The 230,686-nt window shown below is 33.7% G+C and carries 219 protein-coding genes, 3 tRNA genes, 1 other RNA gene and 3 pseudogenes (2 of these 226 cut by a window edge); 87 read left to right on the top strand and 139 right to left on the bottom strand.

Annotated features, from left to right (window positions below; all coding sequences use genetic code 11):
* Nucleotides 1-24, bottom strand: partial view of a CAP domain-containing protein gene (locus ACZ1JT_RS11950; protein WP_465094053.1) — the beginning only. The gene continues 486 nt to the left of window position 1, outside the view; the window shows 24 of its 510 coding nt (coding positions 1-24); it begins with the start codon at nucleotides 22-24; its stop codon lies off the left edge, out of view.
* Between the two features lie 330 nt (nucleotides 25-354).
* Between ACZ1JT_RS11950 and ACZ1JT_RS11945 the strand changes: the two genes are divergently transcribed.
* Together ACZ1JT_RS11945 and ACZ1JT_RS11940 are read left to right on the top strand one after the other, a co-directional pair.
* Entirely contained in the window at nucleotides 355-675 is a 321-nt protein-coding gene (locus ACZ1JT_RS11945; RefSeq protein WP_465095295.1) for an ArsR/SmtB family transcription factor, read from the top strand.
* Nucleotides 672-1,166, top strand: a complete 495-nt coding sequence (locus ACZ1JT_RS11940) for an SRPBCC family protein (protein ID WP_465094052.1) — start codon at nucleotides 672-674, stop codon at nucleotides 1,164-1,166. The genes ACZ1JT_RS11945 and ACZ1JT_RS11940 overlap by 4 nt, the downstream gene beginning before the upstream one ends.
* A gap of 112 nt (nucleotides 1,167-1,278) precedes the next feature.
* Here ACZ1JT_RS11940 and ACZ1JT_RS11935 read toward each other — a convergent pair whose 3' ends face one another.
* The 6 genes from ACZ1JT_RS11935 to pyrR all read right to left on the bottom strand — a co-directional run bounded on the left by ACZ1JT_RS11935 (nucleotide 1,279) and on the right by pyrR (nucleotide 5,765).
* Entirely contained in the window at nucleotides 1,279-1,788 is a 510-nt protein-coding gene (locus ACZ1JT_RS11935; RefSeq protein ID WP_465094051.1) for a CAP domain-containing protein, read from the bottom strand.
* Nucleotides 1,789-1,943: 155 nt separating this feature from the next.
* Nucleotides 1,944-2,591 (bottom strand): pyridoxamine 5'-phosphate oxidase, encoded by a 648-nt coding sequence (pdxH, locus tag ACZ1JT_RS11930; protein WP_465094050.1) that lies wholly within the window; start codon nucleotides 2,589-2,591, stop codon nucleotides 1,944-1,946.
* A 179-nt stretch (nucleotides 2,592-2,770) separates the two neighbouring features.
* A complete protein-coding gene (locus tag ACZ1JT_RS11925; RefSeq protein ID WP_465094049.1) occupies nucleotides 2,771-3,676 on the bottom strand; it encodes a ribonuclease Z in 906 nt (301 codons plus the stop codon).
* A gap of 70 nt (nucleotides 3,677-3,746) precedes the next feature.
* Nucleotides 3,747-4,079 (bottom strand): ribonuclease Z, encoded by a 333-nt coding sequence (locus ACZ1JT_RS11920; RefSeq protein WP_465094048.1) that lies wholly within the window; start codon nucleotides 4,077-4,079, stop codon nucleotides 3,747-3,749.
* Nucleotides 4,080-4,171: 92 nt separating this feature from the next.
* A complete protein-coding gene (locus ACZ1JT_RS11915; protein ID WP_465094047.1) occupies nucleotides 4,172-5,098 on the bottom strand; it encodes an aspartate carbamoyltransferase catalytic subunit in 927 nt (308 codons plus the stop codon).
* A gap of 109 nt (nucleotides 5,099-5,207) precedes the next feature.
* Nucleotides 5,208-5,765 carry a bifunctional pyr operon transcriptional regulator/uracil phosphoribosyltransferase PyrR gene (gene pyrR / locus ACZ1JT_RS11910; protein ID WP_465094046.1) on the bottom strand — a complete coding sequence of 186 codons (558 nt, stop codon included), beginning with the start codon at nucleotides 5,763-5,765 and terminating at the stop codon, nucleotides 5,208-5,210.
* Nucleotides 5,766-5,996: 231 nt separating this feature from the next.
* Here pyrR and ACZ1JT_RS11905 point away from each other — a divergent pair, with 231 nt between their 5' ends.
* Together ACZ1JT_RS11905 and ACZ1JT_RS11900 are read left to right on the top strand one after the other, a co-directional pair.
* On the top strand, nucleotides 5,997-6,869 hold the full coding sequence (locus ACZ1JT_RS11905; protein WP_465094045.1) for a hypothetical protein: 873 nt from the start codon (nucleotides 5,997-5,999) through the stop codon (nucleotides 6,867-6,869).
* A 133-nt stretch (nucleotides 6,870-7,002) separates the two neighbouring features.
* Nucleotides 7,003-7,881: a pirin family protein gene (locus ACZ1JT_RS11900; protein WP_465094044.1), complete on the top strand. Its 879-nt coding sequence runs from the start codon at nucleotides 7,003-7,005 to the stop codon at nucleotides 7,879-7,881.
* 48 nt (nucleotides 7,882-7,929) lie between these two features.
* On the opposite strand, the gene ACZ1JT_RS11895 is transcribed toward ACZ1JT_RS11900, so the two are convergent.
* Nucleotides 7,930-8,454: a helix-turn-helix domain-containing protein gene (locus ACZ1JT_RS11895; protein WP_465094043.1), complete on the bottom strand. Its 525-nt coding sequence runs from the start codon at nucleotides 8,452-8,454 to the stop codon at nucleotides 7,930-7,932.
* 334 nt (nucleotides 8,455-8,788) lie between these two features.
* Between ACZ1JT_RS11895 and ACZ1JT_RS11890 the strand changes: the two genes are divergently transcribed.
* From ACZ1JT_RS11890 to ACZ1JT_RS11845, 10 genes and pseudogenes are all read left to right on the top strand, one after another.
* The gene (locus tag ACZ1JT_RS11890; RefSeq protein WP_465094042.1) at nucleotides 8,789-9,481 is read left to right on the top strand and encodes a hypothetical protein; all 693 of its coding nucleotides are present in this window, start codon (nucleotides 8,789-8,791) and stop codon (nucleotides 9,479-9,481) included.
* A 205-nt stretch (nucleotides 9,482-9,686) separates the two neighbouring features.
* Nucleotides 9,687-10,679, top strand: coding sequence for an IS30 family transposase (locus ACZ1JT_RS11885; RefSeq protein WP_465093876.1), 993 nt, complete (start codon nucleotides 9,687-9,689; stop codon nucleotides 10,677-10,679).
* A gap of 93 nt (nucleotides 10,680-10,772) precedes the next feature.
* On the top strand, nucleotides 10,773-11,372 hold the full coding sequence (merTP, locus tag ACZ1JT_RS11880) for a mercuric transport protein MerTP (protein ID WP_465094041.1): 600 nt from the start codon (nucleotides 10,773-10,775) through the stop codon (nucleotides 11,370-11,372).
* Between the two features lie 4 nt (nucleotides 11,373-11,376).
* On the top strand, nucleotides 11,377-11,586 hold the full coding sequence (locus ACZ1JT_RS11875; RefSeq protein WP_465094040.1) for a GDCCVxC domain-containing (seleno)protein: 210 nt from the start codon (nucleotides 11,377-11,379) through the stop codon (nucleotides 11,584-11,586).
* A 181-nt stretch (nucleotides 11,587-11,767) separates the two neighbouring features.
* A complete protein-coding gene (locus ACZ1JT_RS11870) occupies nucleotides 11,768-12,553 on the top strand; it encodes a hypothetical protein (RefSeq protein ID WP_465094039.1) in 786 nt (261 codons plus the stop codon).
* 208 nt (nucleotides 12,554-12,761) lie between these two features.
* The gene (locus tag ACZ1JT_RS11865) at nucleotides 12,762-13,157 is read left to right on the top strand and encodes a hypothetical protein (RefSeq protein ID WP_465094038.1); all 396 of its coding nucleotides are present in this window, start codon (nucleotides 12,762-12,764) and stop codon (nucleotides 13,155-13,157) included.
* 239 nt (nucleotides 13,158-13,396) lie between these two features.
* Nucleotides 13,397-14,389 (top strand): IS30 family transposase, encoded by a 993-nt coding sequence (locus ACZ1JT_RS11860; RefSeq protein WP_465093876.1) that lies wholly within the window; start codon nucleotides 13,397-13,399, stop codon nucleotides 14,387-14,389.
* Nucleotides 14,390-14,457: 68 nt separating this feature from the next.
* The gene (locus tag ACZ1JT_RS11855; RefSeq protein ID WP_465094037.1) at nucleotides 14,458-15,024 is read left to right on the top strand and encodes a hypothetical protein; all 567 of its coding nucleotides are present in this window, start codon (nucleotides 14,458-14,460) and stop codon (nucleotides 15,022-15,024) included.
* Between the two features lie 193 nt (nucleotides 15,025-15,217).
* On the top strand, nucleotides 15,218-15,733 hold the full coding sequence (locus tag ACZ1JT_RS11850) for a GNAT family N-acetyltransferase (RefSeq protein ID WP_465094036.1): 516 nt from the start codon (nucleotides 15,218-15,220) through the stop codon (nucleotides 15,731-15,733).
* A gap of 138 nt (nucleotides 15,734-15,871) precedes the next feature.
* Nucleotides 15,872-16,102 (top strand): annotated as a pseudogene (locus ACZ1JT_RS11845) (DUF1905 domain-containing protein); the annotation flags it as partial.
* Between the two features lie 39 nt (nucleotides 16,103-16,141).
* On the opposite strand, the gene ACZ1JT_RS11840 reads toward ACZ1JT_RS11845, so the two are convergent.
* On the bottom strand, nucleotides 16,142-17,758 hold the full coding sequence (locus tag ACZ1JT_RS11840; RefSeq protein ID WP_465094035.1) for an ABC-F family ATP-binding cassette domain-containing protein: 1,617 nt from the start codon (nucleotides 17,756-17,758) through the stop codon (nucleotides 16,142-16,144).
* Between the two features lie 157 nt (nucleotides 17,759-17,915).
* Here ACZ1JT_RS11840 and ACZ1JT_RS11835 point away from each other — a divergent pair, with 157 nt between their 5' ends.
* Nucleotides 17,916-19,325: a TlpA family protein disulfide reductase gene (locus ACZ1JT_RS11835; RefSeq protein ID WP_465094034.1), complete on the top strand. Its 1,410-nt coding sequence runs from the start codon at nucleotides 17,916-17,918 to the stop codon at nucleotides 19,323-19,325.
* Nucleotides 19,326-19,444: 119 nt separating this feature from the next.
* Here the strand turns inward: ACZ1JT_RS11835 and fsa are convergent, their stop codons facing one another.
* The 4 genes from fsa to ffs form a co-directional block, all read right to left on the bottom strand.
* Nucleotides 19,445-20,101 (bottom strand): fructose-6-phosphate aldolase, encoded by a 657-nt coding sequence (gene fsa / locus ACZ1JT_RS11830; RefSeq protein WP_465094033.1) that lies wholly within the window; start codon nucleotides 20,099-20,101, stop codon nucleotides 19,445-19,447.
* 45 nt (nucleotides 20,102-20,146) lie between these two features.
* Entirely contained in the window at nucleotides 20,147-20,950 is an 804-nt protein-coding gene (locus ACZ1JT_RS11825; protein ID WP_465094032.1) for an SDR family oxidoreductase, read from the bottom strand.
* An 80-nt stretch (nucleotides 20,951-21,030) separates the two neighbouring features.
* The gene (locus ACZ1JT_RS11820; protein WP_465094031.1) at nucleotides 21,031-22,029 is read right to left on the bottom strand and encodes an enolase C-terminal domain-like protein; all 999 of its coding nucleotides are present in this window, start codon (nucleotides 22,027-22,029) and stop codon (nucleotides 21,031-21,033) included.
* A gap of 64 nt (nucleotides 22,030-22,093) precedes the next feature.
* Nucleotides 22,094-22,191, bottom strand: an RNA gene (gene ffs, locus ACZ1JT_RS11815) — signal recognition particle sRNA small type.
* An 89-nt stretch (nucleotides 22,192-22,280) separates the two neighbouring features.
* Between ffs and ACZ1JT_RS11810 the strand changes: the two genes are divergently transcribed.
* Nucleotides 22,281-23,357, top strand: a complete 1,077-nt coding sequence (locus ACZ1JT_RS11810) for a glutaminyl-peptide cyclotransferase (RefSeq protein WP_465094030.1) — start codon at nucleotides 22,281-22,283, stop codon at nucleotides 23,355-23,357.
* Between the two features lie 102 nt (nucleotides 23,358-23,459).
* Here the strand turns inward: ACZ1JT_RS11810 and ACZ1JT_RS11805 are convergent, their stop codons facing one another.
* The 3 genes from ACZ1JT_RS11805 to ACZ1JT_RS11795 form a co-directional block, all read right to left on the bottom strand.
* Entirely contained in the window at nucleotides 23,460-24,068 is a 609-nt protein-coding gene (locus ACZ1JT_RS11805) for a hypothetical protein (protein ID WP_465094029.1), read from the bottom strand.
* Nucleotides 24,069-24,220: 152 nt separating this feature from the next.
* Nucleotides 24,221-26,107, bottom strand: a complete 1,887-nt coding sequence (dnaK, locus tag ACZ1JT_RS11800; RefSeq protein WP_465094028.1) for a molecular chaperone DnaK — start codon at nucleotides 26,105-26,107, stop codon at nucleotides 24,221-24,223.
* Between the two features lie 168 nt (nucleotides 26,108-26,275).
* Nucleotides 26,276-27,538, bottom strand: a complete 1,263-nt coding sequence (locus ACZ1JT_RS11795; protein ID WP_465094027.1) for an SMP-30/gluconolactonase/LRE family protein — start codon at nucleotides 27,536-27,538, stop codon at nucleotides 26,276-26,278.
* Between the two features lie 136 nt (nucleotides 27,539-27,674).
* On the opposite strand from ACZ1JT_RS11795, the gene ACZ1JT_RS11790 reads away from it, so the two are divergent.
* A complete protein-coding gene (locus ACZ1JT_RS11790; protein ID WP_465094026.1) occupies nucleotides 27,675-29,096 on the top strand; it encodes an L-serine ammonia-lyase in 1,422 nt (473 codons plus the stop codon).
* 53 nt (nucleotides 29,097-29,149) lie between these two features.
* Here the strand turns inward: ACZ1JT_RS11790 and ACZ1JT_RS11785 are convergent, their stop codons facing one another.
* The 5 genes from ACZ1JT_RS11785 to ACZ1JT_RS11765 all read right to left on the bottom strand — a co-directional run bounded on the left by ACZ1JT_RS11785 (nucleotide 29,150) and on the right by ACZ1JT_RS11765 (nucleotide 34,636).
* Complete coding sequence (locus ACZ1JT_RS11785) at nucleotides 29,150-30,217, bottom strand: porin (RefSeq protein ID WP_465094025.1); 1,068 nt, start codon at nucleotides 30,215-30,217, stop codon at nucleotides 29,150-29,152.
* A 9-nt stretch (nucleotides 30,218-30,226) separates the two neighbouring features.
* Nucleotides 30,227-32,167 carry a KUP/HAK/KT family potassium transporter gene (locus tag ACZ1JT_RS11780; RefSeq protein WP_465094024.1) on the bottom strand — a complete coding sequence of 647 codons (1,941 nt, stop codon included), beginning with the start codon at nucleotides 32,165-32,167 and terminating at the stop codon, nucleotides 30,227-30,229.
* Between the two features lie 123 nt (nucleotides 32,168-32,290).
* Nucleotides 32,291-32,974 carry a response regulator gene (locus ACZ1JT_RS11775; protein ID WP_465094023.1) on the bottom strand — a complete coding sequence of 228 codons (684 nt, stop codon included), beginning with the start codon at nucleotides 32,972-32,974 and terminating at the stop codon, nucleotides 32,291-32,293.
* The gene (locus ACZ1JT_RS11770; protein WP_465094022.1) at nucleotides 32,967-34,079 is read right to left on the bottom strand and encodes a sensor histidine kinase; all 1,113 of its coding nucleotides are present in this window, start codon (nucleotides 34,077-34,079) and stop codon (nucleotides 32,967-32,969) included. Before ACZ1JT_RS11770 ends, ACZ1JT_RS11775 begins: the two co-directional genes overlap by 8 nt.
* A gap of 92 nt (nucleotides 34,080-34,171) precedes the next feature.
* Nucleotides 34,172-34,636, bottom strand: coding sequence for a nuclear transport factor 2 family protein (locus ACZ1JT_RS11765; RefSeq protein WP_465094021.1), 465 nt, complete (start codon nucleotides 34,634-34,636; stop codon nucleotides 34,172-34,174).
* A gap of 95 nt (nucleotides 34,637-34,731) precedes the next feature.
* Here ACZ1JT_RS11765 and panB point away from each other — a divergent pair, with 95 nt between their 5' ends.
* The 6 genes from panB to ypfJ all read left to right on the top strand — a co-directional run bounded on the left by panB (nucleotide 34,732) and on the right by ypfJ (nucleotide 39,826).
* Nucleotides 34,732-35,550: a 3-methyl-2-oxobutanoate hydroxymethyltransferase gene (gene panB / locus ACZ1JT_RS11760; RefSeq protein ID WP_465094020.1), complete on the top strand. Its 819-nt coding sequence runs from the start codon at nucleotides 34,732-34,734 to the stop codon at nucleotides 35,548-35,550.
* 113 nt (nucleotides 35,551-35,663) lie between these two features.
* On the top strand, nucleotides 35,664-36,017 hold the full coding sequence (locus ACZ1JT_RS11755; protein WP_465094019.1) for a four helix bundle protein: 354 nt from the start codon (nucleotides 35,664-35,666) through the stop codon (nucleotides 36,015-36,017).
* Between the two features lie 27 nt (nucleotides 36,018-36,044).
* Nucleotides 36,045-36,734: an RluA family pseudouridine synthase gene (locus ACZ1JT_RS11750; protein ID WP_465094018.1), complete on the top strand. Its 690-nt coding sequence runs from the start codon at nucleotides 36,045-36,047 to the stop codon at nucleotides 36,732-36,734.
* Between the two features lie 42 nt (nucleotides 36,735-36,776).
* Nucleotides 36,777-38,141 carry a hypothetical protein gene (locus ACZ1JT_RS11745; protein ID WP_465094017.1) on the top strand — a complete coding sequence of 455 codons (1,365 nt, stop codon included), beginning with the start codon at nucleotides 36,777-36,779 and terminating at the stop codon, nucleotides 38,139-38,141.
* A 22-nt stretch (nucleotides 38,142-38,163) separates the two neighbouring features.
* Nucleotides 38,164-38,952: a hypothetical protein gene (locus tag ACZ1JT_RS11740; protein WP_465094016.1), complete on the top strand. Its 789-nt coding sequence runs from the start codon at nucleotides 38,164-38,166 to the stop codon at nucleotides 38,950-38,952.
* 19 nt (nucleotides 38,953-38,971) lie between these two features.
* Complete coding sequence (gene ypfJ / locus ACZ1JT_RS11735; RefSeq protein WP_465094015.1) at nucleotides 38,972-39,826, top strand: KPN_02809 family neutral zinc metallopeptidase; 855 nt, start codon at nucleotides 38,972-38,974, stop codon at nucleotides 39,824-39,826.
* Between the two features lie 118 nt (nucleotides 39,827-39,944).
* On the opposite strand, the gene ACZ1JT_RS11730 is transcribed toward ypfJ, so the two are convergent.
* From ACZ1JT_RS11730 to ACZ1JT_RS11685, 10 genes are all read right to left on the bottom strand, one after another.
* Nucleotides 39,945-41,483: a YifB family Mg chelatase-like AAA ATPase gene (locus tag ACZ1JT_RS11730; RefSeq protein ID WP_465094014.1), complete on the bottom strand. Its 1,539-nt coding sequence runs from the start codon at nucleotides 41,481-41,483 to the stop codon at nucleotides 39,945-39,947.
* Between the two features lie 96 nt (nucleotides 41,484-41,579).
* Nucleotides 41,580-43,661, bottom strand: coding sequence for a TonB-dependent receptor domain-containing protein (locus ACZ1JT_RS11725; protein ID WP_465094013.1), 2,082 nt, complete (start codon nucleotides 43,659-43,661; stop codon nucleotides 41,580-41,582).
* Between the two features lie 17 nt (nucleotides 43,662-43,678).
* On the bottom strand, nucleotides 43,679-44,197 hold the full coding sequence (locus ACZ1JT_RS11720) for a hypothetical protein (RefSeq protein ID WP_465094012.1): 519 nt from the start codon (nucleotides 44,195-44,197) through the stop codon (nucleotides 43,679-43,681).
* A gap of 2 nt (nucleotides 44,198-44,199) precedes the next feature.
* On the bottom strand, nucleotides 44,200-46,422 hold the full coding sequence (locus tag ACZ1JT_RS11715; RefSeq protein ID WP_465094011.1) for a peptidase domain-containing ABC transporter: 2,223 nt from the start codon (nucleotides 46,420-46,422) through the stop codon (nucleotides 44,200-44,202).
* An 18-nt stretch (nucleotides 46,423-46,440) separates the two neighbouring features.
* The gene (locus tag ACZ1JT_RS11710) at nucleotides 46,441-46,836 is read right to left on the bottom strand and encodes a hypothetical protein (RefSeq protein ID WP_465094010.1); all 396 of its coding nucleotides are present in this window, start codon (nucleotides 46,834-46,836) and stop codon (nucleotides 46,441-46,443) included.
* A 24-nt stretch (nucleotides 46,837-46,860) separates the two neighbouring features.
* The gene (locus tag ACZ1JT_RS11705) at nucleotides 46,861-48,120 is read right to left on the bottom strand and encodes a hypothetical protein (protein ID WP_465094009.1); all 1,260 of its coding nucleotides are present in this window, start codon (nucleotides 48,118-48,120) and stop codon (nucleotides 46,861-46,863) included.
* Between the two features lie 191 nt (nucleotides 48,121-48,311).
* Nucleotides 48,312-48,464 carry a hypothetical protein gene (locus ACZ1JT_RS11700; protein ID WP_465094008.1) on the bottom strand — a complete coding sequence of 51 codons (153 nt, stop codon included), beginning with the start codon at nucleotides 48,462-48,464 and terminating at the stop codon, nucleotides 48,312-48,314.
* 496 nt (nucleotides 48,465-48,960) lie between these two features.
* Nucleotides 48,961-50,979, bottom strand: coding sequence for a protein-disulfide reductase DsbD family protein (locus ACZ1JT_RS11695; protein ID WP_465094007.1), 2,019 nt, complete (start codon nucleotides 50,977-50,979; stop codon nucleotides 48,961-48,963).
* Entirely contained in the window at nucleotides 50,976-52,286 is a 1,311-nt protein-coding gene (gene tilS, locus ACZ1JT_RS11690; protein ID WP_465094006.1) for a tRNA lysidine(34) synthetase TilS, read from the bottom strand. Before tilS ends, ACZ1JT_RS11695 begins: the two co-directional genes overlap by 4 nt.
* A gap of 17 nt (nucleotides 52,287-52,303) precedes the next feature.
* Nucleotides 52,304-53,593, bottom strand: coding sequence for an anthranilate synthase component I family protein (locus ACZ1JT_RS11685; RefSeq protein ID WP_465094005.1), 1,290 nt, complete (start codon nucleotides 53,591-53,593; stop codon nucleotides 52,304-52,306).
* Nucleotides 53,594-53,825: 232 nt separating this feature from the next.
* Here ACZ1JT_RS11685 and ACZ1JT_RS11680 point away from each other — a divergent pair, with 232 nt between their 5' ends.
* On the top strand, nucleotides 53,826-54,425 hold the full coding sequence (locus ACZ1JT_RS11680) for a hypothetical protein (RefSeq protein ID WP_465094004.1): 600 nt from the start codon (nucleotides 53,826-53,828) through the stop codon (nucleotides 54,423-54,425).
* 43 nt (nucleotides 54,426-54,468) lie between these two features.
* On the opposite strand, the pseudogene ACZ1JT_RS11675 reads toward ACZ1JT_RS11680, so the two are convergent.
* Nucleotides 54,469-54,612 (bottom strand): annotated as a pseudogene (locus ACZ1JT_RS11675) (dihydrolipoyl dehydrogenase); the annotation flags it as partial.
* 250 nt (nucleotides 54,613-54,862) lie between these two features.
* Here ACZ1JT_RS11675 and ACZ1JT_RS11670 point away from each other — a divergent pair.
* Entirely contained in the window at nucleotides 54,863-55,237 is a 375-nt protein-coding gene (locus tag ACZ1JT_RS11670; RefSeq protein ID WP_465094003.1) for a DoxX family membrane protein, read from the top strand.
* A gap of 44 nt (nucleotides 55,238-55,281) precedes the next feature.
* Here the strand turns inward: ACZ1JT_RS11670 and lpdA are convergent, their stop codons facing one another.
* Nucleotides 55,282-56,685 (bottom strand): dihydrolipoyl dehydrogenase, encoded by a 1,404-nt coding sequence (lpdA, locus tag ACZ1JT_RS11665; protein WP_465094002.1) that lies wholly within the window; start codon nucleotides 56,683-56,685, stop codon nucleotides 55,282-55,284.
* Nucleotides 56,686-56,779: 94 nt separating this feature from the next.
* A complete protein-coding gene (locus ACZ1JT_RS11660) occupies nucleotides 56,780-57,238 on the bottom strand; it encodes an Lrp/AsnC family transcriptional regulator (protein ID WP_465094001.1) in 459 nt (152 codons plus the stop codon).
* A 178-nt stretch (nucleotides 57,239-57,416) separates the two neighbouring features.
* On the opposite strand from ACZ1JT_RS11660, the gene ACZ1JT_RS11655 reads away from it, so the two are divergent.
* The 4 genes from ACZ1JT_RS11655 (at nucleotide 57,417) to ACZ1JT_RS11640 (ending at nucleotide 62,553) form a co-directional block, all read left to right on the top strand.
* Nucleotides 57,417-58,622, top strand: a complete 1,206-nt coding sequence (locus tag ACZ1JT_RS11655) for an aminotransferase class I/II-fold pyridoxal phosphate-dependent enzyme (RefSeq protein ID WP_465094000.1) — start codon at nucleotides 57,417-57,419, stop codon at nucleotides 58,620-58,622.
* Between the two features lie 85 nt (nucleotides 58,623-58,707).
* Entirely contained in the window at nucleotides 58,708-59,730 is a 1,023-nt protein-coding gene (locus ACZ1JT_RS11650; RefSeq protein WP_465093999.1) for a T9SS type A sorting domain-containing protein, read from the top strand.
* A 163-nt stretch (nucleotides 59,731-59,893) separates the two neighbouring features.
* On the top strand, nucleotides 59,894-62,059 hold the full coding sequence (locus tag ACZ1JT_RS11645; RefSeq protein ID WP_465093998.1) for a S9 family peptidase: 2,166 nt from the start codon (nucleotides 59,894-59,896) through the stop codon (nucleotides 62,057-62,059).
* 104 nt (nucleotides 62,060-62,163) lie between these two features.
* Nucleotides 62,164-62,553 carry a DUF1398 domain-containing protein gene (locus tag ACZ1JT_RS11640; RefSeq protein WP_465093997.1) on the top strand — a complete coding sequence of 130 codons (390 nt, stop codon included), beginning with the start codon at nucleotides 62,164-62,166 and terminating at the stop codon, nucleotides 62,551-62,553.
* Nucleotides 62,554-62,589: 36 nt separating this feature from the next.
* Here the strand turns inward: ACZ1JT_RS11640 and ACZ1JT_RS11635 are convergent, their stop codons facing one another.
* From ACZ1JT_RS11635 to tpx, 9 genes and pseudogenes are all read right to left on the bottom strand, one after another.
* Entirely contained in the window at nucleotides 62,590-64,290 is a 1,701-nt protein-coding gene (locus ACZ1JT_RS11635) for an amino acid permease (protein WP_465093996.1), read from the bottom strand.
* A gap of 183 nt (nucleotides 64,291-64,473) precedes the next feature.
* Nucleotides 64,474-66,024, bottom strand: a pseudogene (gene eptA / locus ACZ1JT_RS11630) (phosphoethanolamine--lipid A transferase EptA).
* 206 nt (nucleotides 66,025-66,230) lie between these two features.
* A tRNA-Ser gene (locus tag ACZ1JT_RS11625) sits at nucleotides 66,231-66,315 on the bottom strand.
* A gap of 146 nt (nucleotides 66,316-66,461) precedes the next feature.
* Entirely contained in the window at nucleotides 66,462-67,598 is a 1,137-nt protein-coding gene (gene ribB, locus ACZ1JT_RS11620) for a 3,4-dihydroxy-2-butanone-4-phosphate synthase (protein WP_465093995.1), read from the bottom strand.
* Nucleotides 67,599-67,608: 10 nt separating this feature from the next.
* Entirely contained in the window at nucleotides 67,609-69,051 is a 1,443-nt protein-coding gene (locus ACZ1JT_RS11615; protein WP_465093994.1) for an LptF/LptG family permease, read from the bottom strand.
* Between the two features lie 8 nt (nucleotides 69,052-69,059).
* Nucleotides 69,060-69,704 (bottom strand): outer membrane lipoprotein periplasmic chaperone LolA1, encoded by a 645-nt coding sequence (lolA1, locus tag ACZ1JT_RS11610; RefSeq protein WP_465093993.1) that lies wholly within the window; start codon nucleotides 69,702-69,704, stop codon nucleotides 69,060-69,062.
* Between the two features lies 1 nt (nucleotide 69,705).
* On the bottom strand, nucleotides 69,706-72,246 hold the full coding sequence (locus ACZ1JT_RS11605; protein ID WP_465093992.1) for a DNA translocase FtsK: 2,541 nt from the start codon (nucleotides 72,244-72,246) through the stop codon (nucleotides 69,706-69,708).
* Nucleotides 72,247-72,288: 42 nt separating this feature from the next.
* On the bottom strand, nucleotides 72,289-72,663 hold the full coding sequence (locus tag ACZ1JT_RS11600) for a diacylglycerol kinase family protein (RefSeq protein ID WP_465093991.1): 375 nt from the start codon (nucleotides 72,661-72,663) through the stop codon (nucleotides 72,289-72,291).
* Nucleotides 72,664-73,161, bottom strand: coding sequence for a thiol peroxidase (tpx, locus tag ACZ1JT_RS11595; protein ID WP_465093990.1), 498 nt, complete (start codon nucleotides 73,159-73,161; stop codon nucleotides 72,664-72,666).
* 112 nt (nucleotides 73,162-73,273) lie between these two features.
* Between tpx and ACZ1JT_RS11590 the strand changes: the two genes are divergently transcribed.
* From ACZ1JT_RS11590 to ACZ1JT_RS11580, 3 genes are all read left to right on the top strand, one after another.
* A complete protein-coding gene (locus ACZ1JT_RS11590; RefSeq protein ID WP_465093989.1) occupies nucleotides 73,274-73,597 on the top strand; it encodes an ArsR/SmtB family transcription factor in 324 nt (107 codons plus the stop codon).
* A 17-nt stretch (nucleotides 73,598-73,614) separates the two neighbouring features.
* On the top strand, nucleotides 73,615-74,079 hold the full coding sequence (locus tag ACZ1JT_RS11585; RefSeq protein WP_465093988.1) for a DUF6428 family protein: 465 nt from the start codon (nucleotides 73,615-73,617) through the stop codon (nucleotides 74,077-74,079).
* Between the two features lie 131 nt (nucleotides 74,080-74,210).
* Nucleotides 74,211-74,624, top strand: coding sequence for an arsenate reductase ArsC (locus ACZ1JT_RS11580; protein ID WP_465093987.1), 414 nt, complete (start codon nucleotides 74,211-74,213; stop codon nucleotides 74,622-74,624).
* Between the two features lie 56 nt (nucleotides 74,625-74,680).
* On the opposite strand, the gene ACZ1JT_RS11575 is transcribed toward ACZ1JT_RS11580, so the two are convergent.
* The 4 genes from ACZ1JT_RS11575 to ACZ1JT_RS11560 form a co-directional block, all read right to left on the bottom strand.
* The gene (locus ACZ1JT_RS11575; RefSeq protein WP_465093986.1) at nucleotides 74,681-76,432 is read right to left on the bottom strand and encodes a T9SS type A sorting domain-containing protein; all 1,752 of its coding nucleotides are present in this window, start codon (nucleotides 76,430-76,432) and stop codon (nucleotides 74,681-74,683) included.
* A 153-nt stretch (nucleotides 76,433-76,585) separates the two neighbouring features.
* On the bottom strand, nucleotides 76,586-76,843 hold the full coding sequence (locus ACZ1JT_RS11570) for a DUF6952 family protein (RefSeq protein WP_465093985.1): 258 nt from the start codon (nucleotides 76,841-76,843) through the stop codon (nucleotides 76,586-76,588).
* Between the two features lie 231 nt (nucleotides 76,844-77,074).
* Nucleotides 77,075-77,383 carry a thioredoxin family protein gene (locus tag ACZ1JT_RS11565; protein WP_465093984.1) on the bottom strand — a complete coding sequence of 103 codons (309 nt, stop codon included), beginning with the start codon at nucleotides 77,381-77,383 and terminating at the stop codon, nucleotides 77,075-77,077.
* Between the two features lie 83 nt (nucleotides 77,384-77,466).
* Nucleotides 77,467-78,102 (bottom strand): peroxiredoxin, encoded by a 636-nt coding sequence (locus ACZ1JT_RS11560; protein ID WP_465093983.1) that lies wholly within the window; start codon nucleotides 78,100-78,102, stop codon nucleotides 77,467-77,469.
* Between the two features lie 167 nt (nucleotides 78,103-78,269).
* Here ACZ1JT_RS11560 and ACZ1JT_RS11555 point away from each other — a divergent pair, with 167 nt between their 5' ends.
* Together ACZ1JT_RS11555 and ACZ1JT_RS11550 are read left to right on the top strand one after the other, a co-directional pair.
* Nucleotides 78,270-79,271 (top strand): DUF3667 domain-containing protein, encoded by a 1,002-nt coding sequence (locus ACZ1JT_RS11555; protein ID WP_465093982.1) that lies wholly within the window; start codon nucleotides 78,270-78,272, stop codon nucleotides 79,269-79,271.
* Nucleotides 79,272-79,334: 63 nt separating this feature from the next.
* On the top strand, nucleotides 79,335-80,369 hold the full coding sequence (locus ACZ1JT_RS11550) for a M28 family metallopeptidase (RefSeq protein WP_465095294.1): 1,035 nt from the start codon (nucleotides 79,335-79,337) through the stop codon (nucleotides 80,367-80,369).
* 51 nt (nucleotides 80,370-80,420) lie between these two features.
* Here the strand turns inward: ACZ1JT_RS11550 and ACZ1JT_RS11545 are convergent, their stop codons facing one another.
* The 5 genes from ACZ1JT_RS11545 to ACZ1JT_RS11525 all read right to left on the bottom strand — a co-directional run bounded on the left by ACZ1JT_RS11545 (nucleotide 80,421) and on the right by ACZ1JT_RS11525 (nucleotide 83,239).
* Nucleotides 80,421-80,750: a YegP family protein gene (locus ACZ1JT_RS11545; protein ID WP_465093981.1), complete on the bottom strand. Its 330-nt coding sequence runs from the start codon at nucleotides 80,748-80,750 to the stop codon at nucleotides 80,421-80,423.
* 118 nt (nucleotides 80,751-80,868) lie between these two features.
* A tRNA-His gene (locus ACZ1JT_RS11540) sits at nucleotides 80,869-80,944 on the bottom strand.
* A gap of 87 nt (nucleotides 80,945-81,031) precedes the next feature.
* On the bottom strand, nucleotides 81,032-81,748 hold the full coding sequence (gene bshB1 / locus ACZ1JT_RS11535; RefSeq protein WP_465093980.1) for a bacillithiol biosynthesis deacetylase BshB1: 717 nt from the start codon (nucleotides 81,746-81,748) through the stop codon (nucleotides 81,032-81,034).
* Nucleotides 81,748-82,812, bottom strand: coding sequence for an isochorismate synthase (locus tag ACZ1JT_RS11530; protein WP_465093979.1), 1,065 nt, complete (start codon nucleotides 82,810-82,812; stop codon nucleotides 81,748-81,750). Before ACZ1JT_RS11530 ends, bshB1 begins: the two co-directional genes overlap by 1 nt.
* Nucleotide 82,813: 1 nt before the next feature.
* Nucleotides 82,814-83,239, bottom strand: a complete 426-nt coding sequence (locus tag ACZ1JT_RS11525; RefSeq protein WP_465093978.1) for a PaaI family thioesterase — start codon at nucleotides 83,237-83,239, stop codon at nucleotides 82,814-82,816.
* Between the two features lie 133 nt (nucleotides 83,240-83,372).
* Between ACZ1JT_RS11525 and ACZ1JT_RS11520 the strand changes: the two genes are divergently transcribed.
* The 3 genes from ACZ1JT_RS11520 to purL all read left to right on the top strand — a co-directional run bounded on the left by ACZ1JT_RS11520 (nucleotide 83,373) and on the right by purL (nucleotide 89,402).
* Nucleotides 83,373-84,905, top strand: coding sequence for a right-handed parallel beta-helix repeat-containing protein (locus ACZ1JT_RS11520; protein ID WP_465093977.1), 1,533 nt, complete (start codon nucleotides 83,373-83,375; stop codon nucleotides 84,903-84,905).
* Between the two features lie 18 nt (nucleotides 84,906-84,923).
* A complete protein-coding gene (locus tag ACZ1JT_RS11515; protein WP_465093976.1) occupies nucleotides 84,924-85,571 on the top strand; it encodes a DUF1579 domain-containing protein in 648 nt (215 codons plus the stop codon).
* Between the two features lie 168 nt (nucleotides 85,572-85,739).
* Nucleotides 85,740-89,402: a phosphoribosylformylglycinamidine synthase gene (gene purL / locus ACZ1JT_RS11510; RefSeq protein ID WP_465093975.1), complete on the top strand. Its 3,663-nt coding sequence runs from the start codon at nucleotides 85,740-85,742 to the stop codon at nucleotides 89,400-89,402.
* Nucleotides 89,403-89,437: 35 nt separating this feature from the next.
* Here the strand turns inward: purL and ACZ1JT_RS11505 are convergent, their stop codons facing one another.
* From ACZ1JT_RS11505 to ACZ1JT_RS11495, 3 genes are all read right to left on the bottom strand, one after another.
* Nucleotides 89,438-91,624: an ATP-binding protein gene (locus tag ACZ1JT_RS11505; protein WP_465093974.1), complete on the bottom strand. Its 2,187-nt coding sequence runs from the start codon at nucleotides 91,622-91,624 to the stop codon at nucleotides 89,438-89,440.
* Between the two features lie 243 nt (nucleotides 91,625-91,867).
* Complete coding sequence (locus ACZ1JT_RS11500; protein WP_465093973.1) at nucleotides 91,868-92,443, bottom strand: dual specificity protein phosphatase family protein; 576 nt, start codon at nucleotides 92,441-92,443, stop codon at nucleotides 91,868-91,870.
* 1 nt (nucleotide 92,444) lies between these two features.
* Entirely contained in the window at nucleotides 92,445-94,367 is a 1,923-nt protein-coding gene (locus ACZ1JT_RS11495; protein WP_465093972.1) for an LTA synthase family protein, read from the bottom strand.
* A 135-nt stretch (nucleotides 94,368-94,502) separates the two neighbouring features.
* On the opposite strand from ACZ1JT_RS11495, the gene ACZ1JT_RS11490 reads away from it, so the two are divergent.
* The 9 genes from ACZ1JT_RS11490 to ACZ1JT_RS11450 all read left to right on the top strand — a co-directional run bounded on the left by ACZ1JT_RS11490 (nucleotide 94,503) and on the right by ACZ1JT_RS11450 (nucleotide 106,541).
* The gene (locus ACZ1JT_RS11490) at nucleotides 94,503-96,281 is read left to right on the top strand and encodes an AMP-dependent synthetase/ligase (protein ID WP_465093971.1); all 1,779 of its coding nucleotides are present in this window, start codon (nucleotides 94,503-94,505) and stop codon (nucleotides 96,279-96,281) included.
* A 115-nt stretch (nucleotides 96,282-96,396) separates the two neighbouring features.
* Nucleotides 96,397-96,852 carry a MarR family winged helix-turn-helix transcriptional regulator gene (locus tag ACZ1JT_RS11485; protein ID WP_465093970.1) on the top strand — a complete coding sequence of 152 codons (456 nt, stop codon included), beginning with the start codon at nucleotides 96,397-96,399 and terminating at the stop codon, nucleotides 96,850-96,852.
* A 97-nt stretch (nucleotides 96,853-96,949) separates the two neighbouring features.
* Entirely contained in the window at nucleotides 96,950-99,340 is a 2,391-nt protein-coding gene (locus tag ACZ1JT_RS11480) for a 3-hydroxyacyl-CoA dehydrogenase/enoyl-CoA hydratase family protein (protein ID WP_465093969.1), read from the top strand.
* 3 nt (nucleotides 99,341-99,343) lie between these two features.
* Nucleotides 99,344-100,525 carry an acetyl-CoA C-acyltransferase gene (locus ACZ1JT_RS11475; RefSeq protein WP_465093968.1) on the top strand — a complete coding sequence of 394 codons (1,182 nt, stop codon included), beginning with the start codon at nucleotides 99,344-99,346 and terminating at the stop codon, nucleotides 100,523-100,525.
* 24 nt (nucleotides 100,526-100,549) lie between these two features.
* Complete coding sequence (locus ACZ1JT_RS11470; RefSeq protein WP_465093967.1) at nucleotides 100,550-102,346, top strand: acyl-CoA dehydrogenase family protein; 1,797 nt, start codon at nucleotides 100,550-100,552, stop codon at nucleotides 102,344-102,346.
* A gap of 148 nt (nucleotides 102,347-102,494) precedes the next feature.
* Complete coding sequence (locus tag ACZ1JT_RS11465; RefSeq protein WP_465093966.1) at nucleotides 102,495-104,099, top strand: aryl-sulfate sulfotransferase; 1,605 nt, start codon at nucleotides 102,495-102,497, stop codon at nucleotides 104,097-104,099.
* Nucleotides 104,100-104,175: 76 nt separating this feature from the next.
* Nucleotides 104,176-104,697, top strand: coding sequence for a superoxide dismutase family protein (locus tag ACZ1JT_RS11460; RefSeq protein WP_465093965.1), 522 nt, complete (start codon nucleotides 104,176-104,178; stop codon nucleotides 104,695-104,697).
* Nucleotides 104,698-104,700: 3 nt separating this feature from the next.
* On the top strand, nucleotides 104,701-105,270 hold the full coding sequence (locus tag ACZ1JT_RS11455; RefSeq protein ID WP_465093964.1) for a YdeI/OmpD-associated family protein: 570 nt from the start codon (nucleotides 104,701-104,703) through the stop codon (nucleotides 105,268-105,270).
* 71 nt (nucleotides 105,271-105,341) lie between these two features.
* Nucleotides 105,342-106,541 carry an LETM1-related biofilm-associated protein gene (locus ACZ1JT_RS11450; protein ID WP_465093963.1) on the top strand — a complete coding sequence of 400 codons (1,200 nt, stop codon included), beginning with the start codon at nucleotides 105,342-105,344 and terminating at the stop codon, nucleotides 106,539-106,541.
* 31 nt (nucleotides 106,542-106,572) lie between these two features.
* Here the strand turns inward: ACZ1JT_RS11450 and can are convergent, their stop codons facing one another.
* From can to ACZ1JT_RS11435, 3 genes are all read right to left on the bottom strand, one after another.
* Complete coding sequence (gene can / locus ACZ1JT_RS11445) at nucleotides 106,573-107,214, bottom strand: carbonate dehydratase (protein ID WP_465093962.1); 642 nt, start codon at nucleotides 107,212-107,214, stop codon at nucleotides 106,573-106,575.
* Between the two features lie 70 nt (nucleotides 107,215-107,284).
* Entirely contained in the window at nucleotides 107,285-108,946 is a 1,662-nt protein-coding gene (locus ACZ1JT_RS11440) for a SulP family inorganic anion transporter (protein WP_465093961.1), read from the bottom strand.
* Nucleotides 108,947-109,015: 69 nt separating this feature from the next.
* The gene (locus ACZ1JT_RS11435) at nucleotides 109,016-109,300 is read right to left on the bottom strand and encodes a hypothetical protein (protein WP_465093960.1); all 285 of its coding nucleotides are present in this window, start codon (nucleotides 109,298-109,300) and stop codon (nucleotides 109,016-109,018) included.
* 225 nt (nucleotides 109,301-109,525) lie between these two features.
* Here ACZ1JT_RS11435 and ACZ1JT_RS11430 point away from each other — a divergent pair, with 225 nt between their 5' ends.
* Entirely contained in the window at nucleotides 109,526-110,467 is a 942-nt protein-coding gene (locus ACZ1JT_RS11430) for a LysR family transcriptional regulator (RefSeq protein WP_465093959.1), read from the top strand.
* Between the two features lie 66 nt (nucleotides 110,468-110,533).
* On the opposite strand, the gene ACZ1JT_RS11425 is transcribed toward ACZ1JT_RS11430, so the two are convergent.
* The 5 genes from ACZ1JT_RS11425 to ACZ1JT_RS11405 all read right to left on the bottom strand — a co-directional run bounded on the left by ACZ1JT_RS11425 (nucleotide 110,534) and on the right by ACZ1JT_RS11405 (nucleotide 112,865).
* A complete protein-coding gene (locus ACZ1JT_RS11425; RefSeq protein WP_465093958.1) occupies nucleotides 110,534-110,734 on the bottom strand; it encodes a hypothetical protein in 201 nt (66 codons plus the stop codon).
* 196 nt (nucleotides 110,735-110,930) lie between these two features.
* Nucleotides 110,931-111,128 (bottom strand): hypothetical protein, encoded by a 198-nt coding sequence (locus ACZ1JT_RS11420; RefSeq protein WP_465093957.1) that lies wholly within the window; start codon nucleotides 111,126-111,128, stop codon nucleotides 110,931-110,933.
* A gap of 129 nt (nucleotides 111,129-111,257) precedes the next feature.
* Nucleotides 111,258-111,929: a tRNA (5-methylaminomethyl-2-thiouridine)(34)-methyltransferase MnmC2 gene (gene mnmC2 / locus ACZ1JT_RS11415; RefSeq protein ID WP_465093956.1), complete on the bottom strand. Its 672-nt coding sequence runs from the start codon at nucleotides 111,927-111,929 to the stop codon at nucleotides 111,258-111,260.
* A 1-nt stretch (nucleotide 111,930) separates the two neighbouring features.
* Nucleotides 111,931-112,371, bottom strand: a complete 441-nt coding sequence (locus ACZ1JT_RS11410) for a hypothetical protein (protein WP_465093955.1) — start codon at nucleotides 112,369-112,371, stop codon at nucleotides 111,931-111,933.
* Nucleotides 112,371-112,865 carry a DUF4920 domain-containing protein gene (locus ACZ1JT_RS11405; protein WP_465093954.1) on the bottom strand — a complete coding sequence of 165 codons (495 nt, stop codon included), beginning with the start codon at nucleotides 112,863-112,865 and terminating at the stop codon, nucleotides 112,371-112,373. Before ACZ1JT_RS11405 ends, ACZ1JT_RS11410 begins: the two co-directional genes overlap by 1 nt.
* Before the next feature lie 301 nt (nucleotides 112,866-113,166).
* On the opposite strand from ACZ1JT_RS11405, the gene ACZ1JT_RS11400 reads away from it, so the two are divergent.
* The gene (locus ACZ1JT_RS11400) at nucleotides 113,167-114,234 is read left to right on the top strand and encodes a branched-chain amino acid aminotransferase (protein ID WP_465093953.1); all 1,068 of its coding nucleotides are present in this window, start codon (nucleotides 113,167-113,169) and stop codon (nucleotides 114,232-114,234) included.
* Nucleotides 114,235-114,290: 56 nt separating this feature from the next.
* Here the strand turns inward: ACZ1JT_RS11400 and ACZ1JT_RS11395 are convergent, their stop codons facing one another.
* On the bottom strand, nucleotides 114,291-114,674 hold the full coding sequence (locus tag ACZ1JT_RS11395; protein WP_465093952.1) for a pyrophosphohydrolase domain-containing protein: 384 nt from the start codon (nucleotides 114,672-114,674) through the stop codon (nucleotides 114,291-114,293).
* A 72-nt stretch (nucleotides 114,675-114,746) separates the two neighbouring features.
* On the opposite strand from ACZ1JT_RS11395, the gene ACZ1JT_RS11390 reads away from it, so the two are divergent.
* Both ACZ1JT_RS11390 and ACZ1JT_RS11385 read left to right on the top strand, forming a co-directional pair.
* The gene (locus tag ACZ1JT_RS11390) at nucleotides 114,747-114,935 is read left to right on the top strand and encodes a hypothetical protein (protein WP_465093951.1); all 189 of its coding nucleotides are present in this window, start codon (nucleotides 114,747-114,749) and stop codon (nucleotides 114,933-114,935) included.
* A gap of 39 nt (nucleotides 114,936-114,974) precedes the next feature.
* The gene (locus ACZ1JT_RS11385) at nucleotides 114,975-116,063 is read left to right on the top strand and encodes an SRPBCC family protein (protein WP_465093950.1); all 1,089 of its coding nucleotides are present in this window, start codon (nucleotides 114,975-114,977) and stop codon (nucleotides 116,061-116,063) included.
* A gap of 22 nt (nucleotides 116,064-116,085) precedes the next feature.
* On the opposite strand, the gene ACZ1JT_RS11380 is transcribed toward ACZ1JT_RS11385, so the two are convergent.
* The 3 genes from ACZ1JT_RS11380 to ACZ1JT_RS11370 are packed head-to-tail and all read right to left on the bottom strand — an operon-like array spanning nucleotide 116,086 to nucleotide 118,066.
* Nucleotides 116,086-116,802 (bottom strand): tRNA threonylcarbamoyladenosine dehydratase, encoded by a 717-nt coding sequence (locus tag ACZ1JT_RS11380; RefSeq protein ID WP_465093949.1) that lies wholly within the window; start codon nucleotides 116,800-116,802, stop codon nucleotides 116,086-116,088.
* A 10-nt stretch (nucleotides 116,803-116,812) separates the two neighbouring features.
* On the bottom strand, nucleotides 116,813-117,460 hold the full coding sequence (locus ACZ1JT_RS11375) for a TatD family hydrolase (protein ID WP_465093948.1): 648 nt from the start codon (nucleotides 117,458-117,460) through the stop codon (nucleotides 116,813-116,815).
* Between the two features lie 15 nt (nucleotides 117,461-117,475).
* Nucleotides 117,476-118,066: a DUF1684 domain-containing protein gene (locus tag ACZ1JT_RS11370; protein WP_465093947.1), complete on the bottom strand. Its 591-nt coding sequence runs from the start codon at nucleotides 118,064-118,066 to the stop codon at nucleotides 117,476-117,478.
* Between the two features lie 130 nt (nucleotides 118,067-118,196).
* On the opposite strand from ACZ1JT_RS11370, the gene ACZ1JT_RS11365 reads away from it, so the two are divergent.
* The 5 genes from ACZ1JT_RS11365 (at nucleotide 118,197) to ACZ1JT_RS11345 (ending at nucleotide 122,468) form a co-directional block, all read left to right on the top strand.
* Nucleotides 118,197-119,411 (top strand): MDR family MFS transporter, encoded by a 1,215-nt coding sequence (locus ACZ1JT_RS11365; protein ID WP_465093946.1) that lies wholly within the window; start codon nucleotides 118,197-118,199, stop codon nucleotides 119,409-119,411.
* 310 nt (nucleotides 119,412-119,721) lie between these two features.
* Nucleotides 119,722-120,081 carry a BlaI/MecI/CopY family transcriptional regulator gene (locus ACZ1JT_RS11360; protein WP_465093945.1) on the top strand — a complete coding sequence of 120 codons (360 nt, stop codon included), beginning with the start codon at nucleotides 119,722-119,724 and terminating at the stop codon, nucleotides 120,079-120,081.
* A gap of 4 nt (nucleotides 120,082-120,085) precedes the next feature.
* Nucleotides 120,086-121,990: a M56 family metallopeptidase gene (locus ACZ1JT_RS11355; RefSeq protein WP_465093944.1), complete on the top strand. Its 1,905-nt coding sequence runs from the start codon at nucleotides 120,086-120,088 to the stop codon at nucleotides 121,988-121,990.
* A gap of 62 nt (nucleotides 121,991-122,052) precedes the next feature.
* Nucleotides 122,053-122,193: an SsrA-binding protein gene (locus tag ACZ1JT_RS11350; RefSeq protein ID WP_465093943.1), complete on the top strand. Its 141-nt coding sequence runs from the start codon at nucleotides 122,053-122,055 to the stop codon at nucleotides 122,191-122,193.
* Between the two features lie 201 nt (nucleotides 122,194-122,394).
* Nucleotides 122,395-122,468, top strand: a tRNA-Arg gene (locus ACZ1JT_RS11345).
* Between the two features lie 244 nt (nucleotides 122,469-122,712).
* Here the strand turns inward: ACZ1JT_RS11345 and ACZ1JT_RS11340 are convergent.
* The 5 genes from ACZ1JT_RS11340 to ACZ1JT_RS11320 form a co-directional block, all read right to left on the bottom strand.
* Nucleotides 122,713-122,898 (bottom strand): hypothetical protein, encoded by a 186-nt coding sequence (locus ACZ1JT_RS11340; RefSeq protein ID WP_465093942.1) that lies wholly within the window; start codon nucleotides 122,896-122,898, stop codon nucleotides 122,713-122,715.
* The gene (locus ACZ1JT_RS11335) at nucleotides 122,898-123,941 is read right to left on the bottom strand and encodes a serine/threonine-protein kinase (protein ID WP_465093941.1); all 1,044 of its coding nucleotides are present in this window, start codon (nucleotides 123,939-123,941) and stop codon (nucleotides 122,898-122,900) included. Before ACZ1JT_RS11335 ends, ACZ1JT_RS11340 begins: the two co-directional genes overlap by 1 nt.
* A 4-nt stretch (nucleotides 123,942-123,945) precedes the next feature.
* Nucleotides 123,946-124,431: a hypothetical protein gene (locus ACZ1JT_RS11330; protein ID WP_465093940.1), complete on the bottom strand. Its 486-nt coding sequence runs from the start codon at nucleotides 124,429-124,431 to the stop codon at nucleotides 123,946-123,948.
* 68 nt (nucleotides 124,432-124,499) lie between these two features.
* Nucleotides 124,500-125,186 carry a hypothetical protein gene (locus ACZ1JT_RS11325; RefSeq protein WP_465093939.1) on the bottom strand — a complete coding sequence of 229 codons (687 nt, stop codon included), beginning with the start codon at nucleotides 125,184-125,186 and terminating at the stop codon, nucleotides 124,500-124,502.
* A 283-nt stretch (nucleotides 125,187-125,469) separates the two neighbouring features.
* Nucleotides 125,470-126,885: a cyclodeaminase/cyclohydrolase family protein gene (locus tag ACZ1JT_RS11320; RefSeq protein WP_465093938.1), complete on the bottom strand. Its 1,416-nt coding sequence runs from the start codon at nucleotides 126,883-126,885 to the stop codon at nucleotides 125,470-125,472.
* Nucleotides 126,886-127,414: 529 nt separating this feature from the next.
* On the opposite strand from ACZ1JT_RS11320, the gene ACZ1JT_RS11315 reads away from it, so the two are divergent.
* The 4 genes from ACZ1JT_RS11315 to ACZ1JT_RS11300 are packed head-to-tail and all read left to right on the top strand — an operon-like array spanning nucleotide 127,415 to nucleotide 131,187.
* Nucleotides 127,415-129,760: a PAS domain S-box protein gene (locus ACZ1JT_RS11315; protein WP_465093937.1), complete on the top strand. Its 2,346-nt coding sequence runs from the start codon at nucleotides 127,415-127,417 to the stop codon at nucleotides 129,758-129,760.
* Entirely contained in the window at nucleotides 129,760-130,143 is a 384-nt protein-coding gene (locus tag ACZ1JT_RS11310; protein ID WP_465093936.1) for a response regulator, read from the top strand. Before ACZ1JT_RS11315 ends, ACZ1JT_RS11310 begins: the two co-directional genes overlap by 1 nt.
* 29 nt (nucleotides 130,144-130,172) lie before the next feature.
* A complete protein-coding gene (locus tag ACZ1JT_RS11305) occupies nucleotides 130,173-130,748 on the top strand; it encodes a pentapeptide repeat-containing protein (RefSeq protein WP_465093935.1) in 576 nt (191 codons plus the stop codon).
* Between the two features lies 1 nt (nucleotide 130,749).
* Nucleotides 130,750-131,187 carry a GNAT family N-acetyltransferase gene (locus ACZ1JT_RS11300; RefSeq protein WP_465093934.1) on the top strand — a complete coding sequence of 146 codons (438 nt, stop codon included), beginning with the start codon at nucleotides 130,750-130,752 and terminating at the stop codon, nucleotides 131,185-131,187.
* Here ACZ1JT_RS11300 and ACZ1JT_RS11295 read toward each other — a convergent pair whose 3' ends face one another.
* A complete protein-coding gene (locus ACZ1JT_RS11295) occupies nucleotides 131,188-131,862 on the bottom strand; it encodes a hypothetical protein (protein ID WP_465093933.1) in 675 nt (224 codons plus the stop codon).
* Between the two features lie 148 nt (nucleotides 131,863-132,010).
* Between ACZ1JT_RS11295 and ACZ1JT_RS11290 the strand changes: the two genes are divergently transcribed.
* Nucleotides 132,011-132,739 carry a sulfite exporter TauE/SafE family protein gene (locus tag ACZ1JT_RS11290; protein WP_465093932.1) on the top strand — a complete coding sequence of 243 codons (729 nt, stop codon included), beginning with the start codon at nucleotides 132,011-132,013 and terminating at the stop codon, nucleotides 132,737-132,739.
* Between the two features lie 49 nt (nucleotides 132,740-132,788).
* Here ACZ1JT_RS11290 and glyA read toward each other — a convergent pair whose 3' ends face one another.
* The gene (gene glyA, locus ACZ1JT_RS11285; RefSeq protein WP_465093931.1) at nucleotides 132,789-134,063 is read right to left on the bottom strand and encodes a serine hydroxymethyltransferase; all 1,275 of its coding nucleotides are present in this window, start codon (nucleotides 134,061-134,063) and stop codon (nucleotides 132,789-132,791) included.
* 113 nt (nucleotides 134,064-134,176) lie between these two features.
* Here glyA and fahA point away from each other — a divergent pair, with 113 nt between their 5' ends.
* The 5 genes from fahA (at nucleotide 134,177) to ACZ1JT_RS11260 (ending at nucleotide 139,804) form a co-directional block, all read left to right on the top strand.
* Nucleotides 134,177-135,460: a fumarylacetoacetase gene (gene fahA / locus ACZ1JT_RS11280; RefSeq protein ID WP_465093930.1), complete on the top strand. Its 1,284-nt coding sequence runs from the start codon at nucleotides 134,177-134,179 to the stop codon at nucleotides 135,458-135,460.
* Between the two features lie 74 nt (nucleotides 135,461-135,534).
* Nucleotides 135,535-136,053 carry a hypothetical protein gene (locus ACZ1JT_RS11275; protein ID WP_465093929.1) on the top strand — a complete coding sequence of 173 codons (519 nt, stop codon included), beginning with the start codon at nucleotides 135,535-135,537 and terminating at the stop codon, nucleotides 136,051-136,053.
* A gap of 160 nt (nucleotides 136,054-136,213) precedes the next feature.
* Nucleotides 136,214-137,398 carry a hypothetical protein gene (locus ACZ1JT_RS11270; RefSeq protein WP_465093928.1) on the top strand — a complete coding sequence of 395 codons (1,185 nt, stop codon included), beginning with the start codon at nucleotides 136,214-136,216 and terminating at the stop codon, nucleotides 137,396-137,398.
* A gap of 105 nt (nucleotides 137,399-137,503) precedes the next feature.
* Nucleotides 137,504-138,349 carry a TolB-like translocation protein gene (locus tag ACZ1JT_RS11265; RefSeq protein WP_465093927.1) on the top strand — a complete coding sequence of 282 codons (846 nt, stop codon included), beginning with the start codon at nucleotides 137,504-137,506 and terminating at the stop codon, nucleotides 138,347-138,349.
* Between the two features lie 3 nt (nucleotides 138,350-138,352).
* Nucleotides 138,353-139,804, top strand: coding sequence for an N-acetylmuramoyl-L-alanine amidase (locus ACZ1JT_RS11260; protein ID WP_465093926.1), 1,452 nt, complete (start codon nucleotides 138,353-138,355; stop codon nucleotides 139,802-139,804).
* Nucleotides 139,805-139,839: 35 nt separating this feature from the next.
* On the opposite strand, the gene ytxJ is transcribed toward ACZ1JT_RS11260, so the two are convergent.
* On the bottom strand, nucleotides 139,840-140,250 hold the full coding sequence (gene ytxJ, locus ACZ1JT_RS11255) for a bacillithiol system redox-active protein YtxJ (protein WP_465093925.1): 411 nt from the start codon (nucleotides 140,248-140,250) through the stop codon (nucleotides 139,840-139,842).
* A 131-nt stretch (nucleotides 140,251-140,381) separates the two neighbouring features.
* On the opposite strand from ytxJ, the gene clpB reads away from it, so the two are divergent.
* On the top strand, nucleotides 140,382-142,982 hold the full coding sequence (gene clpB, locus ACZ1JT_RS11250) for an ATP-dependent chaperone ClpB (protein ID WP_465093924.1): 2,601 nt from the start codon (nucleotides 140,382-140,384) through the stop codon (nucleotides 142,980-142,982).
* Between the two features lie 136 nt (nucleotides 142,983-143,118).
* Here the strand turns inward: clpB and ACZ1JT_RS11245 are convergent, their stop codons facing one another.
* Entirely contained in the window at nucleotides 143,119-143,610 is a 492-nt protein-coding gene (locus ACZ1JT_RS11245) for a hypothetical protein (protein WP_465093923.1), read from the bottom strand.
* A 182-nt stretch (nucleotides 143,611-143,792) separates the two neighbouring features.
* On the opposite strand from ACZ1JT_RS11245, the gene ACZ1JT_RS11240 reads away from it, so the two are divergent.
* Together ACZ1JT_RS11240 and ACZ1JT_RS11235 are read left to right on the top strand one after the other, a co-directional pair.
* Complete coding sequence (locus ACZ1JT_RS11240; protein ID WP_465093922.1) at nucleotides 143,793-144,305, top strand: DUF4199 domain-containing protein; 513 nt, start codon at nucleotides 143,793-143,795, stop codon at nucleotides 144,303-144,305.
* A gap of 1 nt (nucleotide 144,306) precedes the next feature.
* A complete protein-coding gene (locus tag ACZ1JT_RS11235; RefSeq protein ID WP_465093921.1) occupies nucleotides 144,307-145,551 on the top strand; it encodes an MFS transporter in 1,245 nt (414 codons plus the stop codon).
* 45 nt (nucleotides 145,552-145,596) lie between these two features.
* Here the strand turns inward: ACZ1JT_RS11235 and ACZ1JT_RS11230 are convergent, their stop codons facing one another.
* Together ACZ1JT_RS11230 and ACZ1JT_RS11225 are read right to left on the bottom strand one after the other, a co-directional pair.
* Nucleotides 145,597-146,136 carry a hypothetical protein gene (locus tag ACZ1JT_RS11230; RefSeq protein WP_465093920.1) on the bottom strand — a complete coding sequence of 180 codons (540 nt, stop codon included), beginning with the start codon at nucleotides 146,134-146,136 and terminating at the stop codon, nucleotides 145,597-145,599.
* Nucleotides 146,137-146,451: 315 nt separating this feature from the next.
* Entirely contained in the window at nucleotides 146,452-146,736 is a 285-nt protein-coding gene (locus tag ACZ1JT_RS11225) for a hypothetical protein (protein ID WP_465093919.1), read from the bottom strand.
* 145 nt (nucleotides 146,737-146,881) lie between these two features.
* On the opposite strand from ACZ1JT_RS11225, the gene ACZ1JT_RS11220 reads away from it, so the two are divergent.
* Together ACZ1JT_RS11220 and smpB are read left to right on the top strand one after the other, a co-directional pair.
* Nucleotides 146,882-147,430, top strand: coding sequence for a GNAT family N-acetyltransferase (locus ACZ1JT_RS11220; protein WP_465093918.1), 549 nt, complete (start codon nucleotides 146,882-146,884; stop codon nucleotides 147,428-147,430).
* Between the two features lie 24 nt (nucleotides 147,431-147,454).
* Complete coding sequence (smpB, locus tag ACZ1JT_RS11215; protein ID WP_465093917.1) at nucleotides 147,455-147,907, top strand: SsrA-binding protein SmpB; 453 nt, start codon at nucleotides 147,455-147,457, stop codon at nucleotides 147,905-147,907.
* Here the strand turns inward: smpB and ACZ1JT_RS11210 are convergent.
* From ACZ1JT_RS11210 to ACZ1JT_RS11195, 4 genes are all read right to left on the bottom strand, one after another.
* Nucleotides 147,904-148,545: a protein-L-isoaspartate(D-aspartate) O-methyltransferase gene (locus tag ACZ1JT_RS11210; RefSeq protein WP_465093916.1), complete on the bottom strand. Its 642-nt coding sequence runs from the start codon at nucleotides 148,543-148,545 to the stop codon at nucleotides 147,904-147,906. The two genes, smpB and ACZ1JT_RS11210, sit on opposite strands and share 4 nt — an antisense overlap.
* A 117-nt stretch (nucleotides 148,546-148,662) precedes the next feature.
* On the bottom strand, nucleotides 148,663-149,808 hold the full coding sequence (locus tag ACZ1JT_RS11205; protein ID WP_465095293.1) for an efflux RND transporter periplasmic adaptor subunit: 1,146 nt from the start codon (nucleotides 149,806-149,808) through the stop codon (nucleotides 148,663-148,665).
* 41 nt (nucleotides 149,809-149,849) lie between these two features.
* Nucleotides 149,850-154,190, bottom strand: a complete 4,341-nt coding sequence (locus ACZ1JT_RS11200) for a CusA/CzcA family heavy metal efflux RND transporter (RefSeq protein WP_465093915.1) — start codon at nucleotides 154,188-154,190, stop codon at nucleotides 149,850-149,852.
* A gap of 81 nt (nucleotides 154,191-154,271) precedes the next feature.
* Nucleotides 154,272-154,661: a hypothetical protein gene (locus ACZ1JT_RS11195; RefSeq protein ID WP_465093914.1), complete on the bottom strand. Its 390-nt coding sequence runs from the start codon at nucleotides 154,659-154,661 to the stop codon at nucleotides 154,272-154,274.
* A gap of 255 nt (nucleotides 154,662-154,916) precedes the next feature.
* Between ACZ1JT_RS11195 and ACZ1JT_RS11190 the strand changes: the two genes are divergently transcribed.
* The 7 genes from ACZ1JT_RS11190 (at nucleotide 154,917) to ACZ1JT_RS11160 (ending at nucleotide 161,988) form a co-directional block, all read left to right on the top strand.
* Nucleotides 154,917-155,894: a Gfo/Idh/MocA family protein gene (locus ACZ1JT_RS11190; RefSeq protein ID WP_465093913.1), complete on the top strand. Its 978-nt coding sequence runs from the start codon at nucleotides 154,917-154,919 to the stop codon at nucleotides 155,892-155,894.
* 36 nt (nucleotides 155,895-155,930) lie between these two features.
* A complete protein-coding gene (locus tag ACZ1JT_RS11185) occupies nucleotides 155,931-156,821 on the top strand; it encodes a 3-hydroxyacyl-CoA dehydrogenase family protein (RefSeq protein ID WP_465093912.1) in 891 nt (296 codons plus the stop codon).
* 67 nt (nucleotides 156,822-156,888) lie between these two features.
* Nucleotides 156,889-158,109: a DUF1015 domain-containing protein gene (locus ACZ1JT_RS11180; RefSeq protein WP_465093911.1), complete on the top strand. Its 1,221-nt coding sequence runs from the start codon at nucleotides 156,889-156,891 to the stop codon at nucleotides 158,107-158,109.
* A 60-nt stretch (nucleotides 158,110-158,169) separates the two neighbouring features.
* Nucleotides 158,170-158,832 carry a YggS family pyridoxal phosphate-dependent enzyme gene (locus tag ACZ1JT_RS11175; protein ID WP_465093910.1) on the top strand — a complete coding sequence of 221 codons (663 nt, stop codon included), beginning with the start codon at nucleotides 158,170-158,172 and terminating at the stop codon, nucleotides 158,830-158,832.
* 82 nt (nucleotides 158,833-158,914) lie between these two features.
* A complete protein-coding gene (locus ACZ1JT_RS11170; RefSeq protein WP_465093909.1) occupies nucleotides 158,915-160,276 on the top strand; it encodes an exonuclease domain-containing protein in 1,362 nt (453 codons plus the stop codon).
* Entirely contained in the window at nucleotides 160,276-161,211 is a 936-nt protein-coding gene (gene miaA, locus ACZ1JT_RS11165) for a tRNA (adenosine(37)-N6)-dimethylallyltransferase MiaA (RefSeq protein WP_465093908.1), read from the top strand. The genes ACZ1JT_RS11170 and miaA overlap by 1 nt, the downstream gene beginning before the upstream one ends.
* 45 nt (nucleotides 161,212-161,256) lie before the next feature.
* Nucleotides 161,257-161,988: an acyl-[acyl-carrier-protein] thioesterase gene (locus tag ACZ1JT_RS11160; protein ID WP_465093907.1), complete on the top strand. Its 732-nt coding sequence runs from the start codon at nucleotides 161,257-161,259 to the stop codon at nucleotides 161,986-161,988.
* A gap of 43 nt (nucleotides 161,989-162,031) precedes the next feature.
* Here the strand turns inward: ACZ1JT_RS11160 and ACZ1JT_RS11155 are convergent, their stop codons facing one another.
* The 15 genes from ACZ1JT_RS11155 to ACZ1JT_RS11085 all read right to left on the bottom strand — a co-directional run bounded on the left by ACZ1JT_RS11155 (nucleotide 162,032) and on the right by ACZ1JT_RS11085 (nucleotide 178,456).
* Nucleotides 162,032-162,748 carry a response regulator transcription factor gene (locus ACZ1JT_RS11155; RefSeq protein ID WP_465093906.1) on the bottom strand — a complete coding sequence of 239 codons (717 nt, stop codon included), beginning with the start codon at nucleotides 162,746-162,748 and terminating at the stop codon, nucleotides 162,032-162,034.
* Between the two features lie 6 nt (nucleotides 162,749-162,754).
* Nucleotides 162,755-164,335, bottom strand: a complete 1,581-nt coding sequence (locus tag ACZ1JT_RS11150; protein ID WP_465093905.1) for a sensor histidine kinase — start codon at nucleotides 164,333-164,335, stop codon at nucleotides 162,755-162,757.
* 71 nt (nucleotides 164,336-164,406) lie between these two features.
* Nucleotides 164,407-164,991, bottom strand: a complete 585-nt coding sequence (gene coaE, locus ACZ1JT_RS11145) for a dephospho-CoA kinase (protein ID WP_465093904.1) — start codon at nucleotides 164,989-164,991, stop codon at nucleotides 164,407-164,409.
* A gap of 3 nt (nucleotides 164,992-164,994) precedes the next feature.
* Nucleotides 164,995-165,990: a glycosyltransferase family 2 protein gene (locus tag ACZ1JT_RS11140; RefSeq protein ID WP_465093903.1), complete on the bottom strand. Its 996-nt coding sequence runs from the start codon at nucleotides 165,988-165,990 to the stop codon at nucleotides 164,995-164,997.
* Between the two features lie 88 nt (nucleotides 165,991-166,078).
* Nucleotides 166,079-167,485, bottom strand: a complete 1,407-nt coding sequence (locus ACZ1JT_RS11135) for a T9SS type A sorting domain-containing protein (protein WP_465093902.1) — start codon at nucleotides 167,483-167,485, stop codon at nucleotides 166,079-166,081.
* A 124-nt stretch (nucleotides 167,486-167,609) separates the two neighbouring features.
* A complete protein-coding gene (locus ACZ1JT_RS11130) occupies nucleotides 167,610-170,033 on the bottom strand; it encodes a T9SS type A sorting domain-containing protein (protein ID WP_465093901.1) in 2,424 nt (807 codons plus the stop codon).
* A gap of 125 nt (nucleotides 170,034-170,158) precedes the next feature.
* Complete coding sequence (gene fabV, locus ACZ1JT_RS11125) at nucleotides 170,159-171,349, bottom strand: enoyl-ACP reductase FabV (RefSeq protein WP_465093900.1); 1,191 nt, start codon at nucleotides 171,347-171,349, stop codon at nucleotides 170,159-170,161.
* Nucleotides 171,350-171,425: 76 nt separating this feature from the next.
* Complete coding sequence (gene recN / locus ACZ1JT_RS11120; RefSeq protein WP_465093899.1) at nucleotides 171,426-173,078, bottom strand: DNA repair protein RecN; 1,653 nt, start codon at nucleotides 173,076-173,078, stop codon at nucleotides 171,426-171,428.
* Between the two features lie 32 nt (nucleotides 173,079-173,110).
* Nucleotides 173,111-173,998, bottom strand: a complete 888-nt coding sequence (gene porD / locus ACZ1JT_RS11115; protein ID WP_465093898.1) for a type IX secretion system protein PorD — start codon at nucleotides 173,996-173,998, stop codon at nucleotides 173,111-173,113.
* Nucleotides 173,991-175,229, bottom strand: coding sequence for a bifunctional phosphopantothenoylcysteine decarboxylase/phosphopantothenate--cysteine ligase CoaBC (coaBC, locus tag ACZ1JT_RS11110; protein WP_465093897.1), 1,239 nt, complete (start codon nucleotides 175,227-175,229; stop codon nucleotides 173,991-173,993). Before coaBC ends, porD begins: the two co-directional genes overlap by 8 nt.
* 7 nt (nucleotides 175,230-175,236) lie before the next feature.
* Entirely contained in the window at nucleotides 175,237-175,551 is a 315-nt protein-coding gene (locus ACZ1JT_RS11105; RefSeq protein ID WP_465093896.1) for a DNA-directed RNA polymerase subunit omega, read from the bottom strand.
* Between the two features lie 8 nt (nucleotides 175,552-175,559).
* Nucleotides 175,560-176,354 carry an outer membrane protein assembly factor BamD gene (locus ACZ1JT_RS11100; protein ID WP_465093895.1) on the bottom strand — a complete coding sequence of 265 codons (795 nt, stop codon included), beginning with the start codon at nucleotides 176,352-176,354 and terminating at the stop codon, nucleotides 175,560-175,562.
* Between the two features lie 156 nt (nucleotides 176,355-176,510).
* Nucleotides 176,511-177,023, bottom strand: coding sequence for a ferritin (locus ACZ1JT_RS11095; RefSeq protein WP_465093894.1), 513 nt, complete (start codon nucleotides 177,021-177,023; stop codon nucleotides 176,511-176,513).
* 30 nt (nucleotides 177,024-177,053) lie between these two features.
* Nucleotides 177,054-177,935, bottom strand: a complete 882-nt coding sequence (dapA, locus tag ACZ1JT_RS11090) for a 4-hydroxy-tetrahydrodipicolinate synthase (RefSeq protein ID WP_465093893.1) — start codon at nucleotides 177,933-177,935, stop codon at nucleotides 177,054-177,056.
* Between the two features lie 2 nt (nucleotides 177,936-177,937).
* Nucleotides 177,938-178,456, bottom strand: coding sequence for a DUF6913 domain-containing protein (locus ACZ1JT_RS11085; RefSeq protein ID WP_465093892.1), 519 nt, complete (start codon nucleotides 178,454-178,456; stop codon nucleotides 177,938-177,940).
* A gap of 47 nt (nucleotides 178,457-178,503) precedes the next feature.
* Between ACZ1JT_RS11085 and ACZ1JT_RS11080 the strand changes: the two genes are divergently transcribed.
* Nucleotides 178,504-179,286, top strand: coding sequence for a 5'-nucleotidase C-terminal domain-containing protein (locus ACZ1JT_RS11080; RefSeq protein ID WP_465093891.1), 783 nt, complete (start codon nucleotides 178,504-178,506; stop codon nucleotides 179,284-179,286).
* A gap of 7 nt (nucleotides 179,287-179,293) precedes the next feature.
* Nucleotides 179,294-180,217 carry a bifunctional metallophosphatase/5'-nucleotidase gene (locus ACZ1JT_RS11075; protein WP_465093890.1) on the top strand — a complete coding sequence of 308 codons (924 nt, stop codon included), beginning with the start codon at nucleotides 179,294-179,296 and terminating at the stop codon, nucleotides 180,215-180,217.
* On the opposite strand, the gene ACZ1JT_RS11070 is transcribed toward ACZ1JT_RS11075, so the two are convergent.
* The 7 genes from ACZ1JT_RS11070 to rpsF form a co-directional block, all read right to left on the bottom strand.
* Nucleotides 180,214-180,900, bottom strand: a complete 687-nt coding sequence (locus ACZ1JT_RS11070) for a lysoplasmalogenase family protein (RefSeq protein WP_465093889.1) — start codon at nucleotides 180,898-180,900, stop codon at nucleotides 180,214-180,216. The two genes, ACZ1JT_RS11075 and ACZ1JT_RS11070, sit on opposite strands and share 4 nt — an antisense overlap.
* Nucleotides 180,897-181,598: a hypothetical protein gene (locus ACZ1JT_RS11065; RefSeq protein WP_465093888.1), complete on the bottom strand. Its 702-nt coding sequence runs from the start codon at nucleotides 181,596-181,598 to the stop codon at nucleotides 180,897-180,899. Before ACZ1JT_RS11065 ends, ACZ1JT_RS11070 begins: the two co-directional genes overlap by 4 nt.
* Nucleotides 181,591-183,591, bottom strand: coding sequence for an NAD-dependent DNA ligase LigA (gene ligA, locus ACZ1JT_RS11060; RefSeq protein ID WP_465093887.1), 2,001 nt, complete (start codon nucleotides 183,589-183,591; stop codon nucleotides 181,591-181,593). Before ligA ends, ACZ1JT_RS11065 begins: the two co-directional genes overlap by 8 nt.
* A 74-nt stretch (nucleotides 183,592-183,665) precedes the next feature.
* A complete protein-coding gene (locus tag ACZ1JT_RS11055) occupies nucleotides 183,666-184,139 on the bottom strand; it encodes a DUF6495 family protein (protein ID WP_465093886.1) in 474 nt (157 codons plus the stop codon).
* Between the two features lie 110 nt (nucleotides 184,140-184,249).
* Nucleotides 184,250-184,693 (bottom strand): 50S ribosomal protein L9, encoded by a 444-nt coding sequence (gene rplI, locus ACZ1JT_RS11050; RefSeq protein ID WP_465093885.1) that lies wholly within the window; start codon nucleotides 184,691-184,693, stop codon nucleotides 184,250-184,252.
* 67 nt (nucleotides 184,694-184,760) lie between these two features.
* Complete coding sequence (rpsR, locus tag ACZ1JT_RS11045; protein ID WP_002987043.1) at nucleotides 184,761-185,057, bottom strand: 30S ribosomal protein S18; 297 nt, start codon at nucleotides 185,055-185,057, stop codon at nucleotides 184,761-184,763.
* 5 nt (nucleotides 185,058-185,062) lie between these two features.
* Nucleotides 185,063-185,404: a 30S ribosomal protein S6 gene (gene rpsF / locus ACZ1JT_RS11040; protein ID WP_465093884.1), complete on the bottom strand. Its 342-nt coding sequence runs from the start codon at nucleotides 185,402-185,404 to the stop codon at nucleotides 185,063-185,065.
* A 171-nt stretch (nucleotides 185,405-185,575) separates the two neighbouring features.
* On the opposite strand from rpsF, the gene ACZ1JT_RS11035 reads away from it, so the two are divergent.
* Nucleotides 185,576-186,271, top strand: coding sequence for a LytR/AlgR family response regulator transcription factor (locus ACZ1JT_RS11035; RefSeq protein WP_465093883.1), 696 nt, complete (start codon nucleotides 185,576-185,578; stop codon nucleotides 186,269-186,271).
* Here ACZ1JT_RS11035 and priA read toward each other — a convergent pair.
* The 4 genes from priA to nadC form a co-directional block, all read right to left on the bottom strand.
* The gene (priA, locus tag ACZ1JT_RS11030) at nucleotides 186,268-188,718 is read right to left on the bottom strand and encodes a replication restart helicase PriA (protein WP_465093882.1); all 2,451 of its coding nucleotides are present in this window, start codon (nucleotides 188,716-188,718) and stop codon (nucleotides 186,268-186,270) included. The two genes, ACZ1JT_RS11035 and priA, sit on opposite strands and share 4 nt — an antisense overlap.
* 92 nt (nucleotides 188,719-188,810) lie before the next feature.
* The gene (locus ACZ1JT_RS11025; protein ID WP_465093881.1) at nucleotides 188,811-189,380 is read right to left on the bottom strand and encodes a chalcone isomerase family protein; all 570 of its coding nucleotides are present in this window, start codon (nucleotides 189,378-189,380) and stop codon (nucleotides 188,811-188,813) included.
* A gap of 90 nt (nucleotides 189,381-189,470) precedes the next feature.
* Nucleotides 189,471-190,409: a YihY/virulence factor BrkB family protein gene (locus ACZ1JT_RS11020; RefSeq protein ID WP_465093880.1), complete on the bottom strand. Its 939-nt coding sequence runs from the start codon at nucleotides 190,407-190,409 to the stop codon at nucleotides 189,471-189,473.
* Between the two features lie 96 nt (nucleotides 190,410-190,505).
* Entirely contained in the window at nucleotides 190,506-191,363 is an 858-nt protein-coding gene (gene nadC, locus ACZ1JT_RS11015) for a carboxylating nicotinate-nucleotide diphosphorylase (protein WP_465093879.1), read from the bottom strand.
* Nucleotides 191,364-191,524: 161 nt separating this feature from the next.
* On the opposite strand from nadC, the gene ACZ1JT_RS11010 reads away from it, so the two are divergent.
* The 4 genes from ACZ1JT_RS11010 (at nucleotide 191,525) to ACZ1JT_RS10995 (ending at nucleotide 195,697) form a co-directional block, all read left to right on the top strand.
* Complete coding sequence (locus ACZ1JT_RS11010) at nucleotides 191,525-192,568, top strand: tyrosine-type recombinase/integrase (RefSeq protein ID WP_465093878.1); 1,044 nt, start codon at nucleotides 191,525-191,527, stop codon at nucleotides 192,566-192,568.
* A gap of 187 nt (nucleotides 192,569-192,755) precedes the next feature.
* The gene (locus ACZ1JT_RS11005; protein ID WP_465093877.1) at nucleotides 192,756-193,418 is read left to right on the top strand and encodes a hypothetical protein; all 663 of its coding nucleotides are present in this window, start codon (nucleotides 192,756-192,758) and stop codon (nucleotides 193,416-193,418) included.
* 218 nt (nucleotides 193,419-193,636) lie between these two features.
* The gene (locus ACZ1JT_RS11000) at nucleotides 193,637-194,629 is read left to right on the top strand and encodes an IS30 family transposase (RefSeq protein WP_465093876.1); all 993 of its coding nucleotides are present in this window, start codon (nucleotides 193,637-193,639) and stop codon (nucleotides 194,627-194,629) included.
* Between the two features lie 81 nt (nucleotides 194,630-194,710).
* Entirely contained in the window at nucleotides 194,711-195,697 is a 987-nt protein-coding gene (locus tag ACZ1JT_RS10995) for a phosphotransferase (protein WP_465093875.1), read from the top strand.
* Between the two features lie 214 nt (nucleotides 195,698-195,911).
* On the opposite strand, the gene ACZ1JT_RS10990 is transcribed toward ACZ1JT_RS10995, so the two are convergent.
* The 5 genes from ACZ1JT_RS10990 to ACZ1JT_RS10970 form a co-directional block, all read right to left on the bottom strand.
* Nucleotides 195,912-197,903: a heavy metal translocating P-type ATPase gene (locus tag ACZ1JT_RS10990; RefSeq protein ID WP_465093874.1), complete on the bottom strand. Its 1,992-nt coding sequence runs from the start codon at nucleotides 197,901-197,903 to the stop codon at nucleotides 195,912-195,914.
* 4 nt (nucleotides 197,904-197,907) lie between these two features.
* On the bottom strand, nucleotides 197,908-198,267 hold the full coding sequence (locus tag ACZ1JT_RS10985; RefSeq protein WP_465093873.1) for a heavy-metal-associated domain-containing protein: 360 nt from the start codon (nucleotides 198,265-198,267) through the stop codon (nucleotides 197,908-197,910).
* A gap of 29 nt (nucleotides 198,268-198,296) precedes the next feature.
* Nucleotides 198,297-199,565 carry an efflux RND transporter periplasmic adaptor subunit gene (locus ACZ1JT_RS10980; protein WP_465093872.1) on the bottom strand — a complete coding sequence of 423 codons (1,269 nt, stop codon included), beginning with the start codon at nucleotides 199,563-199,565 and terminating at the stop codon, nucleotides 198,297-198,299.
* Between the two features lie 11 nt (nucleotides 199,566-199,576).
* On the bottom strand, nucleotides 199,577-203,893 hold the full coding sequence (locus ACZ1JT_RS10975) for a CusA/CzcA family heavy metal efflux RND transporter (RefSeq protein ID WP_465093871.1): 4,317 nt from the start codon (nucleotides 203,891-203,893) through the stop codon (nucleotides 199,577-199,579).
* A gap of 95 nt (nucleotides 203,894-203,988) precedes the next feature.
* Nucleotides 203,989-204,315: a DUF6660 family protein gene (locus ACZ1JT_RS10970; protein WP_465093870.1), complete on the bottom strand. Its 327-nt coding sequence runs from the start codon at nucleotides 204,313-204,315 to the stop codon at nucleotides 203,989-203,991.
* A 122-nt stretch (nucleotides 204,316-204,437) separates the two neighbouring features.
* Between ACZ1JT_RS10970 and ACZ1JT_RS10965 the strand changes: the two genes are divergently transcribed.
* Genes ACZ1JT_RS10965 through ACZ1JT_RS10955 form a run of 3 tightly spaced genes read left to right on the top strand, consistent with a single transcriptional unit; the run spans nucleotide 204,438 to nucleotide 207,310 of the window.
* Entirely contained in the window at nucleotides 204,438-205,640 is a 1,203-nt protein-coding gene (locus ACZ1JT_RS10965; RefSeq protein WP_465093869.1) for a di-heme oxidoredictase family protein, read from the top strand.
* 1 nt (nucleotide 205,641) lies between these two features.
* Nucleotides 205,642-206,082 carry a Rieske (2Fe-2S) protein gene (locus ACZ1JT_RS10960; protein ID WP_465093868.1) on the top strand — a complete coding sequence of 147 codons (441 nt, stop codon included), beginning with the start codon at nucleotides 205,642-205,644 and terminating at the stop codon, nucleotides 206,080-206,082.
* 1 nt (nucleotide 206,083) lies between these two features.
* Complete coding sequence (locus ACZ1JT_RS10955) at nucleotides 206,084-207,310, top strand: hypothetical protein (protein ID WP_465093867.1); 1,227 nt, start codon at nucleotides 206,084-206,086, stop codon at nucleotides 207,308-207,310.
* 65 nt (nucleotides 207,311-207,375) lie between these two features.
* Here the strand turns inward: ACZ1JT_RS10955 and ACZ1JT_RS10950 are convergent, their stop codons facing one another.
* The 26 genes from ACZ1JT_RS10950 to ACZ1JT_RS10825 all read right to left on the bottom strand — a co-directional run.
* A complete protein-coding gene (locus ACZ1JT_RS10950) occupies nucleotides 207,376-207,648 on the bottom strand; it encodes a hypothetical protein (protein WP_465093866.1) in 273 nt (90 codons plus the stop codon).
* A gap of 28 nt (nucleotides 207,649-207,676) precedes the next feature.
* Nucleotides 207,677-210,211: a heavy metal translocating P-type ATPase gene (locus tag ACZ1JT_RS10945; RefSeq protein WP_465093865.1), complete on the bottom strand. Its 2,535-nt coding sequence runs from the start codon at nucleotides 210,209-210,211 to the stop codon at nucleotides 207,677-207,679.
* Nucleotides 210,212-210,281: 70 nt separating this feature from the next.
* Entirely contained in the window at nucleotides 210,282-212,996 is a 2,715-nt protein-coding gene (locus ACZ1JT_RS10940) for a cation-translocating P-type ATPase (RefSeq protein ID WP_465093864.1), read from the bottom strand.
* A gap of 30 nt (nucleotides 212,997-213,026) precedes the next feature.
* Nucleotides 213,027-213,518, bottom strand: a complete 492-nt coding sequence (locus ACZ1JT_RS10935) for a hypothetical protein (protein WP_465093863.1) — start codon at nucleotides 213,516-213,518, stop codon at nucleotides 213,027-213,029.
* Nucleotides 213,519-213,520: 2 nt separating this feature from the next.
* Nucleotides 213,521-214,075 (bottom strand): AAA family ATPase, encoded by a 555-nt coding sequence (locus tag ACZ1JT_RS10930; RefSeq protein ID WP_465093862.1) that lies wholly within the window; start codon nucleotides 214,073-214,075, stop codon nucleotides 213,521-213,523.
* A gap of 49 nt (nucleotides 214,076-214,124) precedes the next feature.
* Entirely contained in the window at nucleotides 214,125-215,345 is a 1,221-nt protein-coding gene (locus tag ACZ1JT_RS10925; protein WP_465093861.1) for an efflux RND transporter periplasmic adaptor subunit, read from the bottom strand.
* Between the two features lie 2 nt (nucleotides 215,346-215,347).
* Entirely contained in the window at nucleotides 215,348-216,592 is a 1,245-nt protein-coding gene (locus ACZ1JT_RS10920) for a heavy metal-binding domain-containing protein (protein WP_465093860.1), read from the bottom strand.
* Nucleotides 216,589-217,848 (bottom strand): TolC family protein, encoded by a 1,260-nt coding sequence (locus ACZ1JT_RS10915; RefSeq protein ID WP_465093859.1) that lies wholly within the window; start codon nucleotides 217,846-217,848, stop codon nucleotides 216,589-216,591. Before ACZ1JT_RS10915 ends, ACZ1JT_RS10920 begins: the two co-directional genes overlap by 4 nt.
* Complete coding sequence (locus ACZ1JT_RS10910; protein ID WP_465093858.1) at nucleotides 217,835-219,772, bottom strand: efflux RND transporter permease subunit; 1,938 nt, start codon at nucleotides 219,770-219,772, stop codon at nucleotides 217,835-217,837. Before ACZ1JT_RS10910 ends, ACZ1JT_RS10915 begins: the two co-directional genes overlap by 14 nt.
* A gap of 1 nt (nucleotide 219,773) precedes the next feature.
* On the bottom strand, nucleotides 219,774-221,063 hold the full coding sequence (locus ACZ1JT_RS10905; RefSeq protein ID WP_465093857.1) for an efflux RND transporter permease subunit: 1,290 nt from the start codon (nucleotides 221,061-221,063) through the stop codon (nucleotides 219,774-219,776).
* 91 nt (nucleotides 221,064-221,154) lie between these two features.
* Nucleotides 221,155-221,403, bottom strand: a complete 249-nt coding sequence (locus ACZ1JT_RS10900) for a heavy metal-binding domain-containing protein (protein WP_465093856.1) — start codon at nucleotides 221,401-221,403, stop codon at nucleotides 221,155-221,157.
* A gap of 108 nt (nucleotides 221,404-221,511) precedes the next feature.
* The gene (locus ACZ1JT_RS10895; RefSeq protein ID WP_465093855.1) at nucleotides 221,512-222,384 is read right to left on the bottom strand and encodes a DUF3347 domain-containing protein; all 873 of its coding nucleotides are present in this window, start codon (nucleotides 222,382-222,384) and stop codon (nucleotides 221,512-221,514) included.
* A gap of 191 nt (nucleotides 222,385-222,575) precedes the next feature.
* A complete protein-coding gene (locus ACZ1JT_RS10890; RefSeq protein WP_465093854.1) occupies nucleotides 222,576-222,947 on the bottom strand; it encodes a hypothetical protein in 372 nt (123 codons plus the stop codon).
* Between the two features lie 216 nt (nucleotides 222,948-223,163).
* Nucleotides 223,164-223,328 (bottom strand): hypothetical protein, encoded by a 165-nt coding sequence (locus ACZ1JT_RS10885; RefSeq protein WP_465093853.1) that lies wholly within the window; start codon nucleotides 223,326-223,328, stop codon nucleotides 223,164-223,166.
* Nucleotides 223,329-223,344: 16 nt separating this feature from the next.
* Nucleotides 223,345-225,483, bottom strand: a complete 2,139-nt coding sequence (locus ACZ1JT_RS10880) for an ArdC family protein (RefSeq protein WP_465093852.1) — start codon at nucleotides 225,481-225,483, stop codon at nucleotides 223,345-223,347.
* A 2-nt stretch (nucleotides 225,484-225,485) separates the two neighbouring features.
* Nucleotides 225,486-225,956: a hypothetical protein gene (locus ACZ1JT_RS10875; protein WP_465093851.1), complete on the bottom strand. Its 471-nt coding sequence runs from the start codon at nucleotides 225,954-225,956 to the stop codon at nucleotides 225,486-225,488.
* Nucleotides 225,947-226,489, bottom strand: a complete 543-nt coding sequence (locus ACZ1JT_RS10870; RefSeq protein ID WP_465093850.1) for a hypothetical protein — start codon at nucleotides 226,487-226,489, stop codon at nucleotides 225,947-225,949. Before ACZ1JT_RS10870 ends, ACZ1JT_RS10875 begins: the two co-directional genes overlap by 10 nt.
* A 111-nt stretch (nucleotides 226,490-226,600) precedes the next feature.
* The gene (locus tag ACZ1JT_RS10865) at nucleotides 226,601-226,900 is read right to left on the bottom strand and encodes a hypothetical protein (protein WP_465093849.1); all 300 of its coding nucleotides are present in this window, start codon (nucleotides 226,898-226,900) and stop codon (nucleotides 226,601-226,603) included.
* 10 nt (nucleotides 226,901-226,910) lie between these two features.
* Complete coding sequence (locus ACZ1JT_RS10860; protein ID WP_465093848.1) at nucleotides 226,911-227,624, bottom strand: glycoside hydrolase family 19 protein; 714 nt, start codon at nucleotides 227,622-227,624, stop codon at nucleotides 226,911-226,913.
* A complete protein-coding gene (locus tag ACZ1JT_RS10855) occupies nucleotides 227,624-227,767 on the bottom strand; it encodes a hypothetical protein (RefSeq protein WP_465093847.1) in 144 nt (47 codons plus the stop codon). Before ACZ1JT_RS10855 ends, ACZ1JT_RS10860 begins: the two co-directional genes overlap by 1 nt.
* Nucleotides 227,767-228,477 carry a peptidoglycan-binding domain-containing protein gene (locus ACZ1JT_RS10850; protein ID WP_465093846.1) on the bottom strand — a complete coding sequence of 237 codons (711 nt, stop codon included), beginning with the start codon at nucleotides 228,475-228,477 and terminating at the stop codon, nucleotides 227,767-227,769. The genes ACZ1JT_RS10855 and ACZ1JT_RS10850 overlap by 1 nt, the downstream gene beginning before the upstream one ends.
* A gap of 1 nt (nucleotide 228,478) precedes the next feature.
* Complete coding sequence (locus tag ACZ1JT_RS10845) at nucleotides 228,479-228,901, bottom strand: hypothetical protein (protein WP_465093845.1); 423 nt, start codon at nucleotides 228,899-228,901, stop codon at nucleotides 228,479-228,481.
* Between the two features lie 2 nt (nucleotides 228,902-228,903).
* The gene (locus ACZ1JT_RS10840; protein WP_465093844.1) at nucleotides 228,904-229,401 is read right to left on the bottom strand and encodes a hypothetical protein; all 498 of its coding nucleotides are present in this window, start codon (nucleotides 229,399-229,401) and stop codon (nucleotides 228,904-228,906) included.
* A gap of 191 nt (nucleotides 229,402-229,592) precedes the next feature.
* Entirely contained in the window at nucleotides 229,593-229,787 is a 195-nt protein-coding gene (locus ACZ1JT_RS10835) for a hypothetical protein (protein WP_465093843.1), read from the bottom strand.
* Nucleotides 229,784-230,593, bottom strand: a complete 810-nt coding sequence (locus ACZ1JT_RS10830) for a hypothetical protein (RefSeq protein WP_465093842.1) — start codon at nucleotides 230,591-230,593, stop codon at nucleotides 229,784-229,786. The genes ACZ1JT_RS10835 and ACZ1JT_RS10830 overlap by 4 nt, the downstream gene beginning before the upstream one ends.
* A gap of 1 nt (nucleotide 230,594) precedes the next feature.
* Nucleotides 230,595-230,686: the 3' portion of a hypothetical protein gene (locus ACZ1JT_RS10825; protein ID WP_465093841.1), read on the bottom strand. 208 nt of this gene lie beyond the right edge of the window; the window shows 92 of its 300 coding nt (coding positions 209-300); its start codon lies beyond the right edge, outside the window; it ends in the stop codon at nucleotides 230,595-230,597.

The raw sequence follows: 230,686 nt of genomic DNA, 5'->3' as shown, positions 1-230,686 counted from the left end.
GGGGCGGAAAATTGTTACTTTCATAAATTAAAAATTTAAATATTAAACTTTTTGCTTCGTAACCAAATAATTTTTATAACTTATTGATTACGAGACAAATGTACATAAAAATCGATTAACTACAAATAAAATCGATGAAAAGCACTAAATTTTAACATTTAAGCCTAATTTATTGGTTTTCAGTACTTTAAACTGATATTTTTTCAAACATTTTATCTCATTTTAATACTAATTACTCATTTAAAATGAAAGCTAATTAATTGCTTTTCAATAACTTTTTCACAAATAATTTGCGCAACCAAATAATTGCATGTATATTTGCAACCATATAGTAGCATATAAAATATTATGGAAATACGAAGAGATATATTTCAAGCTATTGCAGATCCTACCCGAAGAGCAATTATCGGACTTATAGCTATACAGGCCATGACACCTAATACTATTGCTGAACATTTTGATACAAGCAGGCAAGCGGTATCTAAACATTTAAAAATTCTTACCGAATGTGATTTAATAAAACAAGAACAAAAAGGCAGGGAAATCTATTACACCCTTGAAGTAGAAAAAATGAAAGATATTGATATCTGGCTGGATCAATTTAGAAAAATATGGGAAACCAAATTCAGTCAGTTAGACGACTTATTATCAACTATTAAAAACCAGAAAAAATGAACAACAATTTACAATCTGATTTTATCGTAGACAAAGCAACGAAAACGGTAATCATAAACAGAGAATTTGCTGCCGAGCTTTCATTGGTTTGGGATGCATTCACTAGAGCTGAACTTTTAGATCAATGGGTAGCGCCAAAACCCTATACTTCCAAAACAAAATATATGAATTTTGAAGTTGGAGGAAAACGCTTTTATGCTATGGTAAGTCCGGAGGGTTTAGAACATTGGGCAATTCAGGAATATACTTCCATTACACCAAAAACCAATTTTAAAATGCATAATGCTTTTGCAGATAAGGATGAAAATCCACAATTACCAGGTTCTGAATGGGATTATAAATTTAGCGAGCAAAACGGAAAAACCCAAGTTTGCATTACAATTTACAATGAATCGTTAGAGCGTATGGAAAAAATGATTGAAATGGGCTTCAAAGAAGGATTTACAATGAGTGTAACCAATTTAGAAAAGCTTTTGGAAACATTGTCATAAAATTAAACACAGATAGTATAGTAAAACAAAAAAGCATTCACTTTTGGTGAATGCTTTTTGTTTTTTCGGATTATAAAACCCGCAAAACTAAACACATATTCAATCAATCAAATTATTTTCTAATAAACATATTGGTGAAGTATAATTTACCATTACTGTCTTCTCTAACCGAGATTCCGAAGTGGGTATAATTACCTTCGATGTTAGCTTTGTGAGGAGCACTATTCAACCATGCATTCACTACTGATTCTGCGGTTGAAAAGTTATAGGCTACGTTCTCTCCTACTGATAGAGCTCCTAAGGTTTTCTTTAAATTATCCTCTCTTTGGGCAAAAAGGGCGTGTGTTAACGTATTTATCGAAATCATATACTCATCATGTCCTTCTGAAACATTAGAAATATGATTTATTTTTTCTAACGGATTTAAACCTTGGCTAACACGATATTCGTTAATTCTGTTAGCAACGGCTTGTTCGATATCCGAATAGCTATAATTGTTGTTAATTACGTAGCTCGAAGCATCGGTGTTTGGAGTAGAGTCCGCAACGCTTTCTTTAGAGCAAGAAGCAAAAGTGATAAGTAGGACAATGATCGATAAGGGGCGGAAAATTGTTACTTTCATAAATTAAAAATTTAAATATTAAACTTTTTGCTTCGTAACCAAATGATTTTTATAACTCATTGATTACGAGACAAATGTACACCAAAATCGATTAACTACAAATAAAATCGATGAAATGCACTAAATTTTAACATTTAAACCTAATTTATTGACTTTTAAGGAGATAGTCTTTCAATTTTCCAATCAAAATCTTCTAAAATAGTATACCGTATTCTATCATGAAGACGGTTTGGTCTTCCTTGCCAAAACTCAACAGAAAGCGGTTTAACTACATAACCACCCCAATGTTTTGGACGTTTTATTTCTGAATTATCTGCAAATTCGTTTTCAAGTTGCTTTAAATTGTTTTCTAAAAAAGCTCTCGAAGGTATTACATCACTTTGTGGCGATACAATTGCACCTAGTTTACTTCCGTCTGGACGAGAATCAAAATAATTATCAGAGTCTAATTCGGTAGTTTTTTCGGCTATTCCTTTAACAATAACCTGTCTTTCCATAGAATGCCAAAAGAACGATAGACATACATTTGGATTATTTGCAATGGCTTTTCCTTTTTCAGAATTGTAATTGGTATAAAACACAAAACCTTCTTCATTAAACTTTTTAAGTAAAATAACACGGGATTTTGGAAAACCATCCATCCCAATGGTAGAAACTGTCATGGCATTAACTTCTCCTTCGGCTCCAAATTCTTCCGTTTCGTAAAACCAACGATGAAATAAATTCATTGGATCATCCGGAACATTTGTTTCCAAAAGTTCACTCTTTTCGTATGACTTTCTATAATTACTTAAATCACTCATTATTTAGACTTCTTAGATTATTAGACTTCTTAGATTATTAGACTTCTTAGATTGTTAGACTTTTTAGATTGTTAGACTTTTTAGATTATTAGACTTCTTAGATTATTTTAGATTGTTGGATTTCTTTGACTTCCTAGAAAATAAATAATCTAAGCTAGTCTAAGTCAGTCTAAACCATTCTAAAACTCGAATTCTTTTCCATCGTCAGCAAGTAATATGTTATTAAAAATAGTTTCGGCTTCTTCCTGAAAACGCTCAATTTTATCGTATCGGGTAGAATAATGTCCTAATATTAAATATTCGGCATTGGCTTTTTTTGCCATTGTGGCTGCTTGTTTTGCAGTAGTATGCATGGTTTTTTCGGCCAAATGCACTTCGGTTTCCAAGAAAGTGCTTTCATGATATAATACCGTTACATTGTTAATGATTGGGAGAATATCTTCGTTGTATACCGTATCCGAACAAAAAGCATAACTCTTTGCCGGTTCTGGGTCGAACGTTAGTATTTCATTTGGTATAACTCTTCCGTCTTCTAAAGTAATATCGCCACCATATTTTATTTTTGGATAGTAAACCACATCGATATCGTGATTCAAAATGGCATCGATGTTTAACTTTCTTTCTTTATTTTTTTCAATGAAAAGGTAGCCATTGGTATATACGCGATGCTTTAACGGAATTGTTTTTACCAAGACTTTTTCATCTTCATAAACCACTTCACTTTCTGTGTTTTCGAGTTCATGGAAATACAAATTATACCCAGTGTAAGAATTTGACAATCTGAGTTGTAGCAGAATTACTTCTTTAACTCCTTTAGGTCCATACACGTGCAAATCGGATTGGCGGTTAAGCAACATAAAAGTGGATATCAATCCTACTAAACCATAAAAATGATCTCCATGCAAATGGGAAATAAAAATGTGTTCTATTCTGGAAAACTTAATCTTATTTTTTCGAAGTTGTACTTGTGTCCCTTCACCGCAATCAATTAAAAACATACGATTTTTAATTTCCAATACCTGCGATGTCGGATTTGTAATAGTTCGAGGAGTTGCTGCATAACAGCCTAGTATGGTGAGTTTCATAACTTTCAGTGTTCAGTCGCAGTGTTCAGTCGCAGTTTCTGATTACTGTTAACCGTGACTGCTTACTAATTTAGAATCCCAAATCGCGTTCAATTTCTTCCATTTCAATCATATCGTGCGCTTCCAAAAGAGTTGGAACGACCAATAGTGAATCTGGAACTTCATTAAAATCGATATTTTCGGCAACTATAACAAAGGATTTTTTTGCTTTTTTGTGTTTTTTGGATAAATCAGAAAAGTTTTTAATTCCTTTAATATCAACCGATTTATCGTGTGTAATATCCAATACCAGATTACGCTCTTTAAAAGTTTCGTATTGGCTTGTAACTTTTTGAAGAAATTCTGAAATATTTCCTTCGGTATCTTTAATTACGGTTGTATGGGATTTGTGTTCTACTTTCATCGGTTGTAATGCTATCGGTGAACTGCTAAGTTACTGAGATTTTTTCTTTCTGAACAACTTTTTCCTTATCCCTTTTTACTTTTAACTATAGCTTACTTAATCTTCTGCGCCAATAAATAAATTACCGCCATTCGGATAGCCACACCATTTTCCACCTGATTTAAGATTACAGATTGTTGCGAATCGGCCACATCAGAAGTGATTTCCACCCCACGGTTAATTGGTCCCGGGTGCATGATTACGATTTCTTTGCTTAAGGAATCCAATAAGGCTTTGTCTACTCCGTATTGTTGCGAATATTCTCTTGTTGATGGGAAATAATTTACATCCAAGCGTTCGTTTTGGACGCGTAACATATTTGCAACATCACACCATTCTAGAGCTTTTCTTAAATTAGGCTCGTATTTTACACCTAATGACTCAATGTATCTCGGGATTAGTGTTTTTGGCCCGCAAACCATCACTTCTGCTCCTTGCATCTGCAGGGCAAAAATATTTGACAAAGCCACACGAGAGTGCAAAATATCTCCCACAATTACAACTTTCTTCCCTCCTACATCGCCTAAACGTTCACAGATGGAATAACTGTCTAGCAATGCTTGAGTTGGGTGTTCATGCGCTCCGTCGCCAGCGTTTACAATACTTGCTTTTACATTTTGCGATAGAAAGTAAGCCGCTCCGGGGTTTTTATGACGCATTACCACCATATCCACTTTCATGGAAAGGATATTGTTTACCGTATCGATAAGTGTTTCTCCTTTTTTTACTGAAGATTGTGCCGCAGAAAAACTCATTACATCGGCAGAAAGCCTTTTTTGAGCCAATTCGAAAGATAATTTAGTTCGGGTACTGTCTTCAAAGAAAATGTTTGCAATGGTAATGTGTTGTAAAGACGGCACTTTTTTGATAGGACGATTGATTACTTCTTTAAACTGATCGGCAGTTTCGAAAATCAAATCAATGTCGTTTTTGTTGATGTATTTTATTCCTAATAAATGATTGACGCTTAGCTCTTTCATTGGTATGGTTGTGTTGTTGTAATTTTTAAAATTTAAAGATTGAAAAATTTAAAGATTAAAAGATATTAGGATGACTTCATAATTCTTTTCCCTTTTCCCTTTTCCCTTCTCACTTCTCAGTTCTTACTTCTTTAGCTACTAAAAGCACTTGATCTTCTCCATCGTTCTCTTTCCAGTGCACAATAACTTTTTCATTATTAATAGCATCTACCTGTCTTCCTCTATAATCTGGTTGTATAGGCAAATCGCGGCTGAAACGTCTGTCGATTAACGTTAAAAGTTCAATTCCGGATGGTCTTCCAAACGATTGTATGGCGGTTAAAGCAGCGCGTATACTACGTCCGGTATACAAAACATCGTCTATAAAAACTACTTTCTTATCTTCTACCAGAAAATCTATTTGCGTTTTATTAGCTTCAAGGTTTTTTTCGTTTCGGCGGAAATCATCTCTAAAAAAAGTAATATCCAAAAACCCCAACGGTATATTTTTGATGTTGTATTCTTCTTCTAAAATTTGTTTGATTCTTTCGGCTAAAAACTTACCTCTGGGCTGAATTCCAATAAGAATAGTGTTTGAAAAATCGAGATGTTTTTCGATTAACTGACAGGCCAAACGGTGCAGAATGATATTGACTTCTTTTGAAGTGAGCAATACTTTTTGACTCATATTGAAGTGTTGTGTTTGGTGTGTAAAAGTACAATTTTTTCTTTAATGTAAGAATTGAAATAAAAATGGATTTTATTTCGCTTAACAATTAAAATATAATTTAAGGTTTTGATAAAATGCGTTCTTAATCGAAAAAAAACGAAAACTCAACGAAATAAACACAAAAACTACTGATTACTAATAAATTAAAGATATTTTTAACATAATTATCAACAATAAATTATACTGATTATGAAAAAAATTAATTACTCAAACAGTAGTGTGGCTATTTATTGTTTATTTGGGTTAGCTCTTATTTTTACTGCCTGTCAGAAAGATGAATTAACCGAAAGAAATAGCAACTTAAACTCTTCTCTTTCCTTAGTAAGCTCTGGAAATTGTGAAACGGATTGTTTTTTACCTGGCGGTCCTTATTTTGAAACCAACGATTCTAAAGTAGTGCAATGGGGTGGCCGCTTTGGCGTTTCAAATTCAAAAACTATCGATGTTAAATATTACAATACCGAAACCGATTTTGTAATCATGGTTAGAAGTACAAACGGCTGGAGCGACTTATCTATAGATGGTGTTCCGCTAAACCTTTCTAATGTTGCTGCGAATGTATGGGGAACCTATTCGTACCCATTACCTGCTGGTTGGCAAGCTTGCGACTTAGAATCGTTTGAACTTCAAGTTTCGGGAAATGGTCCTCCGGGGGTATTTGATGTGCGTTATAATTTAATTGGTATTTGTCCTCAGGGTTGCGAGACACAATTTGCCGGTGAAGCTATATCGTGCGATCAAACCCGAGAAGCAAAATATACTTTTATAGCTTCTGAAGACCAGGATTATATTAAAATTCAAGGCGGACTTACCAATTTTACTGGCGCTGATGCAGTTGTAAGTATTGATGGTGGTAATCTTGCTTACACACAATGGACTCCTGGTGGAAGTTCTAACCGAATTATAAAAGTTGAAGGAAGCGTTGCCAAATGCGAACCAATTACAATAACAATAACATGGAATTCTACAAATTCGGGCGGTGTTATTACTGGCGATTGGTCTATTAAAGATGGTAACGGAAACGAATTGGCTCCATCTGTAAGCGGATTGGAGTGTCCATAAACAATTGAGTTAGTTTATTTTAAGAGCTGTGGAGTAATTCACAGCTTTTTTTAGGTTATTTCTTAATCTAAATTAAGTGATTTAGGCTACTCTATGTGATAACTTTGTATATCAATTTTAAAAAACAATACTAATGTCTACAAAAAATATAGAACTAGTTGCCGAACCAAGAGCCCCTCATTTTGTAGGTGATGGCTTTAGAGTGCACAACTTTATCCCAAGTGGTTTTCGTTTGGATATGGAACGTATGAGTCCGTTTATCATGTTAGATTACAATTCTAAATACAACTTCCCACCTTCTGAAATTCCTAAAGGCGTTGGAGTTCACCCACATCGCGGATTTGAAACCGTAACGATAGCCTACAAAGGAAAAGTTGCCCATCATGACAGTGCCGGCGGTGGCGGAATTATTGGTGAAGGCGATGTACAATGGATGACGGCAGCATCGGGTGTTTTACACAAAGAATACCATGAAGAAAACTTTAGCAAAACAGGAGGCGAATTTCAAATGGTGCAACTTTGGGTAAATCTTCCGGCAAAAGATAAAATGAGTTCACCTAAATATCAAGCCATTGAAAACAACCAAATGGGACGCTATGAACTACCTGACAATGCAGGTTTTATTGAAGTGATAGCTGGAAATTACAAAGGAGTTAAAGGGCCGGCAACTACCTTTACCCCTGTAAACATGCAAAATGCAAAATTACATGCAGGCGGTAAAGCTGAGTTTTCATTTCCGGCGAATTACAACACTGCATTGCTGGTTATTGAGGGAAGTATTAAAGTAAACAATACGGAAACTGTACCAACAGATCATTTCGTTTTATTTGAAAACGAAGGCGAATCATTTTCTATTGAAGCGTTAGAAGAATCGATAATTTTAGTACTTAGCGGCGAACCGATTAACGAACCTATTTTTACTCACGGTCCTTTTGTAATGAATACCAGAGAAGAAATTATTCAGGCGATTGACGATTTCAATAATGGCAAGTTTGGAACTTTGGAAGACTAAATAATTTTGAGTTATAAATTATAAATTGAAAACATAGAGTTAGAATGGCTAGATAATGCGTTCTAACTCTTTTTTTAACTCCTTTTTATATTGATTTGCTGTTCTTAGAGCAAGTTCACATTTTAATTGTGCCGTTGGCCCATTTTGTTCAATACCTTTTATAGCACGACGCCGTATACTACTAATCAATTCGTGAGGTGGTTTTTCTTTACCCTGAAATTCATTTTCCAGATAAGTTGAGAGTTCTAACGCAGCTAAATGCTTTTGATATTTTGCCTTTAGTGTTTCCAGCTTTTTATTTAGTGTATACGTTTTAATTTCGGTTGCCTTAATTTCCTGTCCCAACATATTGATACTGTTAGCTATAGATGACTTTACATTAAGCAACTCGTTTTCTTTACGTTTGCTTTCTACATGATTGTATAGCGTAACGAGTTTTATCATTTTAGCGGATGATAATTCGCGCAAACCTAGCTCGAACATGGCAATTTGACTCTTGGTACTTTTTAAAAGTATCGCAGTTTCCTCTTGTGTGATTCCTAAATTCTCTCTAAAATTTCGTGACTTAATCATAATACTAAAGGTTTACGGTGTGATTTTTTGAATCGTACTGTAAAGATAATTACAAAATTGTGAACTTTTGCAATGTAAATAAATTTTGATTACAATTTTGTAATCAAACGATATTGCTAATTCAAATTCTCACAAAATTAAAATGAAATAGAAGTTGATTTTTTATGAAAATAAAATGACTACAATTAAACTGCAAACACCTATTAATTTTATTATATTTGAAAAAATATTGTTTGACTCGAGTCATACATATCCAACACATTTTGTATGTATATGAACTGATTTACCAAACATATAAGTAAGTTGTGCGATATTTTACCAAAAAAACGTAAAAATGAAAATAATCCAAATTTTAGTTTTAATCTTTATCTCCATTTTTTTATCAAATTGTAAAAACGAAATCCAAAAAAATGATAAAATAGAATATAATGAAATTGAATTAATAGATAAATTTACAAATAAACTTAAATTAGATTACGCAGATAAATTAACTATAGCAGAAATATCTCCGTTATATATTGGTAAAATATCTAAAGAAATAAAAATATCTTATCAGAATTATAAAACTGTTGAAAAAAACCAAACTTTAAAAAAATATAAATTTCCAATGCAAAACTCATTGGAAATATTTATTGACACAACAAGAATAATTGGAATTCCAATGGGATTATATGAATATTCTAAAAAAGAAAAAAGAAATGATAAAATTGCAAATCCAATTTTTATAAAAAACATTAGTAATGACACTTTAACTATTGGTTATGCAGAATATTTACCAATAATTATTGAAGCGAAAAACAGAAATGGAGAATGGCAACCAATTCAAGAAAGAATGAGATTTATGTGTGGGACTGGTATTATAGATTTTTATTGTCCACCGAACAACATTGTCATTAGTTCAATGCAAAAATACGGTGGAAATTTTAAAACTAAACTTCGACTTAAATATGAATCATTTACTTCAAAAACTAGCATATTTTCAAATGAAATTAATGGAGAAATTAATGAAAAACAATTCGTAAAATAAAAACATCGCACAACAGCGGTTTTATGAAATTGGGGTTTTAGGTAAAATTTAAAGGTTATTTTATATATTTGACTTCAGTCCTAATGGAATGGTTTGGGAACAAAAATCCCCAACTTCATAAAGCCGGCGGGACGTTATGGGCAAGGCTAACGCCGGTTCAATAATCTAACGCAACTTTTTAAAGAAATTTATAAGTTCGTTAATTATGAAAAAGTACAGCCGATTAACTCTCAAAGAGCGTATTGAAATTGAAAAACTATTAGCTTTAAACCTCTCCTGCCCTGCCATTGCTTTAAGGCTTGGAAGACATAAGACTTCCATCTACAGAGAAATCAAAAAGTACCAGAAAAAAACTTATCAGTCTTGGGAAGCAAACATGAATTCTTATGACCGATGCATTAATAGAAAATATGGGAAAAGTAAAATAAAACTAAACCCAGAACTTCAAAATTACATTCATGACAAACTGGCTAAGTTTTGGTCACCTGATCAAATTTCTGTAAGTTTAAAACGTTTATTTCCTAACAACAAAAACATGCAGGTAAGCCACGAAACGATCTATCTTTACATCTATCTACATTCTAAAAAAGAACTCAAAAGCACGCTCATTTCCGAGTTAAGACAAAAAAGAAAATACAGAGGAAATACCCGAAGAGGAACAGATAAAAGAACAACCATTAAAGACCCTATAAGAATCGATGAACGCCCGGAGGAAGTAATCGGAAGAGAGATTCCTGGACATTGGGAAGGAGACTTAATTTTAGGTAAAAACAGAGAATCCGCAATAGGAACTTTAGTGGAAAGATCAACCAGAGCGGTCATATTGGTACACCTAAAATCAAGAGACGCTAAATCCGTTAGAAAAGCTTTTGAAAAGGAATTTAAGCAACTCCCTACTCTAATGAAAAAATCGCTTACTTACGACAACGGAACCGAAATGGCACAACATAAATTATTTACCAAAAACACCAAAGTACAGGTATATTTCACTCATCCATACAGCCCATGGGAAAGACCTACCAATGAAAACACAAACGGCCTTTTAAGAGACTATTTCCCAAAAGGAACAGATTTATCAACCGTAACAAAAAAACGCCTCAAACAAGTTCAAAATGAACTCAACGAAAGACCCAGAAAGGTACTCGACTATCAAACTCCAAAAGAAGTTTTTGATTCTATGATTTTAGAAATTATGTAATCTAAAAAAAGATATATTTGTGATACTCTAGCGTTGCGCTAGAAATTTGAAACCGCCAAAGAGACAACGTACCAAACATAAACAGACGATAAAATGAAATCAGAAAATAGACTTGCAGGGCTTGGAATTTTGACAGCAATTTCGGCTTCACTTTGTTGTATAACACCAATTCTTGCACTTTTAGCAGGGACAAGTGGACTTGCTTCAACTTTTTCGTGGATAGAACCGTTTAGACCTTATTTAATCGGGTTGACAATTCTTGTACTTGCATTTGCTTGGTATCAAAAACTAAAACCTATAAAGAAAGACAACTGTAATTGTGAGCCGACAACGAAAGAAAAATTTATTGAAAGCAAAAAGTTTTTAGGACTTATAACAGTTTTCGCATTGACAATGTTGGCGTTTCCTTATTTTTCAAAAACATTTTACCCAACGACAGAAATAAAACCAACTAACATAATCATTGACAAATCTTCAATTCAAAAAACGGAATTTAAGGTTGAAGGTATGACTTGCGAAAGTTGCGAAGAACATATAAAACTTGAAGTAAACAAATTGACGGGAATTATAAGTTCAACAGTATCTTACAAAAATGGAAATGCAATCATTGAATTTGACAACACAAAACTTGACAACTTAAAAATTGAAGAGGCGATAAATTCAACAGGTTACAAAGTAACAGACAAAAAATAGAAAAATGGAAATAGAATTAAAATCAACGATAACTTGTCCCAACTGTGGACACCAAAAAGAAGAAGAAATGCCTACAAATGCTTGTCAATACTTCTACGAATGTGAAAGTTGCAAGACACGACTGAAACCATTGCAAGGCGACTGTTGTGTTTATTGCAGTTACGGAACAGTGAAATGTCCACCAATTCAACAAAACAAATCTTGCTGTAACTGACGAACGAAAAATGGGCTGCACATAACAGCAGTTTGGCAAAATGGCGGGTTTAGTGCTAAATTGAAGTGCAGTTCTTCGATTGAACTTTTGTGCAAAACTGAACATTTGTGCTTCGATTTCCGCCACTTCGCCAAGCTGCAAAACGTTAACAGCAAGCATACACCAAAATTGCGGTAAAAAGATGAAACATAAAATTATATTACTATTCTTTACTTTTTCATTAAACTCATTTTCACAATCATTATGTCACACGGATATTCTGAATAGAGAAGAATTAAACCCAAAAAATAAAGTTTCAGAATTTTTAAATTATGATTTCTCTAGATTATGGCTAAAAACAGAAAACAGTTTAATCTATGGATTTATTGGAAATGAATATCAAAGGATTTTAATAAAGTTTCTTACTGTTGAAAAAAATATAAATGATAACAATGAATATTTTGTTTATGGTAAATCGAACGTTAAGGAAAATCTTTGTGAATTCATTGGTAAAATAACAATCTATAAAATTCAGGAAACTAAACGAAAAAATTTTGGTGTCGATGATGAATTTAAAAATCAAGGTATTAAAACGCAAGGATTATTAACTGCTAAATATGAGTTTTTTGAAAATAAAAATCAAAAATATTCAGGCTATTTTTCGGGTATTTTACAAACAAAATGGTATTTAGACAAAGACGACAGAATTCAATATGATGATATCAATATTGCGTCAGATATGTATTTCAATAACGCATTTGTTGGAACTTGGAAAATGTATAATTCCAAAATTGAAAAACCATGCCATTGGGGAGATTACAGAGTTCCAAATGTAGATTGCAATTTTGATGTTGGAACTGGTGAATTCAATGTCGCTCAAAAATATTGGGATAAAGGTTGGTTAGATATAGCTTTAAAAAACAGAATGCCAAATAGCGCAATTATAGAGCCAAAAAAAGCAGAATTGAATAAACAATGGTGGCAATAAATAAATGCCAGCTGTTAACAGCGGTTTTGTGCAAGCGGGGTTCGGGTGTGTATCGGGAAGAGCTGGTGTTTGCACTTCTCTACTCTATTTCAAGTTTTTCTTTCAAACTTTTCGGTATATTTGTAAACATCAGTTACAAAATTCCCCGCCTTCACAAAGCCGGCGGGACGTTAGCAGTAATGCCGTTACAAACTTCATCTACAACTATATGGCAGAAAATAAAATCGATAACTTTAATGTAAAAGGCAAAGAACTCTTTCTAATCTTAACCGAAAAATATGGCTATACTTTAGAAGAAATTAAAGTTTCCGAAATTAATGGTCAAAAATGGGCAACTCAACATATTTATGTAAACAATTCCAAGAATTTAAAAATAGAAATTAAACAAGAACCGTATTATACAGATTACGGTTTTTCATTTTTTATCTATAAAATTGGAAGCGAGGAATACAACATCCTTTGTAATGTTCCTCATGAAAAACAAGATAAAGACGATGATTTTTTAAAACTCGCATACGAAAAATTATTCTCAACAAAAGAAACTGTAGATCTGATAAGTGGAGAAAATTGGAAAGAATTAAAACGAATTCCTCATCAATTTTAAAAGGCACTACTGCTAACAGCGGTTTTAAGAAATGGCGGAGCCAGTGTTTAATGGGACGATCGGGAATCAAAAGTCTTTGCTTCTATTCAACTTTTTTCTTTCAAAGTTTTCGGTATATTTGTAAGCATCAGTAATAAAAATCCGCCACTTCTTAAAGCCGGCGGGACGTTAGGCGTAATACTACCGCCGGTTCAATAATCTAACGCAACTTTTTAAAGAAATTTATAAGTTCGTTAATTATGAAAAAGTACAGCCGATTAACTCTCAAAGAGCGTATTGAAATTGAAAAACTATTAGCTTTAAACCTCTCCTGCCCTGCCATTGCTTTAAGGCTTGGAAGACATAAGACTTCCATCTACAGAGAAATCAAAAAGTACCAGAAAAAAACTTATCAGTCTTGGGAAGCAAACATGAATTCTTATGACCGATGCATTAATAGAAAATATGGGAAAAGTAAAATAAAACTAAACCCAGAACTTCAAAATTACATTCATGACAAACTGGCTAAGTTTTGGTCACCTGATCAAATTTCTGTAAGTTTAAAACGTTTATTTCCTAACAACAAAAACATGCAGGTAAGCCACGAAACGATCTATCTTTACATCTATCTACATTCTAAAAAAGAACTCAAAAGCACGCTCATTTCCGAGTTAAGACAAAAAAGAAAATACAGAGGAAATACCCGAAGAGGAACAGATAAAAGAACAACCATTAAAGACCCTATAAGAATCGATGAACGCCCGGAGGAAGTAATCGGAAGAGAGATTCCTGGACATTGGGAAGGAGACTTAATTTTAGGTAAAAACAGAGAATCCGCAATAGGAACTTTAGTGGAAAGATCAACCAGAGCGGTCATATTGGTACACCTAAAATCAAGAGACGCTAAATCCGTTAGAAAAGCTTTTGAAAAGGAATTTAAGCAACTCCCTACTCTAATGAAAAAATCGCTTACTTACGACAACGGAACCGAAATGGCACAACATAAATTATTTACCAAAAACACCAAAGTACAGGTATATTTCACTCATCCATACAGCCCATGGGAAAGACCTACCAATGAAAACACAAACGGCCTTTTAAGAGACTATTTCCCAAAAGGAACAGATTTATCAACCGTAACAAAAAAACGCCTCAAACAAGTTCAAAATGAACTCAACGAAAGACCCAGAAAGGTACTCGACTATCAAACTCCAAAAGAAGTTTTTGATTCTATGATTTTAGAAATTATGTAATCTAAAAAAAGATATATTTGTGATACTCTAGCGTTGCGCTAGAAATTTGAAACCGCCTACGAAAAACTATGGAAATAACTAATGAACAAAATAAAGCTGCTGGAGAAATTGTAGAATTAATAGCTAGCAAAATTGGAAACAACCGCCAGATTCATCCTGGCACAGCTATTTCAGCTGGAGCAAGACTTGCTGGAAGTTTTGTTTTCAGATCATTCAATTTCAATTTAGATGATATGAAACCGGGCACAGTTGTTTTGTCTGAACAAGCTAATGAGAAAGGGCCTATTCTAATAAATGTTTTGGGAGCTACTCTTGATAATTTTGGAGTTAATTTGAACGAGGACGCCATAAACAAGTCTTCAAATGTAGACTCTAACATATCATTTATTGATACTTTAAGCAACCTTCAAGACCAAGCACATAAAATCATGGAACGATATGAGTTGAATTATGAACAAATGGCTTACTCATGCGCTATGGCTACAGCATTTATAATAAAAGAATGCCAAACAGACCTTCCAATTGAATCGGGATTCAATACTGCAGTATATGGATTTATTGAAGGGAGTAAAACTTCTCCCCCGTCTTTAGGAAATCTAACAACAAAAAAGAAAAGTATATTCAAGTTTTGGTAATAAGTACTACGCCTAACAGCGGTTTTAAGAAATTGGGGTTTAGGTGTTTATCGGGAGGAGACAGTGCTTGCACTTCTCTACTCTATTTCAAGTTTTTTCTTTCAAACTTTTCGGTATATTTGTATATGCTACTTTTAAATTTTGTTTTTTTAATACATAAAAAAATAACTTTCAAATAAAGAGTCTTCTTCAAATGAAAAATGAATCAAGAATTTTTCCAACACTAACAACCGAAAGGTTAATCCTTAGACCGCTTTCAAAAAGTGATTCTGAAGAAATATTTCAATTGCGTTCTAATCCGGAAATAAATAAATATCTTGATCGAAAACCCAGCAGAACATTGGATGATGCCTTAGGCTTTATTAAATGCATAATTGATGACAACGAACTTTTTTATTGGGCAATTACAAAAAAAGAGAATGAGAAATTAATTGGTACCATTTGTTTATTTGAATTGCTATATGAGGCAAAAAAATGCGAAATTGGCTATGAGTTATTAACCGAATATCAAGGGCAAGGATTCATGCTTGAAGCTGCAAAAAAAATTATTGAATTTGCCAATAAATCATTAGGATTAAAAACAATGGATGCTGTGACTCATAAAGACAATGAAAGTTCTACACAACTTCTCTTAAAATTAGGTTTTAAAGAATTAGATTATAGTTTTGATGAGAATTCAAATCTGATTTTATTCCAATTGACAATATAAATGCTTTTGAATTAGCCAACATATATTATTTAAAGATAGTTTTTCATTCTTCAAAGATTTATAGACAAAATGACTGGCGAACTAAAATATACTTTCTCAGAAACGGTATAGCAATATGCATCTCTTGGAGGCTGGTTTTTTGTTTCTATTCCAGAGAATTATGCTACCGAAATTAGAGCTAATATGAAGAAGGAAGAAGAAGGCTGGGGACGATTAAAAGTAACTGCTGAAATTGGTTCAAGCAAATGGAAAACAGCAATATGGTTTGATACTAAAATGAATACCTATCTTCTCCCAATAAAAGCAGAAATCAGAAAAAAAGAAACCATTTTTGAGGGCAAAATTATTGCAGTAAGCATTATACTTTAAAAATAAAAATCCCGCCATTAAAGCGGGATTTTTTTATGATTAAGAATACATTTTCGTTCTTAGTTCTTTAATTTTTGGGTCATCCAAATAATCATCGAAAGTCATATATCTATCAATAACACCATTCGGAGTGATTTCCACTACTCTATTGGCTACTGTTTGTGCAAATTCGTGGTCATGTGTAGTAAACAATACCGAACCTTTAAAGTTTTTTAATGAATTATTAAAAGCTGTAATCGATTCCAAATCCAAGTGATTGGTTGGTTCATCTAACATCAAAACATTAGCTCTCAACATCATCATTCTAGACAACATACAACGTACTTTCTCCCCTCCAGATAAAACTCGTCCGGTTTTTAAAGCTTCTTCTCCAGAAAAAATCATTTTCCCTAAGAAACCACGAACATAAACTTCATCTCTTTCCGGTTCGGTTTTCGCCCATTGACGAAGCCAATCTACTAGAGTTAAATCATTTTCGAAGAAACTATGGTTATCAGCCGGTAAATACGATTGTGTAGTAGTAATCCCCCAATCGAATGTTCCGCTATCAGCTTTTAAATTTCCGTTCAAGATTTCATAAAAAGCAGAAGTTGCACGTGAATCTCTAGAAAACACAACAACTTTATCTCCTTTAGCCATGTTTAAATCTACATCTTTAAACAAAACTTCACCTTCAATAGAAGCGCTTAAACCTTGTACATTCAAAATCTGATCTCCAGCTTCACGCTCTTGATCAAAAATAATAGCTGGATAACGACGGCTTGATGGTTTGATTTCATCTAAATTCAATTTATCAATCATCTTTTTACGAGAAGTAGCCTGTTTTGATTTCGCCACGTTTGCAGAAAAACGACGAATAAATTCTTCCAACTCCGCTTTTTTCTCTTCAGCTTTCTTATTTTGCTGTGCCCTCTGTTTTGCCGCTAATTGCGATGACTCATACCAGAAAGTATAGTTACCGGAGTAATGGTTAATTTTTCCGAAGTCAATATCCGATACATGTGTACAAACCGCATCTAAAAAGTGACGGTCGTGAGAAACCACCAAAACAGTATTGTCGTAATTTGCTAAGAAATTTTCTAACCAACCAATTGTTTCAAAATCCAAGTCGTTGGTAGGCTCATCCATAATAAGCACGTCAGGATTTCCAAACAAAGCTTGTGCTAATAACACACGTACTTTCATCTTCCCTTCCATGTCGCTCATCATGGTGTAATGATGTTCAGATCCGATACCTAAGTTGGAAAGCATTGCTCCAGCATCAGACTCAGCATTCCATCCGTTCATCTCATCAAACTGCATCTGTAGTTCCCCGATACGGTCTGCATTTTTATCATCGTAATCGGCATACAACTCATCCATTTCCTTTTTAATGGCAAATAAAGTTTTATTCCCCATCATCACTGTTTCCAAAACCGTATGCTCATCGAACATATTGTGATTCTGGTTTAAAACAGACATACGTTTTCCAGGCTCTAAAATCACTTGTCCAGAAGTTGGATCGATATCGCCCGATAATATTTTTAAGAATGTGGATTTTCCAGCACCATTTGCACCGATGATACCATAACAGTTACCTTGAGTAAATGTTACATTAACTTCATCGAATAAAATTCGCTTACCAAATTGTACTGATAAATTTGAAACTGTTAGCATTGATTTCTTATTTTTTATAAAAGTGTTGCAAAAGTAGAAAAAATAGCGGAGTTTTGAACCAATTATTTAGAATGAGTTTGTGTTTATTTTAACTGTACATTAACAGGAACTTATATATTACACAACTACATTTGTTTTGGTAATTAACTGATTTTAAATGTTTGCCTTTTTAAAAAACCTACTATTCCCAGTAACCGCGGTTACAATCTGTTCCTTTTTTTCTTGTCAAAGAGAATTTAAAGACGATAATTATACGGCCTATTTTGGGGGTGAAATTATCAATCCGAACAACCGCTATGTACTGTTATTAAAGGATAACGAGTTGGTTGACTCCATTCTTCTAGACGATAAAAACAGGTTTTTTAAGAAATTCGACTCACTGGCTCCCGGTATGTATACCTTCAAACATGAGCCTGAATACCAATACATTTATTTCGATAAAAACGATAGCTTAATGATTCGCTTAAATACTAAAGAATTTGATAATTCATTGGTGTTTTGTGGAAGAGGCGATTTAAAAAACAACTTTTTAATCGATATGTACTTTAAAAACGAGGATGATCGTAACGCAATGTTTACCTTGTTTGATAAAGATTATAAAACATTTTCAAAAAGTATCGATTCTTCTTATAAAGTAAAAAAATCATTTTACCTACGTAGAAAAGCTGCTATTGGCTGGGATGATAAATTTGATTTGTATGCAAAAGCTACTCTGGATTTCAATCATTTTGCCAAAAAAGAAATTTATCCGATTGCTCATAAACGAAGAACTGGTTTAAAAGCCTGTAAAGATTTACCAAGAGACTATTATGCTTTTAGAAAGGAAATCGATTTTAATAACGAAGAGCTAACCACATTTGTACCTTTTGTGCGCTATTTAACTTCAATGTTAAACAATATTGTTTATAAGGATTGCAATAGTGAAAATGATTATGAAAATGAAGCTTTAGAATACAACATCGAAAAGCTAAATATTACTGATACACTTATTGATAATCCAAAAATTAAAAACGCGGTTTTAAACAACATCGCTTTCATGTATTTGTTGGAAGATCAAAACATGTCGAATAACAAAAAGTTTTTTGATCGTTATTTTCAATTATCTACCGATAAAAGCAAACACAACGAAATACGTAAAATTAGTAATTCGGTACAGCATCTTACCCCTGGCAAAAAATTACCTATAGAAGTCTTAACAAATACTTTTGGAGAAAAAATAAATCTTGATCATATGGTAAACGGAGAAACCGTGGTGTTTTTCTGGACCATTAGTGCTCGTTCTCATTTAGAAGCTGCACACAAAAAGATTATTGCCTTAAAAGAGAAATACCCTCAACTCAATTTTATTGCGATTAACATTGATCAATCAAGAGATGTTTGGGAAAGTACTCTTAACGAATACGATTTTAAAAACACGGTAGAATTACATGCCGATGACAACGAAAAATTGAAAGATGATTGGGTTATTACTAAAATTAACAGAACCATTTTACTAAACCCTGATGGTACAATTAAAAACGCTTTCATCAATCTTTTCGAACCAAATTTCGAAATGTATTTGAAATAGTTTTACTCACAGCTTACAGTCGCAGGTCGCAGAACTGAAAAACATAAAAAAGGATTCAATTATTGAATCCTTTTTTGTTTATTCGCAAAATGAGTCACTGAAAACTATGACTCAACTGCTTACTTATTTCCTTTTTCGTAATCCGCAATAAATTGAGCGATTCCAATATCAGTTAAAGGATGTTTTAATAATCCTAAGATAGATGATAAAGGACCTGTCATAACATCTGCTCCAATTTTAGCACAATTTACAACATGCATTGTATGACGAACTGATGCAGCAAGAATTTCAGTTTCGAAAGCGTAATTATCATAAATCTGACGAATTTCATCAATCAAATTTAATCCATCTGTAGAAACATCATCCAAACGTCCTAAAAATGGCGATACATAAGTAGCTCCTGCTTTAGCAGCTAACAATGCTTGTCCTGCAGAAAACACAAGAGTAACATTCGTTTTAATACCGCGATCCGAAAAATATTTACAAGCTTTAATACCTTCCTTAGTCATTGGAAGTTTAACTACAATTTGCTCGTGCAACTCAGCCAACTCCTCGCCTTCTCTAATCATGCCTTCTAAATCCATTGCGTTTACTTCGGCACTTACATCACCATCAACAATATTACAAATGTCTACATAATGCTTTAAGATATTGTTTTTTCCGGTAATACCTTCTTTAGCCATTAACGACGGATTTGTAGTAACTCCATCTAAAATCCCTAATTCTTGAGCTTCTTTAATTTGCTCTAAGTTTGCTGTGTCAATAAAAAATTTCATATATAAAAAGTTGTGTTTTCTATGGTTAATAAATCGGTTGCAAAATTACAATTTATAATGGTTCATTAATAATTTCTCATACATTTTGTCTGGAAGTATTCGTTTTAATACAATCGAAAACTTCTGCATGAATGCACCAACTTTATAATGCACCTTCGGATTTGGATTCTGAATAATCGCATAAATAGCCAAAGCCATCTCATTTGGGTTACTACCACCATCCACATGAGCATCCATTTCTTTTAAAATAGAAGCATACTGCGTTTCGTAAGCAGAACCTTTAATAACCGGTGCATGATAACGTCCGGCTGCAATATTGGTAGCAAAATCACCTGGAGCAACATTGGTAATATGAACACCGAAAGCTTTTGTTTCCATTCGTAAAGCCTCTGTAATCAACTCCAAAGCGCCTTTTGAAGCAGAATATATACTTCTATATGGCAATCCCATATATCCTGCGATAGATGTTATATTGATAATCAATCCCGATTTTTGATTTCGCATTTGTGGCAAAACCGCTTTCATTACTTCAATCGGACCAAAAAAATTGGTTTCAAAATTGTTTTTTATTTCTTCTGATGGAATTTCTTCTAACGGACCTGTAATTCCAACACCGGCATTATTAATTACAATATCCAATCGTCCTGATTTTTCTATTACTTCCGAAATTGCATTTTTAATACTTTCGGTGTTTCGTACATCTAATGCTACTAAAGGGAAAACAGAATTTTGAACATTCATTGGATTTCTACTTGTTCCGTAAACGGTAAATCCTTTTTGATGCAAAAATTCACCAATCGATTTTCCTATTCCGGAAGAACCTCCGGTAATTAAAACAACTTTAGACATTATTTGGATTTCTTAGAATTGTTAGACTTCTTAGCTTTTTTAAAATCATTTGCGAAAGTACGCATTTAAAAGTTTTTGGGCTATAAAATCTGAATTCCCAATCCTGATTTTTCAGAAAGAAGTACTTTTCCGTATTCAATTTTAGAACCATTGGCAATATCGTTGGCAATAAGATTAGCACCATCCAAATCCACAAAATCCACTAACGGAACCAAAGCGGCACCAGCGGAAATTCCAACAGTAGATTCAGTCATACAACCAATCATAATTTTGAAATTCAATGCTCTGGCATTTTTTATTAAGGCTAAAGCCGGTGTTAATCCACCGCATTTAACCAACTTAATATTAATACTTTTATAATGAAGTTTCAATACTGTTAAGTCAATATTTTCCTGACAGTCTTCATCGGCCATCCAATTCGGATAGGCATTCGCATCAAGCTTCGAATAATTATCAAAAGAAGGTTTCATAGGTTGTTCTACATAGGTAAATTGCTCAGAAGCATTGTACTTTTCAATCCATTTACACTGTTCTACCGTATAACTTCCATTGGCATCTAAAGCAATTGTTTTACCGCAATGCAAAAGCTGTTTGATTTTGTTTTCGTCAAAATGATTGCATTTTACTTTAAACTTCGACCAACTTGATTTATTAATTTTTTGGAGTTGTTCTTCAATTGGTGCGGCACTAATAGTTATGGATGATTCGGGTAAAGAATTAACTTCAATAGAATTCAGCGTCATAAAACTTCTGTTTTCTAATTTCCCGAATAAATCCCAATACGCACAATCTAACGCTGAACGCAAAAAACTTGAAAGTTCTAAGCTTTCTAAAAATTTATAAAATAGAAATGGGTGCTCTATTTTCTGCCTTTCGATGGCTTCTTTTATAGTATTAAGCTTATGATCAAAATCGTTTAAGTTGATATTATAATAATCGATACCTGTACATTCGCCATAACCAGAATGACCATGAGCGCTTAACTTTACAATAAGAGCTTCCCTAAAAGAATAACTTCCATAAGAAATAGAAAATGTTTCTTTAAGATGAAAACGAACGATTTGCCAGGATAAAACCATTAGATGAATTTGAATGGCTCTAAAATAAAAAAATCTCCGCAAGGGAGATACACTTTTTTAAAAAAATGGCAAGCGACCTACATCGCACCGCTACAACCACATACCTTTGCTGCGTTCCCACCCTGGAGGAGTCTGCAGGAGCTGGTCGTGTAGGACTTGCCGGTGCAAATGTACAACTTTTTTATTTTTTTCCAAGGCAATTGTTCGATATAAAATAACGTTGTATATTGCTAGTATTAATCAATTAAACAATGAAAAAGCATAACCTATTAACTTTCATTTTGTTAGGCCTTGTAATTATTTCGTGCGATGGTACTAAAAAAGATTCAGAAAATTTATTTTCAATAGATTCTTCACAATTAAAACAACAATACCAGCCTCAAGAAACACTTTCTTTAGGCATTATCAATCAAGATAACAAAACCATCGACTCCGTAGCGTATGCAATCAACGACATAAAAATTGGTTCTGTAAAAGGAAATACAAAATTCGATTTCAACTTAGCCAATCAAAAATTAGGATATCAGAATATTAAAGCGACTATTTATTCAGACGGAAATACTACTGAAGCAACTTCACGTGTAGAATTGGTTTCAGACATTCAACCGAAGTTATTGAAATACACCATCGTAAACACTTATCCTCACGATCTAAAAGCGTATACACAAGGTTTAGAATTTAATAATGATATACTAATTGAAAGTACTGGAAATGGTGCTGGAAATGGCACAGGCGAAAGAGGAAAGTCTTCTTTAAGAAAAACCGATTATAAAACCGGAAAAGTTTTGAAAATCGTTGAATTGCCTGATTCTGTTTTCGGAGAAGGTTGTACGGTTTTAAATAACAAAGTGTATCAAATTACCTGGCAAAATAACGAAGGATATGTTTATAATTTAGACACTTTTGAAAAAGAAAAAACATTCAAATATTTCAAAGATATGGAAGGTTGGGGATTGACCAATGATGGTAAAAACCTTTTAATGTCTGATGGTTCAGAAAAAATCTATTTTATAAATCCAACCGATTTCAAAGAAGTGGATTATATTAACGTATATACAGCAGGAACAAAAATAAAAGCAGTTAATGAGATGGAATGGATTGACGGAAAAATCTATGCCAATATCTACACAATGGATGCTATAGCTGTCATTAATCCTAAAAACGGAGCTGTTGAAGCTGTTTTAAATTTAACCGATTTAAAATCGAAAGTAACGCAACACCCAGATGTTGATGTATTAAATGGTATTGCGTATAACCCAAAAACCAAAACGATTTTTGTAACCGGTAAAAACTGGGATAAAATGTTTGAGATTAAAGTTTCTGAATAGTTTTGAATATCAATTTTACGAAACGCTTTCTAAGCAATACAATTCACAAAATTTGAAAGAGATTCCGATAAATAAAAAAAGCCGAGCAATGCTCGGCTTTTTTTATTTCTTTTTCTTAGCTCCACCTCCAGATGCTACATATTTTTTATCGGTAGGATTGTATGAATACTTAGTTTCACCTTTCTTATCTTTCAAAATAAAATCTCCGTTAGGCAACAATGTAAATTCAAAACCTTCACGACGCATTTTTTCTTGAGTCTCCGATGCATTTTTCAATCGGTCCAAAAATACTTTTTCAACAATATGAGATGTTCTCTGGTCGTTACCAATCATTTGTGTTTTAGTTGGAACTTCCCAAATTTCAGAAACTACACTAGTATAATCGTCAGTTTTTAAATCGGTTTTAATTGTTCCTTTTTCTGTCCAAGTAATATAATACAACGGTGTTTCTTTAGCTTTAAAGCTTGTTATTTTTACATCAGACAAAGTTCCTTTTCCATCTACCGGTTTTGAAAACAAAAGTTCTTTCTTTCCATCGGTAGTGACATATACATGTACTTCATTTTTAACTTTTTCGGCTGTAAGATTGTCGGTTTTTGCTAAAACGCCAGCTTCGGTTTTTGCTTTCGATTTAGAGCTTCCTTTCTTCTTTTGGCTGTACCCTACTGTTGTAACTAATGCTAATGCAAGCATTAAAAGTGTTTTTTTCATATATTGTTTTATAAGTTTCTTGGTTTTGAAAAATACGAAAATATTCATCACAAAACCAAAACTTTAATTTTTTAACATACAAGTTTTCAACAGTTAAAATAAAAAAAGCTGCTCCAAATGGAACAGCTCTTTCGTTTATACTATAAAGAAGATTATTTTACCTCTTCAAAATCTACATCCTGCGTTTGATCTCCGTTAGCATCATTTTGTGGTTGAGCATCATGAGTCTGACCTTCTGCTTGTGCTTTGTACAATTCTTCAGAAGCATTTTTCCATGCCTCATTGATTTTGTCTAAAGCAGGCTGAACTGTTTCCACATCTTTAGTTTCGTATGCTTTCTTCAATTCATCCAAAGCCGCTTGAATGTTGGTTTTGTTTCCTTCCGATAATTTATCACCGAATTCTGTTAATTGTTTTTCTGTTTGGAAAATCATACTATCAGCCTCGTTTAATTTATCGACTTTTTCTTTAGCAGCTTTATCTGCTTCTGCATTCATTTCTGCTTCTTTACGCATTCTTTCAATTTCTTCTGGAGTTAACCCTGAAGAAGCTTCGATACGAATATCGTGTGATTTACCAGTTCCTTTATCAACTGCAGTTACGTGGATGATACCATTCGCATCGATGTCGAAAATAACTTCAATTTGAGGTACACCTCTTGGTGCTGGTGGAATTCCGTCTAAGTGGAAACGACCGATTGTTTTGTTGTCATTTGCCATTGGACGCTCACCTTGCAACACGTGAATTTCTACGGATGGCTGATTGTCTGCCGCTGTAGAAAATACTTGTGATTTTTTAGTTGGAATCGTAGTATTTGCATCGATCAATTTTGTCATTACACTTCCCATGGTTTCGATACCTAATGAAAGTGGCGTAACATCTAATAACAATACATCTTTAACATCTCCGGTTAATACACCACCTTGAATAGCTGCACCAATGGCCACAACCTCATCTGGATTTACTCCTTTTGATGGTTTTTTTCCGAAGAATTTTTCTACTTGCTCCTGGATTACAGGAATACGTGTAGAACCTCCAACCAAGATTACTTCGTCGATATCTGAAGTTGATAAACCTGCATCTTTCAGCGCTTTAGCAACCGGATCCATAGAGCGTTTTACTAAAGTATCAGCTAATTGCTCAAATTTTGCACGAGTTAAAGTAACTACTAAGTGTTTTGGCCCTGAAGCTGTAGCTGTAACGTAAGGCAAGTTGATTTCTGTTTGTGCAGAAGATGACAATTCGATTTTTGCTTTCTCAGCAGCTTCTTTTAAACGTTGTAAAGCCATTGGGTCTTTACGTAAATCTACACCTTCAGCAGCATTGAAATCGTTAGCCAACCAATCGATGATTACTTGATCGAAATCGTCACCTCCTAAATGCGTATCTCCGTTTGTAGATAATACTTCAAAAACTCCGTCACCTAATTCAAGGATAGAAATATCGAAAGTACCACCACCTAAGTCATAAACCGCAATCTTTTTGTCATGACCTGCTTTATCCAAACCGTATGCTAACGCAGCAGCAGTAGGTTCATTGATAATTCTTCTAACTTTTAAACCAGCAATTTCACCAGCCTCTTTAGTAGCCTGACGTTGCGCATCGTTAAAATATGCTGGAACCGTAATAACAGCTTCAGTTACTGTTGTTCCTAAATAATCTTCAGCCGTTTTCTTCATTTTTTGAAGTGTCATTGCTGATAATTCCTGTGGCGTGTAAAGTCTTCCGTCGATATCAACACGTGGTGTGTCGTTGTCTCCTTTTACAACTTTGTATGCTACAGTTGATGCTTCTTTAGCACTTTCTGAGTATTTGTTACCCATAAAACGTTTAATAGAAGCAATAGTCTTTGTAGGGTTAGTTACCGCCTGACGTTTGGCAGGGTCTCCTACTTTAATTTCTCCACCTTCTACAAATGCAATTACAGATGGTGTCGTTCTTTTTCCTTCGGCATTAGCGATTACAACTGGTTCTCCACCTTCCATTACGGCTACGCAAGAATTCGTTGTTCCTAAGTCGATTCCAATAATTTTACTCATAATATAAATCTCCTTTATTGTTCGTTTTGATTGCTCCTCTAGGAGTGAGCAGTGTTTTTCAACACGCTTTCTTTAAAGACAAGGATTGTGCCAAGCGAAAAAAAGATATAAAATGTCAGATTCCATCTAAATTGCAATTAAAAATACTGACAGGTTGGCATTTTAAAACTAATTCTCAATGACATATTGATATAAAATCGGATTCTCAAAATTAGTAGTATCAAGTTGGAAATTAATATCGTAGGCTTTCCATGGTGAGTTTCCGAAGAAATAAAGCTTATTGTTTACAATAGTTGCCAAAGCAGGCTCATCAAATTCAGGTCGGTTATGATCAATTACTTTATATTTTAATATTGCATTTTGGTTGCTATTTAAAGTATATTGAATGACACGAATTGGTTTAACACCATTATGAATGGCAAAAAGGGAATTTTTATAAAATACTAAACCATCAATTCCTTTTGGAGTGGTTGCTTTTGGAAATTCTAACCAATACCTATTCGCAGCATCCTTAACATCAATAACTAAAATTCCTTTTAAATAATCTGAAATGAATAGTTTAGATTGATCTTCATTAAATGTCAGACCTTGTAAATTGAAAGCTTCTAATTTCAAATCTAACCAAACCGATAATTTATCATTCGAAATTCTATAAATTAAGGCATCACCACTATCGGACACATATACATTACCTTGTTTATCTATAACTAAATCTCCAAAAACATGATTTCCTTCTACTGCAAAACGTTTCACAATCTTTTTAGATTTGATGTCAATTTTCAATACCTCAGCCTTTCCTGCCATTTCTTTTTTATAACCTATCATTTCTGGCATTGCAGCTGTGGCAACCCATAGATAGTTGTCTTTAGCATCTGTTTTCATTGCAAATGTTGAAAATTGACTGTCTGTAAACCAATCCGAGCATTTTCCGGTTTCATAATTAAACGCTACTATTTTCTTTTGTCGGATGCTTGAGGCCAGCCAAAGCTTTTGTTTCTTTAGATACAATACACTTTCCGGATGTAAATCTTTTTCGGTTAAAGCAACTACTTTCTGGGAATTTATAACAGGAGCAGCAAGATTCGATTTTAACGCTATAAGATTTTTGAATTCTGCTGATGATTTAATCGATTCAAAATCGGCATCATTTTCAAAATCGACAGTATTATTCATAAGCAGTAACTTCTCTAAAACTGAAGTTGCATTTTCTTTGTCATTATTTAGAGCGTAAGCAACAGAAAGGTTATAGGTGAATGTAGGATGCATTGGCCGAATACTATCCAACTTCAGGGTAATTTTTAAAAATGAAGAGTAATTTTTAGCTTTATAAGCTTCGGTACTTTGATTGTACAATTCACGTTGTGACTGCGAGAAACAAGCTATAGAAAATAGAATCGCTATCAGTATAGCCAATAAATTATTTTTCATCATTTTTGATTGATATATCAAATATACATTTTTAAAACAAAATTGGAAGTTAAGGTGATTATAAAAAATATAAAGGTATATGAACTCTCAATTTATCCGATTATCTTTGTGTTAAACAAACCAAATCAATACCGTAGTTATGGAATGTATTTCCGTTTTTGATATGCTTAAAATTGGTGTTGGACCATCGAGTTCACACACACTAGGTCCGTGGAGAGCTGCAGAACAATTTCTCGCTGAAATCCGTGAACGAAACTTAATTGATTCCATTAATAGAATTAAGGTCGACTTATACGGTTCTCTTTCATTAACCGGAAAAGGTCATGCTACTGATTTAGCTGTTATGTTAGGTTTAAGCGGCGCCGATCCGGAATATATTCCTGTGGAAAGCATTGATGTGATTATTTCGGCTATCAAAAACAAAAAGGAAATCTTTTTAGGAAACGAAATTATCATTCCTTTTGATGTAGAAACCGATATTGTTTTCAACAAAAACTTCCTTCCTTTTCATGCAAACGGATTGACCTTCAGTGTTTTCACTGATTCGGAAGAATATAGTTCAACCTTCTATTCTATTGGTGGCGGATTTGTGGTAATAGAAGACTGCGAACATGCCAAAGAGAATAAAGAAATAAAATGTGCCTTTCCCTTCCCTATTGACAAAGCCGAAGAACTATTAGCCTATTGTTTGAAGGAAAACAAAAAGATTTCGGAAATTGTTTATGAGAATGAAAAATCCATGCGTTCCGAAGAAGTAATTCATTCGGAGTTATTACGCATTTGGGATACGATGTTGGAGTGCATGTATATTGGTTGCCATACCGAAGGCACACTACCCGGAGGATTAAACGTTCGCCGTCGCGCCTACGATATGCATAAAAACTTGATAGGTGTTTTACCTTATGATAATCCGCATTCTTGGTTGCAAATTATACGTCAGACCGAAGTGAAATTTCGTCAGATACTAAAATGGGTAAGTTGTTTCGCTTTAGCAGTAAACGAAGTTAACGCATCTTTAGGTCGTGTTGTTACAGCTCCAACCAACGGAAGTGCTGGTGTGATTCCAGCAGTTTTGATGTACTATATGGTTATCGAAAATCACGAAGCCGATGAAAATCAAATTAAACAGTTTTTAATGGTGGCCGGAGAAATTGGCAGTATATTCAAAAAAGGCGCTACTATTTCTGCAGCTATGGGAGGATGTCAGGCAGAGATTGGCGTGTCTTCCGCTATGGCAGCAGCAGCATTATGCGAAGTAATGGGCGGAACACCAGAACAAGTTTTAATGGCAGCCGAAATTGCTATGGAACATCATTTAGGCTTAACCTGCGATCCAATTGGTGGTTTGGTACAAATTCCGTGTATTGAACGCAATACTATGGGCGCTATCAAAGCCATTAATGCAGCAGAACTAGCCTTAGAAACCGATCCTAAAAATGCAAAAGTTCCTTTAGATAAAGTAGTTAACACCATGTGGCAAACCGCCAAAGACATGAATAACAAATACAAAGAAACCTCAGAAGGTGGTTTGGCAATTACCGTTAACTTAGCCGATTGTTAATCTCATCATTGAACATAAAAAAATAAGGCTGTCCATTTTGACAGCCTTATTTTTTAGAATTCAAATGATAACGATGTTGTTACGAAAAAATTATCTTTTGAATATCCAGTTGGTGTTTTAAAAACTTCATCTTGCGCGTGCAGCCAACGTCCTTCCGTTCTAAATTTTACTCTTGAATTTGGAAGGAAATCAATGTTTAATGAATTCCCCAATGTTTTAAAATTTCCATAATCTAAAGAAACCATTACGTTTTCTTTATCTTGGTAATATTCGGCTCGATATGCTATTTGCCATTTTGGAGCTAAAGTATATTGTGTAATTAAAATTGGACTATACCAATTGGAATATCCTTCACCAGTAATACGTTTTTGAACACCATAATCAAAACCTAGTATGGTGTGCCATTTGTCTGTCCATTTGTAATCCCAATACAAGTTACTGAAATATCTAGTACGTAAAAATTCACCAATTGCTTCATCTCCCACAAAAGTACTCCAATTTAAAGTACTTCTTGAAGAACCTTTATAAGCAATTTGATTTCCAAAAGCTGGTAATGCTTTACGATTGGGTTTATTTATATGTTGCCAACCATTGTTCAAAACACCACAAAAAAACCATTTATCACTTGGTTTATAACTCAAGCGAACACCTGATAAAAAGTATGGTGAATTTTCAGCTAGAATAGAACGTGTCAGGTTTAAATTAACTGAAGAAGTTGCACTTTCGAAACCAATATGTGATGCAAAAATACCAAAATCTATACTTGTCTTTTTATCCTTATCCAAATAAGCGCCAACATAAGCTTCATTAATAATTTTAAGGTCTTCCGAAGCATAGTTATCGTCTACATAATTTCCGGCATGTACAGCAATTTTAGCGTAAAAGTTTTCATAAGTAACAAAAGTCCGAAGTAAAGCCATATTCACATTAAACTCATTGTGACGGTTATGATTGAAAAAGAAACTTTGTCTTTGCTTATCTTTTGGTCTATTGAAATCGTAATTATAATATGTTTCGATATAACCAGAAAAATCGATTTTTAATTGAGTAGAATCAGAAGTCTTCTCTTGAGAACAAATTTTCAATGAACTTATTAATGCAACGAATAATAGTTTTTTCATATTACAAATTTAATTTGATTTACGTTCCAAAACAACATTTGAAACAGGATGATATACCATGGGAACATTTTCTATAGCTACATCACTTTTATCTAATCCAAATGCTTTTTCATCGGAAATTGAAAGTCTTTTTAGTAAAAAGTATGATTTTAAAATCCAATCATGTTTAATAGAAAACTCATTTTCAACAGAAAGGAATTTTTCGATGATAACAAATTTGAAATCGGGACTTGAGTTGTATTTTGTAGAGCCATCAGGGCGAATGTGTAAATTCAACTCTTTTCGTTCTACCAATTCTTGAACTATTTTTTTGAAATACAATTCCACTCTTGGCTGAATTCTGAACCCAACATTTAAGATCAGTTTAATTACTTTATCGTCCAGAATTTCAACGACTTCGTAATTTAATGTATACGGTTCATTTGTTCTATTGATATGTAAAAACCAATAAACATCTGCCCTTTTTGGCTTTTTGGCGAAGACGGATTTAATAATTTTTTCTTCAATTTCATACATTCTATCGGCTTTAGATAAATAAATCAAATGTGTGGAATACTTCGGAATATTATCGTCTTCACTTAACTCATTAAGCAATGGTGCTTGTTCAGTAAGATTCACAAATTTTAGATATTTATTGTTAAGTTTTCGGGAATAATACCAAACATACATCACCATGAAAATGAACAACTCAAAGAATAAAAACATCCATCTTTCTTTAATTTTTACCACATTGGCTACAAAAAAAGAAATTTCTATTGTTGAAAAAATTAAAAGGATCACAGTTACCCAGCCAATTTTCACCTTTCTAATGAAGATTAGATAGTAGGCCAAAAGAAATGTTGTCATCAGCATGGCAATAGTAATGGAAAAACCATAAGCCGCTTCCATGTGAGCAGAATTTTTAAAGTACAAAATCATCATAACACAACCAATCCACAAAATCGTATTTATTGATGGAATATAAATTTGTCCTTTCAGTTCTGTTGGGTTTTTTAAAGCTACTCGTGGCCAGAAATTAAGGGAAATTGCTTCATTTATAAGTGTGTACGAACCACTAATCAATGCTTGAGATGCTATGATGGCCGCTGCAGTGGCAATAATAATTCCGAAAATAATAAACCATTCTGGCATAATGGTAAAAAAAGGATTTCTACTTCCCAAAGAAGGATTTCCTTGCGACATTAACCAAGCAGCTTGTCCTAAATAATTCATTAATAAAGAGACTTTTACAAATCCCCAAGTAATACGGATGTTCTTTCTTCCGCAGTGTCCTAAATCCGAATACAACGCTTCAGCTCCGGTTGTACAAAGGAAAACGGCTCCTAACAACCAAAATCCGTTTGGATATTCTACTAAAAGTCGGTACGCATAAACTGGATTCAACGCTTTAAAAATTTCAGGATGATGTACGATTTGCAATGCTCCTAAGACAAAAAGCATAGAAAACCAAACTACCATGGCTGGACCAAATAAACTTCCCACTTTTTGAGTTCCAAAGCGCTGAAAGAAAAACAAAGCAGAAAGAATTCCAATTACAATAGGGATAGTTGGAATGCCCGGAATAATAACATCTAAGCCTTCTACAGCAGAGGCAACTGAAATTGGTGGCGTAATAATCCCATCAGCTAAAAGGGTTGTTGCTCCTAAAATAGTAGGTATTACAAGTTTTCCTTTTCCAAACCGTTTTACTAAAGCATACAAAGAAAACACGCCTCCTTCTCCATTGTTATCTGCAGAAAGTGTTAAAAAAATATATTTGAAAGTAGTTTGAAACGTTAATGTCCAGAAAACACAGGAAATTCCACCATAAACCAGTAATTCAGATATTGGTCGGTCTCCAATTATCGACTTCATTACGTACAAAGGACTCGTTCCGATGTCACCGTAAATTATCCCGAGTGCAACAAGCAAAGAAGCAGCTGTAACTTTATTTACATTTTGAGTGCTCATTTTGATTTAAAAATTTGATTGTTAATTATTTATATTGATTTAATACTGAAAAAACAAGGCAATAAGAAAGCTGACTATGAAACTGATGTTCATAATCCTGAAGTACTATTTTATAAAATTTAATTAGCTAATGTTAAAGCGATAACCGATTCCCGATTCGGTTAAAATGTATTTCGGGCGGTTTGGATCTTTTTCTATTTTCTTTCTGAGTTGTGCAATAAAAACTCTTAAATATTGGGTTTGGTCAACATAACTTGGCCCCCAAACTTCCTTTAAAATGTATTGATGCGTTAATACCCGTCCTTCATTTTTAATCAAAATTGAAAGTAAAGTATATTCGGTGGCAGTCAGTTTTAAAACTTCATTGTCAACTTTTACGATTCTGGAAGCAAAATCTATTTGAATATTGTCCATCGTAACTATTGGCTCGCTCGAGGTTCCTGCCAAATTTCGCAATGCAGCCCTCACTCTAGCCAGCAGTTCTTGAGTTCGGAAAGGTTTGGTTAAATAATCGTTTGCGCCATTGTCTAATGCTTTAACAATTTCTTCTTCGGCACTTTTAACCGATAAAATAATAATCGGATTGTTAAACCATTCCCGAAGTTGTACCAGTACGTTTTGTCCATCATCATCCGGTAAACCCAAATCCAGAATAATTACATCTGGCGGATGACTTGCAGCCAAAAGCAATCCTTCTTTGGCATTAACGGCAAACTCCATCTTATACCCATTGGATTCCAAAGTGATTTCCAACAACTTACGAATTTGACTTTCATCGTCAATTACTAAAATGATGGTATTATTCATGGCTGATTGAATTTGTTTGCATTACTAAAGCAGGAAAAGATATGGTAAAAACAGCACCACTTCCTTCATCTTTGTTGGATACATAAATTTCTCCTTTTTGAGCTTCAACAAAGCCTTTAACTATGGAAAGTCCTAAACCTGTGCCCCCAGTTTTGGAATCTCTCAAGCGGTAAAATTTATCAAATACTTTGTCGATTTCATCTTCAGGAAAACCGTTACCATCATCTTTAATGGTTATAACACAAGTTTTCACATGCTCATCATCTCCTTCAATATTCACATCTGGGTTGTATTCAATTCCAATTTCAATTAAAGCGCCTTGAGGCGTATATTGTGAAGCGTTAAAGATCAAATTATAAACTATTTGCTCTGTTAATCCGTAATCCAGTTTAAATAAAGGAAGATAATCGGGAGTTTTTACTTTTACACGATGATGCACCAACTCTTCTCTAAGATGATTAAGAACATTGTATACTAATTCTTTTACATCACACCAATCCATTTTTGGCTGAACATATCCCGATTCCAGACGCGACATATTCAACAAATTTTCTACCTGATGATTTAAACGCAACGAAGCTTTTTCCATTTCACTTAACAATTTAGCACTGTTTTCTTCAGATATTTTAGGTTTAACCTGAAGTGTTCCAACAGCTCCCATAATGGTTGAAATAGGTGTGCGTAATTCATGTGATAACGAATCCAGTAGTGTATTGTAAAGTTTCATTGTTTGTAACTTTGCTTCTTTGGCATGTGCTAGCTGTTTAGCTTTTCTAATTTTGAATGTTAAAACAGCATTTATCAATGCGATGATAAAAAAGAGCAACAATAAAAAACCATCTTTGGCTGATTCAATGTGTAGCGTGTAATAAGGTTTTATAAAAAGAAAATCCATTAACAAAGCACTTAAAACAGCTGCCAGAAGAACAGCATATATATCAAGAAAAATTGCTAGTAGCGAAACTAAAACAAGCAACAAATATCCAATTATGGTATAATCTAAATAATTTCTGGTAAAAAGAAACAATGTCGATACAATACCAACTGAAACAATACTAAATAAGTATTGGTTTTTTTCGCGTGTATGTTGAATAAATTTTTTCAATTTCTTACGACTTAATTACAAGACAAAGTTAAGCCATAAGTTGTAAGTATTTTATAAGATAAATTATTCGAAGCATAAAGATTTTATAAAGATTATTTAGCTGATTTCCTTCTTGTATCAATAATATAGATGATCTTCCAAACGTTGGCTTCTTTATACAAAGTGAAGGCATTTACACCAGAGTGTGATAGTTTTCCGTTAACATAAAACTCATAAGGAGTCCAAGCTTGTGCCATTAAACCATCAATTTGGATGTTATAACTCAAGATTTTTTCTTCAAATTTTAAATCTTTGGGAAAATTTCCAAACGATTTATAAAACTCTGAAGCCTTTTCATCAACTAACCTACTACTTCCCCCTTTGAGTCCTTCCAATACCGATTGCAAAATCATATTTTCATGACAAACAGTTTTTATTTTCAGCGTATCTTTTGCATGAAAACCCTCAAAAAAAGTCTTAATAGAATTTTCTACGGCTTTTTTCTCAGCATTTTCATTAGTTTGAGCCTGCAATCCAGTTGCAAAACAAATGGTTAAAAGTAGAATGAGTTTTTTCATAGTTTATGGTTTTTATAATATGTACTATTTATCGGAATAATGTTACGCTATTTTGGAAATTGTAGTAATTTTACAGTTCATAAATTTTTAGAATCATGTCTGTAGCCAAAAAAGATTACAAAAGAATTACCACTAAATCATTAATTGATATGAAAACCAATGGCGAGAAAATTTCTATGCTTACGGCTTACGATTATACCATGGCAAAAATTGTGGATAGTTCGGGGGTTGATGTTATTTTGGTGGGAGATTCTGCAAGTAATGTAATGGCGGGTCATGAAACCACGCTACCTATTACTTTAGATCAAATGATTTACCACGCTTCTTCTGTTGTGCGAGCTGCAGAAAGAGCTTTAGTTGTAGTCGATTTACCTTTTGGTAGTTATCAATCCGATCCTAGAGAAGCTTTACGATCTTCTATTAGAATTATGAAAGAAAGTGGCGGCCACGCAGTAAAATTAGAAGGTGGAAAAGAAATTAAAGAAAGTATCAAGAAAATTTTAAACGCCGGTATTCCGGTTATGGGACACTTGGGTTTAACACCACAATCTATTTATAAATTTGGAACTTATACCGTTCGTGCTAAAGAAGAAGCTGAAGCTGAAAAACTTTTGGAAGATGCTAAAATGCTTGAAAAAGTAGGTTGTTTTGCTCTAGTTTTGGAGAAAATTCCAGCAGCTTTAGCCCAAAAAGTTGCCGAAAGTATTTCTATTCCAGTAATTGGAATTGGTGCCGGAAGCGGTGTTGACGGTCAGGTTTTGGTTTTGCATGACATGATTGGAATGACCCATGAATTTAGTCCGCGTTTTTTACGTCGTTATATGAATTTATATGATGATATGACAAAAGCAATTGGTCAATATGTTACCGATGTTAAGGCTGTAGATTTTCCGAATGCTAATGAGCAGTATTAATTAGATTTCTTAGACTTCTTAGAATAATTAGACCAATTAGATTTCTTAGAAAGTTGGATTCTTTTTTAGATTTTATATTTATTTTAGATTAGTTTTTATATACGCCAAACATTATGCATCAGTTTAAAGAATTAGGCATTTGGAAGAAAAGCAGAGTATTTTGTACTGACATTTATTCCATAACAGCTTCTTTCCCAAATGAAGAAAAATATGGTCTTACAAACCAATTAAGAAGAGCCTCAGTTTCAATTCCTTCAAATATTGCTGAAGGTTCTTCCAGAATTTCAAATAAGGATTTTTCAAGGTTTTTGGAGATCGCCATTGGTTCTGCGTATGAAGTCGAAACACAACTTATAATCGCTACTGATTTAGGTTTTATTGATTCTCAAAAATTAATATTACTATCCAATCAACTAACTGAAATTATAAAAATGATTTCTAAATTTCGTACCACACTAAAAATCTAAGTCAGTCTAAAATTCCAAATAGTCTAAATGAAAGAACTATCCACAAAAGACAACCTTCAAATCCTACACGAAGACAATCATATTATTGTTATCAACAAACGTGTAGGTGATATTGTTCAGGGTGATAAAACTGGCGACAAACCGCTTTCAGATGTCGTTAAAGAATACATCAAAGAAAAATACAATAAACCGGGTGAAGTATTCTTAGGTGTAGTTCACAGACTTGATAGACCCACAACAGGAATTGTTGTATTTGCTAGAACCTCTAAAGCGTTGACACGATTAAATGACTTGTTCAAAAACCGTGAAACACAAAAAACCTATTGGGCGGTAGTAAAAAATCAACCACCAAAAACCGAAGACAACCTTGTACATTTTCTAAAACGTAATCCTAAAAACAATACGTCGAAAGCGCATACTAAAGAAGTTCCAGATAGTAAAAAAGCTAGTTTAGATTATAAAATTATTAAGAAACTGGACAATTATTATGCTTTAGAAATCAATTTACATACGGGTAGACATCATCAAATACGAAGTCAGCTTTCTGCCATTGGCTGCCCTATAAAAGGGGACTTAAAATATGGTTTCGACAGAAGCAATCCCGACGGAGGCATTCATCTTCATGCAAGAAAACTTATTTTTACCCACCCCGTTACTAAAATTAACCTAGAAATTACAGCTCCTGTTCCAAACGACCCTATTTGGAAATGTATCTAAATTTTTGTTAATTTATCAATCTAAACATTTAATATTCATTTTATGAAGAAACAATTGATTGTTGCTTTTTCAGTATTGAGTTTGAGTTCATTGGCACAAGAACATTTCTCTGGAATTAATATTTCCAAACGTGGCGGACTTTTAAATGCCAGTATCAATCCTGCTGAGCTAACTAACATGAGTCGTAAATTCGATGTAAATGTATTCACAATGAGTTTAAACCTTTCAAACAATAAGATTGGTTTTAACGATTTGATGAAAGGTACAAATTTGGAAGACAAAATATTCACTGGAAGTGAACCAACTTCTGCACGATTAGACGCTTTGTTTCAAGGTCCTTCTTTTGCTATGAAATACAAAAAATGGGCTTTTGCTATTGCTTCTGCAGGAAACATCAAAGCAAATGCTATAGATGTTGATGTGAATTTTGGAAATGCTGTAACAAACTCTTTTTTAGGTACTGCCCAAATTAACTCCAATTACAATCAGCGTATGAATGCGGCCTCATGGGGTGAAATCAACTTATCTGCAGCACGTGACATTATCGAAATTGGAAACCACAAATTAAGTGCTGGGGGAACTATAAAATTATTATTTCCGGGTTCTTACATGAACATGGGGGTGGATAAATTACAAGGTGAGGTTACTAACGATATTACTACGGGAGACGTTTACCTATATAATGCAGTGGCTAATGTGAACTTTTCATATTCAGGATCGCTAGCAAACAGTTATGAAAATAGTTCGAACTATAGTAAATTATTTGCTGGTGGACTAAATGGTTTTGGAGTTGATTTTGGTTTCAACTATCAATGGAAAGAAAAAGTTCAAGAAACGGTAGATGGTGGCGATTACACTGTTGATGATTATAAGCTTAACGCTGGTTTGTCTTTTCGAAATATGGGAAGTATGACATTTAAAGATGACAATAACAATTCTTCCAACTACAAACTTAATATTCCAACCAGCAATCCTTTAAATTTATCTGATTTTGAAGGAACAGAAAGTATTGTTGATATTGAACAAACTTTAATAAATGATGGATATTTAACTAAAGAATCTTCTAACGGAGATTTTAAAGTAAAACTGCCAGCTGTTATCAATGCGTATGTGGATTATAAAATCCATAACAAATGGTCGGTATCGGCGTATATGCAACAAAAAATATCAGACGATTCTAAAAACGATTTTACAACAATCCAAAATATTTTAACCTTAACACCTCGATTCGGAGGAAAGAATTACGAATTATACTTACCACTATCAAGTAACGAAGTCTCTGGGTTTACTACCGGATTCGGATTTCGATTAGGTGGATTCTTTTTAGGCTCAGGCTCTATTGTTACAGCAGCTTTAAACGACTCTAAACAAGCTGATATCTATATGGGATTCCGTTTTGGAATTTAACATTAAACATTTAAATACATATATGTCTACAAACAATCAAAAAATTGAAAATTTAAAGAGAAACGGATATTCTCTTGATTTAGGTGAAGTTATCTCACAAAGTTTTGAAAATTTTAAAAAAATCGCAGTTAATGGTGGCTTGGTAATTTTAATTGCATCAATAGTTTTAATTGCTGTAGTTTTTGGAACCATTGGAGCTATATTCGGCTTTAGCGATTTTGCAGGTGAAATGGCGGGTTTTAAACCCACAAATCTTTCTTCAGTATACCTTATTGTTTACATTTTAGGTACAGCCATTGTAGGAGCAATTATGTATCCGTTAACCGCGGGTTTAATTCAAATGGCGCATGAAGCAGAACTGGGAAGAGATTCAAGTGTTTCAGTAGCTTTTAGTCATTTTAAATCGGTTTATTTCAAAGATCTTTTTGTAGCAGGTTTACTCTTAGGACTTGCAACAAACGCAACCACAGTGTTATTTGAATATTTATACATGAATTGGATTGGAATGCTGGTAACCTACTCGATTGCATTTTTTTCAATCTTTACCGTACAATTAATTATTTTCGAAAAAAACAAAGCAGTTGAAGCAATTGGAAACAGTTTTGCATTGGTAATTAAACAACCTTTTGTAATTTTAATAGCCATAATAGTCGCTGTAATATTTGCAATGCTTGGACTTATTGCATTGTGTATTGGAATATTCTTTACATTGCCAATATTGTATTCAACGTATTATATTTTATACCGAAATGCAGTAGGTGTAGAACAAAAAAATGAAATTGATGAAATTGGTAATTCATTCGATATATAAAAACTAAAAACAGTAAAATATGAAATGGCAAGGACGAAGAAAAAGTGATAACGTAGAAGACCGCAGAGGTGTTTCTGGTGGTCAAATAGCCATGGGTGGTGGTGTTATTGGAATAATTGTATTACTTCTAAATGTATTTGGAGGAGACAATGCCAAAATGCTTACTCCGGTCTTAGAGCAAATGCAACAAAACCAACAATCGGCTCCAACAGAACAAGTAGAGTTAACACCGGAACAAAAAGAATTAGGTGATTTTGCCGCTACAGTTTTTGCCGATACTGAAGATATTTGGCATAAAATTTTTGAAGAAAACGGGATGACATACGAAGAGCCTAAAATGGTTTTATTTACCGGTCAGGTTCAAACAGCTTGTGGTGGTGCAAGTTCTGCCTCTGGACCGTTTTATTGCCCAGGTGACAAAAAAGTATACATGGACTTAGATTTCTTCGAAGAATTACGAACTCGATTTGGAGCTAAAGGTGGTGACTTCGCCATAGCATATGTAATTGCACACGAAGTTGGACACCATGTTCAAACACTTTTAGGAACATCGGGAAAAGTAAGGCAATTACAATCTGGTAAAAGTGAAGCAGAAGCCAATAAGTTATCGGTATGTTTAGAATTACAAGCCGATTTCTATGCAGGATTATGGGCACATTACAATCAAAAATATATTGAAGCTGGCGACATTGATGAGGCTTTAAGTGCTGCCAATGCCGTTGGTGATGATGCTATTCAAAGTAAAATGCAAGGTCACGTAGTACCCGAATCGTTTACACACGGAACATCTGAACAACGAATTAAATGGTTTACACGCGGTTATAAAAGCGGTGATATAAAACTCGGCGATACTTTTGCTGAAGAACTCAACTAAATTTGCTTAGACTTTTTTAGATAAAAAGAGGCTACTACATTTTGTAACAGCCTCTTTTCTTTTATCAATCAAATTCAAATACTGATTACCGCCCAATTATCAATAAAATGAACACTGATTACTCCCCCAACCAACCTTCCCTATCAAGGCTTCTGTACTGTATAGCTTCAGAAATATGATTGGAATTTACGGTTAGGGAACCTTCCAAATCTGCAATAGTTCGAGATACTTTTAAAATTCTGTCGTAGGCTCTTGCCGATAAATTTAAACGTTCCATAGCCGTTTTTAAAAGAGCCAAAGAATCGGAATCCAATTCGCAATGTTTTCTAATATGTTTTGTGGTCATTTGAGCATTATAATGAATGCCTTCAATTTCTTTAAAACGTACCGATTGTATTTCTCGAGCGTTGGAAACCCTTTTTCGAATTTCAGAGCTGCTTTCTCCGTTTCGGGTATCGGATAATTTTTCAAACGGAACTGGAGTTACTTCAATATGAATATCTATTCTATCCAATAACGGACCTGATATTTTACTCAAATAGCGTTGCATCTCTGCAGGTGTAGAACTAACTGGAGCATTCGGATCGTTAAAATAGCCACCCGGACTCGGATTCATACTTGCCACCAACATAAAAGAGGATGGATATGTAATAGTAAATTTAGCTCTGGAAATTGTTACCTCTCTATCCTCCAAGGGTTGACGCATAACTTCCAGTACTTCTCGTTTAAATTCGGGTAATTCATCTAAAAAAAGTACACCATTATGAGCCAATGAAATTTCTCCGGGTTGTGGATAACTCCCCCCTCCTACCAATGCCGCACTTGAAGCCGAATGATGCGGGCAACGAAACGGACGTTGATTCATTAATCCAACTTCTTTGACCTTACCGGCAACACTATGAATTTTTGTAGTTTCTAGAGCTTCTTTTAGCGTCATGGGTGGCAAAATACTTGGCAAACGTTTTGCCAACATGGTTTTACCAGCACCTGGAGGCCCTATTAAAATGATATTATGGCCACCTGCTGCGGCAATTTCCATGCAACGCTTAATAGATTCTTGACCGCGAACTTCTGCAAAATCAAATTCGGGAAAATCTAACGTTTTATAAAACTCTTCACGGGTATTGATGATAGTTGGTTGCAAATCGCCTTTATTCTCAAAAAAATGAATTATTTCAATTACATTTTCAATACCATAAACTTCTAAATCGGATACAATAGCAGCTTCTTTAGCATTTACTTTTGGAAGAAAAAAACCTTTATAGCCTTCTTCTTTAGCTTTAATTGCAATGGGAAGAGCGCCTTTAATGGGTTGCAAACCACCATCAAGAGATAATTCACCCATGATAATATACTTTCCAACCTCTTCTGATTTGATTTGTCCTGTTGCGGCTAATATTCCGATGGCAATGGTTAAGTCGTAAGCAGAACCTTCTTTGCGCAGATCGGCTGGAGCCATATTAATGATTATCTTTTTAACCGGTAAGCTATAACCATTATTTTTAAGTGCTGCAGCTATACGATAGCTACTTTCTTTTATCGCATTATCTGGCAATCCTACCAAATGATAACCAACTCCTTTTTCGATATTTACTTCAACCGTAATTGTTGTGGCATCAACCCCAAAAACGGCGCTTCCAAATACTTTTGTTAACATGGCGTATAATTAATATTAATAGGTCAAAACTGTTACTATAATAACTTTATACTCTACATAGAATAAATAAAAATCCAGTAAATCTTGGCATTTTATTTACTTAGTAATAATCTCTTCATTAGTATTAACGGGTATAATGTTTTCCTCTTTAGCAACTTTATTTTTTGTTGGAAATTTATACGTTAATGAAAAACCTATGCGTCTTGAATCGTATTTATTATTATATACATAATCAGTACCTAATCCCGTAATATTTCTATAATTTGTATTAAATACATCATTAAAATAAAGCGAAAGTGACAAGTTATTTGATAAGAATTTTTTAGAAACGTTAAGATTTAACTGCTCGTTTAAGCGGTTATTGGCAATATAGTAATAGAAATAATTCCCTCCCGATGTACTTGTATTATAGTTAGCAGTAAAATTTATATCTTTTGGTAATATAATCTGCATCATTGTATTGAAGTTCCAATATCCTTTAGTAGTAATTCCTTCGATATTGTTTTTTTGATAATCCGTATAAAAATATATGAAATTTATTTTGTCAGGATTAAAGTCAAATTCTAGTGTTTTCTTTAAACCTTTAGTGAATATCATAAAAGGAATGGGTAACCCAAAATTAAAATTTTGAACTTTAACTTTAGGAATATTTACAGAAGCATTTGCTACGCCATTACTGGTTTCTATTATTCGTGTTGCAATTTGATTATTCGCTTGGCTAATTGAATATCCAATTGTAAAATATTCCAAAGCACTAAATTTTATTTCAAAGTTATTATAGATCGTTGGATTTAAGTTAGGGTTTCCAAAAAAGGTAACATTTTGATTTTGGTAGTTTGTATTATTAGGATTAAGAGATGAAGTATTGGGCAAACTTATTTTTTTATTATAGTTCGTATTAATAAAAATATCATTTGAGAAATTATATTGAAAAGTTGCGTTTGGAAAGAAACGAATTTGTTTAAATGTATTTAATGCGTTTGTGTCTGTATTTCCAAAAATCTCATAGGATTCTACTCTTCCTCCTAAAATAAAATTGAATGATTTATAGGTTGATTGAATTTCTGAATAGGATGCAAATGTATTTCGTGTATAATCGAGATTTGTAATGTTAAAATTTTCAGCTTTAAAATCTAATCTGTCAGCTAATAGGCCGACACTAAACTTTGAGTTATCTAAAAATTTGAATTCATTTGAAAAATCTGTTTTAAATTGATAAAAATTATAATTTGAAACGTTATCTAAAACGGCTTGATTATTACTTCTCGAATTTAAAATATAATTACTGTTACTATTGTTATAATTAAAACTGAAATTTAATTTTTTGGAAATATTTTCAAATCTTTTTTGGTATATAAGAATTACATCATTAAAGTTTCTTTTATTCTTGCTATAATCATTTGAAGAAAAATTATAACCAAAAGCATCAAGATAAGAGGAATTATTACCTGTATTTAAATCGTAATTTAAAAGTAGTCGGTCTTTTTTTAAATTTAATTTCAAGCCTGTTTTTATGAAATACAATCTGTTTACCTTGTCGGAATAATTGTCGGAAATTAATTGACTACTTGATTTAAATAAATCGGTTTGATACTTCTCACTATAACTTTGCCCTAATTGCACTTGCCAACCAAATAATTTATTTTTAGCATTTATTAAAATACTATTATTGAATCTGTGCCTCGATTTGTCATACTTAGTATATCCATAACCACTCGAATAGGTTGATGTAATGTATTTTTTTGCACTCTTTGATGTGATGATATTGATTATGGCATTACCTGAAGTAGCCGGAAATTCTGCCCCTGGTTGAGTAATAATTTCTATTTTTTCAATTGTATTTGCAGGTAAACTTTCAACAAAAGTGTTTAATTCATCTGAGTACATATTTAATGGCCTTCCATCCATATATACTTCCAGCTGTTTCCCTTGGTACAACATACCAGCTACATCTGAAATTATTAATCCTGGAATCTTTTTTAGCCCTTCCATTAATGTGCCCGAATTTAAATAACTCTGACTTGAAAAATCGTAAATTATTCTATCCGCTTTTTGCTCTACAGCTTTTTTTCCAACTTTAATAATCAAATCATTCATCTGCTTTACATTCATTGTATCAACCTGAGAATAAAGAAAATGCATGATTAATAATGCTATAAGTGTTATAAGGTATTTCATGATTAAAAATTAATAGCTCAATTATGATATGAGTTTTCGTGGCAAAATTTGTTAAATGATTTTACAATACTGTGATAATGTGGCGATGATAATTTTATTATTATACCGATATAATCTAATTTATATTCCTGATGATTTAGTATAAAATGTTCATTGGTTAAGAAAATAAATTCAGAATTTTTATTTGCATTTCTATAGAGCCTTCTAAATAATTTCAACCTGCTTTTTGCTCTGTGTGAAAAACTGTTTTTTTCAAACTCATTATTAATATAAAATAATATTCCATCATTATTAGGCAGATTGAAGTATTGCAATAGAAAATCTAAAATTGTACTTCTAACTTGATAGTCCGTTTCGATGGGATAATCCCTATCAAATATTGAAAAACGAAAAATATCGAGGCTTTTCATTGTATTATTTTCTGTCTGATAGTTAGCCGTAGATTTATTTAATTCAATTGAATAAGAAATTCCATATTGAGTGTCGAATGTATATTCATTTTCACTTAATCTTACTAATTCGTAGGTATTATTCATTATTAAGCTAACTCTAACTGATTATTTATTAAATCATAATATGCACCTTCTTTCAAAACAAGTTCTTTGTGATTACCTACTTCCATAACTTTACCCGAATCTAGTACAACAATATTATCTGCATTTTTTACAGTGCTTAATCTATGGGCAATAATTACTACGGTTCTATCTTTATAAAATTCCATCAAATTATTATGTATTCTTTTTTCTGTTTTAGCATCTAAAGCTGATGTTGCTTCATCTAAAAAAAGATATTTAGGATTTTTATAGACAGCACGAGCAATTAATATTCTTTGCTTTTGCCCAGTTGACAAATTATTCCCTAAACTGCCAATTATCGTTTTATGCTTTTGCGGAAGCGAATTTACAAAATCAAATATACAAGCCACTTTTAAAGCGTTATTAAGTTTTTCTATATCTACATTCTCTTCATTGGTTATAATATTTCGCTCTATTGTTTCAGAAAATATAAAACCATCTTGCAAAACAGTACCAATATTCTCTCTTAAATGCTTTGGTGATAATGATAGAATGTCATCTCCATTAAAATAGATTTCCCCTACAGTTGGCTCATAAAACCGCAAAAGAATTTTTATAAGAGTTGTTTTTCCACTACCACTATGCCCTACTATAGCAGTTACTTTTGAATCTGGAATTGTTAAATTGACATTATCTAAAACTAACGATGACTGAATATTTTCATAAGAAAATGACAGATTCTTAATTTCAATACCTTCACTTCTTTTAGTATTTAATTGAATATCAGAACTCTTTTCTTCTTGCTCTTGTGTTGAAATTTCTGCAAGTCTTGTATAACTTAATTTTGCTTCTTGAAGTTTTTTTATAAATGAAACCAGTTGTGATATTGGACTATTCATCTCTCCAATTATGTAGGAAATACTCAACAATGTTCCTAAGGACATCTCATTTTTTATGACCAGTATTGCTACAAAATAAGTTACAACAATATTCTTTAATTGGTTTATAAATTGATATCCAAAAACTTGTATTTGATCTATTTTAAGGGATTTTATATTTAATAAAAGTAGCTCATTCTGAGTTTCTTTCCATTTATTTAGCTTAAAATTTTCAAGTTGAAAAAGCTTAATATCCCTAATACCACTAAAAATTTCAAAAACAGATTCTTGGTTTTGTGATTTTAATTGAAATTCCCAAAAGTCAAGAACTCTCTTTTTACGAATCCAATATATTGACCATAAAATTCCAACAAGAGTAAATGAGAAGTAAATAAATAGGGTCTGAATATTAAAATAAGCTAAAACAATAAAAAAAACGACAAAAGAAAATATAGAGAAAAATGTCACTATACTTTCGGAAGTTATTAATCGCTCAATTCTCTCATTGTCAATTACTCTTTGATTCAAATCTCCTATCATATGATTATCAAAATTTTTCATAGGAAGCTTGACTAATTTTGAAATAAAATCTGAAATAAAATTGATGTTTACATAAGTCCCAATGTAAAGCGTGAACCAATTTCTAAATACATTTATTATCATTGAACCTAAAAAAAGGCTTAATTGAGCTATGAGTATTAATGTAATTACATTTAAATTTTTATGATTAATTCCTTTATCGATCAATGCTCTTGTTAGGAAAGGAAAAATTAATGTAATTAGTGAGCCTAAAAACACTAGAAAAGTTAACGTAAAAAACTTTTTTTTATATGGCTTTAAAAGTGGCAATAACTCTTTGAAATTGTACTTTTTTTTAGCTTCAACTGAAATACTTTCAAAACTTGAACTAGGTTCAAAAAAAGCTATTATTCCTTTATCATTTTGACCAAGCCAACCTTTAATAAAATCAGTTTCACTTAGTTTAACATAGCCAATTCTTGGATCCATTATTTGAAATAGTTTTTCATTTTTTTTTGAAACTATAACTTGAGTCAAAACAACAAAATGATTTTGCTCCCAATGAATTATACAAGGGAAAAGTTTGATTTTTTGAGTTAAAACCTCTAGTGTAATTTTACTAGAAAAAGCTTCAAAACCAATAACTTCACTAGCATTTAAAATCCCTGATAATGTAACTCCCCTTTTAGATAAATAACAAAGTTCACGCAAATATTGTAACGAATACATTTTACCATATACCCCAGAAATAAAAGCAAGACAAGCAGGACCGCAATCCATGGAATCCAATTGTCTTACGGGTTTTGGTCTTGAGAATAAAGCTTTATTTTTTTTTATATGTTTATACATTAATAAATGGGAAAAGCCTTATTTCACTAATTCGGTAATTTCTGAAGTAATTTTTTTTAACTTTTCAAAAACTTCATCATTGATTTCATTACTCTTGTTTTTGAATTCTATTTTTAATGAATTTTTCTTTAGCTCAACATAGAACTGATCATTAGAATTGTTCACAGTTTTATTTTTTGTCCAGACTGCTTTATTTTTTGAAAGTTCAATGTTCTCAAAATATTTGTTCAATAGTGTCATTACAGAATCATGGTGCTTTTTTTTAAATGTGACACTACAATTATAATCACTATTACCATAAGACTGAACTAACATATAATTCTTAGTACTTACAATGTTTGAATCGTTATTTTGGGCAAAAGAAATTGATGCGAATAATAACGAGATCATTATTACGAGTGTTTTTAATTTCATAATTATTAGTTTTAAATGTTTAGATTAATTAACAATTCTTATTCCTCTATGCTTATATAGGATTGATATGATATACAAAAAAGCTTCTTCTGGAATACGTATTTCTTTGATTAGTTGGTCTATTTCTATTAATTCTTCGTTATTTAATTTAACTAATAAGCTTTCAAAATCATCAAAATATTTAATCCTAATTCTAGTACCGCGCACAAAAATGTTTAATTTTTCATTTTTATAATTCTCATGTATAATCTTAAAAGGCATAGAAAGTTCAATAGTTTTGCCTTTAAAAAAATTATAATCTGCACTGTCAATTTTGTTTTCTATTGGCAAGTTTGACCAATACCCGTTACTAATGAGTGACTTTTTAAAATCTAAATATATTTTTTTTAGAAAATCATCTAAAGTAGACTCTTCTTCTAGGATGCTTTTTATCAATATTTGCTTGAAATACTCATACGTATCATCATTATTGTCATAATCTATTTGAGGTGGAATTATTTTCCTGTCTTTTGGTATAAATTGAGTTATAAAATGCTCAAGTATCTTTTTTGAGTATGTATAGTTATCAGTACTTTGAAACCAGAGAGACACTCCAATTGATATTTCTTCTGTATACCCTACATGATTTACAAACCATGGCATATAAAAAATATCTCTTTCACCAAAATCGAACTTTTTAGAATATTCTAATATTGGTTCAATATTTTTATTGTTTAAAACATTTTCATCTACTAAATTACCATAGGTTTCTTCATCCCAAATGTACATTTGCTTTCTTCCAGGTCCGAGATGAAAATGTAAGACATTTTCTCCAGGATGATCTTTGTGTATGCCTAGCGGAGTCCAGCCATAATTACCGATAAATACAGTAATTTCATTACCTAATGGTGGCAATCCGGCAAGATCAAATAACGGCTTCATCATTTTGAAGATCTTTGAAGCTAATTGTTCTGAAAAAGCTTCATTATTATTCATTATTATGCCAAACTTTTTATCAAAAATCCTTTTACAATAATCCACAATATCTTCATTATTCTTTGGAGGATTTTTTGATAAATAATCAATAGTATAATTTTTGTTTAACTCTTCACCTTCAAAATACAATCTAAAACCTTTGTCAAGGAATTTATCGTTTATTCTCTTATATAAAGCTTCAGTAACACCTTCATATAAAGCATTCTTATCTTCGATGCAAAATGAATCTTTTAAAACACAAGTGTTGTTAAAGTTTTCGTTCTTATCTATAAATTCTAACCAAAATTTTTCATCAAGATATTTTTTCATTTCTAACCTATTAAAAAAGCTTTATAATAATCTGAAAAATCCACCTTTAAACTAATTCTATTAGGTTGGATTCAATTAATTTTCTGTATCAACTCTTCCTTACTATACCATAGTATTAATTCATTATCATTTACTATAAATAAGGAAATAAAGACCAAATGCAAAATTCACATTTGGTCTTTTTAAAATGATTAGTTATTGGTTTGATTTATCGTACCGTCATCTTCATTTTTTTGCTTAATCTTTTGTTTCGCCTCAGCTTGGCCACCTTGGATAGCACCTTGCTCAAGTTTTGACAATTCTTCAACCTCTAAAAACTTTTTAATTTCTTCTACTTTTTTCATTTTATAGAATTATTATTCGCCGTTATGCGGGCAGACTTAACACATAACTTTGATATTAATAAATATTTAAACAATCTGCCTTTTCTTCTAAATTCAAACTCAATTAGTAATCGAACATCAAAATCAACGAATTTTTAGATTTTTCATTAACTTCAGTTTCTCAAAAGCAAATAATAAATGGGTCTAGAGTCGTTTTAAAATATAAACTGCTTCATGAAAATTTGTAATAACCCCGATCATAATTACCCTGCAAACTTAGAAATCAATCAAAAGCCACATGTGAGGTTTTTCCTCAATAAATGTTAAAAAAACTAGCTAATACTATGATAGCATCAAATGAAGAAAATTCAAATTCAGATATTAACGACTTATTTAAAAAAAAATCTTGCAAACGAAATTATAGACCAGCATAAATTTTAGTGATGCTGAAAGAGCTGTAAAAAACAAAACCCGCAACAAAATTGTTACGGGTTTCATTTATATTATGTGGGTCAAACTATTTCTTAAATTTCGAAATACCAGACAATAACCAAGTTTTATATTCTTCTACATCGGGTGTATAACCAACAGGTTTGTTCAAATCATTACCATCCGAATCTAAAACAACATAATAAGGTTGTGCATTGATATTGTAACGTTCAATTTGAAAATCACGCCATTTTTTTCCAATGGTTGTAACTTCTTGATTCGTTTTTTTAGATATGTATTGTTCCTCTTTAGGCAAATCACGTTGATCATCACCGTACAAAGAAATTAGAATTACATCGTTTTTAAGAATTGATAGAATTTCGGGCTTAGACCAAACATTTTCTTCCATTCTTCTACAATTAGCACAAGCATGACCAGTAAAATCTAACAACACAGGCTTATTCTGACTCTTAGCATAGGCTAAACCTTTATCATAATCTGTAAAAGCAACAATTCCGTGTGGTCCTTTTTTAGCACCATCGGGTAGTTTACTCTCATTTGAACCAGAACCCAGTCCTAGTCCACCACTATTCTCACTATATTCTAACGGAGGAGTGTAACCACTTAATATCTTTAAAGGCGCACCAAATAAACCAGGAACTAAATAAATTGTAAATGTTGTAACCAATAATGCTAGTAATAATCTACCTACCGAAATATGCGTTAACGGACTATCATGCGGCAATGAAATTTTTCCGAATAAATACACTGCCCACGCACCAAAAACTGCAATCCAGATTGCTAAAAACACTTCTCGTTCCAACAAATGCAATTGTAGAACTAGGTCGGCATTGGATAAAAATTTAAAAGCAAAAGCCAATTCTAAAAAACCTAGCGAAACTTTAACTGTATTTAACCAACCTCCCGATTTTGGCAACGAATTCATCCATCCTGGAAACATGGCAAAAAGCATAAACGGTAAAGCAATGGCAGAAGAAAACCCGAACATACCAACAACAGGGCCAATTCCTCCGCTTTTCGCAGCTTCTCCTAACAATGTTCCAACAATAGGTCCTGTACATGAAAATGAAACAATAGCTAATGCTAATGCCATAAATAATATTCCAACGAAACCACCTCTATCGGCCTGACGATCGATTTTATTAGCCCATGAGTTGGGTAGTACAATTTCGAAAGCTCCTAAAAAAGATATCGCAAAAACTATTAGAATTACAAAGAATATTAAGTTAAACCAAACGTTGGTTGATAATGCATTTAAAGCGTCAATACCGAAAATGGCAGAAACCAATAAACCTAATCCAACATAAATCAAAATAATTGATATACCGTAGTAAAACGAATTTCGAATACCTTCGGCTCTGTTTTTACTTTGTTTAGTAAAGAAACTTACCGTCATTGGTATCATTGGAAAAACACATGGAGTAAGCAATGCCGCAAATCCTCCTAAAAATGACAAAAAGAAAATCATCCACAAACCTTTCTTTTCTTCTTTCTTCTCTATTGGCATTTCTGAAGGAGTAGTAACCGCTTCTTTTATCTTAGTAGTTGACGTAGTATCTGAAAGTGTTGTAGTTTCTTGAGAAGTTGTAGCTGCGGAAGTAGTTTTAGGTGCAACTGTCTCAGAAGCTTTAACAACCATTGCTGGCAATTTAAAGTTTAAATTTGCTTCTTCTTGGATACACGATTCTTTACAAACCTGATATTCAATATGTGCTGAAATCGACTTTACATTTGGATTAGTTATTTTAACCGTTTGCTTGAATTGTGCTTTGCCTTCAAACATATATTCGTCTACTTCGAAAATATCGCTGTACACTTTTTTATACGGACTCTCCTTGGTTTTCCCAACTAACTCGTAATTTCCTTTAGCATCTTTATATTTAAAAACACTAGGTAACGAGCCTCCATCGGGGGTAAATTGAGAAAACATATGCCATTCATGCTCAATTGTAGCATCAAAAACCAAAACGAATTCGGTATCAGATTTTTTTTCGACCGAAGTTTTCCAATTAACCTTATTTGAAATTTGTGCTTGTGTACTTAAAAAAGCAAAAAACAATACGACTAGGGCAGTTACTTTTTTCATTTCAATAATTCAAATTTTATAATAGTTTGTGTTGTTTCTGATACTGAAAACCTTCTATCTGCTCTTTTTCCGGTAACCCAAACGATTTCATTTTCGGAACATAAGAGCCAAACATTATCTTTATCAATCAACGAAAGTTTTTCATCTTTAAAATACTTACTTATTTTCTTTTTTCCGTCCATTCCGAAAGGGTAAAAATAATCACCTTCTTGCCATTTACGAAATACCAGCGGAAACTTTAACGTATCTTTATCAACAAAGATAATTTCTGAACTTCCGGTAGCTGTAACATTTGTTACATACGAGATTTTCATACGGAACGGATGTTCAATTTGAGTTTGATTTTCCTCAACAGAATAAATTACAGATTCATTACTAGAAAGTGCATCCAAAATAAGTACTTCCCTATCTTTAAGCAAGCGGTAGTTTTCGGCAAAAATCTGCTTTCCAGATTGCGCATCCACTAAATCGTAAATATCCTGCCAAGCTGTAAATCCGTATGGTTTCAACCATTGGTACAAATACGCCTGATAATTAGTCAATTCCTTTAATTTGATTAGATCAATTCGTTTTTCAAAATCGGAATCTTCCACTACATTTTGATAAACTAGCTTTGAAGCATCTTCCACCATGGATTGTGCCTGCTGCAAATTTTCCAATGTTTGCTGAAAGGAATTCAGAAAACTCGGATTCAGTTCTTTTAAAACAGGAAGAATATCGTGACGCAATTTATTTCGTAAATATTTATCCGAGGCATTGCTGGAATCTTCGCGCCATGGGATGGCATTTTCTTTGGCATAGCTTTCAATTTCTTCTCGGGAAAAAGCCAACAACGGACGAACTATCTTACCATTAATTTGCGGAATACCGGTTAAGCCCTCCAGTCCTGTTCCTCTTGTGAAATTGATTAAAAAAGTTTCGGCAGCATCATCCAAATGATGTGCAGTTAACAAATAATCAAAGCCTTCTTTTTCTAAAATTTCATTAAACCAATCATATCGAAGTTGACGAGCAGCTATCTGAATAGATTGTTTATGTAAATCAGCGTATTCTTTTGTATTAAAATATTTTACATAACATTTTATATCTAAATTACCACAGCTTGTTTTTACAAAAGTTTCGTCTCCGTCACTCTCTGTACCACGCAAATTAAAATTGCAATGTGCCACAGCAACATCAAAATTTAATTGTTTGAAAAGATATAATAAAACCATACTGTCAACCCCACCACTAACCGCAAGCAGCAACTTTTTACCCTTCAAAAAAGGAAGAGTAGCGTCAATATGATTTTGGAGTTTTAAAAGCATAGCCAAATGTATGAAATTTAACCCAGTAAGACCTCGCGCATGGCTTTTGCTTTCAACAAACATTCCTCGTATTCCATTTCTGGATTGGATGCTGCAGTAATAGCGCTTCCTACGGAAAACGAAACATATTTTTCTTTGGCGTTGTACAAAATACTTCGGATGACCACATTAAAATCAAAATCGTTATCCGGCGTAAAATAGCCTACGGCTCCACTGTACAAACCGCGTTTGGTTTCCTCTAAATCGTCAATGATTTGCATGGCGGAAATTTTTGGTGCTCCGGTCATGCTTCCCATTGGGAATGTTGTTTTGATGATTTCAACGGACGATGTTGACTCATCTACTTCCGAAATGACTGTAGATATCATTTGGTGTACTTGTTTGAATGTATAAATTCCACACAATTCTTCTACCTGAACTGAACCTTTTGTAGCGGTATGTGACAAATCGTTGCGAACCAAATCGACTATCATAATGTTTTCGGAACGTTCTTTCGGATTTTGCGATAAATCTGTTTTGGATTGCTCGTCTAGTTCTGGATCGGAAAGACGTTTTGCCGTTCCTTTTATGGGTTGTGAAATGACTTTCGTTCCTTGTTTGCGTAAGTATCTTTCGGGTGATGCTGAAAGCAGATAATCAGTATTATTTTTGAAAAATGTAGCAAATGGCGGTTCTGAAATCGCGTTGAGTTTCTGATAAATTTCCAACGGATTGATTGGCGTATTCTCTGCGTAAAACTCCATGCAGAAATTTGCTTCGTAAATATCACCCCGATGGATATGTTTCAACATTTCGTTTACTTTCTCAAGATACTTTTCTTTTGAAATGCGCTGTTCAATTTTTATTGCAGTATTACTGCCCTCTTTTCCTTCTTGCATTTCAACTATTTCACTAAAATCTTCTTCCAATTCGTCATCGCACATATTCAGGTATCGGATTTCCAATTCATCTCCTTTTAGTAAAAACAATTTCTTAGGCTGAAAAAAGAACAAGTCCGGAAAGTGTAACCCGTCAAAATTATTGGATTTTAAGTTTTCGGTATCGTTTTTTAAATCGTAAGAAAGATAGCCAAACAACCAATCTTTAGCTTGTTGTTGATATTGCTTTAAGTCTTCAAAGGCATTGTGGTAATCGGTTTTTATTGATGTAAACGCATCACAAGCCAAAACACAGTCATAACTTCCGTACTGTTGCGGATACTTATTACTGTCGAGAAAAACAACTTCCCGATACTGCTGCGCCCAACTCAACAATTTACTTTTGAATGGAGCTACATTTGAAATGCATTTAAAAACTGAAGTTCTCAAAAAATACTTTTTATATTGTAAAAGTACTGCTTACCAATAAAGTGTACAAGGAATTTGTATAAAGTTGATAAATGATAAATTGTAATAAATTAATTTAGAATTCTACCTCTCAACTCTATTTGGAAATCATAACAATATATGCGTTATTTGAGTTCAAATTATTTCAATTATGAAACAAATAATCTTTTTATTTTTTATCACTACTGCATGTTTTAAAATTCATGCACAAAAAATGGAATCAATCGATTCGCTTAACAGTCAGATTTGTAAAACATTAGAAAATACAAAATCGGTTAGAAACGACAAACGAATTGAAATTATAAACAAAAACCATATCACTCCTTATTTATCGAAAATAACAGACACAATTGTTCAAAAAGAAGTGTTTGATAAAATTTATTACAGACTTCAAAAAAACTGTTTAGCCTTTACCGAAATCCTTGATGAAGCGGAAGAAAACAAAAGTGATTGGCAAATTGTAAAAGAAGCTCCCGTATTTAATTTGACTAAAAGTCAGATTAAAACATTAGAAAGCATAACTAAATTCACCTATAAAGAATATTCTGGAGGAACCGTAAATGTTTCAATTAAAAACGGATTTTGGATTGAGCAATTTGAAGACAAAACGTATTCAAAACTTATCTATCGAAAAAAACCGAACGGTGCATTTGAAATTGAATTTGTTGAAAGCGATAATGGTACTCGAAAAAATTTAAGCAAAAAAGGAGATTTGTATGAATATCAGGTTTTTAGTGTCGAAAATGGTAATTACAATGTGTACATTGCTGCCAACGATGTCTACTATCAGTTTAAATTATATCCAGTAAAATAAAAAAGCCGTTCAGTTGAACGGCTTTTTTATTTATTAATATGTGTTACACGTGTAATGCTCTGTTATCTGTAGCAGCTAAAGCCGCTTCTTTGATAGCTTCTGCAAAGGTTGGGTGTGCGTGCAACATTCTTGAAATATCTTCAGCAGATGCTCTGAATTCCATTGCGGTTACCGCTTCAACAATTAAACATGAATTGTACACCAGTGAAAAAAATATCAACAAATACCGTCCTCATTTAGGATTGCAAATTTGGGATGATTTAAAAACCGGCTGGTACATGCTGGAATCCATCATTGCGTTTATTGTCCAGCTTTGAAAGTTGATTTTGATTGGGTTTCTAGGATATATTGGCTATAAAAAACTTTCCAAAAAACAACAATAACCTTTGGTTTATTTTCTTACATTTGATTAACTAACTATTAAAAATCAACTATTTATGAAAATTGCAACTATCATTATTAGAGTTTTGCTTGGTGCATTATTGTTATTTGGCTCTGTTGTTTATTTTTTAAAATTATTTCCAACACCCGAATTAACCGGAAACTTAAAAACTTTCAACGACGGTATGGCTGCATCAGGATACATGATGAATTTAGTTAAATCAGTAGAATTACTTTGTGGTTTGGCTTTTATTTCCGGAAAGTTTATTCGCTTAGCCAACTTAGTTTTATTGCCGGTTTCAGTGAATATCGTTTTGGTTCATTTGTTTTTAGATCCTGCCAATATAGCTGCCGGAGCTTTTGTATTTATTGCAAATATTTTTCTGATTTATAAATATTGGGACAGTTACAAAGAAATTTTTAAACCATAAAAAAAGCCGTTCTGTTGAACGGCTTTTTTTATATAAACTAAGTATTATACATGTAATGCTCTGTTATCTGTAGCAGCTAAAGCCGCTTCTTTGATAGCTTCTGCAAACGTTGGGTGTGCGTGCGACATTCTTGAAATATCTTCAGCAGAGGCTCTGAATTCCATTGCAGTTACTGCTTCAGCAATTAAATCGGCAGCTCTTGCTCCAATCATATGGATTCCTAAAACTTCGTCAGTTTTAGCATCGGCTAAGATTTTTACAAAACCTTCAATATCAGCACTTGCGCGAGCACGTCCTAACGCTTTAAAAGGGAAACTTCCGGCTTTGTATGCTACTCCGGCTTCTTTCAATTGCTCTTCTGTTTTACCAACTGCAGCAACTTCTGGCCAAGTATATACAACTCCAGGAATTAGGTTATAATCGATATGAGGTTTTTGACCTGCTAAATATTCAGCAACCATTACCCCTTCTTCTTCCGCTTTGTGTGCTAACATGGCTCCGCGAACTACGTCACCGATTGCATAAATGTTAGAAGCTGTTGTTTGTAAATGATCGTTTACTTCAACCTGACCTCTTTCTGTGATTTTAACTCCAGCTTTATCAGCGTTCAAACCATCTGTATAAGGACGACGACCTACTGATACTAAAGCATAATCACCTTCTAAAGTAATTACTTCACCTTTAGTGTTTTCAGCTTTCACCACTACACCTTCCCCAGCTCTGTCAACCGCCTGAACTTTATGAGAGGTATAAAATTTCATGCCTTGTTTTTTCAACACTTTGGTTAATTCTTTCGATAAACCAGCGTCCATACCAGGAATGATTCTGTCCATATATTCTACAACAGAAACCTGAGCTCCTAATCGTAAATATACTTGTCCAAGCTCTAAACCGATAACGCCACCACCAATAATAACAAGGTGTTTAGGAACTTCCGGTAATTTTAAAGCTTCGGTAGAAGTAATGATTCTTTCTTTGTCAATTTTGATGAAAGGCAAAGTAGATGGTTTTGAACCCGTTGCGATGATTGTATTCTTAGCTTCCAATTTCTCAACAGAACCGTCTGTTTTAGTAACATTGATAGTAGTTGCATTTTCAAAAGAACCTACACCGTTAAATACTGTAATGTTATTTTTATCCATCAAATATTTAACACCTCCGGAAGTTTGATCAACTACCGCTTGTTTACGGTCGATCATCTTTTGAAGATTGACTTTCACCTCACCAGAAACTTCAATTCCGTGATCTGCAAAATGTTGTAATTCTTCGTAATGGTGAGAAGAAGCTAACATGGCTTTAGACGGAATACAACCAACGTTTAAACATGTACCTCCTAAAGTAGAATATTTTTCAATAATGGCTGTTTTCATTCCTAATTGTGCGCAACGAATTGCCGCTACATATCCACCAGGACCAGAACCAATAACAACTACGTCAAATGAACTCATAGTATTTATTTTATGTTGTGTTTTTAAAAATTTCGCAGGACAAAATTAAGGAATTTTGTTTATTTCGAGATTGGTTTCATTCGTTATTTCTGAATTAAATTTCAAAAACTGTAGTACTTTTCACTTGACTAATCATAAAGGTACTATGGGTGCTTCCTATATGCTGTAACGTGGTAAGTTTGGTTACCATAAATTCACGGTATTCTTCCATGTCTTTTAAACATATTTTTAAAATATAATCGTAATCACCACTAACATGGAAACACTCCAGCACCTCATTCAGTTTCACCACTTCTTTTTCAAACTGATCGATAAATTCAATTTTGTGCTGTGTTAATTTAATATGACAAAAAACCACAAAACCTTTATCAATTTTATTGCGATTAACCAAAGCCACATAATTAGAAATTACGCCTTCTTTTTCGAGCTTTTTTATTCTCTCATATACTGCGGTAACCGAAAGATTTAACTTTAAAGACAACTCTTTAGTGGTTTGTTTGCTATCTGTTTGTAATAGTTTGAGCAGTTTTCTATCGATGGCATCAAAATTCATAAGGGTAAAAAAATTGGTTTGAAGTCCAAATTTAAGAATAAAAAAGAAAAATAAACTAATAAATATTAAAAAATAAGAATATTAATCCAAATAATTTAATATGTATTGATTATTTTTCGAATATCTGCTTTATTTGACCTTTAATTAACTACAAACAACCTACTAAAAAATAATTATTATGGCAGATTTTAATCCAGCAGACAGAATTCAGGATTTACAATATTTTGGAGAATTTGGAGGTGTCAACCCTTCTATTTCTGACAGTTCAACGTATACTTTCCTTTCCGCAAAAACCATGTTCGATACGTTCGAAGGTAATGCTGAAGGCTGTTATTTATATTCGCGTCATTCGTCTCCAAGTAACTTATACCTAGACAAAGCATTAGCTGCTATGGAAGGTACAGAAACTGCAAACGTTGCTGCTTCCGGAATGGGCGCTATCACACCTACTTTATTACAATTGTGTGGAAATGGAGATCACATTGTTTCAAGTCGTACCATTTATGGTGGAACATATGCTTTCTTAAAGAATTTTGTTCCAAGAATGGGTATCAAAACCACATTTGTAGACATTACAAAATTGGATGTTGTTGAAGCTGCTATCACACCTAATACAAAAGTACTTTACTGCGAAACGGTGAGTAATCCATTGTTAGAAGTTGCTGACATTGCTTCTTTGGCTAAAATTGCCAAAAAACACAATATCAAATTGGTAGTAGATAATACATTCTCACCTTTATCTGTAGCTCCGGCTAAATTAGGTGCCGATATTGTAATTCACAGTTTAACAAAATACATCAACGGAAGTAGTGATACCGTTGGTGGTGTAGTTTGTGCTTCGCAGGATTTTATCAATGCTTTGAAAAATGTAAACGATGGTGCCAGTATGCTATTAGGACCAACTATGGATAGTTTGCGTTCGGCATCGGTAATGAAAAACCTTCGTACGCTTCACATTCGCATGAAACAACACAGTTACAACGCACAATATTTGGCAGAGAAATTTGAAGCAGACGGAATCAAGACAGTTTATCCTGGTTTACAATCACATCCAAGTCATGAAATTTATAAAACGATGATTAATCCGGAATACGGTTTTGGCGGAATGATGACTATTGATGTAGGTTCCTTAGACAAAGCCAACGAATTAATGGAATTAATGCAGGAAAGAAATCTTGGCTATTTAGCAGTAAGTTTAGGATTCTACAAAACGTTATTCTCTGCTCCGGGAACTTCAACATCTTCTGAAATTCCTTTAGACGAACAAAAAGAAATGGGACTAACCGACGGATTGATTCGTTTCTCCATTGGTTTAGATAACGATATTGAAAGAACCTACAACATGATGAAAGCATGTATGAAGGAACTTTCGATTTTAAATTAAGTTTTTTAGTTTTTTAGTTAGTCATCCGCTTTTGATTTTCATTAGCGGATTTCTTTTTTTAAATCATTAACTTTGAAAAAAAAGAATGATGAAAAAATACTATTCCTTGTTTATATTATTTATTTCAGTGGTGAGTTATACACAAACCATAAATTTCACTGACATAAATTTTAAGAACAGACTTCTTCTTGCTGATACTTCTTCTGACATTGCAAGGGATGTAAATGGTAATTTCATTGTAATAGACTCAAACAATAATAATGAAATTGAATTAAATGAAGCCGCTAGTGTTTTCGGTTTAAACCTTAGCAATTCAGGCATATCTGTATTAGATGGAATTGAAAACTTTATCAATTTAGAAAATTTGCAAATTCAAAATAATTCAATTGCCACATTACCCATATCAAATTTAGCAGCATTAAAAACTTTATATTGTTCGGATAATCAAATAACAAGTGTTACAGAGACTGAAGAGCTAGAAAACTTAGAAGATTTGTGGATTAGTAACAACCCTATTAGTACAATTAACTTATCCAATCTATTAAATCTTTGGCGCTTAGTTTGTAACAACACCTTATTGCAGGAAATTAATACATGCGGTACAGCAATTACAGCTTTATGGGCAGAAAATAATCCTAATCTTCAAAACATTAATTTGAAAAACAATTTTATTTCCCCAGATTATTATACACAAAGACTGACACCTCCACCGCTCCAGAGTTTTTACTTTGGCAATCTTCCATCATTAAACACTATTTGCCATGATGATGGAGAATATCAAGCAGTATACGTAGGACTATATGAAACAATTCCTAGTGGTGTTACTGTTTCCACAACATGTGCAAATTGCATATTGGGAACTGAAAGTTTTACTTCAGAAACTTTATTCACACTTTATCCTAACCCCGTTGATTCTATTCTGTACATTAATTCAGAAAAAAATCAGCAAATTAAATCAATTACTATATTTAATAGTTTGGGACAAATTATACTAAAAGATGAATCAAATACATCACAAATAAACCTTTCTGCAATTTCTTCAGGTCATTATTTTATTCAAATGGATTCAGATTCTGGGGTACATTTTTCTAAATTCATCAAAAATTAACTTCACCGTAGTGAATCTTTTTTCTATTAGAAATTTTATTTGATTTCTAACATGTAACAATTACAGAATTCCAACAACTAATTGATGTATCAAATAATTTTTAGTTTTCTTAACAGCTTAAGAATTCTAATATATATAAATTAGCCTTTTAAAATTTTAATTGATGAAAAAGTTTACTCTGTTCTTTCTTCTAACGGGATCAATGGTTTTTGCTCAACAAAACTTCACCATAGAAGAAACTGTTATGGGTGGTAGAAAATACGCTCCAACAACACAAATCGCACAACAGTGGCGTAAAAATGTAAAATCGGTTACCTACTTAAGTTCTGATTTTTCAAATTTATTGGAAAAAAATGCTGCAAACGGTTGGAAAGAAACCACATTGGCAACCAAATCTGATTTTGAAACAGCTTTAAAAGCTAAATTCTCAAACGATGAATTTGAAGTACGCACGTTTCCATTCTCTTTCGAATGGACTACCAATACTGCTTTTGAGACTGAAGTTGCAGGAAAAAAGAACAATTACAAAGTAACCTACGATGTAGTTTCTAAACAAATTACAAACGCTGTAACATATTCTAATGAAGGTTCACAGGCTAAATTTTCAGCTAATGGAAATGTAGCTTGGTTAAAAGATAACAATATACGCATCACCTCAAATGGAAACGTTATCGAAGTAACCAACGATCAAAACCCTGGAATTGTTAATGGTACAGATTATGTTCACCGTCAAGAGTTTGGAATTGACCGCGGAATGTGGTGGAACGAATCCGGAACACAATTGGCCTATTACCGAAAAGACGAAACCATGGTAGGCAACTATCCTATCATTAACTGGAACGAACGTGAAGCAGTAAATAAAGATATTAAATATCCAATGGCTGGTATGACCAGTGAAAATGTAACTCTAGTGGTTTACGATGTAAAAACCGGAAATAAAGTTACCATTCAAACTGGCGAACCAAAAGAACAATATTTAACCATGGTTTCTTGGGAACCAACTGGAAAATACATTTTCATTGGAATATTGAATCGTGAACAAAATCATTTAAAATTCAATAAATATAACGCTGCTACAGGAGCTTTTGTAAAAACCTTATTTGAAGAAAAAGCAGCAACATGGGTTGAGCCACAACATGCTTTAACTTTTGTTCCGAACAATCCAAACCAATTTATTTATCAGACTGATTTTTACGGATTCAACCAAATGTATTTGTACAATACCGATGGTAAATTATTGAAAAACCTTGGTTATAAAGATGTAGTAGTTAAAGATCTTTTAGGATTTGATGCTAAAGGAACGAAAATCAACTATATGGGAACGGCGAACAATGGTTTGGACAAACAATTGTATCAAGTTGATATTAAATCTGGAAAAACAACTCAGTTAACAACTGTTTCAGGTATGCACACTGCTTCTGTTTCTTCAGACGGAACGATGGTTTTAGACCAATACAGCAATGTAACTACTCCTAACGAAATTTCAGTTATCGACGTAAAATCGAAAAAAGCAACAACTTTGGTTAAAGCTGATAATCCTTTTACGGGTAAAATCAACATGCCAAAAATGGAATTGGTTACTATTACGTCGGCAGATGGAAAAACACCGTTAAACGGACGAATTATCTATCCAGGCAATTTTGATGCTACTAAAAAATATCCGGTAATGCTTTATGTATACGGAGGTTCACACGCGCAATTGGTAAACAACCGTTGGATGGGCGGCGGCGGCTACTTCGATTATTACATGGCACAACAAGGTTATGTTGTATTTACTTTGGATAACCGTGGTAGTGATTCTCGTGGTAAAAAATTCTGCGATGTAAACCACCGTCAGTTGGGTGTTAATGAAATGGCCGACCAGATGAAAGGTATTGAATTCTTAAAATCAAAAGCATTTGTAGATGCTGATAAAATTGGTGTTTTCGGATGGAGTTTTGGTGGTTTCATGACAACTTCCTTAATGACCAATCATGCAGATGTGTTTAAAGTTGGTGTAGCCGGCGGACCGGTAATCGACTGGAAATATTATGAAGTAATGTACGGTGAGCGTTATATGGATATGCCACAAGAAAACCCTGAAGGTTATGCTAAAGCGTCATTATTAGATAAAGCCAAAAACTTAAAAGGTCGCTTGTTAATTATTCATGGAACACAAGATCCTGTGGTTGTGCAACAAAACAGTATGAATTTTATTGAAGCTTGTATTAAGGCTGGAAAACAAGTAGACTACTTCTTATATCCTAACCATGAGCACAATGTTTCAGGTAAAGATAGAATTCACATGTATGCAAAAATTGCAGATTACTTTAATGTGTATTTGAAATAGACTATTTGACTTCTTAAAATTTTAGATAATTTAAAAATCCGTTGTTATTACACAACGGATTTTTTTTTCTCGTAACTTAGTATCATAATAAAATTTCATAAAAAATGTTTTCTATAGAACAAATACACGAAGCCCATAGTAAAGTGAAATCAGGTGCAGATTTTCCAGATTACATCAAAGCATTAAAAGTAATTGGTGTTATTCGTTATGAAACCTATGTTACTGATGGACATACCAATTACTATGGCGCTAACAATTTTAAAGCCGCTTCATCTGAAAAATATGATGCAATATTAGTTTCTGATACCTGCAATTCGGACCAATTCAAATCTGATTTGAAAGCACATCAACAAGGCAATAGCGACTATCTAACATTTATCAACCAGAGTGCTAAACACGGCATTGAAAAATGGATTGTAGATATGGCGAAAATGACCTGTACTTATTACAATAAAAAAGACATTGAAGTTTACCAAGAAAATATACCTCAATAAAAAATCCCGAGTAAAATCGGGATTTTTTATTATTATTTAATCTTCTAATGAAGGTGAAAGTTTATTTGAATTTAATTTACTGTTTTTGAATCCGTAGCACAAATAGAATACTAACCCAATTACCAACCAAACACCAAACCATTTCCAGTTAGAAACTGCCATTCCGGTTAACAAGTAACAGCACGAAATTAATCCCAACAACGGAATCAAGGAAAGATTTTTCATAAAAGAAAGCACAGCCATTACTACACATAAAATGAAAAATACAACCATAGATATATTAGTGGCAATTTTGTCTTCAGAAAAATCGAATGTTTCTGAAAAGAATGTAGGAAACATATAATTTACTACTAAGGCGGAAACTACTACCAATCCTGGAAAAATAAATTTCGAATTGATGTATGGAATTCTAAATTTCCCATTTGTTTTACGTTCCGCTAATTCGGCTTCGCTTTGTGGCGAAAGCATCAACACACCTCCACAAACCAATACGAACGCGAACAAGGTTCCGATACTGGTAAAGTCTAAAACGAAGTTTTCATCGGTAAAGAAAATTGGCAATCCAACCACTAACCCCGTTACTATTGTTGCAAAACCTGGCGTTTTATGTTTTGGATGAATTTCAGAGAATTTTTTTGGCATTAGTCCATCACGACTCATGGTCATCCAAATACGAGGTTGCCCCATTTGAAAAACCAACATTACACTAGTCATTGCAACAACCGCTGCAATGGAAACAATAAACAACATCCACTTTACACCTTTTAAGGCAAAAATTTCAGCTAAAGGATCACTTACCCCTAGCAAGTCGTATTTAACCATTCCTGTTAATACCATTGCCAGAATAATATATACTACGGTACAAATCACCAATGAATAAATCATTCCTTTAGGTAAATCACGTTGTGGGTTTTTACATTCTTCAGCTAAAGTTGAAACCGCATCAAAACCAATATATGCGAAAAATACTGCCGATACTCCAGCCATAACACCTCCAAAACCATTTGGCATAAAAGGAGTCCAATTCTCTATATCTACGTAAAAAGCTCCAACAACAATAACTAAAACAATAATGGCCAACTTAATCATAACCATTATATTACTGAAGTTTTTAGACTCTTTAGTTCCTTTGTAAACCAAATAAGTAATCATCAAATTAATTACAAAGGCAGGCATATCGAAAATAACTCTTAAGTTTCCTATCATTGGTGCATTTTGCCAAGCGTTAAAACCTTCACCTGGTTTGTTATCCAGAAAAGCTGAATGAGCAGATTGGTAGTTGATTGTTAACCATTCCGGTAAATGAATATGGAAACTTTCTAATAAATTGGTAAAATAACCACTCCATGAAAAAGCTATGTAAATATTACCAATAGAATACTCCATAATAAGAGCCCAACCAATTATCCAGGCGAATACTTCACCAAAAGATACATAAGCATACGTATAAGCACTACCGGATACTGGAACACGAGAAGCAAATTCGGCATAACACATTGCGGTAAAACCACAAGCAATTGCGCATATTACATACAATAAAATTACTCCTGGCCCACCCGAAAAACAAGCATTTCCAATAGCAGAAAACGTTCCCCCACCAATAATGGCGGCAATTCCAAAAAAGGTTAAATCACGAACGGTAAGTACTTTATGAAGTCCGGTAGCATGCTCACCATCTCCTCCTTGTTTTAATATAGTTGCAGTAGATTTTCTTCTGAATAAATCGGTAAAAGACATAAATAGTTTTTCCTTAGTTTGGTTTATTAATTTTTAGGAAAAACAAATATATAAAACCAGTTTGTTTAATTGGTATTTATAGCCATTTTTTATAGCACGAATACATCGTCTAGAGTCAAAACTCAATCACACACACCACAATTTTAATTTTTATTTCAAATCATCAACAAATAGTCTCTTTGCTTATTTACTTTTAAAAATATTCATATCCTCATTATAAATTGGACTATCTATGTTTAGAAAATTTAAAACGCTATGAAACACATAATATTGAGATAGCTCTGCATTTGATTTTACCTGTTTCAAACTATTATCAGAAAGCCAAACAATAAACGGAATTTCGTATTGTTCTTTTGGTGCAATACTTAAGGGTAATCCGTGCATGTATAAGTTTTTTTCACCTAATGATTCCCCATGATCCGACACAAAAATCATGGCGCTCTTATACTCTTTCAAATCGTTCAAATCATCAATAACTTTAGATAAGATATAATCTGTATAAACAATAGTATTATCGTAAGCATTCATTAGTTCGGTTTGAGAACAATTGCTTAATTCCACACTATTGCAAACTGGTTTAAAAACTTCAAACTGCGTCGGATATTTTTTATTGTACGTTGGACCGTGGCTGGTACTTGTGTGTAATACAATGAGTACTTTGTTTTTTTGGCTAGCTCGTATCTGTTCTTTTAACCCTGATATTAAAATCTCATCGTAATTACAGGCATCACTTTTACAGTCTTACGTTAAGAATTCTCTATTTTGATAGTTTTTAATATGAACAGGCGGCTCACCCCAATTTGTAGTTCTCCAAACAACTTCCACATCATTTCTGTATAAATAGTTTGGTAGAATTTCGTATAAATCGTTAGTCTCTTTATAGTCCAAAATACTTTTTACCCCAGCGGTTGTATATGTAGCATTTGAAACAGCATTAAAATGATATACATTTGATATTTTAGAAAGTAACGGATTCGTATTCTTCTTATAGCCGTAAAGAGAAAAATTCTGACGTCTTGCAGATTCCCCAATAACTAATACTACAACCGATTTCTGATTATCTTTTATTGAAGCCTTTGGAAGTAAAATCTCCTGTTCATTTTTTTTATACTTATGAATATAAAAAAGAGAGACATTAACCGAATAAGACCATGGCATGGCAAGTCCGCCTAGCGATTTAGAATTTTTATCAATCCACAACCAATTACTGGCATTGGCAAAAACTAAAGTTAGAATAAATAATAAGGTTAAAGAAGTGATAACCAAAAACCTTTTGAAGGTTACACTTACCACTCTAGCTTTAATGATATAAATACTAGGCATGACTCCAAATAAAATGAAATAAACCAATAGTTTTAGAGATAAGAAACTACTTGATTCTTCATAATTGGTGTTGAGTATATTACCAATCATGCTTTCGTCTATTATTACGCCATACGTATTTACAAAATATAATGCTATTGAATTAATACAAAATGATAGTATCAAGAAAAACTTCCCGAAAAAACGGGATACGAAAAAGAATAGAAAATACAGAAAAGCATTTAGAATCAGCATTAAAACAACCAGACTAGCAATGATTATAACACCTCCGAAGCTTTTATACTCAAGATTATTAAAAACATATTTAAAAAAAGGATAATGAAAAAATATAAAATTTAAAAAACTCATTATTAAAACAAACTGAGTTAATTTTAAATTATTTAATAATCTATATGTTGATAGTAATTTCATTTTAATGTTTCAATGCTAATCTGTGCAATTCACAAAAGAAAAACTTTAACCCGACTTTTCAATGTTAATGAGTCTTAAAGATAAGTATCATAAATATAGATAACAACTTAATTACTTTTTTGTTTGGAAGAAATCATGCCGATAGAAACACGTAAAAACAAAAAAACCCTGAAAGATAACTTCCAAGGATTCATTTTGAACTTCTGCGGAGAAAGAGGGATTCGAACCCCCGGACCTGTTACAGTCAACAGTTTTCAAGACTGCCGCAATCGACCACTCTGCCATTTCTCCAATATGTTTGCCCTACTTCCGTATTGCGAGTGCAAATATAGAAAGCTTTTTGATTTCTGCAAACCTTTTTTTTCAAAAAAAGACAATTTATTTCATCATCTTTTTTAACTCTTTCATTTATATAGGTTTAGAAAACTATTTTTTTTCTAATAATTTACATACTCTACAATTTCCAAACCATATCCAATCATACCAACACGCTTTCCTTGGTCGGTATTGGTTACTAAACGAATTTTAGAAATATCAATGTCATGTAAAATTTGAGCGCCTATACCAAAATCTTTGCTATCGATAACAATTTTAGGTGCTTTCATCACACCACGCGATTGTAATGCTTTCAATTCAGACACTCTACTCAACAAACTAACCGATTGCATATCTTGGTTGATAAAAATAACCGCTCCACTACCCTGCTCGTTTATAACTTTGAACATTTCGTCTAGTTGCTTATCTGCATTGTTAGTTAATGTCCCTAATAAATCGTTATTAACCTGAGATGAATTTATTCTTGTTAATACAGCGTCTCCTAAATTCCAGGTTCCTTTGGTTAAAGCGATGTGAACTTGTTTATTGGTTGTTTGTTCGTAAGCGCGTAATCTAAAAGTTCCGAAACGGGTTTCAATATCGAAATCCTCTTTCTTTACAATTAGACTGTCATGTTGCATTCGGTAAGCTACTAAATCTTCAATTGAAACCAGTTTCAAATCAAATTTTTTAGCCACTTCATACAATTGTGGTAATCTGGCCATAGAGCCATCTTCGTTCATAATTTCCACAATAACACCTGCTGGTTTAAATCCTGCCAAACGGGCAAAATCTATAGCTGCCTCGGTATGTCCTGTACGACGCAACACGCCTCCTTGTTTAGCAATTAATGGAAATATATGTCCGGGTCTAGCCAAATCATACGGTTTAGTTTCCGGACTTATTAATGCTTGAATTGTTTTTGCTCTATCGGAAGCAGAAATACCAGTAGTTACTCCATGTCCTTTCAAATCGACTGAAACAGTAAAAGCCGTTTCCATATGATCGGTATTATTGGAAACCATAGCCTTTAAGTCGAGTTCTTTACAACGACTTTCGGTTAATGGAGTACAAATTAACCCGCGACCATGAGTAGCCATAAAATTAACCATTTCAGGAGTGATTTTTTCGGCTGCAGCTAAAAAGTCACCTTCATTCTCTCGATCTTCGTCATCAACTACTATAATGACTTTTCCTTGTCGGATGTCTTCTATAGCTTCCTCGATTGTGTTTAGTTGTATGTGTTGTGTAGTTAGCATTATATTGTATTTATTTGTCTTCTTTACTTCCGTTAAAGAGTCTGCTATATAGTTTTTGGAATGGCTCTGTAATCCAATCGAAATTAATCATAATTCCAATATCGTTTGTTGCTCTGTAAGTTAATACTATGGCTAAAGGCGTAAGTACCATAGAAGATAGCCATGTTCCTAAAAATGGTGGCATCCCGTTTTCTTGGGCTACTTTTTTACCAAAGGTATTTATAAAATGGAACGTAATAAAAATCAAAATTGCAAAAACAATAGGCAATCCTAATCCACCTTTTCGAATAATTGCTCCTAATGGCGCACCAATAAAAAACATTAGTAAACATGAAAAAGCAATAACAAATTTTTCATGTAAAGCAATCCAGTGTTTGTTGATATTCTTTTGTTTTTCAAACAAATCGTTTTTACCAACATCAATAGAAAAATCAGTACTAGAAACGTTGTTTTTAGCCATTTCAAAAATCCTTTTTTGTTCATCAGAAGTAAACAATTTTAAAACATCTTCTGTAGAATTAAAATTTCTGGAATTAACTGTTAGTTTTGGTTTTAATGCAAATTCAACATTTTGCGAGATATTATCTGAAAAAGAAACTACATCCTTTTTATAACTCTTTTGAAGAGAATCGATAGTATAATTTAGTTCATTAACATTTAACATGGTGTTTGTATTCACAATTTCACCTTGATCTTCCGATTTATTTAGCTTTGACAAATCGATGTTAATGGTATATTTTTTAAAAAATGCTTTAGCAAAAGGTTGTTTGTCACGTTCTTCAACTTTTTGAGGTAAAATATCTTCGTAATAATATCCATCCAATAAGTCTAACTTTAAGATACTTGAACTATTATCGCTTTTTAAAACTCCGTTTTTAGCCTTAATCACTGTTTTATTACCAAAGCCTTGATTCGACTTAACGTGCATGGTTACTCCTTCTAGAAGCTCACCATTTTCACCTGATTTTTTATCGACTTTAATATTCGAATTCCCAATCGTATTAAACTGTCCTTCTGCAATAGCCATTGCAGGTTTGGTTTGTAAAATATCTTTACGAAGATTGATGAACTTATATTCGGCCCTTGGAATTATATTATTTGCAAAAAAGAAAGCTAAAATACTAAGCATGAAAATACAAATAGTTAGCACTTTCATAGCTCTTTTTAAAGAAATACCCGCTGATTTCATGGCAGCAAATTCATAATTCTCGGCAAAACTACCGAACGTCATAATAGATGCCAATAAAATTGACAATGGTAAAACCAGCGGAACAATTTTAGGGGAATAAAACACCAAAAATTTTACAACTACCATTACATCTAAATTTTTACCTGCCAATTCGGAAATAAAAAGCCAAACCCCTTGTAAAATAAAGATGAAAAAGAGGATTACAAATACCGAAGCAAATGTGCTCAAAAAGGAGGTTAAGATATAACGGTCAAGTATTTTCACTTGAAAAATTAGTCTAAATTATTGATGTAGTATTTCGGATATTTACTCTGCGTAAAGGTAAAATGATTTTTTGAAATTGGTTGGTTTGTTTTAAAAGAATTAACAGTGATAATTGTTTTAGAACCGTTTTTGCCAATTTCAATCAAATTATAGATGTTTTTTGTTTGTGCATCAACACCTATAAGTATCTCTTTACGATTATCTTTAGAACTAACCGGGATGAGTTTAACATACTGAATTTTTCTTCCTTTAACATTTTGAAGAATGTCCCAAGAATATTTAAATCCGGAATTGAAGAATGTTAACATTTTCGCAGGCGTAACGGCATCAGCATCCCTATCGTCTTGTTTCGAAATAGTAATTTCTTCATCTTCAGGAACAATAGTATAATTTTTAACACCATCAAAAATTTTGGTAACACCCATAAAGTTGAGAACATACTGATTCCCTTTTATGGTGACATTCCCTTTACTTTCTTGATTTACATTATCCTTAAAGTTTTGAAAAGAATAGCTAAATCCTATTTGAATATTCTCGTAACTTTTTACTTTACTCGATACTTGATCTAGCAAATCTTTAGCTTTTTTAGAATCTTGTGCTTGTGCAGAAAATCCAAAAAACAGAAAAGATAATATGGCTATATAGTATTTCATTTTAATTGTTATTTTGTTCGTTCGCTAAAAAATGTTCCAAAGCAACCAAATCCGGAATATTTACACTACGTGCTTTACTTCCTTCAAATGGACCAACAATTCCAGCAGCTTCCAATTGATCTATCAAACGCCCGGCTCTGTTGTACCCTAACTTAAGCTTTCTTTGCAATAATGATGCCGAACCTTGCTGTGCCGTCACTATAATTTCGGCTGCTTCTCTAAACATGGAATCTCTTTCCGATATATCTATATCAAGACTTATGCCACTTTCCTCACCTACATATTCAGGTAACATATATGCATTAGGATAAGCTTTTTGCGAACCAATATATTCTGTAATTTTTTCTACTTCCGGAGTATCAACAAACGCACACTGTACACGGATGATATCATTACCTTGAGTGTATAACAAATCTCCACGCCCAATTAACTGATCGGCACCACCAGTATCAAGAATAGTTCTCGAATCAATTTTAGAAGTTACACGGAAAGCAATTCTAGCTGGGAAATTGGCTTTAATCATACCTGTAATTACATTAACCGACGGACGTTGCGTTGCAATAATCAAATGAATTCCGATAGCTCTTGCTAACTGTGCCAAACGAGCAATTGGCGTTTCCACCTCTTTACCTGCGGTCATAATCAAATCGGCAAACTCATCCACAACCAATACAATGTATGGTAAAAACTTATGTCCGTTTTCAGGATTTAATTTACGTTGTTTGAATTTTTCGTTGTATTCTTTAATATTACGAACCATTGCATCTTTAAGTAACGAATAACGATTATCCATTTCGATACAAAGTGAATTCAAAGTATTGATTACTTTAGTGTTATCTGTAATAATTGCCTCTTCCGTATCAGGAAGTTTTGCCAAATAATGACGTTCAATTTTATTGAATAAGGTTAACTCTACCTTTTTAGGATCTACCAAAACAAATTTAACCTCAGCTGGATGTTTCTTATACAATAATGAAGTTAAAACCGCATTCAAACCAACCGATTTACCTTGTCCGGTTGCACCCGCCATAAGTAAGTGTGGCATTTTGGCTAAATCGACTACAAAAGTTTCATTTGAAATAGTTTTACCTAAAGCAATTGGCAATTCCATTTCTGCGGTTTGAAATTTCGGTGACGCAATAACACTCTTCATGGAAACCATAGTCGGATTGTTATTTGGCACCTCAATACCAATGGTTCCTTTACCCGGAATTGGCGCAATGATACGGATTCCTAAAGCTGATAAAGACAAGGCAATATCATCTTCCAGATTTTTAATTTTCGAAATTCGAATACCTGCTTCGGGTACAATTTCATATAGTGTTACAGTTGGACCAACAGTAGCTTTAATTTGTGCGATACCAATATTGTAGTTTTTCAAAGTATCTACAATTCGGTTTTTATTTTCTTCTAGTTCCGATTGATTGATGGTAATTCCGCCAGACGAATATTCTTTTAGAAGTTCGATAGATGGAAATTGGTAATTTGAAAGTTCCAAGGTAGGATCGAATTCACCAAAATCCTGAACCAAGCGTGCAGCTAAGTTTTCTTCTACAACAGCTTCTTCTTCAATTTTTTCAATCGTAAAACTATCATCATTTGTTGATACGATTTCAGACTTTACAGGCTCATTAGCAACCGGAATATTTTCAACAACAGGAACCTCTGGCTTAACAACAGGTGTAATTGGTTTTAAAGTTATTTCTGAAGCGTTTGCAATAGTTGGCTTTAAGGCCTCTTTATTAATTTCGAAAGTTGAAGGATTTGTTTTAAGCTCAATATTTGCTAAAACTTCTTCGTCTTCGGCATCGTTAAAATCTAATGACGGATTTGTAGTAACAATTTCATCTTCCAATTCCTGTTCTACATTCGGAACAACTTCGGAAACAGGCGAAACATTTTCCATTACAGAATCTGCCGCAGCCAATTCTTCATTAAAAGCTTTGCTTCTGTTTTCAAAGAAGGTTTTAATTCCTTCCGTAGAAATTTTAATTTTCAAAATTAAATACACTATCAATCCGAAAACCAAAACCAAAAAAGTTCCTATTTTCCCAATATAATCTTGAGAAAACAAGTTCATTTCATATCCAATAACACCTCCCAATTGCGGCACATAATTCCAGAAAAAACCAAATAGTACTGAAATTAACACCATGGCAAATAAATCCCAAAAAATGGTATTTTTAAGTTTCCCTAAAGAAATATCGACCAACAAATAAGCTCCTGCTAAAAAGAACAAACGAACAAATAAGAAAGAAGCCGCACCAAAACCTTTGTAAAGAAAAAAGTTTGAAAGTATTGCACCTAATTTACCCAACCAATTGTATGTTTTTTCGCTTCTATCAGCAAAAGAAGTAAGTGCACTTTGATCGTAATCGCCATAAATGTAATACGAAACAAACGAGAGTAACAAAGCCAATGAAAACAAAATAAGTAAAGCCCCAATAAGGACTTTATTACGACGTGTTAACAAGGGTTTCTTCTCGCCTGAAGCTTTAGTTTTATTGGAATCGGACGTTTCTTTTTTGGATACTTTAGCCATTAAATAGTGTTCTTTTATACAAAAATAACAATCTGAATCAAATTAGATAATTCTAGGTAAATAAATTAATGCTCCAACAGCCATAGCAGCCATAGCAGCAAAAAAAACAGCACCAGCAGCAATATCTTTAATGAATCCGATACGATGATGATAATCCGGATGAATAAAATCGGCTATCTTTTCAACAGCAGTATTCAAGCCTTCAATACTCAAAACCAAGCCAAATGCCAAAATTTGAAACATCCATTCAACACGTGTAATATGAAAATACAACCCTGCTCCCACCATTAACACTGCAATTGATGATTGCACCATTACACTATGTTCTGTAGTTATAAGCTTTAACGCTCCTTTAACTGCAAAACCTATACTTTTAAGCCTACCTGTAAAAAAGGTGTTGTCTTTATTTAATTCCATTTATAAAACCGCTAATGTGTTTTCGTAATTCGGTTCATTTACAATTTCAGAAACGAGCTCTGAATATTTTACAATTCCATTTTCATCTACCACAATAACTGCTCTAGAGTGAAGTCCTTGTAGTGGCCCATCAAGAATAGTTAATCCTAATTCATTACCAAAAGAAGCATCTCTGAAATCAGAAAGATTAATTACGTTTTGTAATCCTTCTGCACCACAAAAACGATTTTGTGCAAATGGTAAATCTCTAGAAATACACAAGACTTTAGTATTTTCAAGCGAACTTGCTTTTTCATTAAACTTTCGAACCGAAGTTGCACAAGTTCCTGTATCGATGCTTGGAAAAATATTTAAAACCAATTTACTTCCTCTAAAATCTTCCAAAGTTTTGGTAGTCAAATCAGTAGCTACCAATGAAAAATTCTTTAATTTACTACCAACTTCAGGTAAAGACCCAATTGTATTAATTGGAGTTCCTTTCAATGTTATTTGTGCCATTTTTCATTTTTTTGAAAGCCAAAAATACGGAATTTAATTCAGATAAAATTTTTAATAAAAACAATTGCTTTTAATTTATTTATCGTAATATTGCAATATATAAATATACAAAATGGGCGCATCAAAAACAGACAGCTTTACAGAGAAACAAAACGAAATAGCGAATCTATTTAAAGCCATGTCGCATCCGGCAAGAATTGCAATTATTGAATACCTTCTTAAAGTAGATAGTTGCATTTGTGGAGACATTGTTAACGAATTGCCACTAGCACAACCAACAGTTTCACAACACTTAAAGGAATTGAAAAATGTTGGACTCATAAAAGGCAATATTGAAGGAACTGCTATTTGTTATTGTTTAAACGAGGAAACTTTCAAAACGCTTGAAGCTCATTTTTCAGGAATACGAATAAAATTAGACACAAAATGTTGTTAAATTAAAACTATATCATCATGACACTTTCAGAAATCAAACGAATACTTACTGATGTAAATGAAATAAAATTTCAACTCCCCGACATGAGTTTTGTTCCAACCCATTTTCATGTAACTGAAATTGGTTTGATAACTAAAAAGTTTATCGATTGTGGTGGAACAATTCGAAAAGAAAGCACCATAAATTTTCAATTGTGGAATGCAAATGATTTAGACCATCGTTTACAGCCAGAGAAACTAATTCATATTATTGAATTAGCCGAAAAGGAATTAGGACTTCCAAATTCAACAATTGAAGTAGAATACCAACAAAACACAATTGGTAAATTTGATTTAGATTTCAATGGTAATCATTTCATATTACAAAATAAAAACACTGCATGTTTAGCAGATGATCATTGCGGTATCCCAAAAAGCAAATTAAACTTAAAGGATTTAACTCCCACAAATTCATGTTGTTCACCTAACTCACAATGTTGTTAGTATGATTTCTTTTTTTAAAAAATACCGAAAACACATTATCATTACTGCTGCGGTTATTGTTCTCCAAATTCTATTCGGATTTGACGCAAAGTTTTGCATCATTAACATAATATGGTTACTTATTTGAATTTATGAAGAATATTTTAGTTTTATGCACTGGAAACAGCTGCAGAAGTCAGATAGCAGAAGGGTATCTTCGTTATTTTGCCGGAAATACTGCTACCATATACAGTGCAGGCGTTGAAACACATGGTGTTAATCCAAAAGCCATTGCAACAATGCAAGAAGATGGAATTGATATTTCTAAACATACATCTAACAACATAGACGAATACCATTCCATTGTGTTTGATTATATCATTACAGTATGTGATAATGCTAAAGAAAATTGCCCGTTTTTCCCAAGTAACGCAATGCGCTTTCATTATAACTTTCCGGATCCTGCCAAAGCTGTTGGCACTAACGATGAGATTCAGCAGCAATTTAAAGTGGTACGCGATGAAATAAAAGCATACTGCAAGAAATTTGTAGAAGACAATTTATAATATAAAAAAACTCAAGGCTATCCTTGAGTTTTTTTATCGTAACATAGAAAAATTATCTATTCTTTAATTACTTTGATGGTTTCAACCTGATTGTCGTTTTCTAGTGTAATCAAATAAATTCCTTTTGAGTACGACGACATATCGATAGTATTGGTTGTCATAGAACTATCAAATTCTTTCACACCAACTTGTTGTCCAATTAGAGAAAAAATTGTTGCTTTAGAAATACTCATATTATCCAAGTGTAAAACATCTTTCACAGGGTTTGGATAATATGTGAAATTAGCAATTGCACTATCAGTTGTGGCAAGCGTGCTTGTAATTACAAACTGATAAGGTGTTTGGTAATTTGTGTTGGTTGGACTCGTACTTGTTAGTTTCAAGAAATAACTTCCAGGCGTTAAGGTTCTAACAAAGTTAATAGCACCAGCGCTACTGTTTTGAGCAGCTCCTACTGCAGTTCCAGTATTATCTAAAATTGTAGCATTCATAGATGATGTTACAATTCCGCTAACAGCCACAGTGGCATTAACATTATCAGCTACGGTAAATCGGTAATAATCATTATCGGCACTTGAAGTATTGGATTGAACAGTTGTATAACCATTATATATTTTTCCAGTAACTATATCGTATGCTAATTCTTTTACATTAGGCTCGTCTAACCCCTGCATAATTTGATAATAATACCCCGGAAGTTCCGTGTGATTTTCAATTAAATCGTAACCTGAATTAAAATAAAACAACTTCGCAGGATACGTTAACGATGGATAATAGCTGTTTAAGTTTGAAGAAGGTTCCGGCACTACTCCGTCTGTAGTTATATTACTTCCGAAAGCATTGGTGATTCTTCCAATTACACAAGAAAAGTCAATTAGGTTATCAATTGGTTTTTGATTTAAACCTTGAAGAGACTCACCCACTACACCATTGCAATTCATATCGACATTATAAAAATCTGGCGAATACGAATTATCATTCATATTTGATGAATTTTGAACTTCTGTTCCACCAAACAAAAATCGTCCAGCTTCACCACTATAATAAAATGTAGTCTTTAAATCTCGTACAGCTTCTGATTGTCTGTCTACGCTTGTAAAAACAGCTATAGGATTATCACTAGCGTTACTTCCTCCGTGAGGTGTTCCAACGGTTAACAATTTAGCCACATGATGTCTGTTGTCTGATTGCCAATTGGAAACATTTTGAAGGTATTCACGAGAACACAATCCGCCCATACTATGTCCGACTAACACAACTTTATCTTTACCAGTAAGTTGCAATACACGTTCAACTGCTTTTTTTAATGCAGCTCCTTGCTTAGCTATAGCCGCTTGATTGCTCAAAACGTTTGTTCCGTATGAACCATCAATTTTTACATCGAAGTTTACAGTATAATAATCACCATTAATGACTGAAGATTCGAAGGCGGCAATATCAGCTCCTGGAGTTGGGTAAAAGTTTTTGTTTGCTGTAGTATTATTTCCGTCTGCATTCAAACAAAAATCGAAGCGCCCACCGTAAGTTAGGCCATATTGTGTATCGAAATAGTTTAAGGTAGTATTCCAGGTTTCCGAATTCGAATTTAACCCGTGGATAAATATGATTGGATAAGGATGTTTACTTTCAAAAATTCTTGATGTATTTTCTTGAACTCTTTTTAATGGAAAAACCGAATCGTTTCTGAATTCATAAAGTTCATATTCCTTATTTCTTGATTTGTATTCAAATGCGCCGCTATCCTGAGCTTGAAGGGCTCCAAAACAAAATAAGGACAATAAAAAAGCATTAATAGTAGTTTTATTCATAAGCTTATTTTTAATTTGAGTGACGCTAATATATAAAGAAATTGTTAAATTATTATGCATTCATAACAAATTACAATAGAATATTTAAAATCATCCAATAAAAAAGCCTTTGTGCTAGAAAACACAAAGGCTTACAAAATAGTACTTATGCTATTATTTATCTATAGACCCTAAAACGCGTTGCATAAAAGCATTTAGAGCTTCTTTTTTGTCCATACCCGATTTAATCGATTTGTTCACTTCTAATGCACCGTACATATTTGAAATTAACTCCCCAATTACATCCAATTCTTCATCTTTTAATGAAGGCACTTCGGTTAGCGCTTCCAAAACCTCGATGGTTTCAATTAGATAATCTTGATCGTTTTCCTCGATAAATTGAGTAAGCTGTTTAATTATAGGTAATTTCATTTTTAGATTTTATTAGAACATTAGACAATTTTAGACTAATTAGATCCTTAGACTTTCTTAGAAATTTTAGACTGCTTAGACTTTTGGAAATTTAGACTGACCTATGAATTATTGATAAATTTCTAAGTCTAGAAGGACTGGAAAATAGTTCAAACATCTCTCCAAACAACTTACATTCTCTATCTAAACTGTCTAAGAATCTAACCTGTCTATATTGTCTAACTAATCTGATTACACTATCTCATTTACCAAATCTGCTAAAACTTCAGCTTTATTAGTTTGTGTTTCGTTTACTAAGGCTCCGTTTACAAAAGTGGCAAAAGTGGGTAAGTTGGATACATTGGCCAATTTTCTTGATTCAGGAAAATTTTCAGCATCAACTAAAACAAAAGTTATAGCTTCGTTTTCACTAGCCAATTTTTTGAATTTAGGTTTCATAATACGGCAATTACCACACCAAGAAGCTGAAAACTGAACAACAACTTTTGCATCTGTATTTACAATATTTTGAAGCGTATCATCTGTTAACTCTACTAACATATTTTCGATTTTATAAAAGAATGGCAACCCAATAACTAATCCGATTAATTATTGCAATTGCCATTATCATTATTTTCTATTTCTTAGTTCTGACTTAAGTAAGCTGCAGTACTCACACGGTTAGCACTCATAGCTTCTTTACCTTGTTCCCAGTTTGCAGGACAAACTTCACCTTTAGTTTGAACGTGAGTATAAGCATCGATTAAACGCAAATATTCATTCACATTTCTACCTAATGGCATATCGTTTACACTTTCGTGGAAAATTTTACCTGTTTCATCAATCAAATATGTTGCACGGTAAGGTACGTTTGAACCTTCAATTAGGTAATCTCCCATTTCTTCGTTGAAAACTTCTTCAGCATCTAAAATTCCTAAAGCAGAGGCTAAGTTTCTAGTTGTATCTGCTAATAATGGATAAGTAACTCCCTCAATTCCACCATTGTTTTTAGGTGTGTTTAGCCATGCGAAATGAACTTCATTAGTATCGCAAGAAGCACCAATTACAACTGTTTTTCTACTGTTAAAATCTGGCAAAGCCGATTGAAAAGCATGTAATTCTGTAGGACAAACAAATGTAAAATCTTTTGGATACCAGAATAACAACACTTTTTTATTGTTTTTTACTGCCTCATCCAAAATGTTAATTCTTAAATTATCTCCCATTTCAGAGATTGCATCAACCGTAATGTTTGGGAATTTTTTTCCAACTAATGACATAAATATTTGTTTTAAAGTTTAGTATTCATTTTTAAACAGGGCAAAAATAGCATAAGAAAAATTGCATTTCGATATAAATTCATTATAAATTTTTATGAATAGATAAATAATTCTTATGATTTAATTTTAAAAATTTTTCTTACTTTAGATAAGCAATACTATACAATATGAGTAAGAGTGTATTACGTGAAGACAAAACATGTTTGAATTGTGGAACTACGGTTGATGATAGATTTTGCCCTAATTGTGGTCAAGAAAACACTGAAACTCGAAAGTCCTTTCATTACCTTTTTACTCACTTTTTTGAAGATTTAATTCACTATGATAGTAATTTTTGGAAAACTATAAAATTCCTTCTGTTTTACCCTGCGAAATTAACTCGTGAATACCTTAGCGGTCGAAGAAAAGCATTCGTTGCTCCTGTTAAGCTTTATATTTTTACAAGTTTCATTGCTTTTTTCATCATTGGGATTTTAACTTCAATGCACCCTGAAAAAAACAATCCAATAAAAGTTACTAAAACCAACAAGAAATCGAATGCCTCAATATGGTATACGGAACAAGAAGATAGTGTTAAAAAACTAAAGCAAGAAGAAAAAAAATACGGTTGGGCAACCGAATATAGAACTGTAAAAGAATTGGATTCGGTGCAAAATTCGCTACCTGAAAACAAAAGAATGTCTAAATTTTTATTTTGGTATTATAAAAAAATTGTCCACATATCCGAACACAACACTAAAGAAGAAACTGCAGAAAAATTCATTGAACTTTTTAAACATAATATTCCAAAATCGCTTTTCATTTATATGCCAATATTTGCATTTTGGTTATGGCTTTTTCACAGTAAAAAAAGATGGTTTTACTTTGATCATGGAATATTTACGCTTCATTATTTTTCTTTCCTTTTAATAACCGCAACCCTATTAGCTATTTTTGATTTTATATTAGATCCATTTGAAAGTACATTTTTTGAAGTACTTAAAGCAATATTGTATTTTGCAGCATTATTTTGGTTAATATATTATTTTTATAAAGCCCATAAACGAATGTACCACGAGTCAAAACTTATATCTTTTTTAAAATGCAGCGCATTGTTTTTAATCAATACTATATTGATATTTTGTTTCGCAATTGTATTAATATTATTCACTTTAGTAAACATCCATTAAAAAAAACAATTTAAATTGAAACATTTTCCCTTTTTATCCTACTAATACACAAAACAAATCATGATGAAGAAAAATATTGTTTTGACTTTATCCTTAGGACTTTTTCTCCTAGGCTGTTCTACACAGAATAAAGTCACCAAACCAGATGCGAAAAAAGTAGATTTCGCAACCCAATTATCAAATATTGAAGAAGCAAACTTAAAAACTAATTTATACGTTATTGCTTCCGATGAAATGCAAGGAAGAAATACTGGTGAGCCTGGACAAAAAAAGGCTGGTGAATACATTATTAATCAATATAAAAAATTAGGGATTCCATTTCCAAAAGGAGCTGATAGCTATTACCAAAAAGTTCCTTCAGAATTCATGAAAAAAGGATTTAGTCCTAAATTAAATGATTCTGAAAACATTTGGGCTTTTATCGAAGGTTCCGAAAAACCAGATGAAGTTTTGGTTATTTCAGCACATTACGACCATGTTGGTATGAAAAACGGTGAAATTTATAATGGTGCTGATGATGATGGCTCAGGAACAGTAGCTGTAATGGAAATTGCAAAAGCTTTTTGGAAAGCAAAAAAAGAAGGACATGGTCCAAAACGCTCAATTTTATTCCTTCATGTAACTGGTGAAGAACACGGATTACACGGTTCAAGATTTTATTCTGAAAACCCATTATTCCCTATCAAAAATACAATTGCAGATATCAATATTGATATGATTGGTCGTCGAGATAAAATCAATCCAAATGATGACAATTATGTATATGTTGTAGGTTCAGACCGATTAAGCTCTGAATTGCATACTATAAACGAAGAAGTAAACAACAAATACATCAAGTTGCGTTTAGATTATAAATACAACGACAAAAATGATCCGGAACAAATTTATTACCGTTCTGATCATTACAATTTTGCAAAAAAAGGAATTCCTGCAATTTTCTTCTTCAATGGAATTCATGAAGATTATCATAAACCTACCGATAAAGTAGAAAAGATAGAATTCGGTTTACTGGCAAAAAGAACACGATTGGCTTTTGCGCTAGCTTGGGAATTAAGCAATAGAGACCAACGCATTGTAGTTGATAAAAAACCAGAATAAATACAATAAAAAAAGCTCCAAATTTGGAGCTTTTTTTATTCAATAATTTGATTATAAATTTTCTTTTACATCGGCATCTGGAGCATTTTTCTTAACCGATTCAATTCCGTTTTCACGAGCAGCAACCGATTCGTACATTTCGCTGTTTCCGATTATTTGTCCGTTTGATGCTTTTAGATTAAAATAAGGCTTCCCGTTTTTAGATTCTAAACGATCGAAACGAGCATCATCTTGAGAATTTTTCTTAACCGATTCAATTCCGTTTTCACAAGCTGCTTTTGTAGTATACCCTTCGCTAGCTAAAATAACTTGACCGTTTCCAGCTTTTAATACAAATTGAAATTCTCCGTTTGTTCTTTTACTAATTACAAATGATCCCATGAATATAAAGTTTGATTAAAATTAATGGTAACTAAAATAGTAAGAATATAATTATTAATCAAGAAAAAATCAGAAAAGTCCAAAAATAAAAAAGCTCTGAGCGAACTCAGAGCTTTCTGGGTGAATGAGGGGTCTCGAACCCCCGACCTTCGGAACCACAATCCGACGCTCTAACCAACTGAGCTACAATCACCATTTTAGCGCAATCCAAGACCAAAACTCAGTTTGCGAGTGCAAATATAGCGCAAATCTTAGCTTTCGCAAATATTTTTTTAAAAAAATTAAATCAAATCACTTAAACTATTGACTGCCAAATATCTTTCAACAGTAAAACCTTCTCCAAAATCGGTTCCAATTAACCTTCCCAAGTCCTGAGAGCGGTATACAAGGCTATCTAAGAAGTTTTTTGTAGCAATTGGCGTAACCGGTTCTTTAGAGTTTTCATCATAAAATTGCGAACTGTAAGCTTGGATTGCTTCAACTTTGGTGTCAATATACCCAGTAACATCAACCACAAAATCGGGTTCAATAGTTGCCCACTGAATGTAATGATACACTAATTTAGGTCGCCAAGCATCTTGTTTATCGCCATCTAAATACGTTTCTATTCTTCTCAATCCAGACAAAAAGCAAGCATCCGAAACCAGTTTACTCCCTTTGCCATGATCAATGTGTCGGTCATAAATAGCGTTGGCTAAAATAACGTCGGGTTTGTATTTGCGAATTAGTTTAATAATTTCGAGTTGATGTGCTTCGTCATTTACAAAAAAACCATCCCTAAATTTAAGATTTTCTCTGATGGAAACCCCTAGTATTTTAGCAGCTTCAGCAGCTTCTTTATCACGAATTTCGGCAGAACCACGTGTTCCAAGTTCACCACGTGTTAAATCTACAATTCCAATTTTTTTTCCCAAGGAAATTTCTTTAGCAATAGTAGCTCCACAACCTAACTCAACATCGTCAGGATGTGCTCCAAAGGCAAGTATATCTAATTTCATTAATTTAAGATTTTTTTCATGGTCATGGACTTGTTAACTGTTTCCAGAAATTCCTTTTCAGGTATACTTCCTTCGGTAACTCCACAACCAATATATAAGTGTGCTTGATTATTTTTAATTTTCATACATCGCAAGTTCACATAAAAATCGGAATAATTTTCTTTTCCAGCAGCAAAATTTGTGTTAAACTCGCCCAAGAAACCCGCATAATACTCGCGATCATATCCTTCGTTATTCAAAATAAAATCTTTAGCCAACAGCTTAGGATAACCACAAACTGCCGGTGTAGGATGCAATACCTTAAGTACTTCTTTTAAATTGGCTTGCGATTTCAATTTGGCTTGAATATCGGTTTTAATATGTAGCAAATTGCCTGCTTGAACAGTATACGGACTTGAAACCACTTCTTCGGTTACATAATCTTGAAGGTTTTCCAGAATAAAATCGGTTACAAATTGCTGTTCTTTTTTTTCTTTATCCTTCCAGACAACTTCTTCTTTATTTTTATTAAGCTTAGTTCCTGCCAGTGCAACCGTTTGAATTTCAAACTCTTTAACCTTCAATAGTTGTTCCGGAGACGCTCCCATCCACATCCCTACCTTAGGGTGAAAAAAACAATATTTAAATGCTGATGGGTAAGTATATAGCATTTTTTTAAATATGATTTCTATATTAAATTCTTCCAAATCAATACTTTCGGTTCTAGAAAGCACTACTTTTTGAAAAAAACCTTTATGAATTTCGGTAATACCTTTTTCAACCAACGCTTCAAATTTTTCCTTGGCGTCTATGTCCATTTCATAAAAAACGTTCGCTTTCAAAGTCACTTCTTGTGGATTATAATGCTCTGTAATAATTTGGGAATGTTCTTCGGGCAACAGAACATAATCATCACCATCAAAAGGGGCAAAAACAAAACCGGTTTCCTTGAAATTTTTCACAAAATACAAATGGTCATTCTCCTGAAAAAGTCCGTTTACAATATGCTTTTCAGGCTTGGAATAAATCACGAAGGGTAGATTTTGTTCCAAATGGGTTTGTACTTTTATAAATAAATCGGTCATATTATTTTTTTCTGGGAATTACCATATTGGTAAGCTTACAAAGTGAAATTAAACTTCCTTCTTCGTCTGTGATTTTAATTTCCCACAAATGAATCGTCCTTCCTTTATGTATTATTTTTGCAGTTCCGGTAACTAATCCTTCCCTTTTACTTTTTAAATGATTAGCAGAAATTTCAATACCCCTCACCTCAAATTCTTCTGGATTAATAAACATTAACGAAGCTGCACTTCCTACCGTTTCTGCTAATGCTACAGTTGCTCCTCCATGCAATAGCCCCATTGGCTGATGAACTCTTGGATTAACTGGCATAGTTGCAGCCAAATAATCTACTCCAGCATCTGTAAACTCCATTTCCAAAGTTTCCATCAAAGTATTATGTGTGAAGGTATTACAGATTTGTAATATTTTTTCTCTATCAAATTGCATTAAGATGTATTTAGAACAGTAAATTTAAGAAATGTATTTTAAGTTTTCACCTACTTTTACAAACTAATTTTAATAAAAAAACGTTCTTTTAAAGCAAAGATATTTTTAATACTTTTACAAAAAACAAAACATCATGCGCCACTATTTAGGCATACTTTTATTAGCAGCAACTGCATTGTTAACATCATGTCGTCAGGACTTTGAGTTTGAACCAAGTACTGGCGGACTCGAATTTTCTAAAGAAACGGTTTATCTTGATACGGTTTTCAGTAATATTGGATCCAGTACTTACACATTAAAAGTCTATAACCGTAGCGACAAAGACATTAAAATACCTACCTTACAATTAGCTCAAGGAGAGAATTCTAAATACCGTTTGATGGTAGATGGAATGCCTGGAAAAGTATTTCATAATGTCGAACTATTAGCGAAAGACAGCATGTTTGTTTTTATTGAAACCACAATAGACTACAACGAATATGCCAATCCAGACGCTCAGTATCTATATACCGATGCTATTGAATTTCATAACATAAGTGGAGCACCTCAAACGGTTGATTTAGTTACACTTGTTAAAGACGCCTATTTTCTTTATCCTAAAAAATTTGGCGACGGCACAACAGAAACCTTACCTATTGGTGATCAGGAAGTTTATGGATTCTATTTAGACCATGCCGATCCAAATAATGGTGACGAATATCATTGGACCAATGAAAAGCCGTATGTGATTTATGGTTATGCGGCAATTCCATCAGGTGAAACACTCAACATAGACCCAGGAGCAAAAATACATTTTCATGCCGATTCAGGTTTAATTGTAGGAAGTACCGCTACTGTAAATGCTAACGGCGGAATTTCAACATACGATACCGACGGAACACTTCTTGTTGATAATCAAATTGTTTTTGAAAGTGATAGACTTGAACCCGATTTTTCGGAAGTTTCTGGTCAATGGGGTACCATTTGGATGACGTTAGACAGTAATGGTAATTTCAACAATACAACCATAAAAAATGCAACGGTAGGACTATTAATTGACAAAAATGCAGGAACTTTAAATCTGAATAATTTACAAATTTACAACTGCTCCAATTACGGTATTTTAGCAAAAACAGCTACCATAAATGGGCAAAACATTGTAATTAATAATTGCGGTCAAGCCGGACTAGCTTGTTCATTAGGTGGTAATTACAACTTCACTCACTGTACTTTTGCTAATTATTGGCCAAGACCTAATCAAGTACCTGTAACACTTGACAATGGAGATGGATCAACAGAATTTGAATTAACTGCTGCCAATTTCACCAATTGTATTATATATGGCTCAAGCAGTTATGGCATCGCATTAAAAAAAGAAGGAACTTCGGCATTTAATTATAATTTTATTAATTCATTGATTAAATTCATTGATTTCGGACAGTTTCAAAACAATCCATTATACCCGTTAGCCAACACAACCAATTACACAAATTGCCTAATCGCACGAACCTCATCTACTAATTTGCCCGATTTTAAAAACCCTACAATGAATCAACTAATCATTGGAGAAAATTCGGCAGCAAAAGGAACAGCAGACAATACTTTTTCTACCTTTAATGACATCTTAGACAAGCCTAGAACCGGCCAAACTGATATGGGAGCTTATAATTACATTATTTTTCAATAAACCAAAACCTGAATAATTATGAAAAAAGCAATTTTAGTATTCGCAACCATTTCATTAAGCTTGGTTGCTTGTAAAAAAGAAGAGAAAAAAACAGATTCCGAATCTACTATTGATTCTACAGCTGTTAAAACCGAAGATGCCAACACCGTAATTCCTGATTCTGCAGCAATTGCTAAAGCTTGGGAAGAATATGCTGCCTTAGGTGATGCACATAAAAAAATGGCATTAGATAATGGCATTTGGGATGAAGAAATGACATCGTGGCAACATGAAGGAGCTCAACCTATGAAAATGAAAATGACTGTAGAATTTAAAACTATTTATGGCGGTAAATATCAAGAAGCAGTTCATAAAGGTGATTTCATGGGAATGCCGTTTGAAGGAAAAAGCACATTGGCTTATGACAATGCAGCAAAAGAATACATTTCTACTTGGATTGACAACATGAGCACCGGAATGATGGTAATGCGCGGAAGCTATGATAATGCGACTAAAACATATACTATGGCTGGTGAATGTGTTGATCCGGTGACAAAAAAAATGAAAAAAATGAGAGAAGTTCTTACTGTGGTAGATGACAACACTCAAAAAATGGAAATGTATGATACTGGTTATGATGGAAAAGAGTTTAAAAATATGGAAATCATAATGACTCGTAAGAAATAATCAAAAAAACAACTATCCAAAAAGCACAAGATATTTCTTGTGCTTTTTTATTTCACAAACTTTGCTCAACTGACTTTTTTAAAATAAATTTGCACTTTCAAAACAACAACACACTTCCAAAGCGAGTCTAACATAATGAAGCGCAATGGAATAAAACAACTACATACAATGATTCATTTCTTCGGAAACCAATCCAACACTGTTTTTGCGGTTCAAACGCAAAACGAGATTTCATCAGAAGACATCAACAAATTAAATTGGCTTTTTGGCAACGCACATAAAATAGAAAAATCCGTATTGTCGGATTTTTTTGTTGGACCTCGTGCCGCTATGGTTACGCCTTGGAGTACAAATGCTGTTGAAATCACTCAAAATATGGGTATTTCTGGAATTATTCGAATTGAGGAATTTGAAAAAGTAAGTTCAGATTTTACAGATTTCGACCCAATGCTTTCACAAAAGTATTCAGAATTAAATCAAGAAATTTATACCATCAACATTCAACCAGAACCCATTCTTGATATTGATGATATTGAAGCTTACAATAAATCGGAAGGTTTAGCATTGAGTCCTGAAGAAGTTGACTATTTGAATAATCTAGCCGCTAAATTAGGTAGAAAATTAACCGATTCTGAAATTTTTGCTTTTTCTCAAGCCAATTCAGAACACTGTCGTCATAAAATATTCAATGGAACATTTGTGATTGATGGCGAAGAAAAACCAACTTCATTATTCAAATTAATTAAGAAAACATCGGAAACCAATCCTAACGATATTGTTTCAGCCTATAAAGATAATGTGGCTTTTGTAAAAGGGCCGAAAGTAACGCAATTTGCTCCTAAAAGTGCTGACAAGCCTGACTTTTATGAAGAAAAAGAATTTGATTCTGTTCTATCCTTAAAAGCGGAAACACACAACTTCCCTACTACAGTTGAGCCATTCAATGGTGCTGCAACGGGTTCTGGAGGTGAAATTCGTGACCGTTTAGCAGGAGGACAAGGTTCATTGCCATTAGCAGGAACAGCGGTTTATATGACTTCATACTCTCGTTTAGCAGAAGAACGCCCTTGGGAAAATGCTATGCAAGAAAGAAAATGGTTGTATCAAACGCCAATGGATATTTTAATTAAAGCATCAAATGGAGCTTCAGATTTTGGAAATAAATTTGGTCAACCACTTATTACTGGTTCTATCTTAACTTTTGAACATGATGAAAACAACCGAAAAATTGGTTATGATAAAGTTATCATGCAAGCGGGTGGAATTGGTTATGGAAAATTAAATCAAGCTATCAAGAAAAAACCACAAGAAGGTGATAAAATTGTTATTCTTGGTGGAGAAAATTATAGAATTGGAATGGGTGGAGCTGCAGTATCTTCTGCTGACACTGGTGCTTTTGGTTCAGGTATTGAATTAAATGCCATCCAACGTTCGAATCCAGAAATGCAAAAACGTGCTGCTAATGCTATTCGTGGCTTAGTAGAAAGCGATAACAATCCGATAGTTTCAATTCACGATCATGGTGCTGGTGGACATTTAAACTGTTTATCAGAATTAGTGGAAGAAACAGGAGGTTTAATCGATTTAGATAAATTACCCGTTGGAGATCCAACTCTTTCTGCAAAAGAAATAATCGGTAACGAATCACAAGAAAGAATGGGATTGGTTATTGGTGAAGAAAATATCGATATTTTACAAAAGATCGCTGATAGAGAGCGTTCTCCTATGTATCAAGTTGGTGATGTAACTAACGACCACCGTTTTACATTTGAATCGAAAACTACGGGTGCAAAACCAATGGATTATGCTTTAGAAGATTTCTTCGGAAGCTCTCCAAAAACCATAATGACTGATAAATCCGTTGCAACGAATTACAAGGATTTAGAATACAATAAAGAAAATATTGCTAGCTATTTAAGTCAGGTTTTACAATTAGAAGCAGTAGCATGTAAAGACTGGTTAACCAATAAAGTAGACCGCTGTGTTGGTGGACGCGTTGCAAAACAACAATGTGTTGGACCTTTACAATTACCTTTAAATAATGTTGGTGTAATGGCATTAGATTTTAAAGGAAAAGAAGGAATTGCTACAACTATTGGCCACTCGCCTATTGCTGCTTTAGTAGATCCTGTTGCAGGTTCAAGAACAGCAATTGCTGAAGCGTTATCAAATATTGTTTGGGCGCCATTAAAAGATGGTTTACAATCGGTTTCGTTATCAGCTAACTGGATGTGGGCTTGTAAAAACGAAGGTGAAGACGCTCGTTTATATGAAGCTGTAAAAGGGTGTTCCGATTTTGCTATCGAATTAGGAATCAATATTCCAACAGGAAAGGATTCATTATCGATGAAACAAAAATATCCTAATGATGAAGTTATCGCACCTGGCACAGTAATTATCTCTGCTGCTGGAAACTGTTCAAACATTACGAAAATTGTTGAACCTGTTTTACAAAGAAATGGTGGAAATATTTACTACATCAACTTATCGCAAGATTCGTTTAAATTAGGGGGTAGTTCATTTGCTCAAGTTTTAAATAAAGTTGGAAACGACGTTCCTACCATTAAAAATGCTTCATTCTTTAAATCAGCATTTAATGTTTTACAAGATTTAATTAAAGATAGAAAAATTAAGGCCGGACACGATATTGGAAGTGGTGGTTTAATTACTACTTTATTAGAAATGTGTTTCGCTGATGATAAATTAGGCGCATTAATCGACTTAACTTCTTTGGGAGAAAAAGATACAGTTAAAGCATTGTTTAATGAAAATATTGGTATTGTGTTCCAAGCAGATGCTGAAGTAGAAGCAACTTTTGCACAACATAATATTGAAATTTTCAAAATAGGTTCAGCTATTGATGGTGATGCTTTTACAATTATTAATAATGATGATAGTTTGACATTCAGTATTTCAACTTTAAGAGATACTTGGTACAAAACGTCTTTCCTATTAGATTCAAAACAATCTAAAAACGGAATGGCTCAAGAGCGTTTTAACAACTATAAAAACCAAAAATTACAATTCACTTTCCCATCGCATTTTGATGGTAAAAAACCAGAAATTCCTGCAGGAGCTAGACCAAAAGCCGCTATTATTCGTGAGAAAGGAAGTAATTCGGAACGTGAAATGGCTAATGCCATGTTCTTAGCTGGTTTTGATGTAAAAGACGTTCATATGACGGATTTAATTTCAGGTCGTGAAACTTTAGAAGACATTCAATTCATCGGAGCTGTTGGTGGATTTTCTAACTCAGACGTTTTAGGTTCTGCTAAAGGTTGGGCTGGAGCATTCTTATACAACGAAAAAGCCAATACAGCATTGAAAAACTTCTTCAAAAGAGAAGATACACTTTCTGTTGGAATTTGTAATGGATGTCAGTTGTTAATGGAATTAGAGTTGATTAATCCAGAACACGAAGTTCATGGAAAAATGCACCACAATACATCCAACAAACACGAAAGTGGTTTTACTTCGGTAACAATCCAGAAAAACAATTCGGTGATGTTATCTACTTTAGAAGGAGCAACTTTAGGCGTTTGGATTTCACACGGTGAAGGTAAATTCAAATTACCATATGCTGAAGAAAAATACAATATTGTAGGTAAATATGCTTACGAAGGTTATCCAGCAAATCCGAATGGTTCTGATTTCAATACGGCTATGATGTGTGATACAACAGGAAGACATTTAGTAATGATGCCACATATTGAACGTTCAACTTTCCCATGGAACTGGGCTAATTATCCAGAACGCGGACAAAAAGACGAAGTTTCTCCATGGTTAGAAGCATTTGTAAATGCTCGAAAATGGATTGATAATAAGAAATAATAAATAAATAAAAGAGTCGGATTCCGGCTCTTTTTTTATTCACAGAATAATGATATCGCTTTGTAGAGTTCTTCTACATCAACCGGTTTACTTAGTACTTTTCTAATATTTGAAGCAGAAAACAATTCTTTATTGACATCTTCCGAAATAGCAGTTAAAGCCACAATAGGAAGTTCTGGTTTGAGTTTAGATATGTATTCCGAAGCTTCAAAACCATCCATAATTGGCATCATGATATCCATTAAAATTAACGAATAGTCATCTTCTTTAACCATATTACAAGCTTCCAAACCGTTATTGGCTATATCGCACAAATATCCTTTGTTCGTTATGATTTTTTTGGTGATAATCTGATTGATTTTATTGTCTTCCACTAATAGGATTTTAACTTCTGAAGGATTCAAAGTTTCTTTTGGAATACTTGTAGTTTCCTTTTTTTCTTCTTCTTTAAAATTGCTAAAACGCAGCGAAAAAGAAATGCTGGTTCCTTTATCAACTTCAGAAGTAATTTCAACCGTTGTATTAAACAAAGCCAACGTTTTTTTAACCAAAGTTAACCCTAACCCGCTTCCACCATATTCATAATTAATCTTATCGGAACCCTGAAAAAACAAATCGTATATTTTATCTTTAATTTCGGGTGCAATTCCTATTCCGGTATCGCTAATTTCAAATCTAATTTCCGTTTTATCCTCGGTAGCCAAAACTTTATTAGCTTTTACAACAACAGTTCCGTTTTTAGAAAACTTAAAGGCATTATCTATTAAACTGAATAAAACCTGATATAATTTCCCTTCATCAAAAATTAATTTTTCAGGAATAGAGCTGTCAAATTCGAACAAACTTGTATTTCCATTATCCCTGTTCTTTTTGACAAGCGTTATCATTTTAGATATCATTTCTTCTAATGAAATAATATCTTTTTTAGGAACGTATTCGTTTTCAAAACTATCAAGGACATTAATTTCGATGATATTCCCCGATAAATTATATAGATTTTGAACCGAAGATTGCAGTTGATCAATATTAGCTTCATAGTTAGATTTATCCTCACGCATAAGATGAAGCAACCCATTTAAAGTATAAATTGGTGTTCGTAGCTCATGTGAAATGGTGTCCAATAGTTTCTTCTTAACTTTTAAAGCATTTTCTAACTCGGTATTACTTTTATGCAGTAATTCATTTTTTTCGTTTAACAAATGATTAATGAAGTTTTTGTATTTAGCGTTTCGATATTGGATATACGTTAAAATCAGCAAACAAATAATCACAACTAAACACAAAACAAGTAAGTAGTTTTTGTATTTTAAATTTTCGTTTTTAAGTTCATTTTGCTTAATAATCGATTGAAATTCAATATTCTTAACTTCAAGCTCTCTTTTCTGATTTAATGAACGATTTAGTTTGGTAACCCTATATACCAATCGTTGTTTAAAATAATCGTTCGCAATTTTTAAATTAATTGCCGCGTCTTTGTAATTCTTTTGCTTTTCGTACAATTCCCCTAAAATCAAATAATAACGAGATTTCAATAAAAAATCAACATCCTGTTTTTGGTAGATTTCAGAATTTTTAACTTTATTCAAATAAACAAAAGCCTTGTCCAATTCATTCAAATTATAATAACATTCGGCAATAAATAAGTCGATTTCGGGTTGATCTTTATCGCCTCCAGTTTCCTCGTTAATTTTTAAAAACTTAAACGACTGTTCCAGTGTTTTATTCCAATCTTCTCTTTTTAAATACAACAGTGTTAGGTTGTAATATAAATCGACTTGCTTTTCTTTTGGAGCATACTGTGTTAAGTATTTTTCAGAAAGCAATGTGTACTTTTCATCTTCAGCTACGTTTCCTAAAGCATTATAAAAAACCGCTAACTGTTCGTAATACTCCCCTCGAATACAATTGTTATTGTGTTTGTCTAGTAGTGCTCCAACCTTATTGAGAGTTCTTCTGCTGGAATTATAATCGTATTCCGTTAAATAAAAATAAGAGAGTTCGAGATTGAGATATAGTACCTGATCGTAATTTTTCTGAGCGGTTAATCTTTTTTCTAAATCAGATATAATAGCCATACCCGCTTTATACTGATCGTAATTGTTTTGCGAGATGAGTTCTTGAGCTTTTTGAAATCCTTTTAAAACAACAGAATCAATTTCAGTTTGTTGTGAAAATCCCGAAAGAGGAAAACATAAAAATAAAAGCAAATATTTTAAAATCATAAATCGGATTTTAAAACTGCTTTTATTGACAACAACTTTCCTTGAGTAATCAATTCCTCTCACAATCAAACAATTAGTTCGTATTCAATTTACGACAAAAAACAGTTTTAATCAAATATTTCCGACTAATATATCTTTAGTTTGTTAAATTTCAATTCTGACTAAGCAATTCGATTCGTTATAAATAAAAAAAGACTCATTTCTGAAATCAAAAATGAGTCTTACTATTTTAAAAAAAGCTTCTTATTTCGCTTCTTTTTCTTTTCTGGTTTGGTAATTATGCAAATAATCTCCTTTAGGCTTTCCTAAATCGAAAGAACTCCATTTCGTTAAAAATCGGGTACTAGTTCTTGCCTCGTCTCTATCCATTCCTTCGTATTCAATACGATACAAAGCCGAGTACATTTCTGCTCTACCCACTCCATGATAACAATGAATTAAAACCGGATAATTATCTGGGTTATCCATAATCTTAAAAAACGTATCTAAATTATGTTGCTGAGGAACCTGATCAGAACCATTGTTAAAATAATTTACTCCAGGAATTTTTGCTACAGCTTCTTTTTCAGCAGTTAATTCGGCAGGAATTTCAGGATTATTTACATCGTCACCCGTTCCAGGAAAGCGCAAATCAACAATACTTTTAATATGGTATTTTTTCACATAATCCTCTATTTCGTTTGGTGGAATTACTCCACTCTTGTATACTTTACCATCGGTTATGGTTTCAAAATTATGGTTGATGTTCATATCATAAACATACTTACCAACTCCGACTAATATTACTAAAAGTACAAGTAAACCAATTTTCTTTTTCATATTATTCTGCATATAATTTTTTATCAATAATTCGATCAAAGTAATCTTGAATGAATGCTTTACAGGCTTCACCTGTTTTCATCATCTCTGCATTCTTATTTTTAATAAGATTGTTTTTCAGCCCTGTATCGTTACGGTCATAATATCCTGTAATTTGATTTCCATCAAATGTACAAATATAGTTTCCTCTTATAAACTGATATTGATTCCCATTAAAATTAATGGCATACGGTTGAATATCTTTATCGCTTATAAGACTACGTCCCCAACTTCTAAAAGGTTTGTTATATCCAATCATATCCAATACAGTTGGATAAATATCTATTTGTTGCGCCAACTGGTTGTTTTCGCCTTTTAAAGAATTGTCAGGCTTATAAATTAAAATAGGTACAGCTGTTCTATTTACAACTGTTCCATATTCACTATACGTGTTTAAATTTCCATGATCGGCAGTAATAATAAAAATAGTATTTTTAAACCAAGGTTCTTTTTTAGCCGATTCGAAAAATTTCTTGAACGCGTAATCTGTATATCCAACACATTGATGCATTGGGTTGTTTCCTTTCGGGAATTTACCTTTATATTTATCTGGAACGGCATAAGGCTCGTGCGATGAAACCGTAAAAATTGTACTAAAAAAAGGAGACTTCTTCTTATTCAATTCATTATTCATAAATTGAAAAAAGGGCTCATCCCAAATTCCCCAAGAACCATCAAAATCGGCATCATTATTATATTCAGTTTTACCATAATAATGATCATACCCTAAAATATTTCCAAATCCAAGAAATCCCATAGAACCATTGGGTGCACCATGAAAAAAAGAAGTGTCATATCCCATTTCTTTCAGCGTAGAAACTAACGATTGAATTCTTTGTTTTGGATATGGAGATGAAGTAAAAGCATCTCTAAAAGATGGTATTCCTGCTAAAACTGACGACATTCCATGAATGGATTTAGAACCATTTGCATAAGCATTCGGAAAAATCAAACTATTTTGCGCAAGAGAATCTAAAAAGGGTGTATAACCTTTATAATCTTTAATTGTTGTATTCTTATTAAAAGATCCCCAATATTCTCTACCAAAACTTTCTGTAATAAAAAGAACAATATTAGGTGTCGATTTGGGGTTATTATTATATTGTTTAATAGGTTTAAAATTTGCTTCAACCACACTTTCATCAACAAGATGAACTTTCTTAAAACTAGTTGTTCTTAATGTTCTAATAATCGAAAAAGGTGTGTTTAAGATAATATCCGCATGTTGAGGAATTAATGCGTATCTATTAGCGTCTACTAAATTAATCGGACGAGTACTTTTTTTGAAATCACCGCGAATTCCTCCAACAACTAAGGTTGCAATTACTAGTACACCAACAATTGAGGATGAAAAATAAACCAGATGCTTTTCGGGAGCAGTATGTTGAACCCTTACTTTCTTATACAAATAAACCCATAAAATTGCCAACAATACAAACAAAACATACACATGCCAATAACTAATCATAAAACGGAAAAACATATTTCCTTTATTAGTTTCATGCTCAAGTGTATCTAGTACCGCAATAGTAGTACGTGAATAAATGTATTTATAATAAATAAAATCAATAAAGTTGGTTGCGTATCCAATTAGGTTGGTAATAAAATAAACGTAAAACAATACTTTTTGGAAACCTTTTTTAGTATTATGCCAAAACGGAAGTATAGAAAGAACAATAAAAAGCGAATTGAGATACAATATAGCTGTTGTATCGAAAGCCATTCCGTGGTATTGCAACGCCAAATAATCGGTAACAGATTCTACCTTTAACAACTTATAGTTGTAAATAAAAAAAAGAAATCGGGCTATGAAGTAAAAAAGATAAACCAAAAATAGTCTGTAAAACAATGCTTTATACTCTTCTACTCTAAAATATTTATTCATGTTAATATAATGAAAATCAATGAATTTGGGAGTTCAAAAATACAAATTTACTTTGCAACTCCTTAGTATTATTAAAACTTTAATCAAATTTTAGTATTTTTTTTATAATTTGCATTGATAAAAAAACATCAAAATATGACTGATATTACCCGCCTTTTTGATTTTCCATATTATCAATTAGAAAAATACAATCTTTCTGATGCTTTGGTAACAAAGTATAATAACGAATGGGTAAAAACTTCCACAAAAGAATACCTTGAAAAAGCCAATGCAATTTCGAGAGGATTACTGCGATTAGGTATTCAAAAAAATGATAAAATCGCCATTATTTCATCTAACAACCGTACAGAATGGAATATAACCGATATAGGTGTTTTACAAACAGCAGCGCAAACCGTTCCTATCTACCCTACTATTTCAGCGGAAGATTACGAATATATTTTAAATCATTCTGAATCCAAATATTGCTTTATTTCGGATCAAGAAGTTTACGATAAAATAAACGCCATAAAAAGCAATGTACCTTTATTAAAAGAAATATACTCTTATAATGACATTTCTGGATGTAAAAGCTGGAAAGAAGTTTTAGAATTAGGTGCTGATACAAGCAACCAAGAAGAAGTTGAGGAAAGAAAAAACAGTGTAAAAACTGAAGATCTTGCAACTATCATATATACCTCGGGAACAACAGGGCGACCTAAAGGTGTAATGTTAACTCATCAAAATATTGTTTCTAATGTATTAATGAGTGCTCCACGTGTACCTTTAAGAGCAGGAGACACTAGAGGTCTTAGCTTTTTACCGGTATGCCATATTTTCGAGAGAATGATATTATACCTATATCAATATTATGGTATTTCCATATACTTTGCTGAAAGTATCGAGAAAATGAGTGACAACTTAAAAGAAGTTAAACCTCATGTAATGACAGCTGTACCTCGTCTATTAGAAAAAGTATACGATAAAATTTATGCCAAAGGAACCGATTTAACCGGAATCAAAAAGAAGCTATTCTTTTGGGCAATCGACCTCGGGTTGCAATACGAACCCTATGGTGCTAATGGTTGGTGGTATGAGTTTCAATTGAAAATTGCACGAAAACTAATTTTCTCTAAATGGCAAGAAGGATTAGGCGGACAATTAGAGCTTATGGTTTCAGGTAGTGCTGCACTTCAACCTAGACTAACACGTGTTTTTGCAGCAGCCGGAATACCAATTATGGAAGGTTACGGATTAACTGAAACCTCTCCCGTTATTTCTGTAAACGAAGTAAAAAACAACGGATTTAAAATTGGAACTGTTGGTAGAGTTTTAAACGGTGTAGAAGTAAAAATTGCCGAAGACGGCGAAATACTTTGCAAAGGTCCTAATGTCATGATAGGATATTATAAAGACCAAGAAAAAACAGATGAGGCAATACAAAACGGATATTTCCACACTGGTGATATTGGTGAAATTGACAGCAACGGTTTCTTAAAAATTACCGATCGCAAAAAAGAGATGTTTAAAACATCGGGTGGTAAATATGTAGCACCACAAATGATTGAAAACACCATGAAACAATCTCGCTTTATCGAACAAATCATGGTAATTGGTGAAGGTGAAAAAATGCCAGCTGCTTTTATTCAACCTAATTTTGATTTCGTAAAAGAATGGGCTAAAATAAAAGGTATAGCTATTGGTTCTACCGATGCTGAAATAGCTGCAAATCCAGAGGTTAAAGAACGTATCTATGAAGAAGTCGAAGAATTGAATAAAAAATTCGGAAACTGGGAGCAAGTAAAAAAAATTGAATTAACTCCAGATGTATGGTCCATTGATGCAGGTCATCTAACTCCAACCATGAAATTGAAACGCAAAATCATAAAAGAAAAATATCAAAATCTTTATGATAAAATCTATAATAATGCCTAATACGCAAGTAACTCCTCAATTATGAGGAGTTTTTTTTTAAATACAATAAAAATATTTTAAAATTTATTATGCATGCATAGTATTTTTTTGTATATTTGAACTTCGCATTAAAAATATGAAAGATAAAACAATAGATTATATTTTAAGAGCTACATGGCAAGCCGTTGCAAGAATGTATAATGAAGAAGCAACTAAGTATGGTGCTACTATGGCAACCGGATTTGCTTTACTTAGCATTGATCGTGAAAACGGAACGCCTTCAACAGCTATTAGTGCTCGTATGGGAATGGAAGCCACTAGCTTAACCCGTACACTAAAATCAATGGAAGAAAAAGGCTTAATCATTCGTAAAAAAAATCCAGTAGATGGCAGAGGAGTAATTATTCATCTTACAAAACTTGGAAAAGAAAAAAGGGAGCTTTCTAAATCAACCGTTTTAAAGTTTAACGAAACAGTTAGAAAACACATAACCGATGAACAACTCAATCACTTCATTGAGGTTTCAGAAATTATCAACGAACTTATCTTGGATAAAAGTATTTTCAGTGAAAACGAAAATCTAGAAAAATAACAACTTAATAAACAATTAAAGAAAACAAATTACTTAAAAACAAATGAAACGAGGTGACGAGTTACATTTTACTAATAAAAAACAATATTAACTGAAAATGAAACGACTAATTAAAAAAGTAGCAGTTATCGGTTCGGGAATTATGGGTTCAGGTATTGCCTGTCATTTCGCGAATATCGGTGTTGAAGTTTTGCTTCTAGACATTGTACCGCGTGAGCTTACTGAAGCAGAACAAAAAAAAGGCCTTACTATAGAAAACAAAGCAGTACGCAACCGATTGGTGAACGACCATTTGGCGAATGCTTTAAAATCGAAGCCCTCTCCTATTTACGATCAGAAATTCGCTAGCCGAATCACAACCGGAAATACCACTGATGATTTAGAAAAAATCAAAGACTGCGACTGGATTATAGAAGTGGTTGTTGAACGTTTAGACATCAAAAAAGCTGTTTTCGAACAGATTGAAAAATACAGAAAACCGGGAACTTTAATTACTTCAAATACTTCCGGTATTCCAATTCACTTTATGAGCGAAGGCAGAAGTGAAGATTTCCAGAAACATTTCTGTGGAACGCACTTCTTTAACCCAGCGCGTTACTTAAAATTATTCGAAATCATTCCAGGTCCGCAAACTTCAAAAGAGGTATTGGATTTCTTAAATGAATACGGTGAAAAATTCTTAGGAAAAACTTCAGTTGTTGCCAAAGATACGCCGGCTTTCATTGGAAACAGAATCGGAATCTTCGGTATTCAGAGTTTGTTCCATTTGGTAAAAGAAATGGGCTTAACTATTGAAGAAGTTGATAAATTAACCGGTCCAGTTATCGGAAGACCAAAATCGGCTACCTTCAGAACAGTTGACGTGGTTGGATTAGACACTTTGGTTCATGTAGCCAACGGAATCTACGAAAACTGCCCGAACGACGAAGCACACGAATTGTTCAAACTTCCGGATTTCATCAGTAAAATGATGGAAAACAACTGGTTGGGAAGTAAAACCAATCAAGGTTTTTATAAAAAAGTAGACAAAGATATCCTTTCTTTAGATCTAGATACTTTAGAATACAGAGCGGCAAAAAAAGCGTCATTCGCTACTTTGGAAATGACCAAAACAATTGACAAACCTATCGACCGTTTCAAAGTATTGGTAAAAGGAACCGACAAAGCGGGAGAATTCTACAGAAAAAGTTTCTCAGCGATGTTTGCTTACGTTTCCAATCGTGTTCCTGAAATCACAGACGATTTTTACAAAATTGACGATGCCATGAAAGCCGGATTCGGTTGGGAAAATGGTCCGTTTGAAATTTGGGATGCTATCGGTGTTGAAAAAGGAATCGAATTAATGAAAGCGGAAGGGCTAGCGCCAGCTGCTTGGGTTACTGAAATGATTGCTTCAGGAAACACTTCTTTCTATACTGTAAAAGAAGGAACTACACACTATTATAATATTGCTTCTAAATCTCAGGTTAAAGTTCCTGGACAAGATGCTTTCATCATTTTGAACAACATCCGCGAAACGAAAAAAGTTTGGAGCAACAGCGAAGCGATTGTTCAGGATTTAGGCGACGGAATCTTAAACTTAGAGTTCCAATCCAAAATGAATTCTATTGGAGGTGGCGTAATTCAAGGAATCAATAAAGCGATTGATTTAGCTGAAAAAGATTTCCGTGGATTAGTTATCGGAAACCAAGCCGCCAACTTCTCAGTTGGAGCCAATCTTGCCATGATTTTCATGATGGCTGTAGAACAAGAATATGACGAATTAAACTTGGCTATCAAAATGTTCCAGGACACAATGATGAAAGTTCGTTATTCCGGAATCCCTGTAATTGCTGCGCCTCACGGAATGACATTAGGTGGTGGATGCGAATTAACCATGCATGCCGACAGAGCCGTAGCCGCTGCTGAAACCTACATCGGTTTAGTAGAATTCGGAGTTGGAGTCATCCCTGGTGGTGGTGGTTCTAAAGAAATGGCTTTACGAGCTTCTGATACGTTCCGTAAAAACGATGTGGAATTAAACACGTTACAAGAATATTTCTTAACTGTGGGTATGGCTAAAGTAGCAACTTCTGCGTACGAAGGTTTTGATATTGGAGTACTTCAAAAAGGAAGAGATATTGTAGTAGTAAACAAAGACCGTCAAATTGCAGAGGCTAAGAAACACGCAATTCTAATGGCGGAAGCAGGTTATACACAACCGGTGAAACGCAAAGACATCAAGGTTTTAGGAAAACAAGCCTTAGGAATGTTCTTGGTTGGTACCGATCAAATGGTAGCCGGACAATACATTTCGGAACACGATCAGAAAATCGCTAACAAATTAGCCTATGTAATGGCTGGTGGTGATTTATCCGAACCAACTTTAGTAAGTGAACAATACTTATTGGATCTGGAAAGAGAAGCTTTCTTATCTCTTTGTACCGAAAGAAAAACTTTAGAAAGAATCCAATTCATGTTAACCAAAGGAAAACCTTTAAGAAACTAAACAATGAAAACAGCATATATAGTTAAAGCATATAGAACCGCAGTAGGAAAAGCTCCTAAAGGTGTGTTCCGTTTTAAAAGACCTGACGAATTAGCCGCCGAAACCATTGAGTACATCATGAACGAGTTGCCAAATTTCGACAAAACAAGAATCGATGATGTAATGGTCGGAAACGCCATGCCGGAAGCAGAACAAGGTTTAAATGTTGGTCGTTTAATTTCCTTAATGGGATTAAAAATAGACGATGTACCAGGTGTAACTGTAAACCGCTACTGTGCGTCGGGATTAGAAACTATCGGAATGGCGACTGCTAAAATTCAATCGGGAATGGCGCATTGTATCATTGCCGGTGGTGCAGAAAGTATGAGTTATATTCCAATGGGAGGTTACAAACCCACTCCGGATTATAAAGTTGCCGCTGCTGGTCACGAAGATTATTACTGGGGAATGGGATTAACTGCGGAAGCGGTTGCCAAACAATTTAACGTTTCCCGTGAAGATCAAGATGAGTTCGCTTACAATTCACACATGAAAGCACTTAAAGCTCAGGCAGAAGGTAAATTCGACAAACAAATTGTTCCTATCACTATTGAGCAAACCTTTATCAATGAAAATGGTAAAAAAGAAACGAAATCGTATACAGTAACCAAAGATGAAGGCCCAAGAGCGGATACCAACGTAGCTGCTTTAAACAAGCTTCGTCCGGTTTTCGCAGCTGATGGTTCGGTAACTGCGGGTAACTCATCTCAAATGAGTGACGGTGCGGCTTTCGTATTAGTAATGTCGGAAGAAATGGTAAAAGAACTAAATCTTGAGCCTATCGCACGTTTGGTAAACTTCGCTTCTTCAGGTGTTGAGCCAAGAATTATGGGAATCGGACCGGTAAAAGCTATTCCGAAAGCGGTACAACAAGCAGGTTTACAAATCAAAGACATCGAACTAATCGAATTAAACGAAGCTTTTGCTGCACAATCGTTAGCGGTTATCCGTGAGTTAGACTTGAATCCTGAAATCATCAACGTTAATGGTGGTGCTATTGCTTTAGGTCACCCACTGGGTTGCACGGGAGCGAAACTTTCGGTTCAGTTGTTCGACGAAATGAAACGTCGCGGTAGCAAATACGGTATGGTAACCATGTGTGTTGGTACCGGACAAGGAACAGCTGGAATATATGAATTATTATAATACACCAACTATAAAACATAAGTTATGAGCGATATCACAAGAGGAGGTCAATTCCTTGTAAAAGAAACAAAAAGTGAAAACATCTTCACACCAGAAGATTTCAACGAAGAGCAAATTATGATGCGTGATTCTGTTAAAGAATTCGTAGACAAAGAATTATGGGCTCATAAAGATAAATTTGAGAAAAAAGATTACGCCTACACTGAAGAATGTATGCGCAAAGCCGGAGAACTTGGTTTCTTAGGTGTAGCGGTTCCTGAAGAATACGGTGGATTAGGTATGGGCTTCGTAAACACGATGTTAACATGCGACTACATCTCTGGAGCAACAGGTTCTTTCTCAACAGCTTTTGGTGCTCACACTGGAATTGGTACTATGCCAATTACGTTGTATGGTACTGAAGAGCAAAAGAAAAAATACGTTCCGAAATTAGCCTCTGGAGAATGGTTTGGTTCGTACTGTTTAACAGAGCCGGGAGCAGGTTCTGATGCTAATTCAGGAAAAACAAAAGCTGAACTTTCTGCCGATGGCAAAACATACAAAATCAACGGACAGAAAATGTGGATTTCAAACGCTGGTTTCTGTCATTTAATGATTGTTTTCGCAAGAATCGAAGACGATAAAAACATTACCGGTTTCATTGTAGAATATGATGCTGCCAATCCAAACGGAATCACTTTAGGTGAGGAAGAACACAAATTGGGAATTCGCTCCTCTTCTACCCGTCAGGTTTTCTTCAGTGACACAGTAGTACCTGCAGAAAACATGTTAGCAGGTCGTGGTGAAGGTTTCAAAATTGCTATGAACGCCTTAAACGTAGGTCGTATCAAATTGGCTGCTGCTTGTTTGGACGCGCAAAGAAGAACCATTTCGGGAGCTGTAAAATATGCAAACGAAAGAATGCAGTTCAATACGCCAATTGCAAACTTCGGAGCAATTCGTTCTAAATTAGCAGAAATGGCTGCTTCGGCTTATGCTGGAGAAAGTGCTTCGTACCGTGCTGGTGGTAGTATCGAAGAAAGAATCAATGCTCGTGTTGCGGAAGGAAATTCACACCAAGAAGCGGAATTAAAAGGTGTGGAAGAATTTGCCATCGAGTGTTCTATCTTGAAAGTAGCGGTTTCTGAAGATATTCAAAACTGTTCCGATGAAGGAATCCAAATCTTTGGTGGTATGGGATTCTCTGAAGATACCCCAATGGAATCGGCTTGGAGAGATGCACGTATCGCTCGTATTTACGAAGGTACTAACGAAATCAACCGTATGCTTTCTGTCGGAATGTTAATTAAAAAAGCAATGAAAGGTCACGTGGATTTATTAGGTCCTGCGATGAAAGTTGCTGAAGAATTAATGGGAATTCCATCGTTCGACACTCCGGATTATTCTGAATTATTCGCTGAAGAAAAAGAGTTAATCGGAAAACTGAAAAAAGCATTCTTAATGGTAGCCGGTTCAGCAGTTCAAAAATACGGTCCGGATTTAGAAGCACATCAACAGTTGTTAATGGCTGCTTCTGATATGTTAATCGAAATTTACATGGCTGAATCTGCAATTTTAAGAACTGAAAAATTAGTGAAATCGAAAGGTGAAGCTAATGTAAAAGAGCAAATCGCAATGGCGCAATTGTACTTATACCATGCTGTTGACACTATCGCTCAAAAAGGAAAAGAAGGAATTGTTTCTTTTGCGGAAGGTGATGAACAACGTATGATGTTAATGGGATTACGTCGTTTTACAAAATATACAAATATGCCTAATGTAGTTGCGCTACGTGAAACTATCGCTTCAAAATTAGTTGCAGAGAACGCTTATTGCTTTTAATCGATTGCAATAAATTTTGGTTTAGTTTGTTTAAAAAACCGTTATTACTTAAAAGTGTAACGGTTTTTTTTATTTAAATAATAGTAAACCAACAAATTACCATTTTAAAAGATTGTTTTTTTATATTTGGATAATCAACAATTCATGTATGAAAATAAAATTACGCAATCTAATTATACTACTTGTTTTCACAGCAAGTAACGCACAAACTCCAACAATTGGTTTACAATATCATGATTCATCTGTTTCAGATGGATATGTACTATTTTCTCCTTTAATCAACAATGATGTTTTTTTAATTGATCCTTGTGGTGAAAAAGTTAATCAGTGGACTTTTACTGAAGCGCCTGGTGCAACATGTTATCTATTGAATAATGGAAATTTACTTAGAGCTGGAAAGGACAATATTGAAATAAAAGATTGGAATAATAATGTTGTTTGGACTTATGGAACTACGGCAAACGGAATTCAGCAGCATCATGATATAACACCTCTGCCGAATGGTAATATTTTATGCATTGTTTCAGATGTTTATAGTGCTGCATTAATGACAGCAGCCGGAAAAAATCCTGCTTTAACCTCAGGTAATACAAAACTTGAAAAAATTATTGAACTTCAACCAATTGGTAGTAATAATGCAGCTATTGTATGGGAATGGAAATTTTACGACCATTTAATACAAGATTTTGATGCTACAAAATTAAATTATGGTGTTGTACAAGATCATCCAGAATTATTAGACTTAAACTTTAATTATGGAAATCCCACCGATTATATACATTTCAATGGGATTGATTACAATGCTACTTTAGATCAAATTTTAATTTCCGCAAGACATTTGAGTGAAATATACATTATCGATCATAGTACAACAACTCTTGAAGCTGCCGGACATTCGGGAGGTACTTCAAATAAAGGGGGTGATTTTTTATGGCGTTGGGGAAATCCACAGGTATACCGACAAGGAACTGAATCCGATAGAATGTTATTCATGCAACACAATCCAATGTGGGTTGAAAGTGGTTATCTAGATTCTGGAAAAATTTCTGTTTTCAATAACGGCGATCCAAGCTCTACACAAACCTATAGTACTGCAGTATTAATACAACCGGAAATCAACAGCGGAAATTACACCCAAACAAACTCAGTATACAATCCTCAAACCTACGATTGGTCATGGGGTGGCGATATTTTGGGAATTACCCTAAGTCAGGGAAGACAGTCTGGTACACAAGCTCAACCTAATGGAAACATGATTATTAGTGAGGCTATTATTGGACGTGTTTCAGAAATGACAAAATCCGGTACACTTCTTTGGTCATATACAAATCCAACAGGACCTACTGTTTCAGGTTCAACTACCTATTACAACCAGTTTTCTACACCTAGTAGTAATTCATTCTTTAAAGCTGAAAAATATCCATCAACCTTTCCTGGCTTCGTAGGTAAAAATTTATCTCCTATTGGAATATTGGAAGACGTAAATTCAGTGTCAAGTAATTGTACAACTTTAGCAACTAACCATTTTGATTTAGATTATATCACAATTCAAAATCCGTCCAAATCAACAATTCAATTTAACACAAATGTCACTTTAGATGCTATTAGCTTGTATGATGTTAATGGACGATTAGTTTATAACAAAACTAATTTTTCTGATAATCAATTCGCTACAAATTTAGCACCTTCGGCTTACCTTTTAAAAATAGAAAAAGACAACAGTAATAAGACCATTAAACTTATCATTCAATAAAAACCATTCCTAATAAAAGTTTAAAAAAGTAGGCTCATAAGTAAATTCTGTATAACTTTGAATAAAATCGTTTTTTATGAAAAATTTAGTCTATATCAGCATTGCAACAGTTTTAATCATTTTTGCTTGTAAAAGTTCAAATGCAATTAAAAATGAACTTAAAATCAATTTAGAATCCAAAAGTGGCACTGCTACAACCGGTACTGCTACATTTACAGAAAAAGACGGAAAAGTTACATTTACAGCAAATATTTCGGGTTTAACACCAGGTGTTCACGCCATTCATATTCATGAAAAAGCAGACTGTTCTGCAGCAGATGCAACCTCTTCAGGAGGGCACTGGAATCCGACATTTAAAAAACATGGACGTTGGGGACAAGGAGAACACCATAAAGGCGATATTGGAAATTTTACTGCTGATAAAGATGGAAACGGAAAAATAACATTAACCACAGACGAATGGTGTATTGGTTGTGGAGATGAAACTAAAGATGTTATTGGCAAAGCGATCATTGTACATAAAGGACAAGATGATTTTACAACACAACCAACAGGGAATGCTGGAGGTCGTGTAGCTTGTGCTGCAATTATTAAATAATTAATGAAAGAAAAAGAGCTTCTCTATTTCAAAAATGCTTCAGAATGGAGACAATGGCTTCACAAAAATCACGATTCCTGTTCAGGAGTAGATTTAATTTTCTATAAGGTTTCTCACGAAAATGAAAGCATGCGTTGGGAAGAAGCTGTTCAGGTTGCGCTTTGTTATGGCTGGATTGATTCAACAGTTAGAAAAGTGGACGAACATAGGCGAAAACAGACATTTACGCCCAGAAAAGACAAAAGTGTTTGGAGTAAACTCAACAAAACGTATATCGAAAAACTTATTGCAGAGAATTTAATGCATGAAAGCGGTTTGGCTAAAATAGAAATAGCCAAACAAAACGGCTCGTGGACTTCCTTAGATCATGTTGAAAATTTAGTAATTCCAGATGATTTACAAAAAGCTTTCGATACCAATCCCGTTGCACAAACCAATTATACCAATTTTAGCTTCACCTACAGAAAAAGTTATTTATATTGGCTAAATCAAGCAAAGCGAATCGAAACTAGACAAAAAAGAATCGAAGAAATAATAGCGCTTTGTAACGCAAATATTAAATCTAGGCCTTAGCATTTTAAAAAAAGGGAATTGCCTTTGACGTAATTATTTAAAATAATAGTTTTGCAAAATAAAGATTGTAAATGATTAACCCTTCTACAAACGGATGGATTGACAAGTTTTTTGCAGAGCAACAACCTCTGCCCTTGCCTGTTGTTATTTATTCGAAAGAATTTTATCTGAATGTAAGAAACACTGGTTTTATTTACGGTCACACAGTTGAATTCGATGTTAACCATCCTATTAACACCAAAGGTTGGACCACACAAGAAATCACCAAAGTTGCCCTACTTAATACACTGTATGGTGTTTTTGGATTAATTACGCACGATGGAAATCCAAAGGACTTTATCGATAAGGCCAACGGTTTTTACAAGCAGATGAACCCCGAAGGATTTAATCTGTTAAAGAAGATGCTTCCCGAAGCTACTACTAGTCATCGTTTGGAAGAAATGATTGACGAACGCGTTCAGACGAACAACAATATAATAAGCAAAAACTTTTCTCATATCCTTACCAATGCACTGCTTTTTATGGATGTTTTAGCATTCAGACAATATTTATTGCATAAAGAAATACCGGTAAGTTATTTGAAGAAATTAGAAGAAACAATTATTAGTATTGTTTCTCTGGCTTTAAAAACCAAGACCTTAAAATCTGATTACGATGATTTACTGATTAAGTTATTTGAATCGTCTGTACGTTATACCAAGTTTTCGGAAATAAATGCTGAAAACATTGAAATGCTTGAATTAGAGTATTTTGCTTCAAATCTCGAAAAAAATTATTTGCTTGATATGGCAGGTATGGCTATTTGGAGCGATAATAATTTGGAGCAAAAAGAAAGTGATTTTCTATACAAGTTGTCTGATATTCTTGAAATCGACCGAGGATATGCAGTACAGAGTATTGAATCGATTGATGATTTTATTCATAAGTATAAAGATGAGATTCCGTATTTTAAATACTCTAATCCGGTAAAACATTTTTACGATCAGACTACTCAAAACGTTCAAGTGTTATTATCGCGTAATAAAAACAGACTTGCAAAAGAAATTTCGGAAAGTGCCGAATTGATGAAACTCATTGCGTATTCAACAAAAAGAGATTTATCGGATAAAGAGAAAAAGAAAATCAAGAAGCAACTGTTGGATATTTGTAAAACCATTCCATCGCTTACTATTTTTTTATTACCTGGCGGAGGACTCTTACTGCCAATTTTAGTAAAATTTATACCGCAGTTATTACCCTCGGCTTTTAATGAAAACTTAGATACAGAATAAAAAAAATCCGCTTTTCAGCGGATTTTTTTATTTAGAATTTCAATTGGTAAACATCGTCTAACTGATCATTCGAATCGATATTAACATTCAAATCGGTTACATAACCCGAATTCAAACCATACACCCATCCGTGTAAACTCAATTCTTGCCCGTTTTTCCATGCATTTTGAACAATAGATGTTTTCGCTAAATCGAATACTTGTTCTTTCACATTCAATTCCACAAACTTGTTGAATCGTTCGGTTTCATCTAAAATCGAATCTAAATACGTTTTATGGTGTCTGTATACATCTTTAATATGTCTGATCCAATTATCTATAATTCCGATAGAATCATTCCCTAAAGCAGCCTTAACACCACCACAACCGTAATGTCCACAAACAATAATATGCTTTATTTTTAAGGCATTAACGGCATAATCCAAAACACTCAACATATTCATATCGGTATGCACAACCATATTAGCAATGTTTCTGTGAACAAAAACTTCACCCGGCGCAGCACCGATAATCTCGTTTGCAGGAACTCTACTGTCCGAACATCCAATCCATAATAATGGTGGTTGTTGCCCTTTGGCTAAATCATTAAAATAATCTTTGTCGATTGTTAATTTCTCTTCAACCCACTTCTTATTGTTGTCTAAAATCTTTTTGTAAAAATCACTTTTTGCCATACTATTTAATTTTACAGATGCAAATTTCTATTTCGAATACGAATTTACATCATTAATTTTTGAATTTATTTTAATTTTTTAAATCTTCGATTACTTTTTCGTGTGATGCCACGAACTTATCCCTGTAACTCCCTAATACATTGTGTTCTAAAAAAACATTATTTCCGTCGTTTGCAGAATTTTCCAATTCATATTCTTCTTTAAAACCGACCAAAGTTACTTCAATGTTCTTTTCAACAGCATTAACCGTTTTAAATTCTTTTATCAAATCCAAAACATCGTGAGCAATATATACGGTATCGGATGCATTAATAACAACTTTTGAATCTTCTGGTAAATTATTCAGTGTAAGTTTGATTGCAGCTTTATTCAAAAAGGAAACCTCTTGAGCCAAATCAATATGAATGCTGTCACCATCTTCATATTCTTCCTTTCTAAAATAGTATGCACGCTTTAAATTTCCTCGTAACACAAAGAAAACACTGATTATCATTCCGAGTGCTACTCCTTTTAATAAATCGAGAAAAACGACCGCTAATAAAGTAAATATAAAAGGGGCAAACTGATACTTTCCTTTTTTCCAAAAATGCATAAAGGTTGCAGGTTTTGCTAATTTATATCCGACCAATAATAGAACTGCCGCTAAAGTTGCTAACGGAATTTTATTAAGTATTGATGGTATAGCCAAAACACTAATAAGCAACAATACACCGTGCGTAATAGCTGATAATTTTGATTGAGCACCCGCATTCACATTTGCTGATGTACGAACTACTACAGAAGTCATTGGTAAACCGCCCAATAAAGAACTAACTATATTCCCAATACCTTGCGCTTTAAGTTCGTTATTCGTATCGGTATAGCGTTTATGGACATCCAACTTATCGGCAGCTTCAATACACAATAACGTTTCAATTGAAGCAACTACAGCAATGGTTACCGCAACAATCCATACTTTAGAATTGGAAATGGAAGCAAAATCAGGCAACATGAAAATGCTTTTAAATTCATCAAACGATTGTGGAACTGGCAATGAAACCAAATGTTCGCTTCTAATAGCTAGTGAACTTCCTGTCATGATAAACAATTCATTCATTAAAACACCAACCGTTACAGCGACTAAAGCTCCCGGAATTAATTTCACCTTTTTAAAAATTGGAAATCTATCCCATGCGATTAATATTGCCAAAGAAACAAGTGTTATGATAACAGCACCAAGCTGAAAATAATCCAATGAACCTAACAAAGAAGTTAACGTGTTATTTCCGTCGGTTTGTAAAAAAGCCTGATCGCCTTCAAAATCGCTATCATATCCTACAGCATGAGGCAATTGTTTTAAAATAATAATGATACCAATACCCGCTAACATTCCTTCAATAACATTATTTGGAAAGTAGTTAGAAATACTACCTGCTTTAAGAAATCCCAATGCTAATTGAATAACTCCGGCAAGAAGAACTGCCAAGAGAAAAATGTTAAATGCTCCAAAATCGGTAATTGCAGTAAGCACGATTGCTGTTAATCCTGCTGCAGGACCAGAAACACTAACATGCGATTTACTGAAATACCCTACTACAATTCCACCAACAATTCCGGCAATAATTCCTGAAAATAATGGAGCGCCAGAAGCCATAGCAATCCCTAAACACAAAGGTAATGCCACTAGAAAGACCACTAAACCAGATGAAAAATCTGATTTCAGGTGACCAAAAATATTTGTTTTTTTTGTCATAATCCGATAAAATATAATACAATGTATGTCCAACAAAAATTGCTGGACTAATTAAAAAGAACAGTTGTATTATACCGTTTCGGGCGGTGGAGAGAAAATTTCTTCAAAAACACTATTGTGTTTCATAAGATAATTTGTAGCTATTCGTGTTGTTTTAGGTAATGCAACTTCTACTGGAATTTGAAGTATATTTTCCAAGGTTGCAGGTATTTCTTTTATTTCTTTTTGAATTTCTTCTTCCGAAAAACTATAAACCACAGAAGTATCTGTATCGCTTTTTATTAAGCTAACCACAGTTGGTGTTGCTAAAAAAGCAATAAAGAGTAGTAATACGATATTTGCCAAATACTTCATCAGGTCAAATTTATGACATTATTTTTCAGTTATAAAACGATTGAAAATAAATTATGAATTATTTAATACATTTCAATTTTAGTTTCATTCCAAACAAATCTTTAAATTTCTTCATCTAGCAATGCTTTTATTTCATTTTCTTCGACAAAATTATCTGAAATTTAACCTTTCTAAATTATAAATATAATTGATAGATTTTATATTTTTATCGAAATAATTTATACAATGACTATAACGCAATTATACTATGTTTTAGCAGTAGCAGAACATAAAAATTTCACTTTAGCTGCCGAAAAATGCTTTGTAACACAGCCAACCTTAAGTATGCAAATCCAAAAGCTTGAGGAAGAATTGGAAGTGCAAATTTTTGACAGAAGTAAAAAGCCTATTCAATTAACAGAAATTGGAGAAAAAATTGTTCTTCAGGCACGAAACATTGTAAATGAGTCGGATAGAATTAAAGACATTGTAGACCAACAAAAAGGCTTCTTTGGAGGCGAGTTTCGAATTGGAATTATTCCAACCGTAATGCCAACATTATTACCTATGTTTTTAAATAATTTTATAAAAAAGTATCCGAAAATCAATTTGATTATTGAAGAATTAACAACAGAAGAAATAATCAAACGTCTAAAAAACGGTCAACTTGATGCGGCCATTGCAGCCACACCGTTAGAAGAAGAAACCATAAAAGAAGTGGTATTGTACTATGAGCCTTTTGTTGGTTATTTCCCGGAAAATCACAAAAATTTCGAAAAAACAGAAATTGAAATTGACGATTTAGATTTGGATAACATATTGTTGTTACAAGACGGGCATTGCTTTAGAGATGGTATTTTAAACCTATGTAAAAACGTTCAGGAAAATAAAGGCAATCATTTTCAGATTGAAAGTGGAAGTTTTGAAACCTTGATTAAACTTGCAGATGAAGGATTAGGTTTCACGTTGCTTCCATATTTAAACACTTTAGATTTAAATGATAACGACAAAGCAAAACTTCGTCATTTTAAAGAGCCGAAACCCGCCAGAGAAGTGAGTTTACTATTTCCGAAAAAAGAGCTAAAAATGCATATTATTGATGCCTTACGAAGCACCATTTCGGGAGTAATTAAAGGCGCTATAGCGTTTCATAATGTTCAAATAATTAGTCCGTTACCTAAAAAATAAAAGGAACCATTTCTGGTTCCTTCTACATTTTTGGTTAGTTAGTTAAGTTTTTGGTAAGTTCTTGGGTTAGGCTTCAATCATGATAGATAAGCAGGGTTTAAGTTGAGGCTTCTCTTCCGTAAAATACTGCAACCATTTTTTTAGTTGTTCAATTTCATACGGAAGTAAAGCTTTCAAAGCTTTCTTAAGTTCTTTCATAAAAAGTAAAGGATCAAAACTTACTCTTTCCAACACCGACTTGGTGTAATCATAAATCATACGAGGCATAATCAAACAAGTTTTTGGGTTAATGTGATAAGAACGTTGAGTAAAATTAACCAATTAGTTTTTCACTACCAAGAAAAAAAGCAAAAAAATATCGTTTAAATACAAAAAAACTCGATTAAATACATATTTCTTACACAATATTCGTTAAAAACTTACAGATTATAAAATAAAAAAAGGAGCTTTTAGCTCCTTTTTATTATTGATTTACGTAGATTAAACACTGTCTTAGTTCGGGTTTTTCTTTTGTAAACTGTAAAAGCCATTCGGTTAATTGCTCTAATTCATATGGCAATAATACTTTTACGGCTTTTTCCAATTCTTTACAAAATAACTTGGGGTCGAAACTTACTCTTTCTAAAATAGATTTGGTGTAAGCAAACATCGCTCTGGGCATATTCTATAAACTATTTAGTTGGTTAAATTGATAAGAACGCTTAGTAAATTTATAAAAATATTTTATAATTATTTTACTTTAATTTGATTTTTTATTAACGATTTATTCATTTATCTGTTTTTTAACACTTTAGATGTTAATTATTTTTTTAGCTCGTAACATTTCCCTTTTTCCTGGCGGGCCTTTCAACTTTTCTACAGTAAAACCTACAGCTTGCATTGCTCTTTTAATTGGTCCTCTACATGCATAAGTAACCAATATTCCATTTTCTTGTAATGCGTCATACATTTTCTGAAAAATTTCTTCTGTCCACAGCTCCGGTTGATACTGAAATCCGAACGCATCAAAGTAAATCAAATTAAAAGACTCTTTATCGCTTATCTCGTTAAAGTATTGTTGTTTTTTTGTTAAACAGAAATCGGCTGATACTTGTATTTTCTCATTCCAGTTGGAATCATGCATCAAAGCAAAAGCATCAGAAAAGGTTGCCGCTTGAAGTTGAGATACATAATTTAAATGCTTAACTTCTTCGGGTATAATAGGATAAGCCTCTACTCCAACATAATTTATAGAAAGCTTAAACTTTGGTGCTTCTAATAAGGTGATAAAAGCATTTAAGCCCGTTCCGAAACCTATTTCTAAAACAGCAACGGACTGTTCCTTAAAAAGTGACAGTCCGTTTTGTATAAATACATGTTTTGCTTCTTGAATTGCTCCGTGACGCGAATGATAGGTTTCACCCCAATCTTCCATTAACAAAGAAGAAGATCCGTCTTCGGTTTGAATAATTTTACGTTTCAATTTATTCGATATACAGTTTTTTAATTCTTGCAATTGGACCACCGCATTTCACTTCATGACATTGAATACAGGCATCTACACCATTATTAAAATGTTCTTTAGCGTTTTTAGGGTCCTTATAAATCAATTCCTGAGCTTTGATAAACTTAGCTGCTTGCTCTTTAAAAAAAGCATCATTTTCTTGTTTATCGGTCATAACTGCACTATGAATTTTCATAAAATGCTGCGGAAACTGACCAATAGTATCGCCATTTTTTATTCGTTCTTTTAAACGCTGATTATCCACATACATTTGTTCCATTAAAGATGCCATTTCCGACATCTCATACATCTCAAACTGCTTGTCTTTATCAGTATTTTCTTTTGGAGAATCTTTACCTTCTTTAGAATTACATGAGAAAACTAAAATCCCTGTAAAGAAAATCAATATTACTTTTTTCATTATTTGCTAATTAAAACACCATCCGCCATAAACGAATAGGTTACTTTTGGTTGTGTAATACTGTCGATTGCCGCTTGAGATTCACCTGCATCTTTTGCATAATGTTTTTGCTCCTCTACAGATTCTACACTTACAAAGGCTTTACCGTTAACCACAGCCTCTTGATTTGCAGCATTCATTGGAACAAAAAATGCATAGTCTTTAAATTTCACAAAAGCTTCTTTATTATTAGCTAATTCCATAGACATCCAACATCCTTTTTTCTGGCACACTGCGTTAATTTTCGATTTAAACTTAACGGGCAATGTATCCCCTTCTTTTAAATCTTTAAACTTCGCGAACATTTCTGCTCCAGATAAAGCTTCAGCATCAGAAATACTATCACCAAATACGGCGTAATTTACTTCTGCAACAGCATCATTTTTAACTTCTTCATTCTTCTTACAAGCTACAAAAACAATGGCTAAACTAGCCAAAACAACTATTTTTTTCATAATAATACGTATTCAAACATTATTTTAATTAATCCAAAGAAACAAATTTATTTTTAATAGCAACAGTGGTTTTGCTAATTTTTAAATCCGATGCAAAAAACCAATAAAATAGTTTTATTTCTTGCGGATTCATAAAAATATTAATAGATATATGACAGATTCTGTTATTTTTTACCAACGACTATTAAAAGTGCTTTTTTTTATTAGATTTGCAAAGAAACCGATTGTTTTGTTTGACTTATAAAATTAAGTTTTTACACTGACAATCAACCAACTAAACAACCAACATAATTTGTTACCCATGGAATTAACAAGCCTAGAAAACATTAAAATTAATACTGTAACGAAATCAAAAATTTCTACTGTAGATTTTGAAAACATTTCATTCGGAACTGTTTTTACAGATCATATGTTAGTTTGCGAGTTTGATAACGGTGTGTGGAATCAGCCAGAAATAAAACCTTACGAACCATTTACTGTAGATCCTTCGGCAAAAGTATTTCATTATGGGCAAGCAATTTTTGAAGGAATGAAAGCCTACAAAGATGCAAACGATGATGTATGGTTATTTCGTCCGGATCAAAATTTTGAACGCTTCAACAAATCGGCTGTACGTATGGCAATGCCCGAAGTACCCGAAGAAGTTTTTCTTGGCGGTTTAAAAAAATTACTTGAAATTGAAAAAGAATGGGTAAAAAAAGGAAAAGGAAACACCTTATACATCCGCCCGTTTATGATTGCTACCGGAACTGGAGTTGTTGCTTCGCCGTGTACACAATATAAATTCATGATAATACTTTCTCCGGCTAGAGCATATTACTCTGGTGAAGTAAAAGTTATTATAGCAGATTATTATTCGAGAGCTGCAAACGGTGGTATTGGTGCTGCAAAAGCTGCTGGAAATTATTCGGCGCAATTTTACCCAACAAAACTAGCTAACGATAAAGGATTCCAACAAATTATTTGGACCGATGACGCAACACATACTAAACTGGAGGAAGCAGGAACTATGAATGTGTTTTTTAGAATTAACGACACTTTATATACTGCACCAACCAGCGAGCGTATTTTAGACGGAATTACACGTAAAAGTATTATTGAACTGGCAAAACGTGAAGGAATGAATGTTGATGTTCGTCCGGTTTTGGTTTCTGAAATTGTAGAAGCAGCTAAAAATGGTACCTTAAAAGAAATATTCGGTGCTGGAACCGCAGCTGTGGTAAATCCAATTGCTGGTTTCTCTTATCAAGATACCTATTATGAATTGCCTAAGTTAGAAAATACATTTGCGGCAGACATTAAAGAAAAACTGACTAACATTCAGTATAAATTAGCCGAAGACACCTTTGGTTGGACAGTAAAAATCTAAATATAGTTATAGTCGCAGTTTCCAGACACCCTGTTAACTGCGACTTAAAACTGTAATTATCTTAAAATTTCTTCAAAATTAGGTTTGAAATAATTTGGACCTTTCATGACTTTACCATCTTCTCGGTAAATTGGTTTTCCATCTTCCCCTAATTTACTCATATTACTACGTTGTATTTCATCGAAAACTTCTTCAATTTTATGTTGAAGTCCATGCTCCAAAATAGTACCACACAGTATGTATAGCATATCGCCTAAAGCATCGGCTATTTCTACAATATCATTATTCTGAACAGCTTCTAAATATTCTTCGTTTTCTTCTTTCATCAGGTTAAAACGCAACATGTTTTTTTGCTCACCTAAATCGCCTTTTGGTGAAAAATTCACCCCTAACCCGAAAGCTTCGTGAAATTCTTTTACGGAATTGATTTGTTTTTGCATACCATTTATTTTTGTTGTCAAATTAATAATTTGTCTGTTTAAAAGTCTAATTTTGTATAAATTTTCTAAACTATGTTTTCAACAGGTCAACTGTACTTTGCACTAATCTTTATAATCGTTTTTGTAGCAACAATGATTTATGTTTACAGAAAAGATTTGGCTTTGCATAAAAAATACTACAAAGGAAGTCTTTGGGTTTTATTCTTCTTTTTAGCTTTTATAGGAATTTTATTCGTAATTAAGATGTTTTTGAAAGAATAATATTGTAAATTTGAAAACCAACATAATTTCCCAACAATTATGCGAATCTTAAAATACATATTTTTATTAGTGCTTTTACTAATAATTGCACTTTCAGTATATATTGCCACACAAAATGGATCTTTTGACATTCAGAGAAGCAAAACCATCAATATTGGCCAGTCTGTTGTTTTCAATTACATAAACGATTACAAAAACTGGAACGAATGGGGACCATGGGCTGAAGAAGATCCAAACATCCAATACAATTTTTCCGAGAAAACCAAAGGCGTAGGTGCTTCGTATTCTTGGACCGGTAAAGACGGAAACGGAAAAATGAATACTGTAAACCTTATTGAAAACGACAGCATTTTTCAAAAAATTTATTTTGAAGGTGGAGAACCTAATGATATAATTTGGGGATTTCAAAAAGTTAAAGAAGGAACCAAGGTAACTTGGCGCATGAAAGGAAAAATGAATTTCATGATGAAGGCTTTTGCTTTTTTAAGTGGTGGTGCCGAAAGAATGCTTGCTCCCATGTTTGAAAAAGGATTAAACAATATTGATAGCAAACTTGTTACAGAATTAAGTAAATACTCGGTTAAAGTTGATGGTTTGGTTCGAAAAGCAGGAAGCAACTATATTAAACAATCGCTTACCTGTAAAATGACTTCATTGTCACACAACATGTCGGTTTTACTAAAACAAATCAACATGTTTGCCGAAAAAAACAACATAACCGTTAGTGGTTCTCCATTTGCAATTTATCACAAATACGACGAAACTTCAGGAATTGTTTCTTTCTCAGTATGTTTACCTGTTGAAGAACAAATATTCACATCGGAAGGAAGCGATGTAACAGGAGGTAGATTCGATCCTTATCTTGCCTTAAAAACAACTTTAAAAGGCGATTATTCACACAGCAAAGAAGCTTGGAATAAAGCCTACGCCGAAATAGAAAAGCACAATTGGAAAGAAAACCATGCTGGAAAATATATTGAAGTCTATTCGGTTGGTGTGAAAGAAAGCCGTCAGCCATCGCAATGGGTTACAGAAATTTATATTCCTATAGTTGAAGAAGCTAAGCCTGAAGCTACTAAGCCAAAAGCAACTTCTACTCTATCAGATTCAACTACGGTTAAACAATAAAAAAAGTCCCAATTGGGACTTTTTATTTTTTCAACAAATATTTTACTACTGTTTCTGCCGCATGCAAACCAAACAAGGCTGGCATCCAACTGTTTGTTCCGTAAAACGATTTTTTAAAGTTTGAACCGTCAGTCATTTTTACACTACTGTAATCAGGTCTTTCGTATGAATACACAACCTTTACACCGCTTGAAATTCCTTCAGTTTTCAATCGTTTTCTAACTTGTTTTGCTAACGGACAATAATCTGTTTTACTTATATCTTTAACACATACTTTGCTTGCTTCAAACTTTCCGCCCGCACCCATATTGCTAATAATTTTTACTTTTTTACGTTTTGCAGCAAGAATTAAATTTAGTTTAGGCGTAATACTATCAATACAATCTAAAACATAATCGTACTCGTTAGTAACCAACTCAAAAGCTCTTTCTGGCGAAAGAAATTCCTGAACACGAGTTAATTGTAATTCGGGGTTGATGTCCATCAAACGGTCTCCAACAATTTTTACTTTAGGCTCTCCAACTGTAGAATGTAATGCCGGAAGCTGTCGGTTAATATTGGTAATATCAACAACATCACCATCTACAATTGTCATTTTTCCTACCCCGGCTCTGGCAATAAATTCGGCAGCAAATGAACCCACTCCTCCCATTCCTACTACCAATACGTTAGAATTTTTAAGTTTTTCTAATCCTTCTTTTTTAAATAATAATTCGGCTCTTTCTGTCCACTCTGCCATTTTGGTTATTTTAAATATTGATATTTTTTTTAAACAGTTCATTGAAATTGGATTCTACAGCAATTTCAACATCAATTCCTTTAACAGCAGTTGCCTTATCATAAACAGCTGATATTGATTCATCAATTGTATCGGTCTCAAGAAAAAATTTATTGTTTGGAACCTGAAGAAAAACCGAACTTAATTCAGGATTTCTAAGCAAATATTTCCCAAAAGAAAGGTAAAAACCATTATCCAATAACGATTTTGCAACCTGCCAATTTTTAGAAAATCCGTGGATAATCATTGGAACGTCTATTTGCAAATCCTTTTTCATTTCGATTACTTCCTGAAAAGCCGAAACACAATGCAAAATTACAGGTTTTTGGTATTGTTTTGCAAGTAGTAGTTGTTTTTGAAATACTTCTTTTTGTATTTCAATAACTGTCTTTATTCGCTTGTCTAAACCACATTCGCCAAGAGCCAAGCATCGTTTATCCAGCAGTTTTGATTCAATAATCTTTAAATAGTCATCAGTTCTATTTGTGTCGATGTACCACGGATGAATACCTATGGAATAAAATTCTACCGAATCATCAAACTCATTTGGATACTGATTGACAATTTCCAAAACATTTTCCTGATTTGTGGCTTTATGAGTGTGAAGGTTGAATTTCATAAATAAGATTACTAACTACTCATGAAATTTTTTTACACCGGCTTTAACTTCAACTGGCAAATCGTTTTCTTTTGGAGGAATCGGACAAGAATATCGTTCATTATAGGCACAATACGGGTTGTATGCCTGGTTAAAATCAATTATAATTGTATCTTTTTCTGTAGCCTCCAAATCGATGTATCTTCCACCGCCGTAACTTTCAACACCACTGGTTAAATCGGTGAACGGCAAAAACAAATGATTTTTATATTGTTCTTGTTTAGACAGTTCAATATTTCGGTAAATGTTAAGTTTACATTCTTTACCCTTTAGAAGAAAAGTAACTTCACCATATTTTACATACATAGGCGTTCTGCTGCCCGAAGTTTTCATGGCAAAAGGTTTTGCTTTTGGCGTTTTAACCAATTTAGCCTCAACGCAAAATGCAGCATTAACAGCAAAAAAATCCAACCCTTTGAAATGCTCTAAATCTGATTTTTTCAGAGGACTTTCCGTTTCATTGGCATATTCTTTATTCAATTGTTCTTGAAACTTTTTTGAATTTTCAACAGAACATTGTGAATAGCCTAAAACCGGAATCAATAATACAAAAAGGAGCTTTTTCATATTCTTATTTTACTACAAAAATAAACATTTTTACCTGCAAAAAAATTCACAACAATTTAACAGAGTTAATCCTAAATCGCTTCCTTAATACACTAGTTACTTTGTACCTTTGCAACACCAATTTACTACAATGCTAATAAAAGCTTATAATAGATATATCAGTAATTTCAAAGGATTTTCACGAGAAATCTGGATACTGACGCTTGTAACTTTTATTAACAGAGCCGGAACTATGGTTCTACCTTTTTTATCCAAATACCTTAAAGAAGATTTAAACTTTACATACAGTCAAGTAGGATGGGTAATGGTTTTTTTTGGTATAGGTTCCATGATAGGTTCCTGGTTAGGTGGTAAACTATCGGATAAAATAGGCTTTTATAAAATCATGATTTTTAGCTTATTCACTAGTGGTATCGGATTCATTATACTACAATATATCACCAGTTTTGAAGGCCTTTGTATTGGCATGTTCTCTTTAATGGTTATTGCCGATATGTTTCGCCCAGCTATGTTTGTTTCTTTAGGTGTTTATGCCAAACCCGAAAACAGAACAAGAGCACTTACCTTGGTACGACTAGCCATTAATTTAGGATTTGCCGCCGGACCAGCTTTAGGTGGTTTAATCATTATGAATTCGGGATATAGCGGTTTGTTTTGGGTTGATGGTGCAACTTGCATGTTAGCTATTACAATTTTTGGCTTATTAGTAAAAGAAAAGAAAAAAATAATTGAACACACGGAGCAAATTAATGAAGTTGTTCGTAAATCGGTTTTTTCGGATGGACCGTTTTGGATTTTCCTTTTTATATGTATGACAACAGGAATCCTGTTTTTTCAATTATTTACAACTATTCCGCTGTATCATAAAATACAATTTAATCTAACCGAATTTCAAAGCGGACTCTTATTAATGATGAATGGCCTTATTATTTTCTTTTCCGAAATGCCTATTGTTAGTTTTGTTGAGCGAAAACAGATCGGAAAAGTTAAAATAGTTACTTATGGCTTATTAGCAATGACCATTAGTTTGTATTTAATGCTAATTAACAATTGGGCTGGAATACTTGTTGTTATGATGTTATTTATGACTTTTGGTGAAATGTTTGCCTTCCCTTTTTCAAATTCTTTTGCCATGAGCCGAGCGCCAAAAGGACACGAAGGGCGATACATGGCTATTTTTACGATGGCTTATAGTCTTGCGCATATTCTAAGTTCAAAAACCGGTATGGAAATAATTGGACGTTGGGGATATCAAGCCAATTGGTTTTTTATGGGTAGCTTAGGTGTATTTTCTTTACTCCTTTGTGTTTGGCTGCAAAGACTTCTAGATAAAGAAAATAGTTAATCACTACAAATCAACTTATTACCTTTTTATATTTAGTCTTGAAATGTTAAAAAAACTATAATTTTAGTTGATTAACTATTTTTATAGTTGTGTAACTAAAATTATAGTTGTAAGTTTGTTTCAGATAGTTCTAAAAATGCGTTAGGGACTACTTCACATAGCATTTATTCATCATAAGTGTTCAGTGAATTAAAATTTGTAGCGATATCCTTTTAAATTAAACATTGAGACTCTAGAAATTATTGGTTTAAAAGATTTAGCGAATAGTCCGCCTGTTTCATTTAACAGGAACGCCATAAAAATAAAATTCATGCAAAAGTTAACAAACAAAGAAGAAGAAGTAATGCATATTTTATGGAAGCTCCAAAAAGCATTCGTAAAAGAGGTTTTGGCCGAAATAAAAGAAGACCAACCGCATTACAATACGCTTTCTACCATAATACGAAATCTGGAAGAAAAAGGGTATGTGTCGCATAACGCTTTTGGTAATACACATCAATATTATCCATTAGTTAGCAAAGAAGATTACCGTAAAGGTTTTATGAATACAGCTATAGAAAATTATTTCAACAATTCGTACAAAAGCATGATTTCCTTTTTTGCTAAAGAAGAAAAAATCAGCGCTAAAGAATTACGTGAAATATTAGACATGATAGAACAGAAAAAATAAGCTTATGGAAGCATTAGGAATATATTTGCTTAAAGCAAGTGCACTGATGTGCATCTTTTATCTGACGTATTTTACTTTTCTCAGAAAAGAGACTTTTTTCAATTCGAACAGATGGTTTTTATTAACCGGGCTTATTACTTCATTAGTATTTCCATTAATCACTTTTACCAAAATAATTTGGGTAGAACCAAGTCCGGTTTCGGATTACGACTATTCACAAATTCCTGCTGTACTAGAAAACACAACAGCAAATGAACCTGTATTTACCATAAACTGGTTTTTACTTATTGCGAGTATTTACAGTATTGGACTTGCTGTTTTTTTCATCAAGTTTGTTATGGATTGCTTTGCCATTAAACAAATTATTGAAAAACCAAAGGCAATTAAACGTAGTAATTTCTACTTAATTGATACTGAAAAAGTACAATCACCTTTTTCATTTTTTAATTATATCGTTTACAACTCTTCGGTATTAAAAGAGCATGAGCTGGAAAATATTTTACATCACGAACAGGTTCACAGTGCTCAAAAACACTCATTAGATATGATTTTGGCTCAAATTTTCTGTATCGCCTTTTGGTTTAATCCAATTGTTTGGTTGTACAAAAAAGCAATTGCTCAAAATCTAGAATTTATTGCCGATAATGTAGCCACACAAAAAACCGACGATATTAAAGCGTATCAAAAAACCTTATTAAAAGTAATGATGCAATCGCAATGTATTGCTATCACAAATCCATTTTATCAATCATTAATCAAAAAACGAATAGTTATGTTAAACAAAAATCAATCAAACAAGAGAAATTCATGGAAGTATTTAATTGTACTACCGCTATTAGCCATCTTTATTTTTCAGTTTCAAGTAACAGTACATGCCCAAGAGAAAAAAGGACCGCAAATGGAGCAACATGAAAAAAACAAAAAAGTAATAGCCATTGTAATCGATAAAAATTCATCTGATGAAGAAATCAAAAAAGATGCAGAAATGCTTAAAAATGATTTTGGCGTTACCTTAAAAACTTCAAAAGTCAAAAGAAATGCTAACGGAGAAATCACAGCCATAAAAGTTGAATTTAAAGATAAAGATGGAAGAAAAGGCACTTCTCATATGGAAAGCGACTCCCCTATTCAACCCATTCGGTTTTATAAAGAAATGGATGAAAACGGAAAAGGATCTATTGGATTTGGAGGTCCGGCTGGAAGAGAACCAAGAGAAGGGCTTGCAAATATCCGTAGATTAAAACTTTCGGATGGTAATGATAAAGATGTTGAAATAATTGTTGATGGTGATGATGAAAACTTCGCCTGGGAAGATAATTTCGATTTCGATTTTGAAGCGCCAGAAGCGCCGGAAGCTCCTGAAGCACCAGAAGTAAATGGTATTGCAAAAGCACCAAAGGCTCCTAAAGTGCCGAAAGCTCCAAAAGCACCTAAAACAGACATGAAGAAAATTGTTATCAAACAAAATGGTGACAAAAAAGAAGTTTGGATAAATGGTGAAAAAGTAGCGGAAGATAAAATTGGCGACATGAATTTTGAAGATATGGACCAAGTTTTCGTTTATAAGGGGAAAGGAGAAAAAGGCCCGAAAGGAGAAAAAGGTCCTAAAGATTTTATATTTACCGATGAAAATGGAAATACGGTTATTTCGATAGTAGAAATAGAAAAGATTAGAAAAGATGCCATGAACGGAGCTAGAATACAAATGAAAGAAGCAAAAGAGCGCATGGAAAAAATGCGTCCGGAAATGGAACGTGCACGAATGCAAATGGAATTATCTAAACCCGAAATGGAACGCGCTCGTGAAGAAATGATGAAAGCCAAAGAAGAAATGATGAAGGCTAAAGAAGAACTACAAAAAGCTAAAGAAGAGTTAGAAAAAGCAAAGCTGAGTACTAAAAAAGCATAAATAAAAAACCGCTAAACAGCGGTTTTTTTGTTTTCATATATTTGCATAATCAAAATACAAACATGTACAAAATTTTAGCCAAAATAAACAAGCTGTTCTTACCAAGTTTTACCAAACAACAACTGGATCTAGCTAAAGCCAAAAAATGGCAAAAAGCTATTATTGCTTGGCGCTATTATGTAACCACCCGTGCATTAGATTAATTTTTGACTTCAGAATTAAGAATCTGTCTTATCGATCGAATTGCTTGGGATTGTTAATAAAATGAATAAGAATAATTCACACTAACAAAAGGCACTGAATATCACATACCTACCTGTTCATATGCATTTTTTTTGATTAAATTTCACTTTTTACTTTGCATGTTATACATTTCTTTCTATATTTGCACCCGTTAAAACAACGGCCTCGTGGCGCAACTGAATAGCGCATCTGATTACGGCTCAGAAGGTTACAGGTTTGAATCCTGTCGAGGTCACTTTAATATTAAGCGCAACTAATTGATAATCAACGAGTTGCGCTTATTTTTTTATTTCGTTTTTGAAATTTGCACAACATTTGCACAACATTTGCACAACAAACATAGTATAAATTACTTTTAAATAATATCAATAGATTTTATTGTCCAATTCAATGTATAATTCAAACATTTTTGCTAATTATTAGAAAGAATAATTAAAAAGCCTTATCAAACGATAAGGCTTTTTAATTATTTATTAGCATTACTTATGCTTTATACTTTTAGAGTGAACCACAATCTTACCATTTGGCAGATGTTTAATGATATAACTACCATTATATATTTTCACATTAGCTAATTTCAACAATTCTTCATGTGAAAGTTTATTAAATGGATTTGAAAAATCCTCTCTATTACGCTCTTTATATGTTGAAATAGCTTTCTTCATTACCAATTAGTATCCAAAAGATATGCATAAATTAACGAATTTTTTTGTGATTCATTGCTTACTTTAACACAATAATTAACTTTTCTTCTCTCGCCTTTTTGAGCATTTAACTCCCACATATCACCCTTTAATGTTGCAGTAATTTCATATCCAGGCCTAGACCATCTTTCATTCCCTGACCAATCAGTTTCATATTGCCAGTCATTAGACGTTGAAATTTTACTAAGATCATTCATCATTTCTATAATTGAAGAATATCTGTTATTTGGATCAACCTCCATTGCTTTATTAATCACTTTTTTTAATTGAATAGGAATGTGTGGCAAATATAATGAACGATTAGGGAATTTTCCAGATATAAGATTTTTAATAAAATTTCGATTATCATGATTTCCTCTACTAATATGAGCGTTATATACATGATGACTGAAAATTTTATCACCACAACACATACGATATAAAGTAATCCCAGCTTGATATACATCAAACTTCAAGTTATGATTAGCTTGATTAAACAATTCAGGCGGTGCAAAAACAGGAGTTGTTCCGAAATTTGTTGCAAAACCATAATATGAAACATGTTGGGCTAATCCAAAATCAGATAAGACGGCTTGATTTGAATCTGTCAATAAAATATTCTCAAGTTTTATATCAAAATGAACTAGCTTTTTAACATGAACATTGTTTAACCCAGATAAAAATTGCAATGAATATCGTATTATTTCTCTTGAAGTCAGAAATCTTACATCGGTTAACGATTTTAAAGAACCTTTTTCGTAGAAAGGCATTGCAAGATATATATTTTCAGAATCTAAACAACTATAATTAACAGGAACTATGTTTTGATGCTTAGTTATATATAATTTTTTAGCCTCTTCAAAAAAAAGTGATGGCTTTTTAAAACTAACTACTGGAACTTGTTTAATTGCTATAATTGAACCCAACTGTAGGTCTCTAGCTTTATATACAACTCCTTCTCCTCCCCCTCCAATTTTTTTAATTTGCTTGAAATTTAGCGTTGTTTCAGTAAAAAAATTTGACATATTATTATATATTTAATGCGGCATGACAAGACAAAATACTTTCTCTTTCATAACTAGAAAGCTTATGCCATTTTATTTCATCAGGAATTAACTCAAATGACTTTGTATTATCAACTAACAATTTAAAATCTTCTCTATTAATATTTAATAATCTAGCAATTGTAGCTATTTTACCCATTTTTGATTTTATTACTGTGCTTCCTGCTAAAGATTCCAATACTACACCCTCTACAAAAAACCTCTCAATTGCTATTTGATTTAATTTAATATTAGCCTCTGAAACTCTAATTACAGCTTGATTTACACTATATTCATTAACAATATCCAACAAAGTATTTCGAACATAATTTAACCGTTCAGGTTGATTCATTGAAGCAGGTATAAATAAATTTGATATTGTTCTATAAATAAAGTTACCATTATTATCTTGCTCTATTATTGTATATATAATATTTGAATTTGAAAAAACACGTAAACCAATGGCAACCATCTTAATTTCATTTTTAGTTTAGAAAATAATATACAAAAATCATATCTCTAATATAATCTTTACATGACCTATACAACTTTAAGTTCATCTAAAGTTTTATCAATTAGAAAAGGAATTTGACCATTTATTAGATTAGAATAGACTACTGTTTGGGCATTGAATGTATCAATAGCGATGCAGTAATCTTCTGAAATTTGATAATCATTTGAAAAATTTTTCACAAGAAATCTATATAGCATTTCACAAAACATACCCAATTCAGATTTATTAAACCCCTCAAGTTGTGGTATTAACCATAAAGCACCTATTTCTTCCTTTCCATTTCGTTCGTGACTAAATAATAGATTGGGATTAATATATAAAGGAAACTCATCTACTATATATATTTTAGATTCTTTATGAATTGGTTGAAAATTTGAAATATTTAAAGGTCTCAAATCATCAAAATCAAAATCTTTAAAACTTGTTAAGATATTTATATTACGTTTATACATAGATTTAATACGTATATCATCAATATCTTTATATTTTGATTGAAGCTCATCAATTTTAAGATCATAAAATTCTTTACTATTGTATTTAAAAGCTTTGTATATACAACTTGTGCTTATAATCCAGTAATCCCCGCCACCATTATCACTTAAACCTATTTCCTTCTCTTTTCTATACTTCAATTTTAGAGAAAAATTTTTTTTGCTTTTTTCAGATGTCTTTCTCTTAAATTCTACAAGTTCTTTGATTGTTATCTTATGCATATTGGCTATGGAATATATTTAGATTGCCAATTTAACTAGAAAAGCTTTTTCTTACAATCACCATTTTTAATGATTTTTCATCTAACTAAAATTAGTGATATTCATAATCATGTAATTAAATTTATTAATACAATTTCAGAATGAATACACCACATTAACAAACCTTCTTTACACAAAAAAACCACTCATTTGAGTGATTTAATTCTATTTAATATATAATAAGATTGAGTTATAATTTAAGATCCATAGCAAAATTCACATAGAATGAATATTTCTTATACACTTAAAATTTTAACAATCCCAATTCCTCAAGTCTAATTGCCATAGCTTCAATAGAAACATTAAAAAAATCAGCAAGCGATTCAAAATAAACATGGTTGTAAGATGATGAAATTGCAAGCTTTTTTGCCAAACCCCTAGATGTTTTTACATCTTTTCTTAAACTACTAACATCACCTCTAGTTAAATTAAATACTGAATCCTCATTAACTACAAATGGTGGTGTTCCAAAACGAGCTTTAAATTCTCTAATAACATATTTTCTAGGCATAAGTATAAACACAGCTCCTTTATCAGCTTCTTTTTCTGTTCGAGGTTTATGACTATTATTTTGGGCAAAATCCATAGGCATATCCCTATGCAAAGTATCATTTTCATGAAAAAGAGCATGAGCCAATTCGTGAGCTGCAGTAAATCTTTGAACAGACACTGGAAATTTATTTGAAACCACAACCAAACGATTACTTTGATGGATAAGTCCAGCAATTTCTTTTGTATTAGCCATTTCATCCAAAACTCCAAATTCTTCTCTACTAACGTAGTCGTACCCCAATACATCTTTGAAAATAAGCTCAGGATCTAATAGATCTTTATAATCTAAAGGTGGGTTTTCCAACCAAATTAGATTACGATGTTTCCAAATCAATTTTTGAAAGTCAGAAATACCTTTTTCAATTTGATCCTCAGTAGGGTTTTTATATGATTTTAATTTATCAATCAAATCATGTAGTTCTAAATAAAATGGAAGCTTAACATCGTATTCTCTTTGCAAAACTGCAATCTTTGAAGTTGCAAGCTCATTGTAATTGGTGTAAGTCAAGTCTAAATCCTGAAGTTTTTGAATTATCATTTCGCAATATCGATAATCATCAGTTCCAAACTCGAGAAGATTAAGTCTTATAATTGCTAGTGAACCTGATAAGGCTGCAACCGCTCCACTAAAAGCAACATGCGAATCACCTCTTGCGTCCTCAAATGCATAATCGAATACAAAATTTGCCATCTCACATAATGAAATAGCATGATTTGCAATCCGCATTGGAATATCAATCACAACTTTCATTTGCTCCATTTCTTGACGTCTCAAAAAATTTCTTTCAATTTGATCTTGTTCTTTGCGCCTTGCAACTCTTAATTTAATAGCTTTGTCGAACTCAAAAGAATCCTTAGAAAACAACTCATAAAGTTCAGGAAAAATCTTCGTTTCAATTTCTTTATAATATTTCAATAAAGTTGGCAATGCTGCTTTATAACGTGATTGCATTGAAGGTCTATTTGTGACAGAAATTACAGTCATCAAAAGTTTGGAAGCTAACATACCTTCAAAAGCAGCAGCACTACCAGAACCAGGCTTATGTTTTCCAGCTCCAAATTCATCTAATAATTCAATTGCCGGACGCTGAAGTAATGTTTTATTCATAAATATTCAAAACTAAGTATATACAAATATAAGAAATTACTTGACTTACAATTAATTATGATGACATAACACACCAAAATTAACTTATTATAGTAGAACAAATTTTACAAAAACAAGATTGGATATTCTGACAAAAATTTATGTAAAGCCTTTAGCTTACCACTCGATATTATTGAACGCTTTTGTAGTCAGCTAAGATTATGATTTATAACTTATTATTTTTTATTTTTCATTAATTGAACCTAAAAATTTGCACAACATTTGCACAACATCTTTAGCACAAGAACTAACAAATACAAACAAGTATTTGTACAGTATCTATACTAGTATAAATATTATACTATTACAGTATATGTATTTGTTTATTTAAGTGTGACCTTTTTCGTCCTGTCGAGGTCACAAAACCCTGCATTAGCAGGGTTTTTTTATTGTTTCGATTCCCAAATCCTTTATTTAATTCATTGTTAATATTACAACTGACTGATTTTTACTATATTTATGGTAATTTCAGTTAAAAACGAATCATTTTATGGGCTTCGAAAAAATAAGTAACTGGTTTATAAATCGTCCCAGAACAACGGGATTACTTGTTTTTTCAATTCTACTTACCGGATTAAATTTCATCATTTTTTTACGATATAGCGTAGTTCAGAATAAGCAGCTGGCCGAAATGAACACCATCTTAAGCGTAGTCAACCAAAACATTGAACAATCTTTAAAAAATAGTTATGCCACTGCTATAAGCTTAGCACTTACTATCGATGATAATGGCGTAGTTACTAATTTTGATACTGTTGGTAAAGAATTAGTTTCAAACAATAATGCAATCGATGCTGTTCAGCTTGTTCCTAATGGTGTCATTAAATACACCTACCCTTTAAAAGGTAACGAAGCCGCTACTAATTTCAACATATTAGAGAATTCACTACACAAAGAAGCTGCTTTAAAAGCGATTGAAACCAAAAAAATGTACTATGTTGGGCCTGTTGAGTTACGACAAGGCGGACAAGGTGTTGTGGGACGGCTACCGGTTTTTAAGAATGGGAAATTTTGGGGATTTTCTGCCGTTGTAATTCGGTTTGAAACGTTTATTAAATCTACTGGTATAAATAACTTTGAAAGCGATAAATATTATTTTCAATTATCTAAAAAAGATCCAACCACACATAAAGAACTGTTTTTTTTAAATGACAAAACCGACTTCAAACTTACCAATTATAAAAGCGTCTATATTCCAGAAGGCGACTGGACTTTATACATAATTCAAAAAAACGAATCAAAACTCCTATACCAAACCTTACCTATTTTCTTTTTAGCTTTCATACTAGCGCTAATCTGCGGCATATTTGTATCTCATTTACTAAAAAAACCAAAAGAACTACAGCAACTTGTTCAAGTACAAACCAAAAAATTACTTAAAAACGAGCTGTTTTTTAAATCGATTTTTGATCATGCGGGATTAGGTATAACACACACCGATTCAATTTCTGGCAGATTCATTGATGCCAACGAAAAATATTGTTCTCTTTTAGGGTATTCTATTGCCGAAATTAAAAAACTTACCGTAATGGAAGTTACACACGAAGACGATAGAGAGAATGATACCATCCACATGAATCAAGTTAAGGAGGGAAAAACAAACGGATTTTCGTTAGAAAAAAGATATTATCATAAAAACGGCCATGTTATTTGGGTGAATATTACTGTTTCTCCATTATGGGAAAAAGGAACTATGCCTACTACACACATGACTATTGTTGAAGATATTACCAAACGAAAACAACACGAAGAAGAAATCCGTCAATCCAAATTAAGTTTAGAATCGTTAATTAATACTATTGATGGTGTAGTTTGGGAAGGATATCCAGATAGACCTGGAGTAACATTTATCAGCAAACAATCCGAAGCCATTTTAGGTTATACCCCAGAAGAATGGATGAGCAACGATAATTTTTGGTTTGAACATTTGCACCCCGAAGACAAGCAATTAGTTTCTGAACTTGTTGATGAATGGTCTAAAGACAAAAAACCACACGTTCACGAATATCGAATGATAGACAAAAGAGGAAATACCGTTTGGCTTCGCGACATTGTTAATGTATTTACCGAAAAAGATGGTTCGTTTAAATTTAGAGGTATTTTAATCGATATTACCAAATCAAAACAGTTTGAAATTGATTTAAACAACTCGTTCAATTTAGTTTCGGAACAAAACAAAAGGCTGCTTAATTTTTCGCATATTGTTTCTCATAATTTAAGATCACATACCAGTAACATTCAATCGCTTATTAATTTAATTGAGTTAAGTGAAGATAAAAACGAACAACATGAATTATTAAGTTTATTAAAATCGGTTTCGGAAGCATTAAATGAAACTATGGATAACCTCAACGAAGTAGTTTCAATTCAATCGGACATTAACCCTATTGTAGAAAAAATAAATTTAAACAAATACATACTAAAAACCCTTGATGTACTTCGCAATCAAATCATCAAAAATGAAGCTACAATACTCAATAATATCTCAGATTCGGTTACAATAAAATTTAATCCTGCGTATCTTGAAAGTATTTTGCTTAATTTTATATCCAATGCAATTCGATATAAACATCCGGATCGAAATCCGATTATCGAATTGAATATGGTGCAAAACGATGAATATACTGTGTTGGAAATTAAAGATAACGGTATAGGTATTGACCTTGAGAAAAACGGAAATAAGTTGTTTGGAATGTATAAAACATTTACCAACAATCCGGAATCGAGAGGAATTGGTTTGTTTATAACCAAAAATCAAATTGATGCTTTAAAGGGAAAAATTGAAGTTGAAAGTGAATTAAATAAAGGAACAACATTTAAAATATTTTTTAAATAATGCCCAATAAATCTATCTGCATAATTGATGATGATCCAATTTACCAATTGGTTACCAAGAAACTAATTGCAAAATCGGAGTTGTTTTCTGAGGCAATGTCATTTACTAATGCCGAAGAAGCCTTTCATCATTTTAAGGAAACAAAAAGTATTCCGGATATCATTTTGCTTGATATCGAAATGCCTCAAATGGACGGCTGGGAATTCCTGGACATCTTCATTCCATATAAGAAATCCATCAATATTGTGAACGATATTTACATTGCCAGCTCTTCCATATCACAAGAAGATAAAGACCGAGCCAAAATGTACGAATGCATTCGTCATTTTCTTAGCAAGCCAATAGATATCGAAAAATTAAAAAAAATAGCTCAAGTGCAATAATTCATATATTTGCTACAAACAAACGAGCAATGACTTCCGACTTTATATACGATAAAGAATACAAAAACAATATTTTTACTCAATACGAAATTTGCCAAAAGGAATTTGAAAACTGCACTTTCATAAACTGTGACTTCACTGTAGCAAATTTCACCGGAACCATTTTTATAGATTGTACTTTCTACGAATGTAATTTTAAAGAAGCCAAAATTGGTCATGTAGGCTTCAGAAATACATTATTTAATCATTGTAATTTTACATCGGTAAATTTTGCCATGACCGATCAGGTAATTTATGAGTTCCATTTTAATACCTGCTTGTTAGATTATGCACAATTTTACGCTTTAAAACTCAAAAAGATAAGTTTCACTAATTGCAGCATGGTAAGTGTCGATTTTATGCAAACCGACCTATCGGAAGCTATGTTTGACAATTGCAATTTACGTTTAGCTGTTTTCACCGATGCTAACTGTGAAAAAGCCGATTTCTATACCAGTTACGATTTTTCAATCGATCCAGAAAAAACCAAACTTAAAAAAGCAATATTCTCTTCGGAAGGCATTAAAGGCTTGCTGACAAAATACAATCTAATCATAAAAAATTAACATGATTAGAGTTTATCAACCGGAGGATTGTAACAACCTTATTGAATTGCTTAAGCTCAACATCCCGCAATATTTTGCACCAGAAGAAGAGCTTGATTTCATTACCTATTTAAACGATTATCGTGAAGATTATTTTGTGGTTGAAGACAATAATGAAATAATTGGTGCTGGAGGAATTAATTATTTCCCGGAATCCCAAACTGCACGAATTTCTTGGGATATTATACATCCCGATTTTCAAGGAAAAGGAATTGGTAAACAACTTGTACTACACCGATTAAATCATCTTAAGAAGTTACCGGTTACAACAGTTGTTGTACGAACTTCACAATTGGTGTATCCTTTTTATCAAAAAATGGGTTTTACACTAACGCGTATCGAAAAAAACTTTTGGGCTGACGGATTTGATTTGTATGAAATGGAACTTAAAATGAAGTAGTTATTCTTCTTTTATAATCATAACCGAACCTTTAAAACCTGTCGCCAAGTCCCATTGATTTCCTGTAATTAATTTTCCTTTTTCATCAAACACATGAAATTCGGCGGTATTTGGTCCTGAAGTCCCTTGGTTAAGTGCTTCAAATTCAATTTTATTAAAGCCTGGTGTTAATCCGATATCTACATATTTGAATTGATTTAGAAGATATACACGAGCTGCAACAACAATATTGTTTACCGAAACCTTTATAATATCGCCATCTTCAGCCATGTGATCTCGGTACATAACTTTTACCATAGACGATTTTGTCTTGAATTCTCCAAACGACTGATTTCTTCTAAACACTTTAGTATTTTCATCTCCACGGGCTTTTGGAATAGCATTTTTGGGGATTTCTCTTGGATTGGCAAAAACTTCTTTTTGAGTTGATACAGAATTCCCTCCTATTTCAAACGATTTATTTTCTTTCGGAAAAGTAAGCGGTTTGTTTTCATCGTAAACCGAAGATCCAAAATCAATGGCTTTAAATCTTGAATCGGCTTTTTCCTCAGGTTTTAATTCTACATCCGGATTTTTACCCAACGGAATTACAATAGAATTCAGTCCTTTATCTTTTTGGGCGAAAACCGAAAAAGAAAGTACTATTGTCAAGTATAGAGTTAAACTAATTTTCACGTTATGGGTATTTGTTTACATCACAAAATATCTGTTACGCAATATTTTGAAATTATATTTTCAAAAATAGTAAATCAAAAACTATTCCATTCTTAAAATTTACAAAGAAAGCGTTAAAATTGGTTAAATTTGATTAGAACTTTCAACTATGAATGATTTAATTATCTTTTTTGTTTTAGCATTACTGGCTGAAATTATTGGAACCGTGAGCGGATTTGGATCATCTATTTTGTTTGTTCCGTTAGCCGCTTTATTTTTCGATTTTAAAATTGTATTAGGAATTACTGCCGTTTTTCATGTATTTAGTAACATTACCAAAATCGTTCTTTTTCGAAAAGGAATTGATAAAAGCATTTTCTTAAAACTTGGCATACCTGCCATTATATTTGTTATACTGGGCGCCTTGTTAACGAAATATATTCCACAAAAAGAAATTGAATTCGGAATGAATTTGATTCTTTTACTTTTATCAATCTATTTGGTATTCAACATTAACAAAACCATTGAAAAGAGTAACAAAAACCTATACATCGGCGGAACTATTTCTGGTTTTTTAGCCGGGCTTATAGGAACAGGTGGCGCGATTCGCGGATTGACCTTAACTGCTTTTAATTTAGAAAAAGACATTTTTATTGCTACCTCGGCATTAATCGATCTAGGCGTGGATAGTAGCCGCGCTTTAATCTATATTTTAAATGGTTATTTTTTAAAAGAGCACATCATCTACATTCCGGTACTAATTGCAATTAGCATTCTAGGAACATGGATTGGAAAGAAAATAGTGGAAAAAACCAATCAAAAATACTTTCGCTATATTGTTTTAGGCGTCATTCTAATTACATCAGTCATACAAACCTTAAAGTATTTTTACCAATAAAAAAGTCTCTCGAATGAGAGACTTTTTATAATATCAAACAATTGTTCAATTAAAAAACGAACATAGCTCTTTCGCTCATCATATCGTTTACTTCATCGGCAACTTGCTCTAGAACTTCTTCATTAGTATGATTCATGATAACGCGATCAATCATGTCTACAACAGTTTCCATATCAGATTCAACTAAACCGCGTGTGGTAATAGCTGGAGTTCCTACACGAATACCTGAAGTAACAAATGGTGATTTATCATCGAAAGGAACCATATTTTTATTTACTGTAATCTCTGCCTTAACTAGAGCATTTTCAGCTTCTTTACCAGAAATCCCTTTGTTTCGTAAATCGATTAACATCATATGGTTATCTGTACCGCCAGAAATAATATTGTACCCTCTTTTCACAAAAGCTTCAGCCATAGCTTTAGCATTTTTCTGAACCTGCATAGCATAACGGAAGAACTCATCGGTCAACGCTTCACCAAAAGCTACTGCTTTAGCAGCAATAATATGCTCTAAAGGTCCACCTTGATTCCCAGGGAAAACCGACATATCTAAAACGTGCGACATCATACGGATTTCACCTTTTGGAGTGGTTAATCCCCATGGGTTTTCAAAATCTTTACCCATCATTATCATACCCCCACGTGGTCCACGCAAAGTTTTGTGTGTAGTGGTAGTAACAATATGACAATGAGGAATTGGATCATTCATTAATCCTTTAGCAATTAAACCTGCTGGATGTGAAATATCTGCCATTAAAATTGCTCCAACTGAATCTGCAATTTCACGGAAACGTTTAAAATCCATATCACGAGAATAAGCCGAAGCACCCGCTATGATTAATTTTGGCTGTTCTTTTGTCGCAATTTCTTGAATTTTATCATAATTCAAACGACCTGTCTCCTGCTCTACTCCGTAAAATACCGGATTGTATAATTTACCCGAGAAATTAACCGGCGAACCATGTGTTAAGTGACCTCCATGCGATAAATCGAAACCTAAAATTTTATCTCCCGGTTTCAAACAAGCTGCAAAAACTGCAGTATTAGCTTGAGAACCAGAATGCGGTTGCACATTTACATATTCGGCACCAAATAATTCTTTGGCTCTGTCGATAGCAATTTGTTCGATAACATCTACTACCTCACATCCACCATAATATCTTTTTCCAGGATATCCCTCTGCATATTTATTGGTTAACACTGAACCTGCAGCTTCCATTACTTGGTCGCTTACAAAGTTTTCAGATGCAATAAGTTCTAATCCATGGATTTGTCTGTCTTGTTCTTCAAGAATTAAGTCGAAAATTTGTTCGTCGCGTTGCATTTTCTATAAAGTTTGTTAAATCGAGCTCAAAAATACGAAAAGTGTTTGGTAAAATCCCAATTGAAACTATATTTGATGATTGAAAATACTTTATTCATATAAAACACAACATCATGCCTATAACAGCAAACGATCCAAATAGAAAATCTTGGTTACCAGTACCCGAAAATTGTGATTTCCCAATACAAAATATACCTTTTGGGGTATTTATTACCAAAGAAGACGTGGTTACCATTGGAACGCGAATTGGTGATTTCGCTATAGATATGGGAGCCTTACAACAATTAGGGTATTTTGAAGGTATCGATTTAACCGACGATATGTTCATGCAAGATACTTTGAACGATTTTATATCGGATGGAAAAAAAACGTGGCGTTTAGTACGTAACCGTTTAGCCGATATTTTCGATGCAAACAATGCTGAGTTACGAGACAATCAATCACATCGCGACGTAGTGGTTTTTAATATTGCCGATGTAGAAATGCAACTTCCGGTTCAAATTGGTGATTATACCGATTTTTATTCGAGTAAAGAACACGCGACCAATGTTGGTAAAATGTTCCGTGATCCGGAAAATGCTTTGTTGCCAAACTGGTTACACATCCCTGTAGGATATCATGGTAGAAGTTCTACAATTGTTCCTTCGGGAATTCCAGTGCACCGTCCAATGGGACAAACAATGCCTGCAGATGCAACAGCTCCTGTTTTTGGACCATCTCGTTTGGTTGATTTTGAATTGGAAACCGCTTTTATTACAACCGATGCTAATATTATGGGAGAAAACATTCCTGTAGGTGAAGCAGAAGAATATATTTTCGGAATGGTATTGTTAAACGACTGGTCGGCACGTGATATTCAAAAATGGGAATATGTACCACTAGGACCCTTTTTAGCGAAAAACTTTGCTTCTTCAATTTCTCCATGGATTGTCACCCTAGATGCTTTAGAACCTTTCCGTTGTGCATCGCCAAAACAAGAACCAACGCCACTTCCTTATTTACAACAAAGTGGTGATCATGCTTTTGACATCAATTTAGAAGTATCCATTGCTCCTGAAAACAACCCGGAAACTTTAATTTGTAAATCGAATTTCAAATATATGTACTGGACTATGAGTCAGCAGTTAGCACACCACACCATTAACGGTTGTAGAATTAACTCGGGTGACATGATGGGTTCTGGAACAATTTCGGGACCTACAGAAGATTCTTTCGGTTCAATGTTGGAACTTACTTGGGGTGGAAAAAATCCAATCCAAATGAAAGACGGCTCAGAGCGTAAATTCATCAATGATGGCGATACCGTTATCATGAAAGGATATTGCAAAAACAATGAAGTACGTATTGGTTTCGGAGAAGTGTCTAGCAAATTATTACCTCCAATTCCTACGAAATAATAGATTTTACACTTTCATTAACATATCAATAAGAGCAGTTTACCTAAATTGCTCTTATTTTTTATACAAAAGCAATGAAAAAAAACATATTGTTTGCCCTTATACTTTTTACCATTATGACTAATGCACAAAAACCTTGCGAAAAAGACCCAATATACAATCAGTTTGATTTTTGGGTTGGCGAATGGAGTGTTTATGACTTGAAAGGTAATTTAGCCGGAGAAAGTAAAATCTCAAAAATATTAGACAATTGTGTAGTTTTGGAAGAATGGACATCGGCCAATAAACAACAAGGCTTAACCTATAGCGGTAAAAGTTTCAATTCGTATAACGCTGCTACCAAACAATGGCAACAAAACTGGATAGACAACATTGGTGGAAGTACCGAATTTTTAACCGGGCATTTTGAGAACGATGCGATGCATTTTATTAGTCGACCATTTAATAATGGCAAAAATATTGTTTCTGTTAGACGTCTTACTTTTTATAAGTTGAAGGATGGAAAAGTACGACAACATGGTGAAATATCGAACGATGACGGTAAAACATGGACTACCGAATACGATTTGGAATACAGACCCAAACAAAAATAAAGTAAGGCTCCGAAATTAAATTTTCGGAGTTTTTTTTTATTTTTTTCTAGCCCCGATAGAAACGGCATCCTTTTTGTATTTCTTTTTAAAATACAAAAAGATATAGTGAATAGCGGGAAAAGCTCCTGAAAAATTATATTTTTGCTAAAATTAACTATTTATGAGAAAAATTACTTCATTATTTTTATTGTTACTTTTTATTTATTCATGTGGTGTTAAACACACACAAAGCATGCTTAGCGACGGAGATTATGACGGCGCTATTTATCGCGCTGCTGAAGCACTAAAAACCAACAAAACTTCGAAAGGAAAACAAGACTATATCTATTTGATGGAGGAAGCTTTTGCTAAAGCTAAAGAACGTGATTTACGCGCTATAGATATGTTATCTAAAGATGGTAACCCTGCTAATTTGGAAAAAGTATACAATACTTATTTACAGTTAAGCAACCGTCAGGAAAAAATTAGACCGTTATTACCTTTACGTTTAATGAAAGAAGGGCGTAATGCTATTTTTCCGTTTGAAGATTATTCAAATCAGATTGTAAACAGTAAAAATGCTTTGTCTAAATACTTATACGATAATTCTAAATTGTTACTAAAAACGAATGATAAAATGAGTTATCGTCGTGCATATGATGATTTTGCCTACTTGGAAAGTATTAATCCGGGATATAAAGATGTAAAACAATTAATGGATGAGGCTCAATTTAAAGGAACTGATTTCGTTAACGTATATACTAAAAACGAAACGAACATGGTTATCCCGGCTCGTTTACAAAGCGACTTGTTGGATTTCAGTACTTTTGGATTGAATGATAAATGGACTGTTTACCATAGCAACAAGCAAAAAGGAATTAATTACGATTATGGGATGATTGTTAATTTCCGTCAGATTAATATTTCTCCGGAACAAGTAAAAGAGAAAGAATTTATTAAGGAAAAACAAATTAAAGATGGAACTAAAACCTTGTTAGATGCTAACGGAAATGTGGTAAAAGACAGTTTAGGAAACCCTATCAAGGTTGACAATTTAAAAACTATACGCGTTAACATTTATGAATTCCGTCAGTTTAAAGCTTGTCAGGTAACTGCAAAAGTTGATTATATTGATTTTAGAACAAACCAACTTATCGACACGTTCCCTTTAGCTAGCGAGTTCAATTTTGAATACATTTATGCAAATTACAACGGAGACAAAAGAGCTTGTGACGATAACTACTTGCAATATTTCGACCGAAGAGCCGTTCCATTTCCAACCAACGAACAAATGGTTTATGATACAGGAGAAGACTTAAAAGCGAAATTAAAAGCAATTATTACTCGAAATAAGTTTAGACGATAACAAACTAAAATATCTTATAAAAGACACCTCCTATTCGAGGTGTTTTTTTTATTTTAAAATTTAATTTTTGTAGTATATTTACTACTTAATTTAATTTTTTAATTTATGAAAACAAAAATTTTAATCGTCGCCACAATGCTATGCATGAATCAGCTTAAGGCACAAAAAATCTCAAATCCGATATGTTTAAACATTGAAGGTTCGTTTACAAATCCGGTTCCTTCACCCGATGGGAAAATGGTATTACTCACAAAAGAACACAACCGTGGAGTGTACTTATTAAACCTGGAAAACAAGTCAATTACTACAATTTCCGAAAAGTATGGTATTGGATATGGATATAGCTGGAAACCACATAGTAAAATGTTTTATTTTAAAGAAAAAGATGAACAAGATTATTATGCAAATTCGACTGTAAAGGTCTATAGCGTTAAAGACAAAAAAACAGAAATCGTAACTGTAAATCACAACTATTTACCTTCTTATAATGGCTCAAGAAATACTATTGTAGTATATACCAATACAACATCATTGAAGATTGAAGCTATTGATTTAGTCACTTCAAAAAAGTGGACTGTAACACAAAACGACGGACAATACTATAATGCCATAGTATCTCATGATGGCAAAAAAGTAGCAGTTCACCAAGGCTCATTTATTTATGTTTATGATAGTAATGGAAGCGATATAGGAAAACTTATTGGTCAAGGCATTGCTACAGCTTGGTCTGAAGACGATAACTATTTACTTGGTTTCTTAGACGAAAGCAAAGACGGGCACACAGTAAGCAATTCGGATTTATTATTATTCGATGTAAATAACGCTAAAGCAATACCATTAACCAAAACCGACAATCAATTGGAAATGTTTCCGACATTTCTTGGAAAATCACAAATAATTTTCACCGATGACAAATCCGGTAAACTTTATGTTTCACAAATTACATTATAAGCCATGAACAAAATTTTAATCTATCTTTTTATTTTCTTTACAACATTAACGTTAGAAGCTCAAGTTGTAGTTCTAGATCCTGGTCATGGGTACGGCGCTACAACCAGCAATAATCCAGATGGTAGAACAGCCACAGAAATTGAAACCGCACTAGAAGTGGGTTTACGAACGCGAACACTAATTCAAAACGCTTGTAGTACATGGACGGTTCAAATGACAAGAACAACAAATCTCAACAGTTGGATTTCAGTCACACAACGGGCACAAATGGCAAACAATTGGAATGCCGACCGATTATTAAGTATTCATTGCAATGCTGGAGGCGGAACAGGAACTGAAACTTTTTACTGTACAGATAGTGATACTAACACCGCTCCTGATATTGCATTTGCCCAAAAAATCCAATCCGATATGGTTACTAATGGCGCTTGGAATAACAGACGTTGCGTTGAAGACAACAGCTTCTTGGCTTATCATTTAGGAGTATTAAAATACTCGTCTGCAACGGGATGCTTAAATGAAATTGGTTTTGTGGATTCTAGTGATGCAACAAAATTAACCAGTTCAACTTGGAGAGATACCTTCGCTCTTTCCTATTTCAACTCATTAAAATCAAGCTTAAATTTGAGCTGTAACACAACACCAGCTCCGGGTAATTTCTCACTAACAGCAACACCTGAATGTAATGGAACCACTAGTCAGATTAAGCTAACATGGACTTCTTCCACTAATGCAACTTCTTATGATATTTACCGAAACGGATCGTTATATGCAAGTAATGTAACTGGTACACAATATCTAAACACATACATAACTATCGGAACAACTTATACCTATTCTGTAAAAGCAAAAAATACAGCTGGAACAACCAACAATTCTAATGGGTCATTATCTGCAACTGCTATAACTTGCACCCCAGGTTCTTTTACTTTAACAGCTACAGCAACTTGCAGCGGTTCATCAAGTGCCATCAATTTAACATGGACAGCTTCAGCCAATGCAACTAGCTATGACATATACAGAAATGGTAATCTATATGCTTCAGATGTAATAGGAACAAGTTTTTTAAACACCTATCTAATCAATGCAGGGACAACCTATTCATACTATGTTAAAGCTAAGAACAGCGCCGGAGCAGTAAACAATTCAAACGGAACAAAATCAGTTACAGCAATTAGTTGTACCAAACTTTCAGAAGAAAACACTGCAGATATTACAGTTTATCCAAATCCGACAGATAACTTTATTACAATTAAACTGATAAATCAAAATTCAGGAGTAATCAATTTAACATTATTTGATAACCTTGGGAAAGCTATCCTTCAAAAAAATGAGAAAACAATTGATCATGAATTACAAACAGATTTAGACTTAAGTCCATTACCTAGCGGTATTTATTACTTAAAAATTATTTCTGGTGAAAAAAAATACCTTCAAAAGGTAATTCGAAAATAAATTAAAAATCCGAAGCTTCAACTTCGGATTTTCTTTTAAATATATTTTTTTAAGTCATCTGCATCAATATCGCTGTGGGAAGCATCATAAATTGCCTTACCGTCTTTAATTACAATTAACTGAGGCGATTGATGTACCACTCCAAACCGTTCAGCAACTTCGTTTGAAACCGAACGATGGGCTAATAAATCTAAAAAATACAATTCCATTTTTTCAAATTCAATATCAAACTGATTTGAGAACTGATTCCATACCATTCTACTAACGGAACATCTTGTACTATGCTTAAAAATGGCAACAGGCTTTTCAAAAGAAATTTTTTCTATTTCATCTAGCGGTGTTTCTTCCAAATACATCCAAAATGACTTTGGTTGTTCCTCTTTTTTAGTATTATTTTCACCGAAAAGCTTAGTTAAAAAACTCATTTTTGTCTTGATTTCAGACATTTTGTCTTAATTTTATATGTTTTTAAAATCAAAAACAGTCATTTTGTCTTGATTTTCACATTGGAACACAAATTGTCTATTCACTTGCAAAGCTAAACAAAAACAACAAGCGACAAACAACATTTAACGATATGAATTTAAATAACTTAACAATCAAATCGCAAGAAGCTTTGCAACAAGCACAGCAAATTGCACAAGCCAACGGTCAACAACAGTTGGAAAACGAACACATTTTTAAAGGAATTTTAGAGGTCGATGAAAACGTTGCACCTTTCATCCTAAAAAAACTGAATGTTAATCTAAACCTGTTTAAACAGATTTTAGACAGTACCATTCAGAGTTTCCCGAAAGTATCGGGTGGCGAAATTATGCTTTCCCGTGAAGCTGGGACTGCTTTAAACGAAGCCAACATCATTGCTAAAAAAATGAACGACGAATACGTTTCCATCGAGCATTTAATTTTAGCCATTTTCAAATCAAAAAGTAAAGTTGCCCAAATCTTAAAAGATCAAGGGGTAACCGAAAAAGGATTAGAAGCCGCGATTGCCAAAATCCGTAAAGGAGAACGTGTAACTTCCGCTTCGGCTGAAGAAACTTATAACGCCTTAAACAAATACGCGAAGAATTTAAATCAATTAGCTAACGATGGTAAACTCGATCCGGTAATTGGCCGTGATGAGGAAATTCGTCGTGTACTTCAGATTTTATCGCGCAGAACCAAAAACAATCCGATGTTAATTGGAGAACCTGGTGTGGGTAAAACCGCCATTGCTGAAGGATTAGCACACCGAATTGTAGCTGGCGACGTTCCCGAAAACCTAAAAGATAAAGTAGTTTTTTCTTTAGACATGGGTGCCTTAATTGCCGGAGCAAAATACAAAGGAGAATTCGAAGAGCGATTGAAATCGGTAGTAAAAGAAGTAACTTCGGCGGAAGGCGATATCGTACTTTTCATTGACGAAATCCACACGTTGGTTGGTGCTGGAGGTGGCGAAGGCGCAATGGATGCGGCAAATATTTTAAAACCTGCTTTGGCGCGTGGCGAACTAAGAGCTATCGGAGCAACTACTTTAGACGAGTATCAGAAGTATTTCGAAAAAGATAAAGCACTAGAGCGACGTTTCCAAAAAGTATTGGTGGATGAACCTGATACTGAAAGTGCGATTTCAATCCTACGCGGAATTAAAGAGAAATACGAAACACACCATAAAGTTCGAATCAAAGACGATGCGATTATCGCTGCCGTGGAATTATCGCAGCGTTACATCACCAATCGTTTCTTACCGGACAAAGCCATCGACTTAATGGATGAAGCGGCTTCCAAATTGCGCATGGAAATCAATTCCAAACCGGAAGAACTAGACGTTTTGGATCGTAAAATCATGCAGTTGGAAATCGAAATCGAAGCCATCAAACGCGAGAATGATGAAAACAAGCTGAAAATCCTAGGCATGGATTTGGCCAACTTAAAAGAAGAGCGCAACGAAGTGTACACCCGTTGGAAATCAGAAAAGGATTTGGTAGACAACATTCAAGCAGTAAAACAAGAAATTGAAGATTTCAAAGCCGAAGCTGAACGTGCTGAACGCGATGGCGATTACGGAAAAGTAGCCGAAATCCGTTACGGAAAAATCAAAGACGCTCAGGAAAAACTGGACGCTTTACAAAAGCAATTACAGGAAAATCAATCGGATAAATCGTTAATTAAAGAAGAAGTAACACAAGAAGACATCGCCGAAGTAGTAGCTAAATGGACTGGAATACCAGTAACTAAAATGCTGCAAAGCGAGCGCGAAAAGTTATTACACCTTGAAGACGAATTGCACCGCAGAGTAGTCGGACAAGAAGAAGCCATTCAAGCAATTAGTGATGCGGTTCGCAGAAGCCGTGCTGGATTACAGGATGCTAAAAAACCAATCGGTTCTTTCCTATTCTTAGGAACAACCGGTGTCGGTAAAACCGAATTAGCGAAAGCCTTGGCAGAATATTTGTTCGATGATGAAAACGCAATGACAAGAATCGATATGAGCGAATATCAGGAGCGTCATAGCGTGAGCCGTTTGGTGGGTGCGCCTCCAGGTTATGTAGGCTATGATGAAGGTGGTCAGTTAACAGAAGCCGTTAGAAGAAAACCGTATTCGGTAGTATTATTGGATGAAATTGAAAAAGCACATCCGGACACGTTCAATATCTTATTACAAGTATTGGATGAAGGACGCTTAACCGACAACAAAGGGCGTCTAGCTGATTTTAGAAATACAATCATCATCATGACGTCCAACATGGGAAGCCATATTATACAAGAGAAATTTGAAAACCTTAAAGGTGGAATCGAAGCGGCAACTGAAGCAGCAAAAGTGGAAGTTTTAGGTTTATTGAAACAAACGGTTCGTCCGGAGTTCATTAACCGAATTGACGAAATTGTGATGTTCACACCGTTAACAAGTGATAACATTAAAGAAATTGTGGGATTACAGCTAAAAAGCGTTATCAAAATGTTGGCACAACAACACATCACGATGGATGCAACACCGGAAGCCATTACTTACTTATCCGAAAAAGGATACGATCCAACATTCGGGGCAAGACCGGTAAAACGAGTAATTCAGAAGGAAGTTCTAAACCAACTTTCCAAAGAAATTCTTTCCGGAAAAGTAGCCACAGACAGTATCATACTGTTAGATAGTTTCAATGGTGAACTGGTTTTCAGAAATCAGACTAACGAAAAATAATTTTTAGTTTTTTCATATTTTTTATTTAGGTTTTTGGTTGTACCCGACTGGTTTTTAAAAGAATCAGTCGGGTATTTTTATAAAAAAAATCCCAACTGATTATCTCAATTGGGATTTATATAATTAAAAGGCATTTTTAATTTTCACCATCATCACCATCTTCGTGATTATCATCTCCCCCATCATGATCTCCACATTCTGAATTTGCCGATTCTAGAACCGATTCTAATGCTTCATTATCTTGAACCACTGTAGTTGTATTCATTCCGTCAACCACGGTTAAAGGGTATTGAATTGTTAATACATCATTATTCTCCAAAGTAGATAAAAATGCATACAGTTCATCATCATTATTAAACGTTTGTGTAGATGAAGCATCACTGATACTAATTGGATAAATAACATCTAAACATTCGATATCTCCCCCATCTTCATTCTCGTTGTCATCATTATCATCTGAGTCACGATTAGTTATTGCAACTCCAGAATGTGCTACTTTAGAAAGAAGCTGAACTAATTTTGAGTTTTTATTCAATCTATTGGAATTAACCGAATCTTCTTTTTGACAAGAAATCAAAACACTTATGGTTAATAAAACCGAAGCCATTAATAGTAGTCTATTTTTCATAGTTTATTAGATTTAGTATCTCAAATATAGCAAATTAATTAACATAAATTCAGCATTTTTAAAAAAAATAACAACTTCAATAAACTGCTAATTTTATTCATTAAAATCATTTAACGATTAATTTAAAATCCACTAATAACAATATTTTTTTCATATTTTTGAATCTAACCAAAACAAACTATATGAATAAAATTATTACTCGCAACGGACTTATCGGTGGTCTAATCGTATCGATTACCATGGCAGGGATGACACTCTATATGAAGTCAAATCCGACGTATGAGCCAAATATGCTAATAGGTTTCGGAAGCATGTTAATCGCTTTTATTTTCGTTATAATCGGAATAAAACAAAAGAGAGCAGAAAACAACGACTCAATATCATTTAAGAATGCTTTTTTAACGGGATTTTTAATTTCATTAATTATTTCAACCATTTATGTACTAGCATGGTTAATTATCTATTATAACTTTTTTCCGAATTTTATGGAACAATTTAGTGAAATGACCCTAAATCAAATCCGTGAAACCGGAACTGCAGAAGAATTAGCTGCAAAAACAAAAGAAATGGAAATGATGAAAGAATGGTATAAAAGTCCGATAATGATTATTCTTCTAACCTACATGGAAATATTACCTATGGGAATTGTTGTTTCATTAATTAGCGCATTGATATTAAAAAAACAACAAGCATAACATGACCGAATTAACAACAACCGAAAAACTTAAACATCTATTCTCTTTTCCAGTTATTGTAGCCGCTTTAGGCTATTTTGTTGACATATATGATTTGTTACTTTTTGGAATTGTTCGAGTTCCCAGCTTAAAAGATCTTAAATTGGATGTTGACACTGCGGGTACATTGATTTTGAATTTCCAAATGACAGGACTCTTACTCGGCGGAATACTGTGGGGAGTTTTAGGAGATAAAAAAGGAAGACTTTCGGTTTTGTTTGGTTCCATACTAGTATATTCTTTAGCGAATATTGCCTGTGGCTTTTTACCCTATTTGCCTTTTGAAGACAAAACTACCTTATATGCCGTTTTACGCTTTATTGCCGGAATAGGTTTAGCGGGCGAATTAGGTGCTGGTATAACATTAGTTTCCGAATCATTACCCAAACAATTACGAGCTATTGGAACTTCTTTAGTTGCTGGCTTTGGATTGTTAGGTGCTGTATTTGCGCAATTAACCGTTGAACTTGCTGGCGACTGGACCATAGCATATTTCATTGGTGGAAGTTTAGGCCTATTATTATTATTACTGCGCGTTAGTGTAGTAGAATCAGGCATATACAACGATATTAAAGATACCGAAACTATCGAAAAAGGAGATTTTCTATCATTTTTCACCAATTGGAAGCGATTTGTAAAATACCTTAAATGCATCGCTATAGGCTTACCGACTTGGTTTTGCATTGGAATTTTAGCAATGATGGCCAATCAGTTTGCACCAGTTATGGGTATCACAGATATAACACCCGGTAAAGCAATTATGTGGGGTTATGTTGGTATTTCAGCAGGTGATTTTGCCAGTGGTTTTATTTCGCATGCTTTACGTTCAAGAAAAAAAGCCATACTATACATGATGTTATTTACCATAATTGGCGTTGTATTACTCCTTTTAAGTAAAAATATTACCGAAAACATGTATTACTTCTATTGCGCTTGGCTTGGTTTAGGAACTGGTTATTGGGCGATGTTTGTGACAGTTGGCGCTGAACAATTTGGCACTAACATACGAAGTACAGCTACTACAACCATTCCAAATATGGTTCGAGGAATGTTACCAGTGATGCTATTAGCTTTTGATAATTTAAAGATTAACAACGGAGTTATAATTGCCGCTGCCATTGTTGGAAGCGTTGCCTTTTTTTTAGGTATTTATTCTACGCTTACAATTGATGAAACCCACGATAAAGACTTAGACTTTATTGAATAAAAAAAGCTGCTAAATGCAGCTTTTTTTATTCATTACTTATGCTAACTAACTCTTTAAAATTTCACCTTTAGAGTTAACTACAATTTTTTTAGTTTCTTTATCTTTTTTGAGTTTTAAATTGTATTCTTTTTGAATAACATCACCATCTTGTTGTGCGTATAAATACTTGTCTTTTTCAATAGACCAACCTGGAAAATTTCTATAAACAGCATAGATAACAGGCAATGGCAATGAAACATTATCGTATTTTTCAATTACATGGGTTAGCTTTCCTTTTTCATTATAAGTTGCCACCAAAGAACCATCTTTTACTTTCATAGTAACCAAATAATTATCATAACCTTGATAATCTTTACCTAAATCGTAAGCGATAAAGGCATCTTGAAGTTTTTTTATTTTTATGTCTTTGTTTTCATATTCCGGTAGATAAACCGAAAAATCATCTCCTGCTCTTTTAATTACAATTTCTGGTAATCGGCGGGTTTCCATTGCTTCCTCATCTGGAATTATAGCTTTTGTATTTTCTTGCGCAAATGCTGTGAGCGATATGCACAACACAACGAATAATTTAATGATTGATTTCATAGTGAAGTTCGATTTTGATTAATGATGATTACGTTTTCCTAATTCAATAAAATGCAAACGAATAAGGCTTACTAATTTCTTCCCCTTTTTGTTACAAATTGGCATCTTATAAAAAACCCTAGCATGTATAAAATCGAAACGATTTCAATATAGAAGGTAAGCAGAAATAAATTACAGTAGTAGTTGGAGATTATCTGTCTCGTAAAGGTAATCTATTTATAATCAGGGTACTGTTAAAATTAACCACATGAAATGTTATAATTTCAACTGATTTTTATTTTATTTTAATACGAAAAAAGCTGTCAAAAGACAGCTTTAAATTGTTTTGTAAATTCTCTTAATTGGGATGACAGTACCTTGCTTAAGAATAATCCTTTCATCGGTTATTCCCCATACTGTTGTATCAACCATTTTTTTAGATTTATTATCCTCAAAATAGATTTTAATCTTCAAATGCTCTAAATTTCCAAGAGCTAAGGCTCTATTTAAATCATTTTGTCGTTGAAGAATGGCATCTTTATCATCACCCAACACCTCATCTTCAGGAAAGACTAAAGAGTTAATCAACTCTTTGTCAATAATTTCAAAGTTCGATTCCATAGAAAAGCAATAATTAGTCAGTTAGTTTTTGGTCTTATAAATTTAATAATTTTTATAAAACAATTGCAAAATCAATAAAATTTTTAATCAATTTCTTAAATATTTTTTTAAATGCTATTTTTACGGTAATAAAAGGAAACCAATAATGCTGAATTTTAATTTTTCTCCATTCCCAATTTTAGAAACAAACCGATTGATATTAAGACAGATAGTTGAAGACGATGCTCCAGAAATGTTTGCATTACGCTCCAACCCAGAAATCATGCGCTATATACCTCGAGAGATGCCTAAAAACATGGATGATGCAATCAGTCATATTCAATTCATGCAAGGCCTTTTAGAAAGTGGTGAATGCATTAACTGGGCAATTTGTTTAAAAGATGATAAGACACTAATTGGAAACATCGGTTTTTTTAGAATGCAACCTGAAAATCATCGTGCCGAGGTTGGCTATATGCTTTCTACAGAATTTCATGGAAAAGGAATAATGCAAGAAGCGCTAACACACATTATAAGCTTCGGATTTAACAATATGAAACTTCATTCTATTGAAGCTGTTACCGATCCTGAAAATTATGCCTCATGGAAACTTCTCGAAAAAAACGGATTTGTTCGTGAAGGTCATTTTAAAGAAGATTGTTTTTGGCAAGGAAAATATCTTGATAGCTACGTATATTCACTTTTGAATAAATAACTTTTTACCTACCTTTGCGCTCCTATGCAAAAAACTGTCAACATACTTAATAAAAGAGCCAAATTCGATTATGAAATACTCGAAAAATATACGGCTGGAATTGTTTTAACCGGTACGGAAATTAAATCTATCCGTTTGGGAAAAGCTGGTATTGCTGAAAGTTTTTGCGAGTTCCACAATGGCGAACTTTTTGTAATCAACTCAAATATAGAAGAATACTTATACGGAACGCATTACAACCACAAAGCCAAAAGCGAGCGTAAATTACTTTTAAACCGTCGTGAATTAAAAAGTTTGGAGAAAAGCCTTCAAAACAAAGGTTTAACGATAGTTCCTTTGCGCTTGTTTACCAACGAAAAAGGATTAGCAAAATTAGACATCGCGTTATGTCGTGGAAAGAAAACCTTTGATAAACGCGAAACCATTAAAGACCGTGATAACAAACGTGATCTTGACCGAATTAAAAAATCACATTAATTTTTATCTTCTAAAAGCGGAACAAAACGGAAGTCACCAAATTCATGCTTTTCGAATTGTGTTTCGTTTTTACGGATAAGAAGTGTCATTACCTGAACATCTTCTCCAACAGGAATTACTAGCCTACCGCCTATTTTTAATTGCGCCATAAGTGGCTGCGGAATAAATGGTGCTCCAGCCGTAACGATAATACTATCAAAGGGAGCATAATTTGGTAAACCTTTATACCCATCACCAAAAGCCAAGTGCTTAGGTCGGATGTGTAATTTCGGCAACAATAGTGATGTTGATTTAAACAATTCGTTTTGACGTTCTACAGAGTACACTTTGGCCCCCATTGTACACAAAACTGCTGTTTGATACCCCGAACCAGTACCAATTTCAAGTACCTTATCATCTTTTTTTACCTGAAGCAATTCGGTTTGAAAGGCAACGGTATACGGTTGAGAAATAGTCTGTCCGGCACCAATTGGAAAAGGTTTATCCTGATAGGCAAAATCTTCAAAGCTTGAGTTCAGAAACAAATGTCTTGGAATTTTACGAATTGCTTCCAACACATTTTTATCGGTAATTCCTTTTTTTTCTAAAAGGGTTACCAACTGATTACGAAGTCCTTGATGTCTGGCTAAATCTCTCACTTTAACGGCGTATTTATTTCTGTAAAATTAGAAAAGAAATTGGCATTCTGAAATCAAAATGCCAATTTTATAATTAGGAAGTCGGTAACGCTTTAGCCTATGCTGATTATAAACTTATTATTCTTCTTCAGATGTGTTTTTTAATTTCATCAATAATGTATAAGCTCCTTTTCCAACAATTGTTTTTCCTTTAAGCTCTTCCGGATTTAATATGCTAACAAAACCGTTTTCTTCTGTGCCTAAATCTACTTTATACATTTTATACGTTTGCTTTCCGGTTTCCAAAAAAACAAAATTACTGCCTTCAAAACTTACAACACTTTCCTCTGGAAGCGAATTTTCGAGAGAATTTAAAGTTTCAATTTCAGCATTCATATACAACCCAGGAAGCAATTCTTTATTGGCATTGGTAAACAAACAATGAATTTCAGAAATACCATTAGTACTTATATCTTTATTGATTAAAGTAATTTTTGCCTGATATTTCTTTTCGGGATTTGCATTACTATAGGCCACGACTTTCTGACCAATTTTTAAAGAATTCAAGTCTTTTTCATATACCTTTAAATTCAAATGAATATCTGAAGGATTAATCAATTCAAATAAAATATCTGAAGGTGTAACATATTTCCCCACATTAACATTTACCTTACTTACATAACCGTTAATTGGACTCAAAACCGGAATGTTTTTGGAAATCTTGGCCGCTGTTAATGTATTGGGATTAATATTAATCAAGGTAAGTTGTTCTCCTAAAGAATTCATAGCAATTTGAAACGTATTCATTTCTGTTTGTGCTTGTTGCATTACTTTTTCACTGGCAGCTTGATTCTTGTTTAAATCGTTTTGACGGGTATAATCTAAAACTGCGTAGTTGTATTTCGATTTAGCCTGAAGATAATCTTGTTGCAATTTTACATATTCCGGATTTTCCATAATAGCAAGAACCTGACCTTTATGAATTTGCATTCCAGGAATTAACTGTGTGCTTTTCATATACCCTCCTAATGGAACGCTTACCGAAATTAGATTTTGAGGTGGAACATCAATTTTCCCATTTAACTGAATTACTGATGCCATATTTTTTTCAGACAGTTTAGTAAATGTTAACTCTGAATTTTTAAACTGTGCATCAGTTAAGTTTACTACATTTTCATCGGTTTTTGTATTTATTTCTGTCTCAGATTCTTTATCCGATTTACATTGAAATAAAAATACCGACAACATAATAACTGCCAATAACTTAAGTTCTTTAGACAACATATTTTGAAATGATTGTATTGAAATAGATAGACGCATCGATTTTAATTTAGATTAAGATAGTTAATTCTTGTAATATTTTCATTTAGAGCCCAAACAGCATCAGCAAAATTATTTTGAACAGAAATTGCTTGGTTAACTAACATCACAAAATCTAGATAATTAATTTCACCGTTTACAAATTGAAGATCGGCAATTTTAAAAATGGTTTCGGCATTCTTTAAACCGGTTGTTTTGTAATACGTCACAATTTCTTTATTGCTCTGATAAGAAGCTATTAACTTATCATATTCTGTTTGCAATGTTGCCTGCGTTTTTTGATATTCTTGTTCCGCAATTTTTTCTTCGATTTTTGAAGTTTGCACACGAGCTCGTTGTCCGAAAGTAAACACAGGAACTGATATTCCGGCTTGTAACGCATTGAAACGATTGTTCGCGCCGTAATTAACACCATCTGGTCCTATCCCTTTAAAACTTGTATTATTATAGCCAATCATTAAATTGGGCAATAACTTTGCACGCTCCACTTTGGTTTGACTTTGAGCAACTTCCTGTCGTTGTTTAACTTCCAATAACAATGGATTTTGCGCTATATCTTGTTTTGATTCATCCAATAGTAATTCAAATTCCGATTGATCGACTTTATAGTTTGTTTCCGAATTAAGCAACAATTGAAACTGAAGATATGTTAGTGTTTTTTCCTGTTGAATTTGTTTTAACTTAATCTGAATTTCTCCTTTTTGATTTTCAGCAGTTATTTTCTCCAGTAAATTGCTTTCACCTTTGCGTAATCTGAGTTCTGATTTTGAAAAAAACGAACTGTATAACGTATCAGCTTTCAATAATAAATTTTCTTTTTGATGCAAATAAACCAGAGTATAATAGGCTTGAGTCACCGCTTTTTTTAATTCAAATTCTCGTAACGAAACTGCGAGAACACTTCGTTTCCATTCGTTAACATTTAGTTGTTTTTGTTTGAAGTATAAACTAGGAAGCGCAAAACTTTGAGAAACACCAAATTTTGTATCATTGTAAACACTGTTAATTTGACCATAATCGGCAGTAATATTAGTTTGAGGTATATCTGCCGCAGTTTTAATCATAGCTTTAGCATAATCCGATTTTAGCTTTTCACTTTTCAAATTATGATTATTTTCCAAAGCCGTTTTTATTGCTTCATCGAGAGTAATTTTAGATTGCGCATTAATTGATAAACTAGCAAAACATAAAAGAATTAATATTAGATTTTTGTTTCTGAAAAATTTCATAGGATTTCCTTTTTCAAATTGAATAAATAAAAGAGGTAAAACAAATAAAGTCAAGAAAGTAGCGATTAATAAGCCACCAATAACAACGGTTGCTAAAGGTCGTTGTACTTCGGCTCCGGCACCATTACTTAAAGCCATTGGCAAAAATCCTAAAGAAGCTACAAAAGCAGTCATTAGTACTGGTCGAAGACGCTTACGAGTTCCATCAATCACAATTCGGTTAACATTAGAAATACCATTCTTTTTAAGTCGGTTAAACTCTGCAATTAAAACAATTCCGTTAAGAACAGACACACCAAATAGTGCAATAAAACCTACTCCGGCGCTTATACTAAATGGCATTCCTCGAAAGGTTAAAAAGAAAATACCCCCAATAGCCGAAAGCGGTATTGCAGAATATATTAACAAACTGTCTTTTACCGATTTAAAAGCAAAAAACAATAAAATAAAAATAAGCACCAAAGACACCGGCACTGCGATCATTAGTCGTGCTTTAGCTTCATTTAGATTTTCAAATGCCCCGCCATAGGTAATAGAATATCCAACCGGCAATTGAATTTGGTTTTCAACCTTTTTTTGCAATTCTTGAACAATACTTTGTACATCTCTATCTTTCACATTAAACCCAACTATTATTCTTCGTTGTGCATTTTCACGCTGAATTTGATTGGGTCCATCTTTAATTTCAACATTTGCCAATTGATACAAAGGGATATTTTCTCCAGATGGCGTTGGAATCAATAATTGCTTAATATCATTCAAATTTCTACGATTATTACTGTTTAATCGAACCACCATATCGAAATGCTTTTCCCCTTCATAAACTAAACCAGCACTCTGACCCGCAAAAGCCGTATTAACCACTCGATTAATATCTGCAATAGATAAATTGTATTGAGCGATCATTGGTCTGTTGTATTTTATGATTACTTGAGGCATTCCAGTAACTGGCTCAATATAGAGGTTTTGCGCCCCATCAACTGTATTAACAATTTTTCCTATTCGTGAAGCTGTACTTGCTAACGAATCTAAGTTTTCACCAAAAACCTTTATTACTACATCTTGTCGTGCTCCCGTCATCAGTTCATTAAATCTCATTTGAACAGGATATTGAAACCCTACAGTAATGCCTGGAACATCTTCTAAAGCCTTACTCATTTTTTCAGAAAGTTCTGGAAACGTTTCAGCTGAAGTCCATTCTTTTTTGTCTTTCAATACAATTATCATATCACTGGCATCCATAGGCATAGGATCTGTTGGCACTTCTCCGCTTCCTATTTTTGTCACTACTTTTTCCACCTCAGGAAAACGTGTTTTTAGTATATGAGCAGCCTTCTGAGAATGCTCCATTGTTGTATTAAGATTACTCCCACTCAATACTCTGGTTTCAACAGCAAAATCACCTTCTTCTAAGGAAGGTATGAACTCTCCTCCCATTCGGAATAAAACAAGCAATGCTATTATGAACAAACCAAAAACTGACATTAATACAACTTTTGGCCTTTTCAAAACTTTTATCAGATTGCTTTGAAACACCTTTTCGACTTTTGTCATTATGGTATCCGATAAATTAGGAACTACATTTATTTTTTTACTTAATACAAATGAGCTCATCATTGGAATGTATGTTAACGACATGATGAATGCGCCTAAAAGAGCAAAAGCAACAGTTTCTGCCATAGGTTTAAACATTTTCCCTTCTATTCCTTGTAAACTTAATATTGGAAGATATACAATCAGAATAATTACCTGTCCAAATACCGCACTATTCATCATCGTACTCGCAGATTTAACTACTGTGGTGTTCATTTCCTGCTGATTGAGTTGTGTAAGCTTTTTATATTTGGCATTATGAGATAGATGATGCATAACCGATTCAACAATAATAACCGCTCCATCAATGATTAATCCGAAATCGAGTGCACCTAAACTCATTAAGTTTCCACTTACGCCAAAAAGATTCATCATACAAACCGCAAACAACATTGAAAGCGGAATTACAGAAGCAACCAATAACCCTGCGCGCAAATTTCCAAGAAATAAAACCAAAACCAGAACCACAATTAAAGCTCCTTCCAATAGATTTTTTTCAACAGTCCCGATGGCATTGTTTACCATTTTTGTTCGGTCTAGAAAAGGTTCAATTACAATTCCCTCAGGAAGAGTTTTTTTGATTTCTTCTATTCTCTCTTTTACATTTTTAATAACATGATTACTATTGGCACCTTTCAACATCATAACTACAGCACCGGTAACCTCACCATCGTCATTATAACACATAGCGCCATAACGAGTAGCATATCCTGTTCGGACTTCGGCTATATCTTTGATAAACAAAGGGAATGTTCTGCCCTCTTTAGGTAAAGCGATGTTTTTAATATCTTCAATGTTTTCAATTAAACCTTCACTTCGTATATAGAGTATAGTTGGCCCTTTTTCAATATATGCTCCACCAGTATTCTGATTGTTCGTTTCTAATGCATCAAAAACATCATTGATTGTTATTCCATAAGCGTTTAACTTGTCTGAGTTTACAGCAATTTCAAGTTGCTTTAACTTCCCTCCAAAACTACTTACTTCGGCTACGCCTTTAACGCTAAGCAATTGGCGACGAACAATCCAATCTTGAATAGTTCTCAAATCGGTTAAACTGTATTTTTTTTCATACCCTTTTTCAGGCCTCACCATATATTGATAAATTTCTCCAAGCCCTGTAGAAATCGGGCCTAATTCTGGAGCACCAATACCTTTAGGAATTTGACTTTGAACCTGTTGCAATCGTTCGGTTACTTGTTGTCGTGCCCAATAAATGTCGACATCATCTTCAAAAACAATGGTAACTAACGACAATCCGAAACGAGAAAAACTTCGAACTTGAGATGTACCTGCAATATTACTCACCGATTGTTCAACTGGAAAAGTTACCAAACGTTCAATATCGTTAGCACCAAATGAAGGAGCAACAGTTATAACCTGAACCTGATTGTTTGTAATATCCGGTACGGCATCAATAGGTAATTTTGTGGTTTGGTAAATCCCTAGAATAACTAAAGCGATTACCAATAAACCAACTATGAGTTTATTCCTTACGGAAAACTCTATAATTTTAGTAAGCATACAATATATGTTAATTTAAATTGAAAACACTGCTAATCAATTATTAAACAAATTGATTAGCAATTAAAAAACAACTATAAATTAACTTATTTTAGGCGGCTGCCAAATTTTAGAAAGATAACCTGAAGTATAAATAAACCCGGGATAAATCAAATTTTGCTTTTTATTTGATTGAATTATTTTATTCCCTAATAAATAATCATCGGAGTTGTAAGTTAACAGCGCTATATCTGTAGTATAATTATGGGTAAGCAATTTAAATGGAAGTTGCATATCTCTATCTAAATCTTCATCATTGTTTTGATTTTTAGAGTAATGCAAACATAAAAAGTCCCAAAAATTCATTGTAGGACTGCTGGTTTTATGTTCGATGAAGTGCTCAATCAAAGTGGGAAACTTCAGCAACTCCCGCAACTGTGTAGTTCCAAGAAGATACAAAGACATAAATAGTATGATTGCTGCTTTTTTCACCTTTCAAATTTAATGAAATATTAATTCATGAACATAATTTTAATCATCTTAAGCAAAATTTAATAGTGTACATATGTTACTTCAACTGATAATTGTTGAATGATGAATTTTTAAATATTAATTTCCATATTTTTGCGAAAGGACATTTTTTAGAATAAATTTGAAGTAATAAAGTTTCTTCTTCTAAAGAATACCTATACAAGAAGAGTTTATAGCTAATTTAATCATTGCCAATACGTATTTTACTTTAAAAATATGAATCAACCACTCAAAGTAGGCGTTTTAGGTGCCGGTCACCTTGGAAAAATACATTTACGATTACTACAACAATCTGAAAAATATGAATTAGTCGGATTTTACGATGAAAATGAAGAATATGCCGAAAAAATTGCAGCCGAGTTTGGATACAAACGTTTCGACACTATCGCAAAATTAATTCATGCAGTTGATGTAGTTGATATTGTAACGCCAACCCTTTCTCACTACAAATGTGCTCGTGTTGCCATTAAATCTGGAAAGCATGTTTTTATTGAAAAACCAATTGCCACAACTGTTGAAGAAGCTGAAGAGATTATCGCTTTAGCTAAAGAATACAATGTAAAGGGACAAGTAGGCCATGTGGAACGCTTCAATCCTGCTTTTAAAGCGGTAAAACACAAAATCGAAAACCCAATGTTTATCGAAACACATCGCTTGGCGGAATTTAATCCGCGTGGTACAGATGTTCCGGTAGTTTTGGATTTAATGATTCACGATATCGACGCCATTTTAAGTGTTGTCAATTCTAAAGTAAAAAGTGTAAATGCCAGTGGTGTTGCAGTTATTAGCGACTCTCCGGATATTTCCAATGCTCGTATTGAATTTGAAAACGGTTGTGTAGCCAACATTACTTCCAGTCGAATTTCGATGAAAAATATGCGTAAATCGCGTTTCTTCCAAAAAGACGCTTATATCTCTGTGGACTATTTAGACAAAGTTTGCGAAGTGGTAAAAATGAAAGATGCTCCGGAAGTTCCAGGGGATTTCGACATGATTTTACAGAATGCTGAAGGTGTAAAGAAACAAATCTACTACGATAATCCATCGGTTGAACCCAACAACGCCATTTTAGACGAATTGGAATCGTTTGCCGATGCCATCAACAACAATACAACCCCAATCGTAACCTTGGAACAAGCCACCGAAGCACTTCGTGTAGCCTATCAAATCATTGATTGCATGGAAAAGAAATAACTCAAAATTCATAACTCAAAACTTATAATTCTAATAATGAAAAACATAGCTGTAATCGGGTCAGGAACCATGGGCAACGGAATTGCTCACACATTTGCACAATCAGGTTTCACCGTAAAATTAATTGATATTTCAGAAAAAGCGCTGGAAAAAGGAATGGCAACTATTGCTGCGAACCTTGACCGAATGGTAGCAAAAGGGACAATCTCTGAAGAAGACAAACATAAAACTATCGGAAACATCATCACCTATACTGACGTTAAAGATGGTGTTGTAGGTTGTGATTTAGTAGTGGAAGCTGCTACAGAAAATGTTACTTTAAAACTGAACATCTTCAAACAGTTAAGCGAAGTTTGCGATCATAACGTAATTTTAGCAACGAACACTTCTTCGATCTCAATTACGCAAATTGCGGCGCAAGTAGTTCATCCGGAAAGAGTTATCGGGATGCACTTCATGAACCCAGTGCCAATTATGAAATTGGTGGAAATCATCCGTGGTTACAACACTTCCGATGAGGTAACGAAAATCATCATGGATTTATCGGTTAAATTAGGTAAAACACCAACGGAAGTAAACGATTATCCAGGTTTCGTTGCCAATAGAATTTTAATGCCAATGATTAACGAATCTATCGAAACTTTATACAACGGAGTTGCCGGTGTTGAAGAAATCGATACGGTAATGAAATTAGGAATGGCACACCCAATGGGTCCATTACAATTAGCGGATTTTATTGGACTTGACGTTTGTTTATCAATCCTAAACGTAATGTACGACGGTTTCAAAAATCCTAAATATGCACCATGTCCATTATTAGTAAACATGGTAATGGCTGGAAAATTAGGTGTGAAATCTGGTGAAGGCTTCTACGATTACTCGGAAAGCAAAAAAGCAGAAAAAGTTTCGAAACAATTTAGTAAATAAAAGTCTCAGTTTACAGTCGCGGTTCTCAGAGTTCTGAAGACTGCGACTGCGACTGAAAACCAAACATATGGCTCAAATCATTCCATTCAAAGCAGTACGACCAACCGCAGACAAAGTAAGTCTGGTAACTTCGCGTTCCTACGACGATTACGGAGCGGCGGAATTGGCTGCATACTTGGAATTCAATCCGTTTTCATTTTTACATATACTAAATCCGGCCTATGTAAACCAGCAGAAAATTGGATTTGAAAAGCGATTTAAAACGGTAGCTCATAAATACGCCGATTTTAAAAAAGACGGCATTTTGATTCAGGAAAATAAAACTGTTTTTTATTTGTATGAAATTCAGTCGAAGAATCACACTTTTAGCGGGATTTTAGCGGGAACTTCCATAGAAGATTATCAGAACAATATCATCAAAAAACACGAAGACACATTGCAGTACCGTGTAGAATTGTTCAAAGAATACCTGCATCAGACCGGTTTTAATACCGAACCTGTTTTGATTACTTATAAAGATGATTCCGATTTAACCCATTGGATTTCAAACAAAAAGAACGCTCGTCCCGTTTATGAATTTACAACCACAAACAAAGAAAAACACACGCTTTGGACTGTTGAAAACGAAGACGAAATCGAATGGCTGAAGCAAAAATTTGAACAGATTGGCGATTTGTACATTGCTGATGGCCACCATCGTTCTGCATCTGCTGAATTGTTGTATAAAGAAGATAAACATCTTGGCAACGAAAACCTGAATTATTTCATGAGTTTCCTGATAGCCGATTCGAATGTGAAAATTTACGAATACAACCGAATCATCAGTGATTTAAACGGTCATTCTAAAGAGGATTTCATCAAAAAAATCTCGGAGAATTTCGTCATCAAAACCAAAAAGCAGGAATTGTGGAAACCAAAACATAAATTCGAATTCGGAATGTATTTCGACGGCGAGTTTTATGCCTTGCGTTTGAAAGAAGAAAAGTTCCAATTCAATACTGTTTTGTCGAAATTAGATGCACAAATTCTGTACGATACGGTTTTAAAACCCATTTTAGGTATTGACGATTTACGTACCGATGACCGAATAGCTTACATTCCTGGAACCAAATCAATCACTTCCATAAAGGAGTTGGTAGACAATGGTGAATACGAAGTAGGTTTCATGCTCTACCCTATTGCAATTGAAGAAATTAAATCCATTGCGGATGAGAACCTGATTATGCCTCCAAAGAGCACGTACATCGAACCAAAGTTTCGTAGTGGTTTAGTGGTGTATGAATTGTAATGGAATGATTCATTAATTCATTAAACGAAAACTGAAAACCGAGACTGAAAACTTTTAAAAATGTCTATACAAGAAAATCTACTACATATAAAATCCACATTACCATTACATGTGACTTTGGTAGCGGTTTCCAAAACCAAACCTGTTAGTGCTTTGATGGAAGCTTACAATGCTGGTCAGCGTATATTTGGAGAAAATTATGTTCAGGAATTAGTAGACAAACAACCACAATTACCAAACGATGTCCAATGGCATTTTATTGGGCATTTGCAAAGCAACAAAGTAAAATACATTGCCCCGTTTGTTAGTTTGATTCACGGTGTTGACAGTTTTAAATTGTTACAGGAAATCAACAAACAAGCGGTAAAAAACAATCGAGTGATTGAGTGCTTGCTTCAGATTTTCATTGCCGAAGAAGAAAGCAAATTCGGTTTAGATGAAAAGGAACTCAACGATATTTTAACTTCGGAAGAACTAAAAAACTTGAAAAACATCAAGATTATTGGTTTGATGGGCATGTCTACTTTCACCGATAATCAGGAACAAATCAAGAAAGAGTTTCAAAAACTAAAAACAATATTCGATAAAAACAGTCCGCAAGTAACTGAAAACTGTGAACTGAAAACCATTTCCATGGGAATGTCTGGCGATTATCAATTAGCAATTGAATGCGGCAGTACAATGGTTCGCATAGGAAGTAGTATATTTGGAAACAGAAAATAAGCTATTAGCTGTTAGCTGACAGCAACTAGCATAAAAAATATCAAAAAGCTAATAGACTAAATGCTGAAAGCAAATCGCTAAAATGTACGCAATCCTCGACATAGAAACCACGGGTGGGCAATACAACGAAGAAGGTATTACGGAAATCGCCATTTATAAATTTGACGGCCACGAGGTTGTGGATCAATTTATAAGTTTAGTTAATCCGGAAAAACCTATACAACCGTTTGTGGTAAAACTAACTGGAATTAACAATGCTATGTTGCGTTCTGCTCCAAAGTTCTATGAAGTTGCCAAGAGAATTGTAGAAATCACATCCGATTGCATTATTGTTGCTCACAATGCCTCTTTCGATTATCGTATCCTGCAAACCGAATTCAGACGACTTGGTTTCGATTTTATAAAACCTACATTATGTACGGTGGAACTTTCCAAGAAATTACTTCCCGGACATCAATCTTACAGCTTAGGAAAATTAGTCCGCTCCTTAGGAATTCCGATGGCCGATAGACACAGAGCCTCTGGTGATGCCATGGCGACAGTGAAACTATTCAAAATGTTGCTTTCTAAAGATCTGGAAAAAGAAATTGTTAAAAGTTATGTAAAAACCGAAATCAAATCGGGAATTTCACCAAAATTGATGGACATAATAGACGGAATTCCATCAAAAACAGGAATCTATTACATCCATAGAGAAGACGGTACAATTATCTATATTGGAAAAAGCAACAACATAAAAAAACGAGTTAATCAACACTTTACAGGAACATCTCGTAAAGCCAAAAAAATACAAAACGAAGTATTTGCGGTAACCTATGAAGAAACCGGTAGCGAACTGATTGCTCTTTTAAAAGAAAGCGAAGAAATAAAAATAAACAAACCAATCTACAACCGTTCACAACGCAAAACTATTTTTCCGTATGCCTTGTATGCCGAAAAAGATGCTCAAGGTTATTTGGCATTAAAACTACATAAAACTGATGGCCGCAAAAAAGAAATTACATCGTTTGCAACGCTCCAGGAAGGAAAATCAGTTTTGCATAAAATAACGGAAGAAAATCAGTTTTGCCAAAAAGTAAATGGATTATACAACACCAAAAAAGGTTGTTTTCAATACGATTTAAAACAATGTCTCGGAGCATGCGTGGGAAAAGAATCGCCTGAAGATTACAATAAACGTGTAACATACTTTTTAGAAAACAACCAACTCCAAAATCAAAATATGGTGATAATAGACCGTGGTCGAACCATTGATGAACGCAGCACGGTTTTAGTTGAAAACGGTGTCTATAAAGGGTATTGCTTTTACGATTTAAATTATCAGGTTAACAATATCGAGATTTTGAAAAACATCATAATTCCTATGCAAAACAACCGAGATTCGCGAAACATCATTCAAAATTATGTACGCAAAAAGAAAGTATTAAAAATCATTAAATTTTAATGCCAAATTACCTAATTACCATAATTGGCCCTACAGCAATAGGCAAAACCGCTTTAAGCATTAAACTGGCGAAGCATTTTGGCTGTGATATACTTTCTTGCGATAGTCGTCAGTTTTTTAAAGAAATGAAAATAGGTACAGCAGTTCCAAACGATGAAGAACTGGCAGCAGCTAAACATCATTTCATTCAAAACATTTCTATTTTCGACAGTTATTCGGTGGGAGATTTTGAAACCGATGCGCTGGCAAAATTAGACGAGCTTTTCAAGGAAAATAACGTTCAAATTATGGTTGGTGGTTCCGGATTGTATGTGGATGCTGTTTTAAAAGGTTTTGATGATTTTCCGGATATTGAACCATCAGTTAGGGAAGAAATTAATGCCACATATGATACTTTGGGTATTGAATACCTTCAGGAAACATTGAAAAAACTTGATTCAGAGTATTACAATAAAATACTCTCCGAAAACCCGCAAACACTGCAAAACCCACAACGCATGAAACGTTTTGTAGAAGTTTGTTTAGGAACAGGAAAACCGTATTCTTCCTTCATTGGAATTCGTAAAAACCAACGTAACTTTACTCCTATTATCATAGGTTTGGAAGCTGATAGAGAAAAAATGTACGAACGAATTAATCTTCGTGTCAATTTAATGATGAAAGAAGGTTTATTAGAAGAAGCCAAAGCTGTGTATCCTAACAAGCAAATGAATGCCTTACAAACCGTTGGTTATCGTGAATTATTCGATTATTTCGATGGAAAAACCACTTTAGATTTTGCTATTGAAGAAATCAAGAAAAACACACGTCGTTTTGCCAAACGTCAAATTACTTGGTTCAAAAGAACAGAAAATGCCAATTGGTTTGATTATCAAACAGCTGTTTCAGAAATCATTAACCTTATAGAGAAAAAAGGGATAAGGGATAAAAGTTAAAACTTTTTATTTTTACTTATCACTTTCTACATATCACTTACAATTATGCCAATTTCAGCCAATTTTACTTCAACATATACTCATCAATGGGAAATTAATTTTACCCAATGCGCCCCAAATGGCTTTTTAAAATATGTGGATTTGTGTAATTTGCTACAACTAGCTGCTGCCGAACATTCGATATTAGGAGGTTTGAGTTTTAATGACATGCAAAATCATCATCAAGCATGGGTTTTAAGTCGTATTCGAATTGAAATTGATGCTTTACCCAAATGGCAAGATACGGTAGAAATAAAAACTTGGATTGAAAGTTTAGAAGGAAATAAATCCATTCGTAATATAGAAATGTATTTGAATGGGAAGAAAATCGTTGGAGCAACCACCTTTTGGGCGGTTTTTAATACACAACTTCGAAAATCGGAACCACTGGCTTTACCACACCAGCATTTTGAAAAATTTGCCGATTTACATGCAACTTCAAAAAGTTTTTCAAGAATTAATGTTTTAGAAGAAACCGAAAAAATTGAGACAAGGGTTGTTACTTTATCCGATTTAGACATTGTAAATCATGTTAACAACACCAAATATTTAGAATGGTGTTTGGATACCTTAGAGCCCAAAAAAGTGTTGAATCAAGAGATTAAGGCGATAGAAATGAATTTCTTAAGAGAACTCAATTGGAATGATTCGGTTGTAATATCTACCAATAGTACCAATGACTTTTTTACAATAACAAAAGACGAGAAAGTCTGTTTTGCTTTAGTTATAGAAAAATAAAAGCCCTGAATTATCAGAGCTTTTAGTATAATAGTACTGCAATTTATTCGGCAGCTTTTCCTTTAATTACCAAACGGAATCCTTCACCGTGAATATTTAAAATTTCAACATCTTCGTCTTGTTTTAAATATTTACGAAGTTTAGCGATATAAACGTCCATACTTCTGGAAGTAAAATAATTATCGTCTCTCCATATTTTTGTTAATGCCAATTCACGAGGCATTAAGTCATTTTCATGAAGTGCTAACATTTTAAGCAATTCATTTTCTTTTGGTGATAATTTAATTGGCTCATCACCAGGAAAAGTCAAGAAACGCAATTTCGAATTCAAATGGAATTTACCGATTTCAAATTCAAATTTAGTGGTATCTGTTTTTGTTTCAGAAGCTTTACGCATGATGATTGCTTTAATTTTCATCAATAAAACTTCCGAATCAAACGGTTTATTTAAATAATCGTCTGCTCCTACTTTATACCCTTTTAATACGTCTTCTTTCATAGATTTCGCAGTAAGGAAAATAATAGGCACATCTTTATTTTTCTCACGGATTTCTCTTGCCAAAGTATATCCATCTTTATAAGGCATCATTACATCAAGAATACACAAATCATAATTGTCTTTCTTAAATTTCTCGAAACCTTCCATTCCATTTTTGGCTAAAGTAACATCAAAATCATTTATGGTTAAATAATCTTTCAAAACCGCTCCAAAGTTAGGATCATCTTCTACTAATAGAATCTTTTTGTTAGTTGTGTCCATATCTTTTTAATTAATTAAAGGCATTTTAATGATAAAGGTACTCCCTTTCCCTTTTTCACTTTCTACAAAAATTTGACCGTTATGGTCGTCTATAATACGCTTAACATAGGCAAGTCCTAAACCATGACCTTTTACATTGTGCAAATCACCTGTATGTTCGCGATAAAACTTTTCAAAAATTCTTTTTTGTGCAATTTTACTCATTCCGGCACCTTGATCTTTAATCTTAATCAGTATAAAATCTTTTGCGTTTTCAGTACTAATATCGATTACAGGAGTTTCTGGTGAATACTTAACTGCGTTATCCAATATATTTACAATTACGTTTGTAAAATGAACATCGTTTAATAAAATAGTTGTTCGTTTTGCGGCCAAATTAGTTTTAATAATTCCGCCACGATCTTCTACAATTAGGTTAACATGTTCAATCGCATCTTCAATAATATCATGTACGCTTGTTGGCTCTTTATTGATTTCAAGCTCTTTCTTTTCCAGTTTCGAAATTCGCAACACATTCTCAACTTGTGCATGCATGCGTTTGTTTTCATCTCGAATCATTTGAAGATAGCGTTGGATTTTTTCCTTATCGTCTATAATCTTCGGATTTTTAATAGCATCAAGCGCTAAGTTTATGGTTGCTATTGGCGTTTTAAACTCGTGCGTCATGTTGTTAATGAAATCCGTTTTGATTTCTGATATCTGTTTTTGCTTAATTAATTGATGTAATGCGTTAAAATAAGCAGCGATAATAACTAGTGTAAAAATTAGAGATAGCGACGTAATTCCAACTAACGATGAAAACAAGAACTTACTTTTGTTAGGAAAGCTCACTAACAATTGATATTTACTCTCATCATTATCTGTAAAAATCGGAATCTCGTAGGTAGTGTTTTTATCGTAATTGAAATTTTCAGATTTGACTTTGGTAGCAAGTCCATTACTGTAAATTCCAAATTCAAAAGCTGTTTTTACACCATATTCACGCAGTTCATTTTCAAGCATGGCACGAAGACGTTCAACTGAAATACGCTCTTGTATCGATTTTAAAGCAATAATGTCCTTAAAGTAGATTTCAAACTGAGCTTTATCCAGAATATCTAATGTACCGGATTTTTCGATGGTAATATCTGGTGCTCCATTTTTTTGGATTCCAGAATTATCCACTAATTTTCCGTTATAGATTTCTGTCTTTCGTTTTGCAATGAAATTTTTAAGTTTAACAGAATCAGCATTTTTATCAAAGAACGAGCGGTTTAAATTATAATCTTCCTGAATTATGGTATTCGAATAAATGATTTGCTCATTGGTTCTCGGATTACGCTCAACATAAAAGTATTCTTTTAGTTCGCTTTGTTTTGGCGCTTTACCAATACTATCCTTCAGTTTATTATATTTTCGATAGAACTCAAAGGCTTCCTGCTGTTGTAGTTTATTGGCTACATTACCAATAACTTGCTTCACATGATACTTAAATTGCTCGTCGTTATTTTGATACGAAGTATTAATCCAATACAACTGAACCAAAATAATTCCCAAAAGAGATAAACTCATCAGAACAACAAGTAATCGGAAACGCGTTTTATTCATCAAATCAAAATTAACATTTTAACATTTACACCTAAAAAACATTAACCAAAGATTAACATTAGCACATCTTTTTACATTTTATTCAATTCTTTAAGAATTTCTTGTACTTTTTCTTTAGTCAATTCTAAATCAACATTTTGAATAACAAAATCACTCAATTCTGACTTTTCATCATCGCTCCATTGGTTTTTCATACGATTAACAATTTCAGATTCAGAAAGCCCATCACGCTCCATAACACGCTGAATTCTAATGTTTTTTGGAGCTGATACCAGTATTATTTTATCACAATCTTTATAGGAACCGCTTTCAAAAAGTATTGCTGCCTCTTTAACTACAAATTTTGTGTGCTTTTGCATTTTAATCCAATCTATAAAATGCTTTCGTACAGCCGGATGAATTATTTCGTTAAGTTTCTTAAGTTTTTCAGGCGACGAAAAAACCAATTTACCTATCTTTTTTCGATCCAAATGCTTGCCTTTAACAACATTTTCATCAAACAAAAGTTGAACTTTTTCAATTATTTCCGGACTATCCATAATTTTTCTGGCTTCATCATCTGCAATATAAACCGGAACACCAAGTTCTGCCATATACTTTGCAACAGTAGATTTACCACTTCCTATTCCACCAGTAAGCCCAATAATTTTTACCATATCTTACTTGAAAAATAATTCGGGAAACGCTTCTTCTGGTTTTCTTTTTAAGAATCTTATCTTAACAAAAGACGAAAAAAAGCCAATTCCGTAACCTAAAAACTGAAAAAAAGCTGCAAACATAGCCAATAGGCCAATCCATAAACTCATTGTCTCTACCGAGGCTATCCAAAATAATATCAGAAAATAGGCAAAATAAGCTTTAATCCCATAATCAAAACCAAAAGCCCATAATCCGAATGAAATTAGTAATCCGAACAAAAACAACGTTGGAAACCAAAATGTAGGTTTACTGTATTTGGGATACCAGGAATCTAAAATTGGTCGGGCTTTACCAAACTTATTAACTTGCTTGAAAAACTTGCTAAAATCAATTCTTCGTTTATGAAAAACATATGAATTTTTAAACAGTTTTGTTTTAAACCCTAAATTCCATAATCGAATTGCTAAGTCTGGATCTTCTCCTGGGTGAATGTTACCAAAACCACCCGAGGCTTCAAATGCTTTTTTAGACAATCCCATATTGAAACTTCTTGGTTGAAACTTTCCTATTTTTTCTGTTCCACCACGAACACCTCCTGTAGTAATGAAGGAAGTCATTGTAAAGTTAATTGCCTTTTGAAATGATGAAAACGAATCTAATGCATTATCCGGACCTCCAAAACAGTCTACATATCCTGCTTTAAGATTATCATCAACAGATTGCAAATAAGTCTCCGGAAGAATACAGTCGGAATCCAAAATAAGAAAATAACTTCCCATGGCATGTTTCATACCAAAATTTCTGGAATCGCCAGGTCCCGAATTAGGTTTGTTGAAATATGAAATAAACAATTTATCTTCATATTTTTTTATAACATCACTACAAGGTATGGTAGAACCATCTTCTACAATTACCACTTCAAAATCATGATGATAGTCTTGTACAGACAAACTTTTTAAAAGCTCTTCCACTTCATCAGGACGATTATAAACCGGAATAATAAATGAAAAATACATTTCAAATAATAAATTTTAACAAAGATAAGGCTATAAAAAGAAAAAAGCCACTTGAAAAAGTGGCTTTTAATTTATTTCAATAAAAAAATTATTGTTTAATCACTTTAATAGATTTTGTCATACCATCAGCTATAACTTTCACTAAATATGTTCCAGAATTTAAAGCAGACATATCCACTTGAGCTTGAGACATATTTAACGATTTTCCTAGTACTTTTTGACCTAACATATTATAAACTTCAACAGATGAAATTTCAGTTGAATAGGTTAAATTTAGAACGTCTTTTACTGGGTTTGGATACGTTTTTAAACTATTCAAATCGAATGAATTTGTACTTAAAAATTCTGTAACCTGAATACCGAAAGATCCAGCAGCAGCACTACCCCATTTATCAACTTGAATATAATATGTGTTACCAGGAGTTAATCCAGAAACATTTAAAAAAGAACTATAAGAAACATTAACTCCTCCTCCATCTTGATCACAACCTAATTCTGCACCTAAAGTAGATAAATCAGAACAATTAACACCCGCAGCATCATAAACAGCAATTTCAGTATCTCCATCTTCAAGAGTTCCTCCTGCAAAATCGGTTGACACATCTACAGATCCAGATGCTGGAGCAACAAAACTAAACCACACAGAACCATCAATACCATTATTAAAACAAGTACCTTCTGGTTCATTAGTTTCAGCAGTCGCAGAAATTAATGTAAAATCACTTCCATTAGCTGGCGCACCAACTGTTAAAGGTGTTGCGTTACATAAATTATCATTAGCTGGTGGTGCAGGAGCTGCTTCAGTAGTAAAACTAAAAACGACACATCCTGTAGCTTCTCCACTACTATTATAAGGCACAGCTTGCCAATAGTATGTTGTAGAATAAGCCAAACCTGTAATATCTACTGTCAAGTCAGGAGTATCACCTAACAAGGTCATAGTTCCTAAACTATCTCCAAAATAAAAATTATATCCAGTTGGAATTCCTCCAGTTGTTGGAGCATCCCAAGTTAGAGTTACTCCCGTTGCAACCAAAGGCACATCTATTGAAGCATCTGTTGGTCCTAGTAAAGTTGCGCAATCTGGCAATGCAGGTGGCACACAAGATGCGGAAACACATTGAATAGTCGTTACTTTACAGGTAGTGTCATCTGTACAAGCCGCATCAACATGAATATGGAGTTGTACATCAGACTCTGTAATTCCATTAACTGTCAATGGAGAAGGTCCGAAAGCCAATACACCTCCAAAAACATCAGTTACTGTTAAAAACGTTCCAGATCCATCAGTACTATCAAAAGTATAATCATTACCAATTACCAATCCGGTTATAGTTGCATAATCTCCACCCCAGTTACAGTCTGTAATCTGTTGCACATTTCCATCATTAAGTGACACCGTTGCAGGAGTTGGATATTCAAAGCTCCCTAAACACTGGGCAGAAACAACAGTGCTAATTAAACAAGTAAATAATAATAAAGTAATTTTTTTCATAAGCTAAATTGAGTTTTTTTGACAATTTACATTTTTTTTAGTTTTTATCCTACACAAAAACACCTATTAATGTTAAATAAAAAAAGCGGCCATTGGCCGCTTTTAAAATATATTCTGTTAAACACTATTGTTTAATCACTTTAATAGATTTTGTAACACCTTCTGAAGTTACTTTTACCAAATAACTACCTGAAGTTAAATTAGACATATCTAATTGACCTTGAGTTGTATTTAAATTTTTAGTCATTACATTTTGACCTAACATATTAAACACTTCTACAGATGAAATATTCGAAATATAAGATAAATTCAACACATCTTTAACAGGATTTGGATATGCTTTGAAAGCATTAACATTGAAATCACTTGTAGCCAATGAAGGATCTGATAAGTGTAATGTGAAAGTACCTTGCTCAGCTGCATTACTCCATACTTGAACAAAATAAGTATTTCCAGCAACTAAACCTGTCATTGACTCACTAGCAGACGTAGTATAGTTAGAATTACATGTAGATGCTACTTCAGTTAATCCACCACATGCACCAGAATATACTACAAAGTTTCCAGAAGTCATTGTTCCATTAGTTACCAAACAATCAACCATTCCAGAAGAAGGAGCTACAAACGAGAACCAAACATCTTGAATAGAACCAAAGGTATCACAAGATGGTTGAGTTGCATTTACAGTACCATATGAATTATCTGAATTCGTGTCAGTATCATCAACATTCACTGCTAAAGCGGTTCCACAATCTTGATTAGAAACAGCTGGTGGGTTAATAGCTGTACACGTAACATCCATTGAATATGCACCAACACTACCTACATTCCACCCTTCAATAGCAATTAAATAGGTTGTTGTTCCATCTGAGTTAAAAGTAACTTTCGATCGTGTTCCAGAAGAACATGAAGCATCATCATCATTACCTGCTACCAATGTTAAGTTTCCAGAAGTTCCTGTATAAACTAATACAGAAGTATCATAAGACGAAGCACATAAATTCAAAGTTACCGCTTCAGCAGAACCTGAACCCGTGTAAAAATACCAAACATTTGGAGCATCCATATCTGCACCAAAACCATCAGGAGCGTTATCCTCATCTAAAGTTGCGTAAGTTGTATTCCCTGTATAAGTGTTGCCACATGTAATCGCTATTGCATTAGCTAAGTTATCATTTGCTGGAGGCGATAAAGTAGTTACTGATAAAACGTTAGTTCCAGATGAAACATTATAATAGTAATCGTAAGGACCTGCTCCACAACGAACGTACTCATACACTTTAGCATAATAGGTTGTTCCAGATGCTAAACCTGTAACGGTAACACCTGTACCTGTACCATCAAAAACAATTTGTTGTCCAGAACCTGCGTAAGCAGCAGTAGCCGTTAAAGCAGCTGCATTACCATTTGTTGGATCAGTAAAAGTTGGAGAATCACTAAAGTGAACCACACGTCTGTTACCATTACCATTTGTCCAGCTAAGAGCAATACTTGTTAATGTAGTAGTACCTTGAGTTAAAGCTGTAACCTGAGTAGTTGGATTAGCTGGAGGGTTAATACTTACCGAAGCAGTTTGAGCAGATAATCCAGAATTTGAACAGGTAACATTCAATCTGTAATAAATTGTCGTTCCAGAAAAAGCTGGCGGAGTATAAGAAGCGGTAGCTGCACCTGTACCTCCAACAGCTGGAGCCCAAGCATCTGCACCACCATTGTCATCCGACTCTTCCCATTGGAATGTTAAACCTGTAACACCAGAGCTATACCCTGAAGCTACTAAATTTGCTGGAGTAGTTCCAGAACAAATATTTTGATTAACTGGAGCAACAGTTCCTGCAACAGGTGTTCCTGTACAAGCTACTGGAGGAGTATATCTTAACTTTTTCCCCGCTAAATTAGCCATTACAGTCGCATTAATATTGTTATTTGCGGTTACACTGGACACAGTCGATGCAACAGCTGGAGTTACGCTTAAAAATGAAGTCATATCATTTAAACCAACTGAAGCAGACACTGTATTTGTTGTTGTAAACGGACTTCCATAAACAACCTCAATAACGTTTGTTGTTTCATATAATCTAATGATTGAAGAAACCGCAGTGCCTCCAGTAGATCCCGTACTACCAACTTTAGTATTGTGATAGTTAACCGATAAAATTTGATTTGGAGCAGTACCCGTAACTGAATACACAATTGTTCCTGTGCTCAAATTGTTATCATCCCAAAAAGCAGTTATCAAAGGTCTTTGCGTAGCAGTATTTGACAAACTGTTTGTCCAGTGTGAAGCTTGTACTGCTCCACCTAATCTAATAAAACCATTTGTAGAAATACTAAAGGTTGTATAGTCTACACCTCCAAAATTAAATGTAAAACCAATGGCTATGTTGTCTTGAACACCATCATCTCCAACCGCTGTTGATGTAGTTCCCGTTATTTGCGCATAGGTTTCGGTTAATTCCGAAAATGCATATGAGCTAACGGGGCCTTGAGCAAAGCCCTCGAAACAAATAAATGTTAATAAGGTTAATAATAAAGTAATTTTTTTCATGTTTTTCTAATTTGAGTTTGATTTACAAATTTATAAGATTATTACTAAACCATTATCTATAATCGACATAAAACACAAAACTCACGACGAAGCGTGAGTTTTATAACATTTTTACTAAATATACCTTATTTAATACTTTGAACTTGAACCATTTCATTAGCATCCGCAAGATAATCTACTCCGGCAAATCCAAAACCAAACAGGTTAAGAAAATCTTGTTTATATCCAGCTAAATCTCCAATTTCTACTAGTGATTCTGTTGTAGATTCACCCCATAATTTAGCGATTTTTTCTTGTACATCAGCACGCATTTCCCAGTCGTCAATTCGGATTCTACCTTTATCATCTGTTGGAACTTCACCACCAGTATAAAGTCGTTGTTGATACAAACGTTGAATTTGCTCGATACAACCTTCATGAATACCTTCAGCTTTCATGATTTTGTATAATAATGAAATATACAACGGAATTACTGGAATGGCAGAACTCGCTTGTGTAACCAAGGCTTTATTTACCGAAACATATGCTTTCCCTTTGATGTCTTTTAATTTGTCAGAAATTTCGAAGGCTGTAGCCTCTAAATGATCTTTAGCTCTACCGATTGTTCCTTTACGATAAACCGCCTCAGTAACTTCCGGTCCTATGTACGAATAAGCAACAGTAGTAGCACCTTCAGCAAGAACACCTGCTTCTTTCATAGCATCCATCCACATTGACCAATCTTCACCACCCATTACTACAACAGTATTTGCGATATCGTCTTCATTGGCTGGCTCAATAGAAACTTGAGACACGTTTCCGGTATGAAAATCTACAGTTTTGTTTGTAAATGTTGAACCAATTGGTTTTAATACCGAACGGTGTGTAACGCCTGTTTCAGGATGAACTCGTACTGGGGAAGCCAAACTGTAAATAATCAAATCAATCTGACCTAAATCGGCTTTAATTAAATCGATAGTTTGTTGTTTTACTTCTTTAGAAAAAGCATCACCATTTATACTTTTCGCATATAAACCTGCTTTAGTAGCTTCTTGTTCAAATGCTGCAGAATTATACCATCCAGGAGAAGCTGTTTTTCCTTCCATTGGTGGTTTTTCAAAAAACACCCCAATAGTAGCAGCGTCAGAACCAAAAGCACTTGTAATTCTTGAAGCCAAACCAAAACCAGTTGAAGCTCCAATTACCAATACACGCTTTGGTCCGTTAATTTTACCTTTCGATTTGACATATTCGATTTGATTTTTCACATTTTGCGCACAACCAACCGGGTGAGCTGTTAAGCAAATAAATCCTCGCATTCTAGGTTCTATAATCATGTCCCTAATTTTTAATTTAATCTATTTTGGTTTGTAGTTTGTTTAAAAAAGTCTAACAAAAGTAAGTCAAAAAAATTTAATTCAATAAAGCTTTGGCGTGATTAAGGGCTGAATCTGAAATGTCTTTACCAGATAACATTTCGGCAATTTCTATTACTCGTTCTTTTTCATCAAGCAATTTTAATTCGGACACTGTATTTTCTCCGGCATCCGATTTGTAAACTTTATAATGCTGGTGACCTTTTGCAGCAATTTGTGGCAAATGTGTTATTGCAAAAACCTGCATCGATTCGCTCATGGTTTTCATAATATCTCCCATTTTATGAGCGATTTCCCCAGAAACTCCTGTATCAATTTCATCAAAAATAATTGTTGGTAATTTTGAATAATTTGCCAATATCGATTTAACCGCCAGCATAATTCTGGACATTTCACCACCCGATGCTACTTTCTTAAGCAATCCGAAATCGCTTCCTTTATTAGCAGAAAAAAGCAATTGAATTTCATCTTTACCTGATAAATTAAAATGATCTTTCTGTATAATTTCAAATTGAAATCTAGCATTTGGCATTCCTAATTGAGCTAAAATCTCGGCTATACGATTGGTTAATGTAGGAGCCGCTTGTATTCTGTTACTAGAAATTTTATCTGCAAACTCATCTAAAACAGTTTTCTTCGCGGCAATTTCTGTCTCAATTTTCAAAAGAGTAGCATCTAAGGTATCAGACAAAACTACTTTTTCATCCAATTCCTGCTGAATCACTAATAGTTCTTCAACAGAAGAAACATTATGCTTTTTCTGAAGCGAATAAATTAGTTGTAGTTTTTGGTTAACCAATTCCAATTGTTCCGGGTCATTAATTAGCTTATCCGATTGATTAGATAATTCTTTTAAGATATCATCAAACTCAATCGTAACACTGGAAACTCGATCAAATAACGATTGGTAATCTGGTGAAAGTGACGCTATTTTTTGAAGCGATGATTTTACTTCTTTTAAATTTTGAAGAATTCCAATTTGTTCATCATTTCCTATCAGAGCCGATTTATGAATAGCTTCCTGAATAAACTCTATATTACTGAGTTTTTCCTGAATTTGCTCTAACTCTTCCTGATCTCCAGCTTTCAATTGAGCTAAAAGCAATTCGGAAAGCAAAAACGAATGATAATCTGCTTCTTTCGATAAATTCTCCTTTTCAGAATTTAGCTTCTTAAGTTGTGAGATGAGCGCTTTATATTGAATCAGATTCTGTTTGTACTCGTCTAAAAGAGAGGCATTATTGGCAACTGCATCCAGAATCTCCAATTGATATTCTTCATGATACAATTCTTGTGTTTGGTGTTGTGAATGAATATCAATTAAAAAATCACCTAATTCCTGAAGTTCTGTTAAGTTAACCGGACTATCGTTAATAAATGCTCTCGATTTACCAGAAGGTAATATTTCGCGTCTAATAATAGTAATAGCTTCGTAATCAAGATCGTTCGTTTTAAAAAAATCGGTTAAATGGTAACCATCAATCTTAAATTGAGCTTCTACAACACATTTTTGATCTTTATCTTTTAGGGAGTTCAAATCGGCACGTTTACCTAAAACCAATCCTAAAGCTCCTAATAAAATTGATTTACCCGCACCAGTTTCACCCGTAATAATAGAAAACTTGTCGGAAAAAGAAATTTCCAAATGTTCAATTAAGGCAAAATTTTTAATGGATAGTGCTATCAGCATCTTTGTGTTTGAATTAGTTTATAAACACAAATTTAAAATTTTATAGCATTCCATTTCGAAGTATTTAATGGAGATACCCTATTTAATGTGTCTACTAAATCGGCTATGTTTACATTTGGACCTCCGGAAAAAATGCTAACTATCTCATCGGCCTTTGCATCAAAAAAAACACGTGCCAAAAGAGAGTTTGGGCGCACTTCCTGAATTTTAGCTACTGTTTTTACAGCTGTGGCAACTTTTTCTTTTCCTTCTTTTAGATTATCGGCCATTTTATCTAACGCCAAATAATGATATTGATATAATCCTTCTCTGTATGGAGTAAATGTATTAGAAAGTAAATCGTTAATTAAATAATACCGGTTTTGTTTTTTTTCGGTTTGCACCCAGCCTTTAGAACCACTACTCTGTGCTAAGTTTGCAATATTTGATGCAGCTTCGAAATATTTAGTTCCACCTTGATTCGAAAAAGTATCGGCATCTAAGCCAATAATTACATTAGCGTAAAACGAAACCACAGAAAGTAAGTTAGAATCGTAACTGTTTGGGTTGTACAACAATCGCTCGTATTCGATATAACGAAAATCAAAATCTTTATCGTTAAAATTAAAAACCGGCGACGAGTAGCTAGAATTATAAATTATTCTAGACGATTGCACCTGAATTGAAGCAGAAAAGTTGTTAGAATCGTAGCTGTTAACCGTTATAAACATACTACAATCTATTTTTTCGTTTGCAGCCACATTTTTAGCTGTCCACTTTGTGTTGTTTATATACTCGGCTAAAGAGCGCTCGAGGGTTTTGAATATTTGTACGTTGGCATTCGTAATTTGAGCATAGTTTACTTTTACAGTACAGTTTAACTCTTGAGAAAAACTCAAATACTGAAAAAACAAAAGGCCTATTACAATCCATTTACGCATAATGCTGTATAATTTTAGTTAATATATCCTGAGCCACTTCTTCTTTCGATTTCAACAACATCGGCTCGATGACAAAATTTTTATCTATAAAAGTAACTTTATTGGTTGGTTTACCAAAACCAGCTCCTTCATCATTTAAAGAATTCAGAACTATCAAATCTAGGTTTTTTTTCTGAATTTTCAATTTTGCATTTTCAATTTCATTTTCAGTCTCTAATGCGAAACCAACTAAAAATTGATTTTTTTTACTATTCCCAAGAGAAGCTAAAATGTCGTTAGTCTTCTCAAGTTCAATTAGTAACGAAGCATCATTCTTTTTTATTTTTTGAGGTGCAACATTTTTAGGTCGGTAATCTGCAACCGCAGCAGCAGCAATTGCCACATCCACAGTTTCAAAATACTGATGACAAACGGTATACATCTCTAAAGCAGAAGTTACCCTAATAAGTTCTATTGAACTGTTTTTAACCTGCAAATGTGTAGGCCCTGAAACCAAGACTACCTGAGCACCTAAATTGGCTGCAGCTTGAGCAATATCATATCCCATTTTTCCGGTAGAATGATTTCCGATAAAGCGAACCGGATCGATTGCTTCATAAGTTGGACCGGCTGTAATTAATATTTTTTTACCTCGTAAGGGTAATTTCGCTTCGATATCTTTTTCAAGAAAAGCAACTATGTTTTCTGGTTCAGCCATTCTCCCTTCACCGGAAAGTCCGCTTGCCAATTCACCCGATTCGGCAGGAATTATAATATTTCCAAACTCTTTTAAAGCATGAAAACTTGCTAATGTAGAAGGATGCTTGTACATGTCTAAATCCATTGCCGGAGCGAAATAGACAGGACATTTAGCAGAAAGATAGGTTGCAATTAAAAGATTATCGCAATTGCCATTTACCATTTTAGAGAGAGTATTGGCAGTAGCCGGAGCAATAAGCATCAAATCGGCCCACAATGCGAATTCCACATGGTTATTCCATTCGGCGTTTTGCTTTACAGGTTCCCCCTTGTGGTTTGAATCCTCTTCATCGTTAAAAAAAGAAGAATAAACAGGATTTTTAGATAATGTAGATAATGTTAAAGGAGTAACAAAATCTTTAGAAGCAGGTGTCATGATTACTTGAACCTGAGCACCTGCTTTTATGAGTAAACGTACTAATATAGCTGATTTATAAGCGGCTATGCCTCCGGACACGCCGAGTAGAATTTTTTTACCGCTTAAAACAGACATAATAGTATTAGTTAGATTCTCTGTAGTAAATTTTACCATCTAACCACTCTTGAACTGCTAAAGCGTGTGGTTTAGGTAATTTTTCATAGAACTTAGAAACTTCTATTTGCTCTTTATTTTCAAAAATTTCTTCTAAGCTGTCATTATACGTAGCAAATTCATCTAATTTATCAATCAATTCTTTTTTGATTTCGGAATTAATTTGATTAGCTCTGCGTGCCATAATGGTAATCGCTTCATAAATGTTACCTGTTGGCTCTTCAATTTTACTTTTATTATAAGTAACTGTGTTTACAGGAGCTGTTGTTTTCTTTAAATCCATGATCTTCTTTATTTAGAAAAATTTTGTAAGTGTTTATCAATATCAGCCAACATATCATCAGCTTGTTTTCTGTATTTTGTATCTTCCTTGAATCGTATTAAACCTGAATACGTTGTTTTAGCATAATTCAAACGTTCTTCCATTTTTGAAGGAATACTGTTTATTGCTAATTTATAAGCGGAATCGTATTTATAAAACAAAGCGTCTTCTTTATATTTAGTTCCAGGATAATCCGAAACAAAATTATCTAGTGCTTTGATAGCCGATTTATAATCGGATATCGTATTATACTGCTTTGCAATTTCGTATGCTTTTTTCTCTAACTTATCTCTTAATTCAGCAATTAGTGTATTAGCTTCTGCGAAATTAGGAGAATCGGTATAAGTATTAATATAGTTCTGAAGCTTATCAATAGCTTTATCCGTATCGGTTTGATCTAAAGAATACACCGGAGAAAGTTTAGAATAACTTTTTGCTGCCAAAAATGAAGCTTCTTCTTTGTATTCACTTTTTGGATAACCCGCCACAATTGCATCAAATTGATATGCTGCTAAATAATACTGTTCTGTTTTGTAATACGATTGCGCAAACATGTAAAACAACTTTTCAGCTTGAGGTTTTCCTCTGTTAGGCCCAGCTAGTTGTTCAAATAATCTAATGGCTTTTGTATATTTTTCTTGCTCGTATTTTTTGGTAGCCACTTCATATTTAAAGGCTAAATCTTCCGATTTTAAAGCTTTTTGGTATGGACTACACGATATAAAAAGTAACGAAAAAAAGAAAATATATAAAAGTTTGTTCATTGTTTTATTTGAATTGTTTGTATTGCTTAGATAACTTTCCACCAAAGCAACTGCAAAATTAGTGATTAATTACAGATTTCAAAATCTTTTTTTTGCCAAAAAAACAAAAAAGATGTCCGTAATCAGACATCTTTAACATCATTTTATAATTAAACACTAAATTGTGTTTTTATTATTCTCTCCTGTAAAACTTTTCATATCATTATCAAAGAGATACAAACCACCTTTATCATCCCCAATGAGATTGATTTTATCCAGAATGGTTCGGGCTGTTGCTTCCTCTTCAATTTGTTCAGAAACATACCATTGTAAAAAGTTTTGAGTCGCATAATCTTGTTCTTGTAATGAAATATGAACCAACTGATTAATACTTTTCGAAACCATTACTTCATGCTCATACAATTGCGTGAATAAGGTTTTAAAAGAGGAACAATCCAGTACAGGCTCCATTACTTGAGGAATTTTAGCTTCACCCCCTCTTTGATTTGCATACTTTATCAGTTTAAGCATATGGAGTCTTTCTTCTTCAGATTGCTTGTACATGAATGTTGAAATTCCTTCAAAACCTTGTACCTCTGCCCAAGAAGCCATTGCCAAATAAATTTGTGATGAGTCAGCTTCTATTTTTATCTGATTATTAATTGCAGCTTCTATAGTTTTTGACAACATAACTTTATTTTTACGAATTACTCAATAGTACTAATTTACAATTTTCTTTACAAAATCATCAATTCTTTTAGCTAAATCTGCATTTACATTTACCAATGGCAAACGAACTGTATCTTCAGAAAGTCCTAACGATTTAAAAACTGCTTTAATTCCTCCTGGATTTCCTTGTTCAAAAATCATATCAATACTATCGGCTAACAAGTAATGTAATTTATAAGCTTCATCGACTTTGCGTTGTAATCCTAAACGAACCATCTCCGAAAATTCTTTTGGAAAACCTTCACCAATAACCGATATAACTCCAGCTCCACCAGCTAACACCATGGGTAAAGTAATCATGTCATCTCCAGAAATCACTAAGAAATCTTTAGGTTTGTTTTCAATTATTTTCATAGCTTGTACAATATCACCTGCAGCTTCTTTAATCCCGACAATATTTTTGAAATCGTTAGCCAAACGCAATACCGTTGATGGCAACATATTACTTGCGGTACGGCCAGGAACATTATATAACAAAATAGGAAGTGACGAATTTTCTGCAACCATTTTAAAATGTTGATAGATACCTTCCTGTGTTGGCTTATTATAGTAAGGAGACACCGATAAAATTGCTGAAAACCCAGAGAAATCTCTTGTTTTAAGTTCTTCAACAACTTTCAACGTATTATTACCACCAACACCTAAAACCAAAGGCAAACGCCCGTTATTGGCTTCTTTTATCGTTGCAATAACCAATTCTTTTTCATCAGCTGTTAGTGTAGCCGATTCAGCGGTAGTCCCTAAAACTACCAAATATTCTACACCACCTTCTATAACATGATTTACTATTCGTTTAAGCGCCTCGACATCTACAGAAAAATCTTTTTTAAATGGGGTTACTAACGCAACTCCGGTTCCAACAAGTGATTGCATGATTATAGTTTTTTTAGAATTTTTAAATACCTGAACAGTTCAGAAATAAATCCGTCGTGATTTTCGGCAATAGTGTTTATTGTAAAATTGTTAAAATATTCATTATCAATAGAAAGACCTACTTTAAAAGTTGCCATCGATTGCATGGTAATTAATCGCAAAATAGGTTTATCAGTATCGTAATAGCTAATTAAAATATCGAATGGTTTTCCCAAAAATGTATGTACTTCATCTTTCAATAAAGTACCATGTAACGAAACATCTTTTTTTGAAAAAAAATCAGATTCAATAACTTCTTTTTTATCAATCTTATCTTTGTAAATCAATATGCTAATGTTATTTTTAGCAATACCGTTCTGTTCGATTGCCAACAACAGCTCTTTTTCTTTAGAAAAATACGTTTCATCAATTAACAATCCAACGGTTTGAATTTTTTTATCGGAAACAATAGGCTTATACTGCAACAAAGATTTTTTAACTATTTTTTTAATTGAAAAATCCTTAATAAGTTTTAAAAACATAGTAATTTTACTCTTGGTACAAATTTAATCAATCAGCTGTTATTAAAATGGTAAAATTAAGAAACAATAACCGTTTATTCATACATTTTTTTGTTTCGGCAATACTTTTTTTTCTGTATTCCTGTTCACCAAAAATTTATCATAATTACAAAATTGAAGGCAAACAAATTCCCGTTTCAAACGAATATGGTGAAGTTAAAGCAATAGACAATTTTGTAGAACCCTATCGCAATCATATAAACAAAGATTTAGATAGTATTTTGGCTTATGCTCCAGAAACTCTAGACAAAAGCAAAGGCGAATGGCAAACTACTATTGGAAATTTAATGGCCAGCCTTACCGTAGAAATGGGAAATCCTGTATTTTTTAGTCGTGAACATAAAAACATCGATATATGTCTTTTAAATCATGGCGGAATTCGCTCAGTTTTACCAAAAGGCAATGTTACTACACGTACTGCATTTGAAATTATGCCATTTGAAAACAGTTTAATTGTAGTAGCTTTAAAAGGTGAGCAAATTCGTGAAATGGCTGAATACATCTTAAAAGAACGCAAACCACATCCGCTATGGGGACTTAAAATTGTGTTCGACAAAAACACTATGGCCATCAAATCACTTACTGTAAATGGAAAACCCATAGACAACAATACCGTGTACTATGTAGCAACATCCGATTATTTATCGAACGGTGGTGACAAAATGGATTTTTTTAAAAAGAATGTAAAAACCTATGATATGGATTATAAGCTTCGAAATGTTATTATAGACTATTTCAAAAAAGTGGATACCATACCTGTTTTAAATGACCAAAGAATAATACCTGAATAATTGCATCATGAAAAGAAGAGATTTTTTAAAAAACACTGCAGCTAGTTCTGCTTTACTTACACTAGGTGGATTGCCATTAACTGGTTTTAATTCTGTTGGAAATGACGTAAAAAAACTAACCATACTACATACGAACGACGTTCACAGTCATATCGACCCGTTTCCGGCCGACCATCCTAAAAACCCAAATAGTGGTGGTGTTGCAAGAAGAGCGGCTCTAATTGAAAAAATAAGACAAGAAGAAGAAAATGTTTTGTTATTAGATGCCGGCGATATTTTTCAAGGTACTCCCTATTTTAATTATTACGGCGGTGAACTTGAATTCAAATTAATGAGTATGATGAAATACGATTTGGCCACTATGGGAAATCACGATTTCGATAACGGTATAGATGGTTTCTACGCTCAAATGCCTCATGCTAAATTCGATTTTGTTTCGGCTAATTACGATTTTAAAAATACGGTATTAAACGGATTAGTAAAACCATACAAAATCATTCATAAAAACGGATTAAAAATTGGAATTTTCGGTTTAGGAGTTGAATTACAAGGTTTAGTAGATAAAAAACTTTATAAAGAAACTGTCTACAATAATCCTGTTGATGTTGCAACCGATATGGCGAGAATATTAAAACATGACAACAAATGTGATTTGGTAATTTGTTTATCACACCTTGGTTTTAAATACGCTAATGAGCCTGATAAGATTTGCGATGTTAATTTAGCACGAAAAACTAAAGACATCGATTTAATCATTGGGGGACACACGCATACCTTTTTGGATAAACCCTATATTGAAACCAATAGCGCAGGAAATGAAGTATTGATTAATCAAGTAGGCTGTTTTGGTATTAATTTAGGTAGAATTGATTTTTATTTTGATGCAGATAATAATGCGGTAACAAACAAAGGACGTAGCATTATAGTTTAATCTTCTAACTTCATTGATTTGTAAACAAAGTATTGTACTAAAAAATAGTATGACAACGATTGTGTTAAGTTACTTATGTAATCGAACATATTAATGTCTATGAAATATTTATTAAGCACATAAAACACATCGGATATTACAAAGCATAAAGTGGTTAGAATCATAAAAAAGCTCAAGCGATCTGCTTTTAGTACATAGTTTACCGAAGAAAAGAATCCGATTAAAAACAAAACAATTCCATAAATAACCAAAAGGTAAATTTTACTTTCTTTAATTTCCATCAGCAAATCCAATGATGTAACAAACAAGTATAACAGTAAAAATGCACATAGAATTATCGCAAATAGATGTCCGCTTTTAACTTCTTTCCATTTTATGGATAAAGTATCTTTAAATATTTCAGAAAAAAATAAAGCATACGAAATAATAAAAAGAGGCACAACAAAAGCAAACGCTTTATAAGGTTCAATGAGAACCAACATATCCCCGACAAAGAATATTACAATCGAAAACAATAAAACCAAATTGACGTTTTCTTTTTTTCGTTGCAAATAATAAAAAAACACAGAAGGAATTATTATGGGTTTTACTAACAACGAGAGTTCGTCAATTCTAAAATAAAGAGAGACCATAAACAGGAACACAGCAACAAAGTACAGTATTAAAGCGGGTCTTCCATTCATTTATTTAAAAATTTAGCTCGCCATTTATCTCTCCGTACCATAAAATTAACTAGATAATAAAAAGATAAAACCTGACATAGTATATTGATATATACAAAGATATTCAATTCAAGGAAATAATTATATAAAACGTAAAATAAATCTGACATTATAAAACACAATACTGTAATAGCCAGATACACTTTAGAATCGGAATTGTTCTTTAGGTAGATAAAAGTGGCTTGTATACCCAATAAAAAGAGTACAAAACCATAAAACATAATGAGATAATAATTTTCAAAACTGGTATCAAATATCATTCGAATTCCGATATACAAAAGCGTAAGAAGAAAAAATGTGATGATTGAAATTATTAAAGCATTCGATTTAAAAACTTTCCGATTACGCAAAATCATCAAATCTTGCATCAAAAAATAAAAGAAAATTAAATATGATAATAGATTGGTAATCATTAATGGTAAAAACAAATTATCCAAACCAATTAATATGAGCATGTCACCAATATAAAAAAAGAGTAGCATTAAAAAGAACAAAAAATTTATCTTCCCTTTATTCATTTGCCAATAATGAAAAAATATAGCAGGTGCAATCATTGGTTTTACCAAAAACTCAACTGTTTCCAACTTAAAAACTGTGGAAATAAAGAAAAGCAGCGAAGCTACCGCATATAAAATAAGTGCCGGTGTAATTTTACTCATGTAACATCGTTATAAAATCGTCTTCACTAATAATTGGAATCTTTAACTGATTTGCCTTTTCCAGTTTTGCAGGCCCCATATTGGCTCCAGCCACTACATAATGTGTTTTAGCAGAAATAGAACTACCAACTTTACCGCCATTATCCTCTATAGCCTTTTTCAAATCGTCTCGTGAAAATTTTTCAAAAACACCAGACACGACAAATGTTTTACCATCTAAGATATTCGAAATAGATGTATCCGATTCTTTAGACAGTTCTAATTGAACACCGTAATCTTTTAAACGCTGAATCGTAATCCTATTGGTTTCATTTTCAAAGAATTCAACTACACTTTGTGCAATTTTATCGCCAATTTCATCAACCAAAATTAATTCTGACATGGAAGCCGCCGCAATAGCATCAATTGATTTGTAGTGCTTCGCTAATTTTTTAGCCACAGTTTCTCCAACATAACGAATACCTAAGGCATACAAAACACGATCGAATGTAATATTTTTTGATTTTTCAATTCCGTTAATAAGATTTTCGGCCGATTTTTCAGCCATACGCTCTAACGGGACAATCTGGTCCTTTTTAAGTTCGTATAAATCGGCGTAATTTGTCACTAGTCCGTTATTAAAAAGCAAAGCAACTGTTTCTCCTCCAAGACCTTCAATATCCATAGCCTTACGAGTAATGTAATGTTGAATTCTTCCTATAATTTGTGGCGGACAACCATAAAAATTCGGACAATAATGTTGTGCCTCTCCATCTTTACGAACCAATTCCGAATCACATTCTGGACAGTTTGTGATGTAATGTGTTACTTGTGAATTCTGCGGACGTTTTTCGAAATCAACTCCCACAATTTTCGGAATAATTTCCCCACCCTTTTCAACAAAAACCTCATCTCCTATCCGAATATCTAACTTCTCAATTTGATCGGCATTATGTAAAGATGCTCTTTTTACAACTGTTCCAGCCAGCTGAACCGGTTCAAGATTCGCTACTGGTGTTATGGCTCCAGTACGACCAACTTGATACGAAATAGAATTGAGTCGTGTTGAAACCTGTTCTGCTTTAAATTTATAGGCAATGGCCCATCTGGGTGATTTAGCCGTATATCCTAATTCTTCTTGCTGATTGAGATTATTCACTTTAACCACAACACCATCCGTTTCGTATGGCATTTCATGGCGATGTTTGTCCCAATAATCAATAAATTCAAAAACTTCTGTAATATTTTGAGCTAACTTAGACTGATTCGGAACTTTAAACCCCCAATCCCTAGCCTTTTCTAGGCCTTTAAACTGAGAATCAAACGGTAAATTATTCCCAATTAGGGAATACAACAAACAATCTAAAGGGCGTTTAGCAACTTCGGCACTGTCTTGTAATTTTAAACTTCCGGAGGCCGTATTTCTTGGATTTGCATAAGGTGTTTCTCCTATTTCAATAAGCTCCTGATTCATTCTTTCGAAACCAGCCAACGGCAAAATAATTTCACCACGAATATCAAATCGTTCGGGAAAATCGCCTTTCAAACGAATAGGAACCGCTTTAATCGTCTTGATATTATTGGTTACATCATCACCTTGAAAACCATCGCCACGCGTTACTGCTCTTTTCAGTTTTCCATTTTCATACGAAATACTAATAGAAGCACCATCATATTTTAACTCACAAGTATATTGAATAGGAACATCGCCTAATATTTTTTGCATACGATTTTCCCAATCGAGCAAATCTTCTTTAGAATAGGAATTATCCAACGAATACATTCGGTATTCGTGCTTAACCGTTTCGAAGTTCTTGGTAACGGCTCCACCTACACGTTGTGTGGGAGAATCTTCATCGAAAAATTCAGGGTGTTTTGCTTCTAACTCTTGAAGCGTTTTAAGTTTAGTATCAAATTCATAATCCGAGATTGTTGGATTATCTAAAACGTAATAATTATAATTATGCTGATTTAACTCGTCACGTAATGCTTTAATTTGCTGCAAAACATCCATATAAAAAAAATTGGATAAATTAATTTACTAGCAACTAATTTAACCAATTTCTCGTATCAAAGTAAAATAAACTTCTATTTCTCCAAAATATTTTCCATTTGCAGATAAAGGTCGCCATCTGTAAATATAGCTCCTTGCTTTATCAAGTTGAAAATTTCAAGATTTCTATCGTCTGGAAAAACTTTTTGTCCGCGTTGCACCTCAACATTATCTGTAAACAAATTATCGCTCAACCATTGCAAACCATCTTTTTGAAGCAAATCAACATCGGGAACCAACGAATGGATAATAATTGTAAACATGTGCACTTCGGTACAATGGAAAAGAAAAATGTAGTTTTTAGAATAATGTTCTAAATACTTGGCATTGGTTAAAACACCTTCCCAGATTAAATCGGAAAACACATCAATTTCCTGCTCAGCAACTTGGGGGTTATCTATTTTTATAGTATCCCATTCGTTTTTATCTATTTGTTGAGAAGCCAGGAAATTTATAAATTCCTGATGCAATTCTTCGAGCTGTTCTTTTGTTAGTCGAGTATATTTCATTTTTTAAGCTGTAAGCCGTAAGCATATAACTTACTGCGCGAAACTATTTATAAATTTATAAAAAAAGTCCCGATTTGCATCGGGACTCTTCTACATATCTCTTTTTGAAATTAAGCTTGTTCAGCAATAATTTCGTAAGGTAATTCAACAATTACATCACGGTGTAAACGAACTGAAGCAGTATATTTACCAGTACGTTTAACAATACCAGAAGTGATGAATTTTCTATCGATTGATTGACCATTTTTCTCTAAAACTTCAGCGATATCAGCGTTAGTTACAGATCCAAATAATTTTTCACCACCAGCTTTAGCAGTAATTTTGATATCTAAAGCTTTTAAAGTTTCAGCTAATGATTTAGCATCAGCAACGATTTTAGCTTCTTTGTGTGCTTTTTGTTTTAGGTTTTCAGCTAAAACTTTTTTTGCAGAAGGAGTTGCTAAAATTGCGAAACCTTGAGGGATTAAGAAGTTACGTCCGTATCCAGGTTTAACTGAAACTACGTCATCTTTAAATCCTAAATTTTGAACGTCTTGTTTTAAAATAAGTTCCATGTTGTTGTCCTTATATTTTAGAAGTTAGGTTCCTTTTAACGGGAAACCAACAACTTTGTTTAATTAATTATTTTAATAAATCGGCCACGTAAGGCATTAAAGCTAAGTGACGAGCTCTTTTAACCGCTACAGACACTTTTCTTTGGTATTTTAATGAAGTTCCTGTTAAACGACGAGGAAGAATTTTTCCTTGCTCGTTAACGAATTTCAATAAGAAATCAGCATCTTTATAATCGATATATTTGATTCCTGATTTTTTGAAACGACAATACTTTTTAGTTTTGTTTGTTTCTATGTTTAAAGGCGTAAGATATCTGATATCACCGTCTTTTTTTCCTTTTGCAGATTGCTCAATTGTTGACATGGTAATTACGCTTTTTTAGATTTTAATTTTTCTCTTCTTCTTTCAGCCCAAGCTAACGCGTGTTTATCTAAACTAACAGTTAAGAAACGCATAATGCGCTCATCACGACGGAACTCAGTTTCAAAACCTGCTAAAATATCTCCAGCAGCTTCAAATTGGAATAAATGGTAAAAACCAGATTTCTTGTGTTGGATTTCGTAAGCCATTTTTTTCAAGCCCCAATCCTCTTTAGCTACCATCTTTGCTCCTTTAGAAGTAAGAAAATCTTCAAATTTGCTTACTGTTTCCTTTACCTGTTGTTCAGATAAAACGGGATTCAAGATGAAAACAGTTTCATAATGATTCATAATAAAAATATTTATTTGTTATAAAATTGGGTGCAAAAATAGTGATTTATATTTAACCAACAATACAAAAATGATTATTTTAGATGAAATGCAATATTTTAGCAATTTTCCTTTTATCTTTCAAAGTATTTTAATATTTTTATTTCAGTATTAACCCCTTACCGGAAGCTTATGAAAATAAATTGTATTGTAGTAGATGATAGTAGCATCCAAAGATTGACCATTACCAAACTGGTAAATGACAACCCAAATCTGGAGCTTGTAGGCGAATTTTCTAATGCTGTGGAAGCGAAAAACTGTATCACCAACAAAAATGTTGATTTGGTTTTTCTAGACATTGAAATGCCCGTAATTAATGGTTTCGACCTTTTAGACGGGTTAAAAGTAAAACCTCAGGTTATTTTTATAACCTCTAAGGCGGAGTATGCTGTTAAGGCTTTTGATTATGCCGCAACAGATTACCTTCATAAACCTATTACTAGAGAGCGATTTAATCAGGCTGTAAAAAAAGCCATTAGTATGATTTCACTCAGTAAAGAAAATAGTGATGAAGAAAGTCCGCACATCTTTATTAAGAGTAATCTAAAAAAATTAAAAATTTACATTTCAAGAATTAAATGGATTGAAGCTTATGGTGATTATGTAAAAGTAATTACCGAAGAAGATAACCATTTGGTTTTATCGACCATGAAATCGTTTGAAAATGAATTACCAAAAGACAAATTCATTAGGGTTCATAAATCGTTTATTGTGAATATTGATAAAATCGAGAAATTCAACAGCAAATTTGCTGAAATCGGTCCGAATAAAATTCCGTTAAGTCGAAATAAAAAAGAAGACTTGGTGAAAGCTATTGAAAGTGCTTAATAATTATCAACATTTATAGTCACTTTTATTGCTCTGTATTGCGCAATTGCCTCAAAACTATTCAATACCCTTTGGATAGTTTTTTTTGTTTGTCCCAGATGGTTCTGGCTCGGAATTTTAACCAAAATAGTTCGAATGTATTCATTTCGAATTCGGCTAATGGCTGGCTCTTCTGGACCTAAAACAGGAATCTGCAACTGCTGAACCAAAACATTGTACAACCACAACGAACCTTCTTTCAATTTATCGAAATCACGATGCTTTAATATTAATTTGATCAATCTGAAATACGGCGGATATTTAAAGTTATGACGCTCATAAATTTGTTCCTTAAACATGCCTAAATAATCATTACTAACCACCTGTTGAATAATATTATGATACGGATTATAAGTTTGTATCATCACTTTCCCTCGTTTTTCAGTTCGTCCAGCTCTACCCGATACTTGCATCATCATTTGATATGCTCTTTCGTGCGAACGAAAATCAGGTTGGTTAAGCATGTTATCGGCATTCATAATTCCCACCAGAGTAACATTATCGAAATGCAAACCTTTTGCTAACATTTGAGTACCGACTAAAATATCGATTTCTTGATTTTTAAAAGCATCTATAATTTTCTCATAACCGTATTTTCCTCTTGTGGTATCCTGATCCATTCGACCAATTACTTTTTCCGGAAATAACGCTTTCAATTCCAATTCAATTTGCTCGGTACCAAAACCTTTTGTAGATAAATCTACCGATTGACAAGCATGACAGTGTGTAGGATTTGCAATCGAATGTCCGCAATAATGACAACGCAATTGATTTTTAAATTTGTAGTATGTTAAACTCACATCGCAACTAGGACATTGTGGTACGTGACCACAAGTCATACATTCTACAAACGGCGAATATCCCCTTCGGTTTTGAAACAAAATAACCTGTTCCCCTTTAGAAAGTGAGTCGGTTATTTCTTCCAACAAGTCATCACTAAAATGACCATTCATTCGTTTGCGTTTGTATTTATCTTTTAAATCGACCAAATAAATCTCCGGTAAAACCACATTTCCGTATCGGTCGAAAAGTTCTACCAGACCATATTTATTTGCTTTTACATTAAAATAGGTTTCTAAACTTGGCGTTGCCGAACCTAACAATACGTTTGCTTTATGGCTATTTGCCAAAACAATAGCAGCATCACGAGCATGATAACGAGGAGCAGGATCAAATTGCTTAAACGTTTGCTCGTGTTCTTCGTCGATAACAATCAGTCCCAAATCATTGAAAGGTAAAAACAATGCAGAACGCGCGCCAATTACAATTTTAGCCTTTTCGGAATGTTGCAACACCTGATTCCAAACCTCAACCCTTTCGTTATTGGTATATTTTGAATGAAAGACAGCTACTTGATTTCCAAAATAAGCCGAAAGACGAGACACCAATTGTGTAGTAAGAGCAATTTCGGGCAGCAAATACAAAACTTGTTTATCCGATTCGATATATTCTTCAATTAACTTAATGTAAATTTCGGTTTTACCAGACGCAGTAACGCCATGAAGCAAGGTTACAGGATTTTCCTCGAAAGAAGTTTTTATACCAGTAAAGGCCTCTTGCTGTTGAGGACTTAATTCAAATTGAATGTTCTCCTCTTTTTCAAAAGACACCCTATCTTCGGCAATATAATATTCTTCAAAAATCTCTTTATCTACCAAGGATTTTATTACTGCTGATGTTGAGCCTGAAGCTTCGATAAGTTTTTTTACAGAAATAGGCTTTTTATCGACAGCTTGAAGTTGAAAATAATGCAAAACCAATTCCCTTTGTTTTTGAGCACGAGAAAGGATTTCTAACAACTCTGATAATTGCTCCTGATTGTGAAATTCGTCTTGCAAACGAATATACCGCGTAAGTTTTGGTTTGTATTTTTCATTTACTTCTTCCTGCAACACCAATGCTTTTTTAGACAACATTGCATTTAAAACCGGGAACACATTTTTTTTACCCAAAACCGCAATAATATCATCTACTTTTAAAGACGATTGTTTTTGCAAAGCTTCATAAATAAGAAATTCGCTATCGGTAAGTTCTTTTACATCGATTGTTTCTTCTTTTGAAGCAGAAATTACCGTTTCACTTTCCAGAAGAAATCCAGAAGGCAGCGCGCTTTTAAAAACCTCTCCAATAGAACACATATAATACGACGCAATCCACGTCCAATGTTCAATTTGGATTTCATTTACTACCGGAACTTCATCTAGAATTTGATGAATTTCTTTTGCTTGATACAGTGTTGGTGCATTTTGGTGCAAGTCGATTACTAATGCCGTGTAAATTTTATTTCTTCCAAAAGGAACAGCCACTCGCATTCCTTTTCGGATGTAGTTATACTCTGCTTCCGAAACCAAATAGGTAAAGGTTTTGGATAACGATAAAGGTAAAACGACTTCAATAAAATAAGGCATAAACAACTTTTGAACTACAAATATAATTGACATCCATAAAAAAACACCTCCATATTGGAAGTGTTTTTATAAATGTATTTCGTTTACTGAAATTATTTTCCTAGCATAGCTGCTTTAAGATCTTTATCGGCAGGTTTGTTTGACAACCAAATTCCGAAAAGTGCTTTTTTGAAATCGGCACCCTCAATAACACCTTTTTCTTTTCCGTTTTTAGATACTACCACCCCTTTTCCAGGTACGTTAACAATATCAAAAACATCTCCTTTTTTAATTTCTTCTTTAAAGAATGATTTGAATTTTTCGATTTTAGCTTTGATTGGTGCAGTGTTTTTATTTGTTGCATTTTCAAAACCTTCGTTTACTGCATTAATCATTTTATCACTAGTAATCATTCCAGAAATGATTGTAAGCTTGATAGCAGCTGCTTCTTCACTACTCATAATTTCTGCAGCATTTGAACTCTTTTTAGGCAAATACAAAGCACCAACATACAAATCAATCCACATTTTTTCACGGATACCAGCTCCGTTAAGTACTAAATTTTGACCTTCAAATGTTGCTTTTTGAGCAACTTTAACTCCTGCTACATCTGTAGTTTGAGCCGACGCGGAAAACAATCCGACAAATGCTACAAGTAATAATGTAAAGAACTGTTTTTTCATAATAGTAGTTTTTGTTTTGTTAAATATATAAATTTTTTCTTCCGGAAATCTGCAATTTTAATTTTTAGCCCTAAGGAAAATCATTTTTTTTTATTCGAATGAAATTTTCGCTTTATCGGGATTTCGTTTGTGCTTACTGATGATGGCATTAAGTTCGAAACCTAGCAACAATATCATACAGTTAATCCAGATGTAAAACATTAAAACAAGAAGCGTGCCAATTGAACCATATAATTCGTTGTATCGCGCAAACTTTGTAACATAAATACCAAATAAATAAGAGGTTACAATTACCAACACTGTTGTTAACATCGCTCCTGCATTGAAAAAAGGAATTTGTTTGGTTTCTCTAGTTCCGAATTTAAAAAGAAAAGATGTGGAGACAAAAAGCATGATTAAAATAAACAGGTATCGTGCCCATTCGATTAACAACACATCGTCTAACTGAAAACGGTTTGAGAATTTCTGTATAAATACTTCGGAAACAACAATGGAAGATATGGTTACAATCAATAAAAATGAAAAAATAAGCGACAACCCGATAGCTACAGCATATTGACGAAAATACCCCCGTTTAATCGTTACATGATAGGATGATTCGAAACCACCTAAAATAGCATTTAAACCGTTAGCCATTAAGAAAATAGACAATAGAAAACCGAATGATAATAAACTTTTATAGGAGTTATTCATAATATCTTTCAGAATGGCTTCGACAGCGCCATAAGTATTTGGCGGAACACTATCGGACACAAACTGCAGGAAATCTTCTTGAAAACCCTCTAAGGGTATATACGGGATTAAATTCAGTATAAACAGTGCAAACGGAAACAATGCCATGAAAAAACTGAACGCAATCGCTCCCGCACGATACGAGAATGCACCTTTAGCAATACCGATACCATACAATTCCAGAATTTCATACAACGAAACCCCTTCAAGTCCTGGTACTTTTATGGTTTTACATAAAGCCATCAGCTTGTTTAAAACTGGAATTTTCTCGATTTGTTCTTCTATTTCTTTGGACATTCTTTTGAGTTATGAATTATGACCCGAGCCTAAGGCGAACGGAGCGAAGCTAGTTATAAGTTAAGCGCAACACCTCTATCTATTTTCTTTTCTTTATTAAATTGCTTTTAAACTTAAATCCATATTATAAATAGAATGTGTTAATGCACCAGACGATACAAAATCCACGCCACATTCTGCATAATGGCGAACTGTTTTTTCATTAATTCCACCTGAAGACTCCGTTAAGCACTTTCCGTTAATCATTTGTACGGCTTTACGGGTATCGTCGTAATTGAAATTATCGAGCAAAATTCGGTAAACACCATCGTTCTTTAAAATTTCGGCAACTTCGTCTAAATTTCTAGCTTCTACAATAATTTTCAGATCAAGATTATGCTGTTTTAGATAGGCATTGGTTTTTTCGATAGCTTTAGAAATTCCGCCAGCAAAATCGTTGTGATTATCTTTTAACATAATCATGTCGTATAACGCAAAACGGTGGTTTTCTCCACCCGCAATTTTAACCGCCCATTTTTCGAGCGCACGAATACCCGGAGTTGTTTTTCTGGTATCTAAAATTTTAGTTTTTGTACCGCCCAATAAATCAACAAAAACCTTTGTTTTAGTAGCAATAGCGCTCATTCGTTGCATCGCGTTAAGCACTAGTCGTTCAGCCTTTAAAATGGATTGTGAACTTCCGGAAACATGTAAAACCACATCGCCATATTTCACTTCGTTACCATCGGGAATAAAAACTTCAATTTGCAAATTCGGGTCAACATATTTAAAAACCATGATGGCAAATTCTACTCCAGCTATCACGCCATTATCTTTAACCAATAACTTTGCTTTACCTTGAGCATCTGCTGGAATACAAGCCAAAGAGCTATGATCTCCATCGCCCACATCTTCACGAATAGCATTGGCAATAATTATATCGAGTTCTTTTTGAAACTGTTCTTTTGAAATCATAATATGTTTTCTTTATCAATCGCTAAAGTAAAACATTTTTATAATATTTCTCATAAAATAAGCCCTTGTTCGCAGTATAAATCGATTTAAAACTTTTCTTTACAAGCATTGAAAAATGAATAATTTTTAGTAATTTTCCTATATTTTTTTAATTCAAAATTATGAAATGGGAAGCTAAAGTTATACGCCACAGAGGAGAAAGCAGAATTGCAGTTGTATTTGAAAAAAATTCAGACCTTATTGAACGCATTAAACATTTTCAGGGTTCGAAATGGAGTCAAACCCTAAAAGTATGGCATGTACCCGATACCGAAGAAAACCGTATTCGATTCAAGCTTACTTTGGCTGCAAGTTATTTACCATCAGACGAAGGAATACTTGCAACTAGAAAATTCAAACAACACTTACGTTCGAAGCGGTATAGCGAAAACACCATTAACACCTATTTAGACGCTTTGAAATCGTTTTTAGTTTTCTATAACGACAGAACTATATCGAGCATAACCAACGAAGATGTTATACTCTATAACAACAAATATATTATTAAGAATGGATTATCGGCATCGTTTCAAAATCAAATTGTAAATGCGATAAAACTATTTTTTCGAACAATTGAAAACAAATCGATAGATCCGGATTTGATTCACAGACCCAAACGAGAAAGAAAATTACCTAATGTATTAAGCAAATTTGAAGTAAAAAAGATAATTGAAACACCTACAAATGTTAAACATCGAGCCATGCTAAGTTTGATTTATGCCTGTGGTTTGCGAAGAAGCGAGCTTATAAATATAAAATTGACCGATTTAAACTCAAAACGAGGTTTATTAACCATACGACAATCTAAAGGTAAAAAAGACCGTATTGTACCCCTTTCAGTCAAAACGATAGAAATGCTACGCTACTATTACACTATTTACAAGCCCAAGTTTTGGCTGTTTGAAGGAAATACACCAGGAGTTAAATATTCGGAAGGCAGTTTACAATGTGCCTTCAAATATACGTTATACAAAAGCGGTGTTAACAAAAATGCAACATTGCATTGGTTACGACACAGTTATGCTACCCATTTGTTAGAATCGGGCACCGATTTGCGATACATACAAGAGTTACTAGGACATAACAGTAGCCGAACAACCGAGATTTACACCCACGTTAGTACAAATAGTTTACAACAAATACGAAGTCCGTTTGATGATTTATAAAAGAGTAGTATATTTGAAAAATAAGTTTGGTTGCAATCATACATATCCAACACATTTTGTATGTATATGTATTGATTTACCAAACATATAAGTAAGTTATGGGTAACCTTAAAAAAACATAGTGCGACAAATAAAAATCATTATTTTTTTACTTTTTTTGACAACATTTACTTTTTCCCAAAAGTTTATGGTTAAGAACAATGACACATTACCATATCGAGAAGAAATGGTAATACACAACGGCGACACTATTTATCTTGGTGTTTGCCGGACTTTTGAAAAAACAAACGGACAAATCATAAACCAACAAGACAAAAACTGCATACCTTTTGGACATTGGATAATCACTGATAGTAGTGGAAATTACAAAGTTGGTGAATATGAGAATGGTAAACCTATTGGAATCTGGAAAGAATTCAATAAAAATCATAACCTTTTAAAAGAATCAGAAACAATTTCAATTGGCAATGAAACTTATAAAATAAAAGAAATTGACTATTCAGACGGAAAAGCTGTAATAATTACTGACAAGCCATTTCTTGCATTTTATCTTAAAAATATTTTTTTAATAGCGATAATTTTTTTCCTTTCATTCTTTAGTAGAATTTTCATAAACAGTAAAATTTATAATATAGAAAACGGCACAAAATTAACACCGATTTATTCCCCTTTTGATTCAGTTAAAACGAATTATTTTGAGCATAATTTAAAATGTACTTTTTCATTTTGGTTCTCAAATTTTAAACCTGAAAACAAAAAACGAGTAATTATATCGAATATTCTTTCAATTATAACATTAAGTATATTTTTTGGGTTAATAATTGCACTTGCTATAACAGGCGAAATATAAATTATTAAAGGCTACCCATAACAGCGGTTTGCTTCAATGGCTACTTCCGGATTTTCCTACGGAAAATCCGCTGCTGAATAGAATGTTTTGTTATATTTGTAATGGCTTGGTGTTGGTTCAACGCCACTGAGAGCAAGCCGCAGAACGTTAGCATTCATTGTAACGCCGGTTCAATAATCTAACGCAACTTTTTAAAGAAATTTATAAGTTCGTTAATTATGAAAAAGTACAGCCGATTAACTCTCAAAGAGCGTATTGAAATTGAAAAACTATTAGCTTTAAACCTCTCCTGCCCTGCCATTGCTTTAAGGCTTGGAAGACATAAGACTTCCATCTACAGAGAAATCAAAAAGTACCAGAAAAAAACTTATCAGTCTTGGGAAGCAAACATGAATTCTTATGACCGATGCATTAATAGAAAATATGGGAAAAGTAAAATAAAACTAAACCCAGAACTTCAAAATTACATTCATGACAAACTGGCTAAGTTTTGGTCACCTGATCAAATTTCTGTAAGTTTAAAACGTTTATTTCCTAACAACAAAAACATGCAGGTAAGCCACGAAACGATCTATCTTTACATCTATCTACATTCTAAAAAAGAACTCAAAAGCACGCTCATTTCCGAGTTAAGACAAAAAAGAAAATACAGAGGAAATACCCGAAGAGGAACAGATAAAAGAACAACCATTAAAGACCCTATAAGAATCGATGAACGCCCGGAGGAAGTAATCGGAAGAGAGATTCCTGGACATTGGGAAGGAGACTTAATTTTAGGTAAAAACAGAGAATCCGCAATAGGAACTTTAGTGGAAAGATCAACCAGAGCGGTCATATTGGTACACCTAAAATCAAGAGACGCTAAATCCGTTAGAAAAGCTTTTGAAAAGGAATTTAAGCAACTCCCTACTCTAATGAAAAAATCGCTTACTTACGACAACGGAACCGAAATGGCACAACATAAATTATTTACCAAAAACACCAAAGTACAGGTATATTTCACTCATCCATACAGCCCATGGGAAAGACCTACCAATGAAAACACAAACGGCCTTTTAAGAGACTATTTCCCAAAAGGAACAGATTTATCAACCGTAACAAAAAAACGCCTCAAACAAGTTCAAAATGAACTCAACGAAAGACCCAGAAAGGTACTCGACTATCAAACTCCAAAAGAAGTTTTTGATTCTATGATTTTAGAAATTATGTAATCTAAAAAAAGATATATTTGTGATACTCTAGCGTTGCGCTAGAAATTTGAAACCGCCAACCGCCAACCAAAACGAAACCGAATGACAACATTCCCAGTGATTGCTTCTACATTATCAGAAAAAGATTTAGGCAATTTTATAATAGAAAAATACAACCTAAATAGCAATTTTGAATGTAAATTATTTAGAACTGGAGTAAATCATACTTATTTTATATCAGACTCAAACACAAAATATATAGCTAGAGTTTACTGTCATAATTGGAGAAGTAAAACTGAAATCAAGGAGGAATTAGAACTCTTAAAAATACTCAAAAGCAACAACCTTTCTATTTCATTTCCAATTTCTGATAAAAATGATGAATTAATTCAAGAAATTAATGCTCCTGAAGGAATTCGTTATGTAGTACTTTTTTCATTTGCAAATGGTGAGAAAAAACGATTTATGACAAATGAGAATTGCTTTGACGTTGGTTCTCTTATTGCTAAGATTCATAATATAACGGCAAGCAAGAAAATCGATAGAGTAAATTATGATTCTGAAATACTTTTAAAAAAATCATATAATTATTTAAAGCCATTTTTTTCCGAAGATTTAAGTGAAATGAAATTCTTAAAAGAAATTGGTGAAAAAATATCAAAAACCTTTAAAGAATGCAATTTAGAAGATAACCAAAAGGGAATTGTTCATCTTGATATTTGGTATGACAATTTCAGCATAAATACAGAAAATGAAATAACTATATTCGACTTTGATAATTGTGGAAATGGAATACTTATTTTAGATGTTGGGTATTTCTGTAAACAATTATTTTTCATCGAACAAGACAAAAATCAATACGAATTAAAGGTAAAAAGTTTTCTTGAAGGTTACAAAGAATTTCGAGAATTATCAGATGAAGAGATAAACTTAATTCCAGAAACTGGAGCTTCAATTTTTATTTTTTATCTTGGTGTTCAAGCTCAAAGATTTGATTGGTCAAATATCTTTCTGACTGAAAACTATCTTAAAATGTTTGTTGGAAGAATAAAAGATTGGGTTGATTATTATAAAATAGAAAAGAATTAACTGTGGCTAACAGCGGTTTAGGTTAACAAAAACTGTAAACGCCTTATTTTATTGATATTTTTTAAAATAAAATTTATTTGGTACAACATAGGTACAACAAATTAGACTTTTTCTTTATCTAAAAACAGTAATATTTAAAATAGGCAAATTCCTTAATTAAAAAAGGTGCTTGATTTTTTACACCAAACACCTTATTTGAATTACATAACTAACACTAAAATTTCATTTTCTGAATCCTAACCGCATTAAGTATTGCCAACAAAGCAACACCTACATCTGCAAATACGGCTTCCCACATTGTGGCTAATCCTCCTGCTCCAAGAATAAGAACAACTGCTTTTACTGTAAATGCCAAACCTATATTTTGCCAAACTATTTTCTTGGTTTGTTTACCAATATTAATTGCCATTGGAATTTTACTCGGTTTGTCATCCTGAATAACCACATCGGCAGTTTCAATAGTTGCATCACTCCCCAAACCTCCCATTGCAATACCTACATTACTCAACGCCACCACCGGCGCATCGTTTACCCCATCACCTACAAAAGCAACAGTTTCATTTTTAGCTTTGATTTCTTTTACCTTGTTTACCTTATCTTCGGGAAGTAATTCCCCAAAGGCATTTGAAATACCAAGTTTTGAAGCAACAAATTGAACAACTGTGTTTTTATCACCACTTAACATAGTTGTTTTTACTCCCAACGCTTTTAGTTTGTCAATTGCAATTTGTGCATCTTCTTTTATACTATCGGCAATAGTAATATAACCAACAAATTTAGAATCGTACGCAATCGCAATTAAAGTATAAACGATGCTTGAAGGATCAATATCATAAGTAATAGAAAACTTGTCCATCAGTTTGAAATTACCAACCAATAATTCTTCTCCTTTGACAGTGGCTTTCAATCCGTGTCCAGATATTTCTTCCACATTTTGCAATTCAATTGAAGCATCGATAATTCCAACGTATTGATGAATGGCTGTAGCTACTGGATGGGTACTTTGTCCTTCAAGTGCATTGACCATTTTTAATATATCCTCTTTATTAAATTCGGGTTTGATAACTACTTCCTGTACTTTAAATACGCCTTCAGTCATCGTGCCTGTTTTGTCCATCACCACATTTTGGACGTTTGCCATTACATCAAGAAAGTTACTCCCTTTGAATAGAATACCGTTTTTACTTGCTGCTCCGATTCCACCAAAATATCCCAACGGAATACTGATAACCAAGGCACACGGGCAGGAAATTACCAAGAAAACCAACGCTCTGTACAGCCAATCACTAAACACATAATCTGCCACAAACAACATCGGTAAGATACAAATGGCGACGGCTAAAAACACTACAATTGGGGTATAGATTTTGGCAAATTTTCTGATAAATAATTCGGTTGGTGCTTTTTGTGCTGTGGCATTCTGAACCAGTTCCAAAATTTTACTCAACTTACTATCAGTATACGCCGTGGTTACTTTTACCTGAGAAACGGTATTTAAATTAATCATTCCAGCTAAAACGGTTTCGCCTTTGCTTTTCGTATCGGGCTTGCTTTCGCCTGTTAATGCCGCAGTATTAAACGCCGCAGTTTCCGAAAGTAATTCACCATCCAAACCCAATTTTTCGCCCGGCTTTAACTGAATAATATCTCCAATTTTTGCAGTTTCCGCTTTAATGGTTTTAGCAACATTATTTTCTAAAATAGTTACTTCATCAGGACGTTGGTCAAGTAAGGTTTTGATATTCGCTTTAGCCCTTTTCACTGCTAATGTTTGGAATATTTCGCCAATGGCATAAAACAGCATTACGGCTACACCTTCAGGAAATTGAGCGATTGCAAACGCTCCAATAGTGGCGATACCCATTAATAAAAACTCTGAAAATATTTCGCCCTTGCGCATACTTTCTACAGCTTCTTTTACAACAGGTAAACCTACAGGAAGATACGCCACAATATACCAAGCTATTCGAACCCAACCATCAAACCATTCTTGTGTAAAATAATTATCAAAAAGGATTGCTATCAGTAATAATGCAAAACTTATAATTGCTGGTATAAACATTTTAAAAGTACTTCCGCTTTCGTGTGAATGCTCGTGATTATGCCCGTCATCACCAGAGTGCTTCTCACTTTCATGGTTTATCTTTTCTTCGAGTGTGCAACAAAGTTGTTTTCCTTGCGCATCGTATTTATGCTGGTGTTCCATGTTTTTAAATTTTACAGCAACCATCTAAAGTTGCTAATCCTTCAGTTGTTGCTTTTACTTCATCGGCATCATAACCTAATTTGCTGATAGCTTTTTTAATTGTCATCAAATCTGTTTTCTTGGCATTGTAATAGACTGTAATAGTCATTTTTTTCTCATCCAATTCATACATTTTTACACCAGTAATTTTCAACATCTGGTCTTTAAATTTTAAACCGCAGGTTTCACACTCTTTGCAATGGTCGCAATAAATATTTGTTTTGATTACTGCTTTCTGATTGGTTTTTTGTTGAGCAATTACAGCATTTGAAATGAAGAATATTGCTACTAAAAGCATCATTGATTTTAAGATTGAGTTTTTCATTTTTTTACTTTTTAGTTATAGCTTTGATTTTAATGTTCGTGTTCTCCTCCACCTTTTGAAGTTGCTAATAAATAGAATGCACCTTTGATAACAATTTTTGCATCATTTGGAATTGCTGAAACAAATTTTACTTCTGTATATCCTAAATCTGTGGTTCCGGGCATTACTTCGATAGCTTTAAAGTGAATTTCGTTGTGTCCTTCTTCCTCACCTTCAGCGTGTTCTGAATGAGCTTCTCCTTCTTCGTGTCGGTGCTCTTCTTTTTTAACTTTTGGAGCTTCTTCGTGATGTTCTTCCTGAATATAAATATAATATTTATCACCATTTCTTACTATCGCATCTTTAGGTAATGCTTGTACAGTTTGATTGGTGATGTTGATATTAGCCGCTACATACATTCCGGAAATTAAATCTTTTGCATCACTTGGATTAATTTTGGCGTGAACGGCAACGGTTTTACTCTCGTTTGAAAATGATTTATTAATACCAAATATTTTTCCTTTGATGGACTTATTTGATTGATTGGTTAGTACAAAATCAACTTCTTGGCCTACTGAAATTTTACCTAAGTCTTTTTCAAAAACATTCAAATCTAAATGCATTTGGCTGTTATCAACTACTTCAAAAAGTGCTATTCCAGTTTCTGCAAACGCTCCTTTGGTTATGCTGATTTTACCAACATAACCACTTATAGGTGAAACGATAGGAATTAACGAACTGTTTCCGCTTAAACTAACATTTAATGCCTGTAATTTGTTTTTTGCTGCTTGCGCTCTTGCTTTTTCTACAGCTAATTTCGATTTTACCTCTTGAAATGTTTTACGAGGATTTACATTTTCATCAGTTAATGTTTTTTGACGGTTGTATTCCAATTGTAGGTATTCAATGTTAGCAATAGCAGAATTGTAATCTTCCTGCATTTCTGTAACTTCAAGATTCTGAATTGTTGCCAAAGTTTTGCCTTTAGCGACATAAGTACCTTCTAATACATAAATATCTTTGACGACACCGCCAATTAAAGTAGATACGTTTGCCATATTTTGTGGTGGAACTGCTGTATAACCATTGGCTTTAATAACCGTATTAAGGTTTTTCATTTCAATACTACCCGTTTCGATACCAATCGTTTTAAATTGTACTTCGGTTAAAGCTACTTCTGTTTCCGATTTTTCTTCTTCGTGCGCTTCTTCGTTCTTTTTTTCACCACAAGAAGTAAGTAGTGAGAAACAAAAAGCAAGGAGTAGAAAAGCTATTTTAATCCTGATATTTGAAGCTGTTTTTATTAATATATTTTTCATCTGGGATGTTATTAATTATTAGAAAATGATGGGAATTGCAATTGAATTGCACTTTGATTGTAAGCGTTTATTGCTTCTGCATTTTGCTTTTTAATATCAATTGCCTGATTTAAAAAACTGATGTACGACCAATAACTCATATCGCCATTGGCATAACTCTTTTGAGCCGTTGCAATAATTTGGTTAGCATATTGTAATCCTTCGTTTTGATAATAGACTACTGCTTTTTTCTGTTTCTCAAACTCATTTTGTAATTCCTCTTTTTGCAATTTCAAAGCCAATTTGCTTTTGTCTAATTCTAATTGAGATTGCGAAATACTTATCTCGGATGCTTTTGCACGAGTTCTGTTTACACCACCAAATAATGGGATTTGCAAACCTGCCGTGAATCCTTGAAACAACGATTTTGTGTCAATCGTTTGTGCAAAATAACCCAACCCCAGTTTTGGCGCTCGCAACGCTTTGAAAGTATTGGCTTCTTTTTGAAATACCGAAATTTGTTGTGTATAATAATCGTTTACCAATCCTTGCAACTTGTCATTATTTGCAACTGTTACACTTGAATATTGCAATGATGTATTGGTATCGGGTACAATATTTTCTTCTGTTTGAATAAAAAATTGCAATTGTTTTTGATAAACAATCAAATCATATTCTAACTGTGCTTTTTGAGTTTCGATTTCTTTTACTTTAGCTTTAGCACTTATAACTTCAATATTACCGCTTTCACCAGTACTAAAACGCAATTCTGCATTTTTTAGAAACTTGGTATAAATATCATTCAACTCATTATTCAACTTTTGGATAGAAACCCCATACAGGTATTGATAATAAGCGAGTGTTACAGCTTTTTCAATTTCATATTCAGATAATGCTTTTCGTTTTTCAGCCAATTTTGCCAGTTCCTCTTGTAATTCTCTATTGGCTTTTGTTATTTTTCCAATTGGGAAATATTGTTGAATAGTAACATTGTGGTCATAATCAGCACTATTAAACTGCCCGCCTTGGTACTGGACTTGCAAAGGGTCAACTTGAAAAGCTGCTTTTTTTAGAACCGTTTGTTTTTCAATTTCCTTATCGGCAATTTTTAAATCAATGTTACTTTTTTTGGCTAAAGTAATCGCTTGTTCTAAAGTTACCATTTGTTTATTTTGTGCAAATGAAAATGTGCTAATCAATAAAATGATAACTGTTACAATGGGTTTTGACATTTTTTTTCTTCCTTTAATTCCGTTTTCAAATAATAAATAAAGTATCGGTAAAACGATTAGTGTTAGTAGTGTTGCCGAAAATAGTCCGCCAATAACTACCGTTGCTAATGGCTTTTGCACCTCGGCACCGCCACTGGTTGATAATGCCATTGGCAAAAATCCTAATGAGGCAACCGCGGCTGTCATTAAAACTGGTCGAAGTCGTACTCTTGTGCCTTTTAAAACACGCTGCAACGGATCTGTTATTCCATCTTCTTTGAGTTGGTTGAAACAAGAAATCAATACGATTCCGTTTAAAACCGCTATACCAAACAAGGCTATAAATCCAATTCCTGCCGAAATACTAAAAGGCATTCCTCGAAGCCATAAGGCAAAAACACCTCCTATAGCCGATAATGGAATGGCTGTAAAAATTAAAATGGACTGTTTGACACTTTTGAAAGTAAAAAACAATAATACCAATATTAAAGCTAATGCTACTGGCAATGCTATCGACAGTCGCTTGTTTGCCTCAACTAAATTTTCAAATTGCCCTCCATAAGTAACATAGTAACCCGCAGGAAGTTTAAAATTGGTTTCTAATTTTTGTTGAATTTCTTCGACTACACTTTTTATATCACGACCACGAACATTTAAACCAACGGTGATTCTTCGCTTCCCATCTTCACGAGACACTTGCACAGGTCCTTGTTCGTAGCTAATTGTTGCTACTTGGGAAAGGGGTACTTGTTGACCGTTTGGCAATGGAATAAATAAATTACTCACATCAGTTATATCACTTCTATTGGCTTCATTCATACGAACCACTACATCAAATCGTTTGCTTCCTTCGTAGATTTTACCGGCACTTTCGCCAGCAAATGAGGAACGAATAATTTGATTGATGTCAACAATATTCAAGCCGTATAGTGCTATTTTATTGTAATCATATTTTACTGTGATTTGTGGCAGACCTGTTACTTTATCAGCTTTTAAATCGCCAACTCCTTCAATTTTATTTATTTTAGAAATTAACTCTTTTGCTTTTGTATCTAAAACTTCTAAATCGTCACCAAAAATTTTAATTGCTATGTCACTTCGGCTTCCAGTCATTAACTCATTAAAACGCATTTGAATGGGTTGGGATATTTCGATATTCGCCCCTGGAATCGCTTCCATTTCTTCTTTCATTAAATTGGCTAAATCTTCCCAATTATCGGCAGAAGTCCATTCGCTTTTGTCTTTCAACACAATAATTAAATCACCACTTTCAATAGGCATTGGGTCTGTTGGAATTTCTCCACTTCCAATTTTTGATACGATGGTTTTTATTTCGGGAAATTTTGCTTTTAATATTTTTTCGTATTTAGTTGTTGTTTCTACCATTTGCGTTAATGAACTTCCTGTCATAATAGTTACATTAATGGCTAAATCTCCTTCCTCAATAGTTGGAATAAATTCGCCGCCCATATTTTGAAAAACTACAAGAGCCAAAGCAAATAACCCAAATGAAATAGCTAAAACTGATTTTTTTAATCGTAACGCTTTTTCTAAAAATGGTGCATATATTTTCTCTAACCATGCCATCATTTTATCGCTAAAGTTGAGTTTGTGCTCTGTATTTTTTGACAGAAACATTGCACTCATCATTGGAACATAGGTTAATGATAAAATAAATGCCCCAATTACAGCAAAGCCAACCGTCATTGCCATTGGTTTGAACATTTTACCTTCCGTTCCAACTAATGCCAATATTGGCAGATAAACAATTAGAATTATTATTTCCCCAAAAGCGGCACTGTTACGGATTTTTGAAGCCGATTTATATACTTCGCTGTCCATTTCAGATTGGGTTAGATTTTTTTGCCTTTTTAATTTTTGTAAATGGTGCATTGTGGCTTCCACAATAATTACAGCCCCATCGACAATAATACCAAAATCAATTGCTCCTAAACTCATTAAGTTTCCACTAACTCCGAAATGATTCATCAGTACCACAGCAAAGAGCATTGATAATGGAATCACAGAAGCTACAATCAATCCCGCACGAAGATTACCAAGAAACAAAATCAAAACAAAGATTACAATTAAAGCTCCTTCCAAAAGGTTTTTGGTAACCGTGCCTATAGCATTATCTACCAACTTACCTCTATCGATAAATGCCTCAGCCACCACACCTTCGGGAAGTGTTTTGTTGATTTGCTCCATTTTTTCTTTAACTCTTTCATTTACAGCTTTTGAATTTTCACCTTTGAGCATAAGAGCCATACCGCAAACGATTTCACCTTTCCCGTCTTTTGTTGAAGCACCATAACGTAATGCTATACCTTCTCTAACCGTTGCAACATCTCTAACCAAAACTGGCGCTCCATTTCGATTTTTAATTACAACCTTCTCCAAATCATTAATTCCTGATGCCATACCCACACCACGAATGAAATAGGAGTATTGGTCTTTTTCAATATAAGCACCACCTGTATTTTGATTGTTTTTTTCGAGTGCTTCAAAAATTTCAGTAATGGTTACTCCAAGACTATTAAGAGTGTTTGGATTTACAGCGATTTCATATTGTTTTAATTTACCTCCCCAAGTACTTACTTCGGCTACACCTTCAACACCCTGCAATTGCGGAATAATAATCCAATCCTGGATAGTTCTTAACTTGATGGCATCGTATTTATCTTCATACCCTTTTTTAGCATAAACATCGTATTGATAAATTTCACCAAGCCCCGTAGAAATAGGACCTAACTCTGGCGAACCTGCATATTTAGGTATGTTTTCTTCGGCTTGTTTTAGCCGTTGAAAAATTTGTTCCCTTGCCCAATAAATATCTACATCGTCTTTGAAAACGACTGTAACAACAGAAAGCCCGAAACGAGAAATACTACGAAGCTCAATTACTTTTGGAATCGTTTTTACAGCTTGTTCAAGCGGATATGTGATTAATTGCTCCACTTCCTGACTGGCAAGAGTAGGTGCAGTTGTGATAATTTGTACCTGATTGTTTGTTACATCAGGCAAAGCATCGAGTGGTAAATTTTTTAGTGAATAACTCCCCCAAGCTATTAAAACAAGGGTTAATAGTAGTATAATGAATTTATTCTTTATACTGAATTGTATGATTTTGTCTAACATGAAATATTATAATGAATTAGAAAATAAGCAAAATTGCTTTTGCCAATATTTGCGGTAAAACCGCAACTTTCTAACCCGAAATTACTCGGGCTTCATTATGCTATTTGAGGAGGTTGCCAAATACTCCCGTAGAAATTGGAAGTAAAAACAGACTTATAAAAAGGTTCTTTGGTTTTAATAACCGTAGAAATTATAGGAAATTCATAACTGATTGCAGGGAAATAACTCAAAATTTGTGCGCCACAACAATTGCAAATGCAAAAAGGTGAACACAAATCTTTACTCTTATCGTGTGAATGATTCTCATTGTCTGACTGATGCGCAGCCAAAGAATGACCCGCACTATTTACTTCCATATCAGCACAAGGCATACATGCCAAGGCTATCAGGTAAATCGACAATATGATGTTTAACCATTTCACAGGTGTAAAAATAGTAATAAAATTTATATGGTTTTAGCTTTAATTATTTTTTTTAATGTCATTTAATACTATTCGAAATATTTTTTTAGTTTTGCCTAAATTTATATTTAGAATAATACTATATGAAAAATAACATTAGCCTAATTTTGCTGTTCATTGGATTGGCATTATTCATGACTACTTCCTGCGAAGACATTTTAACGCAAGAACCGGAAATGGAAGATATTTTAGATGGGCCTATCGACGGATTGTCTTCATCGGAAAGATTAGAGTTTTTGGAAGGTGATGTAGCCTTTAATGAAGAAGTGTTTACAGCAGAAACGGGATTAGGACCTCTATTTGTAGCAACAAGTTGTGTATCCTGCCATGCGGGAGACGGAAAAGGTCATCCTTTTACCACTTTAACACGCTTTGGACAGTCGGACGCATCGGGCAATCAGTTTATGCACTTGGGAGCACCACAACTCCAAAACAGAGCAATACCAGGCTACTTACCTGAACAGATTCCAAGTGGTGCTTCATCTGCTAAATTCATGCCTCCTGCAAATACAGGTTTAGGATTTTTAGCCGCCTTAACCGATGCTCAGATTTTAGCAAATGCTGACCCATTCGACAGTAATAACGACGGTATTTCAGGCGTGCCTAATTATATCACACCTCCTTCTTTCTTTTCACCTAAATGGTTTCACCAAGAAAATAATGGAAAGTATATTGGCAGGTATGGAAAAAAAGCAGCAGCAATTGATTTACTACATCAAACCGTTAATGCTTACAATCAGGATATGGGAATTACATCTACTTTCTCTCCTATTGATACTTATACCGGATTGGAGATTGACCCTGAAGTATCAAATAAAACTGTAAACGGTGTAGTTTTTTATTTAAGAACCTTAAAAGCTCCATTACGAAGAAATCAAAACGATGCGGAAGTGCAAGCTGGTGAAGCTTTATTTTCAAATTTAAAATGTGCAGGATGCCATAAACCACAATGGACAACTCCAAACAGTGACATTGCCGGATTGTCAAATAAAACGTTCTATCCCTACACCGATTTGCTTTTACACGATATGGGAAGCGGATTAGATGATGGCTATACCGAAGGGCAAGCCTTGACTAGTGAATGGAGAACACCGCCTTTATGGGGAATTGGTTTGTCTAAGAAATCGCAAGGTGGACAATATTTTCTATTACACGATGGAAGAGCAAGGAGTATTGAGCAAGCTATTTTGATGCACGGTGGCGAAGCATCAAACAGTAAAAATGCTTACCAACAATTAACCTCTGGTGAAAAACAAAAATTGATAAAATTTATTGAAAGTTTATAGTATGGACAGAAAAGAATTTTTAAAGATTTGTGGTTTTTCCTGTTTGGGTGTTATAGGGTTATCAGGAATCATGCAGAGCTGTGGTACAACTCATTATGCGGTTTCTAATGTTCAAGGCAATCGATTGGTAGTTTCCAAAAAAGAGTTTGAGATTACCGAAGGGGACACTACTCGATACAGAAATTATATTGTAAGCAAAGTGGAAGGCATCAACTACCCGATTATCATTTACAAAAATCCGAACGATAATTATACAGCACTCTTGCTTAGATGCTCCCATCAGGGTGCTGAACTTAATGTAAATGGGGATGTCCTTACCTGTTCGGCACACGGAAGTGAATTTGGAAAAAACGGTGATGTTATACAAGGCCCCGCAGAACAACAACTAACAACTTTTAAAGTACAAACTGACGTACAAAATATTTACATTCAATTATCCTAAAATGAGATTACTTTATATAACTACATTAACCTTGCTTTTCAATTTTTCAGTACAGGCACAAGTTGATTCTACAAAAGTTGCAACCACACAAAAAGACACCACAAAATTAGCTCTGAATATGGATGCTGTTTATGCACGTCCGTTTTTGAAATTAGGCAAATTACCCATTTCGATAGGTGGTTATGTGGAAGCCAACACAAGTTACTTTGCTACTGATGGAATTACTGAAGGAATGTCTTTTCAGATGCCAAGAATGACCCTTTTTGTATCGTCAACTATTAAGAACCGAATTAAGTTTTTATCGGAAATAGAGTTTGAAGAAGGAGGAAAAGAAATTAATATTGAATTTGCTTCTCTTGATGTAGAGTTACACTCGCTATTCAATTTACGTGGTGGTATTATTATGAATCCGATAGGATCTTTTAACCAAAATCACGACGGTCCAAAATGGGAATTTATTGACCGCCCTATTTCGTCAACCACCATTATACCATCAACATGGAGTAATGTTGGTTTCGGAATCTTCGGAAAGTATGCTAAAAATAATTTAGTTTGGGCTTACGAAGGTTATTTCTCTAACGGATTTGATGATAAGATTATCTCCAACCCACAAAACAGAACGTGGCTTCCTGCTACCAAAAAAAACAACGAACGTTTTGAAGAAAGTTTTAACGGAGTACCATTAATTACCGCCAAGACTGCTTTAAAACATCGAAAAATAGGAGAAATTGGTATCTCATGGATGGGTGGTGTTTACAATAAGTTTCAAGAAGATGGCATTCAAATTGACAAAAAACGCAGAGTAGATTTATTCGCCTTAGATTTCAATACCATAGTTCCGAAATGGAAAACCTACATCAATACCGAATGGGTTTGGGCTTATATAGATGTTCCTGATACTTACTCGCAACAGTTTGGCTCAAAACAAAAAGGTGGTTTTATAGACATTGTACAACCAATTTTAAAACGAGATGTATTAGGCTGGCAGAACAGTACTCTTAATTTGGCTTTGAGAATGGAATATACCGACTACAACGTGGGAACTTTCAAAGAAACCAACGAAAATATTCACGATGATGTGGTTGCGATTACCCCGGGAATCAGTTTCAGACCATCTTCGCAAACAGTATTCCGATTAAATTACCGCTATATCTGGGAAACGGATATTTTTGGTAATGATCCTTCGAAAACGGCTGGTATTCAGTTTGGGTTTTCGACTTATTTTTAATCAAAATGCTCCCAAAATTGGGAGCATTTTTTGTGAACTAATAACCCTACATTTAATTATGTTTTTTACATTTTCATATTATCCATCGGGTCGCTTCCTTTTCGGAATATATATTCACTGTTTATGGCATAAGCTCCTGTAATAACAATTTTTTTTGAAGTGTCAATATCAGAAGTGATTTCAATTAAACCGTTTATCTCTTTCCCGGTTTCGACCATTACGTTTTCAAATACACCTTCTTTTTTCTCGACCCAAATATATGAGGCGTTCTGTTCACGGATAACGGCATCGACCTGACAAAAGCCTGCATTCCGGGTTATTTGAGAGAGGTCGTTCATTTTTAATATAGTTATAACTTATTTGTTTTTACAATTTCAAACTTCTTAATCTCAAAGCATTTACAATTACAGATACCGAGCTAAAACTCATTGCTAATGCAGCAATCATGGGGGACAATAAGATTCCAAAAGACGGATATAAAACTCCTGCTGCGATTGGTACTCCTATCACGTTATAGAAAAAGGCAAAAAATAGATTTTGCTTAATGTTTTTCATAACTGCATGACTTAGATTTTTAGCTTTTACGATTCCCTGTAAATCTCCTTTTACCAATGTAATTTTAGCACTCTCAATGGCTACATCGGTTCCGGTTCCCATAGCTATTCCTATATTGGCTTGCGCTAACGCTGGCGCATCATTTATTCCGTCGCCGGCCATAGCTACAATTTTTCCTTCTGCTTGTAATCCTTTAATTTCTGTGAGTTTATCTTCGGGTAAGCATCCTGCTTTATACGTTGTTAATCCCAATTCATCAGCAACAGCTTTGGCTGTATTGACATTATCGCCCGTGAGCATGATTACTTCAACTCCTTGGTGCATTAATTCTTTTATAGCATCTCTACTGGACGTTTTAATAGCATCTGTGATTGATACAAAACCGACTGCAATACCATCAACGGAAATATAAGAAACTGTTTTTCCCAGTTTTTGTTCAGCAATGATTTGGTTTTCTAAATCATCGGGAATAGTTGTTTTGACTTCCCCCATTAGTTTTTTGTTGCCTAATGCCACTTTTTTACCCGTCACTGTTCCGATTACACCTTTACCGGCAATGGCTTCAAAATCTTTTACTTCGATTAAAGAAATAGTTTTTGTTTTGGCATAACTGACCACTGCTTGAGCTAATGGATGTTCACTGTATTGATTTAATGAGGCAATACTTTGCAACAAATTATCCTCATTATTATTCGAAGCGTAAATTTTTTCGACTGATGGTTTTCCTTCGGTGATGGTTCCTGTTTTATCTGTTATCAAAACATTTACTTTATTCATGTTTTCTAAAGCCTCGGCATTTTTTATCAAAACTCCGGATTGTGCGCCTTTACCAACACCTACCATTACCGACATAGGTGTTGCTAACCCTAAAGCACATGGACAGGCAATAATTAAAACAGCAACCGCATTGATAAAACCGTAAACTGATGCCGGATCAGGTCCGAATTTCGCCCAAACGAAAAATGTAAGCACTGCAATAATTACCACAATGGGAACAAAGTATTTTGAAATACTATCCGCTAATTTTTGGATTGGCGCTCTTGAACGACTCGCATCATTCACCATTTTAATGATTTGTGACAGTAGTGTTTCCGAACCAACTTTCTCGGCAACCATTACAAAAGATTTATTTCCGTTGATGGTACCGGAGGTCACCTCATCTCCTGTTTTTTTATCTACCGGAATGGGCTCTCCGGTAATCATAGATTCATCAATCGTACTTGTGCCTTCCTTGATTATCCCATCAACAGGAATTTTGTCTCCGGGTTTTACACGTAATAAATCCCCTTTCTTAATATCGTGAATGGAAATGACTTTATCTGTTCCGTTTTCTACCAAAGTTGCTTCCGTTGGAGCGAGTTTCAATAATTCTTTTATTGCTCCGCTGGTTTGGCTGTGCGCTCTTGCTTCTAAGAGTTGTCCCAACAAAACCAGTGTAATGATTACGGTGGCTGCTTCAAAATAAAGGTGAATGGTTCCGTGTTCGGTTTTAAATTCTTCCGGGAAAACGTTCGGAAACAACATCCCTACAATACTAAACAAAAAAGCCACTCCGGTTCCTATTCCGATAAGGGTAAACATATTCAGATTCCATGTGATAATTGATTTCCAGGCACGGGTAAAAAACATCCAACCTGCATAGAATACCACCGGAATCGAAAGCAGAAATTGCACCCAATTCCACTTGTTGCTGTCCATAATTTGAAACAACGGATTGTTATGCATCATTTCCATCATGGCGATAATGAAAATCGGAAGCGTACAGAGTGTAGCAATCTTCATTTTTTTCAGCAAATCAATATAGGTTCTGTTTTCTTCGGTATCCGTTGGTTCCATCGGAACCAAATCCATTCCGCAAATAGGACAAGAACCCGGGCCTTCTTTGACAACTTCGGGGTGCATTGGACAGGTATACATTTTTGGGATGGTATCCAATTCAACCAATTTTTCCAAATTCATTCCGCAAACCGGACAATTACCTGGTTTGTCATAGGTTTTATCTCCTTCGCAATGCATTGGACAATAATATTTCCCTTTGGTATTTCCGGAAACTGCCATTGTCATTTCGGAATGATGAGTATGGTGTTCAACAGATTCTTTTTCTCTCGCGGCTTCGGATGTTGGATGGTTATGAGCTAAATTGCTCATAGTTATGGTGTAGTTACCGGCAATTGCAAGCGCTTGCTGAAGCTGTTCGGTCGGTATGTGTTTTTCCATAGTTATTGTGGCTATGGGTGGGTTTAAGGAAACTGTAGCTTTAACTCCATCAATAGTATTTAATGCTTTTTCGACTTTGGAGCGACAGCCATCGCAAGTCATACCGGTTATATTATATGTATGTGTCATCTGTTTAATGGTTTGAATAGTAGTGTTTTAAAATTATTTGATAGTCATTTCGATTTCAATACAGTGATGTTTATTGTTGCAGCTTTCCTTTCTTACGATACTCGAATACTGACAAACAAACCACTCCCGACATTAATGGAAATAACCAATCTATAAGTAATAAAGGCGAAGTATGAAAATAGAGACTTAAAACAGGAACATATATTATAAGTAGTATTGCAGTAACAGAAATCGCAAATGCCAATAAAAGTTTAGGATTTGAAAATAAATAGCTGCCCAAAGCCGGTCCGTAGGTTCTCCTAGAGAGTATATTGGCATATTGTCCAAATACAATTGACACGAATGTAACCGTTATGGCTTTTTCATAATGATTGGATAAATGATGGTTGTGAAAATATTCTGCAAGGAACGCCATGTATGCTGTAAGACCGATGACCATTCCATTAATAAGAATCCCAACCATATTTTCTTTTGTTAGTATTTTATCATTAGGATTACGTGGCTTAATTTCCATAATTCGTTGTTCGGGAGGGTCGTAAGTAAGCATTAAAAGCGGTAGCATTTCACCAACCATATCAATTAGTAAAATTTGCACTGCTAATATGGGAGTGGCAATATTCCAATACAAACCGACAAACCCTGCTAACACGCAAGTTAATTCTGCTATATTAGAAGAAAGGTTTGACTTGATTGTCTTTTCCAGGTTTCTGAAAATTGTTCTCCCTTCTTTTATTGCTACTACTATGGTGGAAAAATTATCGTCCAACAAAATAATATTTGCTGATTCCTGTGCTACCTTTGAACCATTAAACCCCATGGCAACCCCTATATCCGCACGTTTTAAGCTCAAGGTGTCATTTACTCCATCCCCCGTTACCGCTACAATTTCACCTTGTTTTTTAAGTAAATCGACGATACGAAATTTATCATCAGGAGAAACTCTTGAAAAAATCAAGGCTCGTTTACTGAAAGTGTCGCAGACTTCTTTATCACTCATTTTTTGCAATGAAGTGCCATTTATCACCTCGGGAAACATGTTGTTTTCATTCATCAATCCGATGTTTTTTGCAATGGCTTTGGCTGTCACTTCATTATCTCCGGTAATCATAAACACTTTCAATTGTGCTTTAAAAACAGATTTAATTGCCGCTTTTACTTCTTCATGAGGCGGGTCTAACATGGTTACAAAACCCGAAAAAATCAAATCCTGTTCTGCGTCAATGATTGTATAATTTTCTTTATCGTCAAGCTCTTTATATGCAATGGCAATTATTCGCAGTTCATTTTCGGCAAATGCTGTGGACGTATTTAGCAGTTGCTTTTTATTTATTTCTGAAAATTCTTTTATGTTTCCATTTTCTATAATTTTCGTTGAAGCTTCCAATATCGATTCTAAAGACCCTTTAACAAAGGAGATGGTTTTGCTGTCATACTTTCTTATGACGGATGCCCTCTTACGAAAGGAATCAAACGAAAATATTTTTACTTCGGGATTATCCTTGTCGATTTCTTCCAAATCAAAGCCCGCCTTCATCGCTAATGTTGCGAAGGATGCCTCCGTGGGATCGCCAATACAATACCATCCCGAATGGTATTTATCCGGTGGGTTTACTTTAGCTGTTGACGAGAGAAATCCCGATAGAAAGAATAATTTGTTATCGTTTAATGATTCTTTTTTCAGAATCTGCCCTTGTTCATTCCGGATTTCTCCATTTGGAATGTAACCTAAACCTGAAATACTAAACTGACTACCATTGAAATGACAGCTCGTTATTGTCATTTCGTTTTTTGTTATGGTTCCGGTTTTATCGGTGGCAATTATGGTGGCCGAACCTAATGTTTGTGCTGAGGCAATTTTTTTTACGATTGCATTTTTTTTAGCCAATCTCCCTACTGCAAGTGATAGCGCTACAGATATCTGAGCAGGTAACCCTTGCGGTACCATAGCAGCAGCAACACTGATAGAAAAAACAAGTGCCACAGCTATTGAATCATTCAGAATTAAACGAGTCCCGAAAAGGGAAATACCTATAATTATTGTGACATAAGTAAGTTTCTTTGCTACATCTTTGATTTCTTTTTCAATAGGGGTTTCTGTTGATTTTATTTTTTGTGATGACGAACTTATCTTTCCAATCTCTGTTTCCATTCCAGTCGCGCAAACAATACCTTTTGCATCACCTCTTGCTACTGAACTGCCCATGAATACACAATTTTTTCTTTCAGTAATTGGAATGCTCTTATCTGATGTGAATGAGAAATCTTTGGAGGCTGCTAATGATTCGCCTGTAATAATAAATTCATTTACACTAAACTCATTTGACTTAATTAACCGAATATCAGCAGGTATACCTATACCCTCATATAACAATACAATATCGCCAGGAACAAGATCCTCCGTAATTATTTCGATTGGTTTCCCTTCTCTGATTACATTACATTTGTTGACTACTAGTTTTTTGATTGAAGCGAGGATGTTTTCTGATTTCCACTCCTGATAAAAACCAATCAGTGCATTCATTACAACAATTATCAAAAGAATTAAGCCATCTCTTGGCTGATTCAGATAAAAAGAAGCCATGGAAGCGATTATTAAAATGATAATGAGCGGGCTGGTGAACTGACCGAAAAGGATTTTTAAAACACCTCGGTTATTTACTACTTTTAGACTATTAGCACCAAATTTTTCTCTTGCAGACAGGATTGCTTTTTCGCCAAGGCCTTTTTCAGCATTGCTGCCGAACATTTCTATTGTATCCTCGATATTGCCTTTGTAAAATTCCATTATTTATCATTTTTAGTAAAAGCTATAAACTCAACGTGCTCTTTCTGCTTCCGAACATTTTTTAGTATCCTCCAACATATTTTTTAAACACCACCAGCAATATATTCTCACCAATAGTAGCGAAAGAATTTTATTGTACCATTCCTTAGGTGGTAAGTAACTGATAAAGAGGTTTACGATGGTTCCATTTTCCGCTTTAGAAATTTCAAACCACATGCGATACCAGGACATAATGATAATTTTTGCTTCTCCAACCGTTTCCCATTCCTTCCATTTAGGAGGTTCCCATTTAGTAACATGCTGTGTGAAATCAAGAGTCAATCCCATCATACTTCCATACCAATGATATTTTGCTCCAACTCCATTTGAGTTTAGCGAAAGTTGCTCTAACTTTAGTTTACTCCCCATCATCATCATGGAACTTTGACTCATATGCATTCCTGTTTTTGAAAAATCATCCATTTGATTGAATACCATCTCAGGAGTTGAATAAATCATAATGCTTTTTGATACTGTTTTCATCACTAAAGATTATTTAAAATAAAATCCACTCTTTCTTCTAAAGGAAGTACAGGAACATGAACTACCGGAAAGGGTAAGGATTCGTAAACTTCGGTAATTAACTCATGAATTTTTTTTTGTGCCTGCTCGTCTTCATTTCGGGCATAATCATTTTTTAATGGAAGGGGGTCGAGAATGAAAATCTTTTTATAAGAAACCGTTTCCATTGCTTTAGCTAACTTTTCATCTACCGATAAGTTTAGAAAACGATAGTAGGCAAGAGCGTCCGGAATTGCTCTATCTAGAAACACCTGAACGTTTACTGCAATTTCATTTTCTTGTTCAATCTGCATATCCAAAACTCCCAATTGAAATTCTCTTTGGTTTTTTCTTGTTTCTTCAATTGTTCTTCCTTTCAGTCGTTGGGTATCTAAATAATGGCGTGCATGCTCAAAAGTCGTTATATACCCTCTTTCTTTCAGTACATTGACAGTGCTGGTTTTACCCGAGCTTGGACCGCCTGTAATGACATACCAATTTGTTTGTTTGTTGGGTTTATCGATACTATTTGTTTTCATTATTTAGTATTAATGTTGTTTGTGTTACTTACAATAACTTAGTGCGTCTTTACATCTTCATTCCCTCCATTGGGTCTGTCCCTTTTCGGAATTTGTATTCACTGTTTATGGAATATGCCCCAGTAATTACAACCTTTTTTGAAGCATCAATCGCTGATTTAATTTCTATCAATCCATTGGTTTCTATTCCCGTTTCCACCATAAGATTTTCAAATACCCCCGGACTTTTTTCTATCCAAATGTAAGAGGCATTTTGCTCTCTGATAACCGCATCCACCGGAATAAAAAGCCCTTTTATATTGGATTGGTTTAGTTTAACGATACCCTGCATACCCGGCTTTAATAGTGAATTTCGGTTAGGCACTTGCAGTCGTATTAAAATCAATCGGGTATCGGGATTAATTTCGGGATTGATAAACGTAACTTTCGCATCGATTGTTTTATCCGGGAAATCAGTAAAAGAAACTTTGGCATTTTGTCCAAGGTGAAGGCTTTTTGCATAGTTTACGTTTACTTGTGCTTCGAGCCAAAGATTGCTTAAATCAGCCAATTTAATTATAGCGGAACCTTCCATCATATAACTTCCTTCAGTTGCCATTACCTCCGAAATATAGCCGGTTGTGGTACTGAAAAAGGTTGTATAGGGTGAAATTACCTTATTGCTTTTAATGTTTTCAATTTGAGCATTTGACAACCCGAAGAACAAAAGTTTTTGTTTGGCCGCATTAAGCATATTTTGAGCGTTCTTTCCAAAATCGCCCGGCATAGAAAGCTGTTTGTACGCCGTAAAATAATCCTGTTTGGCTATGGCTATGTCTTCACTGTACAAAGAGTACAAGGCATCATTTTTACTGACATATTCTCCAATCGTTTTATAATAGAGCTTTTCAATACGTCCCATTGCTCTGGCTGAAATGGTATTAATCTTCTCTTGGTTAATTGTTAAAACTCCCGTATAACTTTGTTCTAAATTGTTTTGGGTTGCTGCAATAGTTTGCGTGGTAATGTTTCCCAGTTGTATTTGCTGTTTGCTCAGACTTATTTCGTTTGCATTGGTGTCGCTGTTTTTTATTGGAGTTAAAGGCATATGGCAAATAGGACATTTTCCGGGTTTGTCTTCTTTCACTTGTGGATCCATCGAACAGGTGTAGAAAGTAGTTTCTTTCCCCATATCATGTCCTGAATGGTCTTCTTTATTTTTAGTATTACAGGCAATTACCACTATGAATAATAGTAGTACTGTAATACCGTATTTTATCATCTTTTTCATTTTTACTCGGTTTTAATGAAGCTTTCACTGTCTATTAAATACTGTGCATTTTTGGCAATAACATCAAGAACAGAAATCCCGTTGATAACTTGAATATATTCTCCCATTTCAATTCCCGTTCTTATTTCTTTAGCCTTGAAGGCGTTGTTCATTTTGACAAAAACTATTTTCTTATTTCCAATACTGACGAAAGCTTGTTTATGCAACCAAGTCCCTCCAATCGGGTTTGTTTTTATTTTACCCTGCAAACGTAAACCTATAGGTAGCTTTAAGCTATTGTTGTTTAAATACACCCTGATTCTATTAGACTTATCTGTTGCGCTAAACTGAGTTTCTATGAAATTTATACGAGCATTAATATTGGAAGTTTCATCTAATTCTGTTGTAACAGAAATGGGTTGGTCCATCTTTAGTAATCCGCTATATCCTTGTAATACATTAAAAACACCCCATACTTTATCGGTATTGACTAATTTAAAAACAGTTTCTCCCTTTTTTATATAATTCCCTTCTTTAACATTTAATACTTCAGAAGTAGCACTTGCATTAGACATCGAATTGCTATTGACATCCATAGTTTCTGTTGCATCAATTATTCCATACGCAGGGCTATAAATTGAAATTACGGGGTTTGCCCTTTTAGTTGTTATTAATGCATTAATTTGACTCCCACTCATACCATAGAGCTTTAATTTTTGTTTTGAAGCTTCGACAATTGAAGTGTTAGCTGCATCATTTGAAATTAAATAAATGAAGTTTTGCTGCTCCGTAAGTAATTCGGGACTGTACAAATCAAAAAGTTTTTGCCCTTTATTTACCTTTTGGTACTTGTAATTCACGTACATTTTTTCAATTCTTCCACTAGCTCTTGCTGCAATGTTTACAAAAGAATTTGGATCGTAAGCTACAATGCCGGGTAAATTGATTTCACTGCTTATCGTTGTGTCTTTTGCAGTCGTTGTTTGAAAATTTCCGACAATAAAATTATCCGTTGGTTTTAAAACATTTTCAATCGAATTACTTTCTTCTGTATGATTGTTTGTTACCTTTTTTACTAAAGTCATTCCGCAAATAGGACAATTTCCGGGTTTGTCCCGAATAATCTCTGGGTGCATCGGGCAGGTATAAATTGCTGCTTGTTGTTCGTGACCGGAATGATTATCCAATTTGGTTGCAAAATAATAGATTGCAAATCCAATCGCTAAAATCACAATGGTTAGTAAACTGTATTTTAAATATCGGTTCATAATTTTTTAGTTTCCAGTTGTTTTTCAATTTCAACTTGTGTTGCCAAAATGGCCTGTAATTTATCTAGCGAATCCATTTGCGCCATATTTAACGCCTCCCAGGCATCGAGTACCACAAACAAATCTCCGGTATTATTTTGCCAGGCTATAATAGCCGTGTCGTAGTTTTTACGCAAGGCAGGAATAATATTTCTCTCGGCAATATCATACTGTTTTTTGAGGGTTGTCAGTTCGGTTTGCATTCCGGAAATCATTCCTGACGCTTCATTCAGTATCATTTGTTTTTGCCAATTAAGACTTTCATTTTTAATTTGAAAACTACTGATGTTGGCTTTGTTCATTTTGGTTGACCAAGGCATTGGGATGGTAACCATTCCCATTAAAGAGAATTGTTGTGGTTGCTTCCCAAAAGCAAACATATGGTCGTATTTAACTCCAAACTCCGGTAAAAACTTTGTCTTTTCAGCTTCTATTTTCAGCTGATTTAATGCCATTGTTTTTTCAATTGCCTTAATATCACTTCTGTTTTGGGAAAGCTGTGTTGTATCGGATTTTATCAGATTGAAATCGGTTAGTTTATAGGTCGTATCAATATCAAATACAATATTTTTATCTCTTGCCATCAGCATGTTAAGCACAATTCGTTTTTGTGCTATGTCATTTTGCAACATAACAATCATGCTCTGTAAGGCACTGTATTGCGATTTTGCTTTGTAGTACGTTGGCAATTTATCCATGTTGTATTGATAGCGTATCTCCATGCTTTTAATCATGTAGTCTAAAAGAAGTAAATTATCATTGGCAATTTTTATCTTCTTATTCAAAACAAGCCATTGGAAATAGTTTGTTTTCGCCAAAGCATTGAGCTGATTAATCGTATAGTTTTTGTTCTCCTTTTCCACAGAAGACATTGCGCTCATATACTTAAAATCGGCGTTCAGCTTTTTGGCATTCGGAATCATTTGCGTGACTCCCAACATATAAGACCCCATTCCGGGTGACATTTCATCAGCCTTCCACATTTTAGTATTGTAGGGTGTCATAAAGAAACCTGTTTCAACCTGTGGTGGCATCCAGCTTTTGGCTCCTTTTGCAGCTGCTTCCATACTTTGAATGTCGGCATCATACATTTTTAATTGTGGATTATTGGTTTCAATCTTTTTCAAAACTTCATCCAAAGAAACTGTTTGAGCGTTACTTGAGGTAAAGCTTAAAACCAAACAGCCTATTGCTATATAATACTTATTCTTTAGCATCTAAAATTTCTATTTTACCGTTTGTTTTCAGTTCACGAAGTTTTACGATTTCAAAAACAACAGGGGTTACTAATAAAACATAAATAGTTGACGTAATTGTGCCGCCAATAAGCGGGACAGTAATAGGAAGCATCACATCGGCACCTGTTCCAGTTGCCCAAAGAATAGGTATCAAACCAAATAATGAAACCGAAACAGTCATTAGTTTTGGTCGCAACCTTTTGGCTGATCCATCAATAATATATTGTCTCAATATTTCTTCGGTGATAACCTCTTTGCTATTTCCGTATTTCTCAACCATTTTGTTCATAGATTCATTCAAATAAATGGTCATTAACATTGCTGTCTCTATAGCCATTCCAAACAATGCAATAAAACCTACAGCCACTGCTACTGACAAATTGATTCCATAAAAATAGACCGTAAAGATTCCACCAATTAATGCAAATGGTACTGTTATCATAGTGATTAATGCTTCTTTCATGGAATGATAGGTAAAAAACAGAATTAGGAAAATAATAACTACAACTATAGGCAATATCAAACTCAATGTTTTGTTAGCTCTGATTTGATTTTCCCATTGTCCGCTCCATTCCACATAGTATCCTTTCGGCATTTTGGTCATCATGGCGTTTAATTTTTTCTGTGCCTCTTTTACCGTACTACCTAAATCACGTTCCCGAACATTAAACAATACACTCCCTCGAAGCATCGCATTTTCACTGTTAATCATGGGAGGTCCATCACTTATCTTAACATCGGCAACCGTTTCTAACGGAATTGGGCCATATTGCATGGTTTGTACTTGTAATTTTTTTAAAGCATCGAGACTATTTCTGTATTCCTGAGCATATCTTGCATTTACAGAGAAGCGTTGTCTTCCTTCAATGGTTGTCGTAAGTTTCATTCCGCCAATAGCCGCTTCGACCACGTTATTGATATCATCAATAGAAAGTCCGTATCGGCCAATAACGTCTCGTTTTGCTTCAATGTCTATATATTTTCCTCCTGTGATGGGTTCTGCATATAAATCTTTTACTCCGGAAGTACCTTCCAACGTTTTCTTGATTTTTTGAGATAAAACATCGATAGTATCTAAACTTGCACCGTAAATTTTTATCCCAACATCTGTTCGGATACCGGTGGAAAGCATGTTGATACGATTGATAATAGGCTGCGTAAAACCGTTTGTTACTCCCGGAATTTGCAGTTTATTATTTATTTCAGTGATAATGTCATTTTTTGTTTTGCCTTCTCGCCATTCTGCTTCAGGTTTTAACAAAATAATAGTTTCAATCATGCTTATCGGACTGTTATCGGTGGCCGTGTTCGCCCTACCCGCTTTTCCTAAAACGTGGTCGACTTCGGGCACTGATTTTATTAGTTTGTCCTGTACTTGCAAAATCCTTTTTACTTCAGAATTTGACACATCAGGTAATGTTACCGGCATAAATAAAATGGAACCCTCATCTAATGGAGGCATGAATTCTGAGCCTAAACGGGTAAACATCAACACTCCAATTAATAATGCAGCAATATTTAAACCTAATATTGTTTTACGCCATTTCAGACAAAAGGTTAGTATAGGTGTATAAATTGCTTCCAGTTTGCTATTGATTGGATTTTTTTCTTCCGGCCGGAGTTTCCCCTTGAGTAAAAAACTAATTAGTACCGGTGTTAATGTGATTGCCAAAAAAGCATCGACAATAAGAATAAAGGACTTTGTATACGCTAAGGGGCTAAAAAGTTTTCCTTCCATTCCCGTGAGAAGAAACACCGGTAAAAAAGATGCAATTACAATTATTGTTGAATAAAAAACACCTGGTCCCACCAATTTTGAGGATGATTCAATTATCTTTAGTTTTTCTTCTTGAGATAATGGATCCTGTTCCTTTTTGAATATTTTTAATAGTTTCTCTTTCATCTTATTCCGATTCTTTACTGTTAAGTATTTCTTCCTGTTTCTCCGAAATATTTCGATATGAATTTTCCACCATTACAATACCATCATCGACAACCACCCCGATAGCCAGAGCGATACCCGTTAATGACATAATATTGGAAGATATACCGAAAGCCTCAAGTAAAATAAACCCAACCGCTACGGATATTGGAAGCTGTATAAGGATAATTAAAGCACTCCTCCAGTGAAAAAGAAAAATAAGGATCACAAGAGATACAGCTATCATTTCTTCAATTAGCGTTCCTTTAACTGATGCAATTGCTTTTTCTATCAGTTCACTTCTGTCGTAGGACGTTTTGAATGAAACGCCTTCCGGTAAACCTTTTTCGACTTCCTTCATTTTTTCTTTTACAGCATGTATTACTTTGTCGGCATTTTCGCCGTAACGCATTACTACAATTCCGCCAACTACTTCTCCTTTTCCGTTTTCGTCAAAAATTCCCAATCGCAAATCACCACCCATTTGTATCGAGCCAATATCTTTTACATGTACGGGAACTGCATTGTAATTTTTTATGGTAGTATCTTCGACATCTTTAATATTCTTTATATATCCTAAACCTCTTACGATGTAAGACATATTGCTCATTTCGAATTTTCGACCTCCGACATCGTTATTATTTGACTTTACAGCATTCATAACTTCCATCATGCTGACGTTATAATACTGCATTTTGAGCGGATCCAACACCAGTTGGTATTGTTTTTCGAAACCTCCAAAAGAAGCTACTTCGGCTACACCAGGAACTGTTTGCAATGCAAATTTCACGTACCAGTCTTGCAAAGCTCTTTGCTCACCTAAATCCATTCCATTGGCTTCAAAATGATACCAAAAAATATGACCTACTCCTGTACCGTCAGGACCTAACGTTGGGACAACATCTTGTGGAAGTAAGCGCTGGGCATAATTTAATCTTTCCAATACCCGGGTTCTTGCCCAATAGGTATCCACATTATCTTCAAAAATGATATAGACAAAGCTCATCCCAAACATGGAAGCTCCGCGTATATTTTTAACTTTGGGTATCCCCTGAAGATTAGAAACCAAAGGATAGGTTACTTGTGCTTCGATTACCTGCGGACTTCTTCCCATCCATTCCGTAAAAACAATCACTTGATTTTCTGATAAATCAGGGATTGCATCAATAGGATTCTGCTGAACACTGTATATTCCCCAACCAAATAAACCGGCCGCCACAAGCAGTACAATAAATCGGTTTTTCAAGGAAAATGAAATCAATTTTTCGACCATGTTATTTTAGTGTTTGTCAGTTAGGAAGACCTACAAAATCCCTGAAGCTTTGGCAGGCCTTATTTAACTAACTGGATTGATTTACGAGCTATTATTTGACTTCTTCGGTCAGGTCCATGCCGCATTTCGTGCATTTATCCCCTTTTTTACCAGTAACTTCCAGGTGCATTGGACAGGCATACATTTTTGAATCGCTTCCCATTGCTTTATCGTCGTGATCCACCATAGTCGAATCGTGATGCATGGTTTCTGAATTATTAGTTTCTGCCTCTTTGTTTTTTTGGTTGCAGGAAGTCATTACGAACACCATTAATATGGCTGAATAGATTATATTTTTCATATTCTTATTAGATTTAAATTATGTATTAATTTTATTATTAAAAGTACAAATATTATTTGACAATATAATTGGACAATCCCTTGTAATTTAGCCTATTATAGGGTAAGACTAATTAATTGTCTCAAGCGTTTTTCCACAGCTTAACATCATGGAACCATAATAAGGATTTCGGACTGCTTTTTCTTTACTTAACCAATTTGCCCCTTTGCCATCATTAGCCATAGGACAAAACTGAAAGTAAACCGGTACTTCGTATTTTGCTGCTTTAATTAATGTATAGATGTCTTTTGATAAAGTAGTAAATTGGTCACGTTGGTGCTTGATGTCTTTAGTATTAGTAATGTGCTCTGCATCTTCTTTAATTTGATTTACAACTTTCATCCAAACCATGTGAACATCCATTTCCAATTTGTCCATTTTCACATTATTGATGGCTGCTAATAGTCCCTTTGAAGCTGTTGCCGTAGCGTTACCATCTGAAGTAATTAAGGCATCCTTTACCAAAAAGTAATTATCAATAACCAACTTAAGTTGATTTTCATTTTGATTTTCAACTACTGAAGGTTCATTATGATTATTCTGAGCTGAATGGTCTTCATTGGATGCCATAGCATTAGTGGTTTCTTTTACGGGAACTTTAGCAACCCTGTCGTATTGACAACAGCCATGAAGGTTATTGTAAACATCATCAGGGGCAAGGAATTTATCACTATCGTACCCAGCTAATGCAATTTTCTTTAGTATTTCATCTTGATTTGTTTTTTTGGCATCATAGGTTACTATTGCCATTTTCGTATCCTGGTCCCAATCTACTTTTGCCACTTTACTCAAACTGCCTGCTTTTTCGATAGTCGCCTCACACATACCACAGTTACCAGATATCTTAACTGTTTCTGTTTTAGCATTTTTTATTTGCGCATTGATTGTAATTGATAGCAATACAAAAGTTGCTATCATTATTTTTTTAAATGAATTTTTCATCTTTAAATAATGTTTGTAATCAAAGAATTCTCTGATTAATTGATAAAATAAAATTGGGTAAATAAACAGCTAGGGAATACAAATACGTTTAACCACACCTAAAAAGGTATAGAAAATCATTCATTAAACTGTTTGAAAATTATAGCTTATAGCTATGGATTTGACACACTAATGGCTGTCAAAAAAGAGATTTAGCTTATTTTAGGTATAAGCCATAAAGAATGGAAGCCAGATGAAATATTGACTTCATTGTGAAAAAATCGTTGTTTTTTATCATTTACAACACAAAGGTTGCTTTTGATTTCAATTTCGTTGAACGCAATTAGATTAAAATGTGAACTGGAAGCGGATGTGCAATTTGAATTACCACATTTACCACCGCATTCCTTTTCAGAGTGATTATCTTTATCGCAGCATGAATTTTTCTCAGTTTTAGTTTCTGATTTTTCTTTGCTACAGCAGGATTTTTCTTTTTTTACGTTTTCTTTACCACATGCAAATGCTTCGCTGGGCATTAAAAAAATGCCTAATACAAAGATTAAAACCAAGTGAAACTTTTTCATTTGCGCTGAATAACAAAAACAAATTTATACAATTTAAATCAATTTGTATTAAATAATTGTAAAAAAGCTCATGCTGGTTTATAATCCAAGTTGAGTATTCTCATTAATTTAATAATCCTTACTATTGTTTTAAGTTTAATCATTAACACTTCATTTTCATAAAAAAGCCGTATTACATTCCTGCAACACGGCTTTCCCTTCAACCCAAATCAAAAACTATTTCTTTGCTTTAGCTTTTACAACTCTGCCTCCTTTGACATATCGGTAACCCTTTTTCAGAGTTCCGTCTCTTTTTACTCCCTCACGTTTAATTACCCCGCTACAAAGTTTTTTAGCTGAGATTCTTTTTTTTCCTTTTGATTTTCCTTTTTTTGTCTCCATGATTTCTGATTTTAAGTTATTTTACTTTAAATGATAATTTCTTTTTTTTAGGCTTGTTCACTACTTTTTTGTAGTACATCGAGTATTTTAAAGTAAGGTCATTACCTCTGTTTTTCTCAAGTGTAGCAAACCGCTGTTTCGGGTCGGGATGCGAGGAGCAATGAATTACTGAAGTCGGATTATGAGCCATTTTATTACCTCCGTACATTGCACCATTTTCCTTTACTTGAGAGATAAAACACCAAATGATTTTAGGGTATTTGGTGCGCAAGTAATTAAGTTGGTCGGCTGTGATTTTCAAATCTGTAACCGAATCCGCAATAATGACTTTAACCACTTTACAAAATCCTTGTAATTCTTCAAAAGGATTTTCTAAATAGCCTTTTATGGCTATGTATTTTCTCCCATCTTCAGTAGTATTTCTGTTGATACTATCTACAGTATCTTTACTCTCAATTCCTCCTTGTTCATAATCGATGTAAGCTACTGGAGTTTGTGCTTCACCAAAAGCATTTGCAATCTGCATGGCCAATTGCGATTTAGAACTGTGCTTATTTCCTTTTATCAGGATTAGAGCTTTATGAGGCTGCTGCTTTTGTAAAAACTTCCCAATTTCTCCGCCCAATACAAACACATCTTTAGCCTCTTGTGGTGCAGAATTAGCCGAAATAAAACCAAGTTTTTCAAGTTCATTAAGACTTTTGTCTTTACTTGGAGTTACTTTTTTTACTCTTTCTGGAGCAATTCTACTTTTCTCTATTTTTTCTGTTGGTGCAACATCAATACTTACTCCCAATGAGGCAGAAAGCCCTACTTTTTTGCCTTTGACAACTTTCGCTTTTACCTTTTTCTTTCCTGGTCTTTTCGATGCAACTTTCTTAATCTCTTCTTTAAGTATTTCTACTTCTTCGTTTTCCGTATTTCTACCTAAAATATAATTGACTGCTTTTTGAGATTGAGCTGAAGCTTTCAAGAAAAAGCGGTTGTCATTTTCTAATTCGCTCACCAAAACAGTATTCCAATTTTTAAGATACTTAGCCGAGTTCTCTTTAGTTTGAAATAATATTCCTGCCTCCGAACACATAAAGACCGCTCCGAGTTCCGCAATGAGTTCCTCAAAAGCATAAGGCTTACTGCCAAATGTTCCCGTCATATCTCTATTGAGTCGCTTTTTTGCTCCTGTTGAGTGAGTTAGTTCGTGAAAAAAAGTACAGTAATACGAAGCTTCTTTTTTGAAAGCCTTGATATTGGGCATGTTGAGTTTATCCGTTGAAGGTTGATAATAGGCTCTATCCCCAACAAAAGTATATGTAGGTGGGTCTTTATAGCCGTCAATAAGACTTTGTGCCTGTTCAATCGGATTCACATTTTTATTACCTGTCGGTTCAGGAAACTTCAAACCGGTGCAATCGTCAGCTTTGAAAACATTGTAATACTTAATTACAGGAATTTTAGTAAGATGTTCTCTTAAATCTTCCTTGGTTAAACCATTGGATTTTACAAATTCGGTGAACTTTTCCCTGTCGGTAGTTTTGAATTGCAAAACACCACTATCAAAACTGAAAATCATTGTATAATAAATCACTCGCCTTGCTTTACTGTCTTTCTTTAGACTTGCACCTGTCTCTTTAATCTGATTGAACGTTAAATAATACGGATGTATAAATTTTATCGGCACTAAATAACCTTTGCCATCTTTATCAAATTTTATATCGAAATTCAAAAGGAAGTTTGCTCCGGTATATTCTTTCTTACTTACATAATTTTTGGCTGCTCCATCAGCACCTGAGCCCACCCAATCTTTTTGCCAAGGCAAATGCCCAACTTTCTCAATCGTATTGATTATCAAATCTGTGATGTAGCTGTAAATATCATCAGGAGAAACACCATTAAGTCCGCCTTCAGTATCTTCTTCGGATATGTATTCCAATGTTGGAAGAATGATTCTTTGCTCAGCTCCACTAAGTCCAGTAGGTTCAACAAAATCGATTATCTCAATAGTAAAAAGCATATCATTGTTTTGCTTCAAAACTTTACTAATGCGATTTGTAATAGACGAATGCTTTTGCTTTCTAGCTCTTGTCAAGAGGAATTTTAAAACGGAACGTTTTACTGTCTTACCGTTAAGATTATTAAATGAAGTTATTAAATCCATGCTTACTTTATTATTGAATACTCTTTCCCTAAAACACCCAAAATGGTTTCAGTCTGAATGTCTTTTATACTTTTAATCTGTAAAAGGTTTTGCCAATTGGAAATATTCTCCAGTATTGGAATTTCTACAATCAGATCCTTTAGTACATGTTTTCCTTTAGCAGGAATGGATAAAAAGGATTTATTAACTGTGATTGTTGCAATTCGCTTGGCGGTTTTATCTTTGAGGATAATTCGCTTAACAGTGGCAACAACTCCATCAGGGCTAAAATTATCGCTTGTTGGATTGTAGATTGTAACATCCAAATTAAAGCGCATCCGTTTGAAATTGATATCGAAATTTCTAATTCCAGTAGGTAATGCTTTTAATTTTTTCATTGTTTCTTTCCATTTATTGAGTTTACTTGTGTACCATAATACTACAAAGCCTAATAAAGCTCCTGTGATTACGATATGTTTTGCTCTTATGCCCATACGCTTGTTTTTTTCCTGATTAGGATTACTATTTTAAACCCAATGTAGAATAAAGCCAAAATCCCTAATCCCATTAAAAACTTTTCCAATTTTGAGAGTGGCTTTTCCACTAAAACAGGAATCTTTTTAACTTGAATAATCGTCTTTATTTTTTCATTCTTTACCGCCGTGTTTTCGCTTTGAGTTTGGGCAATCCGGGCATAAAACTCCAACTGTTTTTTAAGCTTGTCGTAAATAAGTTTATAGCCGTTATCTCCTGAATTTTTGGAAGTGTTTAGCTTGGATAATATTTCATCTACCTTGGTATTAACTAAACTATCAAAAACTGCATTTCCTGTTTGACTTTGCGTTATTTGGGTAATCAGTTTATCATCAATTGCTTGATTAACAACTGTACTTTTGATACTATCCCTTTTCTGAATTTCACTTTTAAGCAGAGTGTTTTCCTGTTTCAGTTTTTTAGCTGAAGAACAACCAGTAAAAAGCATACTGGAAATAATAATTAGGACGATATATTGGATTAACTTTTTCATGATTTTGATTTTTTTAAGTAGATTTTTATAACAAAGAGTAGTAGTTCAGAAACCTCTATTACCTGAAACAAATTGATTTCATAATACACACTCAAAGCTCCAATAATTCTGTTAAAGGTTTTTCTTTTCATTTCCCTTGTTATTCAAACAGCCGGCACATCGTTTTTGATATTCCTGTAATTGCTCTTTAAGGTTTCCAATTTCAATGGTGTTTTCATCGATAATCCGCTGCATTTCCTCAAATTTCTTATCTGTTACGATTGACATTTTTGTGTAAATCGAATCAATAGCTTCCAATGCAGAAGCTTCCGTTTTCTTTAGTTCGGAGTTCCTTGACCTCCAAGCAATGTATATTGAAATCAGGGTGGTCGAACCCAAGAAATAGTTTAGTATGGTTTCTATCGGTAACATATTTTATCCTTTATTTAGTTTTAGAACCAAAATCGAGCACCCTAGTAAAAGGGTTGTAGTAGCTATAAATAGATTTATTCTTCGCTTTGACCGGTTTCGGACTCGCTTTTTTTTTTAATATTCCAAGTGTATCAATGCCCGTGTAATAATTAAGTTGCTTGACTCTTTCGGAAAAATTGGTAAGCCCTCCGTTAATTTTTTTGGTAATTGATGTGATATTATTGGTGTCGGCGATTGGATTAAGTTTGTATCTCACACTCCAAAACCAACCTGCAATATCAATGGCTATATCGGGGCGTGAAGCTAAATCAGGATTGGTAATTACATCTACACCTGAATAATCCTTGTAGGCCTGATAGTTTACTCTGCCTGTGAGTTGGATTAATCCACGTCCTCTAAAACGCCAACCATCACCAACTTGCGTATTCCCTAAATTTACTTTTCCCCACTTTCCACCATACACAATATTAGCGATGGCTTCCTGATTAGCTTTGCGTTTAGCAGTCCTTCCGTACAGATTAGCTTGAGTAACCGAAATCTGATTCGTTCCAAAAGTTTCAATCAGTCCAGCAGGAGTGTAATTCAAGTTTTCAGAAAGCTTAATGAATCCTCCTGATTCCTCGTGAAGTTGCGCCAAAAAATGCGCAACTCGCTTAGGAGTATTGATGGCATACTTTTTAAAAACTTTTAAAAAGGGTGTACTATTTGATAATAAAAATTCCATTACAACTGTACTTTTTTAGGTTCAACATTGGGCTTTTCATTTGATTTGGATTCTATTTTGGGTTTAGTTTCATCACTCATTGAAGCGATAATGATTGCGCCCAATACGCCTAAACCAATCCATACTCCTGTACTTGCATTCATTACCTCCAGTCTTTAAGTCTGATTTGTTTTATTCCTTTTTGTGTAAAAAGAGCATTCTCAGTATTTCTTCCAAAATCACCATCCACCTTGACTTTTAATAAAGCTTGTAGTGTTCTTACTTCCATGCCTTTACTACCTTTTTTAAGAAGTATAGTCTTGTCGATTCCTGAAGTTTCAGTAACCGCTTGGATAGTTGACAAAATCTTTCCAACAGGTTTTATTACGCTGTGGTCAGGAATCCAATAAATATCATTCATAAACGCTCCATTTCTTTGAGCTACATAGCGATACGTGCCATCAGGTCTTTTACCGACCCAAATGATTTTACCGATTTTATCCCCTTTTTTGAAAGTAGCCTTTCTGATTCCCTCACTAGTGTAATTCCCGTCTGCCATTTTCCGGGCATCGTAGGTCTTTGTTCCATTAAAACCTGAAGCCATCACTTCCTGACCGAGACTATATCTAAACGTATCAGCGCTTCTAACCGGTGGTTCTGAAACCGTTTTAACAGAAACAATTGGAGCGGTTGCCATTGATGGTGTTCGTATAGGTTTCGGAGTCGCTACAGGCAAGGTTTCATTGCTTAAATCCGCTTCGACTTCTTGACTGATTTCATTATCATTCTTGTTTTTTTGAACGAAATAATAAATGCCACCACCTATTGCAAGAGCTATACCGCCACCAATCCATATTTTATCTTCTGTGGTCATTTTATAAGTATTTTGGATAATTTGATTTCAATAATTTATAATCACTGTCGCTTAATTCCTCTTTGAGCCAAACCTTCAAAGGATGTTTTACAGGAGTTTGCCATAAGGCGAAATAGGTGTTACCTGTAAGAGTATTATAATACCTGCTACCAAAGGCTTTAATCACCCATGAAAATTGTGATTGGCTTACTCCAGTGAGCGTGGTAAAAATGGTTTTGCGTTTCTCTGTATTTGTAAAGTTGGCTTCCTTCATCGCATCATAAAGCACGGTGGCTATTTCTTTAGCATTAAAGCTGTCTTCTACGGTTCCTTGATTCAGATAAGCATTTCCATTTTTATCTTTATTTGCCTGTGCTATGGCAAAAAGCAGTATTCCTAATCCCGCTACACTAATCGAGATAGGCAGTAATTTTGAACTGTCCATGGTTAAAAAAAGTTGGGGATTAAAAAGCGTAATTCCATCAGTTCGTTTTGACTGAACTGGTCACCAAACCATTCTATCAAAGTCATTTTTTTGGATAGGGGGTTGATTCCTTTTCTAAGCCCAAATGCATTATGGATTCTCACAAATCCATTAGGATTAACTCCCATAAGATTTTGCTTTACTGATTTAAAACCGTTTCCAACCCCATACATTGCACTGTAAATCGCTTCGGCTTTATTCTTTGCCATTCCTGTTGAGATATTACTCGGTCTATCTCTTTTGTTCTCTTTCAGAGGTGAAAAACCGTTAAAAATCTTCTTGTAGGCAAAGTAACCTACACCCAAAAAAAGTCCCATTTTCAAAACCCCTTTAACTATAGAGACTGTGGCATTTACTCCTGCACTTGTATTCTCAAGGGTTGTTGCAATCACTTTTTGTCCCTGTGGGGATGAAGCTACTGCTGTAAGTACTGCGGGATTATGTAAACCTTGTCTTTTCATATTCATTTCTTGGCTGTAGTATTGCTCCCAATTTCATTTTTAGCATTTTAAAGAGTTGCCCCAGTTGTTGGGGCATTTTACACTTCTCGATTCATCTTTACTCTCTTAAAAAGGGCAATGCCTACACCTATGCTTTATCATTGTTTCGCCCGTCTGCAAATGGAGCATACAGGACGGGCTACTCCAACTTTCTACATTATGAACTCTTTGATAGTTTGCCAACTCTGGGCATCGGTAACCATTGCAATGGCTTTTTTGGATTTCTTCAGCTCCACCAGTTTTTCCAAAACCTCGTTATCCAAATCGGATAATTCCTGAATCAGCTTTGTTTTTTTCTGAACCTTGAAAGGGTTGGTTTCCTTTGTTTTTATGTTTATTATACTCATACTAACATTTGATGTTTTTGTAATAGCCCGAATAATTCCTGAGAGAAAATGTTGTTTTCAGATTTCTCGTTGATTTTCTGATAAATGACTGAAAGAAGAGTAATAGTATCATTGTCAAGGGTTCTGATAATTTCCAAAAATGCCTTTTTAACATCCGAGTAATTCTCATCTTCCAAATCTTCAGGAGAAGCCATTGACAAACCACCACTTTCAACAGGTACATTAAACCCTAAACCCTTTAAGATGAGTGGAGCTTGTTTTACTACTCCTAAAAGCATATTGTTCAGACTATCGTTACTCTCTTTGGTATATTTTCTTTGTAATTTCTCCTCTGTGAGCTCTTCATTTTTAGCTTTAAGTTCCCGATTGTATTTTTCAGATTCTTCCAATTTTCTAGCCAGTTCATCACGATCACGAGCTTGTAATTTCAAGTCGAAGATGTCAGCAATTCCCAAACCCATCAGACCGGCACTCTTTTTCTTTTTCTTCTTCTTTTTTGAAGTTTGTTTTGGTTCGTCCTCAGTGTCTTTTGATTTAGACTGAACCTCGCCAAAAGTTACATCAAAAGGGTCTCCTTCAATTTTGAAAGCGTTTACTCCATTTTTACGCTTCTCCTGAATAGTGAGTTTGGTAAAACCGTCACTGTAGAGTTTTTCAAAGAATTCTTCACTTGTGCCATAATCATTTTTTAACTGTTCATGGGTCATGTTACGAAAAATAGGCTTTGAGGTAGTCCTGTCGTAAACCGTAACAGCGCAAAATTTATCGCTTGCCAGTTTATCCATCAAATCATCTAATTGCTCCATTTTAAATTAGTTTTTTGTAGATAAGTAAAATCCTGTTTCGTTCATTTCCGCTAGCGCTTCGCTTTATCAATATTGGGTCACTAGTCACCTCGC

The sequence above is a fragment of the Flavobacterium sp. IC2-16 genome (assembly GCF_055521455.1).
This window is presented reverse-complemented; position numbering and strand designations above follow the sequence as displayed.

What these genes read in the sequence shown, in the direction of transcription:
- ACZ1JT_RS11310 (WP_465093936.1), top strand. Translation starts at nt 129,760, where the DNA reads ATGCCCAATAAATCTATCTGCATAATTGATGATGATCCAATTTACCAA.
- ACZ1JT_RS10915 (WP_465093859.1), bottom strand. Translation starts at nt 217,848, where the DNA reads ATGCTAAAGAATAAGTATTATATAGCAATAGGCTGTTTGGTTTTAAGC.
- ACZ1JT_RS11175 (WP_465093910.1), top strand. Translation starts at nt 158,170, where the DNA reads ATGTCTATACAAGAAAATCTACTACATATAAAATCCACATTACCATTA.
- ACZ1JT_RS10885 (WP_465093853.1), bottom strand. Translation starts at nt 223,328, where the DNA reads ATGGAGACAAAAAAAGGAAAATCAAAAGGAAAAAAAAGAATCTCAGCT.
- ACZ1JT_RS10840 (WP_465093844.1), bottom strand. Translation starts at nt 229,401, where the DNA reads ATGAAAAGACAAGGTTTACATAATCCCGCAGTACTTACAGCAGTAGCT.
- lpdA (WP_465094002.1), bottom strand. Translation starts at nt 56,685, where the DNA reads ATGAGTTCATTTGACGTAGTTGTTATTGGTTCTGGTCCTGGTGGATAT.
- ACZ1JT_RS10925 (WP_465093861.1), bottom strand. Translation starts at nt 215,345, where the DNA reads ATGAAAAAGATGATAAAATACGGTATTACAGTACTACTATTATTCATA.
- ACZ1JT_RS10990 (WP_465093874.1), bottom strand. Translation starts at nt 197,903, where the DNA reads ATGGAACACCAGCATAAATACGATGCGCAAGGAAAACAACTTTGTTGC.
- ACZ1JT_RS11670 (WP_465094003.1), top strand. Translation starts at nt 54,863, where the DNA reads ATGAAAATTGCAACTATCATTATTAGAGTTTTGCTTGGTGCATTATTG.
- priA (WP_465093882.1), bottom strand. Translation starts at nt 188,718, where the DNA reads ATGCCTTATTTTATTGAAGTCGTTTTACCTTTATCGTTATCCAAAACC.
- ACZ1JT_RS11300 (WP_465093934.1), top strand. Translation starts at nt 130,750, where the DNA reads ATGATTAGAGTTTATCAACCGGAGGATTGTAACAACCTTATTGAATTG.
- ACZ1JT_RS11900 (WP_465094044.1), top strand. Translation starts at nt 7,003, where the DNA reads ATGTCTACAAAAAATATAGAACTAGTTGCCGAACCAAGAGCCCCTCAT.
- ACZ1JT_RS11365 (WP_465093946.1), top strand. Translation starts at nt 118,197, where the DNA reads ATGCTAATAAAAGCTTATAATAGATATATCAGTAATTTCAAAGGATTT.
- ACZ1JT_RS11660 (WP_465094001.1), bottom strand. Translation starts at nt 57,238, where the DNA reads ATGAATTTTGATGCCATCGATAGAAAACTGCTCAAACTATTACAAACA.
- ACZ1JT_RS11785 (WP_465094025.1), bottom strand. Translation starts at nt 30,217, where the DNA reads ATGAAAAAACTATTATTCGTTGCATTAATAAGTTCATTGAAAATTTGT.
- ACZ1JT_RS10860 (WP_465093848.1), bottom strand. Translation starts at nt 227,624, where the DNA reads ATGGAATTTTTATTATCAAATAGTACACCCTTTTTAAAAGTTTTTAAA.
- ACZ1JT_RS11100 (WP_465093895.1), bottom strand. Translation starts at nt 176,354, where the DNA reads ATGAACAAACTTTTATATATTTTCTTTTTTTCGTTACTTTTTATATCG.
- ACZ1JT_RS11680 (WP_465094004.1), top strand. Translation starts at nt 53,826, where the DNA reads ATGGAATCAATCGATTCGCTTAACAGTCAGATTTGTAAAACATTAGAA.
- ACZ1JT_RS11025 (WP_465093881.1), bottom strand. Translation starts at nt 189,380, where the DNA reads ATGAAAAAACAGTTCTTTACATTATTACTTGTAGCATTTGTCGGATTG.
- ACZ1JT_RS10945 (WP_465093865.1), bottom strand. Translation starts at nt 210,211, where the DNA reads ATGACACATACATATAATATAACCGGTATGACTTGCGATGGCTGTCGC.
- ACZ1JT_RS11565 (WP_465093984.1), bottom strand. Translation starts at nt 77,383, where the DNA reads ATGTTAGTAGAGTTAACAGATGATACGCTTCAAAATATTGTAAATACA.
- ACZ1JT_RS11140 (WP_465093903.1), bottom strand. Translation starts at nt 165,990, where the DNA reads ATGTATTTTTCATTTATTATTCCGGTTTATAATCGTCCTGATGAAGTG.
- porD (WP_465093898.1), bottom strand. Translation starts at nt 173,998, where the DNA reads ATGCGTAAATGGATTGTAATAGGCCTTTTGTTTTTTCAGTATTTGAGT.
- ACZ1JT_RS11385 (WP_465093950.1), top strand. Translation starts at nt 114,975, where the DNA reads ATGCGAATCTTAAAATACATATTTTTATTAGTGCTTTTACTAATAATT.
- ACZ1JT_RS11405 (WP_465093954.1), bottom strand. Translation starts at nt 112,865, where the DNA reads ATGAAAAAAATAGTTGTTTTGGCTAGTTTAGCCATTGTTTTTGTAGCT.
- ACZ1JT_RS10835 (WP_465093843.1), bottom strand. Translation starts at nt 229,787, where the DNA reads ATGAGTATAATAAACATAAAAACAAAGGAAACCAACCCTTTCAAGGTT.
- can (WP_465093962.1), bottom strand. Translation starts at nt 107,214, where the DNA reads ATGGCAAAAAGTGATTTTTACAAAAAGATTTTAGACAACAATAAGAAG.
- ACZ1JT_RS11805 (WP_465094029.1), bottom strand. Translation starts at nt 24,068, where the DNA reads ATGAAAAAAACACTTTTAATGCTTGCATTAGCATTAGTTACAACAGTA.
- ACZ1JT_RS11915 (WP_465094047.1), bottom strand. Translation starts at nt 5,098, where the DNA reads ATGAAAGAGCTAAGCGTCAATCATTTATTAGGAATAAAATACATCAAC.
- coaBC (WP_465093897.1), bottom strand. Translation starts at nt 175,229, where the DNA reads ATGTCTGTTTTAAGCGGTAAAAAAATTCTACTCGGCGTGTCCGGAGGC.
- ACZ1JT_RS11695 (WP_465094007.1), bottom strand. Translation starts at nt 50,979, where the DNA reads ATGAAAAAAGTAACTGCCCTAGTCGTATTGTTTTTTGCTTTTTTAAGT.
- ACZ1JT_RS10975 (WP_465093871.1), bottom strand. Translation starts at nt 203,893, where the DNA reads ATGTTAGACAAAATCATACAATTCAGTATAAAGAATAAATTCATTATA.
- ACZ1JT_RS11560 (WP_465093983.1), bottom strand. Translation starts at nt 78,102, where the DNA reads ATGTCATTAGTTGGAAAAAAATTCCCAAACATTACGGTTGATGCAATC.
- ACZ1JT_RS11330 (WP_465093940.1), bottom strand. Translation starts at nt 124,431, where the DNA reads ATGGTTGCCATTGGTTTACGTGTTTTTTCAAATTCAAATATTATATAT.
- ACZ1JT_RS10935 (WP_465093863.1), bottom strand. Translation starts at nt 213,518, where the DNA reads ATGAAAACAGTATCAAAAAGCATTATGATTTATTCAACTCCTGAGATG.
- ACZ1JT_RS11705 (WP_465094009.1), bottom strand. Translation starts at nt 48,120, where the DNA reads ATGAAAAAATATCTTGATGAAAAATTTTGGTTAGAATTTATAGATAAG.
- panB (WP_465094020.1), top strand. Translation starts at nt 34,732, where the DNA reads ATGTCTGTAGCCAAAAAAGATTACAAAAGAATTACCACTAAATCATTA.
- ACZ1JT_RS11755 (WP_465094019.1), top strand. Translation starts at nt 35,664, where the DNA reads ATGCATCAGTTTAAAGAATTAGGCATTTGGAAGAAAAGCAGAGTATTT.
- ACZ1JT_RS11860 (WP_465093876.1), top strand. Translation starts at nt 13,397, where the DNA reads ATGAAAAAGTACAGCCGATTAACTCTCAAAGAGCGTATTGAAATTGAA.
- ACZ1JT_RS11270 (WP_465093928.1), top strand. Translation starts at nt 136,214, where the DNA reads ATGAGAAAAATTACTTCATTATTTTTATTGTTACTTTTTATTTATTCA.
- ACZ1JT_RS10830 (WP_465093842.1), bottom strand. Translation starts at nt 230,593, where the DNA reads ATGGAGCAATTAGATGATTTGATGGATAAACTGGCAAGCGATAAATTT.
- ACZ1JT_RS11585 (WP_465093988.1), top strand. Translation starts at nt 73,615, where the DNA reads ATGACACTTTCAGAAATCAAACGAATACTTACTGATGTAAATGAAATA.
- ACZ1JT_RS11225 (WP_465093919.1), bottom strand. Translation starts at nt 146,736, where the DNA reads ATGGAATCGAACTTTGAAATTATTGACAAAGAGTTGATTAACTCTTTA.
- ACZ1JT_RS10880 (WP_465093852.1), bottom strand. Translation starts at nt 225,483, where the DNA reads ATGGATTTAATAACTTCATTTAATAATCTTAACGGTAAGACAGTAAAA.
- ACZ1JT_RS11435 (WP_465093960.1), bottom strand. Translation starts at nt 109,300, where the DNA reads ATGAAGTATTTGGCAAATATCGTATTACTACTCTTTATTGCTTTTTTA.
- ACZ1JT_RS11530 (WP_465093979.1), bottom strand. Translation starts at nt 82,812, where the DNA reads ATGACCGATTTATTTATAAAAGTACAAACCCATTTGGAACAAAATCTA.
- ACZ1JT_RS11495 (WP_465093972.1), bottom strand. Translation starts at nt 94,367, where the DNA reads ATGAATAAATATTTTAGAGTAGAAGAGTATAAAGCATTGTTTTACAGA.
- ACZ1JT_RS11765 (WP_465094021.1), bottom strand. Translation starts at nt 34,636, where the DNA reads ATGAAAAAACTCATTCTACTTTTAACCATTTGTTTTGCAACTGGATTG.
- smpB (WP_465093917.1), top strand. Translation starts at nt 147,455, where the DNA reads ATGCAAAAAACTGTCAACATACTTAATAAAAGAGCCAAATTCGATTAT.
- pyrR (WP_465094046.1), bottom strand. Translation starts at nt 5,765, where the DNA reads ATGAGTCAAAAAGTATTGCTCACTTCAAAAGAAGTCAATATCATTCTG.
- ACZ1JT_RS11430 (WP_465093959.1), top strand. Translation starts at nt 109,526, where the DNA reads ATGACTATAACGCAATTATACTATGTTTTAGCAGTAGCAGAACATAAA.
- ACZ1JT_RS11605 (WP_465093992.1), bottom strand. Translation starts at nt 72,246, where the DNA reads ATGGCTAAAGTATCCAAAAAAGAAACGTCCGATTCCAATAAAACTAAA.
- ACZ1JT_RS10855 (WP_465093847.1), bottom strand. Translation starts at nt 227,767, where the DNA reads ATGAATGCAAGTACAGGAGTATGGATTGGTTTAGGCGTATTGGGCGCA.
- ACZ1JT_RS11720 (WP_465094012.1), bottom strand. Translation starts at nt 44,197, where the DNA reads ATGAATAATACCTACGAATTAGTAAGATTAAGTGAAAATGAATATACA.
- ACZ1JT_RS11600 (WP_465093991.1), bottom strand. Translation starts at nt 72,663, where the DNA reads ATGGAATTAAATAAAGACAACACCTTTTTTACAGGTAGGCTTAAAAGT.
- ribB (WP_465093995.1), bottom strand. Translation starts at nt 67,598, where the DNA reads ATGCTAACTACACAACACATACAACTAAACACAATCGAGGAAGCTATA.
- ACZ1JT_RS11470 (WP_465093967.1), top strand. Translation starts at nt 100,550, where the DNA reads ATGAGCGATATCACAAGAGGAGGTCAATTCCTTGTAAAAGAAACAAAA.
- nadC (WP_465093879.1), bottom strand. Translation starts at nt 191,363, where the DNA reads ATGATTTCAAAAGAACAGTTTCAAAAAGAACTCGATATAATTATTGCC.
- ACZ1JT_RS11290 (WP_465093932.1), top strand. Translation starts at nt 132,011, where the DNA reads ATGAATGATTTAATTATCTTTTTTGTTTTAGCATTACTGGCTGAAATT.
- ACZ1JT_RS10865 (WP_465093849.1), bottom strand. Translation starts at nt 226,900, where the DNA reads ATGTTACCGATAGAAACCATACTAAACTATTTCTTGGGTTCGACCACC.
- ACZ1JT_RS11740 (WP_465094016.1), top strand. Translation starts at nt 38,164, where the DNA reads ATGTCTACAAACAATCAAAAAATTGAAAATTTAAAGAGAAACGGATAT.
- purL (WP_465093975.1), top strand. Translation starts at nt 85,740, where the DNA reads ATGATTCATTTCTTCGGAAACCAATCCAACACTGTTTTTGCGGTTCAA.
- ACZ1JT_RS11375 (WP_465093948.1), bottom strand. Translation starts at nt 117,460, where the DNA reads ATGAAATTCAACCTTCACACTCATAAAGCCACAAATCAGGAAAATGTT.
- ACZ1JT_RS11080 (WP_465093891.1), top strand. Translation starts at nt 178,504, where the DNA reads ATGGTAAAATTAAGAAACAATAACCGTTTATTCATACATTTTTTTGTT.
- miaA (WP_465093908.1), top strand. Translation starts at nt 160,276, where the DNA reads ATGCCAAATTACCTAATTACCATAATTGGCCCTACAGCAATAGGCAAA.
- ACZ1JT_RS11170 (WP_465093909.1), top strand. Translation starts at nt 158,915, where the DNA reads ATGTACGCAATCCTCGACATAGAAACCACGGGTGGGCAATACAACGAA.
- lolA1 (WP_465093993.1), bottom strand. Translation starts at nt 69,704, where the DNA reads ATGAAATACTATATAGCCATATTATCTTTTCTGTTTTTTGGATTTTCT.
- ACZ1JT_RS11260 (WP_465093926.1), top strand. Translation starts at nt 138,353, where the DNA reads ATGAACAAAATTTTAATCTATCTTTTTATTTTCTTTACAACATTAACG.
- ACZ1JT_RS11135 (WP_465093902.1), bottom strand. Translation starts at nt 167,485, where the DNA reads ATGAAAAAAATTACTTTATTATTATTTACTTGTTTAATTAGCACTGTT.
- ACZ1JT_RS10980 (WP_465093872.1), bottom strand. Translation starts at nt 199,565, where the DNA reads ATGAAAAATATATTAATAAAAACAGCTTCAAATATCAGGATTAAAATA.
- ACZ1JT_RS11155 (WP_465093906.1), bottom strand. Translation starts at nt 162,748, where the DNA reads ATGGACACAACTAACAAAAAGATTCTATTAGTAGAAGATGATCCTAAC.
- ACZ1JT_RS11105 (WP_465093896.1), bottom strand. Translation starts at nt 175,551, where the DNA reads ATGGATTTAAAGAAAACAACAGCTCCTGTAAACACAGTTACTTATAAT.
- ACZ1JT_RS11370 (WP_465093947.1), bottom strand. Translation starts at nt 118,066, where the DNA reads ATGAAAAAGCTCCTTTTTGTATTATTGATTCCGGTTTTAGGCTATTCA.
- ACZ1JT_RS11360 (WP_465093945.1), top strand. Translation starts at nt 119,722, where the DNA reads ATGCAAAAGTTAACAAACAAAGAAGAAGAAGTAATGCATATTTTATGG.
- ACZ1JT_RS11780 (WP_465094024.1), bottom strand. Translation starts at nt 32,167, where the DNA reads ATGAGCACTCAAAATGTAAATAAAGTTACAGCTGCTTCTTTGCTTGTT.
- ACZ1JT_RS11425 (WP_465093958.1), bottom strand. Translation starts at nt 110,734, where the DNA reads ATGCCTCGTATGATTTATGATTACACCAAGTCGGTGTTGGAAAGAGTA.
- ACZ1JT_RS11205 (WP_465095293.1), bottom strand. Translation starts at nt 149,808, where the DNA reads ATGTTGTCTAAAGAACTTAAGTTATTGGCAGTTATTATGTTGTCGGTA.
- ACZ1JT_RS11130 (WP_465093901.1), bottom strand. Translation starts at nt 170,033, where the DNA reads ATGAAAAAAATTACTTTATTATTAACCTTATTAACATTTATTTGTTTC.
- ACZ1JT_RS11635 (WP_465093996.1), bottom strand. Translation starts at nt 64,290, where the DNA reads ATGTCTTTTACCGATTTATTCAGAAGAAAATCTACTGCAACTATATTA.
- ACZ1JT_RS11555 (WP_465093982.1), top strand. Translation starts at nt 78,270, where the DNA reads ATGAGTAAGAGTGTATTACGTGAAGACAAAACATGTTTGAATTGTGGA.
- ACZ1JT_RS11710 (WP_465094010.1), bottom strand. Translation starts at nt 46,836, where the DNA reads ATGAAATTAAAAACACTCGTAATAATGATCTCGTTATTATTCGCATCA.
- fsa (WP_465094033.1), bottom strand. Translation starts at nt 20,101, where the DNA reads ATGAAATTTTTTATTGACACAGCAAACTTAGAGCAAATTAAAGAAGCT.
- ACZ1JT_RS11315 (WP_465093937.1), top strand. Translation starts at nt 127,415, where the DNA reads ATGGGCTTCGAAAAAATAAGTAACTGGTTTATAAATCGTCCCAGAACA.
- ACZ1JT_RS11265 (WP_465093927.1), top strand. Translation starts at nt 137,504, where the DNA reads ATGAAAACAAAAATTTTAATCGTCGCCACAATGCTATGCATGAATCAG.
- ACZ1JT_RS10920 (WP_465093860.1), bottom strand. Translation starts at nt 216,592, where the DNA reads ATGAACCGATATTTAAAATACAGTTTACTAACCATTGTGATTTTAGCG.
- ACZ1JT_RS11745 (WP_465094017.1), top strand. Translation starts at nt 36,777, where the DNA reads ATGAAGAAACAATTGATTGTTGCTTTTTCAGTATTGAGTTTGAGTTCA.
- ACZ1JT_RS11525 (WP_465093978.1), bottom strand. Translation starts at nt 83,239, where the DNA reads ATGCAATTTGATAGAGAAAAAATATTACAAATCTGTAATACCTTCACA.
- ACZ1JT_RS11465 (WP_465093966.1), top strand. Translation starts at nt 102,495, where the DNA reads ATGAAAATAAAATTACGCAATCTAATTATACTACTTGTTTTCACAGCA.
- ACZ1JT_RS11245 (WP_465093923.1), bottom strand. Translation starts at nt 143,610, where the DNA reads ATGAAAAATAGACTACTATTAATGGCTTCGGTTTTATTAACCATAAGT.
- ACZ1JT_RS11590 (WP_465093989.1), top strand. Translation starts at nt 73,274, where the DNA reads ATGGGCGCATCAAAAACAGACAGCTTTACAGAGAAACAAAACGAAATA.
- ACZ1JT_RS10985 (WP_465093873.1), bottom strand. Translation starts at nt 198,267, where the DNA reads ATGAAAAACTCAATCTTAAAATCAATGATGCTTTTAGTAGCAATATTC.
- ACZ1JT_RS11520 (WP_465093977.1), top strand. Translation starts at nt 83,373, where the DNA reads ATGCGCCACTATTTAGGCATACTTTTATTAGCAGCAACTGCATTGTTA.
- ACZ1JT_RS11460 (WP_465093965.1), top strand. Translation starts at nt 104,176, where the DNA reads ATGAAAAATTTAGTCTATATCAGCATTGCAACAGTTTTAATCATTTTT.
- ACZ1JT_RS11545 (WP_465093981.1), bottom strand. Translation starts at nt 80,750, where the DNA reads ATGGGATCATTTGTAATTAGTAAAAGAACAAACGGAGAATTTCAATTT.
- ACZ1JT_RS11570 (WP_465093985.1), bottom strand. Translation starts at nt 76,843, where the DNA reads ATGAAATTACCTATAATTAAACAGCTTACTCAATTTATCGAGGAAAAC.
- ACZ1JT_RS11070 (WP_465093889.1), bottom strand. Translation starts at nt 180,900, where the DNA reads ATGAATGGAAGACCCGCTTTAATACTGTACTTTGTTGCTGTGTTCCTG.
- ACZ1JT_RS11870 (WP_465094039.1), top strand. Translation starts at nt 11,768, where the DNA reads ATGAAACATAAAATTATATTACTATTCTTTACTTTTTCATTAAACTCA.
- ACZ1JT_RS11850 (WP_465094036.1), top strand. Translation starts at nt 15,218, where the DNA reads ATGAAAAATGAATCAAGAATTTTTCCAACACTAACAACCGAAAGGTTA.
- ACZ1JT_RS10910 (WP_465093858.1), bottom strand. Translation starts at nt 219,772, where the DNA reads ATGAAAGAGAAACTATTAAAAATATTCAAAAAGGAACAGGATCCATTA.
- ACZ1JT_RS11380 (WP_465093949.1), bottom strand. Translation starts at nt 116,802, where the DNA reads ATGGCAGAGTGGACAGAAAGAGCCGAATTATTATTTAAAAAAGAAGGA.
- ACZ1JT_RS11400 (WP_465093953.1), top strand. Translation starts at nt 113,167, where the DNA reads ATGGAATTAACAAGCCTAGAAAACATTAAAATTAATACTGTAACGAAA.
- ACZ1JT_RS11810 (WP_465094030.1), top strand. Translation starts at nt 22,281, where the DNA reads ATGAAAAAGCATAACCTATTAACTTTCATTTTGTTAGGCCTTGTAATT.
- ACZ1JT_RS11475 (WP_465093968.1), top strand. Translation starts at nt 99,344, where the DNA reads ATGAAAACAGCATATATAGTTAAAGCATATAGAACCGCAGTAGGAAAA.
- ACZ1JT_RS11940 (WP_465094052.1), top strand. Translation starts at nt 672, where the DNA reads ATGAACAACAATTTACAATCTGATTTTATCGTAGACAAAGCAACGAAA.
- ACZ1JT_RS11865 (WP_465094038.1), top strand. Translation starts at nt 12,762, where the DNA reads ATGGCAGAAAATAAAATCGATAACTTTAATGTAAAAGGCAAAGAACTC.
- glyA (WP_465093931.1), bottom strand. Translation starts at nt 134,063, where the DNA reads ATGCAACGCGACGAACAAATTTTCGACTTAATTCTTGAAGAACAAGAC.
- coaE (WP_465093904.1), bottom strand. Translation starts at nt 164,991, where the DNA reads ATGGTAAAAATTATTGGGCTTACTGGTGGAATAGGAAGTGGTAAATCT.
- ACZ1JT_RS11185 (WP_465093912.1), top strand. Translation starts at nt 155,931, where the DNA reads ATGAAAAACATAGCTGTAATCGGGTCAGGAACCATGGGCAACGGAATT.
- ACZ1JT_RS11450 (WP_465093963.1), top strand. Translation starts at nt 105,342, where the DNA reads ATGATTAACCCTTCTACAAACGGATGGATTGACAAGTTTTTTGCAGAG.
- ACZ1JT_RS11640 (WP_465093997.1), top strand. Translation starts at nt 62,164, where the DNA reads ATGTTTTCTATAGAACAAATACACGAAGCCCATAGTAAAGTGAAATCA.
- ACZ1JT_RS11320 (WP_465093938.1), bottom strand. Translation starts at nt 126,885, where the DNA reads ATGAATAAAACATTACTTCAGCGTCCGGCAATTGAATTATTAGATGAA.
- ytxJ (WP_465093925.1), bottom strand. Translation starts at nt 140,250, where the DNA reads ATGTCTGAAATCAAGACAAAAATGAGTTTTTTAACTAAGCTTTTCGGT.
- ACZ1JT_RS11160 (WP_465093907.1), top strand. Translation starts at nt 161,257, where the DNA reads ATGCCAATTTCAGCCAATTTTACTTCAACATATACTCATCAATGGGAA.
- tpx (WP_465093990.1), bottom strand. Translation starts at nt 73,161, where the DNA reads ATGGCACAAATAACATTGAAAGGAACTCCAATTAATACAATTGGGTCT.
- ACZ1JT_RS11340 (WP_465093942.1), bottom strand. Translation starts at nt 122,898, where the DNA reads ATGAAGAAAGCTATTTCAACATATAAAGAGCGTAATAGAGAGGATTTT.
- ACZ1JT_RS10890 (WP_465093854.1), bottom strand. Translation starts at nt 222,947, where the DNA reads ATGAAAAAGTTTCACTTGGTTTTAATCTTTGTATTAGGCATTTTTTTA.
- ACZ1JT_RS10875 (WP_465093851.1), bottom strand. Translation starts at nt 225,956, where the DNA reads ATGGGCATAAGAGCAAAACATATCGTAATCACAGGAGCTTTATTAGGC.
- ACZ1JT_RS10850 (WP_465093846.1), bottom strand. Translation starts at nt 228,477, where the DNA reads ATGACCACAGAAGATAAAATATGGATTGGTGGCGGTATAGCTCTTGCA.
- ACZ1JT_RS10900 (WP_465093856.1), bottom strand. Translation starts at nt 221,403, where the DNA reads ATGAAAAATATAATCTATTCAGCCATATTAATGGTGTTCGTAATGACT.
- ACZ1JT_RS11515 (WP_465093976.1), top strand. Translation starts at nt 84,924, where the DNA reads ATGAAAAAAGCAATTTTAGTATTCGCAACCATTTCATTAAGCTTGGTT.
- ACZ1JT_RS11655 (WP_465094000.1), top strand. Translation starts at nt 57,417, where the DNA reads ATGGCAGATTTTAATCCAGCAGACAGAATTCAGGATTTACAATATTTT.
- ACZ1JT_RS11715 (WP_465094011.1), bottom strand. Translation starts at nt 46,422, where the DNA reads ATGTATAAACATATAAAAAAAAATAAAGCTTTATTCTCAAGACCAAAA.
- ACZ1JT_RS11355 (WP_465093944.1), top strand. Translation starts at nt 120,086, where the DNA reads ATGGAAGCATTAGGAATATATTTGCTTAAAGCAAGTGCACTGATGTGC.
- ACZ1JT_RS11020 (WP_465093880.1), bottom strand. Translation starts at nt 190,409, where the DNA reads ATGTCCAAAGAAATAGAAGAACAAATCGAGAAAATTCCAGTTTTAAAC.
- ACZ1JT_RS11840 (WP_465094035.1), bottom strand. Translation starts at nt 17,758, where the DNA reads ATGCTAACAGTTTCAAATTTATCAGTACAATTTGGTAAGCGAATTTTA.
- ACZ1JT_RS11790 (WP_465094026.1), top strand. Translation starts at nt 27,675, where the DNA reads ATGGAATGTATTTCCGTTTTTGATATGCTTAAAATTGGTGTTGGACCA.
- tilS (WP_465094006.1), bottom strand. Translation starts at nt 52,286, where the DNA reads ATGCTTTTAAAACTCCAAAATCATATTGACGCTACTCTTCCTTTTTTG.
- ACZ1JT_RS11055 (WP_465093886.1), bottom strand. Translation starts at nt 184,139, where the DNA reads ATGAAATATACTCGACTAACAAAAGAACAGCTCGAAGAATTGCATCAG.
- ACZ1JT_RS11480 (WP_465093969.1), top strand. Translation starts at nt 96,950, where the DNA reads ATGAAACGACTAATTAAAAAAGTAGCAGTTATCGGTTCGGGAATTATG.
- recN (WP_465093899.1), bottom strand. Translation starts at nt 173,078, where the DNA reads ATGCTGATAGCACTATCCATTAAAAATTTTGCCTTAATTGAACATTTG.
- rpsF (WP_465093884.1), bottom strand. Translation starts at nt 185,404, where the DNA reads ATGAATCATTATGAAACTGTTTTCATCTTGAATCCCGTTTTATCTGAA.
- ACZ1JT_RS11390 (WP_465093951.1), top strand. Translation starts at nt 114,747, where the DNA reads ATGTTTTCAACAGGTCAACTGTACTTTGCACTAATCTTTATAATCGTT.
- rpsR (WP_002987043.1), bottom strand. Translation starts at nt 185,057, where the DNA reads ATGTCAACAATTGAGCAATCTGCAAAAGGAAAAAAAGACGGTGATATC.
- ACZ1JT_RS11875 (WP_465094040.1), top strand. Translation starts at nt 11,377, where the DNA reads ATGGAAATAGAATTAAAATCAACGATAACTTGTCCCAACTGTGGACAC.
- ACZ1JT_RS11440 (WP_465093961.1), bottom strand. Translation starts at nt 108,946, where the DNA reads ATGACAAAAAAAACAAATATTTTTGGTCACCTGAAATCAGATTTTTCA.
- ACZ1JT_RS11220 (WP_465093918.1), top strand. Translation starts at nt 146,882, where the DNA reads ATGCTGAATTTTAATTTTTCTCCATTCCCAATTTTAGAAACAAACCGA.
- ACZ1JT_RS11650 (WP_465093999.1), top strand. Translation starts at nt 58,708, where the DNA reads ATGATGAAAAAATACTATTCCTTGTTTATATTATTTATTTCAGTGGTG.
- ACZ1JT_RS11820 (WP_465094031.1), bottom strand. Translation starts at nt 22,029, where the DNA reads ATGGTTTTATCCTGGCAAATCGTTCGTTTTCATCTTAAAGAAACATTT.
- ACZ1JT_RS11485 (WP_465093970.1), top strand. Translation starts at nt 96,397, where the DNA reads ATGAAAGATAAAACAATAGATTATATTTTAAGAGCTACATGGCAAGCC.
- ACZ1JT_RS11395 (WP_465093952.1), bottom strand. Translation starts at nt 114,674, where the DNA reads ATGCAAAAACAAATCAATTCCGTAAAAGAATTTCACGAAGCTTTCGGG.
- ACZ1JT_RS11325 (WP_465093939.1), bottom strand. Translation starts at nt 125,186, where the DNA reads ATGCATAAGATAACAATCAAAGAACTTGTAGAATTTAAGAGAAAGACA.
- fahA (WP_465093930.1), top strand. Translation starts at nt 134,177, where the DNA reads ATGCCTATAACAGCAAACGATCCAAATAGAAAATCTTGGTTACCAGTA.
- ACZ1JT_RS11890 (WP_465094042.1), top strand. Translation starts at nt 8,789, where the DNA reads ATGAAAATAATCCAAATTTTAGTTTTAATCTTTATCTCCATTTTTTTA.
- dnaK (WP_465094028.1), bottom strand. Translation starts at nt 26,107, where the DNA reads ATGAGTAAAATTATTGGAATCGACTTAGGAACAACGAATTCTTGCGTA.
- ACZ1JT_RS11275 (WP_465093929.1), top strand. Translation starts at nt 135,535, where the DNA reads ATGAAAAAAAACATATTGTTTGCCCTTATACTTTTTACCATTATGACT.
- ACZ1JT_RS11580 (WP_465093987.1), top strand. Translation starts at nt 74,211, where the DNA reads ATGAAGAATATTTTAGTTTTATGCACTGGAAACAGCTGCAGAAGTCAG.
- ACZ1JT_RS11775 (WP_465094023.1), bottom strand. Translation starts at nt 32,974, where the DNA reads ATGAATAATACCATCATTTTAGTAATTGACGATGAAAGTCAAATTCGT.
- ACZ1JT_RS11700 (WP_465094008.1), bottom strand. Translation starts at nt 48,464, where the DNA reads ATGAAAAAAGTAGAAGAAATTAAAAAGTTTTTAGAGGTTGAAGAATTG.
- ACZ1JT_RS11750 (WP_465094018.1), top strand. Translation starts at nt 36,045, where the DNA reads ATGAAAGAACTATCCACAAAAGACAACCTTCAAATCCTACACGAAGAC.
- ACZ1JT_RS11825 (WP_465094032.1), bottom strand. Translation starts at nt 20,950, where the DNA reads ATGTCTAAAGTTGTTTTAATTACCGGAGGTTCTTCCGGAATAGGAAAA.
- ACZ1JT_RS11230 (WP_465093920.1), bottom strand. Translation starts at nt 146,136, where the DNA reads ATGAAATCAATCATTAAATTATTCGTTGTGTTGTGCATATCGCTCACA.
- ACZ1JT_RS10905 (WP_465093857.1), bottom strand. Translation starts at nt 221,063, where the DNA reads ATGGTCGAAAAATTGATTTCATTTTCCTTGAAAAACCGATTTATTGTA.
- ACZ1JT_RS11005 (WP_465093877.1), top strand. Translation starts at nt 192,756, where the DNA reads ATGGTTAAGAACAATGACACATTACCATATCGAGAAGAAATGGTAATA.
- ACZ1JT_RS11855 (WP_465094037.1), top strand. Translation starts at nt 14,458, where the DNA reads ATGGAAATAACTAATGAACAAAATAAAGCTGCTGGAGAAATTGTAGAA.
- ACZ1JT_RS11065 (WP_465093888.1), bottom strand. Translation starts at nt 181,598, where the DNA reads ATGAGTAAAATTACACCGGCACTTATTTTATATGCGGTAGCTTCGCTG.
- ACZ1JT_RS10960 (WP_465093868.1), top strand. Translation starts at nt 205,642, where the DNA reads ATGGACAGAAAAGAATTTTTAAAGATTTGTGGTTTTTCCTGTTTGGGT.
- ACZ1JT_RS11920 (WP_465094048.1), bottom strand. Translation starts at nt 4,079, where the DNA reads ATGAAAGTAGAACACAAATCCCATACAACCGTAATTAAAGATACCGAA.
- ACZ1JT_RS11240 (WP_465093922.1), top strand. Translation starts at nt 143,793, where the DNA reads ATGAATAAAATTATTACTCGCAACGGACTTATCGGTGGTCTAATCGTA.
- ACZ1JT_RS10955 (WP_465093867.1), top strand. Translation starts at nt 206,084, where the DNA reads ATGAGATTACTTTATATAACTACATTAACCTTGCTTTTCAATTTTTCA.
- ACZ1JT_RS11035 (WP_465093883.1), top strand. Translation starts at nt 185,576, where the DNA reads ATGAAAATAAATTGTATTGTAGTAGATGATAGTAGCATCCAAAGATTG.
- ACZ1JT_RS11095 (WP_465093894.1), bottom strand. Translation starts at nt 177,023, where the DNA reads ATGTTGTCAAAAACTATAGAAGCTGCAATTAATAATCAGATAAAAATA.
- ACZ1JT_RS11335 (WP_465093941.1), bottom strand. Translation starts at nt 123,941, where the DNA reads ATGTCAAATTTTTTTACTGAAACAACGCTAAATTTCAAGCAAATTAAA.
- ACZ1JT_RS11905 (WP_465094045.1), top strand. Translation starts at nt 5,997, where the DNA reads ATGAAAAAAATTAATTACTCAAACAGTAGTGTGGCTATTTATTGTTTA.
- ACZ1JT_RS11180 (WP_465093911.1), top strand. Translation starts at nt 156,889, where the DNA reads ATGGCTCAAATCATTCCATTCAAAGCAGTACGACCAACCGCAGACAAA.
- clpB (WP_465093924.1), top strand. Translation starts at nt 140,382, where the DNA reads ATGAATTTAAATAACTTAACAATCAAATCGCAAGAAGCTTTGCAACAA.
- ACZ1JT_RS10995 (WP_465093875.1), top strand. Translation starts at nt 194,711, where the DNA reads ATGACAACATTCCCAGTGATTGCTTCTACATTATCAGAAAAAGATTTA.
- ACZ1JT_RS11500 (WP_465093973.1), bottom strand. Translation starts at nt 92,443, where the DNA reads ATGAAAAAGAAAATTGGTTTACTTGTACTTTTAGTAATATTAGTCGGA.
- ACZ1JT_RS10895 (WP_465093855.1), bottom strand. Translation starts at nt 222,384, where the DNA reads ATGAAAAATTCATTTAAAAAAATAATGATAGCAACTTTTGTATTGCTA.
- ACZ1JT_RS11725 (WP_465094013.1), bottom strand. Translation starts at nt 43,661, where the DNA reads ATGAAATACCTTATAACACTTATAGCATTATTAATCATGCATTTTCTT.
- pdxH (WP_465094050.1), bottom strand. Translation starts at nt 2,591, where the DNA reads ATGAGTGATTTAAGTAATTATAGAAAGTCATACGAAAAGAGTGAACTT.
- ACZ1JT_RS11455 (WP_465093964.1), top strand. Translation starts at nt 104,701, where the DNA reads ATGAAAGAAAAAGAGCTTCTCTATTTCAAAAATGCTTCAGAATGGAGA.
- ACZ1JT_RS11645 (WP_465093998.1), top strand. Translation starts at nt 59,894, where the DNA reads ATGAAAAAGTTTACTCTGTTCTTTCTTCTAACGGGATCAATGGTTTTT.
- ACZ1JT_RS11410 (WP_465093955.1), bottom strand. Translation starts at nt 112,371, where the DNA reads ATGAAAAAAGTAATATTGATTTTCTTTACAGGGATTTTAGTTTTCTCA.
- ligA (WP_465093887.1), bottom strand. Translation starts at nt 183,591, where the DNA reads ATGGATGTTTTGCAGCAAATTAAAGCATTACGTGACGAGTTAAATCAG.
- ACZ1JT_RS11150 (WP_465093905.1), bottom strand. Translation starts at nt 164,335, where the DNA reads ATGAATAAAACGCGTTTCCGATTACTTGTTGTTCTGATGAGTTTATCT.
- ACZ1JT_RS11420 (WP_465093957.1), bottom strand. Translation starts at nt 111,128, where the DNA reads ATGCCCAGAGCGATGTTTGCTTACACCAAATCTATTTTAGAAAGAGTA.
- ypfJ (WP_465094015.1), top strand. Translation starts at nt 38,972, where the DNA reads ATGAAATGGCAAGGACGAAGAAAAAGTGATAACGTAGAAGACCGCAGA.
- ACZ1JT_RS11575 (WP_465093986.1), bottom strand. Translation starts at nt 76,432, where the DNA reads ATGAATAAAACTACTATTAATGCTTTTTTATTGTCCTTATTTTGTTTT.
- ACZ1JT_RS11925 (WP_465094049.1), bottom strand. Translation starts at nt 3,676, where the DNA reads ATGAAACTCACCATACTAGGCTGTTATGCAGCAACTCCTCGAACTATT.
- ACZ1JT_RS11235 (WP_465093921.1), top strand. Translation starts at nt 144,307, where the DNA reads ATGACCGAATTAACAACAACCGAAAAACTTAAACATCTATTCTCTTTT.
- ACZ1JT_RS11935 (WP_465094051.1), bottom strand. Translation starts at nt 1,788, where the DNA reads ATGAAAGTAACAATTTTCCGCCCCTTATCGATCATTGTCCTACTTATC.
- ACZ1JT_RS10950 (WP_465093866.1), bottom strand. Translation starts at nt 207,648, where the DNA reads ATGAACGACCTCTCTCAAATAACCCGGAATGCAGGCTTTTGTCAGGTC.
- bshB1 (WP_465093980.1), bottom strand. Translation starts at nt 81,748, where the DNA reads ATGAAATTAGATATACTTGCCTTTGGAGCACATCCTGACGATGTTGAG.
- ACZ1JT_RS10870 (WP_465093850.1), bottom strand. Translation starts at nt 226,489, where the DNA reads ATGAAAAAGTTAATCCAATATATCGTCCTAATTATTATTTCCAGTATG.
- ACZ1JT_RS11505 (WP_465093974.1), bottom strand. Translation starts at nt 91,624, where the DNA reads ATGATTTTAAAATATTTGCTTTTATTTTTATGTTTTCCTCTTTCGGGA.
- ACZ1JT_RS11350 (WP_465093943.1), top strand. Translation starts at nt 122,053, where the DNA reads ATGTACAAAATTTTAGCCAAAATAAACAAGCTGTTCTTACCAAGTTTT.
- ACZ1JT_RS11000 (WP_465093876.1), top strand. Translation starts at nt 193,637, where the DNA reads ATGAAAAAGTACAGCCGATTAACTCTCAAAGAGCGTATTGAAATTGAA.
- ACZ1JT_RS11305 (WP_465093935.1), top strand. Translation starts at nt 130,173, where the DNA reads ATGACTTCCGACTTTATATACGATAAAGAATACAAAAACAATATTTTT.
- merTP (WP_465094041.1), top strand. Translation starts at nt 10,773, where the DNA reads ATGAAATCAGAAAATAGACTTGCAGGGCTTGGAATTTTGACAGCAATT.
- ACZ1JT_RS11795 (WP_465094027.1), bottom strand. Translation starts at nt 27,538, where the DNA reads ATGATGAAAAATAATTTATTGGCTATACTGATAGCGATTCTATTTTCT.
- ACZ1JT_RS11885 (WP_465093876.1), top strand. Translation starts at nt 9,687, where the DNA reads ATGAAAAAGTACAGCCGATTAACTCTCAAAGAGCGTATTGAAATTGAA.
- ACZ1JT_RS11075 (WP_465093890.1), top strand. Translation starts at nt 179,294, where the DNA reads ATGAAAAGAAGAGATTTTTTAAAAAACACTGCAGCTAGTTCTGCTTTA.
- ACZ1JT_RS10930 (WP_465093862.1), bottom strand. Translation starts at nt 214,075, where the DNA reads ATGAAAACAAATAGTATCGATAAACCCAACAAACAAACAAATTGGTAT.
- ACZ1JT_RS11730 (WP_465094014.1), bottom strand. Translation starts at nt 41,483, where the DNA reads ATGTTAACAAAAGTATTTGGAAGCGCCGTTTTTGGGGTTGATGCCACA.
- dapA (WP_465093893.1), bottom strand. Translation starts at nt 177,935, where the DNA reads ATGCAATCACTTGTTGGAACCGGAGTTGCGTTAGTAACCCCATTTAAA.
- ACZ1JT_RS11895 (WP_465094043.1), bottom strand. Translation starts at nt 8,454, where the DNA reads ATGATTAAGTCACGAAATTTTAGAGAGAATTTAGGAATCACACAAGAG.
- ACZ1JT_RS10845 (WP_465093845.1), bottom strand. Translation starts at nt 228,901, where the DNA reads ATGGACAGTTCAAAATTACTGCCTATCTCGATTAGTGTAGCGGGATTA.
- ACZ1JT_RS11190 (WP_465093913.1), top strand. Translation starts at nt 154,917, where the DNA reads ATGAATCAACCACTCAAAGTAGGCGTTTTAGGTGCCGGTCACCTTGGA.
- ACZ1JT_RS11085 (WP_465093892.1), bottom strand. Translation starts at nt 178,456, where the DNA reads ATGTTTTTAAAACTTATTAAGGATTTTTCAATTAAAAAAATAGTTAAA.
- ACZ1JT_RS11490 (WP_465093971.1), top strand. Translation starts at nt 94,503, where the DNA reads ATGACTGATATTACCCGCCTTTTTGATTTTCCATATTATCAATTAGAA.
- ACZ1JT_RS11550 (WP_465095294.1), top strand. Translation starts at nt 79,335, where the DNA reads ATGAAGAAAAATATTGTTTTGACTTTATCCTTAGGACTTTTTCTCCTA.
- rplI (WP_465093885.1), bottom strand. Translation starts at nt 184,693, where the DNA reads ATGGAACTTATTTTAAAACAAGACGTTCAAAATTTAGGATTTAAAGAT.
- ACZ1JT_RS10940 (WP_465093864.1), bottom strand. Translation starts at nt 212,996, where the DNA reads ATGGAATTTTACAAAGGCAATATCGAGGATACAATAGAAATGTTCGGC.
- fabV (WP_465093900.1), bottom strand. Translation starts at nt 171,349, where the DNA reads ATGATTATAGAACCTAGAATGCGAGGATTTATTTGCTTAACAGCTCAC.
- ACZ1JT_RS10965 (WP_465093869.1), top strand. Translation starts at nt 204,438, where the DNA reads ATGAAAAATAACATTAGCCTAATTTTGCTGTTCATTGGATTGGCATTA.
- ACZ1JT_RS11200 (WP_465093915.1), bottom strand. Translation starts at nt 154,190, where the DNA reads ATGCTTACTAAAATTATAGAGTTTTCCGTAAGGAATAAACTCATAGTT.
- ACZ1JT_RS11010 (WP_465093878.1), top strand. Translation starts at nt 191,525, where the DNA reads ATGAAATGGGAAGCTAAAGTTATACGCCACAGAGGAGAAAGCAGAATT.
- ACZ1JT_RS11835 (WP_465094034.1), top strand. Translation starts at nt 17,916, where the DNA reads ATGTTTGCCTTTTTAAAAAACCTACTATTCCCAGTAACCGCGGTTACA.